At 56.7% G+C, this 230,686-nt stretch carries 209 protein-coding genes, 8 tRNA genes and 4 pseudogenes (1 of these 221 running past the window's edge); 84 read left to right on the plus strand and 137 right to left on the minus strand.

Translation table 11 applies throughout. The annotated features are described in order from the left end of the window. Window positions 1-87 precede the first annotated feature (87 nt). Entirely contained in the window at window positions 88-372 is a 285-nt protein-coding gene (rplY, locus tag FEM41_RS22040; protein ID WP_138098474.1) for a 50S ribosomal protein L25, read from the plus strand. 57 nt (window positions 373-429) lie between these two features. Here the strand turns inward: rplY and yejK are convergent, their stop codons facing one another. Then, a complete protein-coding gene (gene yejK / locus FEM41_RS22045) occupies window positions 430-1,434 on the minus strand; it encodes a nucleoid-associated protein YejK (RefSeq protein WP_138098476.1) in 1,005 nt (334 codons plus the stop codon). A 195-nt stretch (window positions 1,435-1,629) separates the two neighbouring features. On the opposite strand from yejK, the gene FEM41_RS22050 reads away from it, so the two are divergent. The 4 genes and pseudogenes from FEM41_RS22050 to FEM41_RS25005 form a co-directional block, all read left to right on the plus strand. Then, complete coding sequence (locus tag FEM41_RS22050) at window positions 1,630-1,857, plus strand: YejL family protein (protein WP_138098478.1); 228 nt, start codon at window positions 1,630-1,632, stop codon at window positions 1,855-1,857. 19 nt (window positions 1,858-1,876) lie between these two features. Continuing rightward, complete coding sequence (yejM, locus tag FEM41_RS22055) at window positions 1,877-3,643, plus strand: LPS biosynthesis-modulating metalloenzyme YejM (RefSeq protein ID WP_138098480.1); 1,767 nt, start codon at window positions 1,877-1,879, stop codon at window positions 3,641-3,643. Between the two features lie 77 nt (window positions 3,644-3,720). Next, window positions 3,721-3,797 (plus strand) — tRNA-Pro (locus FEM41_RS22060). Next, a pseudogene (locus FEM41_RS25005) lies at window positions 3,753-3,839 on the plus strand (hypothetical protein); the annotation flags it as partial. The gene FEM41_RS22060 and the pseudogene FEM41_RS25005, both read left to right, overlap by 45 nt. Before the next feature lie 493 nt (window positions 3,840-4,332). Here FEM41_RS25005 and mqo read toward each other — a convergent pair. Together mqo and FEM41_RS24675 are read right to left on the minus strand one after the other, a co-directional pair. After that, complete coding sequence (mqo, locus tag FEM41_RS22065) at window positions 4,333-5,985, minus strand: malate dehydrogenase (quinone) (RefSeq protein ID WP_138098482.1); 1,653 nt, start codon at window positions 5,983-5,985, stop codon at window positions 4,333-4,335. Window positions 5,986-6,209: 224 nt separating this feature from the next. Then, window positions 6,210-6,524: a hypothetical protein gene (locus tag FEM41_RS24675; protein WP_168198846.1), complete on the minus strand. Its 315-nt coding sequence runs from the start codon at window positions 6,522-6,524 to the stop codon at window positions 6,210-6,212. Window positions 6,525-6,953: 429 nt separating this feature from the next. Between FEM41_RS24675 and FEM41_RS22070 the strand changes: the two genes are divergently transcribed. The 4 genes from FEM41_RS22070 (at window position 6,954) to FEM41_RS22085 (ending at window position 12,330) form a co-directional block, all read left to right on the plus strand. Continuing rightward, on the plus strand, window positions 6,954-7,187 hold the full coding sequence (locus FEM41_RS22070; RefSeq protein ID WP_138098484.1) for a hypothetical protein: 234 nt from the start codon (window positions 6,954-6,956) through the stop codon (window positions 7,185-7,187). 81 nt (window positions 7,188-7,268) lie between these two features. Beyond that, window positions 7,269-8,561, plus strand: a complete 1,293-nt coding sequence (locus tag FEM41_RS22075) for an HlyD family secretion protein (RefSeq protein ID WP_138098486.1) — start codon at window positions 7,269-7,271, stop codon at window positions 8,559-8,561. After that, window positions 8,554-10,686: a peptidase domain-containing ABC transporter gene (locus FEM41_RS22080; RefSeq protein ID WP_138098488.1), complete on the plus strand. Its 2,133-nt coding sequence runs from the start codon at window positions 8,554-8,556 to the stop codon at window positions 10,684-10,686. The genes FEM41_RS22075 and FEM41_RS22080 overlap by 8 nt, the downstream gene beginning before the upstream one ends. A gap of 150 nt (window positions 10,687-10,836) precedes the next feature. Then, complete coding sequence (locus FEM41_RS22085) at window positions 10,837-12,330, plus strand: SulP family inorganic anion transporter (RefSeq protein WP_138098489.1); 1,494 nt, start codon at window positions 10,837-10,839, stop codon at window positions 12,328-12,330. Between the two features lie 23 nt (window positions 12,331-12,353). Here FEM41_RS22085 and mgtE read toward each other — a convergent pair whose 3' ends face one another. From mgtE to FEM41_RS22115, 6 genes are all read right to left on the minus strand, one after another. Next, a complete protein-coding gene (gene mgtE, locus FEM41_RS22090) occupies window positions 12,354-13,790 on the minus strand; it encodes a magnesium transporter (RefSeq protein WP_138098491.1) in 1,437 nt (478 codons plus the stop codon). Between the two features lie 163 nt (window positions 13,791-13,953). Continuing rightward, the gene (locus FEM41_RS22095; RefSeq protein ID WP_138098493.1) at window positions 13,954-15,600 is read right to left on the minus strand and encodes a multidrug ABC transporter permease/ATP-binding protein; all 1,647 of its coding nucleotides are present in this window, start codon (window positions 15,598-15,600) and stop codon (window positions 13,954-13,956) included. 79 nt (window positions 15,601-15,679) lie between these two features. Beyond that, entirely contained in the window at window positions 15,680-16,330 is a 651-nt protein-coding gene (gene alkB, locus FEM41_RS22100) for a DNA oxidative demethylase AlkB (protein WP_138098495.1), read from the minus strand. 2 nt (window positions 16,331-16,332) lie between these two features. Continuing rightward, window positions 16,333-17,391 carry a bifunctional DNA-binding transcriptional regulator/O6-methylguanine-DNA methyltransferase Ada gene (gene ada / locus FEM41_RS22105; RefSeq protein ID WP_138098498.1) on the minus strand — a complete coding sequence of 353 codons (1,059 nt, stop codon included), beginning with the start codon at window positions 17,389-17,391 and terminating at the stop codon, window positions 16,333-16,335. Window positions 17,392-17,471: 80 nt separating this feature from the next. After that, entirely contained in the window at window positions 17,472-18,515 is a 1,044-nt protein-coding gene (gene apbE, locus FEM41_RS22110; protein WP_138098500.1) for an FAD:protein FMN transferase ApbE, read from the minus strand. A gap of 135 nt (window positions 18,516-18,650) precedes the next feature. After that, window positions 18,651-19,751 carry a porin OmpC gene (locus FEM41_RS22115; protein WP_138098502.1) on the minus strand — a complete coding sequence of 367 codons (1,101 nt, stop codon included), beginning with the start codon at window positions 19,749-19,751 and terminating at the stop codon, window positions 18,651-18,653. A 999-nt stretch (window positions 19,752-20,750) separates the two neighbouring features. Between FEM41_RS22115 and rcsD the strand changes: the two genes are divergently transcribed. Both rcsD and rcsB read left to right on the plus strand, forming a co-directional pair. Then, entirely contained in the window at window positions 20,751-23,423 is a 2,673-nt protein-coding gene (gene rcsD / locus FEM41_RS22120; RefSeq protein ID WP_138098504.1) for a phosphotransferase RcsD, read from the plus strand. 21 nt (window positions 23,424-23,444) lie between these two features. Continuing rightward, a complete protein-coding gene (gene rcsB, locus FEM41_RS22125) occupies window positions 23,445-24,095 on the plus strand; it encodes a response regulator transcription factor RcsB (RefSeq protein WP_138098506.1) in 651 nt (216 codons plus the stop codon). Window positions 24,096-24,137: 42 nt separating this feature from the next. On the opposite strand, the gene rcsC is transcribed toward rcsB, so the two are convergent. After that, the gene (gene rcsC / locus FEM41_RS22130) at window positions 24,138-26,981 is read right to left on the minus strand and encodes a two-component system sensor histidine kinase RcsC (RefSeq protein WP_138098508.1); all 2,844 of its coding nucleotides are present in this window, start codon (window positions 26,979-26,981) and stop codon (window positions 24,138-24,140) included. A gap of 244 nt (window positions 26,982-27,225) precedes the next feature. On the opposite strand from rcsC, the gene FEM41_RS22135 reads away from it, so the two are divergent. Further along, a complete protein-coding gene (locus FEM41_RS22135) occupies window positions 27,226-28,548 on the plus strand; it encodes a TIGR00366 family protein (protein WP_138098510.1) in 1,323 nt (440 codons plus the stop codon). A gap of 62 nt (window positions 28,549-28,610) precedes the next feature. Here the strand turns inward: FEM41_RS22135 and gyrA are convergent, their stop codons facing one another. Next, the gene (gene gyrA, locus FEM41_RS22140) at window positions 28,611-31,253 is read right to left on the minus strand and encodes a DNA topoisomerase (ATP-hydrolyzing) subunit A (RefSeq protein WP_138098512.1); all 2,643 of its coding nucleotides are present in this window, start codon (window positions 31,251-31,253) and stop codon (window positions 28,611-28,613) included. Window positions 31,254-31,411: 158 nt separating this feature from the next. On the opposite strand from gyrA, the gene ubiG reads away from it, so the two are divergent. From ubiG to yfaE, 4 genes are all read left to right on the plus strand, one after another. Beyond that, a complete protein-coding gene (gene ubiG / locus FEM41_RS22145; protein ID WP_138098514.1) occupies window positions 31,412-32,131 on the plus strand; it encodes a bifunctional 2-polyprenyl-6-hydroxyphenol methylase/3-demethylubiquinol 3-O-methyltransferase UbiG in 720 nt (239 codons plus the stop codon). A 368-nt stretch (window positions 32,132-32,499) separates the two neighbouring features. After that, the gene (gene nrdA / locus FEM41_RS22150; protein ID WP_138098516.1) at window positions 32,500-34,785 is read left to right on the plus strand and encodes a class 1a ribonucleoside-diphosphate reductase subunit alpha; all 2,286 of its coding nucleotides are present in this window, start codon (window positions 32,500-32,502) and stop codon (window positions 34,783-34,785) included. A 54-nt stretch (window positions 34,786-34,839) separates the two neighbouring features. Next, entirely contained in the window at window positions 34,840-35,973 is a 1,134-nt protein-coding gene (gene nrdB / locus FEM41_RS22155) for a class Ia ribonucleoside-diphosphate reductase subunit beta (RefSeq protein WP_138098518.1), read from the plus strand. Window positions 35,974-35,975: 2 nt separating this feature from the next. Further along, window positions 35,976-36,233, plus strand: a complete 258-nt coding sequence (gene yfaE / locus FEM41_RS22160; RefSeq protein ID WP_138098520.1) for a class I ribonucleotide reductase maintenance protein YfaE — start codon at window positions 35,976-35,978, stop codon at window positions 36,231-36,233. 64 nt (window positions 36,234-36,297) lie between these two features. On the opposite strand, the gene glpQ is transcribed toward yfaE, so the two are convergent. From glpQ to FEM41_RS22175, 3 genes are all read right to left on the minus strand, one after another. Then, on the minus strand, window positions 36,298-37,368 hold the full coding sequence (gene glpQ / locus FEM41_RS22165) for a glycerophosphodiester phosphodiesterase (RefSeq protein ID WP_138098522.1): 1,071 nt from the start codon (window positions 37,366-37,368) through the stop codon (window positions 36,298-36,300). Then, window positions 37,365-38,726, minus strand: coding sequence for a glycerol-3-phosphate transporter (gene glpT, locus FEM41_RS22170; protein ID WP_138098524.1), 1,362 nt, complete (start codon window positions 38,724-38,726; stop codon window positions 37,365-37,367). The genes glpQ and glpT overlap by 4 nt, the downstream gene beginning before the upstream one ends. A gap of 331 nt (window positions 38,727-39,057) precedes the next feature. Then, window positions 39,058-40,260 (minus strand): nicotinamide mononucleotide deamidase-related protein YfaY, encoded by a 1,203-nt coding sequence (locus tag FEM41_RS22175; protein ID WP_138098526.1) that lies wholly within the window; start codon window positions 40,258-40,260, stop codon window positions 39,058-39,060. Window positions 40,261-40,538: 278 nt separating this feature from the next. On the opposite strand from FEM41_RS22175, the gene FEM41_RS22180 reads away from it, so the two are divergent. Continuing rightward, complete coding sequence (locus FEM41_RS22180; RefSeq protein ID WP_138098528.1) at window positions 40,539-41,984, plus strand: catalase; 1,446 nt, start codon at window positions 40,539-40,541, stop codon at window positions 41,982-41,984. Window positions 41,985-41,999: 15 nt separating this feature from the next. Here FEM41_RS22180 and FEM41_RS22185 read toward each other — a convergent pair whose 3' ends face one another. Both FEM41_RS22185 and tctD read right to left on the minus strand, forming a co-directional pair. Then, a complete protein-coding gene (locus FEM41_RS22185; RefSeq protein ID WP_138098530.1) occupies window positions 42,000-43,424 on the minus strand; it encodes a sensor histidine kinase in 1,425 nt (474 codons plus the stop codon). Further along, window positions 43,411-44,085, minus strand: coding sequence for a transcriptional regulator TctD (tctD, locus tag FEM41_RS22190; protein WP_138098532.1), 675 nt, complete (start codon window positions 44,083-44,085; stop codon window positions 43,411-43,413). Before tctD ends, FEM41_RS22185 begins: the two co-directional genes overlap by 14 nt. A 328-nt stretch (window positions 44,086-44,413) precedes the next feature. Between tctD and FEM41_RS22195 the strand changes: the two genes are divergently transcribed. The 4 genes from FEM41_RS22195 (at window position 44,414) to FEM41_RS22210 (ending at window position 47,693) form a co-directional block, all read left to right on the plus strand. Next, on the plus strand, window positions 44,414-45,397 hold the full coding sequence (locus tag FEM41_RS22195) for a Bug family tripartite tricarboxylate transporter substrate binding protein (RefSeq protein ID WP_138098534.1): 984 nt from the start codon (window positions 44,414-44,416) through the stop codon (window positions 45,395-45,397). 12 nt (window positions 45,398-45,409) lie between these two features. After that, complete coding sequence (locus FEM41_RS22200; RefSeq protein ID WP_138098536.1) at window positions 45,410-45,844, plus strand: tripartite tricarboxylate transporter TctB family protein; 435 nt, start codon at window positions 45,410-45,412, stop codon at window positions 45,842-45,844. An 11-nt stretch (window positions 45,845-45,855) separates the two neighbouring features. Continuing rightward, window positions 45,856-47,382: a tripartite tricarboxylate transporter permease gene (locus tag FEM41_RS22205; protein ID WP_138098538.1), complete on the plus strand. Its 1,527-nt coding sequence runs from the start codon at window positions 45,856-45,858 to the stop codon at window positions 47,380-47,382. A gap of 86 nt (window positions 47,383-47,468) precedes the next feature. Beyond that, a complete protein-coding gene (locus tag FEM41_RS22210) occupies window positions 47,469-47,693 on the plus strand; it encodes a hypothetical protein (RefSeq protein ID WP_138098540.1) in 225 nt (74 codons plus the stop codon). Between the two features lie 39 nt (window positions 47,694-47,732). On the opposite strand, the gene menE is transcribed toward FEM41_RS22210, so the two are convergent. The 8 genes from menE to FEM41_RS22250 form a co-directional block, all read right to left on the minus strand. Continuing rightward, window positions 47,733-49,100 (minus strand): o-succinylbenzoate--CoA ligase, encoded by a 1,368-nt coding sequence (gene menE, locus FEM41_RS22215; protein WP_138098542.1) that lies wholly within the window; start codon window positions 49,098-49,100, stop codon window positions 47,733-47,735. Next, entirely contained in the window at window positions 49,097-50,062 is a 966-nt protein-coding gene (gene menC / locus FEM41_RS22220) for an o-succinylbenzoate synthase (RefSeq protein ID WP_138098544.1), read from the minus strand. Before menC ends, menE begins: the two co-directional genes overlap by 4 nt. Continuing rightward, a complete protein-coding gene (menB, locus tag FEM41_RS22225; protein ID WP_138098546.1) occupies window positions 50,062-50,919 on the minus strand; it encodes a 1,4-dihydroxy-2-naphthoyl-CoA synthase in 858 nt (285 codons plus the stop codon). The genes menC and menB overlap by 1 nt, the downstream gene beginning before the upstream one ends. Continuing rightward, window positions 50,916-51,698, minus strand: a complete 783-nt coding sequence (gene menH, locus FEM41_RS22230) for a 2-succinyl-6-hydroxy-2,4-cyclohexadiene-1-carboxylate synthase (RefSeq protein WP_138098548.1) — start codon at window positions 51,696-51,698, stop codon at window positions 50,916-50,918. The genes menB and menH overlap by 4 nt, the downstream gene beginning before the upstream one ends. Continuing rightward, on the minus strand, window positions 51,695-53,365 hold the full coding sequence (gene menD / locus FEM41_RS22235) for a 2-succinyl-5-enolpyruvyl-6-hydroxy-3-cyclohexene-1-carboxylic-acid synthase (protein WP_138098550.1): 1,671 nt from the start codon (window positions 53,363-53,365) through the stop codon (window positions 51,695-51,697). Before menD ends, menH begins: the two co-directional genes overlap by 4 nt. 81 nt (window positions 53,366-53,446) lie before the next feature. Beyond that, window positions 53,447-54,748, minus strand: a complete 1,302-nt coding sequence (gene menF, locus FEM41_RS22240; protein ID WP_138098551.1) for an isochorismate synthase MenF — start codon at window positions 54,746-54,748, stop codon at window positions 53,447-53,449. Window positions 54,749-54,853: 105 nt separating this feature from the next. Continuing rightward, entirely contained in the window at window positions 54,854-55,165 is a 312-nt protein-coding gene (locus tag FEM41_RS22245) for an ElaB/YgaM/YqjD family protein (protein ID WP_138098553.1), read from the minus strand. A gap of 66 nt (window positions 55,166-55,231) precedes the next feature. Further along, entirely contained in the window at window positions 55,232-55,675 is a 444-nt protein-coding gene (locus tag FEM41_RS22250) for a GNAT family N-acetyltransferase (protein ID WP_138098555.1), read from the minus strand. Between the two features lie 73 nt (window positions 55,676-55,748). On the opposite strand from FEM41_RS22250, the gene rnz reads away from it, so the two are divergent. From rnz to FEM41_RS22270, 4 genes are all read left to right on the plus strand, one after another. After that, window positions 55,749-56,663 carry a ribonuclease Z gene (rnz, locus tag FEM41_RS22255; RefSeq protein ID WP_138098557.1) on the plus strand — a complete coding sequence of 305 codons (915 nt, stop codon included), beginning with the start codon at window positions 55,749-55,751 and terminating at the stop codon, window positions 56,661-56,663. Window positions 56,664-56,891: 228 nt separating this feature from the next. Continuing rightward, window positions 56,892-58,364 (plus strand): DASS family sodium-coupled anion symporter, encoded by a 1,473-nt coding sequence (locus FEM41_RS22260; protein WP_138098559.1) that lies wholly within the window; start codon window positions 56,892-56,894, stop codon window positions 58,362-58,364. A 595-nt stretch (window positions 58,365-58,959) separates the two neighbouring features. Further along, window positions 58,960-59,979, plus strand: coding sequence for an IS110 family RNA-guided transposase (locus FEM41_RS22265; RefSeq protein ID WP_241666549.1), 1,020 nt, complete (start codon window positions 58,960-58,962; stop codon window positions 59,977-59,979). 584 nt (window positions 59,980-60,563) lie between these two features. Beyond that, window positions 60,564-60,779 carry a SymE family type I addiction module toxin gene (locus FEM41_RS22270; RefSeq protein WP_138098561.1) on the plus strand — a complete coding sequence of 72 codons (216 nt, stop codon included), beginning with the start codon at window positions 60,564-60,566 and terminating at the stop codon, window positions 60,777-60,779. A 71-nt stretch (window positions 60,780-60,850) separates the two neighbouring features. Here the strand turns inward: FEM41_RS22270 and nuoN are convergent, their stop codons facing one another. The 14 genes from nuoN to lrhA all read right to left on the minus strand — a co-directional run bounded on the left by nuoN (window position 60,851) and on the right by lrhA (window position 77,523). Next, complete coding sequence (gene nuoN / locus FEM41_RS22275; RefSeq protein WP_138098563.1) at window positions 60,851-62,308, minus strand: NADH-quinone oxidoreductase subunit NuoN; 1,458 nt, start codon at window positions 62,306-62,308, stop codon at window positions 60,851-60,853. A 6-nt stretch (window positions 62,309-62,314) separates the two neighbouring features. Next, window positions 62,315-63,844, minus strand: a complete 1,530-nt coding sequence (gene nuoM, locus FEM41_RS22280; RefSeq protein ID WP_138098565.1) for an NADH-quinone oxidoreductase subunit M — start codon at window positions 63,842-63,844, stop codon at window positions 62,315-62,317. 106 nt (window positions 63,845-63,950) lie between these two features. Then, window positions 63,951-65,789: an NADH-quinone oxidoreductase subunit L gene (gene nuoL / locus FEM41_RS22285; protein WP_138098567.1), complete on the minus strand. Its 1,839-nt coding sequence runs from the start codon at window positions 65,787-65,789 to the stop codon at window positions 63,951-63,953. After that, entirely contained in the window at window positions 65,786-66,088 is a 303-nt protein-coding gene (gene nuoK / locus FEM41_RS22290) for an NADH-quinone oxidoreductase subunit NuoK (RefSeq protein ID WP_138098569.1), read from the minus strand. The genes nuoL and nuoK overlap by 4 nt, the downstream gene beginning before the upstream one ends. Next, the gene (gene nuoJ, locus FEM41_RS22295) at window positions 66,085-66,639 is read right to left on the minus strand and encodes an NADH-quinone oxidoreductase subunit J (RefSeq protein WP_138098571.1); all 555 of its coding nucleotides are present in this window, start codon (window positions 66,637-66,639) and stop codon (window positions 66,085-66,087) included. Before nuoJ ends, nuoK begins: the two co-directional genes overlap by 4 nt. A gap of 10 nt (window positions 66,640-66,649) precedes the next feature. Continuing rightward, window positions 66,650-67,192: an NADH-quinone oxidoreductase subunit NuoI gene (gene nuoI / locus FEM41_RS22300; protein ID WP_138098573.1), complete on the minus strand. Its 543-nt coding sequence runs from the start codon at window positions 67,190-67,192 to the stop codon at window positions 66,650-66,652. 14 nt (window positions 67,193-67,206) lie between these two features. Then, window positions 67,207-68,184 (minus strand): NADH-quinone oxidoreductase subunit NuoH, encoded by a 978-nt coding sequence (nuoH, locus tag FEM41_RS22305; RefSeq protein ID WP_138098575.1) that lies wholly within the window; start codon window positions 68,182-68,184, stop codon window positions 67,207-67,209. Beyond that, window positions 68,181-70,907, minus strand: coding sequence for an NADH-quinone oxidoreductase subunit NuoG (gene nuoG / locus FEM41_RS22310; RefSeq protein ID WP_138098577.1), 2,727 nt, complete (start codon window positions 70,905-70,907; stop codon window positions 68,181-68,183). Before nuoG ends, nuoH begins: the two co-directional genes overlap by 4 nt. A gap of 165 nt (window positions 70,908-71,072) precedes the next feature. After that, the gene (nuoF, locus tag FEM41_RS22315) at window positions 71,073-72,416 is read right to left on the minus strand and encodes an NADH-quinone oxidoreductase subunit NuoF (RefSeq protein ID WP_138098579.1); all 1,344 of its coding nucleotides are present in this window, start codon (window positions 72,414-72,416) and stop codon (window positions 71,073-71,075) included. Then, window positions 72,413-72,913: an NADH-quinone oxidoreductase subunit NuoE gene (gene nuoE / locus FEM41_RS22320; protein WP_138098581.1), complete on the minus strand. Its 501-nt coding sequence runs from the start codon at window positions 72,911-72,913 to the stop codon at window positions 72,413-72,415. The genes nuoF and nuoE overlap by 4 nt, the downstream gene beginning before the upstream one ends. A 2-nt stretch (window positions 72,914-72,915) precedes the next feature. Then, entirely contained in the window at window positions 72,916-74,727 is a 1,812-nt protein-coding gene (nuoC, locus tag FEM41_RS22325; protein ID WP_138098584.1) for an NADH-quinone oxidoreductase subunit C/D, read from the minus strand. Window positions 74,728-74,816: 89 nt separating this feature from the next. Continuing rightward, window positions 74,817-75,491, minus strand: a complete 675-nt coding sequence (locus FEM41_RS22330) for a NuoB/complex I 20 kDa subunit family protein (protein ID WP_138098586.1) — start codon at window positions 75,489-75,491, stop codon at window positions 74,817-74,819. Window positions 75,492-75,506: 15 nt separating this feature from the next. Beyond that, window positions 75,507-75,953 (minus strand): NADH-quinone oxidoreductase subunit NuoA, encoded by a 447-nt coding sequence (nuoA, locus tag FEM41_RS22335; protein ID WP_138098588.1) that lies wholly within the window; start codon window positions 75,951-75,953, stop codon window positions 75,507-75,509. Window positions 75,954-76,581: 628 nt separating this feature from the next. Continuing rightward, a complete protein-coding gene (lrhA, locus tag FEM41_RS22340; RefSeq protein WP_138098590.1) occupies window positions 76,582-77,523 on the minus strand; it encodes a transcriptional regulator LrhA in 942 nt (313 codons plus the stop codon). Window positions 77,524-78,527: 1,004 nt separating this feature from the next. On the opposite strand from lrhA, the gene FEM41_RS22345 reads away from it, so the two are divergent. The 4 genes from FEM41_RS22345 (at window position 78,528) to FEM41_RS22360 (ending at window position 81,253) form a co-directional block, all read left to right on the plus strand. Continuing rightward, window positions 78,528-79,742 carry a pyridoxal phosphate-dependent aminotransferase gene (locus tag FEM41_RS22345; RefSeq protein ID WP_138098592.1) on the plus strand — a complete coding sequence of 405 codons (1,215 nt, stop codon included), beginning with the start codon at window positions 78,528-78,530 and terminating at the stop codon, window positions 79,740-79,742. Between the two features lie 80 nt (window positions 79,743-79,822). Next, window positions 79,823-80,422, plus strand: coding sequence for a 5'-deoxynucleotidase (gene yfbR, locus FEM41_RS22350; protein ID WP_138098594.1), 600 nt, complete (start codon window positions 79,823-79,825; stop codon window positions 80,420-80,422). 184 nt (window positions 80,423-80,606) lie between these two features. Continuing rightward, a complete protein-coding gene (locus tag FEM41_RS22355) occupies window positions 80,607-80,798 on the plus strand; it encodes a type II toxin-antitoxin system HicA family toxin (protein WP_138098596.1) in 192 nt (63 codons plus the stop codon). 14 nt (window positions 80,799-80,812) lie between these two features. After that, window positions 80,813-81,253 carry a type II toxin-antitoxin system HicB family antitoxin gene (locus FEM41_RS22360; RefSeq protein WP_138098598.1) on the plus strand — a complete coding sequence of 147 codons (441 nt, stop codon included), beginning with the start codon at window positions 80,813-80,815 and terminating at the stop codon, window positions 81,251-81,253. Between the two features lie 32 nt (window positions 81,254-81,285). Here the strand turns inward: FEM41_RS22360 and FEM41_RS22365 are convergent, their stop codons facing one another. From FEM41_RS22365 to yfbV, 4 genes are all read right to left on the minus strand, one after another. Beyond that, window positions 81,286-83,118, minus strand: a complete 1,833-nt coding sequence (locus tag FEM41_RS22365; protein WP_138098600.1) for an SLC13 family permease — start codon at window positions 83,116-83,118, stop codon at window positions 81,286-81,288. 78 nt (window positions 83,119-83,196) lie between these two features. Then, the gene (locus tag FEM41_RS22370; protein ID WP_138098601.1) at window positions 83,197-83,853 is read right to left on the minus strand and encodes a sugar phosphatase; all 657 of its coding nucleotides are present in this window, start codon (window positions 83,851-83,853) and stop codon (window positions 83,197-83,199) included. A 15-nt stretch (window positions 83,854-83,868) separates the two neighbouring features. After that, window positions 83,869-84,363: a YfbU family protein gene (locus FEM41_RS22375; RefSeq protein WP_138098603.1), complete on the minus strand. Its 495-nt coding sequence runs from the start codon at window positions 84,361-84,363 to the stop codon at window positions 83,869-83,871. Between the two features lie 94 nt (window positions 84,364-84,457). After that, window positions 84,458-84,913 carry a terminus macrodomain insulation protein YfbV gene (yfbV, locus tag FEM41_RS22380; protein ID WP_138098605.1) on the minus strand — a complete coding sequence of 152 codons (456 nt, stop codon included), beginning with the start codon at window positions 84,911-84,913 and terminating at the stop codon, window positions 84,458-84,460. A gap of 358 nt (window positions 84,914-85,271) precedes the next feature. Between yfbV and ackA the strand changes: the two genes are divergently transcribed. After that, complete coding sequence (gene ackA / locus FEM41_RS22385) at window positions 85,272-86,474, plus strand: acetate kinase (RefSeq protein ID WP_138098607.1); 1,203 nt, start codon at window positions 85,272-85,274, stop codon at window positions 86,472-86,474. An 80-nt stretch (window positions 86,475-86,554) separates the two neighbouring features. Continuing rightward, entirely contained in the window at window positions 86,555-88,693 is a 2,139-nt protein-coding gene (gene pta, locus FEM41_RS22390) for a phosphate acetyltransferase (RefSeq protein WP_138098609.1), read from the plus strand. A 341-nt stretch (window positions 88,694-89,034) separates the two neighbouring features. Here the strand turns inward: pta and FEM41_RS22395 are convergent, their stop codons facing one another. From FEM41_RS22395 to FEM41_RS22415, 5 genes are all read right to left on the minus strand, one after another. Then, window positions 89,035-89,988 carry a transketolase family protein gene (locus FEM41_RS22395; RefSeq protein WP_138098611.1) on the minus strand — a complete coding sequence of 318 codons (954 nt, stop codon included), beginning with the start codon at window positions 89,986-89,988 and terminating at the stop codon, window positions 89,035-89,037. Continuing rightward, window positions 89,981-90,814: a transketolase gene (locus tag FEM41_RS22400; protein ID WP_138098613.1), complete on the minus strand. Its 834-nt coding sequence runs from the start codon at window positions 90,812-90,814 to the stop codon at window positions 89,981-89,983. The genes FEM41_RS22395 and FEM41_RS22400 overlap by 8 nt, the downstream gene beginning before the upstream one ends. Beyond that, entirely contained in the window at window positions 90,811-92,190 is a 1,380-nt protein-coding gene (locus FEM41_RS22405) for a PTS ascorbate transporter subunit IIC (protein WP_138098615.1), read from the minus strand. Before FEM41_RS22405 ends, FEM41_RS22400 begins: the two co-directional genes overlap by 4 nt. Before the next feature lie 22 nt (window positions 92,191-92,212). Further along, complete coding sequence (locus tag FEM41_RS22410) at window positions 92,213-92,485, minus strand: PTS sugar transporter subunit IIB (protein ID WP_138099301.1); 273 nt, start codon at window positions 92,483-92,485, stop codon at window positions 92,213-92,215. A 76-nt stretch (window positions 92,486-92,561) separates the two neighbouring features. After that, the gene (locus tag FEM41_RS22415) at window positions 92,562-93,005 is read right to left on the minus strand and encodes a PTS sugar transporter subunit IIA (protein WP_138098617.1); all 444 of its coding nucleotides are present in this window, start codon (window positions 93,003-93,005) and stop codon (window positions 92,562-92,564) included. A gap of 255 nt (window positions 93,006-93,260) precedes the next feature. Here FEM41_RS22415 and FEM41_RS22420 point away from each other — a divergent pair, with 255 nt between their 5' ends. Continuing rightward, a complete protein-coding gene (locus FEM41_RS22420) occupies window positions 93,261-94,280 on the plus strand; it encodes a LacI family DNA-binding transcriptional regulator (protein WP_138098619.1) in 1,020 nt (339 codons plus the stop codon). A 4-nt stretch (window positions 94,281-94,284) separates the two neighbouring features. Here the strand turns inward: FEM41_RS22420 and yfcD are convergent, their stop codons facing one another. The 5 genes from yfcD to FEM41_RS22445 all read right to left on the minus strand — a co-directional run bounded on the left by yfcD (window position 94,285) and on the right by FEM41_RS22445 (window position 97,259). Further along, window positions 94,285-94,902: an NUDIX hydrolase YfcD gene (gene yfcD / locus FEM41_RS22425; protein ID WP_138098621.1), complete on the minus strand. Its 618-nt coding sequence runs from the start codon at window positions 94,900-94,902 to the stop codon at window positions 94,285-94,287. A 73-nt stretch (window positions 94,903-94,975) separates the two neighbouring features. Further along, window positions 94,976-95,527, minus strand: a complete 552-nt coding sequence (gene yfcE / locus FEM41_RS22430; RefSeq protein ID WP_138098623.1) for a phosphodiesterase — start codon at window positions 95,525-95,527, stop codon at window positions 94,976-94,978. 59 nt (window positions 95,528-95,586) lie between these two features. After that, entirely contained in the window at window positions 95,587-96,234 is a 648-nt protein-coding gene (gene yfcF / locus FEM41_RS22435; protein ID WP_138098625.1) for a glutathione transferase, read from the minus strand. Between the two features lie 105 nt (window positions 96,235-96,339). Continuing rightward, the gene (locus FEM41_RS22440; RefSeq protein WP_138099302.1) at window positions 96,340-96,819 is read right to left on the minus strand and encodes a DMT family transporter; all 480 of its coding nucleotides are present in this window, start codon (window positions 96,817-96,819) and stop codon (window positions 96,340-96,342) included. 2 nt (window positions 96,820-96,821) lie between these two features. Further along, window positions 96,822-97,259, minus strand: coding sequence for a DMT family transporter (locus tag FEM41_RS22445; protein ID WP_138098627.1), 438 nt, complete (start codon window positions 97,257-97,259; stop codon window positions 96,822-96,824). Between the two features lie 112 nt (window positions 97,260-97,371). Here FEM41_RS22445 and FEM41_RS22450 point away from each other — a divergent pair, with 112 nt between their 5' ends. Both FEM41_RS22450 and FEM41_RS22455 read left to right on the plus strand, forming a co-directional pair. Next, window positions 97,372-98,337 (plus strand): LysR family transcriptional regulator, encoded by a 966-nt coding sequence (locus FEM41_RS22450; protein WP_138098629.1) that lies wholly within the window; start codon window positions 97,372-97,374, stop codon window positions 98,335-98,337. A 95-nt stretch (window positions 98,338-98,432) separates the two neighbouring features. After that, window positions 98,433-99,341: a TIGR01777 family oxidoreductase gene (locus tag FEM41_RS22455; protein WP_138098631.1), complete on the plus strand. Its 909-nt coding sequence runs from the start codon at window positions 98,433-98,435 to the stop codon at window positions 99,339-99,341. Between the two features lie 3 nt (window positions 99,342-99,344). Here FEM41_RS22455 and FEM41_RS22460 read toward each other — a convergent pair whose 3' ends face one another. Together FEM41_RS22460 and dalD are read right to left on the minus strand one after the other, a co-directional pair. Continuing rightward, entirely contained in the window at window positions 99,345-100,625 is a 1,281-nt protein-coding gene (locus FEM41_RS22460; RefSeq protein ID WP_138098633.1) for an MFS transporter, read from the minus strand. A gap of 65 nt (window positions 100,626-100,690) precedes the next feature. After that, window positions 100,691-102,079 (minus strand): D-arabinitol 4-dehydrogenase, encoded by a 1,389-nt coding sequence (gene dalD / locus FEM41_RS22465; protein WP_138098635.1) that lies wholly within the window; start codon window positions 102,077-102,079, stop codon window positions 100,691-100,693. Between the two features lie 203 nt (window positions 102,080-102,282). Between dalD and FEM41_RS22470 the strand changes: the two genes are divergently transcribed. Both FEM41_RS22470 and FEM41_RS22475 read left to right on the plus strand, forming a co-directional pair. Beyond that, window positions 102,283-103,233: a sugar-binding transcriptional regulator gene (locus FEM41_RS22470; protein WP_138099303.1), complete on the plus strand. Its 951-nt coding sequence runs from the start codon at window positions 102,283-102,285 to the stop codon at window positions 103,231-103,233. Window positions 103,234-103,327: 94 nt separating this feature from the next. Next, complete coding sequence (locus FEM41_RS22475) at window positions 103,328-104,245, plus strand: Rpn family recombination-promoting nuclease/putative transposase (protein WP_138098637.1); 918 nt, start codon at window positions 103,328-103,330, stop codon at window positions 104,243-104,245. A 36-nt stretch (window positions 104,246-104,281) separates the two neighbouring features. Here the strand turns inward: FEM41_RS22475 and hisP are convergent, their stop codons facing one another. The 15 genes from hisP to pdxB all read right to left on the minus strand — a co-directional run bounded on the left by hisP (window position 104,282) and on the right by pdxB (window position 118,355). Further along, on the minus strand, window positions 104,282-105,055 hold the full coding sequence (gene hisP / locus FEM41_RS22480; RefSeq protein WP_138098639.1) for a histidine ABC transporter ATP-binding protein HisP: 774 nt from the start codon (window positions 105,053-105,055) through the stop codon (window positions 104,282-104,284). Between the two features lie 8 nt (window positions 105,056-105,063). Continuing rightward, a complete protein-coding gene (locus FEM41_RS22485) occupies window positions 105,064-105,780 on the minus strand; it encodes an ABC transporter permease (RefSeq protein WP_138098641.1) in 717 nt (238 codons plus the stop codon). After that, window positions 105,777-106,463, minus strand: coding sequence for a histidine ABC transporter permease HisQ (locus FEM41_RS22490; protein WP_138098643.1), 687 nt, complete (start codon window positions 106,461-106,463; stop codon window positions 105,777-105,779). The genes FEM41_RS22485 and FEM41_RS22490 overlap by 4 nt, the downstream gene beginning before the upstream one ends. Window positions 106,464-106,530: 67 nt before the next feature. Further along, window positions 106,531-107,313 carry a histidine ABC transporter substrate-binding protein HisJ gene (gene hisJ / locus FEM41_RS22495; RefSeq protein ID WP_138099304.1) on the minus strand — a complete coding sequence of 261 codons (783 nt, stop codon included), beginning with the start codon at window positions 107,311-107,313 and terminating at the stop codon, window positions 106,531-106,533. 194 nt (window positions 107,314-107,507) lie between these two features. After that, window positions 107,508-108,284 carry a lysine/arginine/ornithine ABC transporter substrate-binding protein ArgT gene (gene argT / locus FEM41_RS22500; RefSeq protein WP_138098645.1) on the minus strand — a complete coding sequence of 259 codons (777 nt, stop codon included), beginning with the start codon at window positions 108,282-108,284 and terminating at the stop codon, window positions 107,508-107,510. A gap of 257 nt (window positions 108,285-108,541) precedes the next feature. After that, window positions 108,542-109,123, minus strand: a complete 582-nt coding sequence (locus FEM41_RS22505; RefSeq protein ID WP_138098647.1) for a UbiX family flavin prenyltransferase — start codon at window positions 109,121-109,123, stop codon at window positions 108,542-108,544. Window positions 109,124-109,381: 258 nt separating this feature from the next. After that, window positions 109,382-110,899: an amidophosphoribosyltransferase gene (gene purF, locus FEM41_RS22510; RefSeq protein ID WP_138099305.1), complete on the minus strand. Its 1,518-nt coding sequence runs from the start codon at window positions 110,897-110,899 to the stop codon at window positions 109,382-109,384. Window positions 110,900-110,935: 36 nt separating this feature from the next. Further along, the gene (gene cvpA, locus FEM41_RS22515; protein WP_138098649.1) at window positions 110,936-111,421 is read right to left on the minus strand and encodes a colicin V production protein; all 486 of its coding nucleotides are present in this window, start codon (window positions 111,419-111,421) and stop codon (window positions 110,936-110,938) included. Window positions 111,422-111,597: 176 nt separating this feature from the next. Further along, window positions 111,598-112,245, minus strand: a complete 648-nt coding sequence (dedD, locus tag FEM41_RS22520) for a cell division protein DedD (protein ID WP_138098651.1) — start codon at window positions 112,243-112,245, stop codon at window positions 111,598-111,600. Beyond that, window positions 112,235-113,503, minus strand: coding sequence for a bifunctional tetrahydrofolate synthase/dihydrofolate synthase (gene folC, locus FEM41_RS22525; protein ID WP_138098653.1), 1,269 nt, complete (start codon window positions 113,501-113,503; stop codon window positions 112,235-112,237). The genes dedD and folC overlap by 11 nt, the downstream gene beginning before the upstream one ends. Before the next feature lie 68 nt (window positions 113,504-113,571). Further along, window positions 113,572-114,498 (minus strand): acetyl-CoA carboxylase, carboxyltransferase subunit beta, encoded by a 927-nt coding sequence (gene accD, locus FEM41_RS22530; protein WP_168198847.1) that lies wholly within the window; start codon window positions 114,496-114,498, stop codon window positions 113,572-113,574. Window positions 114,499-114,646: 148 nt separating this feature from the next. Continuing rightward, a complete protein-coding gene (locus FEM41_RS22535) occupies window positions 114,647-115,315 on the minus strand; it encodes a DedA family protein (RefSeq protein ID WP_138098657.1) in 669 nt (222 codons plus the stop codon). A 23-nt stretch (window positions 115,316-115,338) separates the two neighbouring features. Then, the gene (gene truA / locus FEM41_RS22540; RefSeq protein ID WP_138098659.1) at window positions 115,339-116,148 is read right to left on the minus strand and encodes a tRNA pseudouridine(38-40) synthase TruA; all 810 of its coding nucleotides are present in this window, start codon (window positions 116,146-116,148) and stop codon (window positions 115,339-115,341) included. Continuing rightward, window positions 116,148-117,161, minus strand: a complete 1,014-nt coding sequence (locus FEM41_RS22545) for an aspartate-semialdehyde dehydrogenase (protein WP_138098661.1) — start codon at window positions 117,159-117,161, stop codon at window positions 116,148-116,150. The genes truA and FEM41_RS22545 overlap by 1 nt, the downstream gene beginning before the upstream one ends. 57 nt (window positions 117,162-117,218) lie before the next feature. Next, window positions 117,219-118,355, minus strand: coding sequence for a 4-phosphoerythronate dehydrogenase PdxB (pdxB, locus tag FEM41_RS22550; protein WP_138098663.1), 1,137 nt, complete (start codon window positions 118,353-118,355; stop codon window positions 117,219-117,221). A 213-nt stretch (window positions 118,356-118,568) separates the two neighbouring features. On the opposite strand from pdxB, the gene flk reads away from it, so the two are divergent. Then, entirely contained in the window at window positions 118,569-119,579 is a 1,011-nt protein-coding gene (gene flk / locus FEM41_RS22555; RefSeq protein WP_138098665.1) for a flagella biosynthesis regulator Flk, read from the plus strand. Window positions 119,580-119,606: 27 nt separating this feature from the next. Here flk and FEM41_RS22560 read toward each other — a convergent pair whose 3' ends face one another. Both FEM41_RS22560 and fabB read right to left on the minus strand, forming a co-directional pair. Then, window positions 119,607-120,785: an MFS transporter gene (locus FEM41_RS22560; protein ID WP_138098667.1), complete on the minus strand. Its 1,179-nt coding sequence runs from the start codon at window positions 120,783-120,785 to the stop codon at window positions 119,607-119,609. A gap of 69 nt (window positions 120,786-120,854) precedes the next feature. Next, window positions 120,855-122,072: a beta-ketoacyl-ACP synthase I gene (gene fabB / locus FEM41_RS22565; protein WP_138098669.1), complete on the minus strand. Its 1,218-nt coding sequence runs from the start codon at window positions 122,070-122,072 to the stop codon at window positions 120,855-120,857. A 163-nt stretch (window positions 122,073-122,235) separates the two neighbouring features. Between fabB and mnmC the strand changes: the two genes are divergently transcribed. After that, on the plus strand, window positions 122,236-124,278 hold the full coding sequence (gene mnmC / locus FEM41_RS22570) for a bifunctional tRNA (5-methylaminomethyl-2-thiouridine)(34)-methyltransferase MnmC2/FAD-dependent 5-carboxymethylaminomethyl-2-thiouridine(34) oxidoreductase MnmC1 (protein WP_168198848.1): 2,043 nt from the start codon (window positions 122,236-122,238) through the stop codon (window positions 124,276-124,278). 56 nt (window positions 124,279-124,334) lie between these two features. Here mnmC and FEM41_RS22575 read toward each other — a convergent pair whose 3' ends face one another. The 6 genes from FEM41_RS22575 to prmB form a co-directional block, all read right to left on the minus strand. Continuing rightward, window positions 124,335-124,613: a YfcL family protein gene (locus FEM41_RS22575; protein WP_138098673.1), complete on the minus strand. Its 279-nt coding sequence runs from the start codon at window positions 124,611-124,613 to the stop codon at window positions 124,335-124,337. Between the two features lie 27 nt (window positions 124,614-124,640). Continuing rightward, window positions 124,641-125,183, minus strand: coding sequence for an elongation factor P hydroxylase (locus FEM41_RS22580; protein ID WP_138098675.1), 543 nt, complete (start codon window positions 125,181-125,183; stop codon window positions 124,641-124,643). 4 nt (window positions 125,184-125,187) lie between these two features. Then, window positions 125,188-125,985 carry a sulfite exporter TauE/SafE family protein gene (locus FEM41_RS22585; RefSeq protein WP_138098677.1) on the minus strand — a complete coding sequence of 266 codons (798 nt, stop codon included), beginning with the start codon at window positions 125,983-125,985 and terminating at the stop codon, window positions 125,188-125,190. Between the two features lie 12 nt (window positions 125,986-125,997). Beyond that, window positions 125,998-126,822 carry a penicillin-insensitive murein endopeptidase gene (mepA, locus tag FEM41_RS22590; RefSeq protein ID WP_138098679.1) on the minus strand — a complete coding sequence of 275 codons (825 nt, stop codon included), beginning with the start codon at window positions 126,820-126,822 and terminating at the stop codon, window positions 125,998-126,000. A 4-nt stretch (window positions 126,823-126,826) separates the two neighbouring features. Beyond that, complete coding sequence (gene aroC / locus FEM41_RS22595) at window positions 126,827-127,912, minus strand: chorismate synthase (RefSeq protein ID WP_138098681.1); 1,086 nt, start codon at window positions 127,910-127,912, stop codon at window positions 126,827-126,829. A 77-nt stretch (window positions 127,913-127,989) separates the two neighbouring features. After that, a complete protein-coding gene (gene prmB / locus FEM41_RS22600; RefSeq protein WP_138098683.1) occupies window positions 127,990-128,922 on the minus strand; it encodes a 50S ribosomal protein L3 N(5)-glutamine methyltransferase in 933 nt (310 codons plus the stop codon). Between the two features lie 159 nt (window positions 128,923-129,081). Between prmB and smrB the strand changes: the two genes are divergently transcribed. Then, on the plus strand, window positions 129,082-129,633 hold the full coding sequence (smrB, locus tag FEM41_RS22605; protein WP_138098685.1) for an endonuclease SmrB: 552 nt from the start codon (window positions 129,082-129,084) through the stop codon (window positions 129,631-129,633). 84 nt (window positions 129,634-129,717) lie between these two features. Here smrB and sixA read toward each other — a convergent pair whose 3' ends face one another. The 4 genes from sixA to FEM41_RS22625 all read right to left on the minus strand — a co-directional run bounded on the left by sixA (window position 129,718) and on the right by FEM41_RS22625 (window position 134,334). Further along, complete coding sequence (gene sixA / locus FEM41_RS22610) at window positions 129,718-130,206, minus strand: phosphohistidine phosphatase SixA (protein ID WP_138098687.1); 489 nt, start codon at window positions 130,204-130,206, stop codon at window positions 129,718-129,720. A gap of 217 nt (window positions 130,207-130,423) precedes the next feature. Further along, window positions 130,424-132,574 carry a fatty acid oxidation complex subunit alpha FadJ gene (fadJ, locus tag FEM41_RS22615; RefSeq protein WP_138098689.1) on the minus strand — a complete coding sequence of 717 codons (2,151 nt, stop codon included), beginning with the start codon at window positions 132,572-132,574 and terminating at the stop codon, window positions 130,424-130,426. Further along, the gene (gene fadI / locus FEM41_RS22620; RefSeq protein ID WP_138098691.1) at window positions 132,574-133,884 is read right to left on the minus strand and encodes an acetyl-CoA C-acyltransferase FadI; all 1,311 of its coding nucleotides are present in this window, start codon (window positions 133,882-133,884) and stop codon (window positions 132,574-132,576) included. The genes fadJ and fadI overlap by 1 nt, the downstream gene beginning before the upstream one ends. Before the next feature lie 165 nt (window positions 133,885-134,049). Then, on the minus strand, window positions 134,050-134,334 hold the full coding sequence (locus FEM41_RS22625; RefSeq protein ID WP_138098693.1) for a YfcZ/YiiS family protein: 285 nt from the start codon (window positions 134,332-134,334) through the stop codon (window positions 134,050-134,052). A 370-nt stretch (window positions 134,335-134,704) separates the two neighbouring features. Between FEM41_RS22625 and fadL the strand changes: the two genes are divergently transcribed. Further along, window positions 134,705-136,027 carry a long-chain fatty acid transporter FadL gene (fadL, locus tag FEM41_RS22630; RefSeq protein WP_168198849.1) on the plus strand — a complete coding sequence of 441 codons (1,323 nt, stop codon included), beginning with the start codon at window positions 134,705-134,707 and terminating at the stop codon, window positions 136,025-136,027. Window positions 136,028-136,541: 514 nt separating this feature from the next. Further along, on the plus strand, window positions 136,542-137,405 hold the full coding sequence (locus tag FEM41_RS22635; protein WP_138098697.1) for a hypothetical protein: 864 nt from the start codon (window positions 136,542-136,544) through the stop codon (window positions 137,403-137,405). Here FEM41_RS22635 and FEM41_RS22640 read toward each other — a convergent pair whose 3' ends face one another. The 14 genes and pseudogenes from FEM41_RS22640 to ccmA all read right to left on the minus strand — a co-directional run bounded on the left by FEM41_RS22640 (window position 137,406) and on the right by ccmA (window position 150,294). Next, the gene (locus FEM41_RS22640; RefSeq protein WP_138098699.1) at window positions 137,406-139,517 is read right to left on the minus strand and encodes a peptidase domain-containing ABC transporter; all 2,112 of its coding nucleotides are present in this window, start codon (window positions 139,515-139,517) and stop codon (window positions 137,406-137,408) included. It lies immediately after the preceding gene. After that, a complete protein-coding gene (locus tag FEM41_RS22645; protein WP_138098701.1) occupies window positions 139,510-140,793 on the minus strand; it encodes an HlyD family secretion protein in 1,284 nt (427 codons plus the stop codon). Before FEM41_RS22645 ends, FEM41_RS22640 begins: the two co-directional genes overlap by 8 nt. Before the next feature lie 437 nt (window positions 140,794-141,230). Beyond that, window positions 141,231-141,461 (minus strand): hypothetical protein, encoded by a 231-nt coding sequence (locus FEM41_RS22650; protein ID WP_138098703.1) that lies wholly within the window; start codon window positions 141,459-141,461, stop codon window positions 141,231-141,233. A gap of 657 nt (window positions 141,462-142,118) precedes the next feature. Then, window positions 142,119-142,316 (minus strand): annotated as a pseudogene (locus FEM41_RS22655) (hemagglutinin repeat-containing protein); the annotation flags it as partial. Between the two features lie 266 nt (window positions 142,317-142,582). Continuing rightward, the gene (gene mlaA, locus FEM41_RS22660; RefSeq protein WP_138098705.1) at window positions 142,583-143,341 is read right to left on the minus strand and encodes a phospholipid-binding lipoprotein MlaA; all 759 of its coding nucleotides are present in this window, start codon (window positions 143,339-143,341) and stop codon (window positions 142,583-142,585) included. 31 nt (window positions 143,342-143,372) lie between these two features. Then, on the minus strand, window positions 143,373-144,578 hold the full coding sequence (gene ccmI, locus FEM41_RS22665; protein WP_138098707.1) for a c-type cytochrome biogenesis protein CcmI: 1,206 nt from the start codon (window positions 144,576-144,578) through the stop codon (window positions 143,373-143,375). Next, a complete protein-coding gene (locus tag FEM41_RS22670) occupies window positions 144,575-145,039 on the minus strand; it encodes a cytochrome c-type biogenesis protein (RefSeq protein WP_138098709.1) in 465 nt (154 codons plus the stop codon). The genes ccmI and FEM41_RS22670 overlap by 4 nt, the downstream gene beginning before the upstream one ends. Then, a complete protein-coding gene (gene dsbE / locus FEM41_RS22675; protein WP_138098711.1) occupies window positions 145,036-145,593 on the minus strand; it encodes a thiol:disulfide interchange protein DsbE in 558 nt (185 codons plus the stop codon). The genes FEM41_RS22670 and dsbE overlap by 4 nt, the downstream gene beginning before the upstream one ends. Then, the gene (locus tag FEM41_RS22680) at window positions 145,583-147,544 is read right to left on the minus strand and encodes a heme lyase CcmF/NrfE family subunit (RefSeq protein WP_138098713.1); all 1,962 of its coding nucleotides are present in this window, start codon (window positions 147,542-147,544) and stop codon (window positions 145,583-145,585) included. Before FEM41_RS22680 ends, dsbE begins: the two co-directional genes overlap by 11 nt. Next, entirely contained in the window at window positions 147,544-148,020 is a 477-nt protein-coding gene (ccmE, locus tag FEM41_RS22685; RefSeq protein ID WP_138098715.1) for a cytochrome c maturation protein CcmE, read from the minus strand. The genes FEM41_RS22680 and ccmE overlap by 1 nt, the downstream gene beginning before the upstream one ends. Continuing rightward, on the minus strand, window positions 148,021-148,239 hold the full coding sequence (gene ccmD, locus FEM41_RS22690; RefSeq protein WP_138098717.1) for a heme exporter protein CcmD: 219 nt from the start codon (window positions 148,237-148,239) through the stop codon (window positions 148,021-148,023). Continuing rightward, window positions 148,239-148,976 (minus strand): heme ABC transporter permease, encoded by a 738-nt coding sequence (locus tag FEM41_RS22695; RefSeq protein WP_138098719.1) that lies wholly within the window; start codon window positions 148,974-148,976, stop codon window positions 148,239-148,241. The genes ccmD and FEM41_RS22695 overlap by 1 nt, the downstream gene beginning before the upstream one ends. A gap of 35 nt (window positions 148,977-149,011) precedes the next feature. Continuing rightward, the gene (gene ccmB / locus FEM41_RS22700; RefSeq protein ID WP_138098721.1) at window positions 149,012-149,671 is read right to left on the minus strand and encodes a heme exporter protein CcmB; all 660 of its coding nucleotides are present in this window, start codon (window positions 149,669-149,671) and stop codon (window positions 149,012-149,014) included. Continuing rightward, on the minus strand, window positions 149,668-150,294 hold the full coding sequence (ccmA, locus tag FEM41_RS22705; protein ID WP_138098723.1) for a cytochrome c biogenesis heme-transporting ATPase CcmA: 627 nt from the start codon (window positions 150,292-150,294) through the stop codon (window positions 149,668-149,670). The genes ccmB and ccmA overlap by 4 nt, the downstream gene beginning before the upstream one ends. 192 nt (window positions 150,295-150,486) lie before the next feature. On the opposite strand from ccmA, the gene FEM41_RS22710 reads away from it, so the two are divergent. Beyond that, window positions 150,487-151,362, plus strand: a complete 876-nt coding sequence (locus tag FEM41_RS22710) for a formate/nitrite transporter family protein (RefSeq protein ID WP_138098725.1) — start codon at window positions 150,487-150,489, stop codon at window positions 151,360-151,362. Window positions 151,363-151,438: 76 nt separating this feature from the next. Further along, window positions 151,439-151,513: transfer RNA gene (locus FEM41_RS22715), tRNA-Arg, on the plus strand. Between the two features lie 167 nt (window positions 151,514-151,680). On the opposite strand, the gene citG is transcribed toward FEM41_RS22715, so the two are convergent. The 8 genes from citG to FEM41_RS22755 are packed head-to-tail and all read right to left on the minus strand — an operon-like array spanning window position 151,681 to window position 158,992. After that, complete coding sequence (citG, locus tag FEM41_RS22720; protein WP_138098727.1) at window positions 151,681-152,484, minus strand: triphosphoribosyl-dephospho-CoA synthase CitG; 804 nt, start codon at window positions 152,482-152,484, stop codon at window positions 151,681-151,683. Beyond that, on the minus strand, window positions 152,462-153,001 hold the full coding sequence (gene citX / locus FEM41_RS22725) for a citrate lyase holo-[acyl-carrier protein] synthase (RefSeq protein WP_138098729.1): 540 nt from the start codon (window positions 152,999-153,001) through the stop codon (window positions 152,462-152,464). Before citX ends, citG begins: the two co-directional genes overlap by 23 nt. Beyond that, on the minus strand, window positions 152,998-154,521 hold the full coding sequence (citF, locus tag FEM41_RS22730; protein ID WP_138098731.1) for a citrate lyase subunit alpha: 1,524 nt from the start codon (window positions 154,519-154,521) through the stop codon (window positions 152,998-153,000). The genes citX and citF overlap by 4 nt, the downstream gene beginning before the upstream one ends. Window positions 154,522-154,531: 10 nt before the next feature. Then, window positions 154,532-155,407, minus strand: a complete 876-nt coding sequence (gene citE, locus FEM41_RS22735; protein WP_138098733.1) for a citrate (pro-3S)-lyase subunit beta — start codon at window positions 155,405-155,407, stop codon at window positions 154,532-154,534. Beyond that, entirely contained in the window at window positions 155,404-155,697 is a 294-nt protein-coding gene (gene citD, locus FEM41_RS22740) for a citrate lyase acyl carrier protein (RefSeq protein WP_138098735.1), read from the minus strand. Before citD ends, citE begins: the two co-directional genes overlap by 4 nt. Before the next feature lie 16 nt (window positions 155,698-155,713). Continuing rightward, a complete protein-coding gene (gene citC, locus FEM41_RS22745; RefSeq protein ID WP_138098737.1) occupies window positions 155,714-156,736 on the minus strand; it encodes a [citrate (pro-3S)-lyase] ligase in 1,023 nt (340 codons plus the stop codon). A gap of 13 nt (window positions 156,737-156,749) precedes the next feature. Then, a complete protein-coding gene (locus FEM41_RS22750) occupies window positions 156,750-157,613 on the minus strand; it encodes a fumarylacetoacetate hydrolase family protein (protein WP_138098739.1) in 864 nt (287 codons plus the stop codon). Window positions 157,614-157,630: 17 nt separating this feature from the next. Beyond that, window positions 157,631-158,992, minus strand: coding sequence for a 2-hydroxycarboxylate transporter family protein (locus tag FEM41_RS22755; RefSeq protein ID WP_047361325.1), 1,362 nt, complete (start codon window positions 158,990-158,992; stop codon window positions 157,631-157,633). Between the two features lie 346 nt (window positions 158,993-159,338). Between FEM41_RS22755 and FEM41_RS22760 the strand changes: the two genes are divergently transcribed. The 4 genes and pseudogenes from FEM41_RS22760 to FEM41_RS22775 all read left to right on the plus strand — a co-directional run bounded on the left by FEM41_RS22760 (window position 159,339) and on the right by FEM41_RS22775 (window position 162,823). Then, on the plus strand, window positions 159,339-160,976 hold the full coding sequence (locus tag FEM41_RS22760; protein ID WP_168198850.1) for an ATP-binding protein: 1,638 nt from the start codon (window positions 159,339-159,341) through the stop codon (window positions 160,974-160,976). After that, on the plus strand, window positions 160,966-161,664 hold the full coding sequence (locus tag FEM41_RS22765; RefSeq protein ID WP_138098741.1) for a response regulator: 699 nt from the start codon (window positions 160,966-160,968) through the stop codon (window positions 161,662-161,664). The genes FEM41_RS22760 and FEM41_RS22765 overlap by 11 nt, the downstream gene beginning before the upstream one ends. Next, window positions 161,607-161,941: pseudogene (locus tag FEM41_RS22770) on the plus strand (transposase); the annotation flags it as partial. The gene FEM41_RS22765 and the pseudogene FEM41_RS22770, both read left to right, overlap by 58 nt. A 213-nt stretch (window positions 161,942-162,154) precedes the next feature. Beyond that, complete coding sequence (locus FEM41_RS22775) at window positions 162,155-162,823, plus strand: DUF3313 domain-containing protein (RefSeq protein ID WP_138098743.1); 669 nt, start codon at window positions 162,155-162,157, stop codon at window positions 162,821-162,823. 111 nt (window positions 162,824-162,934) lie between these two features. On the opposite strand, the gene FEM41_RS25220 is transcribed toward FEM41_RS22775, so the two are convergent. From FEM41_RS25220 to FEM41_RS25225, 3 genes are read right to left on the minus strand one after another with little or no spacing between them, the layout of a single operon-like run. Further along, window positions 162,935-163,150: a helix-turn-helix domain-containing protein gene (locus FEM41_RS25220; RefSeq protein WP_138098745.1), complete on the minus strand. Its 216-nt coding sequence runs from the start codon at window positions 163,148-163,150 to the stop codon at window positions 162,935-162,937. After that, a complete protein-coding gene (locus FEM41_RS22785) occupies window positions 163,089-163,592 on the minus strand; it encodes an AraC family transcriptional regulator (protein ID WP_338324521.1) in 504 nt (167 codons plus the stop codon). Before FEM41_RS22785 ends, FEM41_RS25220 begins: the two co-directional genes overlap by 62 nt. Window positions 163,593-163,620: 28 nt before the next feature. Further along, window positions 163,621-163,932, minus strand: a complete 312-nt coding sequence (locus tag FEM41_RS25225) for a molybdopterin-dependent oxidoreductase (protein WP_421805494.1) — start codon at window positions 163,930-163,932, stop codon at window positions 163,621-163,623. Window positions 163,933-164,901: 969 nt separating this feature from the next. On the opposite strand from FEM41_RS25225, the gene FEM41_RS22800 reads away from it, so the two are divergent. The 3 genes from FEM41_RS22800 (at window position 164,902) to ypdK (ending at window position 167,230) form a co-directional block, all read left to right on the plus strand. Beyond that, on the plus strand, window positions 164,902-166,530 hold the full coding sequence (locus tag FEM41_RS22800) for an OFA family MFS transporter (RefSeq protein WP_138098749.1): 1,629 nt from the start codon (window positions 164,902-164,904) through the stop codon (window positions 166,528-166,530). A 10-nt stretch (window positions 166,531-166,540) separates the two neighbouring features. Continuing rightward, window positions 166,541-166,720, plus strand: coding sequence for a hypothetical protein (locus FEM41_RS22805; RefSeq protein WP_138098751.1), 180 nt, complete (start codon window positions 166,541-166,543; stop codon window positions 166,718-166,720). Between the two features lie 450 nt (window positions 166,721-167,170). Continuing rightward, window positions 167,171-167,230: a membrane protein YpdK gene (ypdK, locus tag FEM41_RS25230; protein WP_421805496.1), complete on the plus strand. Its 60-nt coding sequence runs from the start codon at window positions 167,171-167,173 to the stop codon at window positions 167,228-167,230. A gap of 58 nt (window positions 167,231-167,288) precedes the next feature. Here ypdK and alaC read toward each other — a convergent pair whose 3' ends face one another. Further along, the gene (gene alaC / locus FEM41_RS22815) at window positions 167,289-168,491 is read right to left on the minus strand and encodes an alanine transaminase (RefSeq protein WP_138098753.1); all 1,203 of its coding nucleotides are present in this window, start codon (window positions 168,489-168,491) and stop codon (window positions 167,289-167,291) included. A 364-nt stretch (window positions 168,492-168,855) separates the two neighbouring features. On the opposite strand from alaC, the gene FEM41_RS22820 reads away from it, so the two are divergent. Both FEM41_RS22820 and FEM41_RS22825 read left to right on the plus strand, forming a co-directional pair. Continuing rightward, on the plus strand, window positions 168,856-170,544 hold the full coding sequence (locus tag FEM41_RS22820; protein ID WP_138098755.1) for a sensor histidine kinase: 1,689 nt from the start codon (window positions 168,856-168,858) through the stop codon (window positions 170,542-170,544). Further along, window positions 170,541-171,266, plus strand: a complete 726-nt coding sequence (locus FEM41_RS22825; protein WP_138098757.1) for a LytR/AlgR family response regulator transcription factor — start codon at window positions 170,541-170,543, stop codon at window positions 171,264-171,266. Before FEM41_RS22820 ends, FEM41_RS22825 begins: the two co-directional genes overlap by 4 nt. Before the next feature lie 15 nt (window positions 171,267-171,281). Here FEM41_RS22825 and glk read toward each other — a convergent pair whose 3' ends face one another. Together glk and FEM41_RS22835 are read right to left on the minus strand one after the other, a co-directional pair. Further along, complete coding sequence (gene glk, locus FEM41_RS22830) at window positions 171,282-172,250, minus strand: glucokinase (RefSeq protein WP_138098759.1); 969 nt, start codon at window positions 172,248-172,250, stop codon at window positions 171,282-171,284. A 138-nt stretch (window positions 172,251-172,388) separates the two neighbouring features. Next, window positions 172,389-174,047: an alpha-keto acid decarboxylase family protein gene (locus FEM41_RS22835; RefSeq protein ID WP_196240472.1), complete on the minus strand. Its 1,659-nt coding sequence runs from the start codon at window positions 174,045-174,047 to the stop codon at window positions 172,389-172,391. A 188-nt stretch (window positions 174,048-174,235) separates the two neighbouring features. Between FEM41_RS22835 and mgrA the strand changes: the two genes are divergently transcribed. Further along, entirely contained in the window at window positions 174,236-175,228 is a 993-nt protein-coding gene (gene mgrA / locus FEM41_RS22840) for an L-glyceraldehyde 3-phosphate reductase (RefSeq protein WP_138098761.1), read from the plus strand. Between the two features lie 128 nt (window positions 175,229-175,356). After that, on the plus strand, window positions 175,357-175,683 hold the full coding sequence (locus tag FEM41_RS22845; protein WP_138098763.1) for a DUF2502 domain-containing protein: 327 nt from the start codon (window positions 175,357-175,359) through the stop codon (window positions 175,681-175,683). 35 nt (window positions 175,684-175,718) lie between these two features. Here the strand turns inward: FEM41_RS22845 and FEM41_RS22850 are convergent, their stop codons facing one another. Next, window positions 175,719-176,957 (minus strand): Nramp family divalent metal transporter, encoded by a 1,239-nt coding sequence (locus FEM41_RS22850; RefSeq protein WP_138098765.1) that lies wholly within the window; start codon window positions 176,955-176,957, stop codon window positions 175,719-175,721. Window positions 176,958-177,319: 362 nt separating this feature from the next. Here FEM41_RS22850 and FEM41_RS22855 point away from each other — a divergent pair, with 362 nt between their 5' ends. Next, entirely contained in the window at window positions 177,320-178,507 is a 1,188-nt protein-coding gene (locus FEM41_RS22855; protein WP_138098767.1) for a NupC/NupG family nucleoside CNT transporter, read from the plus strand. 42 nt (window positions 178,508-178,549) lie between these two features. Here the strand turns inward: FEM41_RS22855 and FEM41_RS22860 are convergent, their stop codons facing one another. The 3 genes from FEM41_RS22860 to FEM41_RS22870 all read right to left on the minus strand — a co-directional run bounded on the left by FEM41_RS22860 (window position 178,550) and on the right by FEM41_RS22870 (window position 181,332). Beyond that, a complete protein-coding gene (locus FEM41_RS22860) occupies window positions 178,550-180,697 on the minus strand; it encodes a sensor domain-containing phosphodiesterase (protein WP_338324522.1) in 2,148 nt (715 codons plus the stop codon). A gap of 442 nt (window positions 180,698-181,139) precedes the next feature. Then, window positions 181,140-181,215: transfer RNA gene (locus FEM41_RS22865), tRNA-Ala, on the minus strand. A 41-nt stretch (window positions 181,216-181,256) separates the two neighbouring features. Further along, window positions 181,257-181,332: transfer RNA gene (locus FEM41_RS22870), tRNA-Ala, on the minus strand. 216 nt (window positions 181,333-181,548) lie between these two features. On the opposite strand from FEM41_RS22870, the gene FEM41_RS22875 reads away from it, so the two are divergent. After that, window positions 181,549-181,914, plus strand: coding sequence for a YfeC-like transcriptional regulator (locus FEM41_RS22875; protein ID WP_138098771.1), 366 nt, complete (start codon window positions 181,549-181,551; stop codon window positions 181,912-181,914). Then, a complete protein-coding gene (locus FEM41_RS22880) occupies window positions 181,911-182,291 on the plus strand; it encodes a YfeC-like transcriptional regulator (RefSeq protein WP_138098773.1) in 381 nt (126 codons plus the stop codon). Before FEM41_RS22875 ends, FEM41_RS22880 begins: the two co-directional genes overlap by 4 nt. A 36-nt stretch (window positions 182,292-182,327) precedes the next feature. Here the strand turns inward: FEM41_RS22880 and gltX are convergent, their stop codons facing one another. Next, a complete protein-coding gene (gene gltX / locus FEM41_RS22885; protein ID WP_138098775.1) occupies window positions 182,328-183,740 on the minus strand; it encodes a glutamate--tRNA ligase in 1,413 nt (470 codons plus the stop codon). A gap of 261 nt (window positions 183,741-184,001) precedes the next feature. Here gltX and FEM41_RS22890 point away from each other — a divergent pair. The 4 genes from FEM41_RS22890 to FEM41_RS22905 all read left to right on the plus strand — a co-directional run bounded on the left by FEM41_RS22890 (window position 184,002) and on the right by FEM41_RS22905 (window position 184,420). Continuing rightward, window positions 184,002-184,077 (plus strand) — tRNA-Val (locus FEM41_RS22890). A gap of 47 nt (window positions 184,078-184,124) precedes the next feature. Further along, a tRNA-Val gene (locus FEM41_RS22895) sits at window positions 184,125-184,200 on the plus strand. A 64-nt stretch (window positions 184,201-184,264) separates the two neighbouring features. Further along, window positions 184,265-184,340 (plus strand) — tRNA-Val (locus FEM41_RS22900). 4 nt (window positions 184,341-184,344) lie between these two features. Continuing rightward, a tRNA-Lys gene (locus FEM41_RS22905) sits at window positions 184,345-184,420 on the plus strand. 53 nt (window positions 184,421-184,473) lie between these two features. Here the strand turns inward: FEM41_RS22905 and FEM41_RS22910 are convergent. Further along, window positions 184,474-185,397, minus strand: a complete 924-nt coding sequence (locus tag FEM41_RS22910; protein WP_138098777.1) for a LysR family transcriptional regulator — start codon at window positions 185,395-185,397, stop codon at window positions 184,474-184,476. A gap of 89 nt (window positions 185,398-185,486) precedes the next feature. Here FEM41_RS22910 and FEM41_RS22915 point away from each other — a divergent pair, with 89 nt between their 5' ends. Continuing rightward, window positions 185,487-186,485: a bile acid:sodium symporter family protein gene (locus tag FEM41_RS22915; protein WP_138098779.1), complete on the plus strand. Its 999-nt coding sequence runs from the start codon at window positions 185,487-185,489 to the stop codon at window positions 186,483-186,485. 5 nt (window positions 186,486-186,490) lie between these two features. On the opposite strand, the gene FEM41_RS22920 is transcribed toward FEM41_RS22915, so the two are convergent. From FEM41_RS22920 to zipA, 3 genes are all read right to left on the minus strand, one after another. Further along, on the minus strand, window positions 186,491-186,706 hold the full coding sequence (locus FEM41_RS22920; RefSeq protein ID WP_138098781.1) for a DUF3820 family protein: 216 nt from the start codon (window positions 186,704-186,706) through the stop codon (window positions 186,491-186,493). Window positions 186,707-186,709: 3 nt separating this feature from the next. Continuing rightward, window positions 186,710-188,728, minus strand: a complete 2,019-nt coding sequence (ligA, locus tag FEM41_RS22925; protein ID WP_138098783.1) for an NAD-dependent DNA ligase LigA — start codon at window positions 188,726-188,728, stop codon at window positions 186,710-186,712. Between the two features lie 74 nt (window positions 188,729-188,802). Further along, the gene (gene zipA, locus FEM41_RS22930) at window positions 188,803-189,831 is read right to left on the minus strand and encodes a cell division protein ZipA (RefSeq protein ID WP_196240473.1); all 1,029 of its coding nucleotides are present in this window, start codon (window positions 189,829-189,831) and stop codon (window positions 188,803-188,805) included. A 230-nt stretch (window positions 189,832-190,061) separates the two neighbouring features. Between zipA and cysZ the strand changes: the two genes are divergently transcribed. The 5 genes from cysZ to crr all read left to right on the plus strand — a co-directional run bounded on the left by cysZ (window position 190,062) and on the right by crr (window position 194,971). Next, window positions 190,062-190,823 carry a sulfate transporter CysZ gene (gene cysZ, locus FEM41_RS22935; protein WP_138098787.1) on the plus strand — a complete coding sequence of 254 codons (762 nt, stop codon included), beginning with the start codon at window positions 190,062-190,064 and terminating at the stop codon, window positions 190,821-190,823. A gap of 201 nt (window positions 190,824-191,024) precedes the next feature. Continuing rightward, complete coding sequence (gene cysK / locus FEM41_RS22945; RefSeq protein WP_138098791.1) at window positions 191,025-191,996, plus strand: cysteine synthase A; 972 nt, start codon at window positions 191,025-191,027, stop codon at window positions 191,994-191,996. Between the two features lie 392 nt (window positions 191,997-192,388). Continuing rightward, window positions 192,389-192,646 carry a phosphocarrier protein Hpr gene (gene ptsH / locus FEM41_RS22950; protein WP_138098793.1) on the plus strand — a complete coding sequence of 86 codons (258 nt, stop codon included), beginning with the start codon at window positions 192,389-192,391 and terminating at the stop codon, window positions 192,644-192,646. Window positions 192,647-192,693: 47 nt separating this feature from the next. Beyond that, a complete protein-coding gene (gene ptsI, locus FEM41_RS22955) occupies window positions 192,694-194,421 on the plus strand; it encodes a phosphoenolpyruvate-protein phosphotransferase PtsI (RefSeq protein WP_138098795.1) in 1,728 nt (575 codons plus the stop codon). Between the two features lie 43 nt (window positions 194,422-194,464). Next, window positions 194,465-194,971, plus strand: a complete 507-nt coding sequence (crr, locus tag FEM41_RS22960; RefSeq protein WP_138098797.1) for a PTS glucose transporter subunit IIA — start codon at window positions 194,465-194,467, stop codon at window positions 194,969-194,971. A gap of 58 nt (window positions 194,972-195,029) precedes the next feature. Here the strand turns inward: crr and cysM are convergent, their stop codons facing one another. The 8 genes and pseudogenes from cysM to FEM41_RS23000 form a co-directional block, all read right to left on the minus strand. Further along, window positions 195,030-195,941, minus strand: a complete 912-nt coding sequence (cysM, locus tag FEM41_RS22965; RefSeq protein WP_138098799.1) for a cysteine synthase CysM — start codon at window positions 195,939-195,941, stop codon at window positions 195,030-195,032. A 265-nt stretch (window positions 195,942-196,206) separates the two neighbouring features. Next, entirely contained in the window at window positions 196,207-197,292 is a 1,086-nt protein-coding gene (cysA, locus tag FEM41_RS22970) for a sulfate/thiosulfate ABC transporter ATP-binding protein CysA (RefSeq protein WP_138098801.1), read from the minus strand. After that, window positions 197,282-198,152: pseudogene (gene cysW / locus FEM41_RS22975) on the minus strand (sulfate/thiosulfate ABC transporter permease CysW). The gene cysA and the pseudogene cysW overlap by 11 nt, the downstream one beginning before the upstream one ends. After that, window positions 198,152-198,985: a sulfate/thiosulfate ABC transporter permease CysT gene (gene cysT, locus FEM41_RS22980; RefSeq protein WP_138098805.1), complete on the minus strand. Its 834-nt coding sequence runs from the start codon at window positions 198,983-198,985 to the stop codon at window positions 198,152-198,154. Before cysT ends, cysW begins: the two are co-directional and overlap by 1 nt. After that, window positions 198,985-200,004, minus strand: a complete 1,020-nt coding sequence (locus tag FEM41_RS22985) for a sulfate ABC transporter substrate-binding protein (RefSeq protein WP_138098807.1) — start codon at window positions 200,002-200,004, stop codon at window positions 198,985-198,987. The genes cysT and FEM41_RS22985 overlap by 1 nt, the downstream gene beginning before the upstream one ends. Window positions 200,005-200,175: 171 nt before the next feature. Further along, entirely contained in the window at window positions 200,176-201,075 is a 900-nt protein-coding gene (locus tag FEM41_RS22990) for a Dyp-type peroxidase (RefSeq protein ID WP_138098809.1), read from the minus strand. A gap of 123 nt (window positions 201,076-201,198) precedes the next feature. Then, a complete protein-coding gene (locus FEM41_RS22995; RefSeq protein ID WP_138098811.1) occupies window positions 201,199-201,780 on the minus strand; it encodes an RpoE-regulated lipoprotein in 582 nt (193 codons plus the stop codon). A gap of 45 nt (window positions 201,781-201,825) precedes the next feature. Continuing rightward, window positions 201,826-202,269 (minus strand): DUF2919 domain-containing protein, encoded by a 444-nt coding sequence (locus tag FEM41_RS23000; RefSeq protein ID WP_138098813.1) that lies wholly within the window; start codon window positions 202,267-202,269, stop codon window positions 201,826-201,828. Window positions 202,270-202,360: 91 nt separating this feature from the next. Between FEM41_RS23000 and FEM41_RS23005 the strand changes: the two genes are divergently transcribed. After that, a complete protein-coding gene (locus FEM41_RS23005; protein ID WP_138098815.1) occupies window positions 202,361-202,753 on the plus strand; it encodes a YgiW/YdeI family stress tolerance OB fold protein in 393 nt (130 codons plus the stop codon). Between the two features lie 46 nt (window positions 202,754-202,799). Here FEM41_RS23005 and FEM41_RS23010 read toward each other — a convergent pair whose 3' ends face one another. Next, window positions 202,800-203,225, minus strand: a complete 426-nt coding sequence (locus FEM41_RS23010; protein ID WP_138098817.1) for a GNAT family acetyltransferase — start codon at window positions 203,223-203,225, stop codon at window positions 202,800-202,802. A 269-nt stretch (window positions 203,226-203,494) separates the two neighbouring features. Between FEM41_RS23010 and amiA the strand changes: the two genes are divergently transcribed. From amiA to FEM41_RS23065, 11 genes are all read left to right on the plus strand, one after another. Then, window positions 203,495-204,376: an N-acetylmuramoyl-L-alanine amidase AmiA gene (gene amiA, locus FEM41_RS23015; protein ID WP_138098818.1), complete on the plus strand. Its 882-nt coding sequence runs from the start codon at window positions 203,495-203,497 to the stop codon at window positions 204,374-204,376. Beyond that, complete coding sequence (gene hemF / locus FEM41_RS23020; RefSeq protein ID WP_138098819.1) at window positions 204,373-205,269, plus strand: oxygen-dependent coproporphyrinogen oxidase; 897 nt, start codon at window positions 204,373-204,375, stop codon at window positions 205,267-205,269. Before amiA ends, hemF begins: the two co-directional genes overlap by 4 nt. 323 nt (window positions 205,270-205,592) lie before the next feature. Then, on the plus strand, window positions 205,593-205,895 hold the full coding sequence (locus FEM41_RS23025) for an urease subunit gamma (protein WP_138098820.1): 303 nt from the start codon (window positions 205,593-205,595) through the stop codon (window positions 205,893-205,895). Window positions 205,896-205,941: 46 nt separating this feature from the next. Next, window positions 205,942-206,385, plus strand: a complete 444-nt coding sequence (gene ureB / locus FEM41_RS23030) for an urease subunit beta (protein WP_138098821.1) — start codon at window positions 205,942-205,944, stop codon at window positions 206,383-206,385. A 9-nt stretch (window positions 206,386-206,394) separates the two neighbouring features. Next, a complete protein-coding gene (locus FEM41_RS23035; protein ID WP_138098822.1) occupies window positions 206,395-208,110 on the plus strand; it encodes an urease subunit alpha in 1,716 nt (571 codons plus the stop codon). An 11-nt stretch (window positions 208,111-208,121) separates the two neighbouring features. Then, window positions 208,122-208,682: an urease accessory protein UreE gene (locus FEM41_RS23040; RefSeq protein WP_138098823.1), complete on the plus strand. Its 561-nt coding sequence runs from the start codon at window positions 208,122-208,124 to the stop codon at window positions 208,680-208,682. After that, the gene (locus tag FEM41_RS23045; RefSeq protein WP_138098824.1) at window positions 208,679-209,365 is read left to right on the plus strand and encodes an urease accessory protein UreF; all 687 of its coding nucleotides are present in this window, start codon (window positions 208,679-208,681) and stop codon (window positions 209,363-209,365) included. The genes FEM41_RS23040 and FEM41_RS23045 overlap by 4 nt, the downstream gene beginning before the upstream one ends. A gap of 9 nt (window positions 209,366-209,374) precedes the next feature. Then, a complete protein-coding gene (ureG, locus tag FEM41_RS23050) occupies window positions 209,375-210,010 on the plus strand; it encodes an urease accessory protein UreG (RefSeq protein WP_138098825.1) in 636 nt (211 codons plus the stop codon). Continuing rightward, window positions 210,007-210,951 (plus strand): urease accessory protein UreD, encoded by a 945-nt coding sequence (locus FEM41_RS23055; protein WP_138098826.1) that lies wholly within the window; start codon window positions 210,007-210,009, stop codon window positions 210,949-210,951. The genes ureG and FEM41_RS23055 overlap by 4 nt, the downstream gene beginning before the upstream one ends. Before the next feature lie 9 nt (window positions 210,952-210,960). Next, window positions 210,961-211,938 (plus strand): urea transporter, encoded by a 978-nt coding sequence (locus FEM41_RS23060; RefSeq protein WP_138098827.1) that lies wholly within the window; start codon window positions 210,961-210,963, stop codon window positions 211,936-211,938. Between the two features lies 1 nt (window position 211,939). Beyond that, the gene (locus FEM41_RS23065; protein WP_421805498.1) at window positions 211,940-212,968 is read left to right on the plus strand and encodes a HoxN/HupN/NixA family nickel/cobalt transporter; all 1,029 of its coding nucleotides are present in this window, start codon (window positions 211,940-211,942) and stop codon (window positions 212,966-212,968) included. 43 nt (window positions 212,969-213,011) lie between these two features. Here the strand turns inward: FEM41_RS23065 and maeB are convergent, their stop codons facing one another. Next, window positions 213,012-215,291 carry an NADP-dependent oxaloacetate-decarboxylating malate dehydrogenase gene (maeB, locus tag FEM41_RS23070; RefSeq protein WP_138098829.1) on the minus strand — a complete coding sequence of 760 codons (2,280 nt, stop codon included), beginning with the start codon at window positions 215,289-215,291 and terminating at the stop codon, window positions 213,012-213,014. A 582-nt stretch (window positions 215,292-215,873) separates the two neighbouring features. Between maeB and tal the strand changes: the two genes are divergently transcribed. Both tal and tkt read left to right on the plus strand, forming a co-directional pair. Then, window positions 215,874-216,824 (plus strand): transaldolase, encoded by a 951-nt coding sequence (gene tal, locus FEM41_RS23075; RefSeq protein WP_138098830.1) that lies wholly within the window; start codon window positions 215,874-215,876, stop codon window positions 216,822-216,824. Window positions 216,825-216,845: 21 nt separating this feature from the next. Then, the gene (tkt, locus tag FEM41_RS23080) at window positions 216,846-218,849 is read left to right on the plus strand and encodes a transketolase (protein WP_196240474.1); all 2,004 of its coding nucleotides are present in this window, start codon (window positions 216,846-216,848) and stop codon (window positions 218,847-218,849) included. Window positions 218,850-218,879: 30 nt separating this feature from the next. Here tkt and nudK read toward each other — a convergent pair whose 3' ends face one another. The 9 genes from nudK to aegA all read right to left on the minus strand — a co-directional run bounded on the left by nudK (window position 218,880) and on the right by aegA (window position 227,758). Next, entirely contained in the window at window positions 218,880-219,458 is a 579-nt protein-coding gene (nudK, locus tag FEM41_RS23085) for a GDP-mannose pyrophosphatase NudK (protein WP_138098832.1), read from the minus strand. A gap of 265 nt (window positions 219,459-219,723) precedes the next feature. Continuing rightward, window positions 219,724-220,326 carry a cytochrome c-type protein NapC gene (napC, locus tag FEM41_RS23095; RefSeq protein ID WP_138098834.1) on the minus strand — a complete coding sequence of 201 codons (603 nt, stop codon included), beginning with the start codon at window positions 220,324-220,326 and terminating at the stop codon, window positions 219,724-219,726. A gap of 6 nt (window positions 220,327-220,332) precedes the next feature. Next, window positions 220,333-220,785, minus strand: coding sequence for a nitrate reductase cytochrome c-type subunit (gene napB, locus FEM41_RS23100; RefSeq protein ID WP_138098835.1), 453 nt, complete (start codon window positions 220,783-220,785; stop codon window positions 220,333-220,335). Next, window positions 220,778-221,644: a quinol dehydrogenase ferredoxin subunit NapH gene (napH, locus tag FEM41_RS23105; RefSeq protein ID WP_138098836.1), complete on the minus strand. Its 867-nt coding sequence runs from the start codon at window positions 221,642-221,644 to the stop codon at window positions 220,778-220,780. The genes napB and napH overlap by 8 nt, the downstream gene beginning before the upstream one ends. Next, complete coding sequence (napG, locus tag FEM41_RS23110) at window positions 221,631-222,326, minus strand: ferredoxin-type protein NapG (RefSeq protein ID WP_138098837.1); 696 nt, start codon at window positions 222,324-222,326, stop codon at window positions 221,631-221,633. Before napG ends, napH begins: the two co-directional genes overlap by 14 nt. Before the next feature lie 4 nt (window positions 222,327-222,330). Further along, complete coding sequence (gene napA, locus FEM41_RS23115) at window positions 222,331-224,817, minus strand: nitrate reductase catalytic subunit NapA (RefSeq protein WP_138098838.1); 2,487 nt, start codon at window positions 224,815-224,817, stop codon at window positions 222,331-222,333. Between the two features lie 15 nt (window positions 224,818-224,832). Then, complete coding sequence (gene napD, locus FEM41_RS23120) at window positions 224,833-225,078, minus strand: chaperone NapD (RefSeq protein ID WP_138098839.1); 246 nt, start codon at window positions 225,076-225,078, stop codon at window positions 224,833-224,835. Beyond that, window positions 225,068-225,556, minus strand: coding sequence for a ferredoxin-type protein NapF (napF, locus tag FEM41_RS23125; protein WP_138099309.1), 489 nt, complete (start codon window positions 225,554-225,556; stop codon window positions 225,068-225,070). Before napF ends, napD begins: the two co-directional genes overlap by 11 nt. Window positions 225,557-225,817: 261 nt before the next feature. Continuing rightward, window positions 225,818-227,758 (minus strand): formate-dependent uric acid utilization protein AegA, encoded by a 1,941-nt coding sequence (gene aegA, locus FEM41_RS23130; RefSeq protein WP_138099310.1) that lies wholly within the window; start codon window positions 227,756-227,758, stop codon window positions 225,818-225,820. Between the two features lie 300 nt (window positions 227,759-228,058). On the opposite strand from aegA, the gene narQ reads away from it, so the two are divergent. From narQ to acrD, 3 genes are all read left to right on the plus strand, one after another. Further along, complete coding sequence (gene narQ, locus FEM41_RS23135) at window positions 228,059-229,768, plus strand: nitrate/nitrite two-component system sensor histidine kinase NarQ (protein ID WP_138098840.1); 1,710 nt, start codon at window positions 228,059-228,061, stop codon at window positions 229,766-229,768. A gap of 35 nt (window positions 229,769-229,803) precedes the next feature. Next, window positions 229,804-230,448: a nitrate/nitrite response regulator protein NarP gene (gene narP, locus FEM41_RS23140; RefSeq protein WP_138098841.1), complete on the plus strand. Its 645-nt coding sequence runs from the start codon at window positions 229,804-229,806 to the stop codon at window positions 230,446-230,448. Window positions 230,449-230,591: 143 nt separating this feature from the next. Then, window positions 230,592-230,686: the start of a multidrug efflux RND transporter permease AcrD gene (gene acrD, locus FEM41_RS23145; protein WP_138098842.1), read on the plus strand. 3,022 nt of this gene lie beyond the right edge of the window; the window shows 95 of its 3,117 coding nt (coding positions 1-95); its start codon is at window positions 230,592-230,594; its stop codon lies beyond the right edge, outside the window.

The following is a 230,686-nucleotide window of genomic DNA, read 5'->3' on the forward strand; positions in this document are numbered from 1 at the left end:
TAATGCAGCCCGCTCTGCAGCCGCAGAGCTGAACATTCGCCTGTTGCTGGGTCGCCTGTAACAGGCTTTATATATAGAGAGACATTCATGTTTACTATCAACGCAGAAGTACGTAAAGAGCAGGGTAAGGGTGCGAGCCGCCGCCTGCGCGCAGCTAACAAGTTCCCGGCAATCATCTACGGCGGCTCGGCTTCCCCGGTTGCTATCGAGCTGGATCACGACCAGGTCATCAACACTCAGAAGGACGAAGCGTTCTACACTGAAGTGCTGACCGTGGTTGTTGACGGTAAAGAAGAGAAAGTGAAGGTTCAGGCTGTACAGCGTCACCCGTTCAAGCCGAAACTGACTCACATCGACTTCCTGCGCGCGTAATCGCCGGGTTGCCGAAAAGAAAAACGCCGCATTGCGGCGTTTTTTTATAGTCTCGATTCAGCCACCGGAAGTACGGCGCTGCAATTGATCGCGCAGGTTTGGCGGCGTCCCTTTAATGGTCAGGGTGTCGGTTGCCGGATCCCAGAAGATACGCTCGCCCAGAAGCATGGCGTCGAAGTTAATGGTCAACCCGCCGCCGCTGCCGGCAAATTTAGTCAGTTGGCGCAGCGTGCTGCGATCCGCCGGAAAGCTCTCTTCCAGTTCGTACCCCTGTTCAGCGGTAAACTCCTGAAAGCTTTTTTCCCCAAAGTTCGGCAGCTCCTGGGACAGGGAAGAAAGTTCAATCTCCTCACCGGCCTGCAGTTGCTCGCTGCAGTAGCTGTAAACCTGCTGACGCACGTTCTGGCGCTCGCCCTTATCCAACTGCGCTTCTGCGGTATAGTCGTCCACCGCCTGTAGCAGCCCGCGGTTCTGGGCTTTGGCATCCAGCCCCGCGCTGGCGCCAAGGAAATCCATAAAGAAATCCGCGACCTTACGCCCTACCCGCCCCTTAAGGAAGGTAAGGTAGCGCGTCGATTCCGGGTTAGTTTCCCATTCGGTCAGATCGATACGCGCCACGATATCGGCGTGGTTGATATCCAGATAGTGCGTGGTGCTGAGATCGAGCTGCTCGTTAACCCGCATGCTACTCAGATTGTTCAGCACCGCCACCATCAGATATTCCACGGCCAGATAGCGATACTGGCAAAACAGGACGATACCGCCGTCAGCGAACGGATATTTCGCCAGTTCGTCACGCAGGCGCCCGGTGGCGGCGCGACTGAAGCCCAGGAAATCCTCTTCACCCTGGCGACACAAACGCAGCGCCTGTGCCAGTTCGCTCTCTTCGCTGAACAAACCATAGGCTTTGCTTTTGGCGCTATAGACCCGGTGTAATTCTGCCATCATCTCTTCTACCGCCGGACCTTCCTGCAGCAGACTGTCCCTCAGAACCAGCTCCAGCGTCTGCTCATCGCGTTTGATCAACTGGTGCAAGGCTATCTGGTCGATATCCAGACTCATGTTAAACTCTCCTGATATGGCTGTATTGCGCCATTATACATAAGCGCCGCTGGCGATCATCGCCGCTGGCGCATAAAGGCGCCGGGTATTCAGCCACGGTTGGCGGTACACTGCAACCGTGATAAAAAAGCGGAAAAAAACCGACGTCTACGGTAAGATGCTCCCTTTCCGGAAACAGACTGATAACTGATTTTTATGCCACAAACATCCCGCTATAGTGACGAACGCGTTGAAGCGCTGCTCAGCGAACTGGTTGAAGTGATTGAAAAACACCGCGCCCCGACCGATCTCTCCCTGATGGTTCTGGGCAATATGGTCACAAACCTGATTAACAGCAGCGTGGCACCCAACCAGCGGCGTATACTGGCCCGCTCCTTCGCCGAAGCGCTGAACTCTTCCATTCACGAAGATAAAGCGCATTAAGGAATAATGTTAACGAGTTATGGTGACTAACCGTCAGCGCTACCGCGAAAAAGTCTCCCAGATGATCAGCTGGGGGCACTGGTTTGCTCTGTTCAATATTCTGGTGGCAATCCTGCTCGGGAGCCGGTATCTGCTGGCTGCCGACTGGCCGGGAACGCTGACCGGTCGCCTGTACTCGTGGTTCAGCCTGGCGGGGCATTTCAGCTTTCTGGTGTTCGCCGCCTATCTGCTGATTCTCTTCCCGCTGACCTTTGTCGTGATGTCGCAGCGCCTGATGCGCTTTCTGTCGGTGGCCTTCGCCACGGCGGGAATGACGCTGCTACTGATCGACAGCGAAGTCTTTACCCGTTTCCATTTACACCTGAATCCCGTGGTCTGGGAGCTGGTTATCAACCCCGATCAGGGAGAGATGGCCCGCGACTGGCAGCTTATGTTTATCGGCGTGCCGGTGATTCTGCTTATCGAGATGCTGTTTGCCACCTGGAGCTGGCAGAAACTGCGCAGCCTCAGCCGTCGCCGTAACCGCTACGGCAAACCGCTGGCTACGCTGTTCTGCGTCTCGTTCTTCACCAGCCATCTGATGTACATCTGGGCCGATGCCAATTTCTATCGCCCGATTACCATGCAGCGCGCCAACCTGCCGCTCTCCTACCCGATGACGGCGCGTCGCTTCCTTGAGAAACACGGCCTGTTGGATGCTCAGGAGTATGAGCGTCGCTTGGTGGAACAGGGCAACCCGGAGGCGGCCGCGGTCCAGTATCCGCTCGGTCCGCTAAACTATCGCGACATGGGCGCCGGTCATAACGTACTGCTGATTACCGTGGATGGGCTAAATTACGCAAGCTTTGAGAAAACCATGCCGCAGCTGGCAAATTTTGCCGGGCAGAATGTCAACTTCACCCAGCATATGAGCCCCGGCAACAACGCCGACAGCGGCATCTTCGGGCTGTTCTACGGTATTACACCCGCCTATATGGATGGCGTGCTCTCATCCCGTACGCCAGCCGCGTTGATTAGCGCGCTGAATCAACAGGGCTACCAGTTGGGGTTGTTCGCCTCCGACGGCTTCGGTAATCCGCTGTACCGCCAGGCGCTGCTTTCCGACTTCTCGCTGCCGCCCGCCCACAATCAGTCGGACGCACAGACCGCCAACCAGTGGATGAACTGGCTGGGTAAATATGCCAACGAAGATAACCGCTGGTTCTCGTGGATCTCTTTTAACGGCACCCGTGTCGATGAACAGAGCAATCAGCAGGACTTCACGCGCCGCTATACTCAGGGCGCGCAAAATGTAGATCGCCAGATTGGTCGCGTGCTGGATGCGCTACAGCGCAGCGGCAAGCTGGATAACACCGTGGTCATCATCACCGGCAGCCACGGCGTGCCGCTGGACAAGCAGCGCGACAGCTTCGGCTGGGCCCGCGCCCGCATTCAGGTGCCGATGGTGATTCACTGGCCCGGTACGCCTGCCCAGCAGGTCACACGCCTCACCGACCATCGGGATCTGATGACCACCCTGATGCAGCGCCTGCTGCACGTGCGGACACCGGCCTGGGAGTACTCTCAGGGTGAAGATCTTTTTGCCGCCAACCGCAACAATAACTGGGTGGTGGGCGCCGACAGCAATACGCTCTCTATCACCACCCCGGAAATGACGCTGGTGCTGGATAACAACGGCAATTACAAGGTCTGGAACCGCAAAGGGGAAGAGCAAAAGCAGGAGCGACCGCAACTTGGCCTGCTGCTGCAGGTACTGACCGATGAAAAACGCTTTATTGCTAACTGATTGATTATTTATAACTCAGTCAGACGGTCTGCCCCTTGCATTCAGCGGATAAAAAGGTAGTATTAGCCCCACTGAATCGGCACGTAGCGCAGTCTGGTAGCGCACTGTCATGGGGTGTCAGGGGTCGGAGGTTCAAATCCTCTCGTGCCGACCAAAATTCCCTGGGAAAAGCAGCCTTTATGGCTGCTTTTTTCTTTTATATTTCTGACCGATTCTGCAACAAAAAGTGGCACGTGCCATCCTCTATGCCATCCATCACCTCTATTCCATTCTTAGCGCCTCGGCGTGCGCAGAAGGTAATCTCTTACCCTGTTACAACATCGTCGCTACGGCTACGACAGGCGCGTCACCATGACCGTTTCTCGCTTCGCTCGGTCCTGCTCTACGTGCCACGTTTCGTATAATTGAGCGACATCCCACAGCAGGTACACCGCAGGATCTGAAAATAGTGAACCGGCGCTTTTTATGGCCTAATTTCCTTTCGACTTCACCCACTAAAAAGTCTGAAAATACCGCCAGAAATCTGGACTCCCTGCATCAAGCAGGTATGATTCCCCCCCGGCTAACCGATATATACCCGTCGGGACGGGGCTCTTGCATACGGCCCCGTTTTCTTCACCTTCCCTGTGCTCATCCCTTCCAGTGAGGAAAAAATGGCCCCCATTCGGGAGCCAGTGTCACGGTGCAGTTTAGAGCGCCATATCATGCCGGGGAGATTCTTCACCCTGTTCCGGCTCTGGCGAATCCATCCCAGCCTGGCCCGGCATCTGGATCACCGGCGGTTTGGTCAACTGCAACGTGGCGGCGGTATCATCCCAGACCTTCTGGGTCAGCGCCGCATTACCGTTAAGCTTCTCGCCGAAGCTCGGTACAATAGCGCGAATGCGGTTCTGCCACTGCGGTGATTCGAACTGCTGCGGGAACATCTGCTTAATCACATTCAGCGCGATAGGCGCCGCAGTGGATGCTCCTGGCGAAGCCCCCAGTAGCGCGGAGATAGTCTTCTGCTGGTCTACCACCACTTCCGTGCCCAGCTTCAGTACGCCGCCTTTATCCGCATCTTTCTTGATGATCTGCACGCGCTGACCAGCCTGGATCAGCTTCCAGTCCTCTTTTCGCGCGTTCGGGTAGTATTCCTTCAGCGCCGCGAAACGGTCATCGTCGCTCAGCATCACCTGACTCACCAGATACTTCACCAGGTCGAAGTTATCCAGTCCGACGTGAGTCATCGGCATCACGTTGCTGGTGGTGGTGGTACTGAGCAGATCGAAGAGCGAGCCGTTTTTCAGGAATTTGGTCGAGAAAGTCGCGAATGGCCCAAACAGCACTACGCGTTTGCCGTCAATGTAGCGGGAGTCCAGGTGCGGTACCGACATGGGCGGCGCACCAACCGAAGCCTGACCGTAGACTTTCTCAAGATGGCGTTCGGCCACGGCCGGGTTTTCCGTCATCAGGAAAGAGCCGCCAACCGGGAAACCGCCATAGTTATCGGCTTCCGGAATGCCGGTCTTCTGCAGCAGCTTCAACGCACCACCGCCGGCACCGATAAACACATACTTAGCATCGACCGCATGCTCCTGCCCGCTTTTCACGTTTTTGATGGTGACATGCCAGGAGTTATCCGCATTACGCGTAAATCCGGTCACTTCAGACGAGGTCTGGAGTGTAAAGCGATCGCTCTTCTTCAGGCTACCAATCAGCTGGCGGGTAATTTCGCCATAGTTAACGTCGGTGCCTACCGGCGTCCAGGTCGCCGCCACTTTCTGATTCGGATCGCGGCCTTCCATAATCAGCGGCGCCCACTGTTTAATCTGGCTGTGCGAGGTTGAATATTTCATTCCCTGGAACAGAGTAGACTTTTGCAGCGCATCATAACGTTTCTTCAGGTAATCAACGTTGGTATCGCCCCAGACAAAGCTCATATGCGGTGTGGAATTAATAAAGGCATGGGGGTCCTTTAAATTTCCACGTTTCACCTGGGCCGACCAGAACTGGCGGGAAATCATAAACTGTTCGTTGATATTCAGCGCCTTACTAATATCGATGGAACCATCCGCACGCTGAGGGGTGTAATTCAGTTCCATATTAGCGGAATGGCCAGTACCGGCGTTATTCCAGCCGTTAGAGGATTCCAGCGCCACACCGTCCAGTTTTTCCACCATCATCTGGCGCCATCCTGGCTGCAGCTCCTGGAGCCAGGTGCCCAGAGAGGCACTCATAATACCGCCGCCAATTAACAGAAAATCCGTTTTTTGCGGTACATCGGTATCAGCGTAAGTCGTTGAACTGACAAACATTGCCAGCGCCGTTAGCGAAAGAACACTCTTTTTTATTGCAGGCATAATAATGTTTTTTTGCGTTAATGAGTTATTTGAACGCGCATATTAACTTATTTTTACTTTATTTTAAAATCTCATTCACCTTCTACTAAACCACATATTTAGTAGTTGTTTGCTGTCAGTGGAAATAACAAAACCAAAACTTATCCTATGAAAAAATAAAAAAGAGATAGCAAAACGCTACCCCACGCAATAAAACAATAGTTTTTTAATTAAAGTAATCAATATTACTGACGCGCTGGCCAGAGTTCAAAACCGGCCTGACGGGCCCGATCAAGATCGCTTTTATCAATCTGGAATACGCCAACTTTACCGTCTGGCGCACCACACATCGCCACACGCGCCCGGCCATCATCCGACACTTTCCCGGCATCCATAGTCCGTACGCCGGAAACCATAAGCGACTGCCTCAACTCACTCAACGATAGTCTTCCCTGCTCACACTGCCTGCCGCTCATGGAATGCCAGACTTCTATTTTCTGAGCGCCGTCGGTGCAGGCCACCAACCCAAAAAGTAACACGCCTGACAGAATACGTTTCATCTCTTTCTCCGTTTCCGGATCCCCCCCCAAGTATAACAATCGGTCATTAGTTGGCGGTTTTTCACGCCTGTCGTTCGGAGAGTCGTCCGGACAGCGCAGTGACAGACTCATCAGTTTAAGAACAGTGTCAACGAAACCCTGTAGAGCGGCAAACGCCTACAGGGACATAATCGGTATGCCGGAAGCGTTTTAAAAGGGAGTGATTCACTCTTCAGCGCTCTTTACAGCAGCATTTTATTTCATAGCATCACATGCTGTAATAGATATTATCTGACTTCTCACCAATGGGATTTACACAAAAAAAATAAAACACCCCATAAATTTTCTTATTGCCAGCACTAATTAATGCATCTAACATTACCCCGTAAGATTATGGATAACTCCTAATTTTACGAAAATCATGTTCTATTTAATAAAAGGAATTACTCAATGCGTGAGTTGAATGTTTGTGAGGTAAATGAAGTTTCTGGTGCCGGTATCATTGACGACACTCTGACCAGCATTGGAAATCAGATTGGTACCGGTATCGATAATATCACCGGTGGCAACACTTCCGCTTCCGCTCTCTCGAGCGTTGGTCATCAGATCGGTCAGGTTATCGAAACTTCAATCACTAATTTCCTGAATAACGTTTTCGATTTTTTAGGCCTGTCAAAAGCTTAATATAAAAAATCATAAAAAAGTAACTTATGAGAGGCGCTTAGCCTCTCATTTTCACCAGCAATCTTATTTAAGAAATTCTGTATGAATGGACGACGTTTGTTCCGCCAGGAGGCTCTGGAGAATAAAAAGGCGAAGTGGGCGGGAAAGGCCCTGTTAACATCAGGTTATCCGGCATGGCTGGTAAGTAGCTGCTGTGCTATTTTCTTCCTCACACTCATTTTCACGGTTATTTTCGGTAGTTATACCCGGCGTATTAACGTCAACGGCGAAGTCATTACTCAGCCCCGGGCGATTAATATTTATTCACCTGCTCAGGGCATCGTATCAGCCGTACTGGCCAATACCGGTGAGACGCTAAAAAAAGGCACTCCTCTTTTTCAACTTGATATCAGCCGCGAAGGACGCTCCGGCAACCTCGCCACGAACACCACTCAGGCGATTGACAAGCAAATCCTCGAAATAAAAGACATTCTGAAACGGGTTGAAAAAAATAAAGCCATCTCATTGCAGGCGTTAAAAGAACAGCTGATGCAATCGGAAGCCGCTAATCAGCAGTCAAAGGCACTACTTGCCAGCTCAGGTCGCGGTATGGCGGATATGCGTAATAGCATGCAGAGCTATGAAGAGTATCAACGCAAAGGATTAATCACTAAAGATCAGTATAACAATCAACGCTATCTGTTTTACCAACAGCAAAACTCCTGGCTGAGCCTTAATAATCAGATAATTCAGGAGGAGATCAGCGCCAGTCGTCTGCGCAGCGAGCTACAAACGAATGCGGCGGATTTTGATAACCAGATATCCCAGTATCTTTACCAGCTTAGTGAACTTAATCGCCAAAGAATGGAGGCCGATGCTGGCGGAATGCTGATTGTTAACGCCTCCAGCAATGGACGGCTCGAATCACTGGGGGTAACAGAGGGGCAAATGGTTTCGCCTGGCGACAGCCTGGCCCAGCTCACGCCTACGGATATCAACGCTTACCGGTTGGTGTTATGGGTCCCCAATAGTAGCCTGCCTTATATTAAACCAGGTGACACACTTAATATTCGCTACGAAGCCTTTCCATTTCAGAAATTCGGCCAGTTTTCAGGGACGATTATGTCGATCTCCTCAGTGCCGGCTTCCCCCAAAGAGCTGGCAACCTACAGTAGCGCCCCCATGAATCCAAATGGCTCCCTGGCAGGCTCTTTTTATAAGGTCGTCGTAAAGCTAAAACAGCAGCAGATTATTCAGGATAATCAAAAAATGATGCTCAGTAGCGGCCTTAAGGCTCAGGTCACTCTTTTTCTTGAAAAACGCCCGCTCTGGAAATGGATGCTTTCGCCCTTTTACGATATGAAAAAGAGTATTATGGGGGCCGTGAATGGATAACGCGACCTTCAAACACATACTAACCAGTTTACAGTTTAGCTTGCGTAAAAAAGTCCCCCAGTTGCTGCAATCCGAAGCGTCAGAATGTGGGTTAGCATGCATGACAATGATCGCTCGCTATCACGGTATGAACGTCGATCTATTCAGCCTGCGCTCTCGCTTTGGTATTTCATCCCACGGCGCGACGCTAAAAGATCTGATAAATACCGCCGGAGCCATTCAGCTACAGACCCGGGCCCTGACTCTGGATCTGGACGAGCTTCGCCAGCTCAAAACGCCTTGCATACTGCACTGGGATCTCAACCATTTTGTCGTTCTGGTCTCAGTACGCGGTAATAAGTGCATCCTGCACGATCCCGCTTTCGGCCGCCGGGTGGTGGGAGAAAAGGAGATGTCAGCCCACTTCACAGGCGTTGCGCTGGAACTGTGGCCCGGAAGCGAATTTTCACCAGTCACCCAGCGCACCCGCATCAGCCTGGTGCAAATGCTGAAGAACATCGGCGGGCTAGGCCCGTTTCTGGTGAAAATTTTCTCGCTGTCTGTCGTAATCGAAGCTATCAACCTGCTCATGCCGGTCGGCACCCAATTGGTGATGGACCATGTTATCATGGCGCAGGATCACGATCTTCTCACGATAATCTGCTTTAGCCTGCTATGTTTCATTCTTTTCCGCATCCTGGTCGGCATGCTGCGGTCATGGTCCAGCCTGGTCATGTCCTCATTTATCGATGTGCAATGGAAAACCGGCCTGTTTGAACATCTCATGCGCCTGCCGTTGGCTTATTTTGAAAAACGTAAGCTGGGAGATATCCAGTCGCGCTTCACTTCGCTTGACGTTATCCGCAATACCTTAACAACCAACCTGGTCAACAGCGTTATCGACAGCATTATGGTTATCGGGCTGTTTGTGATGATGATTCTATACGGAGGCCAGCTGGTCTGGATCGTGGCGGGCTTTACCTTCATCTACGCGCTCATCCGCTTCATGACCTGGCAGCCCTGGCGCCAGGCTTCTGAAGAAAAAATCATCAAGTCTGCAAGAGCGGGTTCCCACTTCATGGAGTCGCTGTACGGCATTAATACCATGAAGGCGCTTAATCTTTCGCCGGTGCGCGCCCAGCAGTGGATTAACCTAAACATTGACACCACAAACTCCACCATCCGGCTTTCGCGCCTTGAGCTACTCTTCGGCGGGATAAACACCCTGTTAAGCATGATCGAACACGTCATCATTCTGTGGTTAGGGGCTTCGATGGTGATCGAAAATACCATAACGCTTGGTATGTTTGTGGCGTTTACCGCCTACCGCGCTCAGTTTTCTGACCGTGCCGCCGCCCTGATCAACGCGGTGTTAAGCATGCGGATGCTGACGCTACACAGCGATCGCCTGACCGATATCGTGATGACGGAGCCGGAGCATGTCGCACAGGACAGTGTCATACTGCCTATTGACGAAGCGCCGGAATTCCAGTTGCGCAACCTCACCTTCCGCTACGATAATCTGTCGGTGCCTATCTTTGCCAACCTCAATATCAAAATCGCCTCCGGTGAAAACGTCGCGCTCACGGGGCCGTCCGGAATGGGGAAAACCACCCTCATGAAGGTCATGGCGGGCCTACTGGAACCAACCCAGGGAGAGGTGCTGGTCAACGGTCTCGACGTAAGCAAAGTCGGCATCAATAACTATCGTAAATACATCGCCTGCGTACTTCAGGATGACAAACTGTTTGCAGGATCGATTGCCGATAATATCGCCAGCTTCGACACAGAGAAAGATAATGACTGGCTGGTTGAATGCGCCAGGCGTTGCAATATCCATGGTGAAATCATGCATATGCCCATGGGCTATGAGACATTGATTAGCGAACTGGGTGGCAGCCTTTCCGGGGGACAAAAGCAGCGCCTGCTGATTGCCCGCGCGCTGTATCGCCGCCCCAGCCTGCTATTTCTTGATGAGGCGACCAGCCATCTGGACGAGGCGAATGAAGCCCATATTAACGCCTCTATCGCCGCGATGAAGATCACCCGAATATTTATCGCGCACCGCCAGTCCACCATCGATACAGCGGATCGTATTATCGACTTACAGAAGGCGATCGCTCAAGCAGCATCGTCACAGGAGTAACACACAGGCCGCGCAGCGGTATTCACAGGAAAAATCGTGATACTGGAATCTGCTGCGCACTCCCTGTACTATCTTGACCTTTCGTGACCAAAGTCACACTTCGTCTGTACCCCATTCCGGGGAAAATGATAATAAACCTGCGAATCTACTATGTCTGAAGTAACACATCAGCCTGCCGTTGAGCAGAATCCAACTGTGCGTCAGGTGCTGGTTTCGCCGCGCCTGCTAACCCGGGAATGCCTGGCGGGTATCATCACTGCTCTGGCGCTCATTCCTGAAGTTATCTCCTTTTCCGTTATCGCCGGTGTCGATCCTAAGATAAGCCTGATCGCCTCCGTCGTGCTCTGTCTGAGCCTGTCTCTACTAGGTGGCCGCCCGGCGATGGTAACCGCAGCCGCGGGCTCAGTCGCGCTGGTAATAGGCCCCATGGTTCATGCCCACGGCGTGGGTTATATCCTGCCCGCGGTCGTGTTAGCCGGTCTGTTCCAGATTCTGTTCGGCCTGCTGGGACTGGCGCGTATGATGCGCTACATTCCCCGCTCGGTGATGACTGGCTTCGTTAACGCACTCGGGATCCTTATCTTCTGCGCCCAGGTTCCCCACGTCTGGGGGCAGAACATGACGGTCTGGCAACTGTTTGCCCTGACGCTGGTTATCGTACTGCTGCTTCCCCGACTACTGAAAAGCGTGCCTTCACCGCTGGTGGCAATTGTGGCGGTGACCGCCCTCGCCCTGGGCTTTGGTTTACAGACGCCGACCGTGGGCGACGAAGGCCCCATGCAGCCGGGGCTGCCCGGCCTGACGGAACTGATGGTGCCGCTGAATCTGGAAACGCTGCAGATCGTCTGGCCCTGCGCCCTGAGCGTGGCGCTGGTGGGGTTGATGGAGTCGCTGCTGACCGCCAAGCTGGTGGATGATTTAACAGATACGCCTTCCAGCAAGCGCCGTGAAAGCTGGGGACTGGGCGTAGGCAATATTCTGGCGGGTTTCTACGGCGGTATTGCCGGTTGCGCCATGATCGGTCAGACCATGGTTAACGTAGAGCTGGGTAAGGGGCGCACCCGTATCTCTACTATCGCTGCCGCGCTGTTCCTTCTGCTACTGGTTACCGGTCTGAGCGCTCTGATGGCGCGCATTCCCATGGTGGTGCTGGCGGGAATTATGATGGTCGTCGCCCTGAAAACCCTGGACTGGCACAGCCTGGCACCCTCAACGTTGAAGCGTCTACCGCTGTCTGAAACCCTGCTGATGGTGGTGACCGTTGCCGCCACGGTCTGGACCGGCAACCTGGCGATTGGCGTAGTCGGCGGCGTGGTATTCGCCATTATCCTGTTTGCCCGCCGCGTGGCCCACGTGATCCACGCCGACCGCGAACTGGCGCCGGACAGCCAGTCGGTGCGCTATACGGTGCGTGGACCGCTGTTCTTCGCCAGCAGCAACGATCTGTTCGAGCACTTTAATTATGCCGGGGACCCTAAGAAGGTCATTATCGACCTCACCTGGGCACAAATCTGGGATGCTTCAAGCGTGGCGGCGCTGGATGCCATTGAAAATCGCTACCGACGCCATCAGTGCGAAGTGGAGATTGTCGGGCTTGATATGCGCAGCCGCAGCTTCCATCAGAAGCTGAGCGGCCTGCTGTAACAGGCGGCTGGCGGCGCTCCGGTTTACATCAGGAACAGCGTCGCCAGCCCCAGGAAAATAAAGAAACCGCCGGTATCGGTAATCGCGGTAATCATCACGCTGGAACCCACGGCAGGATCGCGCCCGAGTCGCACCATCACCATCGGCACAATAACGCCCATCACCGCCGCAACCAGCAGATTCAGCACCATCGCCAGCGTCATTACCGCTCCCAGCGCCATATCGTCGTACAGCAGCCAGGTTACGATGCCCATAATGCCGCCCCACACCAGGCCATTGATTAACGCCACGCCCATTTCACGCCCCAGCAGAAAACCGAAGTTGCCAGGCTGAATGTGCTGAAGCGCCAGGGAGCGTACAATCATGGTGATGGTCTGATTACCGGTGTTGCCGCCAATACCGGCCACGATGGGCATCAGCGAGGCCAGCGCCACCAGTTGGGAGATGGTATGTTCAAAACCATCGATTACCCTTGAAGCGATAAACGCGGTGCAGAGGTTAATGGCAAGCCAGGCCCAGCGGGATTTTACCGCCTTGCCTACCGGTGCGAAGACATCCTCTTCCGCGCTGATCCCCCCCATCCGGCGCAGGCCGCTGTCGGTCTCTTCGATAACCACATCGACTATTTCATCAACCGTCAGACGCCCCATCAGCTTACCCTGGTGATCGACCACCGCGGCACTGACCAGGTTGTCTCGTTCAAAGGTGCGCGCCGCTTCTTCATCCGGGTCGGTCGGAATAAAGGTGACGGGGTTTTTCTCCATCACCTCTTCCACCCGGGTCTGGGGGCGGTGCAGCAGAATAGTGGTCAACTCCAGCTCACCCAGCAGCGTCATATCCCGGGTGGTGACAAAGAGTTTGTCGGTGTTTTCCGGCATTTTGCCCAAACGCCGCAGGTAGCGCTGTACCGTGGCCAGGGTGATCTCAGCGCGGACCGTGATGACCTCGAACTCCATGATGGCGCCGACGCTGCCTTTTTCATAGCGCAGCACCTGCCCCACTCGGGCCCGCTCTTCCGGTGACAGGGTTGCCAGCAGGCGGCCTGTCAGGTCGCGGGGCAGGCGCTGGGCCAGGTAAATCTGTTCGTCGATATCCAGGGTACTGAGCACCCGTAGCAGGTCGCGGTCGCTCATCTCATCGATCAGATCTTCCCAGACGTGCTCAGAAACCTCGTGCAGCACCTTACCGCGTTTCTCTTCCCCCACCAGGCGCCACAGGGCGTGACGCTCTTCAGAAGGCAGCGCTTCAAGGGTATCGGCCAGGTCGGGCTCGGGAAGACGGCGGGCCAACTGGGTGACTTCATCAATATCGTCATGTAACCGCTGTGCGTCATGCTCATCCACGGGACCGGGTTTACCCAGTATCGCTTCGGTGACCTCTTCCCCTTCGGAGAGCAGATAGCGAATGCGCGCCCGGTCTGCGGCACGCTCTTGAATACTGTATTTAACAGTCGCGGTCATAACTCGACATCCCTGGAAACATTAACTCAATCGCGCCTTCCCGTACGGGAAGGCAGCAAGCATACTGGCAGGCTCTGTAAATAATAATAAACGACCGCCATATCGCGCTGTTCTGGCGTAAAAAAAGCGATCGTTCGCTGGAATAGTGCGCAATCGTGGTTGATTAACTGCCGGTACGGGCCACCGCATCACGGCTGGCGTGTTCGCGATCTTCGCCCACCAGCTCGCTCAGTTGCCCCTGACGCATCTCCAGCAGGCGATCGGCATGCACAAAGTAGTGATCGTCGTGACTGATGGCGAACACGGTTTTCCCCATCTGCTGCATCAGCGGCAGCAGCACCTGGTAAAACTCACGGCGAAAGTGAGGATCCTGATCCGCGGCCCATTCATCCAGCAGAATAACATCGCGCTGTTCCACAATAGCCAGCAACAGCGCCACCCGCTTCTTCTGCCCTTTGGAAAGCTTCAGGTTCAGGATGCGTCCGTCGTCCAGCCTTAGCTTATTTTCCATCTGCAGACGCGCCAGCCACTGCTCCACCAGCGCCGGATCCGCGCTCTGACCTTCCGGCCCCAGCAGCCTCTCGAACAGACTGACATCGGTAAAGACCGCCGAGAACAGGCTACGCCAGGCCTCCATATCCTCTGCGGCAAGCGGCCTGCCATCCAGACACAGCGAACCGGAAACCGGCCGGTACAGCCCGGTTAACAGCATCGCCAGGGTCGACTTGCCGCTGCCGTTGCCGCCAATCAGGAACAGCAGCTCGCCGCGTTGAATGGTCAGGTTAAGCGGCCCGACGGTGAAGCCCCCTTCCCCATAGGTAAAGACCACATCGCGCAGCTCCAGAGTCTGCCATGCTTCAGGCGCCCGGGGATGCTGGAAGCTTTCACGATACGCCTCCAGCTCAAAGCGGTTCAATTTATTAAAGGCCACCTCGGCGGCAAGTAGCGTCGGAAGCGCCCCTACGGCAGAAAGCATCGGGGTGCGCAGGAACAGCAGCGTCAGGGAGTAAGTCGCAGCCACATTGGTGTCGGCCCAGCCCAGACTGTTGGCCATCCAGAAGACCAGGCCGATAGCCCCCAGCATCATAATGTTGGACCAGTTAAGAGCGCTAAGATGGAAGGTATCGGCCCGGATAATATGGTGCCGGTACTCTTTGGCATCGGGAATATAGGTATTCTGGTAGATATCCGCGGCGCGTTCGCGATTCAGGGTCAGCTCCTTGCATCCCTCCAGCACCGTCTGGTAGTCGTTGTAGAGCTTGTCTTCGGTTTCACGCAGAATCGCCATATGGCGATAAACCCGGGAGACCAGCAGCCAGCCGCCGATAATGGTCACCACCACCCAGGCGGCGGTGGCAAACAGCATGGTGGGCGATAGCCAGGCCAGATAAGCCGCACAGCCCACCGTCAGAATAATTCCCTGCACCAGCTCCGGCAGGCGCACAAAGGCGATGGTAATGGCCCGCACGTCGCTGGTCAGCCCCGCCAGTAGCGAAGCACTGCCTAACTGCTCCAGGCGCTCGACGTGAGTATCCAGAATCCGTTTAATAAATTCGCTACGTAGCCGGTAAACAAAGTGGTGCCCCAGGGTAGTAAGCGCTAACTGGGAGCCCAGAGTGACAACAATCAGCAGCAGCAACAGCCCAAGAAATTCCGGCAGTATCGACAGCGAGCGATCCACCGTTTCGATGAGGCGCAGATTGATAAAAGCAATAAGTCCAATGCCTAATGCGGCGCTGGCGAGGCTTAACGCCATCACCATCAGAAAGGGCCAGCGATACTGGCGCCAGACGACAAAGAGAAGTTTCATAAACCATCAATCCACAACGACGCTAAATCAGCGGGCAGTTTAAACGGCTGGCGCCAGACGGCAAGAATAATTCTTATTTTTACTCGCTTTGCGCGACCCGACGAAAGGTCAGATTATAGCGGCATTCCCCCGTAGCAGGATGATGGCCCGGTTTTAAGGGCTGAATACCGTGATACCACAGGCGCGACGGACCTCCCCACACCACCACATCGCCATGTTCCAGTAAAAAGCGGCGCAGCGGATCGTGACGCTTAGCGCCGCCAAACTGGAAAATGGCCGGCAACCCCAGCGACACCGAAACAATAGGGGCGCTAAGATCGCGTTCATCTTTATCCTGATGCAGCGACAGCTTCGCCCCGGGAGCATAGCGGTTGATCAGACAGGCATCCGGGCGGAACTCCGGGTAACCCGCGTCGAAGGCTGCGGTTTCAGCCAGCCGCCGCAGGGCTTCGGGCATGGCAGGCCAGGGACGATGATTTAAGGGATCGCATTCGGCATAGCGATAGCCCTGAGGACTGCTCACCCAGCCCAGCGGGCCGCAGCTGGTCATCGCCACCGACATGCGGTATCCCCCCGGCGTCACCATCTGGCGGAAAGGAGAGTCTGTCGCCACCTGTTCAATCGCCTGCAGCAATGACTGCGCCTGCGCGCTGGCAAAACGGCGCAGAATCATCGCCCCCGGCCCCAGCGGCTCCTGCCAGGGAGCTTCACCGTCAAAAAGACTGAGCATCGTTACTCCTCCTGTTCGGCTTCCCGCGCCAGTAGCAGTCGCTTACGGGCCACGCCCCAGCGGTAGCCAGAGAGCGCGCCATCCTGGCGAATAATACGATGGCAGGGGATCACCACCGCCAGTCGGTTCGCGGCGCAGGCGCCAGCCACCGCCCGGGTGGCCTGCGGTCGCCCGATACGCGCAGCAAGCGCCTGGTAGCTCAGGGTGGCGCCAGCGGGAATACTGCGTAGCGCCTGCCACACCTGACGTTGAAACGCGGTGCCCTGTAAGTCCAGCGGCAGCGCGAAGGCGCCTTCAGGCCTGTCCAGCCAGCTCACCACCTGGGCGACCCGTTGTGCAAAACCGCGATCGTCGGCATCCAACCGTGCCCGGGGGAACATCTGCGTCAGCTCCGCCACCAGGCTTTGAGGCTCGTCCCCCGGCAGAATGGCGCAGATACCGCGTGCGCTTTCCGCCACCAGCAGCGCTCCCAGCTGACAGTGCGTCAGGGCATAGCGAATATCGGCCCGCTCGCCGCCCTGGCGATACTGACGCGCCGTCATCCCCAGCGCGGCATCCGCCTGCTGATAAAAGCTGCTACCGGAAGGATAGCCGGCATCGTAAAGCGCCCGGGTCACCTCCTGCCCGGACGCCAGCGCCTCGCGCACCTTGCTGGCGCGGCGGGCCTGCTGCCAGGCCCGGGGGGTCAGGCCGGTCATAGCTTTAAACAGACGATGAAAATGGTACGGACTCATCGCCACCTGGCGTGCGAGTTTTTCGAGCGTCAGCGGCGTTTCGCTGCGCTCCAGCAGGCGGCAGGCCTCGATAATTCGCTCCCGCTGCCGCGCCCGGGCATCCTCTCTGTCCGGCTGACAGCGTTTGCAGGGGCGAAAGCCTGCCTCCGCCGCTTTAGCGGCATCCCCGAAGAAGCGAACGTTGCGCCGTAGAGGATGACGCGCACGACAGGAGGGGCGACAGAAAATGCCGGTGGTGATCACGGCAAAGACGAAGTGACCATCCGCCGCCGAATCCCGCGCCTGAAGCGCCTGCCAGCGGCATTCATCGGTGATGTATTCGGTCATAACGGACTCCTTATGTTCAGGTTTTCCGCTACTGTGCCAGCCAGCTCCCCACTAAAAACCCGGTTTCTTGCTTTTTAATTTTATTCGCTCAGCAGGAAAGTTTTAAACTGCGGCGACATCCAGGTAGAGAATCCCTTTTCCTCTTTGACAATCAGATAAACCGCCAGCCCCTCTTTCTGCGCGACCTGCTTTGCTTTCTCGGTGCCCAGCACCATCAACCCGGTGTCCCAGCCGTCGGCTTCCAGCGCCGTCGGCGCAATGACCGTGGCCGACACCAGCTTATGCTGAATCGGGCGGCCGGTGGTGGGATCGATCACATGGGAAATCCGTTTACCGTCCAGCTCATAGTAGTTGCGATAGCTGCCGGAAGTGCTGATTCCGTGACCGTTGAGATCGACAACCGCCTGAGCGGCGTTCTCTTTATCGGTCGGTTTCTGAATTGCGACCCGCCATGACCGCCCTTCCGGGTTAGTGCCCCGGGTCACGACCGCTCCGCCCACCGAAACCAGATAGCGGCTGATGCCCTGTTGTTCCATCAGGCGCGCCAGATGATCGGCGGCATAGCCTTCACCGACGGTGGAGAGATCCACATAGAGTTCCGGCAGATCCTTCTGTAGCCACTGTCGGCCTGACGCGTTAATCACCTTCAGGTGGTTAAGGCCGGTTTGCGCCCGGGCGGCGTCAATCTGCGTCTGAGTCGGCGTCTGTACCGGCTGCTTATCCGGGCCGAATCCCCACAGATTCACCAACGGGCCGACGGTCACATCCATGGCGCCATCGGTCTTAGCCCCGATACGCAGCGACAGCGTGACGATATCGCTCATCGCTTCATCCACCGGCCAGGGGGCGATGGATCGCGACTGATTAAAGCGCGACAGGGCCGAGTCCGGCTTCCAGGTCGAGAGCAGCCGATCGTCGGCATCCAGCTGGGCCTGGATTTTCTGGCGCAGTTCCGCGCCGCGCCCCGGCTTAACGTCGGCCAGACTGGCACGCCAGTAAGTCCCCATGGTTTTACCTTCCAGCACCAGCCCTTTCGATGCCGTTTTTTGCGGCGCGTTGTCGCAGCCCGCCACCAGCGCTACGGCCGCCACCAGCAGCGCGCGTCGCATCAGCGTCAGATCCATTTTTCTTTCCTCTGGTTACATGCGCAAGCAAGGGTACAACAAAAGCGGTTCGTTGTGGCAGTCGGCGGTCGGTGGTTTAGCTAACAGATAAAAAAAGGGCCCCGAAGGACCCTCTGGTGACGCGCAAATGTTTTTTTAGAACTGGTAAACCATACCCAGCGCAACGATGTCGTCGGTACCAATACCCGCGGCACGGGTAAAGTCGTTGCTGTCGATCAGGTTGATTTTGTAATCCACGAAGGTGGAGAAGTTTTTGTTGAAGTAGTAGGTTGCGCCCACATCCACGTATTTCACGAGATCCTGGTCGCCCCAGCCTTCAATGTCCTTACCTTTCGACTGCAGGTAGGCAATAGACGGACGCAGACCGAAGTCGAACTGGTACTGAGCAACCACTTCAAAGTTCTGCGCTTTGTTAGCAAAGCCGTAGATATCATTATCACGACCACCGAAGCGGGCAGTGTTGTAGTTCTGGGTGTACATGGCCGCCAGGTAGATGTTGTTGGCGTCGTACTTAATACCACCGGTGTAGGCTTCAGCATGGTCGCCGTTGCCATAAGGAGTCAGGTTGTTTTGATCCCAGGTGCGCTTGGAGGAGGACATGGCGCCACCGATGGCGAAGCCAGAGCCCAGATCGTAGGTCGCAGACAGACCGTAACCGTCACCGTTCTGCTTCTGCAGTTTACGACCATCGAAGTCTTCACCGCGGGCGCTGCCGTTTTTACCCTGATACTGCAGGGCAAAGTTCAGACCGTCCACCAGGCCGAAGAAGTCGCTGTTACGGTAGGTCAGAACGCCGTTAGCACGGGACATCAGGAAGTTATCAGAACCGTAAGTGTCACCGCCAAATTCCGGCAGTACGTCGGTCCAGGCGCCAATATCATAGATAACACCGTAGTTACGGCCATAGTCCAGAGAGCCGGCGTCACCTACGCGCAGACCGGCAAAGGCCACACGGGTCCAGGCATCATTAGAATCTTCATCGGTATTACCCTGAATCTGATATTCCCACTGACCATAGCCGGTTACCTGGTCGTTAACCTGGGTTTCGCCTTTGAAGCCGATACGCATATAGGTCTGATCGCCATCAGCACCGTCGTCATCGGAGAAGTAGTGTTCAGCGTCGACTTTCCCGTAAAGATCCAGCTTGTTTCCGTCTTTATTGTAGATTTCGGCCGCGTGCGCGGTACCTGCTACCAGCAGAGCTGGAACCAGCAGGGACAGAACTTTCAGTTTCATTATATTAACCCTCTGTTATATGCCTTTTTTACCCTCATTCCTGGCGACATCTCAGCGCGCCCCCCAATCGCAAAACCGTAAAGGGCGACCGGGTATTGCGAGCCCCCCTCAGAGGCCCGGCGCTGTGCAGCTGGCTTTTTTCATCGCTTTAAAGCCGATTTGTGAATGCCTGCCGCACGATGCAAACCAAATAATTCAGGTAATTTGCCACTGCTTGCTGATTACCCTCATAATCAGCCGGCAACCCATTGTGTAAAACAAATACGGAATAATCCAATGGGATTATGATACTAAAACTTTTTAGATGTTTCGGTCTGCACCACAGATGTAACTAAATGTAAATTACGGGGAACTTTTTTTCCGCACATTAAGCAAAAAACAGCGCATCAAAGGTTAAGAAAGCCCTGCAATAACAGGCAACAGATACTTCTCATCCCAGTAGAGAAAGGGTTAAGCACTGATTGTCAAAACAGTGACGCCATTCAAATATAGAATCACTGTCGCTATCATCATTAACTTTATTTATTACCGTCATTCAGTTCTGAATGTCCGTTTATCCCTATTTAAACCGGATCTTCGATCCGGTTTTTTTTATTTCCTCTTTACTTAAATTTACCTTTATTTATGTTAACAAGGTTACACCTGTCGCAAAACCCAGAAATTGTTTAAACTTCAATCAATGTCTTATTGAGATAAACTGCATCCAAATTAATTACTCGAGTTAAATATTTCCTTTTGGTTTATTACGCCAGTCTAAAAAATGACGCCCTTTCACTGTCTCATCATCTCATCGGGCCGCCAGTTTTTCATCATTGCCAGCGCTGTCTCGCGCTATTATTCGCCCGTTTTTTGTGATATTTCGCGCCGTCGGCGCCCTGATTGGCGATGACGCCAGCCCCTTTTCCCGGTATGCTTTTGGCATTTGCGCGGTCTGTTGCGCGCCATTGATATCTTCATCCACTAACCAACGGCCAGGGGCCGCAGGATTACACCGGAATAATGAGTCAATCTGACGCTATGAGCCCCAATAAATTTTCCCTTATGCCGGGCAGCATTACCCGCTTCTTTCTGCTATTGATCATCGTCCTTCTGGTCTCTATGGGAGTGATGGTTCAGAGCTCCGTTAACGCCTGGCTGAAGAGTAAAAGTTATCAGGTCGCCGATATCACCCGGGCGCTGCATAAGCGGGTCGATACCTGGCGCTACGCCACATGGCAAATCTACGACAATATCGCCACGCCGCCCTCTTCCGGCGAAGGCAGCGATAATTTGCAGGAAACCCGTCTGCGTCAGGATGTCTGGTATCTGGAAAAGCCGCGCCGTAAGACGGAAGCACTGATTTTCGGCTCCCATGACAGCACTACACTGGAGATGACCCAGCGTATCTCCAGCTATCTCGATACCCTGTGGGGCGCAGAATCTACCCCCTGGTCGATGTACTACCTTAATGGCCAGGACAACAGTTTGATCCTGGTATCCACGCTGCCGCTTAAGGATCTCTCCACCGGGCTAAAAGAGTCCGGCGTCAGCAGTATTGTCGATTCACGACGGGCCGAAATGCTCCAGCAGGCTAACGCCCTGGACGAACGCGAAAGCTTTTCGCCGCTGCGTCGTCTGGCATGGCAGAACGGCTACTACTTTACGCTGCGCACCACCTTTAACCAGCCGGGCCACCTGGCAACGGTGGTGGCCTTCGATCTACCAATCAACGATCTGATCCCGCCGGGCATGCCGCTGGAAAACTTCCGGCTGGACCCGGATGATGACGCCGTCAGCGCCAGCGGACAGGAGAAAGAGGCCAGGGACAGCGTAGCCGTCACCTTTAATGGCACCCGGCTGGAAATTGTGGCCCCGCTGACCAGCACCCACCTGAAGCTGGTCTGGCAGGTTCCCTTCGGTTCACTGTTAACCGACACCCTGCAGAACATCTTATTGCCCCTGCTGCTGAATATCGGCCTGCTGGCACTGGCGCTATTCGGTTACACCACCTTCCGCAACCCGGCGCCGCGCCAGGAAGAGAGCAGCGCCGCCAGCGGCGAACTGCAAACCCTGCGGGCGCTCAATGAAGAGATCGTCGCCCAGCTTCCTCTCGGGTTACTGGCCTGGGACCCGGAATCCCGCCGCACGCTAATCAGCAACCCGACGGCCGATCATCTGTTGCCCCATTTGAACCTGCAGAACATTGCCTCTATGGCGGATCAGCATCAGGGGGTGATTCAGGCGACGGTCAACAACGAGCTTTACGAAATTCGCCTGTTCCGCAGCCAGATAGCCCCTCGCCTGCAGATCTTTGTGATTCGCGATCAGGACAAAGAGATTCTGGTGAACAAGAAACTGCGCCAGGCTCAGTTGCTGTATGAACGCAACCAGAGCGGACGCGCAGAGTTTATGAAGCACATCAGCAACGCGCTGAAGCGCCCGGTAAATCAGCTGGCGGATAAGGCAGCGATGCTTGCCGATGAACCACGCCGCGCTCTGGTGGATGATGCTCAACGCCTGGTGCGGCTGGTCGACGAAATTCAACTGGCGACGCTGCTGGAAGATGGCGGCTGGAAGCCGCATAACCAAAGTTTTACCCTGCAATCGTTGATTGATGATGTAGTGCCGGAAGTACTGCCTGCCATTCGCCGCAAAGGGCTACAGCTGTTGACCAATAACTGCCTGGCGGCAAACGACGAGCGGCACGGCGATCGCGAAGCCCTGCGTCAGATCCTGCTGATGCTGCTGCAATATGCCATCGTCACCACTCCTATCGGCAAGATTACTCTGGAGATCAGCGCCGAAGAGGGCTCAGAAGACCGCCTCCTGTTCCGGGTGATGGACACCGGGGAAGGGATCGCACGCGGCGAGATCGACAATCTGCACTTTCCGTTCCGCAATGCGACCAGCGAAGATGATTTCGACACGGCCGACGGCCTGACCTTCTGGCTGTGTAACCAACTGGCGCGCCAGTTGGACGGGCATCTCAATATTAAAACCCGGGAAGGACTGGGCACCCGTTACAGTCTGCACGTCAGCATGCCCCAACAGCTCAGCGAAACCACGGAAGAGCAGGATGAAGGCCTGCTGGACGATGTGATAGCCCTGGTGGACATCACGGCGAACGAGGTCCGCAACATCGTGGTACGTAAGCTGGAAAGCTGGGGCGCCACCTGCGTCACGCCAGATGAAAAAACGACCAGTCAAGACTTTGATCTCTTTTTGACTGATAATCCGTCTAATCTTACAGATTCAGGCATACTTTTAAGCGATGATGAGCCAGGAATGCGGAAACTCGGCCCAGGCCAGTACCGCGTTAACTTTAATATTAGTCATGCCATGCAGGAAGCAGTGCTACAACTAATAGAAGAGCAACTGGCACAGGAAACCGTAACTGAAACGGCATCGCCCATCAGCGATGAAAGCGCTCAACTCCACGCCAGTGGCTATTACGCGCTCTTTGTCGATACAGTACCGGATGATGTAAAGAGGCTGTATACTGAGTCAGCAACGGACGATTTTGCTTCGCTGGCACAGACGGCTCACCGCCTTAAAGGGGTGTTTGCCATGCTTAATCTGGTACCCGGCAAGCAGTTATGTGAAACGCTGGAACATCATATTCGTGAGAAAGATGCGCCGGCCATAGAGAAATGTATCAGCGAGATTGACAGTTATGTCAAAAGTTTGCTGTAGCATAGCAAGGTAGCCTATTACATGAACAACATGAACGTAATTATTGCCGACGATCATCCGATCGTACTGTTTGGCATCCGCAAGTCTCTTGAGCAGATTGAGTGGGTGAACGTTGTCGGTGAGTTTGAAGATTCCACAGCTTTAATCAACAACCTGCCGAAACTTGACGCGCATGTGCTGATCACCGATCTCTCCATGCCGGGCGATAAATATGGCGATGGCATTACGCTCATTAAGTACATCAAGCGCCACTTCCCTAATCTTTCGATCATCGTTCTGACGATGAACAACAACCCGGCTATTCTCAGCGCCGTGCTGGATCTGGATATCGAAGGGATCGTCCTTAAGCAAGGCGCCCCGACCGATCTGCCGAAGGCTCTGGCCGCGCTGCAAAAAGGGAAGAAGTTTACCCCGGAGAGCGTTTCCCGCCTGCTGGAAAAAATCAGCGCCGGCGGCTATGGCGACAAGCGTCTCTCTCCGAAGGAGAGCGAGGTACTGCGCCTGTTCGCCGAGGGCTTCCTGGTCACGGAGATTGCCCGCAAGCTGAACCGCAGTATTAAAACCATCAGTAGCCAGAAGAAATCGGCCATGATGAAGCTGGGCGTTGATAACGACATCGCCCTGCTGAACTATCTCTCTTCGGTCAGCCTGACGCCCGCCGATAAAGAGTAACAACATGCTCCGGTAAAAAAGCTCTCCTTACGGAGAGCTTTTTTATTCCCGGGTACTACGCACCCGCTCAGCATAAAGCGCCAGGGTCTGCCTGATAATATCCAGCGTCACCGGCTTCGACAGGCAGCTATCCATTCCCGACTCAATGCAGCGCTGCTTCTCTTCCGCCAGCGCATTCGCCGTTACCCCAACCACCGGCAGCGTCAACCCCAGCTGGCGAATTCGCTGAGTCAGACGATAGCCGTCCATATTGGGCATATTGACGTCGCTGAGGACGATATCGATATGGTTCTTGCTCAAAACATTCAGCGCATCCACCCCGTCGTTAGCGGTCAGACACGGATAGCCCAGCAAGGCCAGCTGATCCGCCAGCAGGCGGCGGTTAATCGGATGATCGTCCACCACCAGAATCATCATATCGTCATTCTGCTCGCGAATGGTATCCGGTGCCGGTAGCTCCGGCGCCCCCCCCTCGTGCTGCACCTCTACGCTAAAGATACGGCCCAACAGCGCAACCAGTTCATGGGGCGAGGAGACGCTGTGAATCCAGCAGCCCGGGACACGCTCCAGCGGCGCGCCAATATGGCGCCGACAGAAGACCACCTGCGCCCTGCCCGCCCACTGATTATGCGGATCGTCGTCCACCAGTAGCACGTCCTCTTCGCCCGGCGTTTCGCCGTTATAGCGCTGGACCGGAATGCCGTGGCGTCCGAGCAGTCGCTCCAGATAGTGGTACAGTGAAGCGTTGCGCACCGCCAGCCAGCAACAGCTCTTTTCCAGTGCCTCAATGCCCTCTGGCATCAAAAAGCGCGCGTCATACAGCGGAATACGGATGGTGAACTGACTGCCAATGCCAGGCTCTGAATCCACCGCGATATCACCATCCATCATGCCGACCAGTTTTTCACAAATCGCCAGCCCCAGACCGGTTCCCTGGAAGTTGCGCTGTACGCCGGTACCCACCTGGAAGAAGGGGTCGAACAGACGCACCACCTCTTTAGCGGCGATTCCCAACCCGGTATCGCGAACCCGGAAACGCAGATAGCAGTCATCCACCGAGACGTGAAGAATAATGCAGCCCACGTCGGTAAACTTGATTGCGTTACTTAACAGATTGGAGATCACCTGCTGCAGACGCATCGGGTCACCACGCAGCACCAGCGGGACATCCGGTTCAATAAAGCAGTAGAGCCCGAGCTGCTTACGCACCACCAGCGGCAGATAGTTGGCCGTCACGTGGCTCATCACCTCACGCGGCGAAAACTCGCGCGGTTCGATCTTCAACTGCTCCGATTCGATTTTGGAGAAGTCGAGGATATCGCTGATAATTTTCAGTAGCAGGCTGGAGGAGTTATTCATCGCCGTGACCAGCCGATCGACCCCTTTCGGCAGCTCCCGGGTCTGTAACAGATCCAGGTTACCGATAATACCGTACAGCGGGGTACGCAGTTCGTGGCTGACCGTCGCCAGGAACATCGACTTCGACTGACTGGCCTGCTCCGCCGCCTGGGCCATCTCCTGCAGGGATTCTTCCATCTTCACGCGGGCGCTGACGTCTACCAGCACGCAGATCGCCACATTCTCGTTGCGATAGCGCGAATGTACGAAGCTTATCTGTAGATTGGTACTGTCGCTGGTCAGCACGTCCACGAAGTTGACCTGCTGGCCGCAGATAATCTGGGTCAGGCGCTGCCTGTCTTCTGGCGTCAGCATATTCAGGTAGTTGTGAGCCAGCTCGTTACTGATGATATTGGTGCCGTCCTGGGTACGCAAAATGCAGATCCCCACCGGCGCCGAGGCGACGATCTTACGGTTAAACTGTTCGTGCTCTTCCAGACGCTGGGCGTCGGATTCCGCCGGAATAAAGATCCGCCGCTCGTACAGGCGGGCCAGGGTAAAGAGTACGATCCCCACCAGCACATTGAGCAGCACCGCATTCAGAATCAGCATCCGGATGCGCTCCAGCACCATATCCACCGGCACCGAATAGATCACGCTCAGTGAAGAAGGTGGCAGATTCTTTTTCAGGATCAGCTCTTTAAAGCCGGAGGTATAGCCAAACCAGGCGCGCTCCTGCACCCAGCGGCTGTCTGGCACAATAGCGCTATCGCCGGTGAGTGAAAACAGCGGATGACCGTTTTCATCCAGTACGGTAACCCCCATCGGCAGACTGCCCGGCGTAAAGAAGTTTTCCATCCGGATGGTCTGCTCCACGCCCAGCAGCGCCTGCAGGCGGTTCGCCAGATAAACCGGCGTCAGAGTATAGAAATAGCCGATCCCCGGGCGCGGTCCCTGGCTTATCCAGTACAGACTGTTGGACTGTTCATTTTGCGGGGTATTACGATACTTCAGCACCTTATCGTGCAGGGATTTCAGCGCCCCTTCGCGCTCCAGTGGCAAGTTTCGTAGCCCGAAATCCGCCATGCACTGGCTGTCGCCGCCGACCAGAAATACCCGATTAAGATCGTAAGCGGCCGAAAAATTTTCCCGCCAGTAGCGCAGGAACCAGGCCAACGACTGCAGCGAACCACGCCAGGTGTTGCCCAGCGCCGAGCAGTCAGAATCCGCAAACAGCGGCACAAAATTGGGCGTCTGAACGGTTTCATCGTCGCTGTTGTGGAGCGGCGGCTGCCGGGCGCCTTCCAGACGGTTTTCGGTAATGTATTTCAGTTCCTTCATGACATCCGAGGTGCGCTGGATATAGCGCTGGGCCTGATCGAAGCTCAGATTAAATTCGCGGCGAATCTCCGACTCTTTCTCATGCAGCGCATTCACGATGTAAAATACCGAGAACAGCGCGATCAGTAACCAGAGCAGCAGCGCCAGCGCGCGAAACAGATAGCGAGAAACTTTCAGCGTGGTGCGAAAGGAGACAAAATATTTCAAAGCGGCCCCGGCGTCCTTAATACCTCTGGAGGAATGCGGATAAGGTATCCGCAAACGCCTTCTCCCGCAACGCCAGGACTCCCATTCCTGTGGCCGATTTACTTTGCCGCCTGTCGACAAAGCCCGCCTGAATCACACAATTAATAAAACAGTCTTTAACCATTAATTAACATTTACCACGCTGCATCCCATACGTGGCCCGCAGTCAGGCGCCGCTTTTCAGCAAACTGACAGGAGAAACCTGATGCCCGGGCGTATTTCATACCTGATGACGCGTCTGGTCAGCCGCTGGCTGCCCGATCCGCTCATTTTCGCCATGCTGTTAACCCTGCAGGTCTTTGGGCTGGCGCTATGGCTGACCCCCGTCACACCGGTTTCGCTGGTAGGCATGTGGGGCGACGGTTTCTGGAATCTGCTGGAGTTCAGCATGCAGATGGCGCTGATTGTAGTGACCGGCCACGCGCTGGCCAGCTCCGGCCCGGTCAGGCGCCTGTTGCGCAGCACCGCATCGCTGGCAAAAACGCCGACCCAGGGTGTGATGCTGGTCACCTTCTTCGGCTCCGTCGCCTGTATCATCAACTGGGGATTCGGACTGGTGGTCGGCGCCATGTTCGCCCGGGAAGTCGCGCGGCGGGTAGCGGGTTCCCATTATCCGTTGCTGATCGCCTGCGCCTATATCGGTTTTCTGACCTGGGGCGGCGGTTTTTCCGGTTCGATGCCGCTGCTGGCGGCAACACCCGGTAATCCGGTGGAGCACATCGTCGGCCTGATACCGGTCAGTCAGACGCTGTTTACCGGTTTTAATCTGTTTATCACCCTGGCACTGATTGTGGTGATGCCGCTGGTGACCCGGATGATGATGCCCGCGCCGCACCAGGTGGTAACCATCGATCCCGAACTGCTGCGTGAAGAGGCCCCGACCCGCAAGACCCTGGCTACCGACGCGACTCCTGCCGAACGTCTGGAAGAGAGCCGCCTGCTGGCGCTGATTATCGGCGCGCTCGGTATCGCCTTTCTGGTTATCTGGTTTATCGGCCACGGCTTTAACATCACGATCGACACCGTCAATCTGATGTTTATGATTGCCGGACTGCTGCTGCACGGCACGCCAATGGCCTATATGCGTGCCGCCGTCGTGGCGGCGCGCAGCACTGCCGGGATCCTGATTCAGTTCCCCTTCTATGCCGGTATTCAACTGATGATGGAACACTCCGGCCTCGGCGGCCTGATTACCGAATTTTTTATTCGGATCTCCAGTCAGGACACCTTTCCACTGATGACCTTTTTTAGCTCGGCATTAATCAATTTCGCGGTACCTTCCGGCGGCGGCCACTGGGTGATTCAGGGCCCCTTTGTGATGCAGGCCGCTCAGGAGCTGGGCGCTGATATGGGCAAATCAGTAATGGCTATCGCCTATGGAGAACAGTGGATGAATATGGCTCAGCCATTCTGGGCGCTGCCTGCGCTGGCCATTGCCGGGCTGGGAGTGCGCGATATCATGGGGTTCTGTATGACCGCCCTGCTCTTCTCAGCGCCGCTCTTTATTATCGGCCTGCTGCTGTTCTGAACGCGCGTATAAAAAAAACCGGCCAGGTCTCCCCGGCCGGTTTATCACGTCAACTAAACCAATCAGGCGTTATCATCGCCTTCGGCATCAGCGTCATCATCGCTGTCGGTTTCCGGCGCGATTTCATCTTCGCCTTCCGCCACGCTACCGTCGATAGCGTCCAGCTCTTCGTCATCCACCGGCTCAGCCACGCGCTGCAGACCCACTACGTTTTCATCTTCCGCGGTACGGATCAGAATCACGCCCTGGGTATTACGGCCCACGATGCTCACTTCGGAAACCCGGGTACGCACCAGGGTACCGGCATCGGTGATCATCATGATCTGGTCGCAGTCATCCACCTGAACCGCGCCCACCACGTGACCGTTACGCTCGGTCACCTTGATAGAGATAACCCCCTGAGTGGCGCGGGACTTGGTCGGATACTCGCTCACGGCAGTACGCTTACCGTAGCCGTTCTGCGTGACGGTCAGGATAGCCCCTTCGCCGCGCGGAACAATCAGCGATACCACACGGTCGCCTTCGGCAAGCTTAATGCCGCGTACGCCGGTAGCGGTACGACCCATGGCGCGCACGGCGTCTTCTTTAAAGCGCACCACTTTACCGTGAGCGGAGAGCAGCATCACTTCGTCGCTGCCATCGGTCAGGTTCACGCCAATCAGTTCGTCGCCATCGTTCAGATTCACGGCGATGATACCGGCACTACGCGGACGGCTGAACTCGGTCAGGGCAGTTTTCTTCACGGTACCGCTGGCGGTTGCCATAAAGACGTTGACCCCTTCCTCGTATTCACGCACCGGCAGAATGGCGGTAATACGTTCGTCCGCTTCCAGCGGCAGCAGGTTGACGATAGGTCGACCACGGGCACCGCGGCTGGCTTCCGGTAGCTGATAGACCTTCATCCAGTACAGACGACCGCGGCTGGAGAAGCAGAGGATGGTGTCGTGGGTGTTGGCCACCAGCAGCCTGTCGATAAAGTCCTCTTCCTTTATACGGGCAGCAGATTTGCCCTTACCGCCGCGACGCTGAGCTTCGTAATCGGTAAGCGGCTGATACTTCACATAGCCCTGATGAGACAGGGTGACGACCACATCTTCCTGGCTTATCAGGTCTTCGATGTTGATGTCGGCGCTGTTGGCGGTGATTTCGGTACGGCGGTTGTCGCCGAACTGATCGCGAATCAGCTCCAGCTCTTCACGAATCACTTCCATCAGGCGCTCGGCACTGCCAAGGATGTGCAGCAGTTCGGCAATCTGTTCCAGCAGCTCTTTATATTCGTCGAGCAGCTTTTCGTGCTCCAGGCCGGTCAGTTTCTGCAGACGCAGATCCAGAATCGCCTGAGCCTGCTGTTCGGTCAGATGATATTTACCGTCACGAATACCATATTCCGGCTCCAGCCATTCGGGGCGTGCCGCGTCGTCGCCAGCGCGCTCCAGCATGGCGGAGACATTACCCAGATCCCAGGCTTTCGCGATAAGACCCGCTTTGGCTTCGGCCGGGTTCGGCGCCCGGCGAATCAGTTCGATGATCGGGTCGATATTGGCCAGGGCGATCGCCAGACCTTCCAGGATATGCGCACGATCGCGGGCCTTACGCAGTTCGAAAATGGTACGGCGGGTCACCACTTCGCGGCGGTGACGGACGAAGGCTTCCAGTATCTCCTTCAGGGCCATGATCTTCGGCTGACCGTGGTGCAGCGCGACCATGTTGATCCCGAAAGAGACCTGAAGCTGAGTCTGGGAGTAAAGGTTGTTCAGCACCACTTCACCCACGGCATCGCGTTTCACTTCAATAACGATGCGCATCCCGTCTTTATCGGATTCGTCGCGCAGGGCGCTGATCCCTTCGACGCGCTTATCTTTTACCAGTTCGGCGATCTTTTCGATCAGGCGCGCTTTGTTAACCTGGTAGGGAATCTCGTGAACGATGATGGTTTCACGCCCGGTTTTCGCGTCGGTTTCCACTTCCGCGCGCGCGCGAATGTAGATCTTACCGCGACCGGTACGGTAGGCCTCTTCGATCCCGCGGCGGCCGTTGATAATGGCGGCGGTGGGAAAGTCCGGCCCGGGGATGTGCTCCATCAGCCCTTCAACGCTGATGTCTTCATCATCTATATAGGCCAGGCAGCCGTTAATGACTTCGGTCAGGTTGTGAGGCGGAATGTTGGTCGCCATCCCCACCGCGATACCGGAAGAGCCGTTAACCAGCAGGTTAGGGATCTTAGTCGGCATCACATCAGGAATTTTCTCGGTACCGTCGTAGTTATCCACGTAGTCGACGGTATCTTTTTCCAGATCGGCCATCAGCTCATGGGCGATCTTCGCCAGGCGAATCTCGGTATAACGCATCGCTGCCGCGGAGTCGCCGTCAATGGAGCCGAAGTTACCCTGGCCATCGACCAGGGTATAGCGCAGGGAGAAAGGCTGCGCCATACGAACAATGGTGTCATAAACAGCGGAATCGCCGTGGGGATGGTATTTACCGATTACGTCACCAACGACACGGGCCGACTTTTTGTAGGCTTTGTTCCAGTCATTTCCCAGTACGTTCATGGCGTACAGGACGCGACGGTGAACCGGTTTGAGGCCATCGCGGACGTCCGGCAGTGCACGGCCAACAATGACCGACATCGCGTAGTCCAGGTAAGAGTTCTTAAGCTCTTCCTCAATATTGACCGGTGTAATTTCTCTGGCAAGGTCGCTCATGTAACCGCTATCCCTCTGTTGTATCCCGGATTTAAAGGTCAAAAATTATAACACAGCCCTGGCGGCTCAGGTAAGCAGGATAGCGCTCTCCCGGCGCTTTATTCAGGCGCCCGGCCTGATATACTCGCTTTTACAACAAAGAAGGAGTGTGAACCGCCATGAATCAAGAAAACGCGCCGCTTTCACCCAATGTCGATCGGGATGAGATTGCCAAATTCGAAGCGGTCGCCTCCCGCTGGTGGGATATGGAGGGGGAGTTCCGCCCCCTGCACCGCATTAACCCTCTGCGTCTGGGCTATATTTGCGAACGCGCGGGCGGCCTGTTTGGCAAGAAAGTGCTGGATGTCGGCTGCGGCGGCGGCATTCTGAGCGAAAGCATGGCCCGGGAAGGCGCCACGGTCACCGGTCTGGACATGGGCGCCGAGCCGCTGCAGGTGGCGCGCCTCCACGCGCTGGAAAGCGGTATCCAGGTCGAATACGTTCAGCAAACCGTGGAACAGCATGCCGACCAGCATCCTCAGGCCTATGACGTAGTGACCTGCATGGAAATGCTGGAGCACGTGCCGTATCCGCAATCGGTGGTCAACGCCTGTGCACGCCTGGTAAAACCCGGTGGTCACGTCTTCTTTTCGACCATCAACCGTAATGGCAAAGCCTGGCTGATGGCGGTGGTCGGCGCTGAATATATTATGCGCATGGTGCCGCGTGGCACCCACGACGTGAAGAAATTTATCAAGCCAGCGGAGCTGGTTGGCTGGGTGGGTAGCAGCGGGTTACGGGAAAAACATATGACCGGCCTGCACTATAACCCGCTACGCGATCGCTTTTCCCTGGGTCCCGGCGTGGATGTTAACTATATGTTGCATACAACGGCCTGAGCTGTTCATTCCGGCACCCGAAAGGTGCCGGTTTTCTCCAGGACTTTTACCTGGTTTCAGAATGGATTTTTCCTGGCAGGGCTAAGAATTCAGCACTCGATCAAATTTTCATTTTTTTTTCCAGGTCATTGACAACCCGCCCGGCCCTTACGTGGCGTGGACTTAGCGAAATCCCCTACCTGACAACCCCAATTTGATAACAAAATCAATACTTGTTCTCCCGAGATTCCTTACTAGAATACTCACCATATAGCGGTTCATTTATCTTCAACCCCCTACATATAGTATTTATCCACAGAGTTAGTCACAGGGCTGCTTCTGTGAATAAAACGGGGGATATTTTCATCTCACGGACAGGTATTTCCCACATGAATCAGAGTCTGCTGGTTACAAAACGTGACGGTCGCACTGAGCGCATTAATCTGGATAAAATCCATCGGGTACTGGATTGGGCGGCAGAGGGGCTGAATAACGTCTCCATCTCTCAGGTTGAACTGCGTTCTCAGATCCAGTTCTACGACGGGATGAAAACCTCCGATATCCACGAGACCATGATCAAAGCGGCGGCAGACCTGATTTCCCGCGAAGCGCCGGACTACCAGTACCTGGCTGCGCGTCTGGCCATCTTCCATCTGCGTAAGAAAGCCTACGGCCAGTTCGAACCGCCGAAGCTTTACGATCACGTCGCCAAAATGGTGGAAATGGGTAAATACGACCGCCACCTGCTGGAAGACTATACCAGGGAAGAGTTCGCTCAGCTGGACGGTTTTATCGACCACTGGCGCGATATGAACTTCTCCTACGCCGCGGTAAAACAGCTGGAAGGTAAATACCTGGTCCAGAATCGCGTGACCGGCGAAATCTACGAAAGCGCCCAGTTCCTCTATATTCTGGTTGCCGCCTGCCTGTTCTCTGGCTATCCGCGCGAAACCCGTCTGGACTACGTGAAGCGCTTCTATGACGCGATTTCCACCTTTAAGATCTCGCTGCCGACGCCGATTATGTCCGGCGTACGTACCCCGACCCGCCAGTTCAGCTCCTGCGTGCTGATTGAGTGCGGCGATAGCCTGGACTCCATTAACGCCACCTCCAGCGCCATTGTGAAATACGTGTCCCAGCGCGCCGGCATCGGCATCAATGCCGGTCGTATCCGCGCCCTGGGCAGCCCGATCCGCGGCGGCGAAGCGTTCCACACCGGCTGTATTCCGTTCTACAAGCACTTCCAGACGGCGGTGAAATCCTGCTCCCAGGGCGGAGTTCGCGGCGGCGCCGCCACCCTGTTCTACCCGATGTGGCATCTGGAAGTCGAAAGCCTACTGGTACTGAAAAACAACCGCGGTACCGAAGCTAACCGCGTCCGTCATATGGACTACGGGGTGCAGATCAACAAGCTGATGTATACCCGCCTGCTGAAAGGCGGCGACATCACGCTGTTCAGCCCGTCCGATGTGCCTGGCCTCTACGACGCCTTCTTCGCCAATCAGGAAGAGTTCGAGCGCCTGTACGTGCAGTACGAAAATGACGACAGCATCCGTAAGAAGAGCATTAAGGCCGCAGAGCTGTTCTCTCTGATGATGCAGGAACGCGCCTCTACCGGCCGTATCTACATCCAGAACGTGGATCACTGCAACACCCACAGCCCGTTCGACGCCCAGGTGGCGCCGGTTCGCCAGAGCAATCTCTGCCTGGAGATCGCCCTGCCGACCAAACCGATGGACGACGTGAACGACGAAAACGGCGAAATCGCGCTGTGCACCCTTTCAGCCTTTAACCTGGGCGCCATCTCAAGCCTGGACGAGCTGGAAGAGCTGGCCACCCTGGCGGTACGTGCGCTGGATGCCCTGCTCGACTACCAGGATTACCCGATTCCGGCAGCGAAACGCGGCGCAATGGGCCGTCGTACTCTGGGTATCGGCGTTATCAACTTCGCCTACTACCTGGCGAAGCACGGCGTCCGCTACTCCGACGGCAGCGCTAACAATCTGACTCACAAAACCTTCGAAGCTATCCAGTACTGGCTGCTGAAAGCCTCTAACGAACTGGCGAAGGAACAGGGCGCCTGCCCGTGGTTCAATGAAACCACCTACGCGCAAGGCGTGCTGCCCATCGATACCTATAAAAAGGATCTCGATGCCATCAGCAACGAGCAGCTGTACTGCGACTGGGAGGCTCTGCGTGAATCCATTAAGACTCACGGTCTGCGCAACTCGACACTCTCTGCCCTGATGCCGTCTGAAACCTCTTCGCAGATTTCGAACGCCACCAACGGTATCGAGCCGCCGCGCGGCCACATCAGCATTAAGGCCTCGAAAGACGGCATTCTGCGCCAGGTAGTGCCGGAATATGAGCGTCTGAAGGATAACTATGAGCTGTTGTGGGATATGCCGGGCAACGACGGTTACCTGCAGCTGGTAGGCCTGATGCAGAAGTTTATCGATCAGTCGATTTCCGCCAACACCAACTACGATCCCGTACGCTTCCCGTCAGGTAAGGTGCCGATGCAGCAGTTGCTTAAGGATCTGCTGACCGCCTATAAGTTCGGTGTGAAGACGCTCTACTATCAGAACACCCGCGACGGCGCGGAAGATTCTCAGGACGACCTGGCGCCTTCCATCCAGGATGATGGCTGCGAAAGCGGCGCTTGCAAAATCTGATATCAGGGGGCGGGCTAACCTGCCCCTGTTTTTCGTATCACAGGAACAAATAACATGGCATACACCACATTTTCACAGACGAAAAACGACCAGCTAAGCGAACCGATGTTTTTCGGTCAGCCGGTCAACGTGGCCCGCTTCGACCAGCAGAAATACGAGATTTTCGAAAAGCTTATCGAGAAGCAGCTCTCTTTCTTCTGGCGTCCGGAAGAGGTGGATGTCTCCCGCGACCGCATTGACTATCAGAGCCTGCCGGATCACGAGAAACATATCTTTATCAGCAACCTGAAATATCAGACCCTGCTGGACTCCATTCAGGGCCGTAGCCCGAACGTCGCCCTGCTGCCGCTGATCTCGATTCCGGAACTGGAAACCTGGGTCGAAACCTGGGCCTTCTCAGAAACCATCCACTCGCGCTCTTATACCCATATCATCCGGAACATCGTCAACGATCCGGCGCTGGTGTTCGACGACATCGTCACCAACGAAGAGATCCTCAAGCGCGCGAAGGATATCTCCACCTACTACGACGGCCTGATTGAGATGACCAGCTACTGGCATCTGCTGGGCGAAGGCACCCACAGCGTTAACGGCAAGACCGTCACGGTTAACCTGCACGAGCTGAAGAAAAAGCTCTACCTGTGCCTGATGAGCGTGAACGCCCTGGAAGCGATTCGCTTCTACGTCAGCTTCGCCTGCTCCTTCGCCTTTGCCGAGCGCGAACTGATGGAAGGCAACGCCAAAATCATCCGACTGATCGCCCGTGATGAGGCGCTGCACCTGACCGGCACCCAGCATATGATCAACCTGATGCGCAGTGGCGTAGACGACCCGGAAATGGCCGAGATCGCCCGAGAATGCCAGCAGGAGTGTTACGATCTGTTTGTCATGGCGGCGCAGCAGGAAAAAGAGTGGGCCAACTATCTGTTCCGCGACGGTTCGATGATCGGCCTGAACAAGGATATTCTGTGCCAGTACGTTGAGTACATCACCAACATTCGTATGAATGCGGTGGGCCTGGAGATGCCGTACGACAAAGCCCGCTCCAACCCGATCCCCTGGATCAACGCCTGGCTGGTGTCTGACAACGTTCAGGTTGCGCCTCAGGAAGTGGAAGTCAGCTCCTATCTGGTTGGTCAGATCGATTCCAATATCGACGCCGACGATCTGAGCAACTTCCAGCTCTGATTATGGCTTTCCGTATCCTCCTTCGCCACAGCGGCACCCAGCTCCAGTGCCAGGACGAGCATCCGTCGCTGCTGGCGGCGCTGGAGTCACACCAGGTCGATGTGGAGTATCAGTGTCGGGAAGGCTACTGCGGCGCCTGCCGCACCCGGTTGATCGCCGGCCAGGTTAACTGGCTGAGTCAGCCGCTGGCCTTTATTCAGCCCGGCGAGATACTGCCCTGCTGCTGCCAGGCTACAGGCGATATCGAAATCGAGATGTGACAGATTAAGGTCAGAAAAAACGCCAGCCGGTGCATACCGACTGGCGTTTTTTTATGGTCGTTGCTTATTTATCAAGAAAAGCACGGGCCTTATCGGGGAAGTCGCTGAACAGGCCGTCCACGTTATCCCGGTTATAGAGCAGGTCGAACAGCTGATTGACGTCACTCACATAGTCCGGTAAATCATCGGCGCGTACCGTATAAGGGTGTACCACCATATTGTTGGCGTGCGCCTCTTTTACCATTGCGGTCAGGCGAATGTTGCCTTTGGTTGAGCCCTCTTCCACCAGCATATGGTAATCGGGACCAATACCGTCGGCATATTGCGCAATCTGCTTCATGGCGCCGGACTTAAACATCCAGTCGTAGCTGTAATTCACCCATTTACCGTCCGGCTGTTTCTGCTGGGTTTCATTCTGGTCGGTATAAGCGATAAGCTGCACCAGTTTCAGGTTCATACCGCGTTGCGGCTCCAGGGTATTTTTAATCCGCTTAAGCTCATTCGCATCAAAGCATTGCAGATAAACCTTATCCTGTGGACCGGTATAGCCATACTGTTTAAGAACATCCAGCACCTTCGCCGCAATATCCTTGCCTTCCTGATGATGGAACCAGGGCGCCTTAATTTCCGGATAGATACCCATGTTTTTACCGGTGGAGTGATTCAGACCCTGAATAAACTCCAGCTCTTCCTGAAAGGTGTGAACCCGAAAATCCGACTTATTCATCGGGAAGCGGCCGGGATAAGTCTGCACCTGCTTACCGTTTTCGATATCGAACCCTTCGGTAAACTTCAGCGACTTAATTTCCGCCAGAGTGAAATCAATGGCGTAATAGCGCCCGTCCTTACGGGCGCGGTCCGGAAAACGCTTGGCCACATCGGTGACCCGATCCAGATAGTGATCGTGTAGCACCACCAGTTGATCATCTTTGGTCATCACCAGATCCTGCTCAAGGTAATCCGCACCCTGAGCATAGGCCATCGCCTTGGCCGGTAGCGTATGCTCCGGCAGATAGCCGCTGGCGCCGCGATGGGCGATAACGAGCTTATCCTGTGCCTGAGCCGCCGCACCCACCATCATACCGGCAACCACGATACCTATACCGACGCCTGCCACTCGTCGTTGGAATATCATCCTTTGTTCTCCTGTTTTGCCTGCATTTCACGATGGTGCTTATGTTCACCTATCATCACGACCAGCAGCAGAAGTACCGCCAGCACGCTGCCGCCAATCATCACCATAAAGCCGCCATCCCAGCCGAAGAAGTCGACGGTATAGCCGACTATCGCACTGGCGGCCACTGAACCACCCAGGTAGCCGAACAGCCCGGTAAAGCCTGCCGCAGTCCCCGCCGCCTTCTTGGGCGCCAGCTCCAGGGCATGCAGACCAATCAGCATCACAGGACCATAAATCAGGAAGCCGATAACGATCATACAGGTCATGTCGATTCCCGGATTTCCGGGGGGGTTCAACCAGTACACCACCGTGGCGATGGTCACCAGAGTCATAAAGAAGACGCCGGTAGCGCCGCGATTGCCTCTGAACACCTTATCGGACATCCAGCCGCACAGCAGAGTCCCGGGAATACCGGCATACTCATAGAAGAAATAGGCCCAGGAGGATTTATCCAGCGCGAAGTGCTTCACCTCTCTCAGGTAAGTCGGCGACCAGTCGAGAATGCCGTAACGCAGCAGATAGACAAAAACGTTCGCGATAGCGATGTACCACAGCAGGCGGTTCGGCAGAACGTACTGCATAAAGATCTGCTTCGCCGTCAGCTCCTGCTCGTGCTCCTGGCTGTAATCGTCCGGATAGTCGTTCTTATACTCTTCAATCGGCGGCAGGCCGCAGGATTGCGGCGTATCGCGCATCATGGCGAAAGCGAACAGCGCTACCAGAATGGCGGCGAAAGCGGGCATATACAGGGCCGCGTGCCAGTCGTTGAACCAGGCCATCCCCAACAGAAACAACAGCGGTGGAATACCGCCGCCCACGTTATGGGCGCAGTTCCAGACCGAAACGATGCCGCCACGCTCTTTCTGGGACCACCAGTGCACCATGGTACGCCCGCACGGCGGCCAACCCATTCCCTGGAACCAGCCGCACAGGAACAGCAGTACGAACATCACGGCAATGCTGGACGTCGCCCAGGGTACAAATCCCATAAACAGCATCACGGCGGCGGCAAGAATTAACCCCGCCGGCAGAAAAACGCGCGGATTCGAGCGATCGGAGACCGAGCCCATAATAAATTTGGAAAAACCGTAGGCGATGGAAATGCCGGAAAGCGCAAAACCCAGATCGCCGCGGGAAAAACCCTGCTCTACCAGATAAGGCATCGCCAGCGCAAAGTTCTTACGCACCAGGTAATAAGCGGCGTAGCCGAAGAATATCCCCATAAAAATCTGCCAGCGCAGACGACGATAAACCGGATCGATTTTTTCAGCCGGTAGCCTCGCCTTATGCGCGGCGGGTTTAAAAATAGTTAACATGTAGCCTCCGTGGCGTTTTATTTCTGGCAATTCACTGATTATTTTGATTATTAACTGATTAAATAACGATCAATTTTCTTTTTCGAGCGTAATAATAGTGAATACGAGCATATTTTAATGTGAAACATCGCACATTGTGTTACATATTTATTAAAAAATGACGACAGCGCCCAGAAAACCACAGAATCCCCATTACCAATTGCGCGTTTTCGCTCACAAAAAAAACAAAAAATCATTATTAAAATACCCAAAACGGGTGACAGGGAACTTTATGGCGGTCGAAAAACAACATATTGGAAATAGCCCCGGAATGATTCTCCGGGGCGACAGGTCAGGCAGGAAAACGCGACTCCACCTGGATCCAGCTATGGCTGGCCTCCAGCGGCAGCCCTTCCAGCCAGCGGCGTAGCATGTTCTGCGCCATCATGGCGCACACCTGTTGAAGGTCGCGCTGGCTGTAGCGCCGACCGTTAAGCGAAATCTTCAGCCCCTGGCTCCCCTCAGGCGTATGTAGCACCAGATTCAGATGCTCTTCCTGCCGGGCTCCCACCACCAGCGCGAGATCGCTCTGGGTTTGTTCTGCGAACCGGGCCGCTCGTGCCGCGCTCTGTGCCAGAGTTTCCGGTTGAGATGGCGGCGCCAGAACTTCCCCCGCCTGTAGCGTCACGCCGCCTTCCCCCAACTGCCAGCACAGCAGGCCACCGGTAAACTGTTCGCTGACCGCAAGCCGCAACTCCCGAGCCGCAAGCAGCCTGGCAAGCCGTGCAGCCAGGCCGTCTGTACCTTCAAAAATCAGGCTATCACCCGCCACTCGCCGCACCTCCTGCCACAGCGTCATCATCTGTGTACGCATGGCATCCGGGCCTGTTAGCTTCAGTTCGATAATCGGCATGGCAGAGCGGTAACCCAGCGTCACACCCTGTGGGCGCGGCAGGGTATCCAGCGCCTGAGCCAGTTCACTCTCACCGCGCCCAAAGGTGGTCAGGCGCAGGCAGAGCGGTGGCGCAGGCAGTTCAAAGCAGCGACGCAGCAGCGGCAGAATCTGCTGTTTCACCATGGTCTTAAATTCGCTGGGAACGCCCGGGGTAAAGCAAAGCAGACAGCCATTCAGCCGCATCGCGAAACCGCAGGCGGTGCCCACCGGGTTGTCGATGACCTCACTCCCCTGCGGAATCAGCGCCTGCTTGCGATTAGCGGGCGACATCTCGCGACCGCGGGAAGAGAAGTAACGCGCCATGGTCTCCAGCCAGTCGGCATCCTCCACCAGCGCCACACCTGCGGCGCGGGCCGCGGCCTCGGCACTGAGGTCGTCGCTGGTCGGCCCCAGACCGCCGTTAACGATCAGTACGTCGCACTCCCGGCTACGGCGCTGCAAAGCACAAACCAGCGCTTCCAGATTATCCCCTACGGTACTACGCCCGCTCATCGGCAACCCCTGTTCGAACAGGTAATCCGCCAGCCAGGCGGCATTGGTATCCACAATCTGCCCATACAGCACTTCATCGCCAGTGGAGAGCATTTCTACTTTTATCATCGTTCGGTCCCGCACAAATAAAGAGTTCCACTATAGCCTGGCGGTCAGCCTGAATAACCTCCTGCGCCTGGATATTTCAAAATCCAGGCATTATCCCAGCCCGGAAGTTCAGAAAAAATCCTTATTTTTATGATGACTATGACAGGCAGGGAAAATAACTGTGATAGAGAAAGCCAAATTGCGTGCGATCAACAACCAGGACAACAATAAGGCGTAGCGTGATCCGTCATAAACGGAAAATTAACAACCCACCCGATTTTATCCCAGGGAGACAATCGATGAGCAAGAAAGGCTTAACTACTGGCGCAGGCGCCCCTGTGGCTCACAACAATAACGTAGCGACCGCAGGCCCGCGTGGCCCCATGCTGCTACAGGATGTCTGGTTTCTGGAAAAGCTGGCGCACTTTGACCGTGAAGTGATTCCCGAACGCCGCATGCACGCCAAAGGCTCCGGCGCTTACGGCACCTTTACCATCACCCAGGATATCAGCCGCTATACCCGTGCCAAAGTCTTCGAGCAGGGGAAAAAGACCGAATTTTTCATCCGTTTTTCCACCGTTGCCGGTGAACGTGGCGCCGCCGATGCCGAACGCGATATCCGCGGTTTCGCCATCAAATTCTATACCGAAGAAGGCAACTGGGATCTGGTGGGCAACAATACCCCGGTGTTCTACCTGCGTGACCCGCTGAAATTCCCGGATCTCAACCATGTAGTGAAACGCGATCCGCGTACCAACCTGCGTAACCCAACTTATAAGTGGGACTTCTTCTCTCAGCTACCGGAATCCCTGCATCAGTTGACCATTGACTTCAGCGATCGCGGCCTGCCGCGCGGCTACCGCTTTATGCACGGCTTTGGTAGCCACACCTACAGCTTTATCAATGCCGATAACCAGCGCTTCTGGGTGAAATTCCACCTGCGCTGCGAGCAGGGTATTGAAAACCTGATGGATGACGAAGCCAAACGCCTGGTGGCCGAAGACCGCGAAAGCTCCCAGCGCGATCTGTTTGAATCCATTGAAAAAGGCGACTTCCCGCGCTGGAAGTTTTACATTCAGGTGATGCCGGAAGCCGACGCCTCTAAGGTACCCTACAACCCGTTCGATCTGACCAAAGTCTGGCCGCATGCCGACTACCCGCTGATTGAAGTGGGCGAACTGGAGCTGAACCGCAACCCGGACAACTACTTTGCCGAAGTCGAGCAGGTTGCCATGTCTCCGGCCAACATCGTTCCCGGTATCGGCTTCTCGCCAGACCGTATGCTGCAGGGCCGTCTGTTCTCCTACGGCGATGCTCACCGCTATCGCCTGGGCGTGAACCATCACCAGATTCCGGTCAACGCCCCGCGCTGCCCGTTCCACAACTATCACCGCGACGGCGCCATGCGCGTTGACGGTAACAGCGGTAACGGCGCGACCTACGAGCCAAACAGCTTTGGGGTATTCCAGGAGCAGCCGGATTACAGCGAACCGCCGCTGTCGCTGGAAGGCGCCGCCGATCACTGGAATCACCGGGAAGATGACGACTACTTCAGCCAGCCGCGCAAGCTGTTTGAACTGCTGAGCGAAGAAGAGCATCAGCGGATGTTTGGTCGTATCGCCGGCGAGCTGGCGCAGGTGCCGGAATTTATTCAGGAGCGCCAGATCGGCCTGTTTAGTCAGGTGCATCCTGCCTACGGCGCGGGCGTCGCGAGCGCGCTGGAAGCGCTGAAAGCACAGAAGTAATTCCCGCCGGGGGCCTCAGGGCCCCCGCTTTTCACGGCTCACCAGCCTAACCCGCACCAGTAATCCCCCCAGCGTTTCTCCGTGCAGCAGTTCCGGCCTGGTACGGTGCCAGCGCGCGATATCATTAACCAGCGCCAACCCCAGTCCCGCTCCCGGCTGCATCGATCCCTGTTCCAGACGGCGAAACGGCGTGAGCGCCTGCTGCGTCTGATGCTCGTCGATCCCCGGCCCGCTGTCCTCTACTTCCAGCAGCGCCTGAGGCGTCTGACATACCACCCGTACGGTGACGGTGCCGCCAGTAGGCGTATATTTCAGGGCGTTATCCAGCAGATTGGCGCACATTTCCGCCAGCAGTAGTTCCTCACCGTCAATCCAGACCGGACTGGTTTCCCCTTCATAGCCCAGGTCTATATGCCGACTGCGCGCCTGGGTAAGCCGGGAAAAACAGCAGGCCTGGGCCAGCGCCACCAGATCGATCCGGGTAAAGGCCTGACTTCCCGGCTCGCGACGCTTAAGACTGGCCAACTGCAGCAGCCGCTCTGTGAGCTGTACCGTGCCGTCCAGGGTGCCACTCATCGCCTCCAGGCTCTGGCGCCATACCTGAGGATCCTGACTTGCCAGCGCCACCGCCACCTGGGTCTTCAGCACGGTAAGCGGCGTTTTCAACTGGTGCGAAGCATCGGCGCTAAAGCGCGCCTGGCGGGCAATCAGGTGCCGCAGACGTTCAAGATAGCGGTTAAAGGCACTCATCAACGGCCGGGTTTCCGACCACGGCAGCAGCGCCGGTAACGCCGAGAGATCGCCAGGCTGGCGCCGGGCCAGATGCGCCGAAAGACGACGCAGCGGCCGCAGTACGCGGCGCAGCAGCCACCCGCTCAAAATCAGGGTCAGTATCACCAGTCCCCCCTGGGTCCACAGCGATGACGCCAGCAGGTTCGCCGCCATCTCACGCCGGGATTGCAGGGTTTCGGCCACGTAGATTCTGGCCATACCGTTGATGCCCCCTTCGTTTACCGGCTGCAACAGGCAAGCCACCCGCATTCCCTGCCCGCGCCAGCGGGTATGCCAGAACCACGCCAGTGCCGGATAGAGTTCACTGCGCGGCGTGCCGCCAGGAATATCCGGCAGGCTATCATAGCCGGAAATCACCCTACCCTCGGTATCGACCACCTTGTAGTAGAGACGGTCATCCATATTGCGCTCGAAGCTGTCGAGCACTACCCAGGGCACATCCGCCTGCAATCGCCCATTGCGCACCACCAACCGTTCCGCCACGGTACGAGTGGACGCCAGCAGCATTCGATCAAACGCCTGAGTGGCGGCATTCATGGCGCTGATATAGCTGCTGAAGGCCGAAAACCCCCACAGCACCACCAGCGGCAGACCAAGAAACAGCAACTGGCGGGAGAGCAGCGATGAAGGACCTTTAAGCCAGTTCATCGCTGCACTCCAGCAAATAGCCGAGCCCTCTGATGGTGATAATACGCACGTTGCCGGGCTGTAGCTTCTTGCGTAACCGGTGAACGTAGATTTCAATGCTTTCCGGGCTGGCTTCGTCGCTCAGACTAAAAATCTGCTCGAACAGTTGCTGGCGTGCCACCGGGCGACGGCGACGATACATCAGCACCGTCAGTAGCGCCTGTTCGCGCGGCGTCAGCGACAGCGGCCGCCCCTGAAGTTCGAAGTAGCCGCCATCATGCCAGCTCAGTTCCCCCAGACACTGGGTCTCCTGCAGTTGCCCCTCGCTGCGCCGTACCAGCGCCCTGAGTCGGGCATCCAGCTCCTCCAGCTCGAACGGTTTTGCCAGGTAGTCGTCGGCACCGTGATTCAGCCCCCGAACCCGATCCGCCACCGAACTGCGGGCCGTCAGCAGCAGTACCGGCAGCGACTGTCCACGCTGGCGCAGGCGCTGCAGTACCGCCAGGCCGTCAAGGCGCGGCATCTCAATATCCAGCACCGCCACGGCATAGCCCTCGTTTTGCAGCAGATGATCGGCCGACTGGCCGTCAAACACACAGTCCACGGCAAAGCCGCTCTGTACCAGAGCCTTTTCCAGCCAGTGGGCCAGCTCCTGATTATCCTCAGCCAGTAACAGACGCATTTTCCCCTGCTCTTATTCTTGTACGTCTCCGCAAAACCCGAACGGGTATGTGAGACGTCGTGATTTCCGATCCACAGAGATCATGGAAATACATTACATTTTTGCAACAAATGATTGCCGTATTTGCAGGTGGGTTAGCAAAACGGTACCGCGATAATCTCGTCTCTTCAGCCGGTTAACCCACGACCCCCGTCACATAAATTCACATCCATCCGTCGCTGAAAGGGAAATGAAAGGTAACTGCCTTAACAATCACGCAACCAGGCCGTCACCGGCGGTCCACGACAAGCAATAACAATGACTCACATCTATGGCATGAGGATAAGCAATGAAAAAGAGCCTGATCGCGACCCTGGCCGTGTTCCCCCTGCTGCTCGGCGCGCTGCCTTCCCAGGCGGAGCAAAAGGCGCCGTCGCGTACCGAATGTATCGCTCCCGCCAAGCCCGGCGGCGGCTTCGACCTGACCTGTAAGCTGCTGCAGGTCAGCATGCTGGAGACCGGCGCCATCGAAAAACCGATGCGTGTCACCTATATGCCTGGCGGCGTGGGGGCGGTGGTCTATAACGCCGTCATCGCCCAGCGCCCAGACGAGCCCGGCACCGTGGTCGCCTTTTCCGGCGGCTCCCTGCTTAACCTGGCTCAGGGCAAGTTTGGCCGCTACGGCGTTGACGATGTGCGCTGGGTCGCCAGCGTCGGTACCGACTACGGCATGATCGCCGTTCGCGCCGACTCCCCGTGGAAAAACCTGAAGGATCTGATGACCGCGCTGGAAAAGAATCCCAACGACGTCGTCTTTGGTGCCGGAGCCTCTATCGGCAGCCAGGACTGGATGAAAACGGCGCTTGTCGCTCAACAGGCGAAGGTCGATCCGCGCAAGATGCGCTACGTCGCCTTTGAAGGGGGCGGCGAACCCATTACCGCTCTGCTCGGCAATCACGTTCAGGCCATCTCCGGCGATCTGAGTGAAATGATCCCCTATGTCGGCGGCGATAAGATCCGCGTACTGGCAGTGCTGTCGGACAAGCGCCTGCCCGGCAAGCTGGCTGATATCCCCACCGCCAAAGAGCAGGGCTACGACGTGGAATGGTCTGTGATGCGCGGTTTCTACGTTGGGCCTAAGGTTAGCGACGCCGATTATCAGTGGTGGGTGGACGCCTTTAACAAACTCCAGCAGAGCGACGAATTCAAGAAACAGCGCGATCTGCGCGGCCTGTTTGAATTCAATAAAACCGGCAAAGATCTGGATGCCTACGTGAAGAAACAGGTGACCTACTACCGCGATAAAGCCAAAGAGTTCGGTCTGGCGAAATAACCGGAGGCTACGATGAGCGATCGTATTTTTGCCGTTATCTGGGCGTTGCTATGTATCGGTGGGCTGATTGTCGGCTGGCAGATCCACAGCGAATACAGCTATGAGCCGGTGGGGCCTCGTCCCTTTCCGGTCGTCATTATGGCGCTGATGCTGCTGTGCTCACTGATGCTGTTGGTGCGCCGCCCGGAAAAAGTGGACTGGCCGTCTGCCACTACCCTGCGCCGCCTGCTGATTATGATGCTGGCGCTGGTGATTTACGCCTGGAGTTTTGAGTGGCTCGGCTTTGCGCTGGCCACCGCGTTACTCACCGCCACGCTTGGCCTGCTGTTTGGCGCCAGGCTTCCCGCGGCGCTGCTTTCCGGCGCCTTCCTGGGCATCGCCTTGTGGTATGCCTTTGATCGACTGCTGGACGTCACGCTGCCCCTGGGCGCGTGGCTGCCTCAATAACGGAGACCGCGATGGATACCTGGCTCTATCTTTCCCAGGGCTTTGCCGTGGCACTGACCCCCGGCAACCTGATGATCGCCCTGATCGGCTGTTTTGTCGGCACCATCGTCGGGCTGCTGCCGGGCCTTGGACCGATTAACGGCGTGGCTATCCTGCTGCCGCTGGCCTTTGCCCTGCATCTGCCCCCCGAATCGGCGCTGATACTGCTGGCCACCGTCTATATCGGCTGTGAATATGGCGGGCGTATCTCTTCGATCCTGCTTAATGTTCCGGGGGATGCTGGCGCCATTATGACGGCGCTGGACGGTTACCCGATGGCGAAACAGGGACGCGGAGGCGTGGCGCTCTCTATTTCTGCCGTCAGCTCCTTCGTGGGATCGCTGATCGCTATCTGCGGTATCATCCTGTTCGCCCCGCTGCTGGCCAACTGGTCGCTGGCCTTCGGTCCGGCGGAATACTTTGCGCTGATGGTGTTTGCTATCGCCTGTCTGGGCAGCATGATGGCTCAGAACCCGCTGAAGTCCTTCCTGGCGGCGTTAATCGGTCTGGGGCTGGCGACAGTCGGCGTCGATGCCAATACCGGGGTTTACCGCTTTACCTTCGACAGCGTGCATCTTTCCGACGGCATCCAGTTTGTGGTGGTGGTGATTGGCCTGTTCTCGGTATCCGAGATCCTGCTGATGCTGGAGAGCACCAGTAGCGGCCAGGGCCTGGTGCGCAAAACCGGGCGCCTGCTGTTTAACCTTAAGGAAGCGCGCCAGTGCGCAGGCACCACGCTGCGATCCTCGTTCATCGGTTTCTTCGTAGGGATCCTACCCGGCGCCGGTGCCACCATCGCCAGCGCTATCACCTGGATGATGGAGAAAAAAATCAGCGGCGATGAAGAGAGCTTTGGTAAAGGGAATATTCGCGGCGTGGCGGCACCGGAAGCGGCGAATAACGCCTCGGCCTGCGGCTCCTTTATTCCGATGCTGACGCTCGGCGTTCCTGGCTCCGGCACCACGGCGGTGATGATGGGCGCCCTGACGCTCTATAACATCACCCCAGGTCCTGCGATGTTCACCGAACAGCCCGATATCGTCTGGGGGTTGATCGCGGCGCTGCTTATCGCCAACGTGATGCTGCTGGTGATGAACATCCCGCTGATCGGCCTGTTTACCCGGATGCTCGCGATCCCTTCATGGTTCCTGGTACCGGCTATCGCCGCCGTCTCTGCGGTAGGGGTTTATGCGGTACACAGCACCACCTTCGACCTGCTACTGATGGTAGGTTTGGGGATCCTGGGCTACATCCTGCGCAAGATGCACTTCCCCATGTCACCGCTGATTCTGGGCTTCGTGCTGGGAGAACTGCTGGAGCAGAACCTGCGTCGCGCGCTCTCTATCAGTAATGGCAATCTCAATATCCTGTGGGAAAGCGGCGTGGCCAAATCCCTGCTGGTGCTGGCCGTGTTGATAATCGTGGTTCCACCGCTGGTGCGGCTGGCGCGCCGCCGCCAGCGCGGTAAAGACAAAGAGGAAGAAGCCAGCGCAAGTTGATGGCTGTAGCAGCACATAGCAGCGGCGGCCTAATCCCGGCTTAAAAAACGCCGAAGCGTTCACGCAGGGCCGGAGGAGCGACAGGGATGTCGCTCCAGGGCGAGGTCGCCAGGGACGGCGACTCTCGCCCGGTCCGAAAAGCCCGGAGTGATAAGCGAAGGGGCCGCATTGAAGGGCACCAGGAAGGCATTCGCGAAGCCACGCGACAAATCGCCCTCGCGATGTTGAACAGCGAGCTTTCCCCCGCAACGGTGTCAAAAATCACCGGCCTTAGCGCGCAGGACATGGCGCAGTTGCAGAGCCAGGCATAACACACAGGCCACCGGGATATCGGCGGCCTTTTCTGTTGATCATAACCGCTGCTGTTCCACCCACGTCTGCACGGCACGGCGAGAAATTTTAATGCCGCCAGACTTCAACGTTTCCGGCAGAAGCAGCCAGCATACCGGCTGCTGAAAACGCGCCAGATGCTCTGCGGCCCAGCCGCGAAGCGTATCCAGATTCAGCGCGCCGTCGCACTCCACCACCGCGACCGGACGATGACCAAATTCGACATCCGCCACCGGTACGACCAGCACCTGATGCACGCCAGGATGCGCGGCGATGATTCGTTCAATCGCCTCGGGCTGGATCCCTTCGCCGCCGCTAAAGAACAGGTTGTCGAGACGCCCCAGCACGGTCAGCGTTCCGTTCCTTAACACGCCGCGATCCCGGGTATGGAACCATCCCCGGGCATCGACCACCGGCTGCACATTGCCGTTACGCCAGTAACCGCTGGTCATACTGGCGGCGCGAATCTGGATTTCGTCATCCACCACCCTGACTTCGCGCCCGGGCAGCGCTGGCCCCACATCGCCTTCGCCATCGGCCCGGCGAGCACAAACCGTAGAAGCCAGTTCCGTAAGACCATATCCGCAGTAGCAGCGAATGCCCCGCGCTTCCGCCTCCCGGGTCAGGGATGCCGGTATCGCGGCCCCACCCAGCAGCACTTCGCGAAGCCGCACCGGTCTGGTTTCCTCGTTCAGCAAGCGCCAGAGCTGGGTGGGCACCAGGGAGGCATGAGTACACCCCTGTAACGCGTCATGTAACGGATGCATGGCGCGCACCGCCAGGGTCGCTCCCGCCAGCAGCCAGCGCCACAATATTCCCTGCCCCGAAACGTGGAACAGCGGCAGAGACAACAACCAGCAGTCCTCCGGTTCAAAAGGCATCAGCGCCAGCACCCCTTCGGCGCTGGCCAGATGGGCCGCGGCACTGTGTACCGCCGCCTTCGGCAGACCGGTAGAGCCGGAAGTCAGGGTCATTGACACCAGACGCCCGGGTAGCCACGGTACTACCGCTTCACCCGCCGTTTCCCGACACTCGAGGGCTGGCAGACCGGAAAGCGATGCCTCTCCGGTCAGATCCAGCGCATGGCTCAGGGTCATCTCAGGCAGTAATGCTGCCAGCAGCGTGGACGGCAGTTGCGGATTCAGCGCCAGGATCCGGGCTCCGCACTGTAGCAACGCAAGCCAGGCCAGCAGAGTTTGCCCACCGTTTTTGGCCCGCAGCGCTACGCCATCGCCTTCATGAACGCCCTGTTCCCGGAAACCCGCCGCCAGGGCATCTACCCGTAACCCCAGGTCTTGCCAGTCCAGCCGTTGCTGGTCGATCCACAACGCCGGAGCATCAGGCCGCTCCCGGCGCCAGTGGCGCCAGGGCCAGTCGTTAAACGTCATCGCACTCGCTCCAGCGCGCTATGTGCAATAACAGGGAGCGAACTGCCGGGCCAGGGCCGTACCAGTTGCGCTTCCATCAGCGACAGAGTATCCAGACCTGGGAGGGTTCCCGGCGTCAGCCAGGCGGCGATTCTTGCCATTTGGGTGAGCCCCAGGCTGGACTCGATGGAGGAGCTAATCACCGCTTCCAGACCCGCCGCCCTGGCCTGCGCCACCTGTTGCCGCACCCGTTCCAGGCTGCCTGTCAGGGTTGGCTTAATCACCACTGCCACCAGATGCGGTTCCGCCTCGAAAGTAAAATCCGCTTCCCGCAGGCTCTCATCCCAGGCGATAGCGATACCGCTCTCCCGGGCGAATTCCCGTGACTGCTCGCGGGTCTGGCAGGGCTCTTCGATAAAAGCGATGCGCGAACGGACTTCCGGATTCACATATTTAGCAAACTGTCGCGCCTTAAGCGGCGTCCAGCCGCGATTGGCATCCAGCCGCAGCCGTAAATCGCCAATGGCCTCCAGTAACAGATTCACCACCATGCCATCGCGAACCGCTTCATAAAGCCCCACCTTCACCTTGGCGATCTTATCGCCCGGCAGCGCCTGCAGCATAGCGAACAGCTCATCCGGATCGCCAGTGCATAAAGGCGCTGCGCGATACTCCGCCGCCAGAGGCAATTCGCCCGTCAATTCCGCCTGCGCGCAGCTCAGACCAAAAGCCACTGACGGCGCCGACGGCCAGTCGGGGTTGTTTTCCGCTAACCAGTCATCGACCCAGTCCAGCGTCTGGCGCTCGGCCTCCGCCAGCGACTCCAGACTAAAGCCCGGCAGCGGCGCGACTTCGCCCCATCCCTCACGGCCTTCCTCACACAGGCGAACCACCATACCGTCCCGACTTTTCAGCCGCTGGTTGCGCAGCACGACGCCCGCCTCCATCGGCAGGCTGTAGCGCCAGATTTGGGCGCTACGCATCAGGGGTTCCGCTTAAATTTGCTGAAGTCGGGCTGGCGTTTCTGGTTAAAAGCATTACGTCCTTCCTGACCTTCTTCGGTCATATAGAACAGCATGGTGGCGTTACCCGCCAGCTCCTGCAGCCCCGCCTGACCGTCACAGTCGGCATTCAGCGCCGCTTTCAGGCAGCGCAGCGCCATCGGGCTGTTCTTCAGCATTTCGCGACACCAGCGCACGGTCTCTTTTTCGAGCTCCGCCAGCGGTACGACTGTATTGACCAGCCCCATATCCAGCGCCTGCTGCGCATCGTACTGGCGACACAGGAACCAGATTTCACGCGCCTTCTTCTGCCCCACGATGCGCGCCATATAGGAAGCGCCCCAGCCGCCGTCGAAGGAGCCGACTTTCGGCCCGGTCTGACCAAAGATGGCGTTTTCCGCCGCGATGGTCAGGTCGCACATCATATGCAGAACATGGCCGCCGCCGATGGAGTAGCCCGCCACCATCGCTACCACCGGTTTCGGGCAGGTACGAATCTGGCGCTGGAAATCCAGCACGTTGAGATGATGAACCCCGCCGTCATCCTGATAGCCGCCGTAGTCGCCGCGCACTTTCTGATCGCCGCCTGCGCAGAAGGCTTTATCCCCTTCTCCGGTCAGAACAATAACGCCAATGCCATCATCATAACGGGCATCGGCCAGAGCCTGGAGCATCTCTTTAACGGTCAGCGGGCGAAAGGCGTTACGCACCTGCGGGCGGTTAATCGTGATCTTCGCGATCCCATCTTCCGATTTGTGATAGCGAATATCGGTGAAACCTTCCGAGCAGTCGTGCCATTTCACCGGGGCATAGAGCTCTTGTTCATCTGGATAAATCATGGTTTTTCCTCATAAGCCGAATGAAGTAATTCAGAAAGCGTCGCGCTAAACGCCTGTGGATTTTCCCGGTGAGCGTTATGCCCGACGCCGGGAATGGTACGTAGCGGCAACGTATTGCGGTTTGCCAGCGCGCGAAATTTCGCGTCCTGCTCGCCGCACAAATAATAAAAAGGAATTGTCAGCGCTTTTAACTGCGGAACCAGATACGGCTGGCGCGAAAGCGAGGTGGCTTCCAGCATCGCCGCCAGTGCCCGGGGATCGTTACGGCGGCGAAGTTCGACCAGCGCCGCGCGCTGTTGCGCGCTCAGATGGCGAAATACCGGCTGGCGATACCAGTCGTCCAGCACCTGTTCCAGCGGTTCCGAGCGCAGTCGCATAGCCCAACGGGCGTCATTCTCCGCCCGCTCACGTCTGGCCGCAGGGGTTTCAAGACCGGGATTTCCACCTTCCACCACCAGCCCCTGTAACCCCTGGGGTCGGGCCAGACAGGCGTGATACATCGCCACCCGACCACCCAGCGAATAGCCCACCAGCCAGTAACGCGCAATACCGTGATACGCCAGCGTTGCCGCCAGCCGGGCGCTGACATCGTCAAAGCCATTCACCACGATACCCGCAGAGCCGCCATGTCCCGGCAGATCCACCCACAGCTGAGACCAGCCGGGAAAGCTCTGCATAAAGGGCCGCCATTCCTCGCCGCTGCCGAGAAAGCCGTGCAGCCAGACCAGCCAGGGAGAATGTTCATCCCGGGCCAGATGAGCAGTAGCGTGGAGTTTCACAGATGGCTGACCTGCGCCAGCAGTTGCTGGAGCGTCCGGGTGCCTGCGGTTTCTTCGACCTTCAGTTCCACCACGGTGGCCCCCGGCGTTCGCCAGGCATTATCCATGACCGCCGTCAGTTCTTCCCAGCTCTGCGGCGCCTGATAGTTCAGACCGAACATCGCCGCCCCGTGAGAAAAATCAACGTTCTGCGGCATGCAGTAAAAGCGCTCGCGCTCATTCACCGGCGTTGGCAGTAGCGAAAAGATCTGACCGCCGTTGTTATTCACTACCAGCAGCACGAAAGGCGCCGGACACTGACGCAGCAGCGCCAGACTATTTAGATCGTAAAGAGCCGAAAGATCGCCCACCACAGCCAGGGTCGGCCGCGCGACGGCACGCTGTACCCCGGCGGCGGTCGAAAGCAAACCATCAATGCCGCTGGCGCCACGGTTACTGTAAACCGGATACCCCGCAGGCATCTGCGCCAGCGCATCCACCAGTCTGACTACCAGGCTGTTGCCCAGGAACAGCTGTCCCTGATGCGGCAGTAGCTGCGGCAGTCGGCTGGCAACCTGAGCCTCGCCAAAGGTTTCTGTCATCTGCCCGACCCGCGCTCTGGCCTGCTCTGAGAGCGGCGCCAGGCTCTGTGCCCAGGGGGCGCGTTTTTCCGCGGGATGCATCTCCAGCCAGTCGGCCACTTCCGCCACCAGGCGACGCCCGCGATGGGCAGCAGGATCGAGCCGTCCTTCCAGGTTGTCTACCAGCCAGTACTCCTGCGGATGGCAGGTCGCCTGCCACTGCAGCAAACGCTTGCCGGTCAGGCTGGCGCCGAACTGGATAATCACCTGCGCTTCGTTCAGTTCGGTCACCGCCCGGGCGTTACCGAGCCACAGATCGGCGCAGGGCAATGGCTGACCGGTCTGGGACAACACATCGCCAATCAGCGGCCAGCCCAGGGTTTTAGCCCATGCGGCGACCTGTTCGCCCTCCCTGGCGCTCAGCCGACCGGCCACCACCACGCCGCGTTTCTGACGCCAGAAGAACCAGTCACGCTGGCGCGCGCAGCCCAGCTCCTGCTCTTCACGCAGCCAGGGAGTGTCCTCCTGCCACCAGTCACCCAGCGCCTGCTGCCAGGGCAGACCGCTGGCGTCCGGCTCACCGTAGAGCGGCTCGGCGAAGGGGCAGTTGATATGCAGCCCCCCGGCACGTAGCTGTCCCATGGCGCTGTCGATCGTCGAAACCAGCCAGCGGGCCGGAATATCCGGCGTCGGGCGCGGCAGGGAAAGGGTTTGACTCGGATGACTGGCGTACATTCCGGTCTGGCGAATCGCCTGATTGGCACCGCAATCAATCAGCTCCGGCGGACGGTCCGCGGTCAGCAGAATCAGGCGCTCACCGGTTAGCCCCGCTTCGATAAGCGACGGGTAGAGATTCGCCGCCGCCGTACCGGAAGTAACGATGACTGCGACCGGCTCTCCGCCAGACTTGGCAAGCCCCAGCGCCAGATGGCCCAGCCCGCGCTCATCAAAATGGGTATGACAGATAAAGGCGCCGTTTTCCGCCGCCGCAAGCGTAAGCGGCGTGGAGCGTGAGCCAGGCGCAATGCAAACGTGGCGCACGCCATGGCGAGTCAGCGCTTCCAGAATGACGGCCGCCCAGCGGCGGTTAAAGGTACTTGTTGACATGTCGGAGTCCGGTATTCATTTATCAAATATTATAAGAATTGCGCCAGGTCTGATTATTGATATATATCGGTATCAGCGCATTCATCGCCCGGACGAAAACAGCAGCGAGCGCAATCCCGCCGCTTTATTTTCTATTTCCTGCCATTCGGCATCGGGCACTGAGCCCGCCACTATCCCGGCGCCGGCATACAGCCTCAGGCGGTCTTCCTGAACGCGTGCCGAACGCAGCGATACGCAAAATTCGCTGTCATCAACGGAGAGCCAGCCCGCAGAGCCGGCATACCACTCACGGTCAAAGGTCTCCACCTGTTCAATAAAACGCCGCGCCGCTTCGCGCGGCAGCCCTGCTACGGCGGCGGTGGGCTGGAGCCGCTGCAAACACAGAGCATCGTCAGGCTGAGCCAGTCGGGCCTCGATATCACGTCTCAGATGCTGGACATTGCGCAGCCGGACAATTCGCGCTTCTGCAATGTCCGTCACGCTGGCGGCGCCTTCCAGCCGCTGACAGATATCCTCGACGACCAGGCTGTTTTCGTACTGGTTTTTTTCATCGTTCAGCAGCCACCGGGCAAGATGCGCCGCGCGTCCGTCGTCATCGTCCCCGGCCACGGTGCCCGCCAGCGCTTCGGTGGTGAGCGCCAGACCGCGACGGCGCCACAGACGCTCCGGACTGGAGCCCAGAAAGGCCGAACCCTCATTAAAGGCCATAAAGAAGTGGTAGCAACCGCGGTTAACCGCCCGACTGGCTGCCAGCAGCGAGCCGGGCGAAAGGTGGCAGCTAAAGCGCAGATCGCTGGCTCTGGCCAGTACTACTTTTTCCATATCACCAGCGATGATCGCATCCAGCGCCCGGGTAATCATGCTATGCCACCCTTCCCTGTCGGGCAGGTGTCGCTCTTCCAGGCATTCACCGGTCATGGCAACCAGAGGCTGAGGAGCGACAAGACGGCGGAGAAAACGGCGCGCGACCAGCGCATCCTGCTGGAGGCTATGCTCGCTATAAAGCGTTAACGTCAGTGTGATTTCATCGCCCCGATGACGCCACAGCAGGCGCGGAACGAACAGGCTACCCTGTCCAGGGTCAAAAGTGTTCAGGCCGCAGACGCGCATCAGCGCGCCACCCTGCTCCGCCGTCAGAAAATCCCGGGCGGCTGCAAGGCTGGAAAAGCGGCGCACCGCACCCAGCGCCGCCAGCTCTTCCACGCCGTCGCGCTGTTGCCAGTAAAATTGCGGCCACAGCCACTGGCTCGCCAGCCACGCCAGCCCGTCGGGTTCGCCTTCCGGCGTCACGGTGACATAAAACTGCCGCAGGCCGGGCGCTTCAGGAAACGGGCCATCGAGCTGACGCAGCAGCTGATTCAATGCCCCAGTAAGTGAATTCACGGTAACCCCACCTTCCCTGAAAAGCCCTGAAGTATACGTGGTCTGGGTAGCAAAGAGAAATCCCACCCATTAGGTAAGGTCAGCAATGACGCACGATGTGCGAAATCAGCGGCGGGCCAGTAATAACCCCAGAATCACGCCAACAGCGGCGCCGATACCTACCCCGCGCCAGGGATTATCGCGGACGTAGCTGTCGGTGCAGCACACCGCCTTTTTCGCCCGGTAGTAATAGCTGTCCGATGCGCTGCTCAGGCGCTGCCTGATATGATGCAGCCGCTGCTCTGCAAGCTCGCGCAGCTCGATATATTTCTGATCCGTGGGATCGTCGGAAGCGTGCAGGATCTCGTCCAGAGTTTCCCTGAGCTGCGCCAGATCGTCTTCCGGATTGTTACGATAACCAGTTGAAGCCCCTGCCATTCTTTACCTCCCTCATACAAGTTAACCTCAACTGACTATAGCCAGGATATGGGTAATTTGCGTACTCTAGCTGCGCGCCATACCGATATGGGGGATACCATCTTCGTCATAGATATCGGTCACAGGCTGAAAGCCGAAGCTGGCATAGAATGCTTCAAGGTGAGCCTGAGCGCCCAGCCGCTGTCCGACACCGGGCCAGTGGCGCTTACAGGCCGCCAGCGCCTGTTCCATTAACTGATAGCCCAGCTTCTCGCCCCGGGCCTGAGGGGACACGATCACCCGACCGATGGCGACCACACCATCCGGCTCTTCCAGTAATCGGGCACATGCCACCAGCTCTCCCTCACGCCAGCCCAGAATATGGCGGTTGCTGCCTCGCAGATCTTCACCGTCGATATCCTGATAGGGGCAGTTTTGCTCGACGATAAACACCGCGCAGCGCAGCTGTAGCAGCGCATAAAGCTGAGTTACCAAAAGTTGGGAATGGTGCAGGTCCTGCCACTGAATCATGATGAGTTCCTTATTTATCTTACGGTTATCGTTATACTGGTACTTCAATTTACGCAGACAACAGAACATTACCATGGAACTGACTTTTCTCGGCACCTCCGCCGGTGTCCCGACCCGCTCGCGCAATGTCACCGCCATTCTGTTTAAGCCCGGCGATCAGGGCAGCGGACGCTGGCTGTTCGACTGCGGTGAAGGCACCCAACACCAGTTGCTGCGCACCGCCAGCCATCCGGGAAATATCGAGAAGATCTTTATCAGCCATCTGCACGGCGACCATATTTTCGGCCTGCCGGGCCTGCTGTGTAGCCGCTCCATGGCGGGCAGCGTCGCGCCGCTCACCCTGTACGGGCCTGAAGGGTTGCGGGAATATGTTGAAACCTGTCTGCGACTCAGCGGCTCCTGGACCGACTATCCGCTGGAAATTCATGAAATTGAAGCGGGTCAGATTTTTGATGATGGCGACCTGCGGGTCAGCGCCGCTTCCCTGGTGCATCCGGTGGAGTGTTACGGCTGGCGCATTGAGCAGCACGACCGGCCAGGAACTCTGGACGCCCGCGGTCTGGCGGCAGCGGGCGTTTCCCCCGGTCCGCTGTTCCAGAAGCTGAAAAAAGGCGAGCGCGTCAGGTTGGAGGATGGCCGCGTTATTGACGGCCGCGAATGGCTGGGGCCACCTCAACGCGGCAAAACTGTAGCCATCTTCGGCGACACGGCGCCAGGGCCCGCAGCGCTGATGCTCGCCAACGGAGCAGATCTGATCGTTCATGAAGCGACGCTGGAGCACGCCATGGCGGAAAAAGCCAATAGTCGCGGCCACTCAACCAGTCGCCAGGCCGCAGCACTGGCCCGGGATGCCCATGCCGCCAGGCTGATTATTACCCATATCAGCTCACGCTATAGTCCGGAGGGCGCTGCCGCCCTGCTGGCCGAAAGCCGGGCGCTGTTTCCGGAAACTGAGCTGGCGGAGGACTTTTACAGCGCATCCCTTTAAGCCCCCCGTACAGGCCGGATATCAGCACGCTATCCGGCACGTTTATCAGGACGATCGCATATATCCCCCATCGCATTGATATACATCATTGAGAGAAACACCGCATCCCCCCACGCTTGAGCCACCGGGACGTCCCGTTGCCGGAACACCATTACGTTAAGTCATCCCAACAAAATTCAGGTTGTCGTCAGCCAATCTGAACGATCGCGGGTAATAAATGGGGATGTTATGGATAAACTCACGCCGCTCAGGCCTGTTCCCACACTGGTTGCCGTTGCCGTCACCCTGGCGCTCTGGTTTTTTATTCCGCCGCCGCCAAGCGTAGAGCCGAATGCCTGGCAGCTACTGGCGCTGTTTATCGGCACCATTATCGCGATTATCGGTAAGGCCATGCCTATTGGCGCGGTATCGATTATTGCTATTGCCCTGGTCGCCGTCACCGGCGTCACTAATCCAGGTAAGCCTGGCGCTGCGCTCAGCGATGCCCTGAGTGGATTTTCTAATCCATTGATCTGGCTGATTGGCTTTTCGATGATGATCTCCATCAGTCTGAATAAAACCGGGCTGGGAGCGCGTATCGGTTACTATTTTATTTCGCTGTTTGGCAGGAAAACGCTGGGGATCGCCTATGCCCTGACCCTGGCGGAAACCACCCTGGCGCCGGTCACGCCCAGCAATACCGCACGCGGCGGCGGTATTATTCACCCCATTATGAAGTCGATTGCCGACAGCTTTGGCTCCCGGCCCGAACTGAATAGCAGCGGTAAAATCGGCCGCTATCTGGCGCTGGTTAACTACAATATCAACCCGATCACCTCGGCGATGTTCATTACCGCCACGGCGCCGAACCCCCTGGTGGTTAGCCTGATCGCCAAAGGCACTCACGGGGCCGTAGAACTAAGCTGGGGCATGTGGGCGCTGGCGGCGCTGGTACCGGGCGTCTGTTCGCTACTGCTGATGCCGCTGATTGTCTATTTCCTCTATCCCCCGGAAATTAAAAGCACGCCGGACGCGCCCCATTTCGCTCGGGAAAAGCTACAGGGGCTGGGTCCGGTGACGCTACCGGAAAAAATCACCCTGGCCGTCTTCGCGCTACTGCTGCTGCTGTGGGCGGGCGTTCCGGCCATGCTGTTTGGCCCGGCGCTGGCGGTGAATCCGACTACCGCGGCACTGATTGGGCTGGCGGTGCTGTTAGGTAGCGGCGTACTGAGCTGGGACGATATTCTGAAACATAAAGGCGCCTGGGATACGGTGGTCTGGTTTGCCGCGCTGGTGATGATGGCCAGCTTCCTGGGCAAGCTGGGGCTGATTCACTGGCTGTCGCTGGCAGTCGGCGGCAGTATCAGCCATATGGGGCTGGGCTGGGTGAGCAGTACGCTACTGTTAACCCTGGTCTACCTCTATTCCCACTACTTCTTCGCCAGCACCACCGCCCACGTCACCGCGATGTTCGCCGCTTTCTTCGCGGCCGGTATCGCACTGGGCGCGCCGCCTGTGCTGCTGGGGTTGATTCTGGGGTTCTCCTCTTCGCTGATGATGTCGTTAACCCACTACGCCACCGGTACGGCGCCGATTATTTTCGGTTCCGGCTATACCACGCTTGGGCAGTGGTGGAAGGCCGGTTTTATTATGAGCGTCATTAACCTGGTGGTCTGGTTAACCGTCGGCGGGCTATGGTGGAAGTGGCTGGGGTACTGGTGATGGGCATTTTTTTGGTTCATCGCAGATTAGCGCGGAGCAATGCACTTTGTGGAGGAATATGTACGCATCGTGGAATATTCCGTTCACGTTGAGTCTGTTTTTCTTATGCCAGTTCCGGAGTCGGTGAACGGGCCAGGGGGCCTTACGCCCGGCCCCCTGACAACCCCCGGCGCCCGGCGAAAAAAATGCCCTTCGGGTCCCCTCCGTGCTCCCGGCTCTCTTAACGGGACCGGGCGCGATGTAACGTCCCTGTAAGGCGCGCCCTCGCCCCACATCCCTGCGGGGCGTCCCTGAGAGCCGGAATCCCGTCGGCATTTTTGAGCCGGGGGAATGTCACCGCCTTTCATCTTCTGCCCAAATTAATCAGGAAAGCCATTGCCGGTGTCGTTTAAGAAAACAGACTAAAGCGACGAGGGAGTTATGTCCCGGCCTAAAAATTGCCGCAGCGTTCACGGCCGCCAGGGTCAGCCAGACAAGGATGTCTGGCTGAGGGCATACGGCACAGGGATAATGAGATGGACGCTCCAGATTTTACGGTATCAGTGTACCAGACTGGATCGTTGTATAACGTCCTGACAAATGAGGAGCGTCCATCATGCAAGTATCAACTCTCGGTATTGACCTGGCAAAAAGTGTTTTCCAGCTTCACGGCGTTGATCACAACGGGAATACCGTTTTGCGTAAGCGTCTGTCACGTGCCCGGTTTGTTCAGTTTGTTATCAACCTGCCGCCCTGCCTTATCGGGATGGAGGCGTGTTCATCCAGCCATCACTTCGGGCGGCTGTTCAGGGAGCACGGTCATCAGGTGAAACTGATTCCACCTCAGTATGTAAAACCCTACGTCAAAACGAACAAGACAGATGCGGCAGATGCAGAAGCCATCTGCGAGGCTGTCACCCGGCCAAACATGCGTTTCGTTGAAATAAAAACGGTAGAGCAGCAGGCGGTACTGACACTGCATATCGAACGGAGTCTGCTTATCCGGGAGCGAACCGCCGTGATTAACAGCCTGCGGGCGATGCTGGCTGAATTTGGGTTTGTCATTCCGGGGGGGCGTCGGCAGGTTCATCAGTGCGCGTCCGATATCCTGGGTGATGATGAAAACGGGCTTTCACCTCTGGTCCGGTCCAGCGCCGCCCGCCAGCTGGCGCATATCCGGGAGCTGGACAACCAGCTGTCGCAGGTGGAAAAAGAGCTCACGGCATGGTTCAGAAGCCGCCCGGATTGTCAGCGTGTGGCGCAGGTGCCGGGCGTGGGTCTGCTGACAGCCACTTATGTTGTGGCCTCTGTCGGAAACGTACAGCAGTTCGGCTCGGCAAAACAGTTTGCCGCCTGCGTGGGGCTGACTCCCCGGGAGCATTCCAGCGGAGGTCACCAGAAATGGGGCACATCAGCAAACGGGGGGACAGCTATTTTCGCTTCCTTCTGGTTCACGGGGCGAGAGCGGTGGCAGCCTGGATTCAGCGAACCGGTCAGGGAACCCCCATGGCTGCTGGCGCTGATGCAGCGCAAACCTCACAACGTGGCAGTCACCGCACAGGCCAATAAAACCACCCGGATACTGTGGGCGATGCTGAGGCGCGGAACAGAATACCACCCCGCAACGCCAGCCTGATACAGGCTCAGGCTGACGCTACGGGTTACAGTAAACAGAGTCACACGTTACCGGAAGTGCGGGTGTAATCAGTAAGATGGCAAAACAGGTAAGACCGCAGGTGAGAGAAGCCGTGACGGCACAGGGGCGGAAAAGCCCGTAGTGGATGTCTGGTACTCACCTGGCGGCTACTCATCATGGTCAGGGGAAAATCCCTGGAATAAAGACCGAATATATGGCTGCAGCTACCACTTTGTCATTTTTACTGAAAAAACATTTGCGATCCGGGAGCGTCCATATATGCCGTTATGCCCGACCCGTCCGGCGGACGGGAAAAGCGGAGGACAAAATTGCCGGGAGCAATTTTGAACAACGCCGCAGGCGTTGGCCCCGGAGGGGCGAGGCCCAGGGACGGGCCGAGTAATCCCGAAGGGCGATTTTCACGCCGGAAAGCCAGGTTGTAAGGAGGCGGCGTCTGAGCCTCCTTACCCGTTCACCGGCACCGAATTCAACAGAAGAAAAATGAACACAACGCGAACGGAATATTCCACCATGCGTACATATTTCGCCTGAAAACAGCATCATTACGAAAATATTCCTACCCAATGAAACAACAGCGAAATAATGCGAGACAAACGCTGATTAACACCATCGCGACCCACCAGTGCCCGAATACTAACAGGCCGCTAACCACAGCCAATTACAGCCACCGCCCCAGCCTGTATCTGAAGGGCCGCTGGCTGGGCGAAGCCGGATTCCAGACCGGCCGTTCAGTGAAGGTTACCGTTAAACCGGACATAATCATTATTTACCCGGGGTAAATGAAACAGAGCCTCTCTCCCCGACGGGGAGAGAGGCTCTCATTGCCCAAACCTGAAGCGGACAAACGGCATTACATCAGCGGCTGCGCCATCTGCACCAGGCTAATCAGCGGCTGTGGCCAGACGCCCAGCACCAGTACCAGCAGCATCGAGATCAGCACCACCACACCGCCCGCAGTGAAGGCCCAGTCGGAAGGCGCATCGCGGTTCAGCTGCTGCGGCGCGCTCAGGTAGAGACTCACGGCCACACGCAGGTAGTAGTAAAGGCCGATGGCGCTACCTATAACCACGGCGGCGGTCAGCCACCACAGGTGCGCATCCACGCTCACGGCCAGCACGTAGAACTTACCAATAAAGCCCAGCGTCATCGGGATACCCGCCAGCGACAGCATCATCACCGTCATCACCGCCGACAGAACCGGACGGTGCCAGAACAACCCGCGGTAAGAGTACAGCGAGTCGGCATCTGGTCCGCGATACGGGCTGGACATCAGGCTAACGACACCAAAGGCGCCCAGGCTGCTGAACAGATAACCCGCCAGGTAGACCCCTACCGTCTCCATCGATATCTGACCATTCTGCAGCGCAATCAGCGCCACCAGCAGATAGCCCAGGTGAGAGATAGACGAGAAACCAAGCAGACGTTTGATATTGGTCTGGCTCAGCGCCATCAGGTTACCAAAGATGATGGAGGCGAAGGCGATGACACCCAGTACCACCCGCACCGCATCGCTGTCGCCCAGCGGCGCGTACAGGAACAGACGCATCACGACGGCGAAGATAGCGATTTTACTGGCCGTAGCCAGGAAGGTGGAAACCGGCGCAGGCGCCCCCTGGTAGACATCCGGCGTCCACAGGTGGAAAGGAACCAGAGAGAGCTTAAAGCCCAGACCGACAATCATCAGCCCCAGACCTGCCAGCAGCAGCGGCTCATGCAGCATGCTGTCGGCCAGGCTCTTACCGAGCGCCACGAAGGAGAGAGAACCGGACTCGGCATAGACCAGAGCCATCCCGAACAGCAAGAACGACGAGGCCGCCGCCGACAGAATGGTGTACTTGATACTGGCTTCCAGAGAGCGTTTCTGACGGAAGGCGTAGCCAATCAGACCGAACAGCGGCAGTGAGATAAGCTCAATACCCAGGAACAGCGCAGCCAGATGGTTGGCGTTAGCCAACAGAATGCCACCCAACGAGGCGATCAACACCAGCAGGTAGAACTCTTCGCGGTTATCGGTGTACCCCTCCAGCCAGGGATAGGCGAAAGTACAGGTCGCGAGGCTTGCCAGCAGCACCAGCCCGGTGTAGAGCATGGCGAAACCATCGACCCGCAGCAGCGGCGTGACATCCATCGCGCCCGCCTGCCCGACAAACCAGAGCGACAGCAGCGCAGCATTAAGCCCGATAACCGACAGCGTGGCATTGATAAAGTGGTCGCGTCGCCACGCAATGGAGAGCATCACAACCACCACCGTTAACCCCACGATTAACAGCGGTAGCAGCGCAATCAAGTGTTGTGCAGTTAAAGTCATGGCGAATTACGGCCTTGTAGTTGAAATTGAACTGGTGAACCACTGCTGGATGTTGCCCATAGCAGCGTGAGAAGTGTCCAGAATCGGCTGCGGGTAAACCCCGAGCAGTACCAGCAACACCACCAGCAACAGAATGATAAACAGTTCGCGCAGTGACATCCCAGGAAGCTGTTGTTTCGCCGCCTCGCTCTTCGGCTGGCCGAACCACGCGCGGTGCAGCATCGCCAGCGAATAAACCGAGGCGAACACCAGACCGAAGGTGGAGATAACGGTGATTACCGGCACAACCTGGAAGCTACCGAACAGGATCATGAATTCGCCCACGAAGTTACCGGTCCCCGGCATCCCCAGGGTGGCGACGGCGAAGAACATCGACATGGCTGGCAGCCACTTAATCTTGCTCCACAGACCGCCCATCTGGCGCATATCGCGGGTGTGCATACGCTCGTAGAGCTGACCACACAGGATGAACAGACCCGCCGCAGAAAGACCGTGGGCAATCATCTGAATCACCGCGCCCTGGTAGGCAAGCTGGCTGCCGGTATAGATGGCAATCAGCACGAACCCCATATGGGAAACCGAGGTATAGGCGATCAGACGCTTGATATCGGTCTGGGCGAAGGCCATCCAGGCACCGTAGAAGATACCGATAACGCCCAGCCACATGGCGATAGGGGCAAATTCCGCAGACGCGTTAGGGAACAGCGGCAGCGAGAAGCGCAGCAGACCGTAGGCCGCGGTCTTCAGCAGAATCCCCGCCAGGTCCACGGAACCGGCGGTCGGCGCCTGAGAGTGCGCATCCGGCAACCAGCCGTGCAGCGGTACCACCGGCATCTTCACCGCAAAGGCGATAAAGAAACCGAGCATCAGCAGATATTCAACGCCGTGAGACATCGGCGTATTGAGCAGTTGCTCGTAGTTAAAGGTCCAGACGCCGGTGGCGTTATAGTGAACAAACGCCAGCGCCAGAATAGCGATTAACATCACCAGACCGCTCGCCTGGGTATAGATGAAAAACTTGGTGGCTGCGCTGATGCGGGTCTTCCCGTCAGAGGCTTTATGACCCCAGAGTGCGATCAGGAAGTACATCGGTACCAGCATCATCTCCCAGAAGAAGAAGAACAGGAACATATCGATGGCAAGGAATACCCCGATAACGCCACCCAGAATCCACATCAGGTTCAGGTGGAAGAAGCCCTGATACTTCTCGATCTCTCTCCAGGAGCAGAGTACCGCCAGCACGCCGAGCAGCGCGGTCAGCACCACCATCAGCAGTGACAGGCCATCCATCGCCAGATGGATGGAGATGCCAAAGCGCGGGATCCAGTCATGAACATACTGCTCCTGCCACTGTGGCACTCCTGCCGCCTGAGTCAGAGAGTAACCCCCCTGCAGCCAGAGCTGCAGGGAGAGTGCGAGCGTCAGCCCCATGGTAATCAGCGCGATCCAGCGCGGCATTTTCACGCCGAAGCGTTCAGTCTGCCAGCACAGAAACCCACCGATAAAGGGGATTAGTATTAGCCAGGGTAATAACATGGCGATGTTTGTCCCTTCTCTTAATTCCTGTTCAGGCCCGGCCTGGTTATCAGGAATAATGACCTAAAAATTGTTCTCTTCGTGGGGCGATGCCCACATCTGCAACTCAGCGCAGTACCATCAGCAGGGCCAGTACCACGACCGCACCAATGCTCATGGATGCCACATACCAGCGCAGGTAGCCGTTCTCGCTCAGCAGCAGGCCACGGCCTGAGAGGCGGGAAAGGATAGCCGGGATGTTCATCATGCCGTTCAGCGGATCGCGTTTAAGCAGCCAGGCGATACCCAGGAACGGTTTGATGAAGACTTTGTCGTATAACCAGTCAAAGCCCCATGCGTGGAACCACCAGGTACCGAAGAAGCGGCCCGGCGCGCTGTTGGACACTGCGGTCACCAGGCGACGCTTGCCAAGCCACAGCCAGGCTGCAATCAGGATCCCCACTACGGCAACCACGCCAGAGGTGATTTCCAGCGCCATTTTGCCGTCGTGACCAAAGTCGCTCTCCGGCAGAACGCCTGCCAGCGGCGGCACAATCAGCGCCCCCACGAATGTGGAGAGGATCATCAGCACAATCAGCGGCAGATGGTGGGTAATGCCCTTGCCGGGATGAGCATGAATCTGCTCTTTGCCGTGGAACACAATAAAGATCATGCGGAAGGTGTAGACAGAGGTCAGGAACGCCCCGGCCAGACCGGCCAGCATCAGGATGTTATGACCACCAGCCGCGGCGCCCCACAGAATCTCATCTTTACTGTAGAAGCCAGCGGTAATCACCGGCAGCGCAGCCAGCGCCGCGCCCCCCACCAGGAAGCTGGCGTAAGTCAGCGGAATCGACTTACGCAGTCCGCCCATCTTGAAGATGTTCTGCTCGTGGTGGCAGGCCAGAATCACCGAGCCGGATGCCAGGAACAGCAGCGCTTTAAAGAAGGCGTGGGTCATCAGGTGGAAGATAGCGGCATCCCAGGCCTGAACCCCCAGCGCCAGGAACATATAGCCAATCTGACTCATGGTGGAGTAGGCCAGCACGCGTTTGATATCGGTCTGCACCAGGGCTGCAAAGCCCGCCAGCACCAGAGTCACAGCGCCGACGATACCTACCAGATGCAGCACTTCCGGCGTCATCAGGAACAGGCCGTGAGTACGGGCGATCAGGTAAACGCCCGCGGTCACCATGGTCGCCGCGTGAATCAGCGCGGAAACCGGCGTCGGACCGGCCATCGCATCCGCAAGCCAGGTCTGCAGCGGCAGCTGTGCCGATTTACCCACCGCGCCGCCCAGCAGCATCAGGGTCGCCCACATCAGCATATTGTTGCCCGCGGCGAAGTGCGCCGGCGCCAGCTCAACCATCTCGCGAAAGTTCAGGGTTCCCAGCTCGTTGTAGAGGATAAACAGCGCAAAGGCCAGGAACACGTCGCCCACGCGGGTGACCACAAAGGCTTTGATCGCCGCCGCGCCGTTTTTCGGGTCGCTGTAGTAGAAACCGATCAACAGATAAGAGCACAACCCCACCCCTTCCCAGCCGAGATACATCATCAGCAGGTTATCGGACAGCACCAGTACCACCATGCTCGCGATAAACAGGTTGGTGTAAGCGAAGAAGCGGGAGTAACCCTCTTCACCGCGCATATACCAGGAGGCGAACATATGGATCAGGAAGCCTACGCCGGTGACCACGCTCAGCATGGTCAGCGACAGACCGTCCAGTACCAGGGTGAAGTCGATATGGAAGTTGCCTACCGACATCCAGGTCCACAGCGGCAGGCTGAAAGCCTGGCGACCGTTTTCCATAAACTCCATACCGGCGTACGCGGTGACCAGCGCCGCCAGACCGACGGAACCGACGCCCACCGCAGCCGCCAGGTTTTCCGACCAGCGCCCGCGGGAAAAAGCGAGCAGCAAATAGCCAATCAGTGGCAGAACAATAGTTAACCAGAGCAGATTCATCCGCGCATCTCACTTACTGAATCGATATTCAGATTCTGGCGACGACGATGGAGCTGCAGCAGCAGCGCCAGGCCAATACTGGCTTCGGCCGCGGCAAGACTAATAGCCAGGATATACATCACCTGACCGTCGGCCTGACCCCAGTAGCTGCCCGCCACCACAAAGGCGAGGGCGGCCGCATTAATCATCACTTCCAGACTAATCAGCATAAACAGCAGGTTGCGACGAATGACCAGACCGGTCAGCCCAAGAACAAACAGCACGGCGGCCAGAATCAGTCCATGTTGTAACGGGATCATGCGTGCTCCTCCGTTTTTCTTTTCGCGCTATCGCCAGGGCGGTTGCTCAAAAGCTCGCCTGGCCTCTCCTCACGCCCGATGTGGAAGGCTACGACCAGGCCCGCCAGCAGCAGCATAGAAGCCAGCTCCACCGCCAGAACATAGGGGCCGAACAGCGCGATACCGACCTGTTTGGCGCTAATGGCGGTACCGTCGATGCCCTGGTCGTTAACGCTCAGGATGGCGTAAACCACCACTGCCAGCAGAATGGCGGAAAGCAGCCCCGGACCAATCCACAGCTGCGGCTTCAGCCACTCGCGTTCCTGATCCACCACCGACTTGCCCAGGTTAAGCATCATCACCACGAAGACGAAGAGCACCATGATGGCTCCGGCGTACACGATGATCTCCAGCGCCGCGGCAAAGTAGGCGCCCAGCGCGAAGAAAACGCCCGAGATAGCCAACAGAGAGATGATCAGATACAGCAGCGCATGCACCGGATTGGTATGGGTGATCACCCGTAGGGTGGCCAGGACCGCCACAAGGGCGCAGATATAAAAAGCAAATTCCATTCCCGACTCCTTAAGGTAACAGGCCTTTGACGTCGATAGGCTTAGCTTCGTTTTCCGCTTCGCCCTTATCTTTGCCGTCGATTGCCATACCCGCCATCCGGTAAAAGTTATATTCCGGGTACTTGCCCGGACCGGAGATCAGCAGATCCTCTTTTTCATACACCAGATCCTGGCGCTTAAACTCGCCCAGCTCGAAATCCGGCGTCAGCTGAATCGCGGTGGTGGGACAGGCCTCTTCGCACAGGCCGCAGAAGATGCAGCGCGAGAAGTTGATACGGAAGAATTCCGGATACCAGCGCCCGTCTTTAGTTTCCGCTTTCTGCAGAGAAATACAGCCCACCGGGCAGGCGACCGCGCACAGGTTGCAGGCCACGCAGCGCTCTTCGCCGTCCGGATCGCGGGTCAACACGATACGGCCACGGTAGCGCGGCGGCAGATATACCGGCTCTTCCGGATACATGCGCGTTTCGCGTTTGGCGAACGCGTGCATGCCAATCATCCAGATACTGCGTAGTTGGGTGCCGAAACCAACCACTAAGTCTTTCAATGTCATGGTTTTCTCACCCCTTATGGCATCTGCCAGAGAATGACCGCGGCGGTCACCAACAAATTGATCAGCGTCAGTGGCAGGCACACCTTCCAACCGAAGGACATGACCTGGTCATAACGCGGGCGCGGCAGTGACGCGCGGATCAAAATAAACATCATCATGAAGAATGCGGTTTTCAGCGCAAACCAGATGAAGGGCGGCAACCACGGACCATGCCAGCCACCGAAGAACAGCGTGACGATCAGCGCCGAAACGGTGACGATTCCGATGTATTCCCCGACGAAGAACAGACCGAACTTCATGCCGGAATATTCGATATGGTAACCATCCGCCAGCTCCTGTTCGGCTTCCGGCTGGTCGAAGGGGTGACGGTGACACACCGCAACGCCTGCGATAGCGAAAGTGACAAAGCCGAAGAACTGCGGAATGACGTTCCACAGATGCGCCTGGTTGTTGACGATGTCGGTCATATTGAATGAACCGGCCTGCGCCACCACACCCATCAGGGAGAGCCCGATAAACACCTCATAGCTCAGGGTCTGGGCCGAAGCGCGCATCGCCCCCAGCAGAGAGTATTTGTTGTTACTCGACCAGCCAGCGAACAGCACCGCGTAGACCGCCAGACCCGCCAGCATCAGGAAGAACAGAATCCCGATGTTCAGATCGGCCACCACCCAGTTAGGGCTGACCGGCACAATAGCAAAGGCCAGCAGCAGCGAGGTGAAGGCGATCATCGGCGCCAGGGTGAAGATGACGCGGTCCGAGAATTTCGGGATCCAGTCCTCTTTAAAGAACATCTTGATCATGTCCGCCACCAGCTGCAGCGAACCGCCCCAGCCCACACGGTTAGGTCCGTAGCGGTTCTGGAACAGGCCCAGCAGACGACGCTCGCCAAAACTCATAAAGGCGCCGCAGGTGACCACGACCAGCAGGATCACAATGGCCTTCAGGACGCTCAGCAGGATCTCGATAACATCCGGTGTTAACCAACTCATTGCGCTGCCTCCCTCAGGTTATCAAGACGTGCCCCGGCAAGGACCGGCGCGATACCCGGCATGCCCATCGGTAATCCCACCAGACCCGGCGCCAGCCCTTCGGAAAGCGTGAGCGGCAGCGTAATGGCCTGCCCTTCCCAGCTAAAGGTCAGCATGGCGCCTTCGTTAACGCCAAGCTTTGCAGCATCGGCCGGGTTAAGGCGCACCGTAGCCTGCGGCATACGGCTCTGGAACACCGGCGAGCGAGCCGACATCTCGTCGCTGCCAAACAGGTGGTAGTAAGGTGCGATCAGCCAGCTTCCTTCCTGCTGAGTAAAACGTGCAGGAACGTCACTGAAGTAATCAAGCTGACCGTCGGCCGCTTCGATCAGGCGAACGCCAGGATCGCCATGGCGTAAATGGCCGCCCACTTCGTCCTGGAATTTGTTCCAGGCCTGCGGGGAGTTCCAGCCTGGCGCCCAGGCAAAAGGTACCTGAGAGCGCGCGGCTCCCGGCTGGTTGTTCCCTTCCATTGAGAAGGCGAACATTGAGTCCTGATCCTGCGGCTGACGCGGTTCATGCACGCTGATGTTGGCGCGCATGGCGGTACGGCCGCTGTAACGGTGCGGTTCACGCGCCAGTTTCTGACCGCGGATGCGGAAAGAGGCATCAGGAGCGGCATCTTTAATACCGGCCAGTTCCGGGAACTGCTTAATGCAGGCGTCGATCACGTGGTCAAGCTGGGTCCAGTCCACCTCGCGGTTTTCCACCGTGCTGTGCAGCGAATGCAGCCAGCGCCAGCTTTCCAGCATAATCGCACTGCTGTCGTAGTAGGTCGGGTCGTAAACCTGGAAGAAGCGCTGGGCGCGACCTTCATTGTTGATGACCGTTCCGTCGCTTTCTGCGAAGCTGGCAGCGGAAAGCACCAGATGCGCATGATCCATAATCGCCGTGCGCTGATGGTCGACAACCAGCACCAGCGGCGCCTTGCTCAGAGCCGCATCAACCCGCGCTTTCGAAGCGTGACGATGCAGATCGTTTTCCAGCACGATGACCGCATCGGCGCTGCCGTTTTCCAGCTCGGTGAGCGCCTCATCAAGAGAACCGCCGCCAATCATGCCCAGCCCAACGCTGTTGACCGCACGGGCAACCATAGTGACGCCGACATCGGCACCACGCCCTTTCAGCGCTTTGGCCACGTTGGCCGCTGCCTGCAGCACGGCTTCACTACCGGCGTTAGTGCCTGAAATAATCAGCGGTTTCTTCGCACCAGCCAGCGCCTGTACGATGACATCCACCTTACGGCCCAGCTCCGGATCCAGCCCTTCCACTGCCGGAGCGCTGTCGTCCAGCCCGTGGGCAATAGCGAAGCCAAGACGCGCCTGATCTTCCACCGGCGCCTTATAGGTCCAGGCTGCCATATCGTCGAGGCGGGTAGCATCTACGTTGGTGACAAACAGCGGGTGTTTGGCGTGCTGACCGATATTCATGATGGCGGCAATCTGCCAGTCGGCCACCTTCTGGGCGGCAGCCATCTCGCGCGCCTTCCCCTTAATCGCCTGGCGGATAGCCAGCGCAACGCGGGCGCCGGTCTGGGTGATATCCTCACCGAGGACCAACACCGCATCATAGGATTCGATATCACGCAGCGATGGCGTGCTGACGCCGCTTTCACGCAGCACCTTCAGCATCATCTGAATGCGCGCCTGCTCGCCACCGGCAATGCCGGTATAGAAGTTGTCGGCACCCACCAGCTCGCGCAGCGCGAAGTTGCTTTCAATGCTGGCGCGCGGTGAACCGATACCAATAACCTTTTTAGACTGACGCAGAATATCCGCCGCGCCCTGCATCGCCTGTTCAGCGTTGAGCGCAATCAAATCATCGCCACGGCGCTGTACCGGCTGGCGTGGACGGTCTTTCAGGTTAACGTAGCCGTAGCCAAAACGGCCGCGATCGCACAGGAAATAGTGGTTTACGCTACCGTTATAGCGGTTTTCAATGCGACGCAGCTCGCCATAGCGCTCACCAGGGCTGGTGTTACAGCCGATGCTGCACTGCTGGCAGATGCTCGGAGCGAACTGCATATCCCACTTACGGTTGTAGCGCTCGGAGTGAGTCTTATCGGTAAAGACCCCGGTCGGACAGACTTCCACCAGGTTGCCGGAAAACTCACTCTCGAGCGTACCGTCTTCCGGGCGCCCGAAATAGACGTTGTCGTGGGCGCCGTAAACCCCAAGGTCGGTGCCGTCCGCGTAATCTTTGTAGTAACGCACGCAGCGGTAGCAGGCGATACAGCGGTTCATCTCGTGAGAGATAAAGGGGCCGAGTTCCTGATTGCGGTGGGTGCGCTTGGTAAAGCGGTAACGGCGGAAACTGTGGCCGGTCATTACCGTCATATCCTGAAGGTGACAGTTGCCCCCTTCTTCGCACACCGGGCAGTCGTGGGGATGGTTAGTCATCAGCCACTCCACCACGCTTTCGCGGAACTGTTTTGCCTCTTCATCATCAATAGAGATAAAGGTGCCGTCAGCGGCCGGGGTCATACAGGACATCACCAGGCGGCCGCGGGTATCTTCCGCATTCTGATACTGCTTCACCGCACACTGGCGGCAGGCACCTACGCTTCCCAGCGCCGGATGCCAGCAAAAGTAAGGAATATCAAGGCCGAGGGAGAGACAAGCCTGTAGCAGGTTATCCGCTCCATCTACCTCGTATTCTTTGCCGTCTACATGAATCGTAGCCATAGTCAGCATGCTTCCAGTTGGCCCGGCGAATACCGGGCGTTAATCAAAATTCGTAAAACCACCCTCACCCTGCCCTCTCCCTCCGGGAGAGGAGGAACCCGAAGGCCGGGGTCCCGCTTTATCTCCCTCTCCCCTGTGGGGAGAGGGTCGGGGTGAGGGGGCTAATCACCAGCGCGTCTTTAACAGGTTAGGCTGGATGCCGTTAATGGCATGCAGGTTGCTGAAGTCCTGTTTAATGCCCGCTTCAAATTCGTCGCGGAAGTATTTGATCGCGCTTTGCAGAGGCTCCACGGCACCGGGCGCGTGAGCACAGAAGGTTTTCCCCGGCCCCAGGAAGCGGCACAGTTGCTCCAGGGTTTCGATATCGCCCGGCTGCCCTTCACCACGCTCCAGCGCGCGCAGGATCTTCACGCTCCAGGGCAGACCGTCGCGGCACGGAGTACACCAGCCGCAGGATTCACGGGCAAAGAACTCTTCCAGATTACGCACCAGAGAGACCATATTGATTTCGTTGTCGACGGCCATCGCCAGCGCAGTACCCAGACGGCTGCCGGCTTTGCCGATACTGGCAAATTCCATGGGCAGATCGAGGTGTGCATCGGTCAGGAAGTCTGTCCCGGCGCCGCCTGGCTGCCAGGCCTTCAGCGTCAGACCATCGCGCATACCACCGGCGTAGTCTTCCAGAATCTCGCGAGCGGTAGTGCCGAACGGCAGTTCCCAGACGCCGGGGTTTTTCACCCGGCCAGAAAAGCCCATCAGCTTAGTACCGCAATCTTCGCTTTTACCGGCAGAGATGCCTTTGTACCAGTCAACGCCGTTTGCCAGAATCGCCGGTACGTTACACAGCGTTTCCACGTTGTTCACGCAGGTCGGCTTACCCCATACCCCGGCAGTGGCGGGGAACGGCGGCTTGGAACGTGGATTCGCGCGGCGTCCTTCCAGCGAGTTAATCAGCGCCGTCTCTTCACCGCAGATGTAACGACCCGCGCCGGTATGCACAAACAGCTCGAAGTCAAAACCAGAACCGAGGATATTTTTCCCCAACAGTCCGGCTTCGGTCGCCTCCGCGATGGCGCGACGCAGGTTCGCCGCCGCTTCTACATATTCGCCGCGCAGGAAGATGTAGCCGCGGTACGCCTTCAGGGCGAACGCGGCGATCAGCATGCCTTCCACCAGCAGGTGCGGCTGCTGTTCCATCAACAGACGGTCTTTATAGGTGCCAGGCTCCATCTCATCGGCGTTACATAGCAGGTAGCGGATGTTCATGGATTCATCTTTCGGCATCAGACTCCACTTCAAACCCGTGGAGAAGCCCGCGCCGCCGCGCCCTTTCAGGCCAGCGTCTTTCACCTGAGCGACAATCTCATCCGGCGCCATGCTGCCAAGGGCCTTCCTGGCACCTTCATAACCATTTTTGCTGCGGTACTCATCCAGCCACACCGGCTGTTGATCGTCGCGCATGCGCCAGGTCAGAGGATGGGTTTCGGGAGTCAGAGTAATCGGCTTCATTTATACTGCTCCAGTAGTTCGGGGATCCCGTCCGGCGTCAGATGACTGTGGGTATCTTCGTCAATCATCATGGTCGGCCCCTTGTCGCAGTTGCCCAGACAACAGGTGGGCAGCAGGGTAAAACGGCCGTCGAAGGTGGTCTGACCCGGTTTGATCTGCAGGTGCTTTTCAATCGCCGACTGAATGCCCTGATAGCCGGTAATGTGGCATACCACGCTGTCGCAATAGCGAATCACGTGGCGCCCCACCGGCTGGCGGAAGATCTGGCTGTAGAATGTCGCCACTCCTTCCACGTCACTACCCGGAATCCCCAGGATCTGCGCAATGGCTTCGATGGCGCCGTCCGGCACCCAGCCGCGCTGCTTCTGGACGATCTTCAATGCTTCAATGGAGGCCGCACGAGGATCCTCATAGTGATGTTTTTCGTGCTCGATCGCCTCGCGCTCAGCGGCACTCAGCTCAAAAGCCTCGGTTTGTGGTTGTTGATTCTCGTGCATAATTAGCGATCCACATCTGACATGACAAAATCGATACTACCCAGATAGACGATCAGGTCCGATACCAGGCTGCCGCGGATCGCCGACGGGATCTGCTGCAGGTGCGCGAAGCTCGGCGTGCGTACACGGGTACGGTAGCTCATGGTGCTGCCGTCGCTGGTCAGGTAGTAACTGTTAATCCCCTTGGTGGCCTCCACCATCTGGAAGGATTCGTTGGCCGGCATGACCGGGCCCCAGGAAACCTGCAGGAAGTGGGTGATCAGGGTTTCGATATGCTGCAGCGTGCGCTCTTTCGGCGGCGGCGTGGTCAGCGGATGGTCGGCCTTAAACGGACCTTCCGGCATATTTTTCAGGCACTGCTCCAGAATCCGCAGGCTCTGGCGCAGCTCTTCCACCTTCAACATCACGCGGGTGTAGCAGTCGCTGACACCGCCGCCCACCGGCACTTCGAAGTCGAAGTTTTCATAACCGGAGTACGGGCGCACCTTACGCACGTCGAAGTCGATACCGGTGGCGCGCAGCCCTGCCCCGGTGGTGCCCCACTCCAACGCCTCTTTCGCGCCGTAGGCGGCCACGCCCTGGGAACGGGCCTTCAGGATGGTGTTACGCAGCGCCGCTTTCTCATAGGAGTCCAGACGCTTCGGCATCCACTCAAGGAATTCACGCAGCAGGCGATCCCAGCCGCGCGGTAAATCGTGCGCCACGCCGCCGATGCGGAACCAGGCCGGGTGCATACGGAAACCGGTGATCGCTTCCACCAGGTCGTAAATCTTCTGACGGTCGGTAAAGGCGAAGAAGACCGGCGTCATGGCGCCGACGTCCTGAATAAAGGTGGAGATATAGAGCAGGTGGCTGTTAATACGGAACAGCTCAGAGAGCATCACGCGAATCACGTTGACGCGATCCGGCACGGTAATGCCCGCCAGCTTTTCAACCGCCAGCACGTAAGGCATTTCGTTAACGCAACCGCCCAGATACTCGATACGGTCGGTATAAGGGATGTAGCTGTGCCAGGACTGACGCTCGCCCATCTTTTCCGCGCCGCGGTGGTGGTAACCGATATCCGGCACGCAGTCGACGATCTCTTCGCCGTCCAGCTGCAGGATAATACGGAACGCGCCATGGGCCGACGGGTGGTTCGGCCCCAGGTTGAGGAACATAAAGTCCTCATTTTCGCTACCGCGCTTCATGCCCCACTCTTCCGGCCTGAAGGTCAGCGCCTCCATTTCCAGATCTTCTTTCTGTTTGGTCAGGGTGAAGGGGTCGAATTCGGTGGCGCGCGCCGGATAGTCTTTACGCAGCGGATGCCCTTCCCAGGTGGGCGGCATCATGATGCGGGTCAGGCGCGGGTGGCCGGTAAAAGTAATACCGAACATCTCCCAAGTCTCGCGCTCATACCAGTTGGCGTTCGGGAAGAGTTTGGTGAAAGTCGGCACATTCAAATCGTTTTCCGCCAGCGCTACTTTCAGCATAATATCGCGGTTGCGATCGATGGAAATCAGGTGGTAGAAAACGGAAAAATCCGCGTCGGGCAAGCCTTCGCGGTGTGTGCGGAGTCGTTCATCCATGCCATGCAGATCGAAAAGCATGACATAAGGTTTGGGAAGCTTCCTTAAAAACTCCCCCACTTCCAGGAGCTGTTCTCTTCTGACCCAGACAACGGGAACCCCGGTACGGGTCGCCTGGACAGTAAAGGCATCCGGCCCAAAACGGTTGCGCAGTTCGCCAATGACTGGATCATCCAGATGATCCCGGGTTTGCCAGCCTGGCTGTGTCACGTCTTGCGCGGTTAAGTCGGTCATATTGTTCACCATTGCCAACGGTTCAATGCTGACTGCCGGTCGTGACCTCGCGCTTATGGGTTTTAATATGCGAGGGGAGGTTTCACGACCGCAGACGTCGGTTAAATTTCGTCTGGTGTACGCAGGTTTGTCACGGCAATGCGTTCGCCGCGCTTACGTTCGCGCTCAGACTGCATATTGGCGCGATAAACCCCCTGGTCGCCTACGACCCAGGAGAGCGGACGGCGCTCTTTGCCAATAGACTCCTGCAAAAGCATCAGCGCCTGCATATACGCTTCCGGACGCGGTGGGCAGCCTGGAATATACACATCTACCGGCAGGAATTTATCCACCCCCTGCACCACAGAATAAATATCGTACATGCCGCCGGAGTTGGCGCAGGCCCCCATAGAGATGACCCATTTGGGCTCCAGCATCTGATCGTAAAGACGCTGAATAACCGGTGCCATCTTGGTAAAGCAGGTGCCAGCGACCACCATAAAATCCGCCTGACGCGGAGAGGCGCGGAGAACTTCGGCGCCGAAGCGCGCAACGTCGTGCACCGCCGTAAAGGAGGTCACCATTTCAACGTAGCAGCAGGAAAGGCCGAAGTTATAAGGCCACAGGGAATTTTTACGCCCCCAGTTCACCATATCGTGCAGCGCATGCTCGAGCTTGCCCATATACACGCTGCGGTGTACGTGCTGCTCGAGAGGATCGGCTACGGTCTCCTGCTTTTGTAGGGGGTAACGGTCATTCTCGCCGTTAGGATCTATGCGAGTGAGCGTATAGTCCATCTGATTGCCTCGCGTTTAGCGTTGTTGGTGAGTGTGACTGTTGGTCGGTTCCGGATTAACAAGCTCGCGGCGCGAACGCGCGGGCGTCCAGTCCAGCGCGCCGATACGCACCAGATAAACCAGACCTGCCAGTAGCACTAAAATGAAAATTGCGGCCTCGATAAATCCTACCCACCCGCTTTCGCGAACGGAGATTGCCCATGCGTAAAGATAAAGCGCTTCTACGTCGAAGATGACGAAGAACATGGCAACCAGATAGAACTTAGCTGAAAGGCGTAAGCGTGCCGTTCCAACCGGATCGATACCTGACTCAAAGGGCGTGTTTTTGTGTCTTGCGCGAGCGCGACCACCCAGGAACCAGGCCCCGGCCAGCATCAGACAACACAGACCAATGGCAACAATGAAAAAGATGGCAAACGCCCAGTGGTGAGCGATGACTTCAATGGATGTTGACATACTCAAAGCTTTCTCAAAAAGTGGTTACGGAATCTCTGCCTGTGCGCATGCAGCAGATGAACACCACAATGATTTACGGGAAGGAACAAAAAACCGCACAATTTCTGCCACAAAGAAGAACGGTAAGGCAGCTAATTATTAGGGTTTTTTACCCCTTTCTATAACCTTTTGTCAACTTTAACAAAGGTATCCACACATTAGTTCACATAACACCATTCTCATTAACATTTTATGCCATATCGATTACATCTGCGGGACATATAGCCCAAAATGCTACTGTTGAATCGAGTCCGTCACTGTGTGAAAAGGGTACTACCCTACTATTCTGGCAGGAATTGTCAGAGTTTCATCCCCCCTGAAGGGAGTAATTTCTTGATCCAGGACACGGTTTTGTTAATTTACATAAAAAAGCAGCAACAATGACGGTGTTTTTTTAACAAGAAATGCGGCCTGTCATCCTGGATTCACGGTTTGAGATCAAAAAAAGCAGAGACGCCTTTATAAAATTAGCGCATTTTTTCACCGCCAGCAGGCCTGCCGACGAGGAGAGGTTAAAAAACGAGCCGCCCGGCTTAAAAAACCGTTTAGCGGCCTGTTTTTAATCATTACGTTCGGAAAGTCACAGACGCTTTCATCAGTCGCCGCTGCTGCTTTCGCCACGTGACTGCGCTTCGCCACTGGCACCGCCGTTCTGGCAGTAATGCCAGAAGTTATGTTCATCACCCAGCGCCCGGAATACAGCCTCCGCCAGCTTGCTGGAAGACGTATGGTGATGGCACAGATGATAGCGGGTTTCCGGCAGCTGCGGCAGACCATCAGAATGCCCCAACACACGCAGCTCCTGGCTCATCATCTCGACAGGACGAGCGGTAATCCCCAGTCCCGCTTTCACCGCCGCCTTAACGGCCGGCAGCGTAGACGCGACATAAGAGATACGCCAGGGAATGCCGGCTTCGTTCAGATGTCCGACCATCATATCCCGGTAGGGGCTGGGCTCATCCAGCAATACCAGCGGCACAGTCTCCCCTTTCTGGAAGATATAATCAGCCGCGCAATACCAGAGCGTGGGCGAGGTACGTAATGTCAGGCAATCGGCCTGCTCCAGGCATGATGTGGTGACGACCAGGTCCACCTCCTGCTGACGCAGGATCTCGGGCATACAGGGATTACGCTTTACCCGAACGTCAATCGCCAGCCGAGGCCAGGATGAGCTAATCCGGTTGAGTAAAAACGGCAGAATGGTATCTGCAGACTCATCAGAAGCGCCGATTGTCAGAACGCCCTGGAGATCGTTAAACATTAATGAACTGCACGCTTCATCGTTAAAACGTAGGATTTTTCTGGCATACCCCAGGAGCTGGATACCGTGTTCAGTTAGCAGCTTGTTGCGTCCATGGCGAGCGAACAGTTCTTTACCCACCAATTGCTCAAGCCGCTGCATCTGCTGACTGACAGCGGACTGAGTACGGCAAACGGCTGCCGCAGCAGCAGCAAAGGTATTCAGATCGGCGACTGCAACAAAGGTTCGCAGCAGATCAAGATCGAGGTTAAGTATCGGACGGTTTGCATTTATCATATTTTTTCACGTAGTAGGTTGCTCTTATGGAGCTGCCCCGGTTCTATTGCTGTGTATTATCAAAGAGATAAAGCAATTCCTTTTGAAGCACGTCTCCGTTCAGTTCTGAAGCTGCCAGTTCCTGGCAGTCATCCTGATTTATTTATTGGGACATCTATTCCTGGAGCTGAAGATTATTGACAGCATTTTTGTCGGATTCATATATCCTGTTAATCAGCCCAACGGCCAAATTCTCGTTTTTATACGCTACTCCCGTCAATTAAAGTATGGAAATCATTGTCAACGCGTTTAAAGAATTAACGTTTTTTATCACTTTCAGTAAAATTTATCTTTAGGAAAGTTAAACTATTTTACAGTTTGACTATTTGTTAGTTAACCCCTTAAGACTGCATGGGTTTTGTGCGCTTACCGCTTCCGGCAGATAACGTGGAACCGAGCTGACCACTCTGACGGTAGGGGCATATCTTATCTCAACTTTGCTTCATTTATAAGCTTTCTTGCGATTTATCTGATCTGTATCTGTTTTTGAAAGCTCTGTTTCACTGTTTATAACACTCACCAGCGAGCTTACCCCATTAGAGGTATCTGAATAATTAACCATCCATTTTGCGAGTTTAGCTAACAACATTGACCGCCTTACTCTACAAATTTTTAACCTGATAATTAATTTTCAAATCTTCTCACCTGGAAAAGTTAACCATTGCTTAAGTGAAAAACAGGATAATTCTGCATGTCGGGATCACACTTTCTCCTGGATAGCACCTTGAGTAGAACCGTATCGCATTTAACGCTAAGTTATCTGCCCTTTCCCATAAAAACCTGCGGAATCAAAACATTATTTTATCCTGAACCGGTTTTTTTTATTATTCCCCGAATGTTGTAACAATTGTCCCGTCTCGACGTTTTGACCCTCTTTTCGGGCTTCAAAAGCGCGCGCGGGAGGAGTACATTGACAGGCGCTGCGCTTCCACGGCCGGAAGCCGTAACAATAAAAGGTCTGATTCATGTCACCCATCGAAAAATCCAGCAAACTCGATCACGTCTGCTATGACATCCGTGGCCCGGTACTAAAAGAGGCCAAACGCCTTGAAGAAGAAGGCAATAAGGTTCTGAAACTGAATATCGGCAACCCGGCCCCTTTCGGTTTTGAGGCCCCGGATGAGATCCTAGTGGACGTCATCCGCAATCTGCCAACGGCTCAGGGCTACTGCGACTCCAAAGGACTCTGGTCGGCTCGTAAAGCCATTATGCAGCACTATCAGCAGCGCGGCATGCTGGATATTACCACCGAAGATATCTATATCGGCAATGGGGTTTCAGAGCTTATTGTGCAGGCCATGCAGGCTCTGCTGAACAGCGGCGACGAGATGCTGGTACCAGCGCCGGACTACCCATTGTGGACTGCAGCGGTCTCACTGTCCGGCGGTAATGCGGTGCATTATCTGTGCGATGAATCATCCGACTGGTTCCCGGATCTGGACGACATTCGTTCAAAGATTACGCCCCGCACCCGCGGAATCGTCATCATTAATCCCAACAATCCCACCGGCGCCGTCTATTCCAGAGAGTTGCTGCTGGAGATTGTTGAGCTCGCCCGCCAGCACAACCTGATCATTTTTGCCGACGAGATCTACGACAAGATTCTTTACGATGAGGCGCAACATCACTCTATTGCCGCACTGGCGCCCGATCTGCTGACCATCACCTTTAATGGTCTGTCAAAAACTTACCGCGTGGCGGGTTTCCGCCAGGGCTGGATGGTGTTGAACGGACCGAAGAAGCACGCCCGTGGCTATATCGAAGGGCTGGAAATGCTGGCGTCGATGCGACTGTGCGCTAACGTCCCGGCCCAGCACGCCATTCAGACCGCACTGGGCGGTTATCAGAGCATCAGTGAATTTATCCTGCCAGGCGGCCGTCTTTATGAGCAGCGTAATCGCGCCTGGGAACTGATTAACGATATTCCTGGCGTGACCTGCGTTAAGCCAAATGGCGCGCTCTATATGTTCCCGCGCATCGACCCCAAACGCTTTAACTTGCATGACGACCAGAAAATGGTGCTCGACTTCCTGCTGCAGGAAAAAGTGTTGTTGGTTCAGGGCAGCGCCTTTAACTGGCCGTACCCGGATCACGTGCGTATCGTCACCCTGCCCCGGGTTGACGATCTGGCGATGGCCATCAGCAAGTTCGACCGTTTCCTTTCCGGTTACCATCAATAAAGCGCGCGGCAGCGCAGGGATTTGCATCTTCCCTTCGCTGCCCTCACAATGGTTCAATACCGTTTCCGGAATGATGTACTATGAGCCAGAGTCACTTTTTCGCCCACCTTTCCCGCCTGAAACTGATTAATCGCTGGCCGCTGATGCGCAACGTGCGTACGGAAAATGTTTCCGAGCACAGTCTGCAAGTGGCGATGGTCGCCCATGCGCTGGCAGCTATCAAAAACCGCAAGTTTGGCGGCAATCTTAACGCCGAACGGATCGCCCTGCTGGCGCTCTATCACGACGCCAGCGAAGTGCTAACCGGCGATCTACCGACACCGGTAAAGTATTTCAACACCCAGATTGCTCATGAGTATAAGGCGATTGAAAAGATAGCCCAGCACAAACTGGTCGAGATGGTTCCCGAAGAGTTGCGCGATATCTTCGCCCCACTTATCGATGAACAGCAATACAGCGCAGAGGAAAAATCGCTGGTTAAACAGGCAGATGCTCTGTGTGCTTACCTGAAGTGCCTGGAGGAATTGTCCGCCGGGAACAATGAGTTTCTACTGGCAAAGAGCCGACTGGAAAAGACCCTGGCCGAGCGAAAAAGTGAAGAAATGGACTATTTTATGCAGGTCTTCGTTCCCAGCTTTCATCTGTCGCTCGACGAAATCAGCCAGGACTCTCCGCTGTAACCATTTCCTGGAGCCCGCTTCTGACGGGCTCTTTTTCTCTTCGTAACCTCTCGCAAAAAATCACTCTCTCCCGCCCTTTGGAACCACAACGCCGTATCATGCCGTGACGCAATTTGCATTATGGTCAGGTTGAACTTGATTCGTGTGTACTCGTGTGTATAAATATCACTACCGGGAGGGAACCATGAAATCCGGCGATCTGATAAAAACGCTGACTGCGGCAGGTTGCATTCTGCGCCGCCAGGGCGGCGGCAGTCATCAAATCTGGTGGTCTCCCATTACCGGGCGTACATTCCCGGTCCCACATCCCAAAAAGGATTTACCTGTCGGCACGGTAAAAGCTATCAAAAGGATGGCGGGGATCCAGACCCACTAACCAGGAGGCCATATATGTTTTTCTCTGTTGGCGTTTGCTTACCGGAAAATGACCAGACCGCGTTCGGACTGGTGGTACCGGCTCTGTGTAACGAAAGCTACGGTTGCCTTTCCGCCGCCGATACCGAAGCGGAAATGGCCGCCAGGGCAAGAGAAGCCATTCTGCTTATTGTGGAACAGATGGCGGAAGACAGCGTCGATCTGTCCACTCTCCACGATGCGGGCACTCTGCGCTATAAGAAGGATCCCCAGTGGGTAGACTATAGCGAATGGTTCGCCGTCGATGTCGATATCAGCCGCTTTAGCGGTAAGCCGCTGCGCATCAATATTTCACTACCCGATACTCTGCTGGCCTGCATTGATAATCGGGTAAAAGAGAATCCCGCCGCTTATCGAGATCGTAGTCACTTTCTGGCCCAGGCGGCGCGTCACGAACTCTCGGCGCATCAGAAATAACCACCCGACGTTAAACACCGGGCGGGAAGAGATCAGAACGGAAACAGTACCGGAATCAGCAACACGCAGACCACCATCACAATCAGGGTGAATGGCACGCCAATCTTCACAAAGTCGCTGAACTGATAGTTACCCGGCCCCAGCACCAGAGTATTCACCGGCGACGAAACCGGCGTCATAAAGGCGGCGGATGCCGCCATGGCGACCACCATCGCAAAAGGATAAGGAGAAACGCCCATCGACTTCGCCGCCGCCAGCGCGATTGGCGCCATCAACACCGCCGTGGCGGTGTTAGAGATAAACAGCCCAATGGTGGCGCACAGTACAAACAGACAAACCAGCATCAGATGCGGCCCGTAACCACCGCCCACCTCCATTAGCCCTTTAACGATCAGATCCACCCCGCCAGTTTTCTGCAACGCCAGCGCGAAAGGCATCATGCCCACAATCAGGATAATGCTTGGCCAGTGGATCGCTTTCCAGGCGCTTTCAGAGTCGATACAGCGAAACTTACCCATCAACAGACAGGCGATAATGGCCGCAACGGGATTGGGGACCTCATCGGTTAGCATCAGCGCTACCATCAGCGCCAGGCAAAAAATGGCATGGGGTGCCTGACTATGGGCAGGAGAGGCTTCCTGCTCTTCCACCGGCAAATTGAGCACCACGAAATCGCGGCTCTGCTGTCCTAGTTGGCTGATCAACTTCCAGTTACCGACAACCAGCAGGGTATCTCCCAACTGCAGCGGCTCATCCAGTAAGCCGCCCGCTATCGCTTCGCCGTTGCGCTTGATGCCCACCACGTTCAGACCATAGCGACTGCGAAACGCTATCTGACGCACCGCCTGTCCCATCAACTCCGACTCCGGCGTCATCACCACTTCGGCCATCCCTACGTCCAGCGCCTGGTCGGAAAAGTATTCGCCACGCAGTATCATCGGCTCCAGCATCTGTTCGCCACAGAATTCGCGCAGGTCGACTTCTGAATTGGACATATCGATCAACAGCACATCCCGCACCCGAAACTCGGTTCCACCGGTCGCGTTCACAATCACACGCCGGAAGCGACGCCAACGTTCCAGGCCAATCACGTTAGCACCATAGCGCTCGCGCAGTTTCAGATCGTCCAGCCGCTGACCGATCAACGGAGAACCCGGGCGAATCGCCAGGCGCCGCGCCCGCCCGCTCAGGCGATACTCTTTAATCAAATCCCGAAAAGTCCGGCGCTTCCAGCCCTCTTTACCGTCGTCCCGCTCCCGCCCCTTCAGGGTGAAGCGCGCTACCAGCATATAGCCGATGCCCAGCAGCAAAATAACCGCGCCTATCGGCGTCACGCTAAAAAAGTGAAAGCCCTGCAGTCCTTCGCGCAGCAGTTCGCTGTTCACCACCAGGTTAGGTGGCGTCGCCACCAGGGTCATCATGCCGCTGATAAGACCGGCAAAGCTGAGCGGCATCATCAAACCCGAAGGCGCAATTTTCATACGCGCCGAAACGCTCAGCACCACGGGAATAAAAATCGCCACTACGCCGGTGGAGCTCATAAACGCGCCCAACCCGGCAACGGTCACCATCAGCAGCACCAGCATTTTGGTTTCGCTACTGCCCGCCACCTGTACCAGCCAGGAGCCCATCCGCGCCGCCACACCGGTGCGCACCAGCCCCTCGCCGATAATAAACAGCGCGGCGATCAGGATAACATTCGGATCGCTAAAGCCCGAAAAGGCCTCGCTCAGGGTCAGAGTGCCGCTCAAAACAAAGGCGACAATCACCATCAGCGCCACGGCATCCATGCGTACCTTATCGGTCGCGAATAAAATAACGGCAACCGCCAACAGGGACAGAACCCAGATAAGTTCAGCGTTCACAACCCATCCTTGTTGAATTCACACAGACATACATCATGCCATAAAAAAGCCCCGTCAGAAGCGGGGCCAGGTCATTATTCAGTGCGTTTCCACCTGCGTTAAACCGCCGGGCTCAGGCAGTATCCGCAGCGCATCCAGGCGCGCGATAGCGAAGTCCACCTCGTCGAGGCGCGGCGTCCCCTGAGGCGCATTAACCGCAATCACCCGGCAGCCCGCCGCCAGACCGGCTTCGATCCCCGCAGGGGCATCTTCCACCACCGCGCAGGCTTCCGGTTGCAGCGCCAGACGTTGGGCGCCCAGCAGGTAGGCATCCGGCTGCGGTTTCCCCTTCGCCACCTGCTCAGCGGTCACCAGAACCTTCGGCTCCGGCAGCCCCGCCGCCCGGATCCTGGCCGATGCCACCGGCAGCGAGCCGGAGGTCACGATAGCCCAGGGCACACCCGCCGCGTTTAACTGTTCAAGCAGAGCCAGTGCCCCGGGCAACGCGATGACACCGTCAGTATCTTCCGCTTCGATTTTCTCCAGCGCGTAGAATTCGCGTTGAATGTCCGCCTCATCACGCCCGGCCATAAAATGGCGCAGCGAGGTTATCGCCTGCTTACCGTGAATAAAGCTCAGCACCTCTTCATGGTTGATGCCGAAACGATCGGCCCAGCGGCACCATGCCCGCTCCACCACCGGCAGTGAATCCACCAGCGTACCATCAAGATCGAACAGGAATCCCTGACACTCCACGCATTACCTCCCGGTTCAGGCGTTAATAATCTGGCTAATTTCATTGGCGCTGAGGTGATACTGACGCGGACAACCGTGCCAGACCTTCAGCATACGCTGGTATTTATCCCACATTGGCGTCTGCGAGTTAAAGCCGTGGCTGCCAGCATCGAAGTGGGCGTAGCGCCCTTCCACATTCACCATGAAGCGCACATAGCCCAGGAAACGCGCTTCGGTCGCGGCATCAAAACCCAGGAAGGTGACCCGACGTTCGTCGATCTCCTGGTTATCCTTAAGGTTGCTCCAGGAGACGTGCAGAGCGTGGTACATCTCCATCACATCGATGATTTCGCGGCAGGTCTCTTCTGTGAGCTGACCAAATTCGCGATCCAGCTCGCGCATCTGCAGCCCGTAGCCACGCTCCACGATGGTCTGCAGGCGACGATAACGCTCGGCGTTGTCCGGATCGAGCAGGGTCATCATTTTGTACTGGTTCGAAAGAATCAGACGCTGGGCGTTGGTCATTTCCATTTCTTTACTCCTCAAGGCTGAGAGCCTGCGAACAATAGACTAAAAAAAGAGGCACATAAATGTGCCTTCCTTTATATGCGTAATTCAGGGGGGATTACAAATCATCAAGAAAAGTTTTATCCAACTGGCGAAACGCGCGTTTAAGGGTTTCCGCCAGCGCCTGGTAGTCAGGCTTGCCCTGTACCGGCGTCATTGACTGCCCGGCTTCTTCCAGACGTTCCCGAACCTCATAGAACCACTGAAGGACTGACGGCGGCAGCGGCGTCACCGAACGCTTACCCAACCACCACAGCCCCTGTAGCGGCAGACTCAGCGCAAATAGCGCGGTTGCGACAGTCGGGCCGATCTGACCCCCCAGGGCTATCTGCCAGCACAGCGTAAAGATGGCGATCGGCGGCATAAAGCGGATGGCGAAACGGGTAGCGCGAATCACGCGGTTTTCAACAAAGACGGGGGCAAGACGTTTTTCCATTGGCCACGTCCCGGCGTACTGCTGACCCCGACGAAACAGGCTAAACCCGCTCACCGGGCGATTCGGGGAAGATGACATGGCTTATACCTCAAATTCACAAACAAAAAATAAAATTTTTATGCAAGATAACAACAGTAAGTGACAAGATTCAAAATGTTTTGTCATTAAGTGGCGCAATCGGGTATCCTGTGCCGGCCTTTGGTGGCCGCCTTTTGATTCCCGTAGGGTTAACCGTAACGGAACACCTGGTGCCACATTTTGCGCTTTGCGCCTGTGTCTTTAGTTTACGCGAAATCGCCTGAACGCATGACTATTTCTTCGCCATGCCAAAATAAAGAACCTGGCATGACGTTAATCATAAACGTCGACGTCATCTTACGCTACGCTGAGAGACTGAATGTCGTTTTTTTAGCCACGTATATAAATAGGTACTTCCATGTCGAGTAAGTTAGTACTGGTTCTGAACTGCGGTAGCTCCTCACTGAAATTCGCCATCATTGATGCCGCTAACGGCGAAGAGCATATCTCTGGCCTGGCCGAGTGTTTCCACCTGCCGGAAGCCCGCATCAAATGGAAAATGGACGGAAATAAAGAAGAAGCCGCGCTGGGCGCAGGTGCTGCCCATAGCGAAGCGCTGAACTTTATTGTTAATAACATTCTGGCGCAGAAGCCGGAGTTATCCGCCCAACTGACCGCTATCGGCCACCGTATCGTGCACGGCGGTGAGAAATACACCCGCTCCGTTGTCATTGATGACAGCGTTATCCAGGGCATCAAAGACTCCGCATCTTTTGCACCGCTGCACAACCCGGCTCACCTGATCGGCATCGCAGAAGCGCTGAAATCCTTCCCGCAGTTGAAGGACAAAAACGTGGCCGTATTCGACACCGCGTTCCATCAGACCATGCCGGAAGAGTCTTACCTCTATGCCCTGCCATACAGCTTGTATAAAGAGCACGGCATTCGTCGCTATGGCGCTCACGGCACCAGCCACTTCTATGTCACCCAGGAAGCCGCCAAAGTGCTGAACAAGCCGGTGGAAGAGCTGAACATCATTACCTGCCACCTGGGCAACGGCGGTTCCGTTTCTGCGATTCGCAACGGCAAATGCGTTGACACCTCCATGGGTCTGACCCCGCTGGAAGGTCTGGTTATGGGCACCCGCTCCGGTGATATCGACCCGGCTATCGTCTTCCATCTGCACGATACCCTGGGTATGAGTGTGGATCAGATCAACAAGCTGCTGACCAAAGAGTCCGGCCTGCTGGGTCTGACCGAAGTGACCAGCGACTGCCGCTACGTTGAAGATAACTACGACACCAAAGAAGATGCGAAGCGCGCGATGGACGTTTACTGCCACCGTCTGGCGAAGTACATCGGTTCCTACACCGCGCTGATGGATGGTCGTCTGGACGCGGTCATCTTCACCGGCGGCATCGGCGAAAACGCAGCGATGGTACGTGAACTCTCCCTGGGCAAACTGGGCGTACTGGGCTTCGAAGTCGATCACGAGCGCAACCTGGCTGCCCGCTTCGGCAAGTCTGGCTTCATCAATAAAGAAGGCACTCGTCCGGCCATCGTCATTCCGACCAACGAAGAACTGGTCATCGCGCAGGACGCCAGCCGTCTGACCGCCTGATTCCCCACCGCCAGCCCTGCTGGCGGTGTTGTTTTGTGTCGCGCCCGCCGCTGCGGGCGCCTGCAGCAAGAGGATAAATCGTGTCCCGTATCATCATGCTTATTCCAACCGGAACCAGTGTCGGCCTGACCAGCGTCAGCCTCGGCGTGATCCGCGCAATGGAACGTAAAGGCGTTCGTCTGAGCGTCTTCAAACCCATCGCCCAGCCGCGCAGCGGCGGCGATGCGCCTGACCAGACGACCACCATCATCCGCGCTAACTCCGACCTGCCGGCCGCCGAGCCGCTGCGCATGAGCCACGTCGAGTCGCTGTTGTCCAGCAACCAGAAAGACGTGCTGATGGAAGAGATTATCGCCAACTACCACGCCAATACCAAAGATGCGGAAGTGGTGCTGGTCGAAGGCCTGGTGCCGACCCGTAAACACCAGTTCGCCCAGTCGCTGAACTACGAGATAGCCAAAACGCTGAACGCGGAAATCGTCTTCGTGACGGCACCCGGCACCGACAGCCCGGAGCAGATCAAAGAGCGTCTGGAACTGACTCGCAGCAGCTTCGGCGGCGCGAAGAACAGCAACATCACCGGCGTTATCGTCAATAAGCTAAACGCGCCGGTTGACGAGCAGGGCCGTACCCGTCCGGATCTCTCCGAGATCTTCGACGACTCCACCAAGGCCCAGGTCATCCACATCGAGCCAAAAAAACTGCAGGAAACCAGCCCGCTGCCGGTGCTGGGCGCCGTGCCGTGGAGCTTCGATCTGATAGCCACCCGCGCCATCGATATGGCTCGTCACCTGAATGCCGACATCATTAACGAAGGCGACATCAACACCCGTCGCGTGAAGTCTGTGACCTTCTGCGCCCGCAGCATTCCCCATATGCTGGAGCACTTCCGCCCGGGATCTCTGCTGGTAACTTCTGCCGATCGCCCTGACGTACTGGTCGCTGCCTGCCTCGCCGCCATGAACGGTGTTGAGATCGGCGCCCTGCTGCTGACCGGCGGTTATCAGATGGACGAGCGCATCGCCAAACTGTGCGAACGCGCCTTCAGCACCGGCCTGCCGGTCTTTATGGTCAGCACCAATACCTGGCAGACCTCGCTGAGCCTGCAGAGCTTCAACCTCGAAGTTCCGGCCGATGACCACGAGCGTATCGAGAAGGTTCAGGAATATGTGGCCAGCCACATCAGTCAGGAGTGGATCGACTCTCTGACCGCCACTTCCGAGCGCAGCCGTCGCCTCTCTCCGCCCGCCTTCCGCTACCAGCTCACCGAGCTGGCGCGCAAAGCAGGCAAGCGCGTGGTGCTGCCGGAAGGCGACGAACCGCGTACCGTCAAAGCGGCTTCTATCTGCGCACAGCGCGGTATCGCGACCTGTGTGCTGTTGGGCAACCCGGACGAAGTAAACCGCGTTGCGGCTTCTCAGGGCGTTGAACTGGGTGCCGGTATCGAAATCGTCGATCCGAACGTGGTACGTGAAAGCTACGTTGCCCGCCTGGTGGAGCTGCGTAAGAACAAAGGCATGACCGAAGCCGTTGCTCGCGAACAGCTGGAAGACAACGTCGTGCTGGGCACGCTGATGCTGGAGCAGGACGAAGTCGACGGCCTGGTTTCTGGCGCTGTTCACACCACTGCCAACACCATCCGTCCGCCGCTGCAGCTGATCAAAACCGCGCCGGGCAGCTCGCTGGTCTCTTCCGTGTTCTTTATGCTGCTGCCGGAACAGGTTTACGTCTATGGCGACTGCGCCATCAACCCGGATCCGACCGCCGAACAGCTGGCTGAAATCGCTATTCAATCTGCTGATTCCGCCACTGCCTTCGGTATTGAGCCGCGTGTCGCGATGCTCTCCTACTCCACCGGTACCTCCGGCGCAGGTAGCGATGTAGAGAAAGTGCGTGAAGCCACCCGTCTGGCCCAGGAAAAACGCCCGGATCTGATGATCGACGGCCCGCTTCAGTATGACGCCGCCGTAATGGCCGACGTAGCTAAATCTAAAGCACCGAACTCTCCGGTTGCTGGTCGCGCTACCGTCTTCATCTTCCCGGATCTGAACACCGGTAACACCACTTACAAAGCCGTACAGCGTTCCGCTGATCTGATCTCCATCGGACCGATGCTGCAGGGTATGCGTAAGCCGGTGAATGACCTGTCCCGCGGCGCGCTGGTTGACGATATCGTCTACACCATCGCACTAACCGCAATTCAGTCCACCCAGCAGTAAGCAGTGGCGTACTGATGTCCGGGCCGTCCTTTGGGGCGGCCCGGACATTTCTCCCCCCAAACCCACTCTCCGTCACATTTCCTATTTCTAGCTTTTCCCTTCGACACCAAATATGACCTGAATCAGTTCACCTCAGTGAGCAACAGAAAAAACGGTATCGTTTTTAGCTATTGATGCTACTTCAACAAAGAGACGATATGGAAAATCGCCCCCTGGCGACCGAAAAGCGCGTGAGGCCTGGCGCCTGGCTGGCGCTGGCCGAACCGGAAGCGGGTACCGACGCGCTGATGCAACTGGTAGAGCAAGCGGGTACGGCTGGCAATCGGTGGGCGGGGGAGCTATTACAACAGCTCGTGCGCCGCCGCAACGATATCCCCGGCGGTAAGGCCATACTCCTGCTGAAGAAACGCCTGGGTGCCCACCTGACCATAGCGCCCATTAACCCCAACGCGCCGCATCGGCGTCGGGCAGGACTCTCCCAGCACTTCGGCAACGGCGGAGCCCAGGCCATTATGGATGCTGTGATTCTCGCAGGTTACGATGCGCCCCGTCTGACGTGCATATCTGACAATCAGCTGTCGATCGATAGGCTTAAGGGTGAACATATCGATAACTGCGGCGCTTATCCCCTGCTGTTCCAGTATGTGTGCCGCCTGGCGCGCTTCACCCACCATAATACCGTTGGCAATAAGCGTCACATCCTGGCCGTCGCGCAGCAGGTTACCTTTGCCGATAGTAAACCGACTGCCGGGCTGATAGACGGTGGCGGCCTGTTTGCGAATAGTGCGCAGCCAGCAGAATCCCTCCATATCGATCAATTGTTCCAGGAGCCCGCGCAGCATAACCGCATCGGTAGCCTCCATCACCACGGCATGCGCCAGACCGCGCACAATCCCCATATCCTCAAACGACATATGGGTCCCGCCGTTATGACAGGCCGTCACCCCGGCATCGGAAGCTATCACCTTCACATTGTTACCCTGGTAATCCAGCGCCATAAATAGCTGGTCGAAGCAGCGACGGCTGGCAAAGGCGGTAAAGGTGTGAAAAAAGGGGCGCCGTCCGGTCAGGGCCAGACCTGCCGCCACACCAACGGCATTGGCCTCCATAATACCGCAGTTAATTACGTGCCTGGGATGGTCACGCTGCACGCTGTCCATCGCCATTGAACTCATCAGATCCGCCTCCAACGCGATAATGCCGCTTTGGGCCGCAATCTGCTCCGTGACAAACTGCGCATAGACGCTGCGCATCTCCACGCTATCTTTTCCGCCCGGGGCGGCAACCTTAATCATGGATAGCCTCCAGTTCTCTGACCGCCTGTTCCAGCGCTGCCCGCATTTTCTCATTGGGCCGCAAATGGTGTGAATTACTCAACGCCTCCAGACAGGGCACCCCCTGCCCTTTATGACTGTCCAGAATCACCAGCAATGGCCGTTGCTCCTCGCCGCGCGCGGGCTTCGCCGCCTGATGCAGTGCCGCAATATCGTCCCCCTTGATGGTCAGCACATCAAAACCGAAAGCGCGAAACTTTTCGGCCAGATCGAAAGGCTGGATAATTTCATCCAGGGTGCCGTCCAGTTGCTGCTTATTCCAGTCTACGAAGATCAGTAAATTATTCAGGCGGTGATGGGCGATAAACTGGAATGCCTCCCAGCACTGCCCCTCATTTAACTCACCGTCACCGACAATACAGAATACCCGGTTCGGGCGGCTGGCCAGCTTGTGGGAAAGCGCAATCCCTGCCGCGATAGAGATCCCCTGCCCCAACGAACCGGTAGTGGCGTCCACCCCCGGGGTTTTCAGCCTATCGGGGTGGCTCGGCAAACAGGTACCGTTCTGATTCAGGGTCGCCAGCGCCTCCATGGGAAAAAATCCCCCGAGCGCCAGAGTGCTATATAGCGCCGGGCCCGCATGACCTTTAGATAGCACGAAATAGTCGCGCTCCGGCCAGTCTGCTTTTGAGGGATCAATTCGCATCACATCGCCGTAAAGTACCGCCAGGGTCTCTACCACTGACATGCTGCCGCCATAATGACCAAACCCCAGATGATTCAGCATCTTCAATGTTTCAATACGGATAGCGCGCGCCAGGCGCGTCAGTTCACTTACCGACGTCATGATTTCACCCCTCCTTTCTCTTCGCCATCGTGACGACGAACCGGCTTATTCCTCATCAATACCCCTGCGATAACCAGCAGTGCGAACACAGCCACCACTACACCGGTAATCTGTACCGGCGACAGCCAGCGTGCCAGATTGCCCAGCACGATCCCCACAACCCCAAAATCGGCATCAGAGAAGGTGGTATTGGCGAATCCCAGCGCCCCCAGCACCGGCAGCAGCAGTACCGGCAAAAAGGTAATCAGCAGGCCGTTAGCAAAGGCCCCTAGCATCGCGCCGCGCCGTCCCCCCGTGGCATTGCCAAACACCCCGGCCGTTGCGCCGGTAAAAAAGTGTGGCACCACCCCGGGCAGGATCAGCACCAGTTTTAACTGGCCCAACAGGAATAGCCCCACCAGCCCGCCAAGAAAACTAAACAGGAAACCAATCAGTACCGCATTCGGGGCATAGGGATAGACCACCGGGCAGTCCAGCGCCGGTCGGGCATTGGGTACCAGCTTCTCTGAAAATCCGGTAAAGGCCGGAACAATTTCCGCCAGGATCAGCCGCACCCCCTGAAGGATGATGAATACTCCGGCAGCAAAGGTGATAGCCTGAATAATGGCGTAGACCAGAAAGTTTTGACCGACGCTAAGTTCTCCTTCGACGTAGTCGCGTCCGGCGCATACTGCCAGAATCATGTAGATAACGATCATCGTCAGCGAGATAGAGATAGAGCTATCGCGCAGGAAGCTCAGGTTCTTTGGCAGGTTCATCTCTTCGGTCGAGCGCGATCCCCGACCGCACAGGCCCCCGAGCCAGCCCGCCAGTACATAGCCCAGGGTTCCGAAATGACCAAAGGCGATATCATCATTGCCGGTAATACGCCGCATATAGCGCTGGGCCAGCGCCGGAAAGAAGGCCATCACCAGCCCTAACAGTAGCGAACCGGTAAAGACCAGAGCTCCCCCTTTAAACCCCGCCACCGTCAGAATCACGCTAATCATGCAGGCCATATAAAAGGTGTGATGGCCGGTCAGAAAAATAAATTTCAGCCGGGTAAAGCGCGCTACCACAATATTCGCCACCATCCCAAATGCCATGATCAGCGCCGTTGCCGCGCCATATTTTTCCAGCGCGATAGAGACTATCGCCTCATTATTAGGAATAATCCCTTGAATATTAAACGCATGTTCAAAGATTCCCCCCAGAGGATTAAGCGAACTGACCAGCACGGTAGCACCACCGCCCAACACGACAAAACCCAGAATCGTTTTGATGGTGCCTTTCACCACATCAGAAAATCCTTTTTTCTGCGCCAGCAATCCAGTCAGGGCAATAATTCCCACCAGAATAGCAGGAACTTTTAATATATCGACGATGAAACTCAGCATAATTCCACCCGATGTTCAGAAGTTACTTTTGGGAAAAATAAGCACGCAGCCGGATTTCCAGCTCATTAATATCGATAATGTTATCGATAACCACCAATTTTTCTTCCGGAACGCTGGCGCTGGCGGCAATATCTTTCGCCATCACAAAAAGATCGGCCGCATCTATGGTGGCAGAGGCCAGATCGGCATGTTCCACGTCCGCTTCAATCTCCATTTTTTTAAGAATTTTTTTGATATTCATCTCGACCATAAAACTACTGCCGAGCCCCGATCCACACACCGCCATAATTTTCATCATCATTCACCTTTATTCAGGAGTAACAGAAGTGCATGCCGCGGATTACCACAGCAAATAAATAAAGAGCGGTTAATTAATATCTGGCGATAATCGCCATTATTTCTTCCCGACGGGTGGCCGCATGAAGTGCCGCTAAATCCGTTTCACTGGAAAAAAGTTCGGCCAGCGCAGCAAGCGCGTCAATATGGCTGTGGCGATCGGCGGCTGCCAGCAAAATAATCAAATCCACGGGCTCCTGTTCCACGCCGCCAAAGGTCACCCCCTGCTCCAGCTTTAATAACGCCAGCCCTGTGGCCAAAGCCCCCTGCTCCGGTCGGGCATGGGGCATTGCCAGTCCCGGCGCCAGCACAAAATACGGGCCCAGCTGGCGATACTGCTGCTGGATAGCCTCCAGATAGCCCGGCGTAATCACCCCCTGATCCAGCAATGGCCGGGCGCAGTACGCCAGTGCCTGCTGCCAGTCGTCCATTGACGTTGCCAGTTGAATGGTGGCGTCGTTCAGCCAGCGACTCAGCATCTTCAACCTCCGGTGCTACCCGTTTGGAATGAACAAACTTTATGCAAGGCATTCACCTCTTACTGTGATGAGCACCACAAAAGATAGCGCTACCATTTAGCGCACTCGCAATTTGTGATAGCGCTATCAGAAAGAGCGAATGCTGAGAAAAGGCAGAAAACCTCCCGGGTTACGACGTATACTTGCGGGAATTCCCAATCCGCAGCACGGAGCGGGAGCGCCAGATAACTCACAGGTTGTGAAGCAGGAATTAGCATGTCGATAACCAGAAAGAGACGTGGCACTGGCAAAGTGACGCTCGCAGATGTGGCCCAGCAGGCAGGCGTGGGCACCATGACCGTTTCACGCGCGCTGCGTACACCGGAACAGGTTTCTGAAAAGCTGAGAGAGAAGATTCAGGCCGTGGTACAGGAATTAGGGTATACCCCTAATCTGACGGCAAGCGCCCTCGCCTCTGCCTCTTCGCGCACCATCGCCATGATTGTGCCCGACCTGGCCGAATCGGGGTGTACCGAGATGTTCGCCGGATTACAGCAGGTACTGCAACCGGCCGGCTACCAGATCATGCTGGCTGAATCGCGCCATCGCCTGGAGCGGGAAGAAAAATTGCTGGAAACGCTGATGGCCTCTAATCTTGCCGCTGCAATTCTGCTAAGCGTAGAGCATAGCGAAACGGTAACAAACTGGCTGACCCAAGTGGAAATGCCAGTGTTGGAGATCGGCGCGACCTGTGACGATCCCATTGATATGAATATCGGTATCGATATTGTCACTGCCATGTTCGAACTGACTCAAATGCTGATAAAGCGCGGCTATCAGAATATCGGGCTGCTGTGCGCCCGCCAGGAACAGTGGATTTTTCAGCAGCACCTGCAGGGCTGGTATAAGGCAATGATGAAATATCACCTCGCTCCCGGGCGCGTCATCAATGCCGCAACGGCCCCGAATTTCTCAACCGGTGCCGCCCAGCTACCGGAGTTTCTGTTAGCCTGGCCAGAGCTGGACGCCCTGGTATGTGTCTCTGATGAACTGGCCTGCGGAGCCCTCTGGGAATGTCAAAGACGGCGCATCCGGGTACCGGACGATCTGGCGATTGTCGGATTCGGAGACAGCGATGCCAGCCGGGTATGCCAGCCTGCGCTGACCACCGTAGCGGTACCGCATTATCGAATTGGGGAAGAAGCCGGACGCGCCTTGCTGGCGCGCCTTGGCGGGAAAGAGCCGGAAGACGGCACGCCGCTACTGCCAACGCTCCGTCTGCGGGAAAGCTGTTAACAGCTTATTCCGCCGGTTGTTCGCTGTCCGGTTTCTGGTCTGAGGCTGGTTCCGGGCTCTTTTCCTTTTCCGCTTTCACCGGCTTGTCGTCACGCTCTTTGCGCGACTCATTACCGGCATTGCGGCTCATCCACAGCGCCAGCGCCTTCAGGGAGTCAGGGGTAAATTCGTCGCAGCGGGCGGTAATCTCCTCCGGCGACATCCAGCATACCTCGCTGACCTCCTCTTCCTGCAGTGCAAAGGGGCCGTGAGATACGCAGCTAAACAACCCGCCCCAGACCCGGCAGTTTTCATCCTCAAAGTAGAACTGTCCATGCTCGGCAAAAGGCACCCCGGCAATCCCCAGCTCCTCTTCCGCCTCGCGTTTGGCGGAATCCAGCATCTGTTCGTCCGCCATCACCACGCCGCCCGCGGTAGCGTCCAGCATGCCGGGCAGGAAGTCTTTGGTTTCAGTACGGCGCTGCACCAGAATTTTGCCCATACCGTCGTGCACCACGATATAGGTCGCGCGATGGCGCAAACACTGCGCCCGCATCTGCTCGCGGCTGGACTGCGCGATCACTTCATTATCTTCGTTGACAATGTCAACCCATTCCGTGCCAGTTTGACTCTGCTCCACCATCGGGAAACCTTATTCTGTTCTGGGCGCTCTGACGGCGCGTTAATGGTCAGGCAATGCCTGGTCGTCAGTCAAATTACGGTGTTATATCCTGCTGCGCAATAAGCGCGTTATCTTCAAGGCTATAAACGCTCAGAAGTCCATCATCCAGCATTCCATAGCTGGCCGCAAAGCCCCCCTTTGGGATGCTGACCGAACCGGGATTGAAGACAAAAATCTCGCCGCGGCGCTCCGCCATCGGGATATGGGTATGGCCGCTGACCAGCACATCGCCTGCCGCCAGAGCGGGCAGCTTATCCGGATGATAAAGATGGCCGTGGGTCAGAAACAATCGCCCGTGCGGCAGTAAAACCTGCTGCCAGGGAGCGGTAATGGGAAAGTTCAGCAGCATCTGATCCACTTCGCTATCACAGTTGCCGCGTACCGCAATAATGCGCTCAGCCGCTTTGTTAAGGCGTTCCGCCACCCGGGCAGGCTGGTAATCTTCCGGCAGCGCGTTGCGCGGGCCGTGATTCAGCAAGTCTCCCAGCAGAATCAGCCACTGCGCGCCGCTGGCGGCAAAGCGTTCCAGCACTTTTTCAGTGGCCGACAGCGAACCGTGAATATCCGATGCGAACATCAGTTTCATTTCACTTATACCCGTGTAAATCAGACAGGAGGTAATGATAACGGATTTTTTAGCACGGTTCAGCCTGCGGCTGCCTTTGCCGATAGTGCGACAAAACGCTGCACAGAGGCGCGCTGCCACTGGAAGCCGGCATATTCCGCAAGGCGCGGCGGCACGGTATCGCCGTGCATCACCAGTCGGTTGAGCATCAGCGCTAAATCGCTGTCGGCAATACACCACTCACCAAACAAATTTTGCGATCCCTGGGCCAGTAGCGATTGCGCAAGACTGAACAGGCTGTTCACTTCACGCTGTACGCTTTCATCAAGGGGAGGACGCCGGGCAGCGGCGAAAATAACGTCGGTAGGACGCGCGGCCCGCAGCCCGACAAGGCCGCTGCGTATCCAGGCCTGGAGCTGCCGCGCCTGAGCCCGTTTTTCGCGATCGAACGGATAAAGCCGTTCCCAGGTGGGTGGCGCAAAACGCTCTTCCAGATATTCGTCAATCGCCGATGATTCGCTCAGGGCAAAACCGTCAATCTCCAGCAGTGGCACCCGTCGGGTCACGCCATAGCCTGGCCATGTCGGATTCAGGTTCGCCTGCTGTTCCAGATCGACGGTTTCCAGAGTAAAAGGCACCCCCTTTTCCATCAGGGAGACATAAACCGACATAACCCAGGGGCTAAAATACTGAGCATCGCTCCATAGCGTTATCACTGGCTGATTCATGGCATTCTCACTGCGATTATTGGAATCAATAATGTAGCCTGGTTCAGGCCGGACAAAAAAGCCCGGCCATCACAGAAGAATCAGCCAAATCCTGATGCCGTGTAACTACGACTGTTCTGCTTCCTGAATGACCTGCGTTTTCTCGTCCTGCTGGCTTTGCCAGATAAACCACAGCGCAATAGCGAGGCAGATCGCCGCCAGAACCCGATTCGTGGAGAAAGGGATCGCGCTGTTGCCCAACCAGCCAAAGCTGTCGATGATAATCGACATACTAAGCTGCCCCAGAATCACCGCCACCGTCGCCAGGGCCGTTCCTATCCGCTGTACGGCAAAGACCATGGTCAGCACGTAAACCAGGCCGAGCAGCGAACCCAGTAGCTGCCACTTGGGCACGTCCAGCAGCGTCACCGCATGGGGCGGCTCGAAAAAGATAACCAGAACCGCGCAGACCAGGGTGCCCACCAGAAAGGTCAGAAACGCAGTGCGGATAGCTCCCTGACTGGCGCCCAGACGGGCATTCACAGCAGCCTGGACGCTAAGAAAGGCGCCACCCGCCAGCGCAAGTAAAGTCATTATCACAATCATCATTAACGCCCTCCGGCAATCAGTACCAGCGCGGCAGCGACAAACGCCAGCGCGATCAGTTTTTTCCCGTTAACCGGGCGCCGCTGCGCACCGAACCACCCAAAGTGGTCGATCAACAGACTTTTAGCAACCTGGCCCGCCAGCACGCCGGTCATTAACAGCGTGATGCCGATAATCGGCGTCGCCACGGTCAGAATAATGACGTAGAGCGGCCCCCAGATACCGCCGGTTAACTGCCAGCCCGGCGCCGACAGAAAAGAGACCGGATTACGCGGTCCCCAGAACAGCATCAACAGCCCTGCCAGCGCCGCCTCTATCCCGAACAGACTCAGACTGGCCCAGTAGTGACCCACTTTCTCACCAAGCGGGCCAAGTAGCCCGGCCTCTACGGAAAGCCCCATTCCGGCCAGAATGACCAAAAATACCGCCAGTAATTTCATTGTCAGTACACCTGATTTTATGAGATGACGCAGATGTTAGCCGGGAGCATCTATTCTAAAAACAGGATAAACTACACAACACCTTTGCAATTCCCGCATAAATGGAGTGACCATGAGCGTGGATATCCGCAGCATGCGACTGTTTGTCGCCGTACTGGAGATGGGGAATTTTTCCCAGGTTGCCCGGCGGGAGAACATGTCCCCCTCTTCCGTATCAAGGATCATTCAGCAACTGGAAAGCGAACTCGGCGCCCAGCTACTGTACCGCAATACCCGCGCCATCGTTGCAACAGAGATCGGGCGCCAGTACGGCCAGACCTTTCGCGCTATGCTGAGCGAGCTGGATGAAACCACCCGCCGGGTTCACGAACGGGAAGGCTCCCCTGGCGGTCTGGTGCGGATTAACGCCCCGGTAGTTTTCGGCCAGAAACATATCGCCCCCTGGCTGGGGGAGCTGTGGCGCGCCTGGCCAGATCTGAAGATTGAGCTGGTTCAGACCGATGAGTTTATCGATCCGCTGGCCGATGCCGCCGATCTGCTGTTTCGTATTGGTCCGCTGGCAGACTCCGGCGCCCACGCCCGCATTGTCGACCGTTCGGAACTGCTGCTGGCGGCCAGCCCCGGCTACCTGGCGCGCCATGGTATACCCGAAACGCCCCGCACCCTGATGAACCATAATTGTCTGGTCTACAAGGGCGCCATGGGGCTTCAACGCACCTTCTTCTCCCGCCCCGGTACTACGCCGCAGGTGATGACGCTGAGTGGTTCGCTGACCTCCAACAACGCTGAAACCCTGGTCAATGCGGCGCTTAGCGGCGCCGGTATTATCATGATGCCCGACTGGCAGATAGGCGAACTGCTACGCACCCGACAGCTGGCATTACTGTTGCCAGACTATACGGTTTCCACTCATCAGGAACCGCCGCTGATCGCCATGCTGTATCCCCATACCCGTTACCTGTCACTCAGCGTCCGGACGGTTATCGACTTTTTTATCGACCGTTTCGGCTCACCGCCCCGTTGGAAGTTACCTGGCGATAAACGCGAATGGTGCTGGCAGCCTGACCAAAAAGTTTAGCTTTATAGTGTGATTTCAATTGATTACAAATACTTGTTATCTAATCAGGCTCTTCTATGATGGAAAGAGGAGCATGTTCCCGTTCAGGAGGGCTCATGAAAATTGTCATCACCGGCGGCACCGGACTGATCGGCCGTCATCTCGCGCCACGCCTGCTGAGCCTGGGCCATGAAATCACAGTGGTCACGCGCAACCCGGAGCGGGCGCGGAGTCTGCTCGATCCGCGCATCAGCCTGTGGAAAGGATTGTATGACCAGGCCTCGCTGGACGGTTTTGATGCTGTGATTAATCTGGCGGGAGAGCCTATTGCCGACCGGCGCTGGAACACGGCCCAGAAAGAGCGTCTGTGCCAGAGCCGCTGGCAGATAACCGAACAGCTGGTTGCGCTGTTTAAAGCCAGCGCCAGACCGCCCGCCATTCTGATTTCCGGCTCGGCAACCGGCTATTATGGCGATCTTGGGGAAGTGGTGGTGACCGAAGAGGAGCCGCCGCATAACGAGTTTACCCATAAACTCTGTGCCCGCTGGGAACAGATCGCCTGCCAGGCTCAGGGTGACCAGACCCGGGTCTGTCTGTTACGTACCGGCGTGGTGCTGGCCCCGAAGGGCGGTATTCTCGGTAAGCTGCTGCCGCTGTTTCGCATCGGGTTCGGCGGCCCCAGCGGCAGCGGGCGTCAGTATCTGCCGTGGATCCATATTGATGATATGGTCAACGCCATTATCTGGCTGCTGGATAACGATTTACGTGGTCCCTTTAATATGGTCGCCCCCTACCCGGTCCGCAACGAGCAGTTTGCCCATGCTCTGGGCCATGCCCTGAAGCGGCCTGCTTTGGTTCGCGCCCCCGCGTTCGCCATCCGGGCGTTGATGGGAGAATCTTCAGTGCTGGTACTGGGCGGGCAGCGGGCATTACCCAAACGGCTGGAGGCATCGGGCTTTGGTTTTCGCTGGTACGATCTGGAGGAGGCGTTACAGGACGTGCTGGATCAGACCTCCTCCAGATAGCGATTACTCCTGGCGCGTCGGCTCAGCGGTCGGCGTGCGTTGCCGGACTCGCTTTGGTTGCGGCACCCGAATAATAAAGGTCAGAACCCCGGCAAACAGATAGAGTCCGGTGTAGGCCCACACCACGCCCACGATATCAAAGAATGGCAGTAGCGCCGAAGCAATGGCCGGCGCCACAAAGTTACTCAGCCCGGCAGAAAGGTTATAGATAGAAACTGCTGCCCCCTTGTGATTCGGCTCAAGAGTCGGGAACACTGCCGTCATCGGCACAAATGCCGCTACAAAGATGCCCAGCATCACCGCCGGTACCATCGCCATCCAGTAATTATGACCAAACCAGAGCGGCACGTAGTAGAACGCCAGGCTGGAGACAGCCATGCCCAGACAGCCAAACCAGCGCACCTGACGAATCCAACCAATAACCTCTCCGGTGATCCCCCAGAAGATATTGGTAAAGATGGTTACAAAGAAAAAGACCGCCCAAATCTGCAACCACTCCGAAATGGAAAAACCCAGCCGATCGACGAACAGTAGCGGCATAATCACCGCAAATCCGAACAGTGACAGGGTATTGATAATGCGGATCAGGCAGGCATAGAACACATCGCGGTTCACAAACAGAATGGTGACCGCCCGGGAGAGTTCGGTCATCTTATCGCGCAGCGGCAGATTCATTCGCGAGCGATCCACCTCCACGTTACGCAGACTGAAAAAGGCGAGGATCCCGCCGCAGGCCACCCAGGCGATGGCAAACCACAGGGTTCCGGTTTCCCCCATTCCGGGAATGATCAGACTGGGCAGATAGCTGCCCACGACGCCGATACCGACCGAATACATCGCCCAGAACCAGCCAGTGGCCGCCGCCAGCCGTTCCCGCGGCAGCACCTGAACCAGTAGCAACATAAATGAATAGATAAACAGCGGATAGGCCAGGCCGCGAATCCCATAGAACAGCAGCATCAGCGGGTAGTTGCGCATCCCCAGTCCCAGCGCCATAAACAGCGCATGCATGACGATCCACAGCACAAAACCGATCAGCATTGCCCGTTGCGGGGTAATGATTTCCGCCACCACGCCGGAAGCCCAGGCGGCCAGCGCCGCCGCCAGACCATATACCGTAAATACCATTGCCGACTGGGCAGGGCTAAAACCCATATCGGTAATGTGTCGCGATAAAAAAGCCATTTCGAATCCGTCGCCGGACATGAAGATCGCGATAGCGATGAATCCCCACAGCAGTTTTGTCGGTAAGCCAAACCAGTATTCTTTAGATTGAGATTGCATAACAATCTTCCTTTTTTTTACCGGAAATAAAGGCCTCAGGCAGGTACAGAGGCCGCTCGTTACATTCAGCCAGAAACTGGCTGGTGCTGTTCGATCCAGGTTTCCAGTCGCGCGACGGTGTGCGCCACCAACTTGTGGAATGTCCGGTCCTGGGCCAGCTCGCCAAACAGGGTGGGATCCCGCAGGTAACTGCCCAGCGGATCGCTGCCGGTCAGGCGCTGGCGCAGCGCTTCCGGCTGTATCACGCCATCCTGATAAGTCCAGGGCAGCGCATCCTGGGCCCAGCGTTCAAGAAACAGGAAAAACAGCGCCGGTAGCACCGCGGTTGCCTCAGGGGTATGCCCGGCCCGCAGGCGTTCAATCAGGGTTGGTGTCACCATGCCAGGAATTTTCGACAAACCATCTGCCGCTACCCGCTGATTGGTATCGCGGATCCACGGATTGGCGAAGCGCGCCAGCACCACGTCGCGGTAATCGGCTAAATCGAGCGGACTGGGCGTTAACGATGGGATCACATCGCGGGTAATATATTCCCGCGCCATCTGCTGTATCTGCGGCTGACGGGTACTCTCATCGATATAGTCGTAGCCAACGAGCGTCCCTGCCCAGGCGATACAGCTGTGAGTGGCGTTCAGAATGCGAATTTTCGCCTCCTCCCAGGGCAGTACCGAATCCACCATCTCCACCCCAACCTTCTCCAGCGCGGGCCTTCCGGCGATAAAGTCATCTTCGATAACCCACTGGATAAAGGATTCACCCATCACTGCCGCCCCGTCGTCAAAGCCGGTGGCCTCTTTTACCCGCTGCGCCACGTCCGGCGTAGGACGCGGCGTGATGCGATCGACCATGGTATCCGGCGAGGTCGTGTTATCACGTACCCACTGCGCCAGCGGTTGCTCGCCCTTTTCCGTCAGGAAGGCGAGAAAACCGTGACGAAAGCGCCCGCCGTTATGGCGCAGGTTATCGCAGCTCAACAGCGTCACCGGTGCGCCCCCCTGCGCCATACGTTGGTGGAGGATCCGGGTCAGCGCGCCATACAGCGTGCAGGCATCGCCGCGCAGATCGGCCTGAATATCTACCTGGGTAAGATCTAGCTCATGATCGGGCGTTAAGTAGTAACCGGCTTCGGTCACCGTGAAGGCAATAATGCGGGTCTCCGGCGCCGCTCCCTGAGCCACCAGCGCGCTCAGTTCGCTATCCCAGGGCAGAATGCGGCGGATGGAGGTAATGGTCTCCCATTCCCGCTCGCCGTCGGGCGTCACCGTCTCCAGCACGTATTTCCCCTGCTGGGCTGCCAGCCGTTCCAGTAACGCCGCCGCATCGGAGCGCACATTGCCCAGGGCGATACTCCACGCATCATCCCCCTGCTCCCTCAGTTTGTGCAGGTACCAGGCCTGATGCGCGCGATGGAAAGAGCCTGCGCCGATATGCATCCACACCGATTTCGTCGTCATAGTCGCTCCGGTTTTAAATATTTGCCAAATGAAAGAGCATTTGCCCTATTCTTAAAAAGTTGTTGAATAGTAGTTGCCGAATGGTGTTTTTTTCCGCGATCTACGCCTCATTTTGAATATTTGCTTTTTTAAAGGGCTTTTGCTCACTATGGAAAATAACGCTTCAGGGATAGAATGACGGCAGGACAGAATCGGACACGATGATGAATAAAGAAGAGAAAAAACAGGAACTCGCGGCACGCGCCGCCTGGATGTACTACGTTGCCGGTCTTACCCAGCAGGAGGTGGCCCAGGCGCTGGGGGTCTCACGCCAGGTGGCTCAGCGACTGGTCTCCTCGGCGCGCGAAATGGGGATTGTCAGCGTCAGTATTCGTCACCCGGTGAGTTACTGCCTGGATCTGGCCAGTGCGCTTCAGGAAAAATATGGCCTGACGCTGTGCCGGGTGGCTCCGTCAGGAGCGCTGAGCGACGAACCGGCACTGCAGATTCTGGCAGTGGAAGGTGCAGAAGTGATGGCGCAGTTTATTGCCGATGAATCGCCCCAGACTTTTGGAATAGGCTCGGGAAAAACCCTGGGCGCCATTGTCGACGCCCTCCCCTGGCTGGAACGCCCCCAGCACCAGTGCGTCTCGATGATAGGCGCCATCGCCCAGGATGACTCCGGCACCCGCTACGATATGCCGCTCAAAATGGCGGAGAAAATGCAGGGCAAGTATTTCTTCATTCCGGCACCGCTCTATGCCGACAGCCCGGAAGATAAAACAATGTGGTGCCGCCACCAGGTCTGGCAGCGCGTGGCGGACCGCGCCCGAGCTGCCAGCATCACCTTCCTGGGTATTGGCGAAGTGGGGCCTGGCTGCCCCCTGAATACCGAAGGCTTTATTACCGATGAGCAGGTGCGCCAGCTAAATAACCGTGGCGTGGTGGGGGAAATGCTGGGGCACTTCTTTAACCACGATGGCGAACGCATCTATGGCGAAACCGACCAGTTACTGACCAGCGTTCCCCTGGAAAGCCAGACTTCACGGCCGATTATCGGCTTCGCCGGCGGGCAGCAGAAATATCAGGCGATTCGCGCCGCGCTGCGCGGCGCCTGGATCTCCGGGCTGGTGACTGACGAAGCGACGGCCCGCTGGCTGCTGGCGACGGAATAAACTATTTTCCCGAGGCGTCTCGGAGTTTTTATTTTAGCGGCTGGCGTCTTCTCTGGTCTGTGATAATTTCCGGGTAATCAACAGGGAGGTCATCATGGGATCAGCCGCTGCAACAACCCCGCACGACGCCGTATTTCGCCAGTTATTGTCTCATCCTGACACGGCCCGTGATTTTATTGCGTTACACCTGCCAGGCTGGCTGCGCGATATTTGCGCCCCATCAACGCTCAGTTTGGTGTCCGGCAACTTTGTCGAACAGAGCCTGCGCCCGTTTTACAGCGATGTGCTCTGGCGCATGAAAACGGCGGACGCCAAAGGATATATTTATTTGCTGATCGAACACCAGAGTACGCCGGACAAGCTCATGGCGTTCCGGTTAATCCGTTATGCCATCGCCACCATGCAGCGCCATCTGGACGAAGGACACCGCACATTACCACTGGTGATTCCGGCGCTCTTCTACCAGGGGAAACTTCGCTGCTGGCCATGGTCACTGCGCTGGTTCGATGCCTTCAGCGATCCGGCCCGGGCACGCAGGCTGTACAACAGCACGCTGCCCCTGGTGGATATTCAGGCGCTTTCCGATGCGGAGATCCTCAGACACCGGGGTCTGGCGGCACTCACGCTGCTGCAAAAACATATTCGTCGCCGGGATCTGACGGCGTTAATGGACAAGCTGTCGCCGCTGCTACACAGCAAAGAGACGCCGCCTCAGCACGTTGAAGCATTGATCAACTATCTGCTACTGGCAGGGAAAGCCCGTGTGCCAGCCCGGTTACTGCGGCAACTGGCCGAACGACTACCGAAAGACAAGGAGAAAAGTATGCAAACCATCGCCCAATATCTGGAACGGAAAGGACATCGCAAAGGGAAGCGTCAGGGGGCAAGGCAGGCCCGTCGGCATATCGCCCAAAAACTGCTCAGCACCGGAATGTCGTGCGCAGAGATTGCGCAAATTACCGGCCTGGCGCCGGAAGAGCTGGCAAAACTGGGCGAAGCGCCCCGGCACTGAAAGCCGTCAGGCGCCTGACGGCTTCATAAGTCATGATTATTTCAGCGAGCCGGAGAGGAACTGCCGTAGCCGTGGACTCTGAGGATTATCGAACACCGCCTGCGGCGCTCCCTCTTCTTCAATTTTGCCCTGATGCAGGAAAATCACGTGGCTGGAAACGTGGCGGGCAAAGCCCATTTCGTGGGTCACCACCACCATGGTTTTCCCCTCTTCCGCCAGCTGCTGCATAATGCGTAGCACCTCGCCGACCAGTTCTGGATCCAGCGCCGAAGTCGGCTCATCGAACAGCAATACTTCCGGCTCCATCGCCAGCGCCCGGGCAATGGAGACGCGCTGCTGCTGACCGCCTGACAGATGCGCCGGATACTTAACCTGCTGGCGCTCATCGATGCCCACCTTAGCCAGATATTTCTGCGCCCGCTCCCGGGCTTCAGCCATACTCAACCCCAGAACCTGAACCGGCGCTTCCATGACATTTTCCAGCACCGTCATATGGCTCCACAGATTAAAGTGCTGAAACACCATGGTCAGCCGGGTGCGCAGCAGGCGTAGCTGATTTTTATCCGCCACTTTCAACTGACCGTCCCGGTCACGCACCAGATTAATCTCCTGGTTATCGACCACAATACTGCCTTCGCTCGGTTTTTCCAGAAAGTTAATGCAGCGCAGGAAAGTGCTCTTGCCAGAGCCGGAGGAGCCGATAATCGAAATCACATCACCCGCCCGAGCCTGTAGCGACACGCCTTTCAGTACTTCGTGTTCGCCGTAGCGCTTGTGCAGATCGGTTACCTTTAATTGATAGTCAGACATGGTCGTACTCAGTGCGCAGAGGCAGGTTTAGTGTGCCGCAGCCAGCGTTTTTCCGCCCGGCGGAACAGGCTAATCAGCACATAAGAGATAATCAGATACAGCACGGCTGCGATCCCGAAAGCGGTAAAGGGCTGATAGGTCGCCGAATTGATGTCGCGGGCGATTTTCAGCAGATCCGGTACCGTGGCAGTAAAAGCCAGCGCCGTGGAGTGCAACATCAGGATCACTTCATTGCTGTAAGCAGGCAGCGCGATACGCAGCGCCGACGGCAGAATAATACAGCGATACATCTTAAAGCGCGAAAAACCATAGGCTCGCGCCGCCTCGATCTCGCCATGGGGCACCGAACGAATGGCACCGGCAAAGATTTCGGTCGTATAGGCGCAGGTGTTCAGGGTAAAGGCCAGCAGCGCACAGTTCAGGCCGCTGCGGAAAAAGGCGCTCAGCATCTCGCTGCCCTTGACCACCTCCAGGGTGTACATTCCGGAATAGAACACCAGCAGTTGCACGTAAAGCGGCGTACCGCGAAAAATATAAGTAAACAGCCAGACCGGCAGCGACAGAAACTTATTCGATGATACCCGGCACACCGCCAGCAACAGCGCCAGCATGCCCCCCAGTACCACCGAGAGAATCAGCAGCCACAGAGTGATCGCCACGCCGGTAAAGCGGTAGCCGTCGGTCCAGAGCAGCGACTTCCAGTACTCCTGCACAATATCAATCACAGTTCAGCCCTCCTGACGCCTGCCGAGTAACGACGCTCAAGCAGCCAGAGCACGCCGTTGGAGACCGTCGTGAACACCAGATAGATAATGCCGCAGACAATGGCAAACCAGAACGGCTGCCAGGTTCCCTTACCCGCCAGATGGGTGGCTTTTACCACATCCTCCAGCCCCAGCAGCGACACCAGCGCCGTGGCCTTCAGAATCACCTGCCAGTTATTGCCAATTCCAGGCAGCGCATAGCGCATCATGGCAGGGAACAGAATACGTCGGAAGGTTTGCGCACTACTCATACCGAACGCGGTGGCGGCCTCGATATGTCCCCTGGGGACTGCCATATAAGCGCCGCGAAAGGTTTCGGTAAAGTAGGCGCCATAGATAAATCCCAGCGTTACGATCCCTGCCGCCAGCGGATCGATATCGATCTGGGTAAAGCCCAGCGCTTCGGTTACGCCGTTCAGCGCCATCTGTAGACCGTAGAAGATCAACAACATCAACACCAGATCCGGCACGCCGCGGATCAGGGTCGTATAGCCGCCGAACAGCCAGGCCAGAGGACGATTACGCGACAGCTTCGCCGAAGCGCCTGCCAGGCCAATCAGCACCGCCAGCACCAGGGAGCTGAGCGCCAGCTCCAGGGTCACCAGCGCGCCGTTAAGAATGACTTGTGAATAACCGTACAGCATCAGTCCGTCTCATGGGGGAGCATTCACAGCGGCGACCGCCTGCGGGCGCCATGTCTGACGGTAACGATCAGTCACCATACACATTAAAATCAAAGTACTTCTTTGCCAGCTTCTGGTAAGTACCATCGGCGCGCATCTCAGCAAAGGCATGGTTCAGGGCTTCGCGCAGCTCGTCGTCCCCTTTACGCAACCCCATACCGGTACCTACACCGAACAGCTTCTCGTCTTTGATCGCCGGACCGCCAAACTGATAATCCTTACCCACCGGCTGCTTCAGGAAACCTTCGCTGGCGGCAACTTCGTCCTGAAAAGCGGCGTCGATACGCCCGGCCGTCAGGTCGGCATAGATGTTGTCCTGCCCCTGATAGGAGACAATCTCGATCCCCTTAGCCGCCCAGTGGACGTTGCCATAGGTCTCCTGAGTGGTGCCCTGCAGCACACCCACACGCTTACCTTTCAGGCTTTCCAGAGTCGGCTGAATCGTGGAGCCCTTTGCCACCACCAGACGGGAGTCGGCAGCGTAGAGTTTATCCGTGAAATCGATCTCCTGCTGGCGCTTTTCGGTGATCGATAGCGACGACATAATGGTGTCGATTTTCTTCGCTTTCAGCATCGGGATCAGCGCGTCGAGCGGGCTTTCCACGAAGGTACATTGCGTCTTAATGCGGTTACACAGCTCCTTCGCCAGATCGATGTCAAAACCGACCAGCTCACCGCTGGGGCTCTTCGATTCGAAGGGGGCATAAGTGGGATCGGTACCGATGCGTAGTTTTTGGGGAACGGCAGCCAGGGCGCCGGAAACGCTGGAAAATGCCAGCACCAGAGAGAGAGACAAAGCCAACTTTTTCATCATTATCCTCAGCTGAGCGATCTTTATTATCAAAGCCGTAAAAACAACAGGCGTACCGGCTATCCTGCCATTTTTCCATGACAGAGGCCAAAGCTTTCCGCCTTAATTACTAATTTTTATCTGCCGCGGGTGACTAACTATGCATCCGTGCACCACTCTGGTGCGCATCTGGCACCAGAGTGGTGCATAGCATTTCAGTCACCGTAAACGTTAAAATCGAAGTATTTTTTCGCCATCCTGTCGTAAGTGCCATCTTTACGTATCTCTGCCAGCGCCTTATCCATTGCCGCTTTCAGCTCGCTATCTTCCTTACGCAGCCCCACCCCGGTTCCGTCACCAAAGAAGGCTTTGTCCTTTACCGCGGGTCCCGCGAAAGCAAACTCTTTTCCGGCAGGCTGTTTCAGGAAGCCTTCGCTGGCCGCAACCTCATCCTGGAAGGCGGCATCCAGACGCCCGGCAGCCAGATCCGAATAGATCAGATCCTGATTCTGATAGGCCACCACATCCACGCCCGCCGTGCGCCAGTGGGCGTTAGCATATCCCTCCTGAGTGGAGCCCTGCAGGACCCCGACATGTTTACCCTTCAACGAATCCAGAGTGGGTGTAATGGGCGAACCCATAGCGGCAATAAGCCGGGAATCCGCGGCATAAAGTTTATCGGAGAAGGCAATCTCCTTCTGACGCTTTTCGGTAATTGACAGCGACGAGATAATCGCGTCTATCTTCTTCGCCTTGAGTGAAGGGATCAGGGCATCGAAGTCGCTGGGTACCCAGTTGCACTTTACCGCCATCCGTTTGCACATTTCATTCCCCAGGTCGATATCAAAACCGACCACCTGCCCCTGGGTATTGAGTGATGAGAATGGCGCATAGGTGGCATCGGTCCCGATACGAATAGTCTGCGGAAGTGCCGAGAACGCGCTGCTGGTAAGGCCAAAGAGCAGAGTGAGCGCAAGAGCCTGCTTTTTCATTGGAGGTTCCTCTGTACGGGGAAATTTTATTATCAGATGTTGTGTTGCATAGCCGGGACTACCACAAACTATTTGCACGTCTTATGCCAGTCTGGCAGACAGAAAATGTTAAGAAAAAGTTACCGACAGGCAAAAGATAGCAGCTTCAGAACAGCGACAGCAGAAAAACAGATTGCAGAGGGGAAGTAATTTGTCAGGATATGATCGCGATTACAGATTTGCCCCATCCTGGGGCAAGGCGTTGCAGATTTCCCTTATCAGCGCACCTTTGCGGTGCCCTGCCAGCGGTTAAAGAGATCCTGCGGCAGTTCGATATTGAACTGATCCAGTACCCGGTTGACAGTCTGATCGATCAGATCCTCCAGGCTTTGCGGACGATGATAAAAGGCCGGCATCGGCGGCATAATCAGCGCCCCCATTTCCGCGGCCCGGGTCATCAGGTGCAGGTGCCCCAGATGCAGCGGCGTTTCCCGTACGCACAGCACCAGCTGGCGTCGCTCCTTGAGCACCACATCAGCGCTGCGGGTCAACAAACCGTCGGTATAACTGTTTACGATGCCAGACAGCGTTTTAATGGAGCAGGGAAGAATAACCATACCGTGGGTCCGGAACGAACCGGAAGAGATACTGGCGCCAATATCGCGCGGGTCGTGAACCACATCAGCCAGCGCATGGACATCGCGCAATTGAAGGTCTGTTTCCAGCGCCAGGGTCTGGCGGGCAGCCTGGCTCATCACCAGGTGAGTTTCGATATCCGGCTGCGGCTGTAGCACCTCCAGCAGTCGTACGCCGTAAATCGCGCCACTGGCCCCGGATATACCTACAATCAGTCGCTTCATGCTTACGCCCATCTCATATCAAAGGTGCGGCAACTGTGCCGGATTATGGCGCATGATGCAAGACGGCTCCCGGAAAGGGAGCCGTGAGACTGATGACAAACCTGGGCCGAACGCGTTCGGCCTGAATCACCAGAAAAATTAACACGGAAAATCAATTCATTGATTTTTGGCTGATAACCACAAAGAGGGAAAAACCACGTTTTTCCCTCTTTGTCATCAACCTGACGGCTCCCGGGAAGGGAGCCGCCACTGGTCAGGTCAGCCTTCGTTATGCATCTCCAGGCTTTCGACCTCGTTCTGGAGCTGCATTGCCTTCACGTCGTCGTTACGCAGTGAGTCAAGGAACTCCAGATACTTCAGATCCACATCCTTCGTCACATAGACTCCGTTAAATACCGAGCATTCGAACTGCTCAATATCGGGATTCTCGGCGCGTACCGCTTCAATGAGATCTTCCAGCCCCTGGAAGATCAGACCATCGGCGCCAATAATCTGGCGAATCTCTTCCACTTCCCGACCGTGAGCGATCAGCTCATTGGCGGAAGGCATATCGATGCCGTAAACGTTAGGGAAACGAATCTCCGGCGCCGCAGAGGCCAGATATACCTTTTTCGCCCCGGCTTCGCGCGCCATCTCGATAATCTGCTCCGAGGTGGTGCCACGTACGATGGAATCGTCCACCAGCAGCACGTTCTTGTCACGGAACTCAGCGCGGTTGGCATTGAGCTTACGACGCACCGACTTACGGCGCTGCTGCTGGCCAGGCATGATAAAGGTGCGACCGACATAGCGGTTTTTCACAAAGCCCTGGCGATAGGGTTTATTGAGGATCCGCGCAATCTCCAGCGCGATATCGCAGGAGGTTTCCGGAATAGGGATCACCACATCAATATCCAGATCTTCCCACTCGCGGGCGATCTTCTCACCCAGCTTGCGCCCCATACCCACCCGCGCACTGTAGACGGAGATTTTGTCCAGGAAGGAGTCCGGCCGTGCAAAGTAGACATACTCGAACAGACAGGGCGTGGTAGTGGGATTTTCCGCACACTGACGGGTATAGAGCTGCCCTTTCTCGGTGATGTAGACAGCCTCACCAGAGGCCACATCACGCAGAAACTCAAAGCCCAGGGTATCCAGCGCCACGCTTTCGGAGGCCACCATATACTCGGTACGGCCATCGCCCACATCGCGCTTGCCCAGCACCAGCGGGCGGATACCGTTAGGATCGCGAAAGGCCACCATGCCGTGACCAATAATCATCGCCACACAGGCGTAAGCGCCGCGAATCTGCTGATTAGTGGCGGCTACGGCCGCGAAGATGTTGTCCGGATCCAGCGGGTAGTGGCGGAAGTTATCCAGCTCGCTGGCAAAGATATTGAGCAGGATTTCAGAATCGGAGGTGGTATTGATATGGCGACGCTTCTCTTCAAACAGCATCTTACGCAGCTCGTGGGCGTTGGTCAGATTGCCGTTGTGCGCCAGCGTAATCCCGTACGGAGAGTTAACGTAGAAAGGCTGGGCTTCAGAGGCGCTGGAGCTGCCGGCGGTGGGGTAACGGACGTGACCGATTCCCATGTTCCCCTGCAGCCGCTGCATATGGCGGGCTTCAAACACATCATTCACCAGACCGTTGGCCTTACGCAGGCGAAAACAGTTGTTCGCATCGATGGTGATGATGCCTGCGGCATCCTGCCCGCGGTGCTGAAGCACCGTTAACGCGTCATAGATCGACTGGTTTACCGGCATTACACCGGCGATACCGACAATACCGCACATGTTGTCATTCCTCATTAAGCCGCAACCCCGGCGTGGTTACCGGGGCAAGAAACTTGACGAGCTTTGCAGATAGTCAAAGAACCATCTGATGATGAAACTGAATTGTGGGATAAGCTGCGACTTCTGCCAGTCTTCGCTCTTCGCCATACCGGTGAAAGAGTCCAGGAAGAAGAGGATGGCGGAGACAATCAGCACGCCCCTTAAGGCGCCGAAGCAGACCCCCAACACTCTGTCCGTTCCGGACAGGCCGGTCTTTTCGACCAGTTGGCCTATCACGTAGTTCACGACAGCACCGACGATAAGCGTGGCGATAAACAGTATCGTTATCGCTATCCCATTACGAACCAGTTCGTCCTCAAAGCCTGTGAACCAGGTTGCCAGGTAAGTGTAGTAGTGGCTCGCGACAAAGAAAGCGCATCCCCAGGTAACCAGCGACAGCGCTTCGCGCACAAACCCGCGGACCAGGCTTACCAGACAGGAAAAGCCGATGACCGCAATAATGGCGTAATCAATCCAGACCATATTCGTTCCGTACCTACTTGCCCTGACATCCTGTTCGGGGCGCATTCTAACAGAAAAAGAAAACGTTTGCGTAGCGGTTTCCTTCGCATCGCAGAAAAGAAAAAGTGGGCAAAAAACGTTCAACCGCTGATTGCCCACTCCACCACATTTCGCCGTTCCGGCTTGCCCGGCGTCGGTTACGGACTGTAGTTCATCACGACACCGCTCAGGCCTGAAAGACTCTTCAGCTCACCGAGGGAGGATTTCAGTTTATCCTTCGACGCATCCGGTCCAACCAGAATGCGGGTAATTTTGCCCTGTACCGGCGTGGACGGAATAGTGTACACCCGGTAGCCAGCGCCGCGAAGTTTAGCCACGATTTCGCTGACCTTATCGGCGTTCTTCAACGCCCCCAGCTGTACCACGTATGCCTTACCCACCGGCGGTTTTTCCTGCTGAGCGGGTTTAGCAGGTTCAGGCGCAGGCTTCGGCGCTGGTTTCGGCTGCTCGCGCGGTTTCACCGGCTCAGGCTGTACGACCGGTTCCGGCTCGCTGACTTGCGTCTCGGTACCGCCAGACAGCCGACGGGTATCCACCGTCGGCGTGGCGCTGCTGGCGCGGACCTCTTCGCCCGCCCCTTCCGGCGGCTGCGCCGGAAGCGCGGCGCCGGCATCCGGCAGCATATCCGGTTCATCGCTGTCCCCCGGTCTGGGAACCAGGGGAATGGCGGCAAACTCATCCTGATAATGCTTTTTCTGCCCGTCCAACAGACCTGGCAACACGATGACGCCCAGCGCCACCAGCACGATAGTGCCTACCAATCGGTTCTGAAACTTACTCGCCACCTCGTTTCACCGCCTCCATCTCTTCCATTACGTGGGCTACCGTGTGGAAAGAACCACACACCAGCACCGTATCCTGGGGCCGGGCCTCACCCAGGGCGGCGTGCCACGCCTGTGCCACGCTATCAAAACATTGCCCCTTACCGAGGTGCTCAATCAGCTGCTGCGCCGTCGCACCGCGCGGCCCCTCCAACGGAGCACAATACCAGCTATCCACCATCGGCTCCAGACAGGCAAGCGTACCGGCGATGTCCTTATCGTGCAGCATTCCCACCACCGCCAGTACCCGCCCTTCACGCGGCAACGTCTTCAGGCGCCCGGCCAGATAAGCCGCTGCATGGGGATTATGGGCCACGTCAAGAATCACCCGCGGCGACTCGCCGACCTGCTGGAAGCGGCCCGGCAACATTGCCTGGCGTAGTCCTTCGCGAATGGCGGTCTCTCCTACCGGAAGATGACTGGCGCGCAGCGCCGCCAGCGCCGTGGCGGCGTTGGGCTGCGGCACAAGGGGCTGCGGTAGCGCTTCCAGCACGCCTGCGGCATCGCGATAGCGCCAGGTATCGCCGGTCACTTCGTAATCCCACTCCACCCCGCGGCGGCGCAGCATTGCGCCCTTTTCCCGGGCCACTTCGCTAATGGTTTCCGGCATATCCGGCTCCCCCACCACCGCAGATTTATCGGTACGGAAGATCCCCGCCTTTTCACGGCCAATACTTTCGCGATCCGGCCCCAACCAGTCGGTATGATCCAGCGCGATACTGGTAATCACCGCCACGTCGGCGTCCACGATGTTTGTTGCATCCAGACGGCCTCCCAGCCCCACCTCAAGAATGGCCACATCCAGCGATGACTGCTTAAACAGCCACAGCGCAGAAAGGGTGCCGTACTCAAAGTAGCTCAGCGAGGTTTCGCCGCGCGCGGCTTCGATTGCCGCGAATGAGGCGGTATGGCGCGTTTCCGGCAATTCTTCGCCCTGAATCCGGACCCGTTCGGTATAGCGCACCAGATGCGGCGAACTGTAAACTCCAACCCGCAGCCCGGCAGAGAGCAGCATGGCTTCCAGAGTTCGGCAGGTGGTGCCTTTGCCATTGGTTCCGGCAACGGTAAAAACGAAAGGCGCTGGCTTCAGAACATCCAGCGCGCTGCCAACCTGGCTTACCCGTTCCAGGCCCAGATCGATGGTTAAACTGTGCAGATTTTCAAGATAAGAAAGCCACGTGCCCAGAGACGACGTGGCTTGTGGAATAGATTTTTCCATGATGCCCGTTTCTGTAATCAGGGTTCAGAAATACGAAGGGCAGCGCCCTGCGGCCCTGCCCCTGTTCATCGTCAGGCCTGTGAATCCTGCTCTTGCTCCGGTTCATCCGGCACGACGACGGGGTCGTGGGACGCCTCGGGATCCGGCGCTGGCAGATTCATCAGCTTAGCCAGCACGCTCGCCAGCTTCAGGCGCATTTCCGGACGACGGACGATCATATCGATGGCGCCTTTTTCGATCAGAAATTCGCTGCGCTGGAAGCCCGGCGGCAGTTTTTCACGTACGGTCTGCTCAATAACCCTTGGGCCGGCAAAGCCAATCAGCGCCTTCGGCTCAGCGATATTGAGATCGCCCAGCATGGCAAAACTTGCCGATACGCCGCCCATGGTCGGGTCGGTCAGCACAGAGATATAGGGCAGACCGCGCTCCTGCATTTTCGCCAGCGCGGCACTGGTTTTCGCCATCTGCATTAGCGACATCAGCGCTTCCTGCATACGGGCGCCGCCAGAGGCGGAAAAGCAGATCAGCGGGCAGTTATCTTCCAGCGCCTGCTCAACGGCCCGCACAAAGCGAGCCCCGACTACAGAGCCCATGGAGCCGCCCATAAAGGCAAACTCAAAGGCAGCGGCCACCACCGGCATACCGTGCAGGGTGCCCTTCATCACCACCAGCGCGTCTTTCTCGCCGGTCTCTTTCTGGGCGCTCGCCAGGCGATCCTTATACTTTTTGGAGTCGCGAAACTTCAGCACATCTTTCGGCTCAAGCTCGCTACCGAGCTCCACCATGGAGCCTTCGTCCATCAGTGTATGCAGCCGCTCGCGCGCCGACATACGCATATGGTGGTCGCACTTCGGGCAAACCTCCAGATTACGTTCCAGTTCGGCGCGATAGAGAACCTGCCCACAGCTGTCACACTTGGTCCACACCCCTTCCGGAATGTTCGCCTTGCGGGTAGGTGTAATATTGCTTTTATTGAGAATTCGTTCAATCCAGCTCATTGATGACCTTTCTGCCTGAACCTGGTCAATGCCAGTTTTTCTGTGGGGCGCATGATGCCATTTTTGCCTGCCACAGGCCATAAATGTCGCTCATTAAAACATAACGGCCTGCGAGTTTGGACAAAAAACTGGTCTAACCCCGTGATAATTACTCTTTCGCCTTCGCCTGACGGGCGGCAGCGCGCTTGTGACGCACCACTTCCACCACGCCGGGCAGTACCGACAGCACGATAATCGCCACAATCAGCAGCTTCAGGTTCTCCTGTACCACCGGCATATTACCGAAGAAGTAGCCCGCATAGGTAAACAGCAGTACCCAGAGTAACGCCCCGGTCACGTTATAGAAAGCGAAGTGGCGATAGGACATACGCCCCATCCCTGCTACGAATGGCGCAAAAGTGCGGACGATCGGAACAAAACGCGCCAGAATAATGGTTTTTCCGCCATGTTTTTCATAGAAGGCGTGAGTTTTATCAAGGTAGCTGCGGCGGAAAATTTTCGAGTCAGGATTACTGAACAGCCTGTCGCCGAATAGTCGGCCAATCGTATAGTTCACCGCATCGCCGATAATCGCGGCCACCACCATCAGCGCAACCATGGTATGTACATCCAGTTCGTTTGAAGGCAGAGACGCCAGCGCGCCCGCCACAAACAGCAGCGAATCCCCAGGCAGAAACGGCGTAACCACCAGGCCCGTTTCACAAAACAGAATCAGGAACAGAATGGCGTAAACCCAAATCCCGTACTGCGCCACCATTTCGGCCAGGTGGGCATCAATATGCAGGATAAAATCAATAACAAAGCGGATGAAATCCATCGTGTTTTATTCCTCGGCTGCTATCAGTCTGCCAGAAAAAGAGGCCCCATCGGGGGGCGCGGAAGCGCGAATTCTTCAGGGTAGTCCACCGCCACCAGATACAGCCCTTCCGCCTTTGCCGTGGCTGCCGCAAGGGTGCGATCCTTCAACGCCAGCAGTTCGGCAATCCACCCTTCAGGCTGATTGCCGCAGCCCACTTCCATCAGGCTGCCAACGATGTTACGCACCATATGATGGACGAACGCATTGGCCTTGATATCCACCATCACGTAAGCGCCGTGACGCGCTACGTTGATGTGCATCAGGTTGCGCCAGGGAGTACGCGACTGGCACTGCACCGCCCGAAACGAAGTAAAGTCGTTTTCCCCCAGCAGGCACTGAGCAGCCCGGTGCATTCGTTCGGCATCCAGCGGTGCATGGTAGTGGGTCACCCCCTGCTGCAACACCGCCGGACGCAGGCGGTGGTTGTAGATCAGGTAGCGATACCGGCGCGCGGTGGCGCTAAAACGCGCATGAAACTTTTCCGGCACATTTTTCACCCAGCGTACCGCAATGTCTCCAGGCAAATTCGCATTTACGCCCAGCGTCCAGGCCGCATCTTTACGTAGCGCATGGGTGGTAAAGTGCACCACCTGGCCGGTAGCGTGTACGCCAGCGTCAGTTCGCCCTGCACAGAAGACCGCCACGGGTTCATTCGCCACCTGTGACAGCGCTTTCTCCAGTTTCTCCTGAACGCTACGCACCTCGCGCTGGCGCTGCCAGCCGTAATAACGGCTGCCGTCGTATTCGATGCCCAGCGCGATGGTGTAAAGCGGTTGCTGCTGCTCCGTCATTAGTACATATACTCCTGTACCAGTTTCTCGGCGGTTTTTATCGCCATCAGCGCACCACCGAAGCGTACGTTATCGGCCACCGACCAGAACTGGACCTGTTCCGGCATACCGTAGTCGTTACGCACGCAGCCGATAGAAAGCAGATCGTGACCGGAAGCATCTCCGACCTGGGTCGGGAAATCATTTTCTTCGCTAAGCTGGATATCTTCGCCACGCTCAAAGGCATCGCGCGCTTCGTCGCTGGCCAGCGGGCGCAGGGCTTCCATGCTCACTATCTGGGCATGACCGTAGAAAACCGGCGAACGAATGCAGCTGGCGGAAATCGGCAGGCCCTCATCCTGAAGCACTTTACGCACCTGATCGACGATGCGACGCTCTTCGCGCACGCTGCCATCGGCATCCGGCAGCAGCGGCAACAGGTTAAACGCCAGCTGGCGCCCAAAGTGATCGTCATCGTCAAGCGGCATACCATTCAGCAGACGCGCGCTCTGACCGGCCAGCGCGTCCACCGCCACCTTACCCTGGGCCGAAGCGGCCAGTAGACTGGTGACCTGGAGGCGCGCCAGCCCGCCCTCTTCCATCAGCGGTTTTATCGCCACCAGCACCTGGCTGGTCAGACTGTCCGCTACGGCGACCAGATTACGGTTGCGGTAGTCCGCCAGCACGCCCGGGTTAACCTCCGGCACCACCAATGGTACATCGGGCTCCATCGCGAACAGGCCGCTGGAGTCAATAATCAGGCATCCTTCATCGGCGGCCTGCTGAGCATAGCGCGCCGAAGCCTCTTCACCCGCAACAAAAAACGCCAGTTGTGCCTGGCTCCAGTCAAAGGTTTCGGCATCTTCAACGACGAGACTTTTGCCCGCAAAACGCAGTCGTTCACCCGCGCTTGCGCTACGCGCCAGCGCATACAGCTCCCCAACCGGGAACTGGCGCTCCGCCAGCAGCTCTAACAGCGCTTCGCCCACGGCGCCAGTGGCGCCCAGCACGGCAATATTCCAGCCTTCAGACATGGTGGTTTACTCCAGACAATGACCGCCCACCCACCCTGTGGCGGACGGTCAACAGAATTAATGGGATGGATGGTGTACGGCGCCGAAGCCCAGCTTTTGCAGCAGAGCCGCCGTTGCGGCGTCGTCACATAATACGTAAAGCGAGGACCATTCGCGGCGTTCGGCATAGTTCTTACGCAGCTTGTCGAATTCGCCCGGTCGCCCCGTCGCATGACGCAGCAGCGCATCATCGCGGCGCACATCATACACCAGATGCGCCAGACGTTTCAGCAGCGCCTGGTTAAGGGGGCCATGTACTGCCAGACGCACCACGTCCGGCGTTGGCAACAGAGTATCCAGCGCCACCTGTTGGGATTGCCCCAGGAAAGTGCTGTAGGCTTCAAACACCTGGGTCGTGCCACGCGCTTTGCCTTCCAGAGTGTAGCCGGCGATATGCGCAGTGCCGATATCGACACGCTTAAGCAATTCCACGTCGAGATCCGGCTCCGGCTCCCACACGTCCAGCACCGTGCTCAACGCCTGTCCGGCCTCCAGACGACGGCGCAGAGCGGCGTTGTCCACCACAGGTCCGCGGCAGGCATTCACCAGGATAGCCCCGGGTTTCAGGCTGGCAATCAGCGCTTCATCGGCCATATGCAGCGTTTTATACTGCCCCTCTTTATAGAGCGGCGTATGGAATGTGAGAATATCGGCTTCCCGAACCAGGGTTTCCAGCGGCTGAAAATCACCGTCGTCGCCGCGGTCTTTACGGGGCGGATCGCACAGCAGAGTGCGAATGCCCAGCGCTTCCAGGCGCGCCTGCAGACGGGAGCCGACATTACCAACCCCGACAATCCCGACAGTACGATCGCGCAGCGCAAAACCATCGCGCTCCGCCAGCATCAGTAGCGCGGAAAAGACATATTCCACTACGGCAATGGCGTTACAGCCAGGTGCCGCCGAGAAACCAATGCCCTGCTGCGCCAGCCACGCCTGATCCACATGGTCGGTACCCGCAGTGGCGGTGCCAACAAATTTAACCCCATGCCCCTGTAGTAGCGCCTCGTTCACCTTCGTGACCGAACGCACCATCAGCGCCTCTGCATCGCTCAGTTCTGACACCGGCAGCGGGCGGCCGGGAACAGCCTTCACCTCGCCCAGGCGGCTAAAAAGTTCGCGGGCGTAAGGCATATTTTCATCGACGAGAATTTTCACGTTACCGTACCTGTTTTTGTGCGGGAGAAGGGATCTCCCCGCAGCCACTTCAGATTACAATCGGGCCTGGATGGCAGCTCTGTGAGCACAGGGTAAACCCGTGCCTGCAATATGAAGTATAAAGGATATAAGTGTGCCATAATCCCGCCGCCAGGCCCAGACAGTGTCTGTTACTGCCGCTCAATGTTTTATCGTACAGAGTAAGGAATATCGATGATACAGCCCCTTTCAGGCGCCGGTGCGCATCCTCCGGGTGAACCTCCCGTTGGCCGCCCTCAGACCGCGCCTCAGCCTCTGACACCACAGCAGCGCACCGTGCTGGAGCGTCTGGTGACCCGTATCATCGCCCTGAGCCAGCAGCCCGGAGCCGGAGTCTGGGCCGCGCTAAAGCACGATTTGGGCATGAACAACGATCAGCCGCTACTGGCGCGTCACTTTCCCGCCGCCGAGCAGAATCTACAGCAGCGTCTGAGTCAGGCACAGGTCCGTCATGAGCCGCGTCAGGTACTGCAACAGCTCACCGTGCTACTCCAGCACGGCAATAACCGCCAGGCGGTGAGCGATTATATCCGCCAGCAGTTCGGGCAGACGGTGCTGAGCCAGCTTACGCCGGACCAGCTCAAACAGGTGCTGACCCTACTACAGCGCGGCGAGCTCTCTATCCCCCAACCGGTACAGCGCCCGGCCACCGAGCGCCCGCTGCTGCCTGCCGAGCATAACGCGCTCAATCAACTGGTGGGTAAGCTTTCCGCCGCCACCGGGGAGTCGGCGAAGCTTATCTGGCAGTCGATGCTGGAGCTGACCGGCGCAAAGCATGGAGCCCCCATAGCTGCCCGCCACTATGCGCCGCTGACCACCTGGTTACAGGCCCGTCTGATGCTGTCCCGCGAAAGCGCCCCGACTCTGCATAGCCTGCAGGCAGCGCTAAAGCAGCCGCTGGAAAGCAACGAATGGCGGGAGATCGGCGATTACGCCCGACAGCAGTATGGAGCTCTGCCCAACAGCATACTGACGCCGCCCCAGGTGCAGGATCTGTTAAATCAGCTCTTAATGCTGCGTTGCGATCGCGTTCGTAAAGAAGTCTCCCACCGTCAGGAGGAGCATGTCCGGCAGGAGGTGCTGTTCGGCCCCATTATGGCGCCGCTGAATCAGTTGAAGGAGCGCCCGGGCCTGGCGCTGATCGTGGTGATTGCGGTTATCGCGTTACTCTGGTTGATGCTGTGAAAAGGCGCCCTTCGGGGCGCCTTTCAGTTAGCGACGAAACGCCGCCAGCGTGACCGCTATCCCCAATAACGCACTGATAGCGCCAGCAAGAAACACGGAAGGATATCCCATTGATGTGGCCAGAAGGCCAGTCAGCGGTCCACTCACTCCGTAGGCGATATCCTGGAATGCGGCATATCCCCCTAACGCCGTGCCCCGCACCTGCGGCGCCACCCGTTTCACCACCTCAACGCCCAGCGCCGGAAAGATCAGCGAACACCCACAACCGGTCAGGGCCGCGCCGGTCAGCGCAATCCAGGCATTAGGCGCCTGCCACAGCAGCGTCAGGCCAATGGCCTCTATCAGCAACGACACCACGGCGACCCGCACTCCGCCATAGCGATCCGGCATCCAGCCGAACAGAATACGCATCAGTACAAAAGCACAGCCAAATGCCGTCAGGGTAAAGCCCGCCATCGGCCAGCCGCGGCTGACAAACCACAGTGAGACAAAGGTACCAATAACCGCGAAACCTACCCCCTGAAGCGCCAGACCAATGCCCTGGGGCCAAATCTGCCCCACCACGCTCCACAGCGACGGACGCTCGCCATTATGGGTCGGTACGCGTCCCACGCCGGCATTAAATAACAGCGCCACCAGCGGCAACGCAACCGTCGTACCCGCCAGCGCCGCCACACCGAAGTGGCTGTGGATCCATAATCCCAGCGGTGCCCCCGCCGCCAGCGCGCCGTAAATCGCCATACCGTTCCAGGACATTACCTTACCGGAGCGTCGGGGCCCCACCAGTCCCAGCCCCCAGGCCAGGTTGCCGGTCAACAGCTGACTTTCGCCAAAACCGAGGATCAGACGCCCCACCACCAGCAGGGCAAACTTCGCCGCCGTCGGCACTGGCAGGATCGCCGCCAGCAGCCAGGCCAGCCCGGCCAGCCCACAGGCCAGCATGCCCTGCATCACCGAACGTTTGGCGCCGCGCTGATCCGCCAGTTTACCGGCATAGCCGCGAGTCAGTACCGTGGCCAGGAACTGAATCCCTACCGCCACCCCGACCAGGGTATTGCCGTAACCCAGATCCTGATGCACAAACAGCGGAATCACCGGCAGCGGCAATCCGACGGTCATATAGGTCAGAAAAACGGCAAAGGCGATACGAAGCAGCGACAGATTTTCTGATTGCGAGGCTTTTTTGCTTTGTTCTATGGCAGACATACTGCTGACTCCATCTGCTCCGGACGTAAAAAAGGCCGCTCGTGCGGCCTTTTCCATTCAGTACCTGAATCAGGCGCTGTATTTACGCATCACCAGCGTGGCGTTAGTGCCGCCAAAGCCGAAGCTGTTGGACATCACGGTGGTCAGCTGCTGCTCGGTCGGCTCGGTGACGATGTTCAGGCCTTTCGCCTGCTCGTCCATCTCTTCAATGTTGATGCTCGGCGCGATAAAGCCGTGCTCCAGCATCAGCAGCGAGTAGATAGCTTCCTGAACGCCTGCGGCCCCCAGGGAGTGACCGGTCATGGCCTTGGTGGCGGAGATAGCCGGGGTGGTATCGCCAAAGACTTCGCGGATAGCCCCCAACTCTTTCACGTCGCCGACCGGTGTGGAAGTACCGTGGCTGTTCAGATAGTCGATAGGGGTATCCACGCCATCCATCGCCATCTTCATGCAGCGTACCGCGCCTTCGCCAGAAGGTGCCACCATGTCGGCACCGTCGGAGGTCGCACCGTAGCCAACAATCTCGCCGTAGATATGAGCACCACGCGCCAGCGCGTGTTCCAGCTCTTCCACCACAACCATACCGCCACCACCTGCGATAACGAAGCCGTCGCGGCTTGCATCATAGGTACGGGACGCCTTATCCGGCGTGTCATTATATTTGGTGGAAAGCGCGCCCATGGCATCGAATTCACAGGCCATTTCCCAGCACAGCTCTTCGGCGCCGCCGGCAAATACGATGTCCTGCTTGCCCAGTTGGATCTGTTCGACCGCATTGCCGATACAGTGTGCGGAAGTTGCACAAGCGGAGCTGATGGAATAGTTGACGCCGTGGATTTTAAACGGAGTCGCCAGACAGGCGGAAACCGCAGAGGCCATCGCTTTAGTCACGACATACGGACCCACCGCTTTCAGGCCGCGCGGGCTGCGCATCGCATCGGCGCCGAACACCTGAGATTTAGAGGAGCCGCCGGATCCGGCAATCAGGCCCACTCGAGGGTTGTTCTGATAAACCTCGTCTTTCAGACCGGCATCTTCAATGGCCTGCTGCATGGAGAGGTATGCATAGATGGAGGCGTCGTTCATGAAACGGACCACTTTGCGGTCGATCATGCCGGTGGTGTCAAGTTTAACGTTGCCCCATACGTGGCTACGCATTCCGGAATCGACAAATTCCTGAGAGAAAGTGATCCCTGAGCGTCCTTCACGCAGAGATGCCAGGACTTCCTGCTGGTTATTACCGATGCTGGAAACGATGCCCAGGCCAGTAATCACTGCACGTTTCATTCAATACCTCTTTGCAAGTCAATGCACGATTAGTCATTTCGAGTCGCACAATAGCGTACACTTGTACGCCGAACAAGTCCGATCAGAGAATTAGTCGGGAAATTTGCGCACTCTTACACACATCGTTAAGATCGTTCTACTGCCTGTCAGACGAGCAACTTACGTGAAACAATCCTCTATACAACCGGCCAACCTCCACTTTAACGAAGAGGGTACACCTGTATCCCGAGAATTCGATGACGTCTACTTTTCTAATGATAACGGACTAGAGGAGACGCGCCATGTGTTTCTGGGGGGAAATCAGCTGCCGGAGAACTTTGCGCAGCACCCGCGTGAGCTGTTTATCACCGCCGAAAGCGGCTTCGGCACCGGGCTCAATTTTCTGACGCTCTGGCAGGCATTTAACACCTTTCGCGCCGCCCATCCCGAGGCAACGCTGAAGCGTCTGCACTTTATCAGCTTTGAAAAGTACCCGTTGACCAGGGACTCCCTAACTCGCGCACATAGCCACTGGCCCGAGCTGGCGGAGCTGGCTAACCAGCTTCAGAACAGCTGGCCGCTCCCCTTCTCCGGCTGCCACCGACTACTGCTGGATAATGGCCAGGTCACGCTCGATCTGTGGTTTGGTGATATTAACCAGACTATGTCACAACTGGATGACAGCTATCGCAATCAGGTCGATGCCTGGTTCCTTGACGGCTTCGCGCCTTCGAAGAATCCGGATATGTGGGTACCGGAACTATTTCACGGCATGGCGCGACTGGCACGCCCCGGCGCCACGCTCGCTACCTTTACCGCTGCCGGGTTTGTGCGGCGTGGTTTACAGGAGGCGGGCTTTGCCATGGCGAAACGCAAAGGATTTGGCCGCAAGCGTGAAATGTTAACCGGTACGCTGGAAACCGCCCCGCCAGGGCATGGGCAAACCCCGTGGTATCACCGCCCCCCAGCCCAGGGCCGGGAAGCGGCGCTAATCGGCGGCGGTATCGCCAGCGCGCTACTGGCGCTGGCGCTGCTCAGGCGCGGCTGGCAGATCACGCTCTACTGTGCGGACGATTCCCCGGCGCAGGGCGCTTCCGGCAACCGCCAGGGGGCACTCTATCCCCTGCTCAACCCCGGAGATTCCGCGCTGGCGGGCTTTTTCCCCGCCGCGTTCACCTTCGCACGCCGACTCTACGACGCCCTGCCGCTAACCTTCGAGCACGACTGGTGCGGCGTAACCCAACTGGCCTGGAATGAGAAGAGTCGCAACAAGATCGCCAAAATGTTGACCACAGGGCTGCCGGACGCCATCGCCCGGGGCCTGAATAGCGGAGAGGCTGAACAACTGACTGGCGTGGCGACCGGCTGCGGCGGTATCAGTTATCCGCTGGGAGGCTGGCTGAATCCGGCGCAGCTCACCGCCGCCGCCCTCACGCTCGCTGTGGATAGGGGGTTGCAACTGCACTACCGCCGTCAAGTGGCCGATATCCAGCCTTCCGGTGACGGCTGGATGCTTCACTTCGCCGACGGCAAAACAAGCCGCCATCAGGCGCTGGTACTGGCCTGCGGTCATCAGATCGGCCGTTTTGCCCAGAGCGAGGCGCTACCGGTTTACCCGGTTGCCGGTCAGGTCAGCCATATCCCCTCAACGCCAGCGCTGGGCGCATTACGCCAGGTGCTGTGCTACGACGGCTATCTGACCCCACGCAGTCCGGGCTTTGACCAGCACTGCATTGGCGCCAGCTACCACCGGGGCGAAACCAGCACCGACTATCGGCCAGACGACCAGCAGCAGAATCGCCAGCGTCTGATCGACTGCTTCCCCGAAGCGCAGTGGGCCAGGGAGGTCGATGTCAGCACCGGTGAAGCGCGCAGCGGCGTACGCTGCGCCACCCGCGATCACATGCCGATGGTGGGCGCCGTTCCGGATTTTAACAGCACGGTCTCCCGCTATGCGCATCTGGCTGAACAGGCGACAACGCCAGAGCGGGTGGAAAATGCGCCGGTTTATCCGAATCTGTTTGTTCTGGGGGCCCTGGGATCGCGGGGACTGTGCAGCGCGCCGCTCACGGCCGAAATTCTGGCGGCGCAGATGAGCGGCGAACCGCTGCCGCTGGAGGCCACAACCCTGGCGGCGCTGAATCCGAATCGGTTATGGATCAGGAAGTTGTTAAAAGGGAAGGCCCTCTCCCTCTCCCCAACCCTCTCCCAGAGGGAGAGGGAGTAGGTTGATACCGTCTTTGGGTTCCCTCTCCCCTTGGGAGAGGGTCAGGGTGAGGGGAATTACTGTGCCTTCGCCTTCTGGAACAGACGGTCCCACATATCCAGTACCAGCGCCTGATCCGGGGGCGACAGCTCGCCCGCACCGATCGCCTTTTCCAGGCTTCCAGCCACGGTGGCATAGACCGCGTCCGGCGAGTGATCCTCGCCGTGTTCCAGTTCGGCTACCGCCAGCGTCAGATGGCCGCGCAGATAACCGCTGGCGAACAGTTCATCATCACTGGCGTGCTCCACCATATCGTCAATTAACGCCAGAATGCTTGCTTCAAAATCCGCGATCATCGCTTTTCCTCATCATAAAACTGTCGCTTACCGGAAATCTTCCGGCCACGGGAACTGCTCAGCCGCCAGAGGCGGCGTATGGTAATAGTGACGCAGGGCGTCGATAAAGCGCGCCGGTCGCGCCGGGATCCCCTGCTCAAGATACGCCATCACCTGGCCATGCACCCGACGCTGGAAGGCAATGCGATCCGGCTCGACATCCCCTTCCAGGTTGTCACAACTGACGTTAAAGGGATAACCCGCCGCCACGCAGAACAGCCAGTCCAGCGCCTGCGGTTTCACTTCGACATCCTCAAAGCGGCCCTGGGTCTGCGCATCGCGACCGTCCGGGCAGTACCAGTAGCCAAAATCCACCTGCTCACGACGTTTGGCGCCCGCAATACACCAGTGAGAGATCTCATGCAGGGCGCTGGCGTAAAAGCCGTGTGCGAAGATAATACGGTGATAACCGATCTCTTCATCTGCCGGAAGATAGATCGGTTCATCATCGCCTTTAATCAGACGGGTATTAAATTCATCGAAAAAACAGCTATCGAACACGTCGATAAGCTGCTCATAGTGGTGTTTCATCGTGTTATGCCATCCCCAGCCAGTGGAGGAATTCCTGTCCATGACTGTCATACAACAGTTTAGCGCTCATCACCGCGGAGACGACCACGATCATCGGGCGAATCAGCTGCTGTCCTTTGCTTAATACCAGGCGCGAGCCAAGGCGGGCGCCGCAAAACTGCCCGGCCATCATCACGAAGCCGGTCCCCCAGACCACCTTGCCGCCGATAATAAACAGCAGCAGGCCGCCCAGATTCGAAGTGGCGTTCAACACCTTGGCGTGGGCCGTGGATTTCGCCAGGTTAAAACCGCACAGGGTAACGAACGCCAGCGCGTAGAAAGAGCCCGCGCCGGGGCCGAAAAAACCGTCGTAAAAACCGACCATACCCCCCGCCACCAGGGCGAATGGCAGACCGTACAGCCTGCGCTTACGATCCTCTGCGCCGATTTTCGGCATCAGCAGAAAGTAGAGGCCGATACCAATCACCAGCAGCGGCAAAATCTGACGCAGGATATCCGACTGAACGTGCTGCACCAGCAACGCGCCGCTGGTAGAGCCAATAAAGGTCATCAGAATATTCAGCTTCTGATCGGCCAGGTTCACCACCCGACGCCGGATAAAGTAGAGGCTGGCAGAGAGCGATCCCCCGCAGGCCTGCAACTTATTGGTAGCCAGCGCCTGAGCAGGCGACATACCCGCCGCCATCAGGGCAGGAACCGTTAACAGTCCACCGCCCCCGGCCAGGGCATCGATAAAACCGGCCAGAACAGCCACGAAAAACAGCACCACCAGAAGCAGTGGTGACACCATAAACCATTCCATTTTGCTCTCCTGTTATAGCAGGTGTCTATCCAGCAGGGCCTGACAGGAAGGCGGCGGCGGTGGCGGCGTCTTCTTCTTGTGGGGCTGACTACCAGGCTTCGGTGGCTCGAACCAGCTCTGCAGTTCGTAGCCGCAACCGTCACCCGGCGGTGGCGGAGCCTGCTCTTCACACTCCAGGCTATCTGCCGGGCAGCGCAAACGGACGTGCATATGGGCGCGATGACCAAACCAGGGGCGAACCTTGCGCAGCCAGTCGCGATCGGCTCCGGCATCTTCGCATAACCGCTGCTTGATGGCCGGGCTCACGAAGATACGCGTGACTTCGTCGTCCTGAGCGGCGAGCCGCACCATGGTGCCAAGCTGTGGCTGCCAGCGGGAGGAAACCACCCGCTTACCGTCAGCGGAGACCAGATCGAGCGCCTGGGGTCGCAGCAGCTGCGCGCTGGTCCAGCGATAGTGCGGCAACTGCAGGAAGATATCGACGTCCAGACCGGTCTGGTGGCTGGCGTGGCCGCTGCTAAAACGGCCACCGGCCGCCATTCCCATATCCCCCACCAGCATGGTGCCCAGATTGTCCTGATGCAGTTGACTGCTCAGGCGCTGAATAAACGCCACCAGATGCGGATGACCGAAGTAGCGACGCTGGTCGGTACGCATCACCTGATAGTTATCTGATTCCAGCGGCAGCGGATGAGCGCCGATAATACAGCCGTTAGAAAAGGTGCCCACTGACTGCGGGCTTCCGGCGATAGGATGGGTGATTTTCTGCCACGGCGTAGCGGCCGTGGCGCCCGCGCACATTAGCGCGCAGGCCAAAGCGATAAGCGGTTTTTTCATGGCTTCACCAACGCGGCAATGGGCTGACAACATCGCCGTTCTGGCCGCGCTGACGCAGCAGATGATCCATCAGGACGATGGCCATCATCGCCTCTGCGATAGGCACAGCGCGGATCCCGACGCAGGGGTCGTGACGCCCACGGGTTACCATTTCCACCTCTTCACCAGCGCGATTCAGGGTACGGCCTGGCACCATAATGCTGGAGGTTGGCTTCAGAGCCAGACTGGCCAGGATCTGCTGACCGCTGCTGATACCGCCCAGCACGCCACCGGCGTGGTTGCTCTGGAAGCCCTGATGAGTAATCTCATCGCGGTTTTCGCTGCCGCGTAAGGCGATAACATCGAAACCGTCGCCAATCTCCACCCCTTTCACCGCGTTGATGCTCATCAGCGCGTGAGCGATATCGGCATCCAGCCTGTCGAAAACCGGTTCGCCCAGCCCGGGCGGAACATTATCCGCAACAACGGTCACCTTCGCGCCAATAGAGTCGCCTTCTTTCTTCAGGCCGCGCATCAGCTCGTCCAGCGCGTCGATTTTCGCCGGATCCGGGCAAAAGAAGGGGTTCTGTTCAACCTGGGACCAGTCTTTGATCTCCAGCGGAATATCGCCCATCTGGGTCAGACAGGCTCGAATCTCAATGCCGTGTTTCTGCGCCAGATACTTTTTGGCAATGGCCCCCGCCGCCACGCGCATGGCGGTTTCCCGCGCCGAAGAGCGACCGCCGCCGCGATAGTCACGCAGGCCATATTTCTGTTCATAGGTGTAATCAGCGTGGCCGGGACGGAACAGATCCTTAATGGCGCTGTAGTCCTGGGAGCGTTGGTCGGTGTTTTCAATCAGCAGGCCGATGCTGGTGCCGGTGGTGACCCCTTCGAAGACACCGGACAGAATCTTCACCTGGTCCGGCTCGCGGCGCTGGGTGGTGTAGCGCGAGGTGCCCGGGCGGCGCCGGTCCAGATCGTGCTGCAGGTCGGCTTCGGTCAGCGCAATGCCCGGCGGTACGCCGTCTACAATACAGCCCAGCGCCGGACCGTGGGATTCACCGAATGTCGTTACGCGAAAGAGTTGTCCAATACTGTTCCCTGCCATCACGGCTCCTTACCGTTGTCGTCGTTGTATTTGAAGAGGAGCGGATTCATTGCCCGCTCCCGTCTGTTGTTTTGCGTTTAATCTTTATAGATGCCGAAATGTTCACGGGCGGCGATTAGCTGCTCTTTGGTCAGCATAAAGACCCCATCGCCGCCGTTATCGAACTCAAGCCAGGTAAAGGGCACGTCCGGATACTGCTCCATCATATGCACCATACTGTTGCCCACTTCGCAAATCAGCACGCCGCCGTCGTTAAGGTAGTCCGGAGCACAGCCAAGGATGCGACGCGCCAGCTTCAGGCCATCACACCCCGCCGCCAGCCCCAGCTCCGGCTCGAAATGATATTCGCCCGGCAGGTCACCCATATCTTCGGCATCGACGTACGGCGGATTGGTGACGATCAGGTCATACTGCACCTTTGGCAGATCGCGGAACAGATCGCTGCGGATAGGCGTGACATTATTTTGCATGCCGTGCTCGTCAATGTTGCGCTCGGCAACCGCCAGGGCATCCAGGGAGATATCCACGGCATCCACTTCGGCTTCCGGGAAGGCATAAGCACAGGCGATGGCGATGCAGCCGCTGCCGGTGCACATATCCAGTATGTGGCGCGGCTCGTGGCCAATCAGCCCGGCGAAGCGGCCATTAATCAGCTCGCCAATCGGCGAACGCGGCACCAGCACGCGCTCATCCACATAAAATTCATGCCCGCAGAACCAGGCTTTGTTGGTCAGGTAGGCCACCGGAATACGCTCATTCACCCGGCGGATCACGCGTTCGACAATGCGGTGGCGTTCGCTGGAGGTCAGGCGCGAAGTGCGCATATCCTCAGGGATATCCAGCGGCAGGTAGAGGGTAGGCAGAACCAGCTGTACGGCTTCGTCCCAGGGATTATCGGTGCCGTGGCCGTACCAGATATTGGCGGCGCTAAAGCGACTGACGGCCCAGCGCAGCATATCCTGAATGGTATGCAGCTCGCTGACTGCCTCATCAACAAAAATTTTATCCACATTGCCCTCCGCAGGCCGATAGCGCATTCTTTCCGGCTGCTAGTTTGCCATGAACGCCGCGACAAATCAGCACTCAGACAGATAAAGCGACAACGGCTTTTATTAACAGTCGATGAGAAAATGCTAAAATCCACGATCTCCATCGAGTATGAGAACGTTATGAACAAAAAAGATCCACTTAACCCCGAAGATAAGGCGCTGTTCCGGGAGCTGATGCGCGGTACGCGCAAGCTTTCCCAGGACACGGTCGTGCACCGTCCGCTGCGCAAAAAAAGCAGTGAAGTGCCGACCAAACGTCTGATTCAGGAGCAGGTGGATGCCAGTCACTACTTTTCAGACGAATTTCAGCCTCTGTTGTCAAACGATGGCCCCATGCGCTACGTGCGCGAAGACGTCAGCCACTTCGAACTGAAAAAACTTAAGCGGGGCGACTATTCGCCAGAGCTGTTCCTCGACCTGCACGGCCTGACTCAGTTGCAGGCTAAACAGGAACTGGGAGCGCTGATTGCGGCCTGTCGCCGCGAGCACGTCTGGTGCGCCTGCGTGATGCACGGTCACGGCAAACATATTCTGAAACAGCAGACGCCACTGTGGCTGGCGCAGCACCCTCACGTTATGGCCTTCCATCAGGCACCGAAGACCTGGGGTGGCGATGCCGCGCTGCTGGTGCTGATCGAAGTGGAGGAGTGGCAGCCGCCGGAGCTACCGTAGCGGCAGACCGGTGCTATAAATGACCGAAGCCGCACAGAGGCGGCTTCGGGGGCGCAGATCGGAAGATATGCGTCAGGCCAGAGGTCAGATAGCCTTCGGCATTTTCAGGTTGCAGGGACTCATCTGCCAGTCGAATTTCCCCTGTCCGGTTTCGGCATCCAGCGTGACGCTGGCGATCGCCGAAGTACAGAACATTGGCGGAGTTTCCCCCGGGCAAAGCTCTGATACCAGATACCCCACCAACGGCAGATGTGAAATCACCAGCACCGAGGAGACGCCCTCGTTTGCCAGGATCTGCAACCAGGCGCTGACCATGGCGGGATCGCCGCAGGGGGTCAGCTCCGGCATGACTTCTACCTGGGACAGGCCGGAGAGCGTCTCACGCACCACATCCAGAGTCTGTTCGGCTCGCAGATAGGGGCTTACCAGAACACGTTCGATATCCACCTTTTGACCTTTTAACCAGGTCGCCATTTGACGGGATTCATCACAACCACAGTGGGTTAGCGGACGAACCGAGTCACTGGCAGCATCGAGTGCCGCGTCGCCGTGACGCATGATAAAAACTTGCATATTGCACCGCTTTTGTTAACCAGAAACGCCGACCTGCACGGTTAAACAGGATCATCTGTTAACTGCGCGTGGTCGACGGCCGGGCATTGTGCCTGATCCATTTTTCGAATGAAACGCTGTCTTTTACCTTAATGGTGTAAGTGTAGTCAATGACTGATGACAAAACAGCCAGCGCAACATTCAAGCCTTGCCTGACGCTTCAATCAGTTACCTCTATTCAGACTCCCTCCTGCGGTTCAGGGTTCCCCTGACCGGTGGCTTTTTCCCGCTGTACCCGAGCGCGCAGCGCCTGACAGGGGCTAAAACGTTCGCCAAAACGTTCCGCCAGTTGTTCCAGTTCCGCCACAAGCGTGCGGGCCCCCAGCCTGTCTATATAGTGGAAAGGCCCCCCCAGAAACGGCGGGAACCCCAGCCCGAAGACCGCGCCGACATCACCATCGCGCGCGCTGCGCACTACCGATTCATCCAGACAGCGCGCAGCTTCGTTCAGCAACATCAGCATACAGCGCCTGGCAATGGCCTGAGCGCTCTGCTGCGCCGCTGGCGTCACGCCAAGAAGCTGGTAGATAGCCGGATCGGCCCTCTTGTTCCTGCTTTTACCCCCTTTGGCGGGATAAAGATAGAAGCCACGGCCATTTTTGCGCCCTTTGCGATCGTCGTTCAAAATTGCTGCAATCGTTTCAGGTGGACTAAAGCGACTGCCGAAAGCCTGTTCCAGTATCGGGATGATCTTAGTTCCAACATCGATACCCACTTCATCCAACAGCTGTATCGGCCCGACCGGGAACCCGGCGGCGGTCAGAGCTTCGTCGATATGCTCCACCGGCTCTCCTTCGCTCAGGCAGCGCAGCGCCTCATTAATATAGGGCGCCAGGATGCGGTTTACGTAGAAACCCGGGCGATCGGCCACCACTATCGGGGTTTTCCCCTGACGCTTCGCCAGCCAGACCGCGGTGGCGAGCGTCGCTTCGTCGGTTTCGGCATGGGGAATCACCTCTACCAACGGCATTTTTTCCACCGGACTGAAATAGTGCAGCCCGATCACCTGCCCCGGGCGTTGGGCCCCGGCGGCAATCTCGCTAATAGGCAGCGACGAGGTGTTAGAGGCAAAAATCGTCTGCGGCGCCCCGTGAGTTTCGACCTCCGCCACCATCTGACGCTTCAGGGCCAAATCTTCGAACACCGCTTCAATCACCAGATCCCGTTGGCCAAAGCCGCTGTAATCGGTAGTGCCAGTGATAGACGCCATCTGCGCATTGCGCTGCGCTACAGTTAACTGACGCCGGGTGACCCGGGTCGAAAGCTGCTGCCACGCGTGCTTCAGCGCGTGATGAATCCCCTCTTCCCGGATGTCGCGAATCCTGACCGGCAACCCGACCCGGGTGGCGGTCACATACGCGATACCACCCCCCATCAGGCCGCCGCCCAGTACGCCAACCTGCCTGACGGGTAGCGGCATCGCTTTACTGGCAGGATCTTTTTTCATCAGGGTACTAATAAAAAACAGGTGGCGCAGCGCCGCAGATTCAGGCGTCATCGCCAGTTCGCCAAAGGCTCTGGCCTCTTCGTCGTAGCCCACGGTGTCGCTCTGAGTCAGCCCCGTATGTACCACTGCCTGAATGCGCTGCGCTGCCGGGTAGTTATCCCGGGTTTTGCGCCGGGTCTGCTTTTCCACCATGCGAAACAGTAACGCTCGCCCCAGCGGCCCGGTCAGCAGTCGTTCCCGTATCGGTAAGGTACGACGCGGTGCATTCTCATTCATAATGCGCGCTACTGCGCTGTCGAGAAGAATACTTTGTGACACCACCTCATCCACCAGTCCCATCTTCAACGCCTGCTTCGCCCGCAACTGGCGGCCGGTCAGCATCAGCTCCAGCGCCCGGCTGGCGCCCACCAGCCGCGGCAAACGCTGGGTTCCTCCGGAGCCCGGCAACAGCCCAAGTTGAACTTCCGGCAGCCCCAGCCGGGTGATCTCGTCGTCGCTGCATACCCGCTGCTGACAGGCCAGCGCCAGCTCCAGGCCGCCTCCCAGGCAAGGGCCGTGAATCGCCGCCACCGTGGTCACCGGCAAGGCGGCAATCTCATCCATTAACTGCTGCCCCTGACGTGCCAGCGCTTCGGCCTGTTCGACACTCTGACAACCGGCAATCATGTTGATATCGGCACCGGCGATAAAGTTATCCGGCTTACCGGAGATAAACACCACGCCAGCCAGATCGGGGTTTTCCCTTAGCTTGCACAGCATAGCGCGCACCTCATCGGCAAAATCGATCCTGAGGACGTTCATCTGCTCGCCGGGAATATCAATGGTGATGACGGCGACATTATCCGGGCGTAGCGTCAGGGAAAATGCGGAGCCTGTTTCCATTATTCGACCTCCAGAACCATGGCGGTACCCAACCCCCCCGCCGCACAGGCGGTGACCAGCCCCAGGCCGCCGCCGCGCCGCCGCAGTTCATTCAGAGTTTGGGTTATCATGCGCGCACCGGTGGCGGCAAAGGGGTGCCCGTAAGCCAGCGAGCCCCCCAGCACGTTAAACTGACTGCCGTCCACCTCGCCGGTGGCCCGGCAGCGCCCCAGAACATCCCGGGCGAAGCGGCTGCTTGCCAGCATCTTCAGGTTACAGAGCGCCTGAGCGGCAAAGGCTTCATGCATATCGAACAAGGTTAAATCCGCCATAGCGATTCCGGCCCGCTCCAGCGCCAGCGGTGTGGCCCAGGCCGGGCCCAGCAACATATCCTGACGAACATCCAGCGCGCGAAAGGCGTAACTGCGAAGAAAACCCAGCGGGGTAAGCCCCAACTCCCGGACCCGGGATTCGGTCATCATCACCAGCGCCGCCGCACCGTCGGTCAACGCCGAACTGTTTCCGGCGGTGACCGTACCGTGGTGGCGATCAAAACTCGGGCGCAACCTGGCGTAATCCTCCAGTCGGGAATCCTGGCGAATGCCATTATCGCCGCTGACCGGCTCCCGCCACGGCGGGACGTACGCGGTCATCACCTCCGGTTTCAGCAGCCCTTCCTGCCAGGCCCTGGCCGCCAGCTGATGTGAGCGATGCGCAAAGGCATCCTGATCCTCACGGCTGATGCCGTGTTTTTTTGCCATCTGTTCCGCCGAATCCCCCATCCTCAGGCCGGTGGAATATTCCGCTACCGCCGGTGCCACCGGCAGCAGATCCCGGGGCCGCAGATCCGCCAACAGCTTCATGCGTTGCCCCAGACTGCGCGCGCGGTTGAGATCCACAAGCGTAGCCGCCAGCCGTTTGCTGACGCCGATGGGCAACACCGAAGCCGAATCGGCACCGCCGGCGATACCGGCACGAATCGTTCCCGCCATCAAGCTTTCCGCCACATTGGCCACCGCCTGGAAACTGGTGGCACAGGCGCGGCTGACGCTGTAGGCATCGGTCTCTACCCGCATGCCGGTCCCCAGCACGATTTCACGGGCGATATTGGGCGCTTCAGGCATCTGAATCACCTGGCCAAAGACCAACTGTTCAATGGATTCGGGGGGAATTTCACTACGCGCCAGCAATTCCGCCACCACCATCCTGCCCAGATCGAGCGCCGACAGCGCACGGAGTGTCGTCGCCTGGCGGGCGAATGGGCTACGCAGACCGGCGACAAATGCAATACGCTCCCCCTGGCGGGTGACCAGCGGTCCGGGTTGATTCATAACGCTCCCTTGTTTTCCTGGCGTAATTTTTAAAGAGGTCTGACCTGATATCAGTGTTAACCAGAAAGCGGCATTCAGCCAGGAGCGGCGACGGGAAAATGCGAGTCAACGCACGGAAAGATGAAGAAAAAAGAGCCCTCCGGGATGGAGGGCTTATAAGAGGGATTAACGCAGGCCGAGCTGGAAGATCAGTGCTTCTGCCTGGCAGGCGAAAACGAAATCGACATCCATGCGCACGCCTTCGGCTTCTTCGGTGAAGCGCGGCGTAATCTGGCAGGGTTCAGATTCGGCCTGACGCGCTTTGGCCGTCAGTTCCGCCAGCATCTTTTCAGCTTCGGCTTTGGTTGCGAATACCCGGCTCCAGGAGGCGGTGCAGTCAGTGTTGTCCATGACGGTGCCAACATCAACGCAGCAGCAAACCGGAGTTTCATCAGCACTGCATTTGCTCATAATCATTTCCTCTGTTTACGCACCCGAAGATGCGCCGGTAGATACTGCGAATATTTTACGCCCCGTCCCCGTCCCTCTCCAGTTGAGAATGTCGGAATACCGCTTACGTGACAAAAATCACAATTAAAAATGATCTAAAACAAAAAATGCCCGCCAATGACCCCGTAATCCCCCGGGAAATTGCCAGCCAGATCTCGTTTCGTTAATTACAATTGAAAAAAATCGTATACATAACTGCAACATTCCTGCTGGTCGTACCATACTCTCGCCACTGGTCTGATTTCCTCGCAGTACCACAGACCCTACACTTCGCGCTCCTGTTACGGCATGTAACATTGTTTGAATAAAAATAAATTATGAGGTTTTGGTCATGAGCCAGAAAACCCTGTTTACAAAATCATCGATAGCAGTCGCAGTGGCACTCATCTCAACATCCGCGTGGTCTGCCGGCTTTCAGTTAAACGAGTTCTCTTCCTCAGGCCTTGGTCGCGCCTATTCGGGGGAAGGCGCCATCGCCGATAACGCGGGCTCTGCCAGCCGCAACCCGGCAACCATTATGATGTTCGATCGTCCGAGCTTTTCCGCCGGGGCCATCTTCGTCGATCCGGACGTGGATATTTCCGGCACCTCTCCTACCGGCAACAGCCTGGACGCGGATAACATCGCCCCCACCGCATGGGTGCCGAATATCCACTTCGTGGCACCGATTAACGAACACTTCGGCTGGGGGGCATCACTGACCTCCAACTACGGTCTGGCCACCGAGTTTGCCGATAGCTATGCCGCAGGCACTATGGGCGGTAAGACCGACCTGGAAACCATGAACCTGAACCTGAGCGGCGCTTATCGTCTGAACGAGCAGTGGAGCTTCGGACTGGGCTTTAATGCCGTTTACGCCCGGGCCAAAATTGAGCGCTATGCCGGAGATATGGGCCAGATCGCTGCGGGCTCCGGCATGCTGCCGCCTGCACAGGCTGGTATGGTGGCGAACCTGCCCTACGATACCCAAATCGCCCGCCTTAAGGGTAACGAATGGGGCTTTGGCTGGAACGCCGGTATCCTGTACGAACTGGATAAAAACAACCGCTACGGCCTGACCTACCGTTCCGAAGTGAAGATTGACTTCGACGGCGCCTATAAGAGCTCGCTGCCTTCGGCCTATAACCAGATTCTGGGCGGTTTCGGTTTGCCGATGGGCACTGACGGCAGCACCGTGGATGGTGCTCTGACGCTTAATCTGCCAGAGATGTGGGAAATTTCAGGCTACAACCGGGTCGCGCCTAAATGGGCTATTCACTACAGCATGACCTATACCAGCTGGAGCCAGTTCCAGGAGCTGAAGGCCAAAGGACAAGGCGGGCAGACCCTGTTCTATAAGCATGAAGGCTTTAAGGATGCATGGCGCGTGGCGTTGGGTACCACTTACTATATGGACGATAACTGGACCTTCCGCGGCGGTATCGCCTTCGATGACAGCCCGGTTCCGGCTAACTCCCGCTCCATCTCTATTCCGGATCAGGATCGTTTGTGGCTTAGCCTGGGCACCACCTACGCCTTTAACGAGGATGCGTCGGTGGATGTGGGCGTTTCCTATATGCACGGTCAGCACGTCACCATCAACGAAGGTCCTTACACCTTTAAATCTGACGGTAAAGCCTGGCTGTATGGCGCCAACTTTAACTACCGCTTCTAAGGCGCGGTACAATGAAGGCAAAAAGGGGTGAGCATGGCTCATCCCTTTTTTATTCCCGGAATCCGGATCCTGGAAAATAATTAAGCGCATCGACAACGGTGCCCTGAACATTTAAACGTAGCGAACTCTATATCAACCAGCACGAGTCGTAAAAGGTATTGCGGCTGGACAGCGATAAAAACAGCGGATCGTTTTCCGCCCGCGCCAACAGCCTGCTGTTATCCCCGGATAGTGAAATGCTGTAAGTTTGTATCCAAATCGCATTAGTTACTAACCAACGCTTTCTTATACGAAATCACTCTTTAATTTTTAACCAGAACCCTCCCATTGTGGCAGGCAATAAGTAAAGAGAACAACGTGCTATCACCCATGTTACAACGTAAAATTATATTATCTGTTGCCCAAATTCCGAAAATAGCGTCATAATAGAGGGATGGGTAGTGTTTTCGCTGCGCTCCTTACTATAGCGCTCCGAATGTTCGCCGCGCATTTTTATATAATTAATGAGTCAGGGATGGTAGCAATCATGGAAAGCCAGCGACGATATATCCTTATTAATGAATTAAGAGAAAGAGCCTGTGGTATATGTAAGAAAACGAATCTTAATGAAATGATTATGATTCACGAGATGATGCTCAGTACATTCTACACCCGAAAGCCGTTATTTTACAAAGTATTATTTAAGCATCATCGTTTCTATGTCTGTTCAACGATTCTGGCGATTTACTATCGTAATAAATCCAGCGCAACGTTAAAGCAAGTTAAGCACTTCATTCTCAAAAGAAAAAATTTGATGAGTGCCAGCGCCCTCAACGCATTACTGATACAACTTCGGGTCTCCGGCCGCCTGGAAACCTGCCGCCGCAACGACAACCGCCGCGAAAGTCTGTATTCCCCTTCAACCAGCCTTCTCCAGGAAGCGTTTGAGCTGATCCAAAGCATGCTTAAACCCTACGAAATTCTGAACAGCACCGTTTCTTTACACTATGCGCGCAATGCGGAAAATTTTATCCCCCATTTCCTGCTTCGTTATAGTGATTATATTTTAAATTATATTACTATCGTAGATATATTACCTGAAGTTGCACTCTTTATTGAGAAAGATGCTGGCCATATGATCATGCTAATCATATACCGGGAATATGTTCAACAAAATAGCCGCTGTATTATGTTATCCAGCAAGAAAATTGCTCAGTATGGCCACGTTTCACGTTCTCACGTCTGTAACGTATTACGAGAGGCGCAGGAAAAAGGTTACCTGAAAATTCAGAATAACCTTTCCATACTGCTGTCTGAAAAATTTATCTCGCTGTTTCGTCTGTATTTCTCGATTTATATGGCACTGGTGCTCTACGCGACTGACGAAAAGACGCATTAATCACGATACGCCAGCAGCCAGATCGATAACGCGATCGGCGCTGGCGATAGTCGAAGGTCGATGTGCGATAAAAATACGTGTAATACAGAGGTCACGAATGGCCTGGTTGATTTTCGCTTCATTATCCAAATCCAGATGGCTGGTCGCTTCGTCAAGAAACAGAATGCCTGGCTGACGATACAGCGCACGCGCGATTAGCAGGCGTTGCTTCTGCCCGCCGGAGAGATTTCCCCCCAGTTCGCCGATCAAGGTTTCATACCCCATAGGCATATGCATTATCTCATCATGAATATTGCAAAGACGAGTACACTCCTCGATCCTGGCATAATCTCTATATTCTTCAAAACTGCTTATATTGTCAGCAATAGAGCCGGCAAACAGCTTATCGTCCTGCAAAACGCAGGCGATACTATGTCGATAGTTATTCAATCCAACGTTATTAATATCCAGCCCATTGGCGATAATGCTTCCCTCGGTCGGTTTCAGTAATCCTGACATCACTTTCATTAGCGTAGTTTTTCCCACCCCCGACGGGCCGACTATCGCCACGCTTTCCCCGGCTTTAACCGTAATATTCAGCCCGGAGAAAATCGGGCGGGACAACGCATCATATTGAAAAGCGATATTCCTGGTACGAAACTCGATGGGTTCATTAACCGCCGCCAGCTCTCTTTCCGGTTGTTCCTCCTCTGGCTCGCTGAGCACAATATCCGCCACGCGCTCATTATGCAGCCCCAGCAGCCTCATCTGTAAAGCAATATTAATCAAATTGGCGGTTCGATCGGAAAACTGACTACGATAGGCGCTAAATGCCACAAACATTCCCAGCGTCATTCCTCCATCAATAACCATTGATGCCCCAAGCCAGAGGATCGTTATCTGGTCGACAGCGCCGATAAAGTTGACAATGCCTCCAAACAACATGTCCAATCGCGTGGTACGAATTCGCGCATTGGCGCTATCAATATTCAAATTAAGCCAAAACCGTGAGCGTAACCCGGTAATCCCCAACGCCTTTAATGTGCTAATTCCATACAGCGTTTCCATAAAATGTGAACTAGCTTTAGCCTCCTTCACTATCTTCTCTTCCCAGGCCTGACGATAGCGATTATAAGTAGAAATACGCAAAATCATATAAAATAGCGTAAATGCGCAGACAACCCACACCAACCAGCCACCATAAAGCACCATCATAATAAATACGCCCGTAGCGACGATAATATCAATAATGCTGCTAACCAGGTTTTCCGTTAGCGTCTGACGAATTATATCCAGTGACCCGATTCGTGATTGAATGTCACCCAAACGACGCTTTTCGAAATAGTCCAGCGGTAGCTTCATTAAATGGTCGAATATTCCACTCTTCCACTGAACATCAATGACCGAGGCCATAACCAGAGTGGTCCATGCCCGTAACGTACCAATAAATGTACGGCACAGGATAAAGGCCAGCAGTCCGATACAGATTAGCGAAAGCAGATGGTGATCTTCTGCAATAATCACATGATCCATGACCAGCTGAGTACCAACCGGAATAAGCAAGTTAATGGCTTCGACCAACAGACTGAAGCAGAAGATCTTGCTTAATGCCCCAGCCAGCCCGTGAATATTGCTCATCAGATCCCGCAACCGCATCTTGCTGCGGGATTTTTCCTTTGAGAACCCTTTAACCGGCCACAGTTCGAGAGCTACGCCAGTAAAGTGTCGGGAAAGTTCGGCAAGCCCTACGACCCTACGACCAAACGCCGGATCGTGGATTACAAAGCGGTTGCGGCGAGCCGAAATCAGTACCACGAAATGGCACATATCCCAGTGCAGGATACAGGGCGTTCTGAGCTGGCGAACTTCGTTAAGATCCAGCGACAGCGCTCGGGTCTTAAGATTAACTTTACCGGCAATATCCACTAACAGGCCAAGCGTCGCACCATGCGAAGAGATTCCGAATCGGTGACGCAAATTGAATAGATCGACATCCATGCCATAGTAGCGGCAAATCATAGTCAGACAGGCTAACCCACACTCTGCGCTTTCAGTTTGCAGTATCTGAGGTACCTTTCTTATCAGAGCAAACTGTAGCCGGTTATAAATTCGGGCTAATAGTGACTTATCCATTTACTGGCCCCATCAGACTATTCACAACATCATAGAAAGGCGAAAGAATCCATTGATAAAGAGGCCGTCGCTCAAGAAATACCGTAGCCTGAGCTTTCATTCCATTTGTCAGCCTCAACGTACGCCGTCTATGATCGAACTCAATATTCACAATCGCCTTATAAAAAGGTTCAGCCATGCCGTTCTGCTGAATTTTGGGGGGATTACTGTATGACGCCAGTTCCTGAGGTGAAGCGGGCACGCTGGAAACGGATACGATTTCCCCGGAAAACTGACCAAACTTCTCATAGGGAAAAGCTTCATAGCGAATATTTATTTTATCCCCAACACCAACATAAGGAAGGCTGCTATCAGGCAACCAAAGAATCAGGAAATAGCCCTGGCTATTTTCCGGTACAATTTGCGCCAGGCTGTCCCTATTATTAACCATCTGCCCCTGGGTCACGCTCAGAGACTCTATTCTGCCATCGAGAGGCGAGCTAACCAGCAGCGTTCCTGTCGCATCCATTTCCGCCAGCTGGCGCCGTAGGTTACTTAACTGGTACTGATTCTGGGCAATTTGGTTATCAAACCCGGTCGCTTTAGTGACGATATCGTCTTCCAGACTGATTATCTGCAAACTTTGCTGAATTAGTTGGGTATTCAGATTCTGATAAACGCTTTGCTGTTGATAGTACAGATAACGTTGATTTGTTAACTGATCATTATTAATCAGGCCGCGGCGCTTATAATCAACATAATTTTCCATGGTCAGTTTCATGTCTGCCATGCCCTTTTTCGCATTATTAACAACCCGGTATGATTCCTGCAAGGCGTTCTGATACTTCGCCAACTGCTCTTCCATATGCGCTAAGGTACTTTTTTTATTGACTTCCAGCTTACGAATAATATTTTCAACAATAAGAATTTGTTCGCGCATCGCCTGAATAACATTTTCACTGACATTACCAGAGCGGGTCGTTCGACTAACATCGATTTGATAGAGTGAATCACCTTTTTTAACCCACTCACCAACCTTCACCCGGGCATGACTAATAAACCCCTGGCCGGGTGAAAATATATTTACGGCTCTTGGCAAGGAGGTCACTTCTCCGTTAACATTGATCCTTCGCGTGTAATCACAAAAAATAATCACTGACAGTAGTACACCGATAAAAGCACAGGTTAAGAACATCACAACCCATCCTGGATAACTCGATAGCAGCAATGCCTGTCCAAGCCATCTGGCTTTCGCATTTTCAAGCGCTTCCTGGCGAAACAACCCTTTTTTACTCATAAAATACCGGCATTTTTCCTGAAAGTACGAGGCTTAAACAAAAGGGAACTTTATGCCCGTAACTACAAAAAAGTTTAAGAAAAAAACATTTCTCTTATTTAAATAAATATTCACTAATACCAGTGTTTTTTCAATCAATCCATCAATACCTTTGCCAACTCCGGAACTAATAAAGCCACCACTTTTATTACCAATCTGAGCGTCTGGTCGACCAAAAAAAATTACCGAACACAGTATAGCTGGGCCAGGCAGCGTTATCATCCCCCGGCCGATTATATCGCCAAAAGTTTTACCTGCCCCTGGAGCCCATTCTGAATAACAACATCGCCACTAACGATATTCATTTCCTACATACAACTCTCACATAGACACCTTCTTGATAGCCATAAGGCAGAGCTCTTATGGCTATAGGTATTAATGACAGCGAGCCTTATTTCTTACCGAAACAGCCCGCCAAACAGACCGCCGAAAATTGAACCCACCAGATTAACACCGACTTCAACTACCTGGCCAATACCAGTCCCCAGCGAAGCTCCTGCATCCGTAGCGCCTTCTACACCACAGTTTTCTACAATAGCACCAATACCACGGCCTAAAGCAGTACCTGCATCAGCGATAACGCCAGCACCAGAAACTTCATTCATTTCATGAATATTAAGATCTCTCATACATCCCATCTCCTGATATATAAATTCAAGATAATTCTCCTGTTGTGAGGCGTTCCCCACGCTTATTTTATAGCTACCTGAACGATAAAAATCAACGAACGATCCCTCTCGTATTATTATTAGTACAAATATGACAGTGCGCGCTTAAAAAATGCCAAAACAGACAGGTCATAATTTTATTTAAAAATAGCAAGTTACCAGTATGACGTCACAAAAACAGCAATAGTTACGTAAGTAACTATTGCTGTTAATGACATCCCAACGAATACTTATTTTATCTCATATCCAGCCATTGATTCGGATATTTGCAGAGCGATAATCTCCATCCCGGACGATAACAAGCTAATTGCCTACGGAATGATTCTCGCCAAAAATTTCGGCATATCTGAGAAAAATAGTGAGGGTTTCGACGCTGGATACTGACTGCTGGCTCCCCATCCGGACTGGAAACCCAGGTTGTAAGGAGGCGATGCCTGAACCTCCTTACCCATTCACCGGTGCCGGAACTGACAGGGAAAAGTAACCTTAAGGTGAACGGAACCTTCGTCAGCGCGGCATATTTCCCCTGAACAAATCACCGCCACGACAATATTCATAAGGCAGTTAATCGATTCTGAAAAAAGCTGCTGATGGTCCTTATTGTGGATAGTGATGGTGCCATTTGCCACCACCACTAAGACTGATACCAGAATGTTCGATTTTAAAATCCGCTTTGTTATGAATATCGCTAAAGCCTAACGCACCGGCATTAAGGCGATTCTTACCCTCCGTCACCATAGAGGAAATCACTGTGCCATCCACCTGGGTGTGGTTACCTACGGTGATATCAAAGCCACCGTCACCAGCAAACATCGCTATCTTAGATAGTTTTGAAAAATGCAATATGAAAGAGCCTTATTTAAATCACCTTTTCAATTAACCACGCCCTGAATAAAAATAGAATTCAATTTAATCAACATGGAATAACCGCAGGCATAACGGGAAACAGAGATAATAAAATAGGGAGAAAAGTTTTTTATAAGCAAGCTGGCTACAAATACGGAGAGATTTGATTTTCCCGCTTTATCTACATAATAAAAAAACCGGCATGATAGCCGGTTCTTTATACAAGAAAGCGACAATTACTCAGAATCAATGTCTTTAAGATCGTCCTGAATCGCCTGAGCGTTAGGATTCTCTTCCGGCTTCAGTTCACCGCCATTGGCAATAAAGTCGTGGCGCTGGAAATAAGCCTCACGCACCATAATGTAGGGATCGGACGACTGGCGCAGCAGGCCGTCGGAATCCAGCAACTGGGCGCGGCTTTCAATCCCTTCAATGGTCCACTTACCGATGGATAGCGGCCAGGTCAGCCAGGAGAGTACCGGATAGAGATCGTCCGCCATATCGCCGACGTCTTCACGCAGGGTAAAGCTGCCGTAGAACGGTAACTGCATATAGGGACCGTAGCCCACACCGTAATGGCCCATAGTGCTACCAAAGCGGTGCGGTTCGGTACGCTGCAGTTTCGGGTTCGCCGCCCCGGCCACGTCCATCAGGCCGCCCAGCCCCAGGGTACTGTTCAGGAAGAAGCGGGTGAAGTGCACCATTCCCTTGTAGATATCGCCACGCAGGAAGGAGTTCACCATAACGGCGGGCTCTTCCAGGTTACTGGTGAAGTTGCTCAGCCCGTTACGCGCCGGTTGCGGCACGTAATCCCGCCACGCCACGGCCACCGGCCGTACAACGTAGGGATCCAGCACGTTAAAGTTAAAGTTGTACATCGAGCGGTTGAATCCTTCGAAAGGATCCGAGCGCCCCTGCTGCTGCGGGTCTGAGGAACTGGCACAGCCCACCAAAAGTAAGGTGGCGATCGCCAGCCCGGTCAGGCGAACTTTCATAGCATCTCCCTGTATTATGTGACTGGCGCGTTCAAGGCTGCTGCCGCGACACTTCAACCGCCACCGGCCCCTGGGCTGGCAGCGCAATGGTCGCACTTTCCCCAAGCCAGTCGCCAGACTGCGGCTCGGGTCTGCCATTCTGAGAAATATGCACTTTCACAACGCCCCGATGCAGGCCGGACAATGGCCGGTTGGACATCATGGCGTCGGTATCATCTAACGTCAGCGACAGCGGGAAGTGGCTCAGCGGCAGTTTTTTGACTGCTACCGGCACATTCGATTCGCCATCGGTTACCGAAATAAACAGTATCCCGTTCTCGGGTAAGGTTTTTTTTGCTTCCGGTGTGAGCGTGATTGTAACAGCCAGTTTCACGTTGTCTACGCCGGACTCCACTTTCGCCTGAGCGACGCTCCGCTCAATAACGGCTCTGCGCTCATCGTTCGCAGGCAGAAGTCGCAGCATAATCTGCCATGCACCGATAGCTTCCTGGTACTGTTTCTGTTCGAAAGCGTTGAACGCCAGCAGGCTCAGCACCCGAATATTGGTGTGATCGGCGCGCAACATTTCACGCAACATAGCACCGCCCTGCTGGTTATCCTGCGGATCGGCGGAACGGGTCAATACTTCAGCATAGTCCAGCCTGACGCTGGTGTTATCCGGCGCCAGTTTCCATGCGCGCTCAAAGGCTTCGGTGGCGGTGCTGGCATTGTTGAGTACCATGCCGATACGTCCCAGCATCTGCCAGGCCTGAACGTTGGTGGGATCATCCTGCAGGCGGGTACGCAGCCCCAACCCCAGACGCGCCATCTCTTCCATATTTAGCGGCTGGGCGTTGGGATCCATCACCCGCTGCATCAGCGCCGGCGTCTGTTGGGTCACCGCCTGCCATTCACGCACTTTGGAAACGCCCGACGTTTTCAGAAATACGCCAATACTTACCGCCGCCAGCAGCAGCACCGCAGGCAGCAGTATCCAGCGGCTGGATGCCCGGGCATCCCGGGAGCCCGGTTCGTCGGGAATATCCTGTAGCAGGTTTTGTTGAAGCTCTTCGACCATCCGTGCGCGCTGCTCGGGTGAGACCGGCGCATTATCCTGTTCCAGCTCCTGCAGTCGGGCGTGATAAAAAGCGCGGTTCATTTCGTTGCGATCCGGGCTCTGCGCGCGTCCCCAGGGCACAAACAGCAGCAGAGATACGGCCATCAGCAGGACGATAATAGTGACAATCAGCAGCGTCATGGCGCCTTCCTTTCTTTTTCCAGCAACGCTTTCAGCCGCTGCTGCTCTTGCTCGTTCAGGGCACTCTCATCGCGCTTACCGCGACGGCGGCTGCGCATCACAATCACCACCGCGCCTCCCAGCACGCACAGCGCCGGGATCAGCCACAGTAAAATGGTCAGCGGCGTCAGCGGCGGCTCATAAGTGACGAAATGACCATAGCGCGCCACCATATAGTCGATGATCTGCTGTTTGTTCTGGCCCTGCTGTTGCAGCTCATACACCTTCTGGCGCATATCGGCGGCGATCATAGCGTTAGAGTCGGCAATGCTATTGTTCTGGCACTTGGGGCAACGTAGCTGTTCGGTCAGCTGGCGGAATTCCTGCTCCTGAGCCTCGTTTTTAAACTGGTAAGTATCGATGGCCGCCCAGGCACTGAGCGTCATCATCAGGGCCATCAGCCCGATTAACCAACGACTCATGCCCCCGCCTCCCGGCTGTATTTATCCCACAGTGGTTTCAACTGCTGCTGCCAGACGCGATCGTTAAGATCGCCGGCGTGGCGGTAACGGATGATCCCTTTGCCGTCGATCAGGAAGGTTTCCGGCGCGCCGTAGACCCCCAGATCCAGTCCCAGCATACCGTCGCCGTCGAACAGACTCAGAGCATAAGGGTTGCCCAGTTCGTTTAACCAGCGAACGGCCTTCTGGCGATCGTCCTTGTAGTTCATGCCCACCACGCGGATCCCCTGGGCCGACAGGCCATTCAGGAACTGATGTTCGGCGCGGCAGGTGGGGCACCAGGTGGCCCAGACGTTAAGCAGCAGCGGCTTGCCGTCGGTCAGCACCGATTGATCGTACATTTTACCCGGGCTTTCCAGCGACTCCAGGCGGAATACCGGCACCGGTTTGCCGATCAGCGCCGATTCCAGTCGGGTGGGATCGTCGCCATCGGCGTTGCGCACCAGTTGCCAGAGCAGCGCCGCTGCCAGAAGCAGAAACAGGAATAGCGGAATAAACAGCACCTTACGATTCATTGCGCGCCCCCTTTAGCGTTTTACGTAAACGGTAACGCGGGTCGAGCATACAGAGCACGCCCCCCAGCGCCATCAGGACGCCGCCGTACCAGATCCAGCGGACAAAGGGTTTGTAGTACAGACGTACCGCCCAACTGCCATCGTCCAGTTCTTCGCCCAGCGCAGCGTAGAGATCCCGGGTCAGACCACCATCGATAGCCGCTTCGGTCATCATCATCCGATTACTGTTATAGAAGCGCTTTTCGGCACGCAGCGTCGCTTCCGGCTTGCCGTTGCGGGTGACGTCGATAATTCCCACCCCGCCCCGGTAGTTAGGGCCGGTAATATCGTGTACATCGCGGAAGGTGAAGTGGTACTGGTGGATATTCACGCTATCGCCGGACTTCATCCGCACATCGCGTTCGATGCTGTAATTCTGGCTGAAGGCGATACCGACCACAGTGACCGCCACGCCGACGTGGCCCAGCACCATGCCCCAGTGGCTGCGCGACAGTTTCGTCAGCCCGCGCCACAGGCCGTGCCTGACGGTGGCACGCTCATGAACTTCCATCAGCGCCAGCACAAAGACCCAGATGGCCATCAGCAACCCGACTACCGTCATCGCTTCGATCCGGTCCTGGAACAGCCAGGGCAGCAGCAACGCAAGCAACGCGGTAACCACCAGCGCAATCAGCAACCGCCCGCGCAGCTTGTGGGGTTCATCGCGACGCCAGCGTACCAACGGCCCGATGCCCAGCATCAGGGCAAAAGGCGCCATCAGCACGCTGAACATGGTGTTAAAGAAGGGCTCGCCAATGGAGATACTGCCCAGTCCCAGCTGTTTGTGGACCAGCGGCAGCAGCGTGCCCAACAGCACCACCAGCATAGCCGCTACCAGCAGCACATTGTTGCCCAGCAGGAAAGATTCGCGCGACCACAGCTCATTGCTGACGCGGGCCCGTACCCGATTACCCTTCACGGCGTAGAGCAGCAGCGAACTGCCGATCACAATCACCAGCAGCGCCAGAATAAACATGCCGCGAGCCGGATCCGAGGCAAAGGAGTGCACCGACACCAGCACGCCGGAGCGCACCAGGAAGGTGCCGAGCAGGCAGAGCGAGAACGCGGTAATCGCCAGCAGCACAGTCCAGGCCTTAAAGCTGCCGCGCTTTTCGGTTACCGCCAGCGAGTGCATCAACGCCGTGCCCACCAACCAGGGCATAAAGGAGGCGTTTTCTACCGGATCCCAGAACCACCAGCCTCCCCAGCCCAGCTCGTAATAAGCCCAGGCGGAGCCCAGTACGATACCGATGGTCAGGAACACCCAGGCGGCCTGAGTCCAGGGGCGCGACCAGCGCGCCCAGGCGGTATCCAGCTTGCCCGCCATTAGCGAGGCGATGGCGAAGGCAAAGGCCACCGAGAAACCGACATAGCCCATATACAGCAGCGGTGGGTGGAAGATAAGCCCGATATCCTGCAACAGCGGGTTCAGATCGCGCCCTTCAATGGGAAAATCCGGCAGGGTGCGGGTGAAAGGGTCTGAGGTCAGCAGAATAAACAGCAGGAAGCCGACATTGATCATCCCCATCACTGCCAGGACCCGCGCTACGGAATCCAGCGGCATCCGGCGGCTGAACAGCGCCACCGCACAGGTCCAGGCGCTCATCAGCAGTACCCACAGCAGCAGCGATCCTTCGTGGGCCCCCCAGGTGGCCGCCACCCGATACCAGACCGGCAGCTCAGTATTGGAGTTGTTCACCACATACAGCACGGTGAAGTCATTGACCACAAAGGCGTACACCAGGATCAGAAACGCCCCGAGAATAGCCAGAAACAGCGCGCAGCTCAGCGGCCGCGCCAGCGCCATTAGCCGCACATCCTGACGCGATGCGCCCCACAGCGGCCAGATGCTCAGCACCAGCGCAATGCCCAGCGCCAGGCAGAGCAGGTAATTGCCTATTTCCGGCATCATCAGTGATTATCCTTATAAGCTTCCGCGGGGCGATGGTGGTTCTCTTTCATCGCCTCTTTCACTTCCGGCGGCGTATAGTTTTCATCATGCTTAGCCAGTACCTCTTTGGCGACAATATGATTGTTTTCGCCAAACTCACCCTGGGCTACCACGCCCTGCCCTTCACGGAACAGATCCGGCAGTATGCCTTCATAGGAGACATCCACCACGCCGCGGGCGTCGTAAAGCTTAAAGCTCACCTTCAGGCTCTCTTTATCGCGCTTCACGCTGCCGGGCATCACCATGCCGCCAACCCGCAGGCGCTGCCCCGGCTCCGGTTTCAGGTGGCTTTCCCCTTTGCCGTAGATAATTTCGCCGGGGGTATAGAAGAGATCGATATTGGAACGCAGCGCATAAAGCACCAGCGTGACAGTAAGCGCTAACCCCGCCAGCAGCGCCAGCGCCAGCCAGAGTCGGGTTTTTCGACGTGGATTCACTTATGCTTCCTCAGGCTTAATATTCTGTTGCGCCGCGCGAATACGCCGTTCGCGGGACTGTTGACGGCGGACCTCTTCCAGCAGCGCACGACGCAGCCACAGGGTATGAGCCACCAGGCCGAAAAGGGCGATAGCCGTTGCCGCGACCGCCAGCCAGACGTAGAAGGCGTAACCCCCCATCGCCCAGAAATTCTGCCAGCTATTAAAGGCCAGTTGCATCAGGCTTTCCTCCCTTTTTGCGCCAGCGCGGCCACCCACGGGCGGCGGCGTTCCTGAATCAGAATAAGGTTACGCAGGCGCATCAGCGTCAGCGTCACAAACAGCGTGAGGTACCCGAAAATGCACCAGCGTAGCGGTATCCGCATGGCCGGATCGATAGTCTGCTGCATATTGGTGGAACCCTGGTGCAGGGTATTCCACCAGACCACCGAGTAGTGGATGATCGGCAGGTTTACGACGCCCACCAGCACCAGAATACCAGCGGCGCGCCCCGCCAGGCGGCGGTCGTCAAACGCGTTGTACAGGGCGATAACCCCAACGTACAGAAACAGCAGCACCAGCTCCGAAGTCAGGCGGGCATCCCAGATCCACCAGGTGCCCCACATCGGCTTACCCCAGGCAGAGCCGGTGATCAGCGCAATCAGGGTATAGGTGGCGCCGACCGGCGCCATAGCGGCAACCGCCAGATCGGCCATCTTCATCTGCCAGATCAAACCAATAAAGGCGGCAATCGCCATTGAAGCGTAGATGCCCATCGACCACATGGCCGCCGGTACGTGCAGATACATGATGCGATAGCTCTGCCCCTGCTGATAGTCCGCTGGCGCAAAGGCAAAGCCCCAGATGCAGCCCACCACCAGTAGCAGCGCACTCAATAACCCCAGCCACGGGATAAAGCGCCCGCAGAGGCCATAGAGCCGCTCCGGAATCGCCAGCCGATGTAATGCTTTCCACATTGTTTTATCGCTCACAAAGCTCAGAAATTCTTTTGTTATTGCACGCTAACCCTGAGTGCCGCCGCCGTGGCAAAAGGACTCAGAGTGGCGCTCCCGGCCAGAAAGGCGCCTAAAATCGCCATATAGCCGTTTACCGGCAGATTCATCGCCGCCGCATCCAGCGCTGCCGTGGCAAAAATCAGTAGCGGAATAGTAAGTGGCAGCACCAGCAGACTCAACAGCACGCCGCCGCGCCGTAGCCCCACCGTTAGCCCAACGCCAATGGCGCCCAGAAAGCTCAGGGTCGGCGTGCCCAGCAACAGCGTCAGGGCCATTATCTGCCAGCTGTGAACATCCAGCCCCAGCAGCATCGCCACCAGCGGCGACAGTAACAGTAATGGCAGGCCAGTCACCACCCAGTGAGCACACACTTTGGCTAATACCACCGCCGGTAGTGGTAACGGCATCAGCATCAGCTGTTCCAGGCCGCCATCCTGCCAGTCGTCGCGAAACAGTCGCTCCATCGCCAGCAGCGAAGAGAGCAGCGCCGCCACCCAGATAACCCCGGGGGCGATACGCGCCAGCATCTGCGGCTCCGGCCCCAGTCCTAACGGAAACAGCGTTATCACGATCAGGAAAAACCACAGCGGATTAATGATCTCCGCCCCTTTGCGAAACGCCACCCGCAGCTCGCGCCGGAAGATCTGCCACATCATGCGCCTTCCTCCATCACACCGGGAGCAAGGGTAATACAGCGCAGCGGACAGGACATTGGCCGTAATGGCTGATGGGTGGTCAGCACCACCATTCCCCCGCGCGCGGCGTGAAATTCAAAACGTTGAGTCAGTTTTTCGACCCCGGAGACATCGAGCGCGGTAAAAGGCTCATCCAGAATCCACAGCGGCGCTTTACTTAACCACAGGCGCGCCAGCGCGACCCGCCGCTGCTGTCCGGCAGAAAGTTGGGCCGCAGGCACATCTTCATAGCCCACCAGCCCGACTGCCTCCAGCGCCTGCCAGCGTGCCTGCTGGTCGGAGTCCGCGTGGAAAAAGCGCAGATTTTCATCCGCCGTCATCACACTTTTCACCCCGGGCTGATGACCCAGCCACAGCAGTTCCCGATGGTAGCCTTCGCGGTCGCGACGCAGTGGCGTATCGCGCCAGCATACCTGCCCCGCTTCCATAGAGGCCAACCCGCACAGGATGCGCAACAGCGAGGTTTTTCCGGCGCCGTTGGGACCAGCAACCTGCACCACATCGCCCGCTCCAACGGTAAACGACAGCGCCTGAAACAGCACCCGTTCATCGCGGACGCAGGTCAGATTTTGCGCATCAAGCATCGGGGAAGGACTCCATCATCATTCAGGGCGCGGGAATCATACCATACACCGCTGGCCTGCTCTAAGCCCGGCCAGGCCTGATTGATACTCATAAAGGGGTAATGTTTTTAATCAGATCAAAAAGTGATCGGATAGTTTTGCCAGAGCGCGGCTACGCTTAATACCAGGATAACCAACGGAGGGAAAACCATCATGAACCCGTCTAATGACAACCAGCATGTCGAAAGCGAAGAGAAACAAAAAGGCGAACAGATTGAGCGCCGCGAACAGGCGCTGCCCTCACGCGCCATGGCCACCCATGAACAGATACGCCACGAGGGCGAAAAGGAGCTGGAGCGCGACGCCATGGCGCTGCTCTGGTCCGCCATCGCTGCCGGGATGTCGATGGGCGCATCGCTAATGGCAAAAGGTATTTTCCATGTCCATCTGGAAGGGGTACCCGGCGCCTTTATGATTGAGTGCCTTGGCTATACCTTCGGCTTTATTATCGTGATTATGGCGCGCCAGCAGTTGTTTACCGAAAATACGGTCACCGCCGTGCTGCCAGTGATGCATAAACCCGGCGCGGGTAATCTGCTGTTACTGTTGCGGCTGTGGGGCCTGGTGGTACTGGGCAACCTGGCAGGCACCGCGCTGGCAGCGCTGGCCATTAACTTTATGCCGGTGTTCGACGAACCGACCCGCGCCGCCTTCAGCGAAATCGGCGCGGCGGTGATGCATAACAGCCCGGGGGAGATGTTCGCCAAAGCCATTGTTTCCGGCTGGCTGATTGGCACCATGGTGTGGATGCTGCCCGCCGCCGGTTCCGCCAGGATTTGGGTCATTATTCTGATGACCTGGCTTATTGCTTTAGGCGACACCACCCATATCGTGGTCGGCAGCGTCGAGATCTTCTTCCTGGTCTTTAACGGCGAAGCCAGCTGGAGCGAGTTCCTGTGGCCCTTCGCCCTGCCGACGCTGGCGGGCAATATTATCGGCGGCACCTTTATCTTCGCGCTGATTAGCCACGCCCAGATTCGCAACGATATGGCGAATCAGAAAAAATCCCGCAGCGCGCAGGTGGAATAGCGGCTGGCGATACTTTAAGCAGTCAGGCGACCGGTAGCTTAACCTGACGGCAAAAACAGGTATACTGGTCGCCGCCGTCCCCTTAGTTAAATGGATATAACGAGCCCCTCCTAAGGGCTAGTTGCAGGTTCGATTCCTGCAGGGGACGCCACATTCAAGCGAACCACTACGAACCCACCCGAACGAATCCCAGCAATAAAGCCCCCCGAGCCAATACTTAAAACTGACTCAATACCTGCTATCAAACCTGTGTACACAAATCGCACGGTACCCAACTGATTGCGCATTAATCTTTGCGATATTGTGCCTGTGAGACGGCTATTTTATTTCAGACAACACCCATCCCACCGACAATAAATCCGCACTACCTCCCGGGCTTAAATTCCGTTTAACCAGCATATTATCCATCCTGATCAACTCATCATGATCCCAGCCGTTGGCCAGTAGTTTGAGTGCGTAGCCCTGTACGTAGCGCAGCCCTTCAATGCCGCCGCGCGACACCAGGTTGCTGTCCTGATTGATAGCCATCAGGCGTAACAACAGGTCGTGAAGGGAATTTCCTTTCCACTGCGTCAGTACATTACGTACCGTCGCAAAGCCACTTTCCGCCTCGCCGCGCGCACCGGTTAAACCGTACTGTTGAAACTGCCGCTCACCCGCCGTCGCCTTTCCGCTGTGTGCGGCCAGCTCTCGCGAAACCAGCCCGTTGCAGATGTTACTCACCTCATAACAGAGGCTTTCTGAGGAGACGTTTTTCACACGCCCGGCGGCGAAGCACAGTAAACCAAGAGCAAAAATACCGCCTTTGTGCGTGTTAATCCCGTTCGTCGCGGCATACATCGCCTGTTCGCAGGCCATTCCCATAAGGCGGAGAACCCGTAACTGTTCGTCTGCGGGTTTATCTGCATGCGCATGACCCAACTCAGCAAAGCGCGAAAACCACGGCGTAATCGCCGTAATGCTGCGGACAAACAGCGCGTGGTCCATATCGCGATGGGAGCCGTTATTGCGTTTGTCCACCAGCCCCGGTTTGGGTGTCAGTTCCAGCTCCTGCCACAGCGCCGCTGCGGCAAGCGCGGGGACATCAACCGGGCGCGGTTTAGTCGCGAGCAAACCAGTCATCGATCATCTTCTCCACGCGCGCCACCACCTGCTCCAGAGGATGATTGCGCGAACGGGAACAGGCGTGGGCAGGTTCATTGCAAATCAGGCAGCGTCTGAGGTGTGAGCCCAGCGACTGACGTCCAACCTGGCTGTTTTCAGGGCAAATCACATCCAGATCCCACAGCCTGCCAAGCGGATGCGTCTGCTCCAGTTCCGCACAGTGCGCTTTGATTTCCGCCGCCGGATGTGCCACGCACCACAGCGCTTCGGGCCCGGTCGGGAGCCACAGCACCTGGCGATCCAGCACCTGCCAGCGGTTTTTCCACAGCAGTTGATCGCACATCTGTAACGCCACGCCCATAGTATTGCGATAGCGCAGGCTGTCTTTGATTTTTCCGGGCGTCACCAGCGTGAGGGAGATCACCGGTTGTTGATAGTGCGTAAGCCAGTCAGCCTGGCGGGCTGCGCGGCGCTCTTTCGCCGCCAGCAGCGCGTCCAGGCTGACACCTGCCCGCACGGGTGTCGCAATGGTCATATTGACTCCTTTACCTGTCGAACAGTGTCGATCACGCTGCCGTCGCGGTAGCGAATCACCCCGACAATTTTGTCGGTGAACTCAATCGGTTTCGGTACGCCAGTCAACGAAATCGCCCGCTCAAAGAGCGCATTGATATCCACAATCTTCAGCCCTGCTTCCATGAGTCGTTCGCAGATCTCCGGACGCGCCGGGTTAACCGCAATGCCATGATCGGTGACCAGCACGTCGATGCTTTCACCCGGCGTGAGACGCGTGGTAACGCGCTTCACCACCGTCGGAATGCGGTTGCGCAGCAGCGGCGCAACAACAATGGTCAGGTTCGCTGCGGCGGCCACGTCGCAGTGTCCGCCGGACGCGCCGCGCATCACACCGTCGGAGCCGGTGATGACGTTAACGTTGAATTCGACGTCTATCTCCAACGCGCTGAGGATCACCACGTCGAGCTGGTCGCAGCTTGCCGCCTTACTGCCGGGATTGGCGTAGGCATTGGTAGAGATCTCCACGTGGTTCGGGTTACGCGCCAGCGAGGCCGCCGCCTGGCCGTCAAAGCACTGGGTATCGAGCAGCTTTTCGATCAGCCCCTTCTCGTGCAGATCCACCAGGCTGCCGGTGATGCCACCCAGCGCAAAGCGTGCCTTCACGCCGCTGCGCTCCATCTTCTCTTCCATAAAGCGGGTGCAGGCGGTGGCCGCCGCGCCGGAGCCGGTTTGCATCGAGAAGCCCGGTTTGAAGTAGCCGGAGTGCTCGATCACATCCGCCGCATAGCGGGCAATCATCAGCTCGCGCGGATTGCTGGTGACGCGCGCCGCCCCAACGCTGATTTTCGCCGGGTCGCCCACGCTCTCCACCTGCACGATGTAGTCCACCTGATCCTGCGCCAGGCTGGCGGGCATATTGGGGAACAGCACCAGCTCTTCCGTCAGCAACACCACCTTGCGGGCAAAATGGGCGTCCACCATCGCATAGCCCAGCGAGCCACAGCACGATTTCCCGTGCGTGCCGTTAGCGTTACCAAACTCATCGCTGCACGGCACGCCCAGAAACGCCACGTCAATGTTCAGCTCACCGTCCTGCAGCAGCTTCACGCGCCCGCCGTGAGAGTGAATTTGCACCGGCTCGTCCATCAGCCCGTGGGAAATGGCATCCGCCAGCTTGCCGCGCATACCGGAGGTGTAAATCCGGGCGATCACCCCACTTTCAATATGCTCGATCAGCGCGTCGTTACAGGTCATTAGCGAGCTGGAGGCCAGGGTCAGGTTTTTGAAGCCCATCCGCGCCAGCAGCGCCACGACGGTGTTGATCACCCGGTCGCCTTCACGGAACGCATGGTGGAAGGAGATGGTCATCCCGTCCTGCAGGCCGCAGCGCTTCACCGCCTCTTCAATGGAAGCGCAGAGTTTGCGGCTGTGTTTCGCGTCGCTGTCCGCCAGCCACGGCGTCGCGCTGTAGGCGGTACCAAAGGGTTTTAACTCCCGTAGATGGGGAAAATTCACATGGAGAAGTTCTGTCTGATTCATTGTGTCATCCTTACCGACGCACGCCGGAGGCCGCCGCGCGTTCGAGCACCACCTGCGCGTGGTTAATAATGGGAGCGTCTACCATCTTGCCGTTGAGCGACACCACGCCGAGGCCGTTACGCGCGCCCTCTTCTGCCGCTTCAATCACCCGCAGGGCGTGATCCACCTCTTCCCGGGTTGGCGCGTAGGCGTTATGCAGCAAGTCAATCTGGCGCGGGTTGATCAGCGATTTGCCGTTAAAGCCCATCTTGCGAATCAGGTCGACCTCGCGCAGGAACCCGGCTTCATCATTAACGTCTGACCACACCACGTCGAAGGCGTCGATGCCAGCAGCGCGGGCGGCGTGCAGCACGGCGCAGCGGGCGTAGAACAGCTCGGTGCCATCGCCGCGTTCGGTTTGCATGTCCATCACATAGTCAAAGGCCGCCAGTGCGATACCGATTAAGCGCGGAGAGCTGCGGGCAATCGCTACGGCGTTAATGACGCCAATAGCCGACTCAATCGCCGCCATCACGCGGGTGGAGCCGACCTCGCGCCCGTATTCGCGCTCAATGCGCGCCAGGTGGCCTTCCAGCTCATAGATGTCATCCGGCGTATCGGTTTTCGGCAGGCGAATCACATCCACGCCGGCGCGCACGGCGGCTTCCAGATCCAGCAAACCAAACGGCGTGCTCAGTGGGTTAATGCGCACTACGGTTTCGATGTCCTGATACATCGGGTGCTGCAGCGCATGGAACACCAGCATCCGCGCGGTATCCTTCTCGCGCAGGGCAACGGCGTCCTCAAGGTCAAACATGATGGAGTCTGGACGGTAGATAAAAGCGGTTGAAAGCATGGCGGCGTTGGCGCCCGGCAGGAACAGCATACTGCGGCGGAGTTTGCTCATTTCAGCGTCCCCCAGTTGATGGCCTGTTCATCGGCGGCACGCAGAAGCGCGCTTTGCAGGCGGGCGCGGATCACACAGTCCAGCGCCCCTTTGTCTTCAATAATGATGAGTCCCTGGCGCACGTTCATGGCGCGAAATGTGTCGTTGACCACCTGGCGAATTTGCTCGCCGAACTGCTTAATCACTTCACTGTGGATGACTATCTCCAGCTCGCCGTGAGCGGGCGCGATTTTCACCATCAGGTCGCTGGACTCCTGCGTTCCGGCCAGCGCCTCCCTTACAATTTTCATGATAAATTCCTGGTAGCTAAGCGACTTCCGCACTTGCACGGTAATGTGTTTCGAGGTGCGCGAAGGTGGAATCCGGGACAATCTCCCGGATCCGGGAAAACTGCTGAGTCTTGAGTAAGCGGCGCACTTCCGACGCCGAAATGGCGTTACCGGTGACCTTGATGCGCGGCATTTCCACCACCTCAATCCGCGAGGCCAGCAACGCATGCAGCGTCTGGTTGTACTGGCGGGTGATATCGCAGAACGGCTCGGAGCCGATAAAGCGGTGGGTAATGCCCAGCGCCGGCGCGATAAAGTCCCGGAAGATCAGCACGTCGATTTCGCTCCACGCCAGCTGCACTTTTCCGGTCTCTTTCAGGAAGTAGGCCGGGAAGGTAGCGCGGGAGATAATGTACTGCGAACCTTCATGCACGGTCACATTTGGCAGATGCGCTACGCCCGCGCGTACCATTCCGAGGCGCGCGCTGAACGGGAAGAACGAGGCATCTTCACGCACCACAAACAGATGCAACGCATCGCACTGCATCGCCGCCTGCTCCGCCAGATGGCGGTGGCCGAGGGTAAACGGGTTGGCGTTCATCACTATCGCGCCAATCTTCTCCCCGCACTTGCGCATCCTGCTCAGGGAACGGCAGTAGCGCTCGATCCCCTGTGGGGTGTTCTCCATCAGCACGGCGTTGTTGCCGCTCCGGACAATCGGCCAGAAGCCGCTGCGGGCAAAGCGCTCCTTATTGCACGGGCGCGTGCAGAGGAAGAGGTGAAAATGACCGCGCTCCAGCGCCGCATTCTGCACCTCCGCCAGCAAGCGCGCGCTGAGGTTCTCGCCGCGAAGCTGCTCGTTCACGGCCACACATTTGATGACGTTGACGGCAAGTCCGGCGCAACCCACCAGCTGCGTGCCGGACCAGGCTTCGACAAACAGCGTGATGTCGTTGTCCAGGCCAAGGCCGCTGTCTGCCAGCAGGTAACGGATCTGGCTTAAGCGTTCCGGGTGTTTCGCCACCAGCGTGTGGCGAAAATCGATGGGCTGCGATTGCATGTTGCCGCCTTACTCAGTGTGCAGCCGCAAGCCCGGTGGCTGGCGCTTCCACAATCACGTTGCTCAGATGACCAATATGCTCGATCTCCACCTCAATACGATCGCCCTCTTTCATAAACAGCGGCGGATTACGCTTTTTACCCACCCCGCCAGGGGAGCCGGTGATGATCACATCGCCCGGGCTGAGGCAGGTAAAGGTGCTGATGTACTCGATCAGCTCTGCAACCTTGTGGATCATGCTGCTGGTGTTGTCTTCCTGCACCATGCGGCCGTTCAGCCAGGTGCGGATCGCAAGCTGATGCGGGTCCGGGATCTCATCGGCCGTTGCCATCCACGGACCAAACGCGCCGGTCTGGCGCCAGTTTTTACCGGCAGTAAACCAGGTGTGCTGCCAGTCGCGGGCGGAGCCGTCCATGTAGCAGCTGTAGCCCGCCACGTGGCGCAGCGCCTCGTCTCGACTGATGTTCTCCCCGCCTTTGCCGATGATCACCGCCAGCTCGCCTTCGTAGTCGAATTCGCTGGAGTGGCGCGGCTTCAGCACCGGTTCGTTGTGGCCAGTTTGAGAATCCGGGAAGCGAACGAACAGCGTCGGCGCCGGATTGTGCTGGTCAAACTCCTTGCGCTTGTCGGCGTAATTCATGCCCACGCAGAGGATTTTTTCCGGCTGTTCAATCACCGGTAAGAAAGTGATGGCGCTCATCAGCACGTCCACGGCATCGTTCAGGTAGCGGGTAGCCTGAGCTAACCCGTCGCCCTGCAGCAGCGCTTTAAGGTCGCTGTAGCGGTCGCCGAGGCGGCGACCTAAATCAATCACACCTTCGGCCTGCACGATGCCGTAGCTGCGTTTTCCCTGGTATAAAAAGCTTGCGAGTTTCATTGTTCTTTCCTGAAAACTTAAACGAGGAAGTTGCCCAGAATCAGCAGTGAGATAGAGACGTTAATCGCGCCGCCGATACGGGTAGCAATCTGGGCGAATGGCATCAGGCTCATACGGTTGCCTGCGGTCAGGATCGCCACGTCACCGGTACCGCCCTGGCCGCTCTGGCAGCAGGAGACGATGGCGACATCAATCGGGTGCATACCAATCTTTTTGCCGACGAAGAAGCCGGTCGCCACCAGCGAAGAGACGGTACTGATAATCACCAGCAGGTTAGTCAGCGTGAAGGCCGCTACCAGTTCATGCCATGGGGTGATCGCCACACCAACAGCGAAGAGGATGGGGTAAGTCACCGAGGTCTGAAAGAATTTGTACACCACCTGGGAGCCTTCCAGCAGACGCGGAGAGGCGCCGTTGCAGAGCTTCACCAGCACCGCCATAAACAGCATGCCAACCGGCGCAGGCAGGCCAATCAGCTTGTGGCCGAGCATGCCCAGCATGTAGAGCAGCACCGCCAGCAGCGCACCGGAGGCGATGGTGGTGACATCCGCTTTCCCGGAGAACGCAGGCTGAGAAACGGTGGCATCAGCATTCGCGCGGTTCGGCATCAGCTGACCTTCACCGGTCAGGTGTGGATAACGCTTACCAAGCTGATTCAGACAGCCGGAGATGATGATTGCGGTCAGACCGCCGAGCATGACCATCGGCAGGACACGCCCGAGCGCCACCCCCTGATCCATATGCAGCAAGGTGGCATAACCGATGGAGAGCGGGATCGCCCCTTCGCCCACGCCGCCTGCCATGATTGGCAGAATGATAAAGAAGAAGATCTGGAACGGCTCAAGACCCAGCGCCAGGCCAACGCCCATCCCCACTAGCATGCCGACGATCTCACCGCACAGCATCGGGAAGAAGATGCGCAGGAAACCCTGAATCAGCACGGTGCGGTTCATGCTCATGATGCTGCCGACAATAATGCAGCAGATGTAGAGATAAAGAATGTTGGTGGATTTGTAGAACCTGGTGGTGGATTCCACCACCACATCCGGCAACAGGCCGTAATAGACCAGCGCAGAGGGAATAAAGGTGGCGCAAATCGCCGCCGCGCCGAGCTTGCCGACAATGGGCAGACGTTTGCCAAACTCACCACAGGCAAAGCCGAAGAACGCCAGCGTCGCCACCATCACCACGATATCGCTTGGCAGTTTTCCGCCCAGACAATCAATGGCAATCAGCGCGCCCGCCAGGACAAACAGCGGCAGAGGAATAATCCCGATTTTCCAGGTATCCATAATATGCCACCAGCGCTCTTTGAGCGATGGTCGCTGAATATCAATCGGGTCGTGGGTAACAGAGAAAGAATCGTCAGTTGTGCTCATAATAAGCCCCCTGGTTATTTTGTGCGTTCAGCTTAGAGCCACAAAGGCTTACTTTATGTGAGGAATGGCATGTTAAAAGTGAAGTTTTAATGGCAACTATGGTTTTAATGGTTTCTTTTATTTAATGTGACTTGCCCCTTATTTATTGGCGTGGTTTTTATGGTTTCTTTTCTAAATTGAACAAACAAATAACATTTGCTCGTGAGCTATTAAGCGCGAAAGCCTTTCAGATAAATCTTTTACAGACCTTGCTGTGCAAGGGATCACAAGTTTTCGGCAAAGCGGGCATCCACGTAAAAAAAAGATGATATATTGGCGATCTTCGTTGATACCACGCGTGATAGTTATGAAAGTATCGTTTCAGATTAAGCTGTTTGTTTCGCTGGTTGTCTTTTTCTCAGTGCTTTTTACGCTACTGGGCGGATATTATTATATCGACGTTGGCCGACAGCTTTATCAGGAAATGAGTGCGCGCGCAAAAATACAGGCAGAAGAAATAGCCCTTATTCCATCATTGCGAAAAGAAGTCGAACAAAAAGATATCAACGCCATTCACGATTTTATGCAGAAAATAGCAACCCACAGTGACGCCAGTTTTATTGTGATTGGCGATAACAAGGGGCTGCATTTGTTTCATTCCGTTTTTGCTGACAGAGTGGGTCATACGCTGGTCGGGGGGGACAACGAAGAGGTGCTGCACGGTAAAAGCACCACCACCATCCGCAAGGGAGGATTGGGCATTTCGCTGCGCAGCAAAGCGCCCATTTTTAACGATGCAGGTCAGGTGGTGGGGATTGTCTCGGTGGGTTATCTCACCAGCTATCTTGATACCATCACCGTCAGTAAAGTGGTTAACATCCTGATTGCCGCTGTGCTATTGCTGCTTGCCCTCTTTATCTTCTCCTGGTTCTTTACCCGCAGTATCAAAAAGCAGATTTTCTCCCTGGAGCCGCGAGAAATTGGCCTGCTGGTGCGCCAGCAGAAGGCGATGATGGAGTCCATTTATGAAGGGGTGATCGCCATTGACGATGAACGACGAATTGAAGTGATTAACCAGGCGGCACGCAAACTGCTGGGCCTGAGCCGGCCGGCCCGTGAACTGCGCGGGCAGCTGATAAGCGAGGTGATCGATCCTGTCCCGTTCTTCAAAACACAAACGATGCTCGCAAAAGATACCCATGACGAGATTTGCCGCTTTAACGATCTCACGGTGATCGCCAGCCGGGTGCGCATCATGCTTGAGGACTCTCTACAGGGCTGGGTGATCACCTTCCGCGATCGCAACGAGATCGACTCGCTCAGCGCCCAGCTCAGCCAGGTCAAACGCTATGTCGATAACCTGCGCATCATGCGTCACGAGCAGCTAAACCGGATGACCACCCTGTCCGGTCTGCTGCATATGGGCCGCTATGAGGAGGCGATTGGCTACATTCAGGCGCAGTCGGAGCACGCCCAGGAACTGCTGGACTTTATCTCTTCGCGCTTTAGTTCCCCGACCCTGTGCGGCCTGCTGCTGGGGAAAGCCGCGCGGGCACGGGAGAAAGGCGTCGAGCTGAATTTCGACCCAGCCTGTCGACTGGACAGACCGTTCCTGGCTCTGCCTGAAGAGGAGCTGATTTCAATCATTGGTAACCTACTGGATAACGCCATTGAAGCGACGCAGCGTTCACCGCTTCCTCATGCTCCCGTGGAAGTGTTGATAAAACTGAGCGAACAGGAACTCATCATCGAAGTGGCCGATCAGGGTGTTGGCATTAAACCGGAGAGCCGTGACAGGATATTTGAGCGCGGCATCACCACCAAAACGCGCGGCGATCACGGCATTGGCCTGTATCTGATCGAAAGTTATGTTACACAGGCTGGTGGTGCAATCGAGGTTGCCGATAACACGCCGCGGGGAGCTATTTTCTCACTGTTTATCCCCGCCACGGGAACCGCCCGGCATCCTGCACAGGAACTGGAAAATACCGATTATGCAACATGAACTTATCGACGTACTGATTGTTGAAGACGAGAACGAACTGGCGCAACTGCATGCGGAGTTGATCGGCAAACATCCGCGCCTGAGGCTGGTGGGGATTGCCTCGTCGCTGGCACAAGCGCAGGTTGAGCTTGGAAACAAACAGCCGCAGCTGATGCTACTGGATAACTACCTGCCAGACGGTAAAGGCATCACCCTTATCAGCAACCCGATGCTCGCTCGCGCCAACTGCTCGGTGATTTTTATCACCGCCGCCAGCGATATGGACACCTGCAGTCAGGCCATCCGTAACGGGGCGTTTGATTACATCCTGAAGCCGGTTTCCTGGAAGCGGCTCAGCCAGTCGCTGGAACGCTTTGTGCAGTTTGTCGAGCAGCAACGGGTGTGGAAGATTGTCGATCAGCAGAACGTGGATTCGTTGTACCAACTACAGGCTAAAAAATACCGTCTGGACAATGGAATCAAAGGCATTGATGAGAATACGCTGGCGCGGATACAGGCGCTGTTTAATCACAAAGTGACGTACTACTTTTCTGTGGATGAGGTAGTGAGCGAAACTGGCTTAAGTAAAACCACAACCAGGCGCTATCTGGAGCACTGCGTGGAAACAGGTTTTCTGAGTGTAGAGATGCTATACGGAAAGATTGGGCACCCGCGCAGGATGTACAAACGGGCAAAGACGGACTCTTAACGCCTTTAATCAAACTGGGCGCCAGCCGTAAAAACGGCTTCAGCAAAAAGACGATTAAAGCCCCGACTGGCAGCTTTGAACTGGCGACCCCGCGCGATCGTAATGGCACTTTTGAGCCTCAGTGAGTGAAAAAGCATCAGACCACGCTCTCCGATGAGTTACCCACCAGGATATCAGCCAGGAAATTGAATATTTATATGCCTTCAGCGTTTCCACCGCCACCATCAGCGCGGTTACGGATAAAATGCTCCCCGAATTAAAACAGTGGCAGCAGCGAGTTCATTTCACCATAGGTGAGTCCGTACCAGCTGGCGAGATAAGCGATTATATGATCATTTAATCACGACAGGGAGGGCCACCAGAGACCATTAACCGCAAACTTGTTACAGCCGCAATAACCACAAATGAAATTAGATGCGCTAACACAATGATTAAGTAGTCTATTTTTTCGGCACCGCTATGATTGGCGCCTCTATATCCAGGAGCCGACATGAAGCGTTCAACTTTTGTTCCATTTTTATTCGCCGGCTGCGCGCTTTTATTAAGCGGCTGCGCCAGCAAACTTGCCTCACCGGAGCAGTATTCCGGTTTTATGAAAGATTACTCCGGACTTGAGGAGGCCGAGACCGCCTCCGGAAAACCGGTGATGCGTTGGGTCGCCAAAGACTTTAACCCCGAAGACTATCACAGCGTGATTTATCAGCCGGTTGTCTATTATCCCGAGCCAAAACCCACCACCCAGATCGGTAAAGAGACGCTGGATAAGATCCTCTCTTATACCGATATCCAGATGAAGGATGCGGTGTCGAAACGCTATCCGCTGGTCGATAAACCGGGTAAAGGCACCCTGGTGTTCCGTAGCGCCATTACCGCCGTAGATACCTCGAACCAGGGACTGCAATTTTATGAGGTGCTGCCCATCACCCTGGCGCTGGCGGGAACCGAGTATGTCACCGGCTATCGAACCCAGGATACCCACCTCTACTTCGAAGGCGAACTTATCGATTCGCAAACCCATAAAGTGGTGGCGAAGTTTGTGCGTAAAGGCCAGGGGAAGCAAATTTCCAATGCCAGTAAGCTGCTGACGCTGAACGATATGAAAGGTGTGGTGGACGACCTGGCGAAAGACGCCCGCAATTTTAAAGTAGCGAAAATTTGAAAATGATTTAATAAACCCAACGTTTCCTATTAACTTATTTTTATATAAAAATGGCTGACCAATATATCTCGTCGGCCATAAACAGCTATATTTTATCAATACCTCATAAAATCACTCTCTATCCGTAACCCAGGATTTATATTGGAATGGTGTAGCCGCAACAATTCTCTTAAAACTACGATGGAAATGACTCTGATCTACAAACCCTAATTCTGCAGCTATCGCCGTTATGCTTTCTCCTTGTTTTAATAATTGCCTGGCTTTATTAATTCGCATTACTATCTGATATAGCATGTGGAGTAATCCCAAATCTTTTCTTAAAACCATGAATCAAATAGAATTCACTCACCCCTGTATTTTTTGCTATATCATAAACTGAAAGTTTTCTTTTGTAGTTTTTAGCAATATATTCATATGCTTTCCTCATCCTCCCATCATCATCTTTTTTTACTGTAAATTCACTAACACCAACAAAAGAGAATAAAACAGTAAAAAAATTGACGCCCTCCTCTTCTATAAGCAAAGTGGATTCGCTCTCAACTATTGCATTGTAGAATTGTTGAAAGGCATCATAAATGATTTTATTTTTTATATGCAACATAGAAAAATAAAACAATGAATTCTGTTGAGCACAAAGAGCCATTGACTGTATTTTAATCAACCACGAAATATCAATATAAAGCATTTTGTAACTCCAAAAATCACCACTAACCGGATTGCACGAATGAACATCCTCGGGGTTAATAATTACGACTGTTCCTGAGTCTATTTTTTGCGCCCCCCCTTATTGAAAAAAATCACAAACACCATGCTCGACAACCCCTACTATCCTGTATCTCTTTGGCTTTCTTTTCCCAAAACCCCTGCTCGAATGATTTAACAATATGTAACTTCGACAGACATTTCACACCTTTATATCTATATAAAGAAAAATCAACAAATCGTAAAGGATAACCCTCCTCAAGGCTTAATAACTCCCCATCAACTGCCCATACTAGCATTGAACGGTTATTAATAGTTTCCAACAATGGAATTGTAGAGTCATATATCCCGTTATGCGTCCCCAAACTTAATTGCTTCAGGTTATAATCTCCATAACATGCCAACATCAGACAATAATACACCACTCCATGTACGCCGGATACTCCAGTTACACACACAGACGACTCGTCTGCTTTCAGTCACAGGATTAATTTTCTTTATTTCTTCCGACGTTAGATGATACGGCACCTCATGGTCTGGTAAGTAGATACTAAGCCTCCAATCATTCATATCCAAAAAACCAGGCAAGCCTTCCTGATAATACCTTAGCGATGAAGGTTTTTTTCAATATTAGGAGTTCCATGTATTTTCATGTTTATTCTCCAGTCAATAAATTTTTAACACAACGAAAGCTAACTATATTATCACGTACTGTCGGAGGATAATTATCCCGACACGTACACCGCATATAATCTTCATCATGTAGTCCAGAACCACCTCTGACGACATGATCATATTCAGAACTAATTAAACAGCTTTACGTCCCACGAATTCTTCGTTTCTTCAACTAAGTATTTAGCAGCTGCCTCGCTGCTGGAGCCTCCAGGCCCAAGAGTCGCTACAGTTGAGATTAAAGGCCTCTCTCTCACCCATAAAAAACCTTTCCTGATCATGAGGTTACCTTATAATGAACTTTATCTATAATAAAGTGAAGATAAAACAATCTGATAAACTGGTATTGTACAAAACTGTTCTCTTCTCACCTTTCAGCAAATCTCTCTGTCATAGCCGTAAACTAGCCGAATATACAGTCACGTAAATCTTTTCAGGTAATTATCAAAAATCGTGGCGTGATTTTATCAATCTGATACAACCTCAAGTCAGGACAGGTCAACATCAGTCCTATACCAGTTATCAAAATACGAATACTCATACACTCTGACTCTAAGTTCTTAAGTTTTAATTCTTCTCTGACAGTCATTTTTTTATCACGCTTAATCGTTCTGCCTCTCATTTTCCCCCAACCTGCTCCCTCCTGGCATCCATTCTGCTTAATAAATCGCCAGGCGTTGTATCCCATATCAAGGAGCAGAAATATGACTCAACAGAGCGTCGGCGACCTGCCGTTTCATACTACAGAGCACAGTTTTTTCAGTAAGCAGCGCACCATCGCCCGACCGGGCTATAACCGCTGGCGGGTTCCGCCTGCGGCCCTTGCGCTGCACCTGTGTATCGGCATGGCCTACGGCTTTTCAGTGTACTGGTTGCCAATGTCACAGCTGATTGGCGGCAACGCGCCGCTGACCTGCCCGGCGGAGATGAGCGTCTGGCAGCAGCTCATCACCCGGGAATGCGACTGGAAAATATCGATGCTCGGCTGGACCTACACCCTGTTCTTCGTCTTTCTGGGCGCCGCCGCCGCGCTTTGGGGCGACTGGCTGGAAAAGGTGGGACCACGGCGAGTGGGAATGGTAGCAACCCTGTGTTGGTGCGGCGGCCTGGCGCTGTCGTCGCTCGCCATTTACACCCACCAGCTATGGCTGCTGTGGCTTGGCGCCGGAGCCATTGGCGGTATCGGCCTGGGCCTGGGCTATATCTCGCCGGTCTCTACGCTGATGCGCTGGTTCCCGGATAAACGGGGCATGGCAGCCGGTATGGCGATTATGGGGTTTGGCGGCGGCGCGCTGATCGGCGCGCCGCTGGCCGACTGGCTGATGACCGTTTTCGCCACCGATCGGGGGTATGGCGTCTGGCAGAGTCTGCTGGCGCTGGCCCTGATCTACGCTATCTTTATGCTAACCGGCACCCTTAGCTATCGGGTGCCACCCGAAGGCTGGACTCCCGAAAGCTACCGGCCTTCAACTGGCCGCGGCATCAGTACCATTCAGGTACACGTCAATGTCGCCTGGCGCACCCCGCAGTTCTGGCTACTGTGGCTGGTGCTGTGGCTGAACGTCACCGCCGGTATCGGGTTACTGGGCATGGCTTCTCCTATGTTGCAGGAGATCTTCGCCGGGCGTTTGCTGGGACTGGATCTCAGCTGGCAGCAGCTTGATAAAGACCAACTGGCGCGCATCGCCACTCTGGCGGCAGGCTTTACCGGCCTGCTTAGCCTGTTCAATATTATGGGGCGCTTCTTCTGGGCCTCGCTATCTGATCTGTGCGGCCGCAGAATCACCTTCTCCCTCTTCTTTCTGCTGGGCGCCAGCCTCTATAGTTCGCTACTGCTGATTAACAGCGCCGGTAACGTCACCCTGTACGCCATTGTGTTGTGCGTCATTATTTCGATGTACGGCGGCGGCTTTGCCACCATTCCCGCCTGGCTGGCCGACACCTTCGGTACCCGGATGGTGGGCGCTATCCACGGTCGCCTGCTGACGGCCTGGTCTGCGGCGGGAATTAGCGGCCCGGTGCTGGTTAACTACCTGCGCGACTGGCAGCTGAGCATCGGCGTGCCGCCGCGCCAGGTCTACGATATTACGCTTATCGTCTTATCGGGGCTGCTGATAGTCGGCCTGCTCTGTACGCTGCTGGTGCGACCGGTGGCAGATAAACACCGGATGCGCGAGGTGGTCACTACGTCGGAAAACTCGCTGTCACCTGCCATAAACTGGAAAGCGAACCCGGAATATCCTCAGCTCATCATCAGTTGGCTGATGGTGGGAATTCCGCTGCTGTGGGGTATTGGCATTACCCTGAGCCAGGCGACGGCCTTCTTCCGCTGAGGCGACAACCATGCCATGTCGACAACTCATCCCCTGGCTGACCATTACCCTGTTGCTGACACTGCCGACATTCTGGTACCTCTCCGGCTTCGAGGCCGGAGAGGAAGATATCTGGATAGCCGCTATGCTGTGCGTGCTTAACGGCGTCGGCGCGGCATTTATTGTACGCCGCTGGTGCCGTGGAAATTAACCACTGCGGCGCAGGTTGATATGCCGCCACGCCGTCCCACGGGTCAAACAGATACCAGACGGAAGTAGCCATGTACTGACCGGCTGTTATTAAAGAAAGTCTGAATACCAGAAGCCCCCCAGACATTTTTCTGATCCATCGATGCGATACGATTTTTCTTAATCAATGAAACATCATTTCATTGTTATCAGACAGTGTTAACAGCAGGGCCGCGCTTTTCGCCACCACGCTAAAGCAGCTGCCGCACCAAATGTTTATCAGGCTATGCAGCGAGGCTTGTCTCGATCCAGCTTTGCAGGTACATTAGCGCCGTCTGACCCGTCCGGGCCATGGTGCCAGAGGAGCGGAGCGCTAAATCGGCCCTCTTCCAGGTACTGTGTTTGAGCATTGAAATGTGAATTCAAGCGTGCAGGCGGAAACGCGGAGCAAAGTAACGTGAAATACTTTTTGATGGGCATCTCGGTGATTCTGCTGCTGTGGGCAGGCACCTTTTTCCTGATGCTTGATTAACCCCGCCGGGGAAGAAAAACAGGAGCCAATGGCTCCTGTTTGTGTTTCTGCCGCTGGGTTACAGCAGCCCGTCAGCCCGGAACATCGCTTTAATGCCGCGCACCGCCTGGCGAATGCGATCGCGGTTTTCAATCAGCGCAAAGCGCACGTGAGTATCGCCATATTCGCCGAAGCCGATACCCGGCGACACGCAAACTTTGGCGTCTTTCAGCAACTTACGAGCAAAATCCAGCGAGCCCAGCTCGGCGTAAGGTTCAGGGATCTTCGCCCAGACATACATCGACGCCTTCGGACATTCCACCATCCATCCCGCTTCATGCAGCCCTTTAACCAGTACGTCCCGGCGACGCTTGTACTGCTCCGCGATATCACGCACGCACTGCTGATCGCCTTCCAGTGCCGCAATGGCCGCCACCTGCAACGGCGTAAAGGTGCCGTAGTCGTGATAGCTCTTAATGCGCGCCAGCGCCGCCACCAGCTCCTGGTTGCCGACCATAAAGCCGATACGCCAGCCTGCCATATTGTAACTTTTGGAAAGCGTAAAGAATTCCACCGCCACATCGCGGGCGCCCGGCACCTGCATAATCGACGGCGCCTTCCAGCCGTCGTAAACGATGTCGGCATAGGCCAGATCGTGCACCACCAGCACATCGTAGCGCTTCGCCAGGGCGATAACCCGTTCGAAAAACTCCAGTTCGACGCACTGAGAAGTGGGGTTAGACGGAAAGCCCAGCACCATCATCTTCGGCTTGGGGTAGCTTTCCCGAATGGCGCGCTCCAGCTCGTTAAAGAAGTCCACCCCATCCACCAACGGCACCGAACGCACCTGGGCACCGGCGATCACCGCACCGTAGATATGGATCGGGTAGCTCGGGTTTGGCACCAGCACCGTATCGCCATGCTCCAGGGTCGCCAGCATCAGATGCGCCAGCCCCTCTTTAGAACCGATGGTAACGATGGCCTCGCTTTCAGGATCGATATCTACCTGATAGCGCTCCTGATACCAACGCGAGATCGCACGCCGTAGTCGCGGGATACCGCGCGAGGTGGAGTAGCCGTGGGTATCCGGGCGCTGGGCCACGGTACAGAGCTTCTCAACGATATGCGGCGGCGTGGCGCCGTCCGGATTGCCCATACTGAAGTCGATAATATCTTCGCCGCGCCGTCGCGCAGCCATCTTCAGTTCAGCGGTAATATTAAACACATAGGGGGGAAGCCTGTCGATACGCCCGAAACGGCGTTTGGGACTGGAGTCAGTCATAGATTCCTCTTTATTCACGTCAGCGCCCGGACCGTCCGAGCGACGCGGCCACTGCATGGCCTTTATCCATCCTGCCATGAAAAATTTTATGCTGTCGAGAGGCAAATTAAAAAAGATCCACCGAAGGATAGAGGGAAACGGATTTATTATAAGATTATTATTCTGACATTAAGATCAAAACCAGGCAGTTAACTTACCGTATCTGATATAAGCAATATCTAAAGCCAGACGGCACTACAGGCAGAGTTTTTTCACCGTTATTGCGTTTTGCTATCCGGGGATCGCGTCTGAATGGGGCTTCAGCTGGCGATCCCGCGCCAGATTTTTTATCCTATAACCCCTCCCCTTTTGTTACGAGCGCCTGGTGCACGATATTTTCAATATGCTGCTGGCGGTATTTGACCGCGCGGCCCTGATGTTGATTTGCCTGTTCTTCCTGATTCGCATCCGGCTGTTCCGCCAGTTGCTGCATAAGCGTGCCCATACGCCCAAAGAGCTGATGGCGGTGACGGTCTTGTTTTCGCTGTTCGCACTGTTCAGCACCTGGTCCGGCGTGCCGGTGGAAGGCTCGCTGGTTAACGTGCGCATTATCGCCGTGATGTCTGGCGGTATTCTGTTCGGCCCCTGGGTGGGGATCATCACCGGTTTTATCGCCGGGATTCACCGCTACCTGATCGATATTGACGGCATTACTTCTATTCCCTGCCTGATCACCAGTATCGTGGCGGGCTTTGTCGCTGGCTGGATCAGTCTGCGTATTCCCAAATCGCACCACTGGCGCGTCGGTATTCTTGGCGGCATGCTGTGCGAAACCCTGACCATGGTGCTGGTGGTACTGCTGGCTCCCGATATGGCGCTGGGGCTGGATATTGTGTCGAAGATCGGTATCCCCATGATTCTGGGCAGCGTCTGTATCGGCTTTATCGTACTGCTGGTACAAAGCGTGGAGGGGGAAAAAGAGGCCAGCGCGGCGCGCCAGGCCAAACTGGCGCTGGAGATTGCCAATAAAACGCTGCCGCTGTTTCGTAATATTAACGGCGACGCGCTGCATCAGATCTGCGATATCATCCGGCGCGATATCAATGCCGATGCAGTGGCGATCACCAATACCGCCGAAGTGCTGGCCTACACCGGAGTTGGCCACGACAACTATCGCGGCCATATGGATGAGATCAGCCCCACCACCCGCCAGGCTATCCGCTACGGGCGGATTATTATTCGCAATGATGATGAAGCCTGGCGCACTCCGGAGATCCACTCCATTCTGGTGATCCCACTGTGGGAAAAAGGGGTGGTGACCGGCACCCTGAAGATTTACTACTGCCACGCCCACCAGATCACTTCTTCGCTGCGCGAAATGGCGGTAGGACTGTCGCAGATTATCTCTACCCAGTTGGAAGTTTCCCGGGCCGAGCAGTTGCGCGAAATGGCTAACAAAGCAGAACTGCGAGCGCTACAGAGCAAGATTAACCCTCACTTCCTGTTTAATGCCCTGAATGCTATTTCATCGTCGATTCGGCTGAATCCCGATACCGCCCGCCAGCTGATTTTTAATCTGTCGCGCTATCTGCGTTACAACATTGAGCTGAATGACGACGAACCCATCGATATCAAGCGCGAGCTGTACCAGATCAAAGACTACATCGCCATTGAGCAGGCACGATTTGGCGATAAGCTGACGGTGATTTACGACATTGATGAAGAGGTGGAATGCCGGATCCCCAGCCTGCTGATTCAACCGCTGGTCGAAAACGCCATCGTGCACGGCATTCAGCCCTGTAAAGGTAAAGGCGTGGTCACCATCTGCATTAGCGAGTGCGACAACCGGGTACGCATTGCCGTGCGGGATACCGGCCATGGCATTGACCCGGCGGTCATCGCCCGGGTGGAAAGCAACGAGATGCCGGGCAATAAGATTGGCCTGTTGAACGTACACCATCGGGTAAAGCTGCTTTACGGCGAGGGGCTGCATATTCGCCGCCTGGAGCCCGGCACCGAAATCGCCTTCACCGTCCCGAGAGCCGGTGCGGCCCCGCAGGAGGATGAAGCATGAGAGTGATTATCGTTGAAGATGAAGTCCCGGCCCAGCAGGAGCTGAGCTGGTTAATCAAAGAACACAGCCAGATGGAGATCGTGGGCATCTTTGACGACGGGCTGGACGTGCTGAAATATCTGCAGCATCACGAAGTGGACGCCATCTTCCTGGACATTAACATTCCATCTCTCGACGGAGTACTGCTGGCGCAGAATATCAGCAAATTCGCCAAACGGCCCTTTGTCGTTTTTATTACCGCCTGGAAAGAGCATGCGGTAGAGGCATTCGAGCTGGAAGCGTTCGACTACATTCTCAAACCCTGGGAAGAGTCGCGCATTATCAGCATGCTGAACAAGCTGCACCACGCCTGGCAGCAGCAGAACCAGCCGCAGGGTGGCGCTGCGCGCGAAAACGCCACGATCAATCTGATCAAAGACGAACGGATTATCGTGACCGATATCAATGATATCTACTACGCCGAAGCCCACGAGAAGATGACTTTCGTCTATACCCGGCGTGAGACCTATATTATGCCGATCAACATCACGGAGTTTTGCAGCCGCCTGCCGGAAGGTCACTTCTTCCGCTGCCACCGCTCTTACTGCGTCAACCTCAGTAAGATCCGCGAGATCGAATCCTGGTTTAACAATACCTACATACTGCGGCTACGCGATCTGGATTTTCAGGTGCCGGTCAGCCGCAGCAGAGTAAAGGCCTTTCGCCAGTTGATGCGCCTGTAAGCCAGGCGCACGGCATTAAAGCACCTGCCCCAGAATCTGACGCAGATGGGCGCCGGAGCCCAGCAGGCCCGGCTGTTCGTGGGTGATCAGATAAACCGGAATATCTTCGACCCAGGACTTAAAGCGCCCTTTATCTTCGAAGCCGCCGCGAAATCCCGAGGCCTGGAAGAACGACAGAAACCGCGGCACGATCCCACCGGCGATATAGACCCCACCGAAGGTGCCCATGGTCAGCGCCAGATCGCCGCCGAAACGCCCCATCCCCACGCAGAACAGCGACAGCGCGCGACGACAGTCGGTGCAGCTATCGTCCAGTGCCCGTTTGGTCACATCTTTCGGTTGCAGGTTTTCCGGCTGCCGCCCGTCGGCCTTCACGATAGCGCGATAGAGATTCACCAGACCTGGGCCGGAAAGCACGCGCTCGGCTGAAACGTGTCCCATTTCGGCCCGCAGTTGTTCAAGGATAATATCCTCCTCTTCGCTGTTGGGGGAGAAATCCACATGCCCCCCTTCCCCGGGCAGGCTGACCCAGCGCTTATCCACATGCACCAGATGGGCCACTCCCAGCCCGGTACCGGCGCCGTATACCGCAATGGGCTTGCCTTCCACCGGCTTGCCGCCGCCAAACTGAATCAGGTGCTCTGAACTGAGCATCGGAATCGCCATCGAAACCGCGGTAAAGTCGTTGATGATTTCCAGGGTGCTGAAGCCCAGATTTTTGCGCATCTCCGCAATCGAAAAGGCCCAGGTGTGGTTAGTCATCGCCACCCAGTCATCATTGACCGGACAGGCGATGGCGATACAGCCTTTATCAATGCTGACATCGCTCTGTTCTTCCAGATAAACGCGCACCACGGCCTCCAGGCTGGGGTAATCCAGCCCGGAATACGTTTTAGCACGGGAAATTTCGCCATTATCCAGGCAACACAGCGCAAGGCGCGCGTTGGTGCCGCCGACGTCCCCCACCAGGGCAAAATTGGTCATTGGTCAGATGCTCCGCTTAAGTCTGAAAAGTCTGTCCATACTCTAGAATCAAGCCCGGACAACAACAACGACCATAGCACAGATGCCCCGTGAATATTGACCCCCGTCACAGAATAACCTTAAACGTTTCAGCTACGGTTATGACTCTTGGGCGTAACCCAGAGATTCGGTCACCCGACTGAGCAGCTCCGGCACATCCTGACGGGGCAGTACCGCCTCGATAAGCGACAGCCGCCGTGAAGAGGCTGCCTTGTTGAGCGCCCCTTCCAGCTGTACCCGTTCCGTCACCCGCCAGCTTTGTGCCGGACAGTCCACGCACAGCGCCTGTGGAAGCCGGGTCCAGTCCCAGTTGGCGATATCGTTATAGCGCTGTTCGGCGCCGTGGATCGCCCGCTCAACCGTATAGCCATCATTATTCAGCACCAGGATAATCGGCCGCAGGCCATCGCGCAGCATGCTTCCTAACTCCTGGATAGTCAGTTGGGCCGCGCCATCGCCAACAATCAATAACACCCGGCGATCCGGACAGGCGGTCTGGGCGCCGAAGGCGGCCGGTAGCGTATAACCAATCGAGCCCCATAGCGGCTGAGCGATAAAGTTAACTTCCCCGGGCAGACGCAGCGCAGCGGCGCCGAAAGAGGCCGTGCCCTGATCCGCCAGCACGATATCGCCCGGCTGAATAAAGGCCTGCAGGGTTTGCCACAGAGCATGCTGATTGAGCAGCCCTTCATGACAGGCCGGTAGCGGCGGCGGCGATGGCGCATCCAGTTCGCGCCCCCGCAGGTTCTGGCGGCATAGCTGCTGAATCACCTCCACCGACTGCGCCATGGGGATGCCGCTGAACCAGCGGTTTCCTACCCTGACGGCATCCGGCTGAATATCAATGGTGCGCGCCTCCTCCAGGTGATGAGTGAATCCTGTGGTGACGGTGTCGGTAAAACGTACGCCAATGCAGAGGGTCAGATCGGCGTTTTCAATGGCCTGGCGTACGCTTTGCGCGCTGCCGCCCCCACTCCAGGTACCGATAAATCCCGGCTGAGTCTCATCAAACAGTCCTTTGCCCATCAGTGTGGTGGCATGGGGCAGCGGCGCTTCGCTCATCCACTTGCGTAGCTCACCGTCCAGACCGTAGCGTTGCACCAGGAAATCCGCCAGCAGCGCCACGCGAGGGGCATTATCCAGTAACAGCTGAACGCTCAGGCGTAGCGCTTCCAGCCGCTTCGGTGCGGCAAAATATGTTGGTATCTCCAGCGAGAACTCTGGCGGTGTGGCAGGCGCTTCCGCTACGTCACAGGGCAGCAGCAGATAGACCGGGCGCCGCTCGCTCAGTGCCGTACAGATAACGCGGTCAATCTCAGAACAGGCGTTTTGCGGCGTCAGAATGCTCCAGGCCGCCGCCATTTCGGCGCCGATGCGCACGAAGTGATGGAAGTCGCCATCGCCCAGGGTGTGGTGTACCAGCGCGCCGCGCTGTTGGATCTCGCGCTTTGGAGCCCCAACGATGTGGACAACCGGCAGGTACTCCGCATAGCTGCCCGCCACCCCGTTCAGAGCGCTCAGTTCCCCCACTCCAAAGGTAGTAAGCAGCGCGCCCGCGCCGCGACAGCGGGCGTAACCGTCGGCGGCATAGGCGGCATTCAACTCGTTAGCGCAGCCGGTCCAGCGCACCGAATGGTGATCGATGACGTGATCGAGAAAAAAGAGGTTATAGTCTCCGGGGACGCCGAACAGATGTCCGATATCACATTCGGCAAGGCGATCCAGCAAATAATCGGCAACGCTGTAGTGGATTGGCATAATGGCTCCTTTCTCAGTCAGTACCTGTTCTGAGTATTAAGTAGCCGCCGCCTCTGTCCAGGCAAATACCATAATCCTATGATGGCAATTTAAATTTCCACACAACTATAAAGACTATTCACTTACCACAGGGCCAGTGTAACCGTATACACTACGGTCACTTTAATTAGCCAAACAGGACTCTGACCATGAACTATCAGGCCAGCCATACCCGTTACCAACAGATGGAATATCGCCGCTGTGGCCACAGCGGCCTTAAGTTGCCCGCGGTCTCTTTGGGGCTGTGGCACAACTTTGGTGATTCCACGCTAATCGACAACAGCCGCCAGTTGCTGCGCCGCGCCTTCGATCTTGGCATTACCCATTTCGATCTGGCGAATAACTATGGACCGCCTCCTGGCTCGGCGGAGCGTAACTTCGGGCAATTGTTAAAGGCCGACTTTGCCCCGTGGCGCGACGAACTGATTATCTCATCCAAGGCAGGCTATACCATGTGGGAAGGCCCCTACGGCGACTGGGGTTCACGCAAGTATCTGGTGTCCAGCCTGAACCAGAGCCTGAAGCGTATGGGGCTGGAGTATGTGGATATTTTCTACCATCACCGGCCAGATCCGGAAACGCCGCTGGAAGAGACCATGGGAGCGCTCGACCATCTGGTGCGTCAGGGTAAGGCGCTCTACGTCGGCCTTTCTAACTATCCGCCGGAGCTGGCCCGCCAGGCATTCGCCATTCTGCGCGACCTGGGTACCCCCTGTCTGATCCACCAGCCAAAATATTCGATGTTTGAACGCGAACCGGAAAACGGGCTGCTGGATACGCTGAAGCAGAACGGCGTGGGCTGTATCGCTTTTTCACCGCTGGCAGGCGGACTGTTGACCGATCGCTATCTGGCCGGGATTCCGGAAGATTCACGCGCCGCTGGCGCCAGTAAATTCCTGAATCCGGAGCAGATCACGCCCCAGACCCTGGAGCGCATCCGCCGCCTGAACGATGTGGCGCAGCGCCGTGGTCAGAAGCTGTCCCAGATGGCGCTGGCGTGGGTACTGCGCGATGAGCTGGTCACATCGGTACTGATTGGCGCCAGTAAGGTGGCTCAGATTGAGGATGCCGCGGGCATGCTGGCAATGCGTCAGTTCAGCAACGATGAACGCGCCGAAATCGAGGCCATCCTGAACGCGTAATATCAGACTTTTACAAAAAGTGCTCCGGCGCAGGATTTAAGAATAGCGGCGATGAAACACGTCGTTACCCTTCCTTAAAATTAGCACAACGGGTATGAAATAAACCCGGCTGATAATAAGGAGTTCGTATGAAATTGAAGTCATTATTTCTTGCCGCTGTGCTACTGGCCGCCACACCCTGGTTCGCCAACGCCGGAGAAATTTATCTACTGCCTGGGGTAAAACTGCAGATTGGCGATCGCGATCACCGCGGTCATCGCTGGGACGGGCACCACTGGCGCGATCGCAACAGCTGGAACCGGGACTGGCGCTGGCATGACGGCCGCTGGCACCATCGTAACGCCTGGCGCGGCCATAAGAAGTATCGCCATCATGACCGCCACCACTACCGCAAGCATCATCATGAGCGTCGTCATCACGATCGCCATGGGCATCACGGCCGCCATCATCACTAAAACCTCCCCTCCCGACCAGGAGGGGACGTTCAACGCTAATTCCCCGTTGCCATCCCTATCAGTAACCAGAGGTTGAGCGCCACCACCACGGCGACGATCAGCCAGCCGAGCAGCCTGATCAAGCGGCTGTTTACCAGATCGCCCATCAGCGATTTGTCGCTGGTGAAAACCAGCAGCGGAACCAGCGCCAGCGCGATACCGAAACTGAGCAACACCTGGCTCATCACCAGAATGCGGGTGGCGTCCAGCCCCATCAGTATCACCACAAAGGAAGGCGCCATAGTGATCGCCCGGCGCAGCCACAGCGGAATATGGAAGCGCACAAATCCCTGCATCACCACCTGCCCCGCCAGAGTACCCACCACCGTGGATGACAGACCGGCAGCCACCAGGCTAAGACCAAATATAGTGGCGGCGGCGTGGCTGAGCAGCGGCTCCAGGGTCAGATAGGCTTCATCCAGATCCGCCACCCCGGTGTGGCCGCTAAAGTGGAAAGCCGCCGCCGCGGTCGCCATCATCGCCAGGTTAACAAATCCGGCAATGGTCATGGCGATAGCCACATCCCAGCGGGTGGCGCTGTAGCGCTGATGCCTGGTACCACCGTGCAGATTCTGAGTCAGCGAGGAGTGCAGATAGATAACGTGAGGCATAATGGTGGCGCCCAGCACCCCGGCCGCCAGGAAGACCGCCTCGCCGTTCGGCAGCCCGGGCACGATCATGCCCTTTGCCAGCGTTGGCAGGTCTGGCTGCGAGAAAATCAACTCAACGATATAGGCACCAGCCACAAACAGCAGCAGCGCGCCTATCACTTTTTCCAGCGGCTTCTGGCCACGGCGTTGCAGCATCAGGATCAAAAAGGTGGCGATACCGGTCAGTATCGCACCCTGTAGCAGCGAAACGCCAAGCAGCAGCTTAAAGCCCACCGCGGCCCCAATGAATTCCGCCAGATCGGTAGCCATGGCGATGATTTCCGCCTGAACCCACCAGAACCAGACCAGCGGACGCGGGTAACGATCGCGTATATGTTCAGCCAGGTTTTTACCGGTAGCGATCCCCAGTTTCGCTGACAGGATCTGAATCAACATCGCCATCAGGTTGGCCCAGACCACCACCCACAGCAGCTGGTAGCCAAAACTGGCGCCAGCCTGAATATTGGTGGCGAAGTTACCGGGATCGATATAGCCAATGGCGGCAATAAACGCTGGCCCCATCAGCGCCAGTCTTAGCTTGCGTGCCGCACGCCCTGTATTAGCTTCAACGCGACTGTTTGTCATCACTGCCTCAAAAATATAGCCTTTGCTATGTTTTATGTTATCAAAATGCGAATGATTATCAAGTGCATTTATTTAGGGGATTCCTGATAGCTGTGATAGCTGAAAACAATGAAAGGCGGGGTTTGGACGACTACGCTGATAGTTAAATGTCATCGAACAGGAAATCAGCGACCTGACGATCATTCTAACAGAACAACATAACGTTTCACTGTTTTAATTAACATTACATAACAGGGGTTGACCCTCGATTGAGCTTTGTGGACGACTCAGGTCACCATAGTGTGACTTTTCTCTCGTTTTATTATCGTGTGTTTCATAGAATGTGCGCCGAAATTAAACCTTCCTCATAATTTGGAGCCAACATGTTCCGCGTTCTGCACTTTGTTCTGGCGATTGCCGTAGTTGCACTACTCGCTCTGCTGGTTAGCCACGATCGGAAAAAAATCCGCATTCGTTATGTCATCCAGCTGCTCGCCATTGAAGTTGTGCTGGCCTGGTTCTTCCTGCATTCGGAGGCCGGACTGGGATTTGTGAAGGGATTCTCAGAGATGTTCGAGAAGCTGCTGGGCTTCGCCAGTGAAGGCACCGATTTTGTCTTTGGCAAAATGAACGATGAAGGACTGGCCTTCTTCTTTCTGAAAGTATTGTGCCCTATTGTCTTTATTTCCGCGCTGATCGGCATTCTGCAACATATCCGGGTACTGCCCGTCGTTATCCGCTTTATTGGTACCCTGCTCTCGAAGGTGAACGGAATGGGTCGCCTGGAATCTTTCAATGCGGTCAGTTCACTGATTCTGGGGCAGTCGGAAAACTTTATCGCCTATAAGGACATTCTGGGCAAGATGTCGCGCAACCGCATGTACACCATGGCGGCCACGGCGATGTCCACCGTGTCTATGTCGATCGTCGGCGCCTATATGACCATGCTTGAACCGCAGTATGTGGTGGCGGCGCTGGTTCTGAATATGTTCAGCACCTTTATTGTCCTGTCGATTATTAACCCCTACCGTGTGGAAGGCAGCGACGAAAACCTGCAGATGACCAATCTGCACACCGGACAGAGCTTCTTTGAAATGCTGGGCGAATATATTCTGGCGGGCTTTAAGGTGGCGATTATCGTCGCTGCTATGCTGATCGGTTTTATTGCTCTTATCGCCGCCCTGAACGCACTGTTTGCCGCGGTGCTGGGTATCTCCTTCCAGGGGATTCTGGGCTACATCTTCTGGCCAGTGGCCTGGATTATGGGCGTTCCGGCCAGCGAAGCGCTACAGGCGGGTAGCATTATGGCCACCAAGCTGGTTTCCAACGAGTTTGTCGCCATGATGGAGCTGCAAAAAGTGGCCGGTAGCCTGTCGCCGCGCGCCGAAGGTATTCTTTCGGTATTCCTGGTTTCGTTCGCTAACTTTTCCTCTATCGGGATTATCGCTGGCGCCATTAAAGGGCTGAACGAAGAACAGGGTAATGTGGTTTCCCGCTTCGGTCTGAAACTGGTGTATGGCTCTACTCTGGTGAGCGTGCTCTCTGCTTCCATTGCCGCGCTGGTGCTGTAAGAGCCAGACTGCGGGTAAAAAAACCTCCTGCGGGAGGTTTTTTTATACCTCCAGCGGTTCCGGCTTACCTATCAGCCAGCCCTGTAGATAATCCACGCCCAGCGACAGCAGCAGATCGCGCTGTTGGCTGTTTTCCACGAACTCTGCCACCACCGTCATCGATTTAGCCTGAGCCATTTCGCAAATGGAGCGGACAATCATCGAATCCAGCGGGCCGTTCAGGATATCGCGCACGAAACACCCGTCGATCTTGATGATATCGGCATCCAGATCTTTAAGGCGCCCGTAGTTGGCGTAACCGGTGCCGAAGTCATCGATAGCGATTCGAAATCCCCGACTGCGCAGTAACGCTATGTTCCTATGGCTGACGCCGTCATCAGAAAAGGCCTGCGCCTCTGTCACCTCGATAATTACGGCCTCCGGCATGACACCGTAATCCTCAAACAGCCTGATGATATCGCCAGCGATATCCTTCTGCATCAGGGTCAGCGGCATCAGGTTGACCGAGAAACGCGCTCCGGTCTGGGATGAGGGATGGCAACGCAGCCACTCCAGCAACTGAGCCAGAATCCGCATATCGAAACGGGCGCTAAGGTTAAATTCCGCCACCACGGGAATAAAACGGTCCGGCATAATCATCTGACCGCTATCGTCGAAAATCCGACACAGAATCTCGCGATAGCCCTTATCATTGCGATCCAGAATCGGCTGGGCATAGAGCCGGAGCCGCCCTTCGTCCAGTGTCCGGGTCACCTGGCGCAGCAGATAGACTCGCTCCGAGCTCTGGTCCAGCAGCATCTCCTGATCGTTCTGATCCATCGCCTGAACCCGATTATCGGCGCAGGCCTGCTCCGCCAGCCAGCTAAGCTGCCCCAGCCGCTGCTGGAGATCATCCGGCTGGATATGGTTTACCACGCCCCAGGAAGCGCCATACTCAATATCGATCTCATGGCCGTTCCAGTGAATTTTATTGGTGCTCAGCAGATCAACCATATGGCTAAGCCGCGCCTGAATTTCCGGGCCACGCAGGAAAATCAGCAGCTCACAGCCTGGGATCTGAAAGACCCTCTCCCCTTCATGCAGCCAGGGTTGCAACGTTTGTGTGATATTACGTTTGCAGTAAATACGCATCACAATACCGTAGTGACGGCTCAAAAATTCCAGGTTAGACATCTGCAGGCAGCACAGCGCCCCCTGGGGATAATCCGCCAGATGGCGCTCCAGCGCACGCAGGTTGGGGAGCAGCGTCAGGGGATCGGTCTCTGACTGCCGATAGTAGTTGCTCTGCATCCACTCACTCTTGCGATAGATCGTAGTCATGTAGAACAGGCAAACCGTAAACGAAATAAATACCGACAGAATAAAAGCGAGCGATCCCCCGTTGGCCACGCCGGCGAGAAAATTGCTGTTAAAGGTCAGCAGCAGCCAGGCGGAAAAGGCCCATAGCAAGTGCATCAACCCCTGATTCACCAGACGAATTCCGACCGTAAAGAGAACGAACACCAGGGGAACCAGATAACCGGAGATCAGCACGGTCTCAGAGTACCAGCACAGCACGATAAGAAAGATCGCCAGCAGAACAACCCAGCACAGCGACCAGCTGCGGCGCCCTTCTTCCAGCATAGGGCAAATGCTGGCACGCCAGAAAGCGCGGGCAAAGCGCGGATTCAGCAGCATACGCAGCGGATAATAGAACAGGCGTGGAAACAGAAGCGCTGCCGCAACCAGCCCCATAACATCAACAATGGAGAAAAATTTCGGTGTGTTATTGCCGAAGTAGTGGTTCAGTACCGGTGGAAAATCGAGCATTTTACCGGCCAGATACATGCACAGCTTCACTGAACAGGGGGCAAAAAAGCCGAGCCAGAAAAGGCGAACACCCAGGCCGGTGAGCGGTACCGCAAAGCGCCAGGCCCGGCCGAGAATGATGCGCAGCGCCGTGCAGGCCACTAATACTGGTAGCGTCACGCAGCCGATAAACACCAACAACTGCACCGTGCTTAAATGAAACTTCACAGGGAAAAACAGCAGTAGCGCAATAAACAGCGACGGCACCGCCGCACGCCCAAACAGATAGAGCATGGCAATAATCGCGCTCAGGGGCATCCAGACCAGGAAGATATCATTACCTTCAATGATGGCCCTGGGAGAAACCGCCCGCGACAGCGGTAGAAGAATCAAGAAAAGCACCAGTGAAATCGCGAATTTCCTTATCGCTGGCGTGAAATATCCATTCATTTGGCCTAATCGCTCTTGTGATCGGTAGCCGGGCTGGCTGCTTCAGAATAATAGGTTTGTTCGCATATCCAGGCAAGAAAAGCAGGGCATTCAGCCCTTTTTTACCCTGCCAGACAGTGACTCCAGAATACTGGCAGAAGCCAATACATCTTTACCAAATAGTGAGAGGCGACAAGGGAAAAAAGCAGCAAATAAGAGCAGTCAGGCCGGAATTTACGGCGACCCTGCCTGGATACTCAGGCTGCCAATTTCAGGCATAAGAAATAATAAGAAAAGCTCATCACCAAAATAAGTACAGCTGCGCACGAAGGGATAATTATTGCGCGAGATCAGTTCAGGTCCTTCTTAATCAGGCATAAAAAAACCCCTGCTGTAATAGCAGGGGTTCAGTATCTGGTGGAGCTAAGCGGGATCGAACCGCTGACCTCCTGCATGCCATGCAGGCGCTCTCCCAGCTGAGCTATAGCCCCGAGTCGCATCGTTTAACACCCGAACCTTGTGGGATAAGGTTTGGTGGAGCTAAGCGGGATCGAACCGCTGACCTCCTGCATGCCATGCAGGCGCTCTCCCAGCTGAGCTATAGCCCCTTCGTAAACGACTTGTCGTCTCGACGGGCGGCATAATATGAATTCCCTTTCCCGGTGTCAACGCTATTTTCACTCTCCCCGATCAACCGTTGAAAAAGGCATCAAATCCTTCGTGGCAGTTCGCATTTTAACCAAATGTTAGTTAATCCCGTCACGGATTCACGTAATATGATAGCGTAAGCTAGTCCACTAAAAACAAACCAGGATGGTAGCACTATGTTCAGGGAGAGAATGACGCCAGACGAACTGGCGGCGCTGACTGGTTATAGCCGTCAGACAATCAATAAATGGGTACGCAGAGAGCGCTGGATAACCTCCCCACGCCCCGGTATTCAGGGGGGCAAGGCCCGGCTGATCCACGTTGATGAGCGGGTGCGCGAATTTATTCTCAGTACCCAACGTAGCGCCGCCGATAGCAACGCTGTCTACCAGGCAGGGGAAACTTCACTGGAAAATCTGCTGCTTAATGCCGTCAGAGAGATGAACGCAGTAGAGCAGAAGCAGCTCACCTCATTATTACTACGTGAAGGTATCGGCGGCATGTTAACCCGACTTAGCATCCGCCAGGATGAATACGGATGATCGCCTTTAAAAACAAAATGACGCCAAAAGAGCTGGCGCGATTGACAGGCTATACCCCGCAGGCCATTAACCGCTGGACCCGCAGGTTCGGCTGGCAGACAACACCGCTGCACGGTGTAAAAGGCGGTCGTGCCCATGTGGTTCACGTTAATGCCGATGTGCGAAGCTTCCTGCTGAATACGCCGCTGATGCGCCAGCGCACCCAGAAAAACGCTGCCGAACCCGCCGTGCCATACGCTGGCGGCCAAAATACGCTTGAAGTGTTATGGGTGGAAGCCCTGCGTCAGCTAACGGACGAAGAGCGGCAGAAGCTAACCGCACTGCTGCACCGGGAAGGCATTTCCGGTATTTTCCGGCGCCTGTCGGGGAAGGAATAATCGCCCCTTCCTCAAGGAAAGAGCGACTTAGCACTATTACGCCTGCTCGCGCGCCTGGATAAATTCCAGCGCCTTATTGATGCGCTCCAGGCTGCGGGATTGACCGATGGCGTTAACAGTCACATCCAGCGCCGGTGACTGACCACCGCCGGTAACCGCCACACGCAACGGCATCCCGACTTTACCCATACCGACTTCCAGCTCATCGGCTGTAGCCTGGATGGCTTCGTGAATATTGTGCGCATTCCACTCAGTAATGGCCTGCAGCTTGTCGCGTACCACTTCCAGCGGCTGACGAGCGACCGGGCGCAGATGCTTCTTCGCCGCATCGGCGTCAAACTCCGCAAAGTCCTCATAGAAGTAACGGCAGCTGGCCGCCATCTCTTTCAGAGTCTTGCAGCGCTCACCCAGCAGCGTTACCAGCTCGGACAACTGAGGACCGTTATGGGTATCGATCTGCTCCTGCTCGATATGCCACTGCAGGTGCGTCGCCACATAATTCGGATCCATATGGTTGATATAATGATGGTTCAGCCACAGCAGCTTATCGGTATTGAAAGCGCTGGCAGATTTGCTGACTGCTTCCAGGGTGAACATCTGCTTCATCTCTTCGATAGAGAAGACCTCCTGGTCGCCATGGGACCAGCCCAGACGCACCAGATAGTTGAGCAGCGCTTCCGGCAGGTAGCCGTCGTCGCGGTACTGCATCACGCTTACCGCGCCGTGACGCTTGGAAAGCTTCTTGCCATCGTCGCCCAGGATCATCGAAACGTGGGCGTATTCCGGCACCGGCGCATTCAGCGCCTTCAGAATGTTGATCTGACGCGGCGTGTTGTTGATATGGTCTTCACCACGTACCACGTGGGTGATCTCCATATCCCAGTCATCCACCACCACGCAGAAGTTATAGGTCGGAGAGCCGTCGGTACGGCGGATGATCAGATCGTCCAGCTCCTGGTTACTGAATTCGATAGGGCCACGGATCAGATCGTTAAACACCACGGATCCTTCCTGCGGGTTAGCGAAACGCACCACGCAGGGCTCACTGGCGTCGTGATGGCTGCGATCGTGGCGACAGCGCCCGTCATAGCGCGGCTTTTCGCCTTTTGCCATCTGATCTTCGCGCAGTGTTTCCAGCCGCTCCTTCGAGCAGTAGCATTTATAGGCCGTTCCCGCCGCCAGCATCTCGTCGATGGCTGCGTTGTAGCGGTCGAAGCGTTTAGTCTGGAAATAAGGACCTTCATCCCAGTCCAGCCCCAGCCAGTTCATGCCATCCATAATGGCGTCAATAGCCTGCTGGGTTGAACGCTCCAGGTCAGTATCTTCAATACGCAGCACAAACTCGCCGTCGTGATTACGGGCAAACAGCCATGAATAGAGTGCGGTACGAGCGCCACCGACGTGCAGATAGCCAGTCGGACTGGGCGCGAAGCGGGTTTTGATTTTCATTAAGCGGCCTTAATTACGTATAAAAGTGCCGGAAGTCGGCAAGCCAGGGAAAATAAAGTGGGCAACATTCTACCACCGTGAGGCGATTCCTCAATGTCGGTGCGGGCAGGCACCGGTTGGATAGTCAAAAATTGTCGTAAAATCCATCCGCGATGGGGGATCCAACAGCGCTTTGTTTAATTTTACGACGAATAAACAAAAACTTTGGAAAAGGCGTTGACTCATTTTCCGCTATCCCTATAATGCGACTCCACACAGCGGGGGTGATTAGCTCAGCTGGGAGAGCACCTCCCTTACAAGGAGGGGGTCGGCGGTTCGAACCCGTCATCACCCACCACTATTTATAGTGTATCCCGCCGTGTAGAAGAGCAGTTTGAAGAGTCCGGGTGATTAGCTCAGCCGGGAGAGCACCTCCCTTACAAGGAGGGGGTCGGCGGTTCGATCCCGTCATCACCCACCAAACTCTTCAGCGGCAGCTTTTCTTGCCGGTTGATAAAACTGGTGTTATACAGAAGTACCGAAGTGGGTGATTAGCTCAGCTGGGAGAGCACCTCCCTTACAAGGAGGGGGTCGGCGGTTCGAACCCGTCATCACCCACCACTTCGGGTCGTTAGCTCAGTTGGTAGAGCAGTTGACTTTTAATCAATTGGTCGCAGGTTCGAGCCCTGCACGACCCACCATGTAGAAAGGCGCCCTAAAGGCGCCTTTTTGCTTTTCTGCCCTTCCCTTTCGATTATTCAAACAGCGCATCGCCTTTACGGGCCTCGTTCAGCAAACGCGCCTGTTCCGCCACCACATCCCATACCGCCCGGGCCGCACCGGAAAGCGAACGGTTTTTACGCCTCACCAGCATCAACTGCCGTTGAACCACCGGCACCAGCTTCCTGACCACCAACGGCCGACTTTCCGGTAACGGTAATGCCAGCGCCGGCAACACGCTGATGCCGATTCCCGCCTCCACCATGGGAAACAGCGTGGCAGGGTGGCCGATCTGCTGCACGATACTGGCTTCAATGTCCTGACTGGACAGCGCTTCATCGATCAGCGCGCGACTGCCCGAGGCATAGTCCTGCAACACCAGTTCGGCACCATTCAGCGCCTGCCAGGGCACCTGATCCTGGGCCGCCAGCGAATGATCGCAACGGCACAGCAGCAGAAAAGGTTCCGAGAGTACCGTTTCACTATCGAGATCCGCCGCCTGAATCGGGTCAATAACCATACCGAAATCCACTTCGCCGCTGCGGATACTTTCCAGCACCCAATGTTGAGGTCTGTCATGCAGCACAAAACGGATCGCCGGATAGCGCTGCTGACAGCAGGCGATAGACTGCGGCATCAGATGCGCTGAGAGGGTCTGACTGGCTGCAACCCTCACAGTACCGCTCAACTGCTGACCGGTGCTGCGGGCATCCAGCAGCGTATTGTTAAGTTCATCCAGCACCCTGTCCAGACGAACGGCAAGCTGCTGCCCGGCGACGGTCAGCGTCACTTCGCGGGTTGTGCGATCCAACAACCGAACGCCGAGCGTCTCTTCCAGCTCTTTAATGCTGTGGCTGACGGCGGACTGACTCAGCCCGATACGCTGTCCGGCCCGGCTGAAACTTCCGGCCCGGGCCACCGCGACAAAAACGCGAAGCTGTTTCAGCGAGTAATTCATCGAAAACCTTCATGTATAGATGAAATAAATCAATTTTATTTATTAAACCACCCTTTGCACAATAAAAAGAAAAGATCACAGGTGACGTTATGAAACTGCTACGTATTTTCGATCCCTTTACCCTGACCCTCATCGCAACCGTGCTGCTGGCCTCGTTCCTTCCGGCCCGCGGCGTCTTCGTGGATTATTTCTCCTGGCTGACCACCGCCGCCATCGCCCTGCTGTTCTTTATGCACGGGGCCAAGCTATCTCGAGATGCGCTGGTCGCAGGCGGCAGCCACTGGCGTTTGCATCTGTGGGTGATGTGCAGCACTTTTATTCTGTTTCCGGCGCTGGGCGTGCTGTTCGCCTGGTGGGCGCCAGTGAATGTCAGCCCGGAAATCTACTCAGGATTCCTTTATCTGTGCATTCTGCCCGCGACCGTGCAGTCGGCCATCGCCTTTACTTCGCTGGCAGGCGGTAACGTGGCGGCGGCGGTCTGCTCTGCTTCCGCCTCCAGCCTGTTAGGGATTTTCCTTTCGCCATTGCTGGTGAGCCTGCTGATGCATACCGGCGGTGGCGCCAGCCAGGACGGATTGCGCCAGGTCGGCGCCATTATGCTGCAACTGCTGCTGCCCTTCGTGCTCGGCCATCTGTCACGCCCCTGGACCGCGAACTGGGTGGCACGCCATCGTAAGTGGATCGGCAAAACCGATCAGACCTCGATTCTGCTGGTGGTCTATACCGCCTTTAGCGAAGCTGTGAATAACGGTATCTGGAGTCAGGTGGGGATCGGTGCGCTGGGTTTCATTGTACTGGCCAGCATCGTGCTGTTGGCGATTGTATTAGCGGTTAACACTCTGGTGGCACGCCGCGCCGGTTTCAGCAAGGCGGATGAAATTACCATTGTCTTCTGCGGATCGAAAAAGAGCCTGGCGAATGGGATTCCGATGGCCAATATTCTGTTCCCGGTTCAGGCGGTGGGGATGATGGTGCTGCCGCTAATGATTTTCCACCAGATTCAGCTGATGGTCTGCGCCATGCTGGCGCAGCGTTACCGGCGGCGCCAGCTGGAAAGCGGCGCCATCCAGGCGACACAGGAAGGATAATGGTTCTACTGACGCTTAAGGGGGCGGACCAGATGGTCCAGCCCCTCGACCTTTATCAGCAGCGTCAGCGCCATCAGTTCGCCAAGGTGCCCCTTCGGAAATTCTCCCTTGCGGGAGAACCACAGCAGATACTCCTCCGGCAGATCAATCAACGCCCTGCCCTGATACTTTCCGAACGGCATGATGGTATTGGCAATTTCAATCAGGCGCTCTTTATCCATTGATTATTTCCCCAGCAGGCGCAGCATCTCCGCCTCGTCGATAACGTCGATCCCTAACTCCTGGGCTTTTGCCAGTTTGGAACCAGCGGCTTCCCCGGCAATGACCAGATCGGTTTTCTTCGATACGCTACCGCTCACCTTCGCCCCCAGTTCCACCAGGCGCGCTTTGGCATCGTCCCGTGACATCTGGCTCAGAGAGCCGGTCAGCACCACGGTTTTACCAGCAAACGGACTGTCTATCTCTTCGGCGCGCACCACCACCGGTGCAGGCCAGTGAATACCCACGTCTTCCGTCAACTGGCGAATAACATCGCGGTTGCTCTCTTCTTCAAAGAAGTTATGCACGTGGCTGGCGACTACCACGCCGACGTCCGGCACCTGCTGAAGTTCATCCACGCTCGCCGCCATTAGCGCGTCCAGGTTGCCATAGTGGGCCGCCAGTCCGGCCGCCGTGGCTTCCCCCACTTCGCGAATCCCTAACGCATAGAGGAAACGGGCAAAGGTGGTCTGTTTCGATTTTTCGAGCGCGTTCACCAGATTCTGGGCCGACTTCGGCCCCATGCGGTCTAATCCTGTCAGCACCCCGGCGCTGAGTCGGAACAGATCTGCCGGTGTTTTGACGTACTCTTTATCCACCAGTTGGTCGATAATTTTCACGCCCATACCGTCGACATCCATGGCCCGGCGAGAGACAAAGTGCCACAGCGCCTCTTTGCGCTGAGCGCCGCAGATAAGTCCGCCGGTACAGCGCGCCACCGCTTCACCTTCCACCCGCTCCACCTCTGAACCACAGACCGGACAGTGGGTCGGAAAGACCACTTCCCGGGCGTCGTCGGGGCGCTCAGAGGTTACCACGCTCACTACCTGGGGAATCACGTCGCCCGCCCGGCGAATCACCACGGTATCGCCAATGCGCAGACCCAGACGCTCGATCTCATCGGCGTTATGCAGCGTGGCGTTACTGACCATTACGCCCGCGACCTGCACCGGCTCCAGACGCGCCACCGGCGTAATAGCACCAGTGCGGCCCACCTGAAACTCCACGTCGCGTACCCAGGTCATCTGCTCCTGAGCCGGAAATTTAAAGGCTACGGCCCAGCGCGGCGCCCGCGCTACATAGCCCAGCGTTTCCTGGAGCGGCAGCGAATCGACCTTAATTACCACGCCATCAATATCGAAACCCAGGGTTTCGCGATCCTGCTCCACCTGATGGTAATAATCGAGCACCGCCTGTTCGCCGCTGCACAGACGCACGCGGTCGCTCACCGGCAGCCCCCAGGCTTTAAACTGCTGTAGTCGTTCGATATGGCTGTCCGGAAGCGTACCGCCTTCCAGCAGGCCCACGCCGTAACAGAAGAAAGTAAGCGGTCGCTTCGCGGTAACTCGCGGATCCAACTGGCGCAAAGAGCCCGCCGCCGCATTACGCGGGTTAGCAAAAATCTTGCCGCCAGTGCGACGCGCCTCTTCATTAATCTTTTCGAAACCAGCCTGCGGCAGGAACACTTCGCCGCGCACTTCAACCCGGCTGGGGATGTTGTCCCCCTGCAGGCGCAGAGGAATAGCGCGGATGGTCCGCACATTACTGGTGATGTTCTCACCCGTAGTGCCGTCCCCTCGAGTGGAAGCGCGGGTGAGCACTCCCTCTTCATACAGCAGACTGACCGCCAGGCCATCGAGCTTAAGCTCGCAGCAGAAGGTGATCTCATCGCTGTTCTTCAGTCGGTCCTGAATGCGCTTATAGAATGCCAGCCAGCTCTCTTCATCAAAGACGTTATCCAGCGACAGCATCGGCACTTCATGACGTACCTGGGTAAATTCGCTCAGCGGCGCCGCCCCTACCCGCTGGGTGGGCGAATCCGGCGTGACCAGCTCAGGGTGGGCCTCTTCCAGCGTACGTAATTCACGCATCAGGCGATCGTACTCCGCGTCCGGTACCTCCGGAGCATCCAGCACGTGGTAGAGATATTCATGATGACGAAGCGTGGTTCGCAGCAGTAAAAGTTTGTCTTCTATAGAGTCCATATCGCACCATCAACGATAAAAAACCCCCGACGAGCGGGGGTTCAGGGAAAGCGGAAACCGATTAACGTAGCGCGTCAGGGCTGGGTGCCCAACACTTCACGAATCGTATCCTGATACTCGCGCAGTTTCTGCGGCGTCATCATCCGACGCTGGTCATCAAGCACTACGCCGCCAACTTCATCGGCAATGTGCTGAGCCGACTGCAGCATCAGCTTAAAGTTTTGCAGCCCGTCCCCGTAAGAGGGAACCTGCATAAAGATCGTGATGCCCGGAGTCATAAAATCATTCATGGTTTCCGGATCGAAAGAGCCGGGTTTAACCATGTTGGCCAGACTGAACAGCACCGGGCCGCTACCGTCCGGACTTAAATGGCGATGGAAAATATTCATTTCGCCAAACATGAAGCCCGCTTGCTGAATGCTGTTAAGCAGAACATCGCCATTAAGCTGGCTGCCGGCGTGAGCGGCGACGTTCATGACAATCACCGCCTCTTTGCGCGGCGCCGGCGCGGCAGGCTCTGGCGCAAAGGGTTCAGGCTCAGGCTGTGCGACAGGCTCCGGCGCCTGAGGCGGCTGTTGTGGTTCGGGCTGCGGCTGGGGAGCCTGAGGCGGCATCTCCGGCTGCGGGGGTTGCTGAACTGGCGCAGACGTCGGCTGCGGCGCCTGAGGCCGCTGAACCGGCTGCTGCTGAGGCTGCGCCACCGGCTCTGGCTGCTGAACCACAGGCTGTGGCTGTACGGCAGGCTGAGGCGCAGGGCGCTGAGGCTGAGATTGCGGCGCCTGCTGCTGTCCCGGTTGCTGCGGCGTCTGCTGACGCGGCTGCGGCGCGCCGTAAGGCGGCTGGTAGTTGTGCTGTGGCGCCTGCTCACGGAGCTCATCCTGCGGCTCCGCTGGCTGAACCCGACGCACGCGAACTTCGCCGACGCCTTCGTCGGCCTCCGCTTCCGGCTCATACTCATCGCGCTCAGACTTCATGCGTCTAAGCGGACGATCCCGGAAAATCGAGGAACGCTCTTTTCTGCTGGTCCACAGTCCGTGTACCAGTAAGGCGATTATGGCTATCGCGCCAACAATGATTAATATCAGACGCAAGTCCTGCATCATTATATTCTCTGTTGTTCTAACACCTTGCCACCGCGGCAAACATTTACTCACTAAGAGTATTTGTCCATCTGCCTAAGTGCAAGTGCCCCCTTGAGCTTCTCATCAGAAAGATCTCCTAAAAAGGTCTTTTTGCTGTTTTTTCGACCATTTCCGAGGTGGTTATCGCATTTTGCCCGACATATGATAGGCGGGCACCAAATCGGTTGTCTTATTAAGGAGCAACGCCAGACATGGTATCACACAGCGGCAGCACCCCCCGTAGCGGGCTGCACTACTTTTCTCAGGGCTGGAAGCTGATTCGCGAGCCGGGCATCGGCCGTTTTGTCTTCCTGCCCCTTCTGGTTAACGTTTTGTGGATGGGCGGCGCCTTCTGGTGGCTGTTTACCCAACTGGGGGCCTGGATTCCGGCGCTGATGAGTCACGTTCCCGACTGGCTGCAATGGCTGAGCTATCTGCTGTGGCCGCTGGCCACGCTTTCTATCCTGCTGGTCTTCAGCTACTTCTTTTCCACCGTCGCCAACTGGATAGCCGCCCCGTTTAACGGACTACTGGCGGAACAGCTCGAGGCACGGTTGACCGGCGCCACGCCGCCGGATACCGGCGTTATCGACATCATGAAAGATCTGCCGCGCATCATGAAACGCGAATGGCAGAAGTTTGCCTGGTACCTGCCCCGGGCCGTAGTATTGCTGCTTCTGTACTTTATTCCCGGAATCGGCCAGACCGTGGCGCCGGTACTTTGGTTCCTGTTCAGCGCCTGGATGCTGGCGATTCAGTATTGCGACTACCCGTTCGATAACCACAAGGTTCCCTTCGCCGAAATGCGTATCGCACTGCGCGAACGCAAGATGATTAATATGCAGTTCGGCGCCCTGGTCAGCCTGTTCACGCTGATCCCGATACTGAATCTGGTCATCATGCCGGTCGCGGTCTGCGGCGCCACCGCCATGTGGGTGGACTGCTACCGGGCCCAACATGCCCGCTGGCGTTAAGCGCTAAAGATGACGCCCGTCCCGGGCGTCATTCTGCAATACGCTATTTGTGCGCCCACCCTGGCAATTTTCATCCTTATTCCATACTGTCAGTCATTTATTTCGCATCAATATATAGATATGCGATTTCCTTACTTCACCCTGGACTCCAACCGGGTATGCTGGTGGGGTTCCCAAATTTCATACAGTTAAGGACCGGCCATGAGTAAGATTTACGAAGATAACTCCCTGACAATCGGCCACACGCCGCTGGTGCGTCTCAACCGCATCGGTAACGGGCGCATCCTGGCAAAGGTGGAATCCCGTAACCCCAGCTTCAGCGTTAAGTGCCGTATTGGCGCTAACATGATTTGGGATGCCGAAAAGCGCGGCTTGCTGAAATCTGGCGTTGAGCTGGTTGAACCGACCAGCGGCAATACCGGTATCGCGCTGGCCTACGTCGCCGCGGCCCGGGGCTATAAACTGACGCTTACCATGCCGGAAACCATGAGCGTCGAACGTCGTAAGCTGCTGAAGGCGCTGGGCGCTAACCTGGTGCTGACCGAGGGGGCTAAAGGGATGAAAGGCGCTATTCAAAAGGCGGAAGAGATCGTCGCCAGCGCCCCCGAAAAATACCTGCTGCTGCAACAGTTCAGCAATCCGGCCAATCCGGAGATCCACGAAAAAACCACCGGTCCAGAAATCTGGGAAGATACTGACGGCAATGTGGATGTGTTTATTGCAGGCGTCGGTACCGGCGGCACCCTAACCGGCGTAGCCCGCTATATCAAGAATACCAAAGGCAAAAAAGACCTGATCGCCGTCGCCGTTGAGCCTACCGACTCTCCGGTTATCGCTCAGGCACTGGCAGGCGATGAGCTGAAACCCGGTCCGCATAAGATCCAGGGGATTGGCGCCGGCTTTATTCCAGGCAACCTCGACCTCGAACTGGTAGACCAGGTTGTTGGCATCACCAATGAAGAAGCCATCTCTACGGCCCGTCGCCTGATGGAAGAAGAGGGGATCCTGGCCGGTATCTCTTCCGGTGCCGCCGTCGCCGCCGCGCTGAAACTGCAGGAAGATGAGACCTTCGCTAACAAGAATATTGTGGTGATTCTGCCCTCTTCCGGCGAACGCTATCTGAGCACCGCACTGTTCGCCGATCTCTTTACCGAAAAAGAGTTGCAACAGTGATGCCATCTTGTTAAAAAAGCTTAAAAAAGCACCTTTAGGGGTGCTTTTTTGTGGCTTCCATCAAACTTTTACCCCTGTTGGCATTGCTTAACCCCCCCCGCCTCTGGTATTTAACCTGCTAATTATTTTGATGCGCGAAATTATTCGCTGAGAGCCCTTAACGGCTGAATCGATTTATCCCATTGGTAGACTCGGGCATCAGGATGCATAATATTCGGTGGCGAGCGAGGCGCTAACGGCAAGATGGTTGATCGAGCCCATCGCACTTCGACGGCTTGCAGCATTCGCACCGCGTCCCGGTTACGCCAGCGCTTAAGTAATAGAGGCTAAAGTGTGGCCCCCAGGCTAGACTTTAGTTCCATAACACTAAACCTATAAGTTGGGGAAATACAATGTTCCAGCAAGAAGTTACCATTACCGCTCCGAACGGTCTGCACACCCGCCCTGCCGCGCAGTTTGTTAAAGAAGCTAAAGGCTTTAGCTCCGAGATCACCGTGACTTCCAACGGCAAAAGCGCCAGCGCCAAAAGCCTGTTTAAGCTGCAGACTCTGGGCCTGACTCAGGGCACCGTTGTCTCTATCTCCGCTGAAGGCGAAGACGAGCAGAAAGCCGTAGAGCATCTGGTAAAACTGATGGCGGAACTTGAGTAATCACTCATTCAGTTTCGGATTAATATCAGTCAATTAAAGGTAGGGTTATGATTTCAGGCATTTTAGCATCCCCGGGTATCGCTTTCGGCAAGGCGCTCTTGCTGAAGGAAGATGAAATTGTCATCGACCGGAAAAAGATTTCTGCCGACAACGTCGATCAGGAAGTCAAACGCTTCCTGGACGGTCGCGCCAAAGCATCCACTCAGCTCGAAGCTATCAAAGTTAAAGCGGGCGAGACTTTCGGTGAAGAAAAGGAAGCCATCTTCGAAGGCCACATCATGTTGCTGGAAGATGAAGAGCTGGAGCAGGAAATCATAGCCCTGATTAAAGATAAGCACGCCACCGCTGATGCAGCGGCGTACGAGGTTATCGAAGGTCAGGCCACTGCGTTGGAAGAGCTGGACGACGAATACCTGAAGGAGCGCGCGGCTGACGTGCGTGACATCGGTAAGCGTCTGCTGCGCAATATCCTCGGTCTGGCAATTATCGATCTGAGCTCCATTCAGGACGAAGTGATCCTGGTAGCGGCCGATCTGACCCCGTCAGAAACCGCACAGCTGAACCTGGACAAGGTGCTGGGCTTTATCACCGATCTGGGCGGCCGTACTTCCCACACCTCCATCATGGCCCGCTCCCTGGAGCTGCCGGCGATCGTGGGTACCGGTAGCGTCACCAGTCAGGTGAAAAACGGCGACTATCTGGTCCTCGACGCGGTAAACAATAAAGTTTATGTCAACCCGAGCCAGGAAGAGATCGACGCCATGCGTCAGCTCCAGACTCAGGTTGCCGAAGAGAAAGCCGAACTGGCTAAGCTGAAAGATCTGCCGGCTATCACGCTGGACGGTCATCAGGTTGAAGTTTGCGCCAACATCGGTACCGTGCGTGACGTCGCAGGCGCCGAGCGCAACGGCGCGGAAGGCGTTGGCCTCTACCGTACCGAATTCCTGTTTATGGATCGCGAGTCACTGCCGACTGAAGACGAGCAGTTTGAAGCCTATAAGGCCGTGGCGGAAGCCTGCGGCGCACAGGCGGTTATCGTGCGTACCATGGACATCGGCGGCGACAAAGAGCTGCCCTATATGAACTTCCCGAAAGAGGAAAACCCGTTCCTCGGCTGGCGCGCCATCCGTATTGCTATGGATCGTAAAGAGATCCTGCGCGATCAGTTGCGTGCCATCCTGCGCGCTTCCGCTTTCGGTAAACTGCGTATCATGTTCCCGATGATCATCTCTGTCGAAGAGGTGCGTGAACTGAAGCAAGCGCTGGAAGGCTACAAAGCCGAACTGCGCGCCGAAGGCAAAGCCTTCGATGAAAAAATTGAAATTGGCGTGATGGTGGAAACCCCGGCCGCGGCGACCATTGCCCGCCATCTGGCTAAAGAAGTCGACTTCTTCAGTATCGGAACCAATGATCTGACGCAGTATACACTGGCAGTAGACCGTGGTAATGATATGATCTCGCATCTCTACCAGCCGATGTCGCCGTCGGTCCTTAACCTGATCAAGCAGGTTATTGATGCTTCTCATGCAGAAGGCAAATGGACCGGTATGTGCGGTGAGCTTGCTGGTGATGAACGTGCTACACTTCTGTTGCTGGGGATGGGGCTGGATGAGTTCAGTATGAGTGCCATCTCTATCCCGCGCATCAAGAAGATAATCCGTAACACTAACTTCGAAGATGCGAAGGTGTTAGCAGAGCAGGCTCTTGCTCAACCGACAACGGACGAGTTAATGACGCTGGTTAACAAGTTCATTGAAGAAAAAACAATCTGCTAATCCACGAGATGCGGCTCAAATTACTGCTTAGGAGAGAAGGTTAATGGGGTTTTTTAGTAAACTGTTCGGTGACAATAAAGGCGGCAGCGATACCGGTACAATTGATATCGTTGCGCCGCTGTCCGGCGAAATCGTCAATATCGAAGACGTACCTGACGTGGTATTCGCTGAGAAAATCGTTGGCGATGGTATCGCTATCAAACCGACCGGCGACAAAATGGTCGCACCGGTTGACGGCACCATCGGTAAAATTTTTGAAACTAACCACGCCTTCTCTATCGAATCTGATAGCGGCATTGAGCTGTTCGTCCACTTCGGTATCGATACCGTTGAGCTGAAAGGCGAAGGCTTCAAGCGCATCGCTGAAGAAGGCCAGCGCGTGAAAGTCGGTGACGTGATCATCGAGTTCGATCTGCCGCTGCTGGAAGAGAAAGCGAAATCTACGCTGACCCCGGTTGTTATCTCCAATATGGATGAAATCAAAGAGCTCAACAAGCTGTCCGGTAGCGTAACCGTTGGCGAAACGCCGGTTATCCGTATTAAAAAATAATCGCGTTTACCCAATGTAAAAACGGCGCTCTCTGGCGCCGTTTTTTTATGGGCAGGATTCAGATACCCGCTCCCTGAGTCAGGGGCTCTTCGCCATAAACGCCGGTGGAAAGATAACGATCGCCGCGATCGCAGATAATCGCCACCACCACCGCCCCCGGCGTGGTACGCGCCACGCGCAGAGCGCCCGCCACCGCGCCGCCGGAACTCACGCCGCAGAAAATCCCCTCTTCCCTCGCCAAACGGCGCATGGTGACTTCTGCATCCTGTTGGCTGATATCCAGCACTTCGTCTACCAGCGCGGCATCGAAGATGCCCGGCATCCACTCCCGGGGCCAGCGGCGAATTCCCGGAATGCTGCTGCCCTCTTCCGGCTGCAGCCCGACGATGGTGATCGGCTTACTCTGCTCGCGCAGGAAACGCGATGTCCCGGTAATGGTGCCGGTGGTCCCCATACTGGAAACAAAGTGGGTCAGCCTGCCAGCAGTCTGGCGCCAGATCTCCGGCCCGGTAGTTTCATAATGGGCCAGCGGGTTATCCGGATTGTTGAACTGATCCAGCACGTAGCCTTCGCCGCGCTCTGCCATATCCCGGGCCAGCGCCCTGGCGCCTTCCATGCCGTCGCTCTTACTCACCAGAATTAGCTCAGCGCCGTAGGCCTGCATCGCCGCCTGACGCTCCAGGCTCATGTTATCCGGCATCAGCAGTTTCATGCGGTACCCTTTCAGCGCCGCGATCATCGCCAGAGCGATCCCCGTGTTGCCGCTGGTGGCTTCGATAAGCACATCGCCCGGTTTAATATCGCCGCGCGCCTCGGCATGGACTATCATCGAATACGCCGCCCGATCCTTTACCGAACCAGCGGGATTGCTGCCCTCCAGCTTGACCCAAATTTCACTGCCGTTATCCGGCGCCATGCGCTGCAGGCGAACCAACGGGGTATTGCCAATTGTGTTTTCCAGTGTGCTCACGTTTTACTTATCCAGAAAATAAAAGCGGCCAGATGGCCGCTTCTGGTGACTCTTTCTTCTCTTCTATACCCTAAATAATTCGAGTTGCAGGACATATCTGCCACAGGCAGATATGAACGTGCTTTAGCACGGCCCCGAAGGGGCGAGGCCCATCAGGGCCTCGTAACGCGGCAAGAGAGTGAATCCCCGGGAGCATAGCCGTACTATGTAACCGGGGTGAACAAGCGCAGCCAACGCGCCTGCAGCTTGAAGTATAACGGGTATATCAGGCTGTGCGCGCTAACGCAACCGGCTGAATACGCTCATCGCCATGATAAATTCGCGCGTTCTGCAAACCGACGAACAGGCGATCGCCGCGTCTGAGGGGCTGCTCATCCTGCATCACTACCGTCAGCAGCTCGCGACTCCAGCCTTCGGGCTGCACCACCAGCTGCATATAGTGACCGCGGGGGCTTACCTCTACTACCTGCACCGGCAGCGGCGAATCCAGACTGGTGCGACGGCTGACGTCGACCTCCCAGGGACGCAGGAACAGATCCACCTCGCCCTGCCAGCTCGGAGTGAAACCCAGCGACCAGCGGTGAGCGCCAACGTGGAACTGACCGCCGCGCAGGGTACCGCTCAGGCGATTGACCTCGCCCAGAAACTCCAGCACGAAACGGGTCGCCGGTTCACGCCATACCAACTCCGGCGCATCGGCCTGTTCGATGTTGCCCTGGCTCATCACCACCACACGATCGGCCACTTCCATCGCCTCTTCCTGGTCGTGGGTCACGAAGACGCTGGTAAATTTCAGCTCTTCATGCAATTCACGCAGCCAACGACGCAGCTCTTTACGTACCTGAGCATCCAGCGCGCCAAAGGGTTCATCCAGCAGCAAAATCTGTGGCTCCACCGCCAGCGCACGGGCCAGCGCAACGCGCTGCTTCTGACCTCCGGAAAGCTGAGCCGGAAAGCGGTCCGCCAGATGGGCCAGCTGCACCATCTCCAGCAGTTTGGTGACCTTCTGGCGAATGGTCGCAGCATCCGGGCGCTGACGACGCGGCAGCACCGTCAGACCGAAGGCAATATTGTCGAATACCGTCATATGGCGGAACAGCGCGTAATGCTGAAACACAAAGCCTACCCGACGATCCCGGGCATGCAGACGGCTGACGTCGGTGCCGTGGAAGCGAATACGTCCGCTGCTCTGGCTTTCGAGCCCGGCGATAATACGTAGCAGCGTGGTCTTTCCGGAACCAGAAGGCCCCAGCAGCGCCACCATCTGGCCGGAAGGAATGTCCAGTGAGATATCGTTCAGCACCCGGGTACGGCCAAATGATTTTTTGATTGTGTCGATCTCAATGCTCATTGTTGTCCCTCCTGTTGCTGGCGTTTGTGCTGATTATCAGGCTTCATAAGCAACGTGCTCTTTAAAAACAGGGTAATAATCGCCATCAGGGCCAGCAGGGCCGCGGCGGTAAAGGAGCCGACCGTGTTGTAGTCCTGCTCCAGCAGTTCTATCTGCAATGGCAGCGACAGCGTCTCGCCGCGTATCGAGCCGGAAACTACCGACACCGCGCCAAACTCGCCAATAGCGCGGGCGTTGGTCAACACCACGCCATACAGCAGCGCCCAGCGGATATTGGGCAGCGTTACCCGGCGGAACATCTGCCAGCCGGATGCCCCCAGTAGGATAGCGGCTTCATCTTCATTGCTGCCCTGACTCATCATCACCGGCACCAGTTCACGTACCACGAAGGGGCAAGTCACAAAGATGGTGACCAGCACCATGCCGGGCCAGGAGAACATAATCTGCAGGCCGTGGGCATCCAGCCAGGATCCCACCGGGCCGTTAATACCGTAAAACAGCAGATAGACCAGGCCTGCCACCACCGGCGATACCGCGAAGGGAATATCCAGCAGGGTCAACAGCAGCTGGCGACCGGGAAAAGTAAAGCGCGTCACCAACCAGGCCAGCAGCGTACCGAACACCAGGTTAACCGGCACCGTGATCAGCGCGATCAGCACCGTCAGCCAGATGGCGTGCAGCATGTCAGGGTCCGCCAGATTATTCAGCGCCGGCATCACCCCTTTGGCAAAGGCCTGGGTGAAGATGTAGATCATCGGCACTACCAGCAGCAGGAATGAAAACAGCGCGCCAATACCAATCAGCAGCCATTTCACCCAGTCCACCCGTGGACGATCGTAAAGTTGAGTTACCTCAGACATCAGTGCCCCCCTACCCGTTTACCAAAGCGGCTCTGCAGCGTGTTGATGCTAAACAGCAGCAACAGCGACGCCCCCAGAATCACCGACGCCACGGCGCTGGCTGCCGGATAGTCAAACTCCTGCAACCGAACAAAAATCATCAGCGAAGTCACTTCGGTCTTCCAGGCGATATTACCAGCGATGAAGATCACCGCACCGAACTCCCCCAGGCTACGGGTAAAAGAGAGCGCCACGCCGGCCATCAGCGCCGGAGAAAGTTCCGGCAGCACCACCCGGCGAAAGCTCTGAAAGCGGGTCGCTCCCAGGGTCTGAGCCGCTTCTTCGTATTCCGGCCCCAGCTCTTCCAGTACCGGCTGAACGGTACGCACCACAAAGGGTACGCTGGTAAAGGCCATCGCCACCGCAATACCGAGCCAGGTGTAGGTCACCTTAATGCCCATCTCGCCCAGCCATTCGCCGTACAGGCCGTTGGTCGAAAAGAGCGACGCCAGGGTCAGGCCCGCCACGGCCGTCGGCAGCGCGAACGGCAGGTCCATCAACCCGTCCAGCAGGCTACGACCGGGGAACTGATAGCGAGTCAGAATCCAGGCCATCAGCATGCCGAAAACGCCGTTAAACACCGACGCCACGGCGGCAGAGAGCAGGGTCACCTTATAGGCGGCCACCACCTGTGGATTGGTAACCACTTCCCAGTATTGATCCAGGGTCATCTGGGACAACTGCATCACCAGCGCGCTCAGCGGCAGCAGCAGAATCAGGCAGACGAACAGCAGACTGGTGCCCAGGCTCAGGGTAAAGCCTGGCAATACCCGCTTTGACGAAGCGGCAAACATCAGTTACGCCCCGCCGCCAGCAGTTGGTCCAGTTCGCCACCGCTAGCAAAGTGGGTTTTCATAGCTTCACTCCAGCCACCAAACAGATCTTCCACCCGGAACAGCTCGGTTTCCGGAAAGCGATCCTTCAACTGCCCCATCAGTTGCGGGTTGTTTACCCGATAATAAAAATCGGTAATGATCTTCTGGGCCGGTGGGCTGTACAGGTAATTCAGGTATGCCTTCGCCGCTTTTTCAGTACCGCGAGCTTTCACGTTTTTATCCAGCCAGGCCACCGGGAATTCCGCCAGGATGTTGACCTTCGGCACCACGACCTCAAACTGCTGGTCCGGGTACTGGTTGCGGATATTGTTCACTTCGGATTCAAAGCTAATCAACACATCACCCAGTCCGCGTTCCACGAAGCTGGTGGTGGCGCCGCGGCCGCCGGTATCGAAGACTTCAACATTTTTCAGGAAGCGGGTCATAAACTGTTCGGTTTTCGCCTTATCGCCGCCGTCCGCCTTCCAGGCTGCCCCCCAGGCCGCCAGGTATGTGTAACGCGCATTGCCCGAAGTTTTCGGGTTCGGGAAAATAAGCTTAACGTCGCTGCGTCCCAGATCCTGCCAACTGTGGATATTCTTCGGGTTTCCCTTGCGCACCAGGAACGCCATGGTGGAGTAAAACGGCGAGCTATGATTCGCCAGGCGGCTCTGCCAGTCGGCGGGGAGCAGGCGGCCACGATCGTGCAGGATCTGCACATCGGTCACCTGGTTATAAGTTACAACGTCGGCTTTTAAGCCCTGCAGAATCGCCAGCGCCTGCTTCGAGGATCCGGCGTGGGACTGTTTGATGGTCAGGCGATCGCCGTTGTTTTCACTGGCCCACTGTTTGGCAAACGGTGGGTTCAGCGCGGCAAATAGCTCACGCGAAACGTCGTAGGAGCTGTTGAGCAGCTCGGTCGCCTGCGCCTGGCCCGCCAGCAACAGTAGCGAAACCGCCAGCGCGCGTCCTGATGTTTTTAATGACTTAACGGACATTCTCCCACCCTAATCTCTGAATCCAGCAGCAATCACGCCGATACTTCAATGGATATCAGTGTATTTATAACGGGAGGCAAAGCTGTAACGCTTTTATATACCGTTTGGTGATTTACAAGCGCAAAACAATATAAGAAGGCGGCGCGACCGGAAAGCCGCGCCAGAGTTGACTCACAGGGCCAGGAGACGGTCCAGGGAGGGGGCGAAGTAGTAGCCGCCAGTCACGGGTTTGGTAAAGCGCAGAATGGCGTCGCGCTTGCCGTCGGCTTCACCGAACATGCTCAGTAGCTGCTGCTCGATGTTGTGCAACCGCGCGCAATAGGCAATGAAATACAGGCCATGGGGACCGCTGGCGGTACCATAAGGCAGGCTCTGGCGAATAATCTTCAGGCTCTTGCCGTCTTCTTCCAGGTCCACACGGGTCAGGTGCGAAGTGACCGGACGCTCTTCCGGTTCAATCTCTTCATTCGCCGCTTTGGTACGACCAAAAATCATCTCCTGATCGGGCACGCTGATGCGGTCGAGCTGCTTCAGGTTGTGCTCCCAGCGCTGGGCGAGCACGTAGCTGCCGCCATCGTCCACGCCGCCGTTGATGATGCCATACTCGCGACGCAGCTCTTCACCGGCCGGGTTTTCGGTGCCATCCACAAAACCGCTGAGGTCGCGTTCTTCCACCCAGCGGAAGCCGTGGGTTTCCTCTTCCACCTTCAGCGCATCGCCGAAGGCCGCCAGCGCGGCCTGGGCAGCGCTGAAGTTAACGTCATGACGCCAGGAAAGGATGTGGATCAGCACATCACGCTGGGTGGCCGGGGCCAGTCCCTTACTGAGCGGGGTAAAGTTTTTCAGCTCCGGCGCGCCAACGCCGCCGCTCAGATCGCGCCACAGATCGTGTCCAAAGGCCACCACCGCGCCGAGGCGGGCATCCGGCCACTGGGCGCGCAGCGCTTCCAGACGTGCATGAAAATCCTGACATCCCTGCTTCAGCGCAGCGAAATCCCCCTGAAAACTCGCTTCCAGCCAGATAGCGGCGCGACAGTGTTCCGGCAAAATACCGGTCTGCACCCGGGACATAACTCCTCCTGAAAATAAACTCAACGACAGCGCGTTAATTATTATGCGGGCTTATACCACCCGTCCTGTGATGAAATCAGCGCCGGATAAACGCGGCGCGACAGGGCTATATAGTATCGCGGCTTAACGCTGCCAGACGATTTTTTTCAACGTCCATTCTTTCAGAGTGTCGTCAGAAGGCATCAGCCCTTCCGGTCCGCGCCAGGTACCGCCGAACAGATAGCTCAGGTGCTGGCTGTTCGGCGCCTTGCAGACCACCAGTTCAGCATCGTCGCCGCTGCCTTTGGTGCAGGCGCCGTAAGCCTTGCTATACAGGTCGCTAAAGGGCGTTCCAGGCTTCACGTCGCCGTCAGCGGTGGCGATATCCTCGTCCATCACCTCGATTTTCCCGACCTGGCCGCCATCGCCGCTGATAATCAGCGCCACTTTGTCGTCCTTCAGGGCTTCGTAATAGCTCATCACCCGCCCGTTGGTCATCCTCATACCGCTGCGCAACCGGTAATCCCCGTTCAGGCCGTCGGCAAGAGCCTCTTCGTTAAGCGGCGTGGCGGCGCTGATGCCCCCTACGCCGTTATCACTGACGCTGATAGAGGAACCAAACCAGTTCCAGGGCGCCATCTTCGACCAGTGAACCTCAGACAGGGTCGAGCAGCCGCTCGTCATCAGTACCAGCCCCCCGATCAGTAATGCTCGCAGTTTATTCATTCTCATTCCCGAACTTGTTGTATGACGCACTATTGGAGTGCGGCATCAGGTAAAAGTGCCAACCTGCTCAAAACAGGCACGCAGGCGGTGGCTGACCAGAAGCCACCAGAACGCCAGCAGATCGACGATAAGCAACGCCAGCGCGGTCACGGTTTCCGCCTCTCCCTGTGCCAGCATCCACAGTTGCCAGAGTGAAAGGGCTAATTGTGCCACGATAAGCACCCACCGCCATCCCCGCCACAGTCGCACAAACCGGTGACGGCGTCCGCTAAGCAGAAACGCCAGGGCTGCGGGGATCCCCGCCAGCAGGCCGAGCCAAAAGGCGGTACGGTCCGGATAGAACAGTGCGAGCAGCGTCTCCCCCTGCTGGCGTGAGGCTCCTGCCAGCACCAACAGTACCCAGGTACGAGCCTGTAGCACCAGCACCACCCAAAATAGCGGCGGCAGCCTTAACCAGCCCTGGCTATTATAATCAGATGCTTCCCACATATGCCTTAAGCTTTAGATAAGATGGAAGCGGTAAATTATGGCATTGTGAAAGCCGTACGCACATATGCGTAACACGAATAAGGAGATTAAGATGAAAAAAAGCGTTCTGGCTCTGCTGTTCGCCGCTGCCACTCTGACCACAACCTCTGCAATGGCTCAGAATGGCGGTTTTTCCGGTCCGGATACTCAGTCGACCCAGCGTCAGGGGGGGTTTGTTGGTCCTAACGTTTCCAATACCACGGTGGAAAAGGCGAAAGGTCTGCGCGACGATAGCTGGGTGGTGTTGGAAGGCAGTATCGTACGTAAAGTCGGCAAGGAACTGTATGAATTCCGCGACGCCAGCGGCTCAGTCAATGTCGATATCGACGACGACATCTGGGGCGGTCTGACGGTGACCCCGAAAGATAAAGTCCGTATCGAAGGTGAAGTGGATAAAGACTGGAACTCGGTCGAAATCGACGTTAAGAGAATCACCAAACCGTAATCGATTATTGCGCCCCGTTGAGCCACGGGGCGCGCTTCAGCTTCATTTAGTACTCTTCATCTTCTATCAGACGTCGCCCAAGATTAATCACATCCTGCTGTTCATACCCCAGACGCTCATACATTCCAATGACCACGTCATTATCTTCGCGCACCTGAATGTTGATTTTTGGGCAGCCCCTGGCAATCAGCTTTTTCTCAAGACGGCTGAGCAGCGCATTGGCGATACCGCGACCGCGGAATTCCGGATGCACCCCCAGATAGTATGCCGCCCCCCGGTGGCCGTCGTATCCACCCATTAACGAGCCGACAATCTCTCCGCCCACTTCGGCGACCAGGAACAGATCCGGGTCATGATTCATTTTACGTTCGATATCCATTTCAGGATCATTCCAGGGGCGCAGCAGCTCGCAGCGTTCCCAGAGCGTAATTATCTCTTCGAAATCATCCTGGCGAAAAATGCGTATCTCCATGAGTAGCCCCGCGTTTTTACCCTGAAAAGGCTGATTATGGCTTCAATAGAAGAAATAGCCAATATCCTGGCCTCACAACATCGCTATCGGTGGCATAATAGCGACTGTCATTGATTGAAATGAAAAGTAAAACATTTGTTATCAGCCGCTGGCGTTTCACAAGTTACGATAGGATATAACAACACCCCGCCCCAGGGGCGTGGCTAAAGTAACAATAATGGAGCCTTCAGGCTTCAAGGGACATCACAAAGACAAAACAACAAGGCCGTATGAGTAAAATAAAGACGCTGCAACCCATTGCATCACGCCGCCAGTTTTTATTAACCGGTCTGGCTGCACTGACCTTTGCCGGACTCAATAGCGCGTACGCCCGGGAAGAGAGTAAGGCATTAAAGACCCAGAACGGGCACAGTACCCCCAGCCGTAAATCCGGCGGTCGCCGGGTGATCGTACTGGATCCCGGCCATGGCGGTATCGATAGCGGCGCGCTCGGGAGCAACGGCTCCATGGAGAAGCACGTAGTACTGGCCATCGCCAAAAACGTGCGTACCATTCTGCGCCAGAAGGGCTACGATGCCCGTCTGACCCGCACTACCGACGAATTTATTCCACTCTATGACCGGGTGGAGATCGCCCACAAGCACGGCGCCGATCTCTTTATGTCGATCCACGCGGACGGCTTTACCAACCCTTCGGTTTCCGGCGCATCGGTCTTTGCGCTCTCTAACCGCGGCGCCAGTAGCGCTATGGCCAAATACCTTTCCGAGCGTGAAAACGCCGCCGATGACGTGGCGGGCAGCAAGGCCAAAAATCGCGACCACTACCTGCAGCAGGTGCTGTTCGATCTGGTTCAGACCGATACTATAAGCAACAGCCTGACCCTGGGATCTCATGTGCTTAAGCAAATTCGCGCGGTTCACCGCCTGCACAGTAAGAGCACTGAACAGGCCGCCTTTGTGGTGCTAAAATCACCTTCTATACCGTCGGTACTGGTGGAAACCTCATTTATCACCAACCCTGCAGAAGAGCGCCTGTTGGGCACCACCGCATTTCGTCAGAAAATCGCCCATGCCATCGCGGGCGGCGTGGTGAACTACTTTAACTGGTTCGATAACCACAAGGCTCACTCTAAACGCAAAGCAGCATCATGAAACCCGATATTCAAAAAGTAAAAACCTACCTGCAGGAACTGCAGGACAGCATCTGTCATGAGCTCGCCAGCCGTGATGACAGCCGTTTTCGCGAAGATAACTGGCAGCGCCCGGGCGGCGGCGGCGGTCGTACCCGGGTACTGAATGGCGAGCTATTCGAACAGGCAGGGGTTAACTTTTCTCACGTCCACGGCGACCAGATGCCGGCTTCCGCCACGGCGCACCGCCCCGAGCTGGCAGGCCGCAGTTTCGAGGCGATGGGGGTTTCGCTGGTAGTGCATCCGCGCAATCCTTACGTTCCCACCAGTCATGCCAACGTGCGGTTCTTTATGGCTGAAAAGCCAGGGGCCGAACCGGTGTGGTGGTTTGGCGGCGGTTTCGATCTCACCCCCTATTACGGCTTTGAGGAAGATGCCCGCCACTGGCACCGCACCGCGCGCGATCTCTGCCAGCCGTTCGGCGAAGAGCTCTACCCGCGCTACAAGAAGTGGTGCGATGAATATTTCTGGCTGAAACACCGGGATGAACAACGCGGTATTGGCGGTCTGTTCTATGACGATCTGAACATCCCGGACTTCGACCACTGCTTCGACTTCACTCGCGCCGTCGGCCAGGGGTATCTGGACGCCTATCTGCCGATTGTCGACAAGCGTCGCACCCTGTCCTGGGGCGAGCGCGAGCGCGAATTTCAGCTGTGGCGCCGCGGGCGCTACGTGGAGTTTAACCTGGTCTGGGATCGCGGCACCCTGTTTGGCCTGCAGACCGGTGGGCGCACCGAATCGATACTGATGTCGATGCCGCCGCTGGTGCGCTGGCAGTACGACTACCAGCCCGAGCCTGGCAGCCCGGAGGCTACGCTGGCGCAATTCATCCGCGTTCGCGACTGGATTTAATCCCCTCAACTGCATCCCGTTTCTGGCGGGATGCCTCGCCGCTTAAGTTATCCTTCTAATATTTTAAAATTCGTATTAGAATATTTGCACGCAATTCCCCGCCAAGAAAAACCCTATTAAACATCCATCCCCCCCATTAACTTCTTATATATGAAACTTATCCATACAATTATAGCCGTTCGTTTTCAATAAAACTCTTTTAATAAAAGTAATCAACATCCCTTCTTAGTTTTCATGTTTTTGTTACATTTGCAGAACTATACAGTTCATTACTGGCTGTTTAGATTTTTTGATTGCCATTATCACTATGAACTGGAGGAGCTATGCAATTAACGCCGCGTGAGATGGAAAAACTCATGATATATACGCTCGCTGATGTAGCGAGCAGACGTAAAGGGAGGGGGCTAAAACTTAATCATCCGGAGGCGGTCGCCATGATTACCGTCGCGGCGCTGGAAGGCGCCAGAGAAGGAAAAACGCTTGAAGAGGTGATGCATGACGCCCGCCATGTGCTGTGCCGCCAGGATGTTATGGATGGCGTCAGCGAGCTTATACCACACGTGCAGGTAGAAGCCATCTTTACCGACGGTAGCCGCCTGGTCACTATTCACGATCCGATCCTGTGATATTCGCAACCGCGCTATTCGTCGTTATTCTTAATGGAAATGCACAATGTCTAAAAAAAGAACAGAACAAACCGTCGTTCCTGGCGAGTATATTCTTCATGAATCACCGATCGCTTTTAATGAAAAAAGAGAAGAAATCCGAATTAAAGTCAGAAATACCGGTGACCGCCCAATTCAAATAGGCTCCCACTTTCACTTCTTTGAAGCAAATAAAGCCCTACTGTTCGACCGTCATGCGGCCTATGGCAAACGCCTGAATATTGCCTCAACGACAGCCATCCGCTTTGAACCTGGAGATGAAATAGAGGTGCCCTTAATTTCAGTAGGCGGAAAAAAGACGCTGTATGGATTTAATAACCTGGTCGATGGCTGGACAGGCGAAAGCCCGATCGCAAATGGAGAGCGGGCCGAAAAAATCCGGACGGTAAATAACGCGATAGCCCTTGGCTATCAGAATCTGAAAGACGAAGAGCCGCCGGTTGCGGAATAAGGAGCAGTCATGCCAGTTATCTCACGTCAGGAATATGCGGGCCTGTTTGGCCCCACCGTTGGCGATAAAATTCGCCTGGGCGACACCAATCTGATTATCGAAATCGAAAAAGATCTGCGCGGCTACGGCGAAGAGTCAGTTTACGGGGGCGGTAAATCGCTGCGCGATGGCATGGGAGCCGACAACCGCCTGACCAGCAGCGGCGTACTGGATCTGGCGATCACCAATGTCACGTTACTCGACGCCCGCCACGGAGTGATTAAGGCCGATGTGGGGATTAAGAACGGCTGTATTGTCGGCATCGGTAAGTGCGGCAATCCCTCGATCATGGACGGCGTCACGCCAGGCATGGTGGTAGGCGTCGGTACCGATGTGATCGCCGGAGAGCACCTGCTCCTGACCGCGGCAGGCATTGATACGCATATTCACTTTATCTCTCCCCAGCAGGCTGAGCACGCGCTTTCTAACGGCATCACCACCTTTTTTGGCGGCGGCGTGGGCCCAACGGACGGTTCCAACGGCACCACGGTCACCGCCGGCCCCTGGCATATTCACCGGATGCTGCGCGCCTTCGAAAGCCTGCCGGTTAACGTCGGTATTCTGGGTAAGGGGCACGCCTCGCAGGCTGCGCCGCTGGAAGAGCAGATCCTCGCGGGCGCGGTCGGGCTGAAAGTCCACGAGGACTGGGGGGCCACCGGGTCCGCACTACGCCATGCGCTGCGGGTCGCAGACGATATGGATATTCAGGTCGCCGTACACACCGACAGCCTGAACGAGGGAGGCTACGTAGAAGATACTATCGACGCCTTTGAAGGGCGCACCGTCCACACCTTCCATACTGAAGGCGCCGGCGGCGGGCACGCGCCCGATATTATTAAGGTGGCGTCGCTCACGAACGTACTGCCCAGTTCCACCAACCCCACCCTGCCGTTTGGTATTAATAGCCAGGCCGAGCTTTTCGATATGATCATGGTCTGCCACAACCTCAATCCTCAGGTTCCCGCCGATGTCGCTTTTTCGGAAAGCCGCGTGCGCCCTGAAACTATCGCCGCGGAAAACGTGCTGCACGATATGGGGGTACTGTCGATATTCTCCAGTGACTCGCAGGCAATGGGTCGGGTGGGTGAAAACTGGCTGCGGGTCATGCAGACCGCGCATGCGATGAAGGCGGCCAGAGGCAAGCTACCGGAAGATGCGGAAGGTAACGATAATTTCCGGGTACTGCGCTACATCGCCAAAATCACGATCAATCCTGCCATTGCTCAGGGTATCAGCCATGTTCTGGGATCTGTCGAGATCGGTAAAATGGCCGATCTGGTGTTATGGGATCCGCGCTTTTTCGGCGCTAAACCCAAACTGGTCATTAAAGGCGGAATGATTAGCTGGGCGGTTATGGGCGACCCCAACGCGTCATTGCCCACACCTCAGCCCACCTTCTATCGCCCCATGTTTGGCCATCAGGGCAAGGTTGCCCAGGAAACCTGCGTGACCTTCGTTTCGCGGGCGGCCAGAGAGGCCGGTATTCAGGATAAGCTCGGTCTGGAACGCCGGGTGATGGTGGTTCACAACTGCCGGGCAATCTCCAAGGGCGATATGGTCCGCAACGCAGAAACGCCGCGCATTGATGTCGATCCCGAAACCTTCGCCGTCCGGGTAAACGACGAACACGCCACCGTCAAGCCGGTGAAACACGCGGTGCTTAACCAGAAATACTTCTTCAGCTAACCGGAGTGCTCATGATCATTGTTGAAACGATTCTGGGTAACGTAAAGCGTGACCCCCTGTGGCAGCAGCGCCTGGCGCAAATCGATGCCGACGTCCTGGCGCTTTCCCAGTGGGAAGCGCAAAAGAGCCGCTGTCGCAAACTGACCCGCGACGGAATCGAGCTGGGGATCGCGCTGACGCGCAACCAGCTGCTGAGCGACGGTGATGTACTCCTGTGGGACGAAGCCCGACAGCTGGCCGTGGTGGTACACATTCAGCTGCGCGACGTTATGGTGATCCAGCTCCAGACGGAACCTGGGTCGGCGCTCAGGATCGCCTTCGAACTGGGGCACGCGCTGGGCAACCAGCACTGGAAGGCGGTCATCCGGGATAACCGCATCTTTGTTCCGCTCATCGTGGCCCGCCACGTTATGGAGACAGTGCTGAAAGCTCACGACTTTCGCCATATTGCCTGGTCTTTCGTCCCCGGCGAAACGGTGCTACCGGCGCTTACGCCATCAGAAGCGCGCCTGTTGTTTGGCGGTGCGGAGGATGCCAGCACCCACGTTCACGTGGACACCCTGCGCTCATGAACGCGTTACGTCTGATACGCATCCTTCAGTTTGGGGATTCAGTACTGCCGGTTGGCGCCTTCGCTTTTTCCAGCGGCGTTGAATCTGCCATCCAGCACGGCGTGATACGCGATGTCACCACTCTGGCCGACTTTACCCGCGACGCTCTGCGCCAGGCGGCGACCGGGGATGCCCGGGCCGTCGCCTCCTGCTGTCGCGCCCTGACGCAGGACGATCGCCCACGGGTGCTGGCCCACGATCGGATGCTGGTTAACCGCAGACTCAACGAAGAGGGCCGGGTGATGCTAACGCGCATGGGTAAGAAAATGGCGGAGATGGCCGCAGAAATTACCGGCGATGAACGCACCCTGTGGTGGCTGGCGCAAATCAGGAAAGGCGCAACTCCAGGAAGCTGGCCCATCACTCAGGCTCTGGTGATGAGTTCGTTGAATACGCGGCCGCGCGAAGTGGTCGCCACCCATCTGTACGGTGTGGCAATGGCCCAGCTCAGCGCGGCGCTAAGGCTGATGCGCATTACCCATATCGAAATACAGAAAATCCTGTTTGAACTGAACCTGGACATTGAAGCGTTGTGCGATCTGGCGGAACAGGAAGACGTACATCAGATGGCCAGCTACGCGCCAGTCGCCGAAATTCTGGCGGCGCTGCACGTAAAAGCCTTTACCCGTCTGTTTAGTAACTAAGGAAAAAGAGTGAAAAAGATTACCCGCATCGGCGTGGGGGGACCCGTCGGATCCGGCAAAACCGCCATTATTGAAGTGATTACTCCGCAACTGATTCAGCGCGGCATCAGCCCGCTGATTATCACCAACGATATCGTCACAACCGAGGACGCAAAGCAGGTTAAACGCACCCTGAAGGGTATCCTGGACGAAGAAAAGATTCTCGGCGTAGAAACCGGCGCCTGTCCTCATACCGCAGTCAGGGAAGATCCCAGCATGAATATTGCTGCGGTCGAAGAGATGGAAGCCCGCTTTCCCGACAGCGATCTGGTACTGATTGAAAGCGGCGGTGACAACCTGACCCTGACCTTTAGCCCGGCGCTGGCCGACTTTTATCTCTACGTCATTGATGTGGCGGAAGGCGAAAAGATCCCGCGCAAGAATGGTCCGGGCCTGGTACAGGCCGACATTCTGGTTATTAACAAAACGGATCTGGCGCCTTATGTCGGCGCCAGCCTGGCGGTGATGGAGCATGATACCCGCCAGGTTCGCGGCAATCGCCCCTACATTCTGACCAACTGCAAAACCGGTGAAGGCGTGACAGAACTGGTCGATATGATTATGCGCGACCTTTTGTTCATTCATCCTCAGAAGGGGGCGCAATGACTATCGCTCAGGCGTTTGACGCAATAGCACAGCTCGGGCAACGCGCGCCTGAGCTTGCCATGTACCAGGACGAGCCGCCACAAATGGCCAGCGGCAGCGCAGGAAAAAACGGCTATCTGCATCTGTCTTTTGCCCAACGAGGCGAACGCAGCGTGCTGGCGGATATGGATCGGCGGGCGCCCAGCCTGGTACAGCGAGCGCTCTACTGGGACGAGTCCATGCCGCAGATGCCCTGCGTCTTTATGATCTCCACCTCTGGCTGCGTGTTACAAGGCGACAGGCTGATGCTGGACATCCATATGGCCCCTGGCGCCTGCGCCCATGTCACGACGCAGTCGGCAACCAAAATCCACGCGATGACGCACAACTACGCCATCCAGCGTCAGCAGATCGTACTGCAAGAAGAGAGCTATCTGGAACTGATGCCGGATCCAACGATCCCCCACAGCGGTTCCCGTTTTCTGTCGGACACCCATATCACTCAGCATCCGACGGCCACGCTTCTCTATAGCGAGATACTCGCATCAGGCCGCAAGCACCATCCGGCCGATCGCGGGTTCCGTTTCACTCTCTGGTCGTCGCATATCTGCGCCAGCCGCCCCAGCGGCGAAGAGATCTTTAGCGAACGCTACGTGCTGCGCCCCGACAGCCAGCCGCTAAACGGCTGTGGCGTAATGGGGCCTTTCAACGTATTCGGTAACGTCATTCTGCTTACGCCGGTACGCTACCACGCCTGTATCCTGGCGCGAACCCGGCCCAGGTATCATCCCGACGCGGGCATAGCCTGCGGCGCCAGCCTGCTGCCAAATGAGGGCGGGCTGATATTCAAAGTACTGGGAATGGAACCGCGCCATGTGAAATCGGCGATCCGGGAGTTCTGGCAGATTGTCCGTGAAGAGATCATCGGCGTCGGCCTGAGTGCTCCCTTTCTCTGGCGCTAAGGGGGAAATATGCAGTTACTTTTATCATGGCGCCGCAATCCGCCGGGCCAAATCCTGAGCTGGACGCTGCGCGGCTGTTCACAGGTCATGTTCCAGAATAACCCAACCTGCGGCCTGCTATTTTTTATCGCCATCTTTCTTGCCGCTTTCCAGGCCGGTATGCCGCAGATTGCCTGGGGCTGCCTGCTGGCCACCGTTATCGCGACTATCACCGCCGCGCTGCAAGCAACCGATCGCGCCGGGCTGGCTCAGGGGCTGTATGGCTATAACGCCTGTCTGCTCGGCGTTGCGCTGCCAACATTTCTGGCTCCAGGCCCCCTGATGTGGTGCTCTATTGTTTTCTGGAGCCTGCTATCGCCCGGAATCACCGTGGCTCTGAATCGCTGGCTGGCGCCCGGACCTCTGCCAGCACTGACCGCGCCTTTTGTACTGGCAAGCTGGGTAACGCTGCTGGGCAGCTATCATTTTAATGCTCTCCCACCGGCGCATCTGCCACCGCCGGAGCTTCCGTTGGCACGCGTCTTTACGGACATTCCATCACTCCCCGGCGATCTGCTCAGGGAATTCCTGTCTGGCGTATCTCAGGTCTTCCTGGCCGATAACGCCCTGTCCGGCACCCTAATCCTGCTGGGATTGGCGATATCTTCCCCGCGGGCGATGGGCTATGCCCTGCTGGGGGCCGCGCTGGCGCTAAGCATCGCCTGGGGGCTGCAGGCAGAACCCGCATCATTGAGAGAGGGGCTATACGCCTTCAGCGCCGTACTCACGGCTGTCGCGCTGGGCAGCGCCTTTCCTGTTCCGGGGAAGTCAGCACTCCCCCGCTGCCTGGCTGGAATTCTGTCCACGGTACTGGTTCAGGGCGCCTTTAATACGCTACTGGCACCGTTCGGCATCCCTTCATTAACCATGCCTTTCGTCTCGGTAACCTGGTGTTATCTGCTGTCCGCGCCTGGCTCCGAACCGACTAAGGAGAGGGACTGTGTTTAAAATCTCAGAGGAAAAAACCCGCCAGCGCGCCGTCCTGCTGCTGCTACTGCTGCTGCTGATAAATATCGGCGTCTGGCTGTTAACCTTCGCAACCTTTGGCCACAGTAGCGCCCTGATGGGCACAGCGCTACTCGCCTACAGCTTCGGGCTACGGCACGCAGTAGACGCCGATCATATCGCCGCTATCGACGGCGTGACCCGCAAACTGATGCAGCAGGGGCAAACCCCCACAACCGTGGGAGCTTTTTTCTCGCTCGGTCATTCGACCATCGTGATCCTGGCTTCGCTGGCCATCGCCTTCACGACGCTGCATTTTCGCAACCGGCTGGAGGGAATACACGCCATTGGCGGCACCTTCGGTACGATAATATCGGCCCTGTTCCTGATGGCCGTAGCGCTGATTAACCTCAGCATTCTGCTGACCATCTGGAAAAAATTCCGCATGATCAAACGGGGAAAGGCTCCGCCGACTGAAGCGCCCGACGCGCTGCAAACCGGCGGCTGGCTGAGCCGTCTGTGCCAGCCGCTATTTCGTCTGGTCAACCACAGCTGGCATATGTACCTGGTCGGTTTTCTTTTCGGTCTGGGCTTCGATACCGCCACCGAAATTGGCCTGCTGGGGCTTTCCGCCGCCGGAGCAGAGCAAGGCATGAGCGCGGCTTCGCTCATGCTATTCCCTGCCCTGTTTACCGTAGGGATGATATTTATCGATACGCTCGACAATATGGTGATGATCGGTGCCTACGGCTGGGCTTTCTCACACCCGCTACGCAAGATGTACTATAACATGACGATCACCGGCGCTTCCGTAGTGGTCGCGCTGTTTATCGGCGGCATTGAGGCATTAGGGCTACTGGTCGATAAACTGGGGCTGCACGGCATATGGTGGGAAAAAATCGCGGCGCTGAACGATAACCTGGGCAATATGGGGTTCTGGGTACTCGGGCTGTTCGTTCTGTTCTGGCTGGTCTCGCTGGTGAATTACCGGCTATGCGGCTACGACAGGCTACAGGCAGAAGGTCAGAAGTAGCAAGGAAAACCGATCGCCTGGGCGATCGGTTTTTCCGGCGGGCTTACAGCGGGTTGGTCTGGGCTTCAACCACCGCCAGCGCTACCATATTCACGATACGACGTACCGAAGCGATAGAGGTCAGCACGTGAACCGGTTTGGCGACGCCCATCAGCACCGGTCCTACCGTCACCCCTTCCGAACTGGAAACGCGCAGCAGGTTGTAGCTGATACGCGCCGCTTCCATATTCGGCATAATCAGGATGTTAGCCGAGCCTTTCAGCGGGCTGTCCGGCATACGATCGTTACGGATGTTCTCCATCAGCGCCGCATCACCGTGCATTTCACCGTCGATCATCAGATCCGGCGCTCGCTCGCGCACCAGCTCCAGGGTCTGGCGCATCTTACGAGCCGCCGGAGCATCCGAAGAGCCGTAGTTGGAGTGCGACAGCAGCGCCACTTTAGGTTCAATCCCGAAGCGACGCACGGTTTCCGCCGCCATCAGGGTGATTTCCGACAGCTGTTCCGGCGTCGGATCGTCGTTCACGTAGGTATCGGCAATAAAGGTGTTGCCGCTCGGCAGCATCAGCGCGTTCATCGCCCCGGCCGCACTTACCCCTTCGCGATAGCCAAACAGTTTCTCCACCACCGAGAAGTGCTCGTGATATTCGCCAATCGTACCGCAGATCAGCGCGTCGGCCTCGCCACGGTGCACCATGATGGCGCCGATGGCGGTAGTGTTGCTCAGGATCGCCCGCTGGGCCTGCTCCTGAGTCACGCCGCGGCGCTTCATGATCTCGTAATACTCACTCCAGTACGATTTGTAGCGCGGATCGGATTCGTTGTTCACGATCTCGAAATCACGACCCGGCTCGATCTGCAGACCCAGTTTCTTGATGCGCATTTCGATCACGCTCGGACGACCGATCAGGATAGGCTTCGCCAGCCCCAGCGAGATTAGCTCCTGGGTGGCGTGCAGCACGCGGTTGTCTTCGCCTTCCGCCAGTACCACTCGCTTGGGATCCTTACGCGCCTGGGAGAAGATCGGCTTCATAAACAGGTTGGTCTTATAAACAAACTCGGTCAGCTTATCCTTATAGGCTTCGAAGTCGCTGATGGGCCGCGTCGCCACGCCGGAATCCATCGCCGCTTTCGCGACGGCCGGCGCGATCTTAACGATCAGGCGCGGGTCGAACGGTTTGGGGATCAGATATTCCGGCCCGAAGGAAAGCTCCTGATCGTCATAGGCGGAAGCGACTACTTCGCTCTGTTCGGCGTGGGCCAGTTCGGCAATGGCGTGTACCGCCGCCAGCTTCATCTCTTCGTTAATGGCGGTGGCGCCCACGTCCAGCGCGCCACGGAAGATAAACGGGAAGCAGAGAACGTTGTTAACCTGGTTGGGGAAGTCGGAACGGCCAGTGCAGATAATGGCGTCCGGGCGCACCTCTTTCGCCAGCGGCGGCATGATTTCCGGCTCCGGGTTAGCCAGCGCCAGAATCAGCGGCGAGTCGGCCATCTTCTTGACCATCTCCTGAGTCAGCACTTTCGGGCCGGAGCAGCCCAGGAAGATATCGGCGCCTTCAATCGCCTCACCCAGGGTACGCTGGCCGTTGTCATCGACGGCGTAGGCAGCCTTGGTTTCAGCCATGTTCTCTTCACGGCCCTTATAGATAACACCTTTGGAGTCGCACACCACGATATTGTGCTTCTGCATACCCAGCGCCACCAGCAGGTTCATACAGGCAATAGCTGACGCGCCCGCGCCAGAAACCACCAGCCGCACATCGGAAATGTTCTTCTTCACCACCCGCAGGCCGTTCAGCACCGCGGCAGTACAGATGATGGCGGTACCGTGCTGGTCGTCGTGGAAGACCGGAATATTCATGCGCTCGCGCAGCTTCTTCTCAATGTAGAAGCACTCGGGTGCCTTAATGTCTTCCAGGTTGATCCCGCCGAAGGTCGGCTCCAGCGCCGCCACCACGTCGATAAGCTTATCGGAATCCGTTTCGTCAACTTCGATGTCGAACACATCGATGCCGGCAAACTTCTTGAACAGCACGCCCTTCCCTTCCATAACGGGTTTACCAGCCAGTGCGCCGATATTTCCCAGCCCCAGCACCGCAGTACCGTTAGAGACCACGGCCACCAGGTTACCGCGCGCCGTGTATCTGTGGGCCGCGAGGGGATCGGCGGCAATCTCAAGGCAAGGTACCGCCACGCCCGGGGAGTAGGCCAGCGCCAGGTCGCGCTGGGTTGCCAGCGGCTTGGTCGGCGAAACCTGAATTTTGCCCGGCACGGGGAACTCGTGGAAATCGAGGGCACTTTGCTTTAACTGTTCGTCCATTTTTTGTTCCTATCTTTTTCGCTAAGGAAGATGTCAGGGATATGGCGCCATCTGGCACCGGTAGAGTATCGCGCCGAGCCGCCACGCAAACTTTGAACAGAGCCAAAGTATCAGCATCACGGGTCTCGAAATGTTATTTAGTTTTAACCGTTATGTTACATATCCTGCAAAGCATTACCACACCTCTCTGCTATCCTTTTTCTGTTATGCCACAAGGTATTTTCTATACCCTAAATAATTCGAGTTGCAGGACATGGCTGCCGCAGGCAGATATGAACGTGCTTCAGCACGGCCCCGAAGGGGCGAGGCCCACCAGAGCCTCGTCACGCGGCAAGGGAGTGACAAACCGGTTTACCGGTTTGAACAGCGCTTGCGGCTTACCCTCCAGGTGAGCCAAAGGCTCATCATCCCCAAGAGCATAGAAAACTATGTGACTGGGGTGACAAATCTGTCAGGAACAGATTTGAACGCACGATAAGTGCGGCCCTGGAAGGGTGAGGCCCATGGATGGGCCGAATAGCTGAGCGTAGCCAACGCACCTGCAGCTTGAAGTATGACGGGTATATAACCAGGGAGTTTAAAATGAACCAACTAGACGCCGTCAAACAGTTCACCACCGTGGTTGCCGACAGCGGCGATATTGAATCCATTCGCCACTATCAACCCCAGGATGCCACGACCAACCCATCCCTGCTGCTTAAGGCCGCGGCGCTGGAGCAGTACCAGCATCTGATTAACGATGCCATTGAATGGGGCAAAAAGCAGGGGGACACCCATGAAGAGCAGGTCATGAATGCCTGCGACAAGCTGGCGGTTAACTTTGGCGTAGAAATTCTTAAAAGCGTTCCTGGCCGGGTTTCTACCGAAGTGGACGCCCGCCTCTCCTTCAACCAGGAGAAAAGCATTGCCAAAGCCCGCCGCCTGGTGGAGCTGTATCAGCAACAGGGGATCGATAAATCACGCATCCTGATCAAACTCGCCTCCACCTGGGAGGGTATTCGCGCCGCAGAGCTGCTGGAACAAGAGGGTATCAACTGTAACCTCACCCTGCTGTTCTCTTTCGCTCAGGCCAGAGCCTGCGCCGAAGCGGGCGTCTTTTTGATCTCGCCGTTCGTGGGCCGTATTTACGACTGGTACCAGGCGCGTCAGCCCCTGAATCCTTACGTGGTGGATGAGGACCCCGGCGTGAAGTCGGTGCGCAATATCTACGCCTGGTATAAGCAACACAACTTCGGAACCATCGTGATGGGCGCCAGCTTCCGCCGAACCGAACAGATTCTGGCGCTGGTGGGCTGCGACCGCCTGACCATCTCTCCGTCCCTGCTCCAGCAGTTACAGGAAAGCGAAGAACCGGCGCCCCGCAAGCTGGTCCCCAATTCACAGGGCTTTAAACGCCCGGCCCCGCTTAACGAGGCGGAATTCCGCTGGGAACACAATGAAGACCCCATGGCGGTGGACAAACTGGCCGAAGGCATTCGGCTGTTCGCCATCGATCAACGCAAGCTGGAGGATCTCCTCTCCTCCAGATTCTAACTGCCTTCCCTGGAGTGAATAATGAACCGACAACAACTTGCCAACGCTATCCGCGCCCTGAGTATGGATGCCGTACAGAAGGCGAATTCGGGGCATCCCGGCGCGCCTATGGGGATGGCGGATATTGCCGAAGTGTTATGGAACGACTTCCTGAAACATAATCCCGCCAACCCGCTGTGGCAGGATCGCGACCGCTTTGTGCTCTCAAACGGGCACGCCTCGATGCTGCTCTACAGCCTGCTGCACCTGAGCGGCTACGATCTGCCGCTGGATGAGCTGAAAAACTTTCGCCAGCTCCACTCCCGAACCCCCGGTCACCCCGAATCCGGGCTGACGCCCGGCGTTGAAACCACCACCGGCCCACTGGGCCAGGGGCTGGCCAACGCCGTGGGGATGGCGATTGCCGAACGCACCCTGGCGGCACAGTTTAACCAGCCGGGCCACGAGGTCGTCGACCACTATACATGGGTATTTATGGGCGACGGCTGTCTGATGGAGGGGATCTCCCACGAAGCCTGTTCACTGGCCGGAACCCTTGGGCTGGGTAAGCTGATTGGTTTTTACGACTGCAACGGCATCTCTATCGATGGCGAAACCAAAGGCTGGTTTACCGACGACACTGCCAGACGCTTCGAAGCCTATCACTGGCACGTGGTCCATGAGATTGACGGCCACGATCCGGAAGCTATCCGTCGTGCGATTCAGGAAGCCCAGCGGGTGAAGGACAAGCCTTCGCTGATTATCTGCCGCACCATTATCGGTTTCGGCTCCCCCAATAAGGCCGGTAAGGAAGAGGCGCACGGCGCGGCGCTGGGCGAAGAGGAGGTGGCGCTGGCCCGCAAACAGCTGGGCTGGACATATCCCCCCTTCTCGATTCCCGATGATATCTACCAGGCGTGGAATGCCAGAGCGCGCGGTGAGCGTGCCGAAGCCGAATGGGAGAGCCGGCTGGCGCAATGGAGCGAAGCCAACCCGCAGCAGGGGCGAGAGTTTATGCGTCGGATGCGCGGCGAACTACCGGAAGACTGGGCGGCCCTGAGCCAGGGGGTGATCCATCAGTTGCAGGCCAACCCGGCGAAAATAGCCAGCCGTAAGGCATCGCAGAACTGCCTGAACGCCTTCGGCCCGTCGCTGCCGGAGCTGATGGGCGGCTCGGCAGACCTGGCCCCCAGTAACCTGACCATCTGGTCCGGCTCTCGCTCGCTCAAAGAGGATATCGCCGGGAACTACATCCACTACGGGGTGCGCGAATTCGCCATGACCGCCATCAGCAACGGTATCGCCCTGCACGGCGGCTTTCTGCCTTACAGCGCCACCTTCCTGACCTTCGTGGAATATGCCCGTAATGCGGCACGCATGGCGGCGTTAATGAAGGCCCACCAGATTATGGTCTATACCCATGACTCCATTGGTCTGGGGGAAGACGGACCAACTCACCAGGCGGTAGAGCAGCTCGCCAGCCTGCGCCTGACCCCCAACTTCAGCACCTGGCGCCCCTGCGATCAGGTCGAAACCGCAGTCGCCTGGAAAGCGGCCATTGAACACCGCACCGGCCCCACGGCGCTGATTCTGTCGCGTCAGGGGCTGCCGCAGATGGATCGCACGCCGCTACAGCTCGACGCGATAGCCCGCGGCGGCTACGTACTGAAAGAGAGTCAGGGGAAAACCGAACTGATTCTGATCGCCACCGGCTCGGAAGTAGCGGTAACGATGCAGGCGGCAGAGCGCCTTGAACAGGAAGGCGTGGGCGTACGGGTAGTGTCATTGCCTTCCACCGACACCTTCGACGCCCAGGATGACGACTGGCGCGAGTCGGTACTGCCCGCCCGTATCGGCGCCCGGGTGGCAGTCGAAGCGGGTATTGCCGATTACTGGCGGAAATATGTCGGCCTGCACGGTGATGTGGTCGGTATGACCAGTTACGGCGAGTCAGCCCCGGCGGAGCAGCTTTTCCCGTTCTTCGGCTTCACCGTCGACAATATCGTGGACAAAGCGCGCCAGACCCTGGCGCGGCAGTCGCGTTAACCAGAGCATGGACCCAGGGAAGGGTCCGCGTTAATCCATCATGCCCAGCAGTTGCAGATGCTGTAACAGGATAACCGTCTTGCCGTCGCGAATCTCGCCGCTGCGCACCATCGCCAGCGCTTTCTCAAACGGAAGTTCCAGCACATCTATATCTTCATCATCGACGCCGCCGCCAGCGTTAACCCGCGTGGCCTCGCTATATTCGGCCATAAAGAAGTGAATCAGTTCGGTCACGCCGCCGGGCGACATATAGAGTTCGAACAGCTTCGTCACCTCTCCCACTTCAAAGCCGGTCTCTTCTATTGCCTCTTTACGGGCACAGGCTTCAGGCGCGTCGGCGTCCAGCAGCCCGGCACAGCTTTCAATAAGCATACCGTCGGCGTTACCGTTAACCCAGGTCGCTACCCGAAACTGACGCGTCAACACCACGCTGCGCCGTTCCCGATTATAGAGCAGGATGGTGGCGCCATTGCCCCGATCGTAAACCTCCCGCTTGTGGCGCACCACCTCGCCGCTCCCACGAGTCAGGTCATAGGTGATATTGCGCAGTACGAAGTAGTTTTCCGACAGGATCTTATCTTTAATTACGTCTATTTTTAGCGATGACATAGTTGCTCCAACGACTTACGGCTCGCCCCTATACTACGTGGTAAGGCAAAATTTGTCGCGGCTCACAAAAAAGCCGCCCGGTCAGGGGCGGCTGAGACTGATGACAAACCCGGGTCGAACCTGTTCGGCCAGAATCACCAGAAAAATAAACAAGGAAAATCAATTCATTGATTTTCGGCTGATAATCACAAAGAGGGAAAAACCACGTTTTTTCCCTCTTTGTCATCAACCTGAGCCGCCCGGTCGGGGCGGCTCAGGGTCAGGATTAAAATCCGTTCTTAATACCGTGCATCTCTGGCAGCTTATGGGCAATACCCTTATGGCAGTCGATACAGGTCTGCCCCTCTTTCACCGCCCGATCGTGCATCTTCGCCGCCACCGTCTTCTGGGCGGTAAAGTCCATATAGTCGAAGTTATGACAGTTACGGCACTCCTGGGAGTTGTTGTTTTTCATTCGCCGCCACTCGTTCTGAGCCATGGCCAGACGATGATCCTCAAACTTCTGTGGGGTATCGATAATCCCGAAGACTTTGGCATACAGCTCTTTACTGGCCTGGATTTTACGCACCATCTTCGGGCCCCACTCGTGGGGAACGTGACAGTCCGGGCAGGTGGCGCGTACGCCGCTGCGGTTGTTGTAGTGTACCGTCTCCATATACTCCTGGTAGACGGTATTACGCATCTCGTGGCAGCTGATACAGAACTCTTCGCGGTTGGACATCTCCATACCGGTATTGAAACCGCCCCAGAAGATAATACCGGCACCGAAGCCAACCAGCAGTAAAGTGCCGAGCGCCAGACGGCTCGGACGGCGCCACCAGCGCCACAGACGGCGAATTACGCCCGGTTTTTTTTGCTCTTCCATCATTCGCCTCTACTTTCCAAAGCCCTGGGAAGGCGTAAAGGTGTTTTCCACAATCGGCGGCGCATCAGTCTGCGGTACGTGGCACTGCAGGCAGAAGTAACGGCGCGGCGCCACGCCGGAAAGCACCTTACCGTCGCTATCCATAAAGTGGGTGGGACTGATGCGCGGCGCGCCGGTGGTGCGGTAGTGTTCTACACCGTGGCACTGCAGGCAGCGGTTGGTATTGGTCGTCACCTGATAACCGTCCACGCTGTGCGGAATCATCGGCGGCTGGTTCACATAGTTCAGTGCCATACGCTCCTGTTGTTTGGGCATACGAATCGCCCCTTCCGGGGTCGCCGAGACTTCCGGCGACTGGCTCAGATCCACCGATCCCTCCGCCAGCGCCATGCCACTCATCATTAACATCAGCGCCGCCGCCAGGGTGCGCAGTACTCCTTTTTTACGGACAGGGCTATTCATCTTTTGCTCCCGAACTCCATCGAATTGTTATTTTGAAAACCTCTTCGGCGCAGACATCGACGCAGCGCCCACAGGTCATGCAGTCACGGCCAGCGATCCGGGCCGGACTTTGCTTATCCAGTACCGGCGCCCGCAGTACCTGCGGCTCCGGACAAACGTGAAAACAGTCCATACAGCGGGTGCAGCGTTCGCGCCCGGCGGCGGTTACGCCCAGTGCACCGGCGCCGCCGGTCAGGCCATAGAAGGCCCCCAGCGGGCAGAGGTGGCCGCACCAGCCGTGTTCAACCACCAGAAGATCAAACAGAAACAGGGCGAGCAGCAGGAAGATCCCGGCGCCAAAGCCGAAGATCAGGCCGCGTCCGGCAATCGACACCGGATTCACCCACTCCCACAGCAGACTGCCGGTAAGCAGGCTTCCTGCCAGCACCAGCGCCAGAATCAGATAGCGCAGCCAGCGCGGCAACGATGCCGAAGCGGTGATCCCCAGCCGCCGACGCAGCCAGGCGGCCAGATCGGTCAGAGGATTCACCGGGCAGACCCAGCTACAGAACAGACGTCTGCCCGCCAGGGCGTAAAATCCCCCGACGATCAGCGCGCCGCTCAGGGCCAGGGTCGCAGGCAGATGGCCGCTCGCCAGACTTTGTAGCACCATCAGCGGATCGCTGAGCGGCACCGTATCCAGCAGCAGGCTACTGCTGTAGTTGCCATGCAGAATCCAGACGCCGCTCCAACTGCCGCACAAAAACAGCGCCAGCACCATCACCTGACACAGACGCCGCAGCAACAGCCAGCGGTAGCTACGCCACCACCCTTTTACCGCCAGCGCATCGCGACCGGCTTCCTGCCTACGATTTGCCATCGGCGCCCTCCAGCCAGCTAAAGCGGTAGTGATGCCCCAGCTCACCTTTCGCCAGTTCCCGGGGCAGCACCTTAATCGCCGCCTGTTCCAGCACGCAGGCCTGTTCGCACTTGCCGCAGCCGGTACAGTCACTGCTGTGCACCGTCGGCAGGAAGCGGGCGTGTTTACCGGTGCGGCTATTACTCTCAGGCGTGAGGGTGATCGCCTTATCGATAGCCGGACAAACCCGGTAGCAGACATCGCAGCGCAGCCCCTGGAAGTTCAGGCAGTTTTCCTGATCCAGCAGTACCGCCAGCCCCATACGGGCCGCGTCGATAGAGGGCAATCCGCTATCCAGCGCCCCGCTCGGGCAGACCACCGCACAGGGGATCTCCTCGCACATTTCGCAAGGGATCTCCCGGGCCACAAAGTACGGCGTGCCCGCCGCCTCGCCCGAAGCCAGAGTCGCCAGCTTCAGGGTCTGGTAAGGGCAGGCCTGTACGCACTGACCACAGCGAACGCAGGCCCGGGAAAAGGCCGGCTCCGGCAGCGCACCGGGGGGCCGCAGCCGGACACCGCTGGCGCGACTACTTTCGGTACGAATACCCAGCAGAACCAGCACCGCCGACAGACCGCAGGCGGCACGCGTCACATCGCGCAAAAAGCGACGACGGGCGGGACCGGGCGCGTCCGTTCTGGCCATGGACTCAGACCTTCTCCAGTTTCACGGCGCACTTCTTGAAATCCGTCTCTTTAGAGAGCGGATCCGTCGCATCCAGCGTCAGCTTGTTAACCAACTGAGCGGCATCGAAGAACGGCATATAGACCAGTCCCTGAGGTGGACGGTTACGGCCGCGGGTTTCGACGATCGAAATAACCTCGCCGCGACGCGATACCACCTTCACCTTATCGCCGCGGCGCAGGCCGCGTTGTTTGGCATCCAGCGGGTGGATAAACAGCACCGCCTCCGGGAAAGCGCGATGCAGCTCCGGTACGCGGCGAGTCATACTGCCGGTATGCCAGTGTTCCAGCACGCGACCGGTGGAGAGCCACAGGTCGTACTCTTTATCCGGTACTTCCGCTGCCGGTTCAAAAGGCAGCGCGAAGATAACCGCTTTACCGTCCGGCTTACCGTAGAATTTGTAACCCTCGCCCGCTTTTACATAGGGGTCGTGGCCTTCGCTGTAGCGCCACTGGGTTTCCTTACCGTCCACCACCGGCCAGCGCAGGCCGCGCGCCTTGTGATAGTCGTCGAAAGGCGCCAGATCGTGGCCATGGCCGCGTCCAAAGGCGGCGTACTCTTCGAACAGCCCCTTCTGCAGATAGAAACCGCACTCGCGGGATTCATCGTTAAGCTGATCTTCCGCCAGCTCGCTCAGCGGGTACTGACTCACGGCCTGAGAAGCGAACAGCACCTCGTACAGTGTCTTGCCGCGGTACTCCGGCTTCTGAGCCAGCAACTCTTCGCTCCACACCTCTTCGGTCTTAAAGCGTTTGGCGAAATTCACCAGCTGCCAGAGATCGGACTTCGCTTCGCCCGGCGCCTGCACCTGCTGGCGCCAGAACTGGGTACGGCGCTCGGCATTACCGTAAGCCCCCTCTTTTTCCACCCACATCGCGGTAGGCAGAATCAGGTCGGCGGCAAGGGCACTCACCGTTGGATAGGGATCGGAAACCACCACGAAGTTGCGCGGATCGCGCCAGCCAGGCATGCGATCTTCATCGATATTCGGACCAGCCTGCATGTTGTTGTTACACATCACCCAGTAGGCATTAAGGGTGCCGTCCTTCAGCGCGCGATCCTGCGCCACGGCGTGCAGACCCACCTTCGCGGGAATGGTGCCGCTGGGCAGTTGCCACTGCTGTTCGGCAATAGCGCGATGCTTTTCGTTCGTCACCACCATATCGGCAGGCAGACGGTGGGCAAAGGTGCCGACTTCACGCGCGGTACCGCAGGCGGAAGGCTGCCCCGTCAGGGAGAAAGGTCCGCAGCCAGGCTGGGAGATCTTGCCGGTCAGCAGATGCAGGTTGTAGCACAGGTTATTGGCCCAGACGCCGCGGGTGTGCTGGTTAAAGCCCATGGTCCAGTAGGAGATCACCTTCTTATTCGGGTCTGCGTAGAGCTTCGCGAGCGCTTCCAGTTGATCTTTCGGCACACCGCTCATCTCTGCGGTTTTCTCCAGGGTGTACTCAGCCACAAAGGCTTTGTACTCTTCGAAGCTCATCGGTTCAGAGGCGTCGGAACCGGCGTTTTTCGCCGATTTTTCCAGCGGATGGCTGGGGCGCAGACCATAGCCGATGTCGGTGACGCCGCGACGCAGATTCACGTGCTGCTTAAAGAAAGCGTCATTAACCGCGTTATTCTGGATGATGTAGTTGGCGATATAGTTAAGGATGGCCAGGTCGCTCTGGGGCGTGAAGACTATACCGTTGTCCGCCAGCTCAAAGCTGCGGTGACGGAAGGTAGAGAGCACCGCAACCTCAACGTTGGTATCCGACAGGCGGCGGTTAGTGATGCGCGACCACAGTATCGGGTGCATCTCCGCCATGTTAGAGCCCCACAGCACGAAAGCGTCCGCCTGTTCGATATCGTCGTAGCAGCCCATCGGCTCATCCATCCCGAAGGTGCGCATAAAGCCCACCACCGCGGACGCCATGCAGTGACGCGCGTTCGGGTCGATGTTGTTAGAGCGGAAGCCCGCCTTAAACAGCTTGGCTGCGGCATAACCTTCCCAGATGGTCCACTGGCCGGAGCCGAACATCCCGATGGCGTCGGCGCCCTTCTCTTTCAGGGCGCCCTTAAATTTGTCCGCCATAATGTCGAAAGCCTGATCCCAGCTAATCGGGGTAAACTCCCCCTCTTTGTGGTACTGGCCATTGCGCATACGCAGCATCGGCTGGGTCAGACGATCCTTGCCGTACATGATCTTGGGCAGGAAATAGCCCTTAATGCAGTTCAGCCCGCGGTTTACCGGCGCTTCCGGATCGCCCTGACTGGCCACCACGCGACCATCCTGGGTGCCGACCAGCACGCCACATCCGGTACCGCAAAAGCGGCACGGCGCCTTATCCCATTTAATGGCATCGCTCTTGCCAACCGCCGCGCGGGCGACCGGAGAGACGCTGATGCCGGCTGCCGCAGCGGCCGCGGCGACGGCGTTAGCTTTCATAAAGCTACGACGACTGAGTTTCATTGGTGTTTCCTCACCTTAGCTCTCATGCTGGTGGTAAACCAGCGACACCGCCAGCACGCCTGCGAGTTCGCGTGCCGACTCAATATTGTTCAGCAACTCCCTGCTGGATGGCGCCTCCATCACAACCGCCAGCTTGCCGGTGGCGGCATCGCTGACTGCCACTTCGCTGCCGGGCAGCGCATTCAGCGCGCCTGCCACCGTAGCGACGTTTTCCGGGCGGGTTTGCACCATCAGCCCGCAGACCTGCCAGTTACTGTCCATCAGAACTCCTCAGACTCAGGGCTGAAACCGGGCAGCCCGCCACGCAGGCGCCGCAGCCGGTACACAGCGATACATCGACCTGCAATGCGGCTACGCCATCGCGGGTGGGAATAAAACGCAACGCCTGCGGCTCGCAGCTGTCTTCGCAACTGCGGCAGTCCACCTGCTGGCGCGTCAGGCAGACGTCATTCACCGCCACCCGTAGCGACCAGGGCGCGCTGTCACGCGGCGTAAAAAGCGCTTGCGGACAAGCCCGGGCGCAGGCATAGCAGAAGGTGCATTCACCGTTGCGGAAATCGATTCGGGGATAGCCGCCCTGGCCTGCCAGGATAATGGCGCCTTCACAGGCTGCCGAGCAGGAGCCGCAGCGCGAGCAGCGCTCGATAAAATCGGCTTCGCTGCCGCTCCACGGCGGGCGGATGGCCTGTGTCGAACGGCGCCAGCCGGTCAACAGACCACGTCGCGAGAGTTGCGTTATCGCCATTCCATTGCACCCAGAAAAAAGAGAATTACTTTTGTTATTTCAGAATTCGCGCCGCCGCTAAGGGTCGTTGCATCGATCCTGTTTTCAGGCGTTAACATAGGCGAGCAGGGGTTACCACCGCATCACCCTTTAGGGGTAAAAGACGTAGTGCGATCAAGGTTAGGGCGAGTTTATTGAAAAGCGGCGCACGAAACAGGGAATCCCCCTGTCAGGCCTGGCCTGACAGGGGCGTTTCTTTAAGATAAATCTACCCCTTCAGGGTCGGGTGACTACCCCCAGGTAGTCGAGAATTCCGCGGGCCGCATGCTGGCCTTCCGCCATGGCGGTCACCACCAGATCGGCGCCCCGTACCGCATCGCCGCCGGCAAAAATCTGCGGATGACTGGTCTGGTAGGGACGCGGACTGGTGACGCTGGCCTGAATGCGTCCATCCCGGGTCAGGCTTACCCCCATCTCTTCAAGCCAGGGAAGCGCATGGGGATGAAAACCAAAGGCAACGATGGCGGCATCGGCAGCCAGAATAAACTCAGAATCGGGGATCGGTTCCGGACGGCGACGCCCCTGGGCATCCGGCTCTCCCATTCGGGTACGCAGCATCCTCACCCCGGTTAACTGCCCCTGGTCGTCGGTTTCAAAGGCCAGCGGCTGAACATTGAATTCAAAGCTCGCCCCCTCTTCCCGGGCGTGTTTGACCTCTTTTTTCGAGCCGGGCATATTGGCCTCGTCGCGTCGGTAGGCGCAGGTCACCTCCTGCGCCCTCTGGCGCAGAGCGGTACGCACGCAGTCCATCGCCGTATCGCCGCCGCCCAGTACCACCACGCGCTGACCCGCCATATCGCGCAACGGCCATGCAGGCGATGCTTCCAGCCCCATTTCACGCCGGGTATAGCCGATAAGATAGGGCAGCGCGGCGCAGACGCCGGACGCCTCTTCATTAGGGATGCCCGCCCTCATGGCGCGATAAGTGCCCACGCCGACAAATAGCGCATCGTACTGCGTCAGTAGCTGAGGCAGCGCAATATCACGACCCACCTCGCAGTTAAGCTCAAACGTTATTCCCATGGCGCTGAAAATCTCGCGCCTGCGCGCCAGCAGCGATTTATCCAGCTTAAAGGCGGGAATACCGAAGGTCAGCAGACCGCCGATCTCCGGATGCCTGTCGAACACCGTGACCGCCACGCCGGCCCGGGCCAGACGATCGGCACAGGCCAGCCCCGCCGGACCGGCGCCGATAACCGCCACCCGTTTACCGGTGGCGACCACGTCGGAGAGATCCGGGCGCCAGCCCTGGTCCAGCGCCTGGTCGGCAACGTAACGTTCCAGATTACCGATAGTTACGGCGCCGCCTTCATCCCGTAACGTACAGGCGCCTTCACACAGGCGATCCTGGGGGCAGACCCGCCCGGTGACCTCCGGCAGGCAGTTAGTCTGATGCAACAGTTCAACGGCCGCCTGCTCGCCCTGATGCCGGGCACGCTCCAGCCAGCGGGGAATCGGATTATGTAGCGGGCAGGTCCATTCGCAGATGCTGTGGGTACCGCAGCTCAGGCAGCGTTCGGCCTGGGTCTGCGCCTGCTTCGCATCGAACGCCAGGACAATCTCCTGACTATCCTGGCGGCGCTCTGCGGCCTCACGCTTTGCCGGTTCGGAGCGTGGCGCAATGGCGGCCAGAAGCTGTTCTGCTGTGACCGGCCTGGTTGGCGCCAGCCCTTTTCCGCTGGCGGCCTGCTGACGCCGGGCCTTTCCCTGAGCGCCAAGCCACTGCGGCGTCATCAGCGCTATCGCCCCGGTCGGACATTCCGCCACACAGGCCGGGCCGCCTTCGCGCCCTTCACACAGATCGCACTTCAGTGCCTGAACCCCTGACTCGTCATCGTCCACCACCACCTGCATTACGCCGAAGGGACAGGCCAGCTCGCAGGACTTGCAGCCAATACAGCCGCTTTGCGCCACCTGGATCACCCCATCGCGCCGGGAGATAACCGCCACCGGACAGCTCGCCTGACAGGGGGCGCTTTCACACTGGTGACAACTGACCGCATTACGCGCCCCCACCGACTTCACCACCCTGACCCGCGGCAAAAAACCCTGAGGCGTGAGTGGATGACGCTGCTGATTGTGGGCCATTACACAGGCAACTTCGCAGGCGCGGCACCCCAGGCAGCGCTGCGCGCTGGCAAGGACGAAAGAACTCATCATGGCATTGTCCATCTGCACGATATTTAGTGGCACTATTAGTAAGGATATTTCACGTCACAGACAATGCCTGAAGTGGTGTAATCTGTGGTGGATCAAATAACGTTGTGCAGATGCAATAAAATTTGAGCGTCCTGACGGGAATCGTAACAGTAACGTTATCCCTTTTTTATCAGATCGTATCCTGGTACGGTCGTGCTGCCGCACAGTGCGGAATTTCAGCGCTAAACGCTTTGCCTCATCCCCCGTTTCTGATATAGCTTGCGCCCACATAAATAATGAGTGAATGAATAACCCGCCATGGTAAAACGCCCGGTTTCGACCAGCCTTGCGCGCGCCTTTTTTTCGATTGTTCTGCTGTCGCTGCTGACAACCGGTGCGGCGCTGTTGACGCTTTCCAGCAGTATGCGGGATGCGGAAGCGGTGAATATCGCCGGATCCCTACGGATGCAGAGCTATCGGCTGGGTTACGACCTGCAGGGCGATCCCCAGGCCCTGGCGCAGCATCGGGAACTGTACGCGCAAACCCTGAAGGCGCCGGTGCTCAGGGCGCTGGAAAGCCCTCTGACGCCCGGGGAGGTCAGCCAGCGTTATCGCGCTCTGGATAACAACTGGCGCCAGATGGATCTGCGCCTGGCGCAGGGCGATCGCCAGTGGTATCAGGCCAATATCGCCGACTATGTCGGGCAGATAGACCTGTTCGTTCTGGCGCTTCAGCACCATGCTGAATATAAAATGAGGGTCATGATTGCAGTGTCGGCCGTGGGATTTCTGGCGATTATCACCCTGATCTTCTTCACCCTGCGCCGTATTCGCCGCCAGGTGGTGGCGCCGCTGAACGCACTGGTATCTGCCAGCGAATCTATCGAGCGCGGCGACTTTGACCATCCGCATCTCGACAGCAGTCTGCCAAATGAGCTGGGCTGGCTGGCGCACAGTTTCACCCGCATGTCCGGGGAACTGCATAAACTGTGGCAGCGACTGGAAGAGAGCGTCCAGGAAAAGACCCTGAGTCTGCAGGAGGCCAACCGCCAGTTGGAGGTACTGTACGGCTGCTCCCAGGCCATGACCATTAGCGTGACCGATAATCAGAATTTTCAGCAGGCGCTGCAGATCGTATTGCGCCACGAACCGGTTTGCGCGCTGGAGATGCAGATAGGAGACTACTGGTGCCTGAGCGCAGGCCGGGCCCGTGACAACCTCTCCTGGCAGAGCACGCCTATTCGCCAGCAGCAGCAAACCATCGGTCAGCTACGCTGGCAGGCCCGGGATAAACAACCCGCCCTGCAACTGATGGAAAGCGTCGCCAATATGCTGGGACGCGGCGTCTGGCTGCTTCAGGCCCAGAAGCAGCACCAGCAATTACTGCTGATGGAAGAGCGCGCCACCATCGCCCGGGAGCTTCACGACTCCCTGGCCCAGGTGCTCTCTTATCTGCGGATTCAGATTACGCTGCTGCGCCGCGCGGTGCCGGATGAGAACCCGCGCGCCGGGGCCATTATCAGCGATTTTACCCAGGCGCTGGACGATGCCACCCGCCAGCTACGCGAGCTTCTGTCCACCTTCCGCCTGACGCTTCAGCAGGCTAACCTGCCGGAAGCCTTACAGGAGATGATCGCCCCGCTGCGCGACCGCAGCGAAGCGACTATCGAACTGACCTGCAACCTGGCGGACCAGGCGCTGGACGCCCCGCGCCAGGTGCACCTGTTACAGATTATCCGCGAGGCGCTCCTGAACGCCATTCGTCACGCCGATGCCCGGCAGATTCGGGTGCGCTGTTACAGTGCGGCGCCCAACCGCTATATTGCCGATATTATTGACGACGGTCGGGGAATTCCCAGCCTCGAAGAGCCGGAAGGCCATTACGGCCTTAATATTATGCAGGAGCGCGCCGACTGTCTCGGCGGCGAACTGACGATTTCCCGCCTGCCGGAAGGAGGCACCCGCGTACGCGTCAGCTTCCCCGGCGCGGCGGACGAGACCACAGCACAGGCCGAACTCCGGCCATAATGATAACAAGAGAATATCTTCCAGGGAGTTACCCCATGTCAGAAAAGATCCGCTACCGGGTTTTAATTGTCGATGACCATCCGTTAATGCGTCGCGGTATCCGTCAGTTGCTGGAGACCGACGACGTATTCAGCGTGGAAGGAGAAGCCAGCAGCGGCGCAGAGGCCGTTAGCCTGGCCGAACGCGTTGCGCCGGATATCATCCTGCTGGATTTGAATATGAAAGGCCTGAGCGGACTGGATACGCTCCATGCCCTGCGCCGCGACGGTATTACCGCCCGGGTCATTATCCTGACCGTGAGCGATGCGCCAGGGGACATCCGCGCCATGATCGACGCCGGCGCCGATGGCTATCTGCTGAAAGACAGCGATCCCGATACGCTGCTGGAGGCTATCCGCGAAGGGGCGACCCAGGGCGGCGCCTTTAGCCAGCGCATCCGGGAATACCTGAATCATCGCGATATGTCCGACGCTCAGGAGTCCCCGTTCGCTGCGCTGACCGAACGCGAGCTTGATGTACTTCAGGAAGTCGCCCGCGGGCTTTCCAATAAGCAGATCGCCGGGACGCTGCATATTTCTGAAGAGACGGTAAAGGTGCATATCCGTAACCTGCTGCGCAAGCTGAACGTGCGTTCGAGGGTCGCCGCCACGGTGCTGTTCCTGGAGAATCGGGGGATATAACCCCCGTCTATACATTTATGTTCATATAACGTCCCTGATTTACACTATCTCCTCATTTTCTCCACGTTTAACTCTGGAGGAGAGGATAAAGTGACAACCACGCTACTTTTACCGCCCATTGCTGTTTTGAGGCCCTCTTTAACATGGCGAACTTTTTTATCGACCGCCCGATTTTTGCCTGGGTTATCGCAATCCTGCTCTGTCTGACGGGGACGATGGCCATTTTGTCACTGCCGGT

This window comes from Jejubacter calystegiae (assembly GCF_005671395.1).
GTDB lineage: Bacteria > Pseudomonadota > Gammaproteobacteria > Enterobacterales > Enterobacteriaceae > Jejubacter > Jejubacter calystegiae.

Excerpts from the sequence above, each read along its gene's own strand:
- rplY (WP_138098474.1), top strand. The coding sequence starts at position 88 with ATGTTTACTATCAACGCAGAAGTACGTAAAGAGCAGGGTAAGGGTGCG.
- yejK (WP_138098476.1), bottom strand. The coding sequence starts at position 1,434 with ATGAGTCTGGATATCGACCAGATAGCCTTGCACCAGTTGATCAAACGC.
- FEM41_RS22050 (WP_138098478.1), top strand. The coding sequence starts at position 1,630 with ATGCCACAAACATCCCGCTATAGTGACGAACGCGTTGAAGCGCTGCTC.
- yejM (WP_138098480.1), top strand. The coding sequence starts at position 1,877 with ATGGTGACTAACCGTCAGCGCTACCGCGAAAAAGTCTCCCAGATGATC.
- mqo (WP_138098482.1), bottom strand. The coding sequence starts at position 5,985 with ATGCCTGCAATAAAAAAGAGTGTTCTTTCGCTAACGGCGCTGGCAATG.
- FEM41_RS24675 (WP_168198846.1), bottom strand. The coding sequence starts at position 6,524 with ATGAAACGTATTCTGTCAGGCGTGTTACTTTTTGGGTTGGTGGCCTGC.
- FEM41_RS22070 (WP_138098484.1), top strand. The coding sequence starts at position 6,954 with ATGCGTGAGTTGAATGTTTGTGAGGTAAATGAAGTTTCTGGTGCCGGT.
- FEM41_RS22075 (WP_138098486.1), top strand. The coding sequence starts at position 7,269 with ATGAATGGACGACGTTTGTTCCGCCAGGAGGCTCTGGAGAATAAAAAG.
- FEM41_RS22080 (WP_138098488.1), top strand. The coding sequence starts at position 8,554 with ATGGATAACGCGACCTTCAAACACATACTAACCAGTTTACAGTTTAGC.
- FEM41_RS22085 (WP_138098489.1), top strand. The coding sequence starts at position 10,837 with ATGTCTGAAGTAACACATCAGCCTGCCGTTGAGCAGAATCCAACTGTG.
- mgtE (WP_138098491.1), bottom strand. The coding sequence starts at position 13,790 with ATGACCGCGACTGTTAAATACAGTATTCAAGAGCGTGCCGCAGACCGG.
- FEM41_RS22095 (WP_138098493.1), bottom strand. The coding sequence starts at position 15,600 with ATGAAACTTCTCTTTGTCGTCTGGCGCCAGTATCGCTGGCCCTTTCTG.
- alkB (WP_138098495.1), bottom strand. The coding sequence starts at position 16,330 with ATGCTCAGTCTTTTTGACGGTGAAGCTCCCTGGCAGGAGCCGCTGGGG.
- ada (WP_138098498.1), bottom strand. The coding sequence starts at position 17,391 with ATGACCGAATACATCACCGATGAATGCCGCTGGCAGGCGCTTCAGGCG.
- apbE (WP_138098500.1), bottom strand. The coding sequence starts at position 18,515 with ATGGATCTGACGCTGATGCGACGCGCGCTGCTGGTGGCGGCCGTAGCG.
- FEM41_RS22115 (WP_138098502.1), bottom strand. The coding sequence starts at position 19,751 with ATGAAACTGAAAGTTCTGTCCCTGCTGGTTCCAGCTCTGCTGGTAGCA.
- rcsD (WP_138098504.1), top strand. The coding sequence starts at position 20,751 with ATGAGTCAATCTGACGCTATGAGCCCCAATAAATTTTCCCTTATGCCG.
- rcsB (WP_138098506.1), top strand. The coding sequence starts at position 23,445 with ATGAACAACATGAACGTAATTATTGCCGACGATCATCCGATCGTACTG.
- FEM41_RS22135 (WP_138098510.1), top strand. The coding sequence starts at position 27,226 with ATGCCCGGGCGTATTTCATACCTGATGACGCGTCTGGTCAGCCGCTGG.
- gyrA (WP_138098512.1), bottom strand. The coding sequence starts at position 31,253 with ATGAGCGACCTTGCCAGAGAAATTACACCGGTCAATATTGAGGAAGAG.
- ubiG (WP_138098514.1), top strand. The coding sequence starts at position 31,412 with ATGAATCAAGAAAACGCGCCGCTTTCACCCAATGTCGATCGGGATGAG.
- nrdA (WP_138098516.1), top strand. The coding sequence starts at position 32,500 with ATGAATCAGAGTCTGCTGGTTACAAAACGTGACGGTCGCACTGAGCGC.
- nrdB (WP_138098518.1), top strand. The coding sequence starts at position 34,840 with ATGGCATACACCACATTTTCACAGACGAAAAACGACCAGCTAAGCGAA.
- yfaE (WP_138098520.1), top strand. The coding sequence starts at position 35,976 with ATGGCTTTCCGTATCCTCCTTCGCCACAGCGGCACCCAGCTCCAGTGC.
- glpQ (WP_138098522.1), bottom strand. The coding sequence starts at position 37,368 with ATGATATTCCAACGACGAGTGGCAGGCGTCGGTATAGGTATCGTGGTT.
- glpT (WP_138098524.1), bottom strand. The coding sequence starts at position 38,726 with ATGTTAACTATTTTTAAACCCGCCGCGCATAAGGCGAGGCTACCGGCT.
- FEM41_RS22175 (WP_138098526.1), bottom strand. The coding sequence starts at position 40,260 with ATGATAAAAGTAGAAATGCTCTCCACTGGCGATGAAGTGCTGTATGGG.
- FEM41_RS22180 (WP_138098528.1), top strand. The coding sequence starts at position 40,539 with ATGAGCAAGAAAGGCTTAACTACTGGCGCAGGCGCCCCTGTGGCTCAC.
- FEM41_RS22185 (WP_138098530.1), bottom strand. The coding sequence starts at position 43,424 with ATGAACTGGCTTAAAGGTCCTTCATCGCTGCTCTCCCGCCAGTTGCTG.
- tctD (WP_138098532.1), bottom strand. The coding sequence starts at position 44,085 with ATGCGTCTGTTACTGGCTGAGGATAATCAGGAGCTGGCCCACTGGCTG.
- FEM41_RS22195 (WP_138098534.1), top strand. The coding sequence starts at position 44,414 with ATGAAAAAGAGCCTGATCGCGACCCTGGCCGTGTTCCCCCTGCTGCTC.
- FEM41_RS22200 (WP_138098536.1), top strand. The coding sequence starts at position 45,410 with ATGAGCGATCGTATTTTTGCCGTTATCTGGGCGTTGCTATGTATCGGT.
- FEM41_RS22205 (WP_138098538.1), top strand. The coding sequence starts at position 45,856 with ATGGATACCTGGCTCTATCTTTCCCAGGGCTTTGCCGTGGCACTGACC.
- FEM41_RS22210 (WP_138098540.1), top strand. The coding sequence starts at position 47,469 with ATGTCGCTCCAGGGCGAGGTCGCCAGGGACGGCGACTCTCGCCCGGTC.
- menE (WP_138098542.1), bottom strand. The coding sequence starts at position 49,100 with ATGACGTTTAACGACTGGCCCTGGCGCCACTGGCGCCGGGAGCGGCCT.
- menC (WP_138098544.1), bottom strand. The coding sequence starts at position 50,062 with ATGCGTAGCGCCCAAATCTGGCGCTACAGCCTGCCGATGGAGGCGGGC.
- menB (WP_138098546.1), bottom strand. The coding sequence starts at position 50,919 with ATGATTTATCCAGATGAACAAGAGCTCTATGCCCCGGTGAAATGGCAC.
- menD (WP_138098550.1), bottom strand. The coding sequence starts at position 53,365 with ATGTCAACAAGTACCTTTAACCGCCGCTGGGCGGCCGTCATTCTGGAA.
- FEM41_RS22245 (WP_138098553.1), bottom strand. The coding sequence starts at position 55,165 with ATGGCAGGGGCTTCAACTGGTTATCGTAACAATCCGGAAGACGATCTG.
- FEM41_RS22250 (WP_138098555.1), bottom strand. The coding sequence starts at position 55,675 with ATGATTCAGTGGCAGGACCTGCACCATTCCCAACTTTTGGTAACTCAG.
- rnz (WP_138098557.1), top strand. The coding sequence starts at position 55,749 with ATGGAACTGACTTTTCTCGGCACCTCCGCCGGTGTCCCGACCCGCTCG.
- FEM41_RS22260 (WP_138098559.1), top strand. The coding sequence starts at position 56,892 with ATGGATAAACTCACGCCGCTCAGGCCTGTTCCCACACTGGTTGCCGTT.
- FEM41_RS22265 (WP_241666549.1), top strand. The coding sequence starts at position 58,960 with ATGCAAGTATCAACTCTCGGTATTGACCTGGCAAAAAGTGTTTTCCAG.
- FEM41_RS22270 (WP_138098561.1), top strand. The coding sequence starts at position 60,564 with ATGAAACAACAGCGAAATAATGCGAGACAAACGCTGATTAACACCATC.
- nuoN (WP_138098563.1), bottom strand. The coding sequence starts at position 62,308 with ATGACTTTAACTGCACAACACTTGATTGCGCTGCTACCGCTGTTAATC.
- nuoM (WP_138098565.1), bottom strand. The coding sequence starts at position 63,844 with ATGTTATTACCCTGGCTAATACTAATCCCCTTTATCGGTGGGTTTCTG.
- nuoL (WP_138098567.1), bottom strand. The coding sequence starts at position 65,789 with ATGAATCTGCTCTGGTTAACTATTGTTCTGCCACTGATTGGCTATTTG.
- nuoK (WP_138098569.1), bottom strand. The coding sequence starts at position 66,088 with ATGATCCCGTTACAACATGGACTGATTCTGGCCGCCGTGCTGTTTGTT.
- nuoJ (WP_138098571.1), bottom strand. The coding sequence starts at position 66,639 with ATGGAATTTGCTTTTTATATCTGCGCCCTTGTGGCGGTCCTGGCCACC.
- nuoI (WP_138098573.1), bottom strand. The coding sequence starts at position 67,192 with ATGACATTGAAAGACTTAGTGGTTGGTTTCGGCACCCAACTACGCAGT.
- nuoH (WP_138098575.1), bottom strand. The coding sequence starts at position 68,184 with ATGAGTTGGTTAACACCGGATGTTATCGAGATCCTGCTGAGCGTCCTG.
- nuoG (WP_138098577.1), bottom strand. The coding sequence starts at position 70,907 with ATGGCTACGATTCATGTAGACGGCAAAGAATACGAGGTAGATGGAGCG.
- nuoF (WP_138098579.1), bottom strand. The coding sequence starts at position 72,416 with ATGAAGCCGATTACTCTGACTCCCGAAACCCATCCTCTGACCTGGCGC.
- nuoE (WP_138098581.1), bottom strand. The coding sequence starts at position 72,913 with ATGCACGAGAATCAACAACCACAAACCGAGGCTTTTGAGCTGAGTGCC.
- nuoC (WP_138098584.1), bottom strand. The coding sequence starts at position 74,727 with ATGGTGAACAATATGACCGACTTAACCGCGCAAGACGTGACACAGCCA.
- FEM41_RS22330 (WP_138098586.1), bottom strand. The coding sequence starts at position 75,491 with ATGGACTATACGCTCACTCGCATAGATCCTAACGGCGAGAATGACCGT.
- lrhA (WP_138098590.1), bottom strand. The coding sequence starts at position 77,523 with ATGATAAATGCAAACCGTCCGATACTTAACCTCGATCTTGATCTGCTG.
- FEM41_RS22345 (WP_138098592.1), top strand. The coding sequence starts at position 78,528 with ATGTCACCCATCGAAAAATCCAGCAAACTCGATCACGTCTGCTATGAC.
- yfbR (WP_138098594.1), top strand. The coding sequence starts at position 79,823 with ATGAGCCAGAGTCACTTTTTCGCCCACCTTTCCCGCCTGAAACTGATT.
- FEM41_RS22355 (WP_138098596.1), top strand. The coding sequence starts at position 80,607 with ATGAAATCCGGCGATCTGATAAAAACGCTGACTGCGGCAGGTTGCATT.
- FEM41_RS22360 (WP_138098598.1), top strand. The coding sequence starts at position 80,813 with ATGTTTTTCTCTGTTGGCGTTTGCTTACCGGAAAATGACCAGACCGCG.
- FEM41_RS22375 (WP_138098603.1), bottom strand. The coding sequence starts at position 84,363 with ATGGAAATGACCAACGCCCAGCGTCTGATTCTTTCGAACCAGTACAAA.
- yfbV (WP_138098605.1), bottom strand. The coding sequence starts at position 84,913 with ATGTCATCTTCCCCGAATCGCCCGGTGAGCGGGTTTAGCCTGTTTCGT.
- ackA (WP_138098607.1), top strand. The coding sequence starts at position 85,272 with ATGTCGAGTAAGTTAGTACTGGTTCTGAACTGCGGTAGCTCCTCACTG.
- FEM41_RS22395 (WP_138098611.1), bottom strand. The coding sequence starts at position 89,988 with ATGATTAAGGTTGCCGCCCCGGGCGGAAAAGATAGCGTGGAGATGCGC.
- FEM41_RS22400 (WP_138098613.1), bottom strand. The coding sequence starts at position 90,814 with ATGACGTCGGTAAGTGAACTGACGCGCCTGGCGCGCGCTATCCGTATT.
- FEM41_RS22405 (WP_138098615.1), bottom strand. The coding sequence starts at position 92,190 with ATGCTGAGTTTCATCGTCGATATATTAAAAGTTCCTGCTATTCTGGTG.
- FEM41_RS22410 (WP_138099301.1), bottom strand. The coding sequence starts at position 92,485 with ATGAAAATTATGGCGGTGTGTGGATCGGGGCTCGGCAGTAGTTTTATG.
- FEM41_RS22415 (WP_138098617.1), bottom strand. The coding sequence starts at position 93,005 with ATGCTGAGTCGCTGGCTGAACGACGCCACCATTCAACTGGCAACGTCA.
- FEM41_RS22420 (WP_138098619.1), top strand. The coding sequence starts at position 93,261 with ATGTCGATAACCAGAAAGAGACGTGGCACTGGCAAAGTGACGCTCGCA.
- yfcD (WP_138098621.1), bottom strand. The coding sequence starts at position 94,902 with ATGGTGGAGCAGAGTCAAACTGGCACGGAATGGGTTGACATTGTCAAC.
- yfcE (WP_138098623.1), bottom strand. The coding sequence starts at position 95,527 with ATGAAACTGATGTTCGCATCGGATATTCACGGTTCGCTGTCGGCCACT.
- yfcF (WP_138098625.1), bottom strand. The coding sequence starts at position 96,234 with ATGAATCAGCCAGTGATAACGCTATGGAGCGATGCTCAGTATTTTAGC.
- FEM41_RS22440 (WP_138099302.1), bottom strand. The coding sequence starts at position 96,819 with ATGATTGTGATAATGACTTTACTTGCGCTGGCGGGTGGCGCCTTTCTT.
- FEM41_RS22445 (WP_138098627.1), bottom strand. The coding sequence starts at position 97,259 with ATGAAATTACTGGCGGTATTTTTGGTCATTCTGGCCGGAATGGGGCTT.
- FEM41_RS22450 (WP_138098629.1), top strand. The coding sequence starts at position 97,372 with ATGAGCGTGGATATCCGCAGCATGCGACTGTTTGTCGCCGTACTGGAG.
- FEM41_RS22455 (WP_138098631.1), top strand. The coding sequence starts at position 98,433 with ATGAAAATTGTCATCACCGGCGGCACCGGACTGATCGGCCGTCATCTC.
- FEM41_RS22460 (WP_138098633.1), bottom strand. The coding sequence starts at position 100,625 with ATGCAATCTCAATCTAAAGAATACTGGTTTGGCTTACCGACAAAACTG.
- dalD (WP_138098635.1), bottom strand. The coding sequence starts at position 102,079 with ATGACGACGAAATCGGTGTGGATGCATATCGGCGCAGGCTCTTTCCAT.
- FEM41_RS22470 (WP_138099303.1), top strand. The coding sequence starts at position 102,283 with ATGAATAAAGAAGAGAAAAAACAGGAACTCGCGGCACGCGCCGCCTGG.
- FEM41_RS22475 (WP_138098637.1), top strand. The coding sequence starts at position 103,328 with ATGGGATCAGCCGCTGCAACAACCCCGCACGACGCCGTATTTCGCCAG.
- hisP (WP_138098639.1), bottom strand. The coding sequence starts at position 105,055 with ATGTCTGACTATCAATTAAAGGTAACCGATCTGCACAAGCGCTACGGC.
- FEM41_RS22490 (WP_138098643.1), bottom strand. The coding sequence starts at position 106,463 with ATGCTGTACGGTTATTCACAAGTCATTCTTAACGGCGCGCTGGTGACC.
- hisJ (WP_138099304.1), bottom strand. The coding sequence starts at position 107,313 with ATGAAAAAGTTGGCTTTGTCTCTCTCTCTGGTGCTGGCATTTTCCAGC.
- argT (WP_138098645.1), bottom strand. The coding sequence starts at position 108,284 with ATGAAAAAGCAGGCTCTTGCGCTCACTCTGCTCTTTGGCCTTACCAGC.
- FEM41_RS22505 (WP_138098647.1), bottom strand. The coding sequence starts at position 109,123 with ATGAAGCGACTGATTGTAGGTATATCCGGGGCCAGTGGCGCGATTTAC.
- purF (WP_138099305.1), bottom strand. The coding sequence starts at position 110,899 with ATGTGCGGTATTGTCGGTATCGCCGGTGTAATGCCGGTAAACCAGTCG.
- cvpA (WP_138098649.1), bottom strand. The coding sequence starts at position 111,421 with ATGGTCTGGATTGATTACGCCATTATTGCGGTCATCGGCTTTTCCTGT.
- accD (WP_168198847.1), bottom strand. The coding sequence starts at position 114,498 with ATGAGCTGGATTGAACGAATTCTCAATAAAAGCAATATTACACCTACC.
- FEM41_RS22535 (WP_138098657.1), bottom strand. The coding sequence starts at position 115,315 with ATGGATTTCATCCGCTTTGTTATTGATTTTATCCTGCATATTGATGCC.
- truA (WP_138098659.1), bottom strand. The coding sequence starts at position 116,148 with ATGACGGAGCAGCAGCAACCGCTTTACACCATCGCGCTGGGCATCGAA.
- FEM41_RS22545 (WP_138098661.1), bottom strand. The coding sequence starts at position 117,161 with ATGTCTGAAGGCTGGAATATTGCCGTGCTGGGCGCCACTGGCGCCGTG.
- flk (WP_138098665.1), top strand. The coding sequence starts at position 118,569 with ATGATACAGCCCCTTTCAGGCGCCGGTGCGCATCCTCCGGGTGAACCT.
- FEM41_RS22560 (WP_138098667.1), bottom strand. The coding sequence starts at position 120,785 with ATGTCTGCCATAGAACAAAGCAAAAAAGCCTCGCAATCAGAAAATCTG.
- fabB (WP_138098669.1), bottom strand. The coding sequence starts at position 122,072 with ATGAAACGTGCAGTGATTACTGGCCTGGGCATCGTTTCCAGCATCGGT.
- FEM41_RS22575 (WP_138098673.1), bottom strand. The coding sequence starts at position 124,613 with ATGATCGCGGATTTTGAAGCAAGCATTCTGGCGTTAATTGACGATATG.
- FEM41_RS22580 (WP_138098675.1), bottom strand. The coding sequence starts at position 125,183 with ATGAAACACCACTATGAGCAGCTTATCGACGTGTTCGATAGCTGTTTT.
- FEM41_RS22585 (WP_138098677.1), bottom strand. The coding sequence starts at position 125,985 with ATGGAATGGTTTATGGTGTCACCACTGCTTCTGGTGGTGCTGTTTTTC.
- mepA (WP_138098679.1), bottom strand. The coding sequence starts at position 126,822 with ATGAAAAAACCGCTTATCGCTTTGGCCTGCGCGCTAATGTGCGCGGGC.
- aroC (WP_138098681.1), bottom strand. The coding sequence starts at position 127,912 with ATGGCAGGGAACAGTATTGGACAACTCTTTCGCGTAACGACATTCGGT.
- smrB (WP_138098685.1), top strand. The coding sequence starts at position 129,082 with ATGAACAAAAAAGATCCACTTAACCCCGAAGATAAGGCGCTGTTCCGG.
- sixA (WP_138098687.1), bottom strand. The coding sequence starts at position 130,206 with ATGCAAGTTTTTATCATGCGTCACGGCGACGCGGCACTCGATGCTGCC.
- fadJ (WP_138098689.1), bottom strand. The coding sequence starts at position 132,574 with ATGGAAACAGGCTCCGCATTTTCCCTGACGCTACGCCCGGATAATGTC.
- fadI (WP_138098691.1), bottom strand. The coding sequence starts at position 133,884 with ATGAATCAACCCGGACCGCTGGTCACCCGCCAGGGGGAGCGTATTGCA.
- FEM41_RS22625 (WP_138098693.1), bottom strand. The coding sequence starts at position 134,334 with ATGAGCAAATGCAGTGCTGATGAAACTCCGGTTTGCTGCTGCGTTGAT.
- fadL (WP_168198849.1), top strand. The coding sequence starts at position 134,705 with ATGAGCCAGAAAACCCTGTTTACAAAATCATCGATAGCAGTCGCAGTG.
- FEM41_RS22635 (WP_138098697.1), top strand. The coding sequence starts at position 136,542 with ATGGTAGCAATCATGGAAAGCCAGCGACGATATATCCTTATTAATGAA.
- FEM41_RS22640 (WP_138098699.1), bottom strand. The coding sequence starts at position 139,517 with ATGGATAAGTCACTATTAGCCCGAATTTATAACCGGCTACAGTTTGCT.
- FEM41_RS22645 (WP_138098701.1), bottom strand. The coding sequence starts at position 140,793 with ATGAGTAAAAAAGGGTTGTTTCGCCAGGAAGCGCTTGAAAATGCGAAA.
- FEM41_RS22650 (WP_138098703.1), bottom strand. The coding sequence starts at position 141,461 with ATGAGAGATCTTAATATTCATGAAATGAATGAAGTTTCTGGTGCTGGC.
- mlaA (WP_138098705.1), bottom strand. The coding sequence starts at position 143,341 with ATGAAAGTTCGCCTGACCGGGCTGGCGATCGCCACCTTACTTTTGGTG.
- ccmI (WP_138098707.1), bottom strand. The coding sequence starts at position 144,578 with ATGACGCTGCTGATTGTCACTATTATCGTCCTGCTGATGGCCGTATCT.
- FEM41_RS22670 (WP_138098709.1), bottom strand. The coding sequence starts at position 145,039 with ATGAGTCGTTGGTTAATCGGGCTGATGGCCCTGATGATGACGCTCAGT.
- dsbE (WP_138098711.1), bottom strand. The coding sequence starts at position 145,593 with ATGAATCGTAAGGTGCTGTTTATTCCGCTATTCCTGTTTCTGCTTCTG.
- FEM41_RS22680 (WP_138098713.1), bottom strand. The coding sequence starts at position 147,544 with ATGATGCCGGAAATAGGCAATTACCTGCTCTGCCTGGCGCTGGGCATT.
- ccmD (WP_138098717.1), bottom strand. The coding sequence starts at position 148,239 with ATGCAACTGGCCTTTAATAGCTGGCAGAATTTCTGGGCGATGGGGGGT.
- FEM41_RS22695 (WP_138098719.1), bottom strand. The coding sequence starts at position 148,976 with ATGTGGAAAGCATTACATCGGCTGGCGATTCCGGAGCGGCTCTATGGC.
- ccmB (WP_138098721.1), bottom strand. The coding sequence starts at position 149,671 with ATGATGTGGCAGATCTTCCGGCGCGAGCTGCGGGTGGCGTTTCGCAAA.
- ccmA (WP_138098723.1), bottom strand. The coding sequence starts at position 150,294 with ATGCTTGATGCGCAAAATCTGACCTGCGTCCGCGATGAACGGGTGCTG.
- FEM41_RS22710 (WP_138098725.1), top strand. The coding sequence starts at position 150,487 with ATGAACCCGTCTAATGACAACCAGCATGTCGAAAGCGAAGAGAAACAA.
- citG (WP_138098727.1), bottom strand. The coding sequence starts at position 152,484 with ATGACTGGTTTGCTCGCGACTAAACCGCGCCCGGTTGATGTCCCCGCG.
- citX (WP_138098729.1), bottom strand. The coding sequence starts at position 153,001 with ATGACCATTGCGACACCCGTGCGGGCAGGTGTCAGCCTGGACGCGCTG.
- citF (WP_138098731.1), bottom strand. The coding sequence starts at position 154,521 with ATGAATCAGACAGAACTTCTCCATGTGAATTTTCCCCATCTACGGGAG.
- citE (WP_138098733.1), bottom strand. The coding sequence starts at position 155,407 with ATGAGCAAACTCCGCCGCAGTATGCTGTTCCTGCCGGGCGCCAACGCC.
- citD (WP_138098735.1), bottom strand. The coding sequence starts at position 155,697 with ATGAAAATTGTAAGGGAGGCGCTGGCCGGAACGCAGGAGTCCAGCGAC.
- citC (WP_138098737.1), bottom strand. The coding sequence starts at position 156,736 with ATGCAATCGCAGCCCATCGATTTTCGCCACACGCTGGTGGCGAAACAC.
- FEM41_RS22750 (WP_138098739.1), bottom strand. The coding sequence starts at position 157,613 with ATGAAACTCGCAAGCTTTTTATACCAGGGAAAACGCAGCTACGGCATC.
- FEM41_RS22755 (WP_047361325.1), bottom strand. The coding sequence starts at position 158,992 with ATGAGCACAACTGACGATTCTTTCTCTGTTACCCACGACCCGATTGAT.
- FEM41_RS22760 (WP_168198850.1), top strand. The coding sequence starts at position 159,339 with ATGAAAGTATCGTTTCAGATTAAGCTGTTTGTTTCGCTGGTTGTCTTT.
- FEM41_RS22765 (WP_138098741.1), top strand. The coding sequence starts at position 160,966 with ATGCAACATGAACTTATCGACGTACTGATTGTTGAAGACGAGAACGAA.
- FEM41_RS22775 (WP_138098743.1), top strand. The coding sequence starts at position 162,155 with ATGAAGCGTTCAACTTTTGTTCCATTTTTATTCGCCGGCTGCGCGCTT.
- FEM41_RS25220 (WP_138098745.1), bottom strand. The coding sequence starts at position 163,150 with ATGGTTTTAAGAAAAGATTTGGGATTACTCCACATGCTATATCAGATA.
- FEM41_RS25225 (WP_421805494.1), bottom strand. The coding sequence starts at position 163,932 with ATGTTGGCATGTTATGGAGATTATAACCTGAAGCAATTAAGTTTGGGG.
- FEM41_RS22800 (WP_138098749.1), top strand. The coding sequence starts at position 164,902 with ATGACTCAACAGAGCGTCGGCGACCTGCCGTTTCATACTACAGAGCAC.
- FEM41_RS22805 (WP_138098751.1), top strand. The coding sequence starts at position 166,541 with ATGCCATGTCGACAACTCATCCCCTGGCTGACCATTACCCTGTTGCTG.
- alaC (WP_138098753.1), bottom strand. The coding sequence starts at position 168,491 with ATGACTGACTCCAGTCCCAAACGCCGTTTCGGGCGTATCGACAGGCTT.
- FEM41_RS22825 (WP_138098757.1), top strand. The coding sequence starts at position 170,541 with ATGAGAGTGATTATCGTTGAAGATGAAGTCCCGGCCCAGCAGGAGCTG.
- glk (WP_138098759.1), bottom strand. The coding sequence starts at position 172,250 with ATGACCAATTTTGCCCTGGTGGGGGACGTCGGCGGCACCAACGCGCGC.
- FEM41_RS22835 (WP_196240472.1), bottom strand. The coding sequence starts at position 174,047 with ATGCCAATCCACTACAGCGTTGCCGATTATTTGCTGGATCGCCTTGCC.
- mgrA (WP_138098761.1), top strand. The coding sequence starts at position 174,236 with ATGAACTATCAGGCCAGCCATACCCGTTACCAACAGATGGAATATCGC.
- FEM41_RS22845 (WP_138098763.1), top strand. The coding sequence starts at position 175,357 with ATGAAATTGAAGTCATTATTTCTTGCCGCTGTGCTACTGGCCGCCACA.
- FEM41_RS22850 (WP_138098765.1), bottom strand. The coding sequence starts at position 176,957 with ATGACAAACAGTCGCGTTGAAGCTAATACAGGGCGTGCGGCACGCAAG.
- FEM41_RS22855 (WP_138098767.1), top strand. The coding sequence starts at position 177,320 with ATGTTCCGCGTTCTGCACTTTGTTCTGGCGATTGCCGTAGTTGCACTA.
- FEM41_RS22875 (WP_138098771.1), top strand. The coding sequence starts at position 181,549 with ATGTTCAGGGAGAGAATGACGCCAGACGAACTGGCGGCGCTGACTGGT.
- FEM41_RS22880 (WP_138098773.1), top strand. The coding sequence starts at position 181,911 with ATGATCGCCTTTAAAAACAAAATGACGCCAAAAGAGCTGGCGCGATTG.
- gltX (WP_138098775.1), bottom strand. The coding sequence starts at position 183,740 with ATGAAAATCAAAACCCGCTTCGCGCCCAGTCCGACTGGCTATCTGCAC.
- FEM41_RS22910 (WP_138098777.1), bottom strand. The coding sequence starts at position 185,397 with ATGAATTACTCGCTGAAACAGCTTCGCGTTTTTGTCGCGGTGGCCCGG.
- FEM41_RS22915 (WP_138098779.1), top strand. The coding sequence starts at position 185,487 with ATGAAACTGCTACGTATTTTCGATCCCTTTACCCTGACCCTCATCGCA.
- FEM41_RS22920 (WP_138098781.1), bottom strand. The coding sequence starts at position 186,706 with ATGGATAAAGAGCGCCTGATTGAAATTGCCAATACCATCATGCCGTTC.
- ligA (WP_138098783.1), bottom strand. The coding sequence starts at position 188,728 with ATGGACTCTATAGAAGACAAACTTTTACTGCTGCGAACCACGCTTCGT.
- zipA (WP_196240473.1), bottom strand. The coding sequence starts at position 189,831 with ATGATGCAGGACTTGCGTCTGATATTAATCATTGTTGGCGCGATAGCC.
- cysZ (WP_138098787.1), top strand. The coding sequence starts at position 190,062 with ATGGTATCACACAGCGGCAGCACCCCCCGTAGCGGGCTGCACTACTTT.
- cysK (WP_138098791.1), top strand. The coding sequence starts at position 191,025 with ATGAGTAAGATTTACGAAGATAACTCCCTGACAATCGGCCACACGCCG.
- ptsH (WP_138098793.1), top strand. The coding sequence starts at position 192,389 with ATGTTCCAGCAAGAAGTTACCATTACCGCTCCGAACGGTCTGCACACC.
- ptsI (WP_138098795.1), top strand. The coding sequence starts at position 192,694 with ATGATTTCAGGCATTTTAGCATCCCCGGGTATCGCTTTCGGCAAGGCG.
- crr (WP_138098797.1), top strand. The coding sequence starts at position 194,465 with ATGGGGTTTTTTAGTAAACTGTTCGGTGACAATAAAGGCGGCAGCGAT.
- cysA (WP_138098801.1), bottom strand. The coding sequence starts at position 197,292 with ATGAGCATTGAGATCGACACAATCAAAAAATCATTTGGCCGTACCCGG.
- cysT (WP_138098805.1), bottom strand. The coding sequence starts at position 198,985 with ATGTTTGCCGCTTCGTCAAAGCGGGTATTGCCAGGCTTTACCCTGAGC.
- FEM41_RS22985 (WP_138098807.1), bottom strand. The coding sequence starts at position 200,004 with ATGTCCGTTAAGTCATTAAAAACATCAGGACGCGCGCTGGCGGTTTCG.
- FEM41_RS22990 (WP_138098809.1), bottom strand. The coding sequence starts at position 201,075 with ATGTCCCGGGTGCAGACCGGTATTTTGCCGGAACACTGTCGCGCCGCT.
- FEM41_RS22995 (WP_138098811.1), bottom strand. The coding sequence starts at position 201,780 with ATGAATAAACTGCGAGCATTACTGATCGGGGGGCTGGTACTGATGACG.
- FEM41_RS23000 (WP_138098813.1), bottom strand. The coding sequence starts at position 202,269 with ATGTGGGAAGCATCTGATTATAATAGCCAGGGCTGGTTAAGGCTGCCG.
- FEM41_RS23005 (WP_138098815.1), top strand. The coding sequence starts at position 202,361 with ATGAAAAAAAGCGTTCTGGCTCTGCTGTTCGCCGCTGCCACTCTGACC.
- FEM41_RS23010 (WP_138098817.1), bottom strand. The coding sequence starts at position 203,225 with ATGGAGATACGCATTTTTCGCCAGGATGATTTCGAAGAGATAATTACG.
- amiA (WP_138098818.1), top strand. The coding sequence starts at position 203,495 with ATGAGTAAAATAAAGACGCTGCAACCCATTGCATCACGCCGCCAGTTT.
- hemF (WP_138098819.1), top strand. The coding sequence starts at position 204,373 with ATGAAACCCGATATTCAAAAAGTAAAAACCTACCTGCAGGAACTGCAG.
- FEM41_RS23025 (WP_138098820.1), top strand. The coding sequence starts at position 205,593 with ATGCAATTAACGCCGCGTGAGATGGAAAAACTCATGATATATACGCTC.
- ureB (WP_138098821.1), top strand. The coding sequence starts at position 205,942 with ATGTCTAAAAAAAGAACAGAACAAACCGTCGTTCCTGGCGAGTATATT.
- FEM41_RS23035 (WP_138098822.1), top strand. The coding sequence starts at position 206,395 with ATGCCAGTTATCTCACGTCAGGAATATGCGGGCCTGTTTGGCCCCACC.
- FEM41_RS23040 (WP_138098823.1), top strand. The coding sequence starts at position 208,122 with ATGATCATTGTTGAAACGATTCTGGGTAACGTAAAGCGTGACCCCCTG.
- FEM41_RS23045 (WP_138098824.1), top strand. The coding sequence starts at position 208,679 with ATGAACGCGTTACGTCTGATACGCATCCTTCAGTTTGGGGATTCAGTA.
- FEM41_RS23055 (WP_138098826.1), top strand. The coding sequence starts at position 210,007 with ATGACTATCGCTCAGGCGTTTGACGCAATAGCACAGCTCGGGCAACGC.
- FEM41_RS23060 (WP_138098827.1), top strand. The coding sequence starts at position 210,961 with ATGCAGTTACTTTTATCATGGCGCCGCAATCCGCCGGGCCAAATCCTG.
- maeB (WP_138098829.1), bottom strand. The coding sequence starts at position 215,291 with ATGGACGAACAGTTAAAGCAAAGTGCCCTCGATTTCCACGAGTTCCCC.
- tal (WP_138098830.1), top strand. The coding sequence starts at position 215,874 with ATGAACCAACTAGACGCCGTCAAACAGTTCACCACCGTGGTTGCCGAC.
- tkt (WP_196240474.1), top strand. The coding sequence starts at position 216,846 with ATGAACCGACAACAACTTGCCAACGCTATCCGCGCCCTGAGTATGGAT.
- nudK (WP_138098832.1), bottom strand. The coding sequence starts at position 219,458 with ATGTCATCGCTAAAAATAGACGTAATTAAAGATAAGATCCTGTCGGAA.
- napC (WP_138098834.1), bottom strand. The coding sequence starts at position 220,326 with ATGATGGAAGAGCAAAAAAAACCGGGCGTAATTCGCCGTCTGTGGCGC.
- napB (WP_138098835.1), bottom strand. The coding sequence starts at position 220,785 with ATGAATAGCCCTGTCCGTAAAAAAGGAGTACTGCGCACCCTGGCGGCG.
- napH (WP_138098836.1), bottom strand. The coding sequence starts at position 221,644 with ATGGCAAATCGTAGGCAGGAAGCCGGTCGCGATGCGCTGGCGGTAAAA.
- napG (WP_138098837.1), bottom strand. The coding sequence starts at position 222,326 with ATGGCCAGAACGGACGCGCCCGGTCCCGCCCGTCGTCGCTTTTTGCGC.
- napA (WP_138098838.1), bottom strand. The coding sequence starts at position 224,817 with ATGAAACTCAGTCGTCGTAGCTTTATGAAAGCTAACGCCGTCGCCGCG.
- napD (WP_138098839.1), bottom strand. The coding sequence starts at position 225,078 with ATGGACAGTAACTGGCAGGTCTGCGGGCTGATGGTGCAAACCCGCCCG.
- aegA (WP_138099310.1), bottom strand. The coding sequence starts at position 227,758 with ATGAGTTCTTTCGTCCTTGCCAGCGCGCAGCGCTGCCTGGGGTGCCGC.
- narQ (WP_138098840.1), top strand. The coding sequence starts at position 228,059 with ATGGTAAAACGCCCGGTTTCGACCAGCCTTGCGCGCGCCTTTTTTTCG.
- narP (WP_138098841.1), top strand. The coding sequence starts at position 229,804 with ATGTCAGAAAAGATCCGCTACCGGGTTTTAATTGTCGATGACCATCCG.